Source organism: Streptomyces sp. NPDC093544, from assembly GCF_040683495.1.
Taxonomy (GTDB): Bacteria; Actinomycetota; Actinomycetes; order Streptomycetales; family Streptomycetaceae; genus Streptomyces.
This window is the reverse complement of the sequence record NZ_JBFBEA010000011.1, coordinates 56,495-285,425: the sequence shown is the minus strand read 5'-3', so window position 1 is coordinate 285,425 and position 228,931 is coordinate 56,495. Positions and strand designations below refer to the sequence as shown.

198 protein-coding genes and 6 pseudogenes (2 of these 204 cut by a window edge) are annotated in these 228,931 nt (G+C 68.5%); 117 read left to right on the top strand and 87 right to left on the bottom strand.

Annotated elements, in window-relative coordinates:
* On the top strand, window positions 1–463 hold the 3' portion of the coding sequence (gene msrA, locus AB0N66_RS19240; protein WP_365435988.1) for a peptide-methionine (S)-S-oxide reductase MsrA. It extends 50 nt beyond the left edge of the window; only the last 463 of its 513 coding nucleotides appear in the window; its start codon lies off the left edge, out of view; its stop codon occupies window positions 461–463.
* A gap of 146 nt (window positions 464–609) precedes the next feature.
* On the opposite strand, the pseudogene AB0N66_RS19235 reads toward msrA (AB0N66_RS19240), so the two are convergent.
* A pseudogene (locus AB0N66_RS19235) lies at window positions 610–867 on the bottom strand (DUF4291 family protein); the annotation flags it as partial.
* Between the two features lie 571 nt (window positions 868–1,438).
* Here AB0N66_RS19235 and AB0N66_RS19230 point away from each other — a divergent pair.
* Together AB0N66_RS19230 and AB0N66_RS19225 are read left to right on the top strand one after the other, a co-directional pair.
* Window positions 1,439–1,600, top strand: coding sequence for a hypothetical protein (locus AB0N66_RS19230; protein WP_365435985.1), 162 nt, complete (start codon window positions 1,439–1,441; stop codon window positions 1,598–1,600).
* Window positions 1,601–1,798: 198 nt separating this feature from the next.
* A complete protein-coding gene (locus AB0N66_RS19225) occupies window positions 1,799–2,422 on the top strand; it encodes a hypothetical protein (protein WP_365435982.1) in 624 nt (207 codons plus the stop codon).
* 257 nt (window positions 2,423–2,679) lie between these two features.
* Here AB0N66_RS19225 and AB0N66_RS19220 read toward each other — a convergent pair whose 3' ends face one another.
* From AB0N66_RS19220 to AB0N66_RS19200, 5 genes and pseudogenes are all read right to left on the bottom strand, one after another.
* Complete coding sequence (locus AB0N66_RS19220; protein ID WP_365435979.1) at window positions 2,680–3,306, bottom strand: hypothetical protein; 627 nt, start codon at window positions 3,304–3,306, stop codon at window positions 2,680–2,682.
* A 56-nt stretch (window positions 3,307–3,362) separates the two neighbouring features.
* A complete protein-coding gene (locus AB0N66_RS19215; protein WP_365436103.1) occupies window positions 3,363–4,031 on the bottom strand; it encodes a hypothetical protein in 669 nt (222 codons plus the stop codon).
* A gap of 480 nt (window positions 4,032–4,511) precedes the next feature.
* Window positions 4,512–4,631: pseudogene (locus tag AB0N66_RS19210) on the bottom strand (DUF4291 family protein); the annotation flags it as partial.
* A 138-nt stretch (window positions 4,632–4,769) separates the two neighbouring features.
* Window positions 4,770–5,483 carry a peptide-methionine (S)-S-oxide reductase MsrA gene (gene msrA / locus AB0N66_RS19205; protein WP_365435976.1) on the bottom strand — a complete coding sequence of 238 codons (714 nt, stop codon included), beginning with the start codon at window positions 5,481–5,483 and terminating at the stop codon, window positions 4,770–4,772.
* A 127-nt stretch (window positions 5,484–5,610) separates the two neighbouring features.
* Entirely contained in the window at window positions 5,611–6,729 is a 1,119-nt protein-coding gene (locus AB0N66_RS19200) for a hypothetical protein (protein WP_365435973.1), read from the bottom strand.
* A 155-nt stretch (window positions 6,730–6,884) separates the two neighbouring features.
* Between AB0N66_RS19200 and AB0N66_RS19195 the strand changes: the two genes are divergently transcribed.
* Window positions 6,885–8,039 (top strand): cystathionine gamma-synthase, encoded by a 1,155-nt coding sequence (locus AB0N66_RS19195; protein WP_365435970.1) that lies wholly within the window; start codon window positions 6,885–6,887, stop codon window positions 8,037–8,039.
* A gap of 8 nt (window positions 8,040–8,047) precedes the next feature.
* On the opposite strand, the gene AB0N66_RS19190 is transcribed toward AB0N66_RS19195, so the two are convergent.
* From AB0N66_RS19190 to AB0N66_RS19180, 3 genes are all read right to left on the bottom strand, one after another.
* Window positions 8,048–8,296, bottom strand: coding sequence for a hypothetical protein (locus AB0N66_RS19190; RefSeq protein WP_365435967.1), 249 nt, complete (start codon window positions 8,294–8,296; stop codon window positions 8,048–8,050).
* Window positions 8,293–8,790 (bottom strand): sigma factor-like helix-turn-helix DNA-binding protein, encoded by a 498-nt coding sequence (locus AB0N66_RS19185; protein WP_365435964.1) that lies wholly within the window; start codon window positions 8,788–8,790, stop codon window positions 8,293–8,295. Before AB0N66_RS19185 ends, AB0N66_RS19190 begins: the two co-directional genes overlap by 4 nt.
* 273 nt (window positions 8,791–9,063) lie before the next feature.
* Entirely contained in the window at window positions 9,064–9,570 is a 507-nt protein-coding gene (locus AB0N66_RS19180) for a MarR family transcriptional regulator (protein WP_365436100.1), read from the bottom strand.
* 163 nt (window positions 9,571–9,733) lie between these two features.
* On the opposite strand from AB0N66_RS19180, the gene ilvA reads away from it, so the two are divergent.
* From ilvA to AB0N66_RS19165, 3 genes are all read left to right on the top strand, one after another.
* Complete coding sequence (ilvA, locus tag AB0N66_RS19175) at window positions 9,734–10,984, top strand: threonine ammonia-lyase (protein ID WP_365435961.1); 1,251 nt, start codon at window positions 9,734–9,736, stop codon at window positions 10,982–10,984.
* Between the two features lie 237 nt (window positions 10,985–11,221).
* Window positions 11,222–12,229 (top strand): ATP-binding cassette domain-containing protein, encoded by a 1,008-nt coding sequence (locus AB0N66_RS19170; protein WP_365435958.1) that lies wholly within the window; start codon window positions 11,222–11,224, stop codon window positions 12,227–12,229.
* The gene (locus tag AB0N66_RS19165) at window positions 12,226–13,083 is read left to right on the top strand and encodes an ABC transporter permease (protein ID WP_365435955.1); all 858 of its coding nucleotides are present in this window, start codon (window positions 12,226–12,228) and stop codon (window positions 13,081–13,083) included. Before AB0N66_RS19170 ends, AB0N66_RS19165 begins: the two co-directional genes overlap by 4 nt.
* 132 nt (window positions 13,084–13,215) lie before the next feature.
* Here AB0N66_RS19165 and greA read toward each other — a convergent pair whose 3' ends face one another.
* Window positions 13,216–13,713, bottom strand: coding sequence for a transcription elongation factor GreA (gene greA / locus AB0N66_RS19160; protein ID WP_365435952.1), 498 nt, complete (start codon window positions 13,711–13,713; stop codon window positions 13,216–13,218).
* Window positions 13,714–13,881: 168 nt separating this feature from the next.
* On the bottom strand, window positions 13,882–14,280 hold the full coding sequence (locus tag AB0N66_RS19155) for a DUF4307 domain-containing protein (protein ID WP_365435949.1): 399 nt from the start codon (window positions 14,278–14,280) through the stop codon (window positions 13,882–13,884).
* Window positions 14,281–14,463: 183 nt separating this feature from the next.
* On the opposite strand from AB0N66_RS19155, the gene mca reads away from it, so the two are divergent.
* Both mca and AB0N66_RS19145 read left to right on the top strand, forming a co-directional pair.
* Window positions 14,464–15,324 carry a mycothiol conjugate amidase Mca gene (gene mca, locus AB0N66_RS19150; protein ID WP_365436097.1) on the top strand — a complete coding sequence of 287 codons (861 nt, stop codon included), beginning with the start codon at window positions 14,464–14,466 and terminating at the stop codon, window positions 15,322–15,324.
* Window position 15,325: 1 nt separating this feature from the next.
* Window positions 15,326–15,634 (top strand): hypothetical protein, encoded by a 309-nt coding sequence (locus tag AB0N66_RS19145; protein WP_365435945.1) that lies wholly within the window; start codon window positions 15,326–15,328, stop codon window positions 15,632–15,634.
* Between the two features lie 441 nt (window positions 15,635–16,075).
* On the opposite strand, the gene AB0N66_RS19140 is transcribed toward AB0N66_RS19145, so the two are convergent.
* Both AB0N66_RS19140 and AB0N66_RS19135 read right to left on the bottom strand, forming a co-directional pair.
* The gene (locus tag AB0N66_RS19140; protein ID WP_365435942.1) at window positions 16,076–16,378 is read right to left on the bottom strand and encodes a hypothetical protein; all 303 of its coding nucleotides are present in this window, start codon (window positions 16,376–16,378) and stop codon (window positions 16,076–16,078) included.
* A 16-nt stretch (window positions 16,379–16,394) separates the two neighbouring features.
* Window positions 16,395–19,625 carry a tetratricopeptide repeat protein gene (locus AB0N66_RS19135; RefSeq protein WP_365435939.1) on the bottom strand — a complete coding sequence of 1,077 codons (3,231 nt, stop codon included), beginning with the start codon at window positions 19,623–19,625 and terminating at the stop codon, window positions 16,395–16,397.
* Between the two features lie 161 nt (window positions 19,626–19,786).
* Here AB0N66_RS19135 and AB0N66_RS19130 point away from each other — a divergent pair, with 161 nt between their 5' ends.
* The 5 genes from AB0N66_RS19130 to AB0N66_RS19110 all read left to right on the top strand — a co-directional run bounded on the left by AB0N66_RS19130 (window position 19,787) and on the right by AB0N66_RS19110 (window position 28,689).
* Window positions 19,787–21,826 carry a thioredoxin domain-containing protein gene (locus AB0N66_RS19130; RefSeq protein WP_365435936.1) on the top strand — a complete coding sequence of 680 codons (2,040 nt, stop codon included), beginning with the start codon at window positions 19,787–19,789 and terminating at the stop codon, window positions 21,824–21,826.
* A gap of 200 nt (window positions 21,827–22,026) precedes the next feature.
* Window positions 22,027–23,280, top strand: a complete 1,254-nt coding sequence (locus AB0N66_RS19125; protein ID WP_365435933.1) for a glycosyltransferase — start codon at window positions 22,027–22,029, stop codon at window positions 23,278–23,280.
* A 98-nt stretch (window positions 23,281–23,378) separates the two neighbouring features.
* Complete coding sequence (locus AB0N66_RS19120; protein WP_365435930.1) at window positions 23,379–25,046, top strand: phospholipid carrier-dependent glycosyltransferase; 1,668 nt, start codon at window positions 23,379–23,381, stop codon at window positions 25,044–25,046.
* On the top strand, window positions 25,043–26,254 hold the full coding sequence (locus AB0N66_RS19115; protein WP_365435927.1) for a glycosyltransferase family 2 protein: 1,212 nt from the start codon (window positions 25,043–25,045) through the stop codon (window positions 26,252–26,254). The genes AB0N66_RS19120 and AB0N66_RS19115 overlap by 4 nt, the downstream gene beginning before the upstream one ends.
* A gap of 167 nt (window positions 26,255–26,421) precedes the next feature.
* Window positions 26,422–28,689: a galactose oxidase early set domain-containing protein gene (locus AB0N66_RS19110; RefSeq protein WP_365436094.1), complete on the top strand. Its 2,268-nt coding sequence runs from the start codon at window positions 26,422–26,424 to the stop codon at window positions 28,687–28,689.
* 63 nt (window positions 28,690–28,752) lie between these two features.
* Here AB0N66_RS19110 and AB0N66_RS19105 read toward each other — a convergent pair whose 3' ends face one another.
* From AB0N66_RS19105 to AB0N66_RS19095, 3 genes are all read right to left on the bottom strand, one after another.
* Window positions 28,753–29,385: a TetR family transcriptional regulator gene (locus AB0N66_RS19105; protein ID WP_365435924.1), complete on the bottom strand. Its 633-nt coding sequence runs from the start codon at window positions 29,383–29,385 to the stop codon at window positions 28,753–28,755.
* Window positions 29,382–30,800: an MFS transporter gene (locus AB0N66_RS19100; protein WP_365435921.1), complete on the bottom strand. Its 1,419-nt coding sequence runs from the start codon at window positions 30,798–30,800 to the stop codon at window positions 29,382–29,384. Before AB0N66_RS19100 ends, AB0N66_RS19105 begins: the two co-directional genes overlap by 4 nt.
* Window positions 30,801–31,398: 598 nt before the next feature.
* The gene (locus tag AB0N66_RS19095) at window positions 31,399–32,157 is read right to left on the bottom strand and encodes a hemolysin III family protein (RefSeq protein ID WP_365435918.1); all 759 of its coding nucleotides are present in this window, start codon (window positions 32,155–32,157) and stop codon (window positions 31,399–31,401) included.
* Between the two features lie 336 nt (window positions 32,158–32,493).
* Between AB0N66_RS19095 and AB0N66_RS19090 the strand changes: the two genes are divergently transcribed.
* The 7 genes from AB0N66_RS19090 (at window position 32,494) to AB0N66_RS19060 (ending at window position 39,955) form a co-directional block, all read left to right on the top strand.
* Complete coding sequence (locus AB0N66_RS19090) at window positions 32,494–34,326, top strand: phosphoenolpyruvate carboxykinase (GTP) (RefSeq protein WP_365435915.1); 1,833 nt, start codon at window positions 32,494–32,496, stop codon at window positions 34,324–34,326.
* Window positions 34,327–34,563: 237 nt separating this feature from the next.
* On the top strand, window positions 34,564–35,571 hold the full coding sequence (locus AB0N66_RS19085) for a serine/threonine-protein kinase (RefSeq protein WP_365435912.1): 1,008 nt from the start codon (window positions 34,564–34,566) through the stop codon (window positions 35,569–35,571).
* On the top strand, window positions 35,558–36,034 hold the full coding sequence (locus AB0N66_RS19080; protein ID WP_365435909.1) for a hypothetical protein: 477 nt from the start codon (window positions 35,558–35,560) through the stop codon (window positions 36,032–36,034). The genes AB0N66_RS19085 and AB0N66_RS19080 overlap by 14 nt, the downstream gene beginning before the upstream one ends.
* Window positions 36,035–36,162: 128 nt before the next feature.
* Complete coding sequence (locus AB0N66_RS19075) at window positions 36,163–37,095, top strand: hypothetical protein (RefSeq protein WP_365435906.1); 933 nt, start codon at window positions 36,163–36,165, stop codon at window positions 37,093–37,095.
* A 106-nt stretch (window positions 37,096–37,201) separates the two neighbouring features.
* Complete coding sequence (locus AB0N66_RS19070; protein ID WP_365435903.1) at window positions 37,202–37,963, top strand: hypothetical protein; 762 nt, start codon at window positions 37,202–37,204, stop codon at window positions 37,961–37,963.
* Between the two features lie 28 nt (window positions 37,964–37,991).
* Window positions 37,992–38,789, top strand: a complete 798-nt coding sequence (locus AB0N66_RS19065; RefSeq protein WP_365435900.1) for a PP2C family serine/threonine-protein phosphatase — start codon at window positions 37,992–37,994, stop codon at window positions 38,787–38,789.
* The gene (locus AB0N66_RS19060) at window positions 38,786–39,955 is read left to right on the top strand and encodes a hypothetical protein (RefSeq protein WP_365435897.1); all 1,170 of its coding nucleotides are present in this window, start codon (window positions 38,786–38,788) and stop codon (window positions 39,953–39,955) included. The genes AB0N66_RS19065 and AB0N66_RS19060 overlap by 4 nt, the downstream gene beginning before the upstream one ends.
* Window positions 39,956–39,988: 33 nt before the next feature.
* Here the strand turns inward: AB0N66_RS19060 and AB0N66_RS19055 are convergent, their stop codons facing one another.
* The 6 genes from AB0N66_RS19055 to AB0N66_RS19030 all read right to left on the bottom strand — a co-directional run bounded on the left by AB0N66_RS19055 (window position 39,989) and on the right by AB0N66_RS19030 (window position 46,590).
* Window positions 39,989–40,579 carry a hypothetical protein gene (locus AB0N66_RS19055; RefSeq protein ID WP_365436091.1) on the bottom strand — a complete coding sequence of 197 codons (591 nt, stop codon included), beginning with the start codon at window positions 40,577–40,579 and terminating at the stop codon, window positions 39,989–39,991.
* 31 nt (window positions 40,580–40,610) lie between these two features.
* A complete protein-coding gene (locus AB0N66_RS19050) occupies window positions 40,611–42,164 on the bottom strand; it encodes a VWA domain-containing protein (RefSeq protein WP_365435894.1) in 1,554 nt (517 codons plus the stop codon).
* Window positions 42,161–43,336, bottom strand: coding sequence for a toxic anion resistance protein (locus AB0N66_RS19045; RefSeq protein WP_365435891.1), 1,176 nt, complete (start codon window positions 43,334–43,336; stop codon window positions 42,161–42,163). Before AB0N66_RS19045 ends, AB0N66_RS19050 begins: the two co-directional genes overlap by 4 nt.
* Window positions 43,337–43,349: 13 nt before the next feature.
* The gene (locus AB0N66_RS19040) at window positions 43,350–44,423 is read right to left on the bottom strand and encodes a substrate-binding domain-containing protein (protein ID WP_365435888.1); all 1,074 of its coding nucleotides are present in this window, start codon (window positions 44,421–44,423) and stop codon (window positions 43,350–43,352) included.
* Between the two features lie 409 nt (window positions 44,424–44,832).
* Window positions 44,833–45,252 (bottom strand): hypothetical protein, encoded by a 420-nt coding sequence (locus AB0N66_RS19035; protein ID WP_365435885.1) that lies wholly within the window; start codon window positions 45,250–45,252, stop codon window positions 44,833–44,835.
* A 126-nt stretch (window positions 45,253–45,378) separates the two neighbouring features.
* Window positions 45,379–46,590, bottom strand: coding sequence for a pyridoxal phosphate-dependent aminotransferase (locus AB0N66_RS19030; protein WP_365435882.1), 1,212 nt, complete (start codon window positions 46,588–46,590; stop codon window positions 45,379–45,381).
* A 224-nt stretch (window positions 46,591–46,814) separates the two neighbouring features.
* Between AB0N66_RS19030 and AB0N66_RS19025 the strand changes: the two genes are divergently transcribed.
* Window positions 46,815–47,690, top strand: coding sequence for a serine protease (locus AB0N66_RS19025; protein ID WP_365435879.1), 876 nt, complete (start codon window positions 46,815–46,817; stop codon window positions 47,688–47,690).
* Between the two features lie 19 nt (window positions 47,691–47,709).
* Here the strand turns inward: AB0N66_RS19025 and AB0N66_RS19020 are convergent, their stop codons facing one another.
* Both AB0N66_RS19020 and AB0N66_RS19015 read right to left on the bottom strand, forming a co-directional pair.
* Window positions 47,710–49,317: a D-aminoacylase gene (locus tag AB0N66_RS19020; RefSeq protein ID WP_365435876.1), complete on the bottom strand. Its 1,608-nt coding sequence runs from the start codon at window positions 49,315–49,317 to the stop codon at window positions 47,710–47,712.
* 126 nt (window positions 49,318–49,443) lie between these two features.
* A complete protein-coding gene (locus AB0N66_RS19015; protein WP_365435873.1) occupies window positions 49,444–50,721 on the bottom strand; it encodes an amino acid deaminase in 1,278 nt (425 codons plus the stop codon).
* 161 nt (window positions 50,722–50,882) lie between these two features.
* On the opposite strand from AB0N66_RS19015, the gene AB0N66_RS19010 reads away from it, so the two are divergent.
* From AB0N66_RS19010 to AB0N66_RS18990, 5 genes are all read left to right on the top strand, one after another.
* Window positions 50,883–51,926 carry a sugar kinase gene (locus tag AB0N66_RS19010; RefSeq protein ID WP_365435870.1) on the top strand — a complete coding sequence of 348 codons (1,044 nt, stop codon included), beginning with the start codon at window positions 50,883–50,885 and terminating at the stop codon, window positions 51,924–51,926.
* The gene (locus AB0N66_RS19005) at window positions 51,923–52,690 is read left to right on the top strand and encodes an IclR family transcriptional regulator (RefSeq protein ID WP_365435867.1); all 768 of its coding nucleotides are present in this window, start codon (window positions 51,923–51,925) and stop codon (window positions 52,688–52,690) included. Before AB0N66_RS19010 ends, AB0N66_RS19005 begins: the two co-directional genes overlap by 4 nt.
* A 7-nt stretch (window positions 52,691–52,697) precedes the next feature.
* A complete protein-coding gene (locus AB0N66_RS19000) occupies window positions 52,698–53,117 on the top strand; it encodes a RidA family protein (RefSeq protein WP_365435864.1) in 420 nt (139 codons plus the stop codon).
* Window positions 53,118–53,319: 202 nt separating this feature from the next.
* Window positions 53,320–54,804, top strand: coding sequence for a gluconate:H+ symporter (locus tag AB0N66_RS18995; protein WP_365435861.1), 1,485 nt, complete (start codon window positions 53,320–53,322; stop codon window positions 54,802–54,804).
* A gap of 81 nt (window positions 54,805–54,885) precedes the next feature.
* Window positions 54,886–55,527 (top strand): hypothetical protein, encoded by a 642-nt coding sequence (locus AB0N66_RS18990; RefSeq protein WP_365435858.1) that lies wholly within the window; start codon window positions 54,886–54,888, stop codon window positions 55,525–55,527.
* 87 nt (window positions 55,528–55,614) lie between these two features.
* On the opposite strand, the gene AB0N66_RS18985 is transcribed toward AB0N66_RS18990, so the two are convergent.
* The 10 genes from AB0N66_RS18985 to AB0N66_RS18940 form a co-directional block, all read right to left on the bottom strand.
* Complete coding sequence (locus AB0N66_RS18985) at window positions 55,615–56,982, bottom strand: M14 family metallopeptidase (protein WP_365435855.1); 1,368 nt, start codon at window positions 56,980–56,982, stop codon at window positions 55,615–55,617.
* A gap of 261 nt (window positions 56,983–57,243) precedes the next feature.
* Window positions 57,244–57,612, bottom strand: a complete 369-nt coding sequence (locus tag AB0N66_RS18980; protein ID WP_365435852.1) for a holo-ACP synthase — start codon at window positions 57,610–57,612, stop codon at window positions 57,244–57,246.
* Window positions 57,612–58,421 (bottom strand): hypothetical protein, encoded by an 810-nt coding sequence (locus tag AB0N66_RS18975; RefSeq protein WP_365435849.1) that lies wholly within the window; start codon window positions 58,419–58,421, stop codon window positions 57,612–57,614. Before AB0N66_RS18975 ends, AB0N66_RS18980 begins: the two co-directional genes overlap by 1 nt.
* Window positions 58,418–58,687 carry a phosphopantetheine-binding protein gene (locus AB0N66_RS18970; protein ID WP_365435846.1) on the bottom strand — a complete coding sequence of 90 codons (270 nt, stop codon included), beginning with the start codon at window positions 58,685–58,687 and terminating at the stop codon, window positions 58,418–58,420. Before AB0N66_RS18970 ends, AB0N66_RS18975 begins: the two co-directional genes overlap by 4 nt.
* A complete protein-coding gene (locus AB0N66_RS18965) occupies window positions 58,684–59,718 on the bottom strand; it encodes a 3-oxoacyl-[acyl-carrier-protein] synthase III C-terminal domain-containing protein (RefSeq protein WP_365435843.1) in 1,035 nt (344 codons plus the stop codon). The genes AB0N66_RS18970 and AB0N66_RS18965 overlap by 4 nt, the downstream gene beginning before the upstream one ends.
* The gene (locus AB0N66_RS18960) at window positions 59,718–60,542 is read right to left on the bottom strand and encodes an SAM-dependent methyltransferase (protein WP_365435840.1); all 825 of its coding nucleotides are present in this window, start codon (window positions 60,540–60,542) and stop codon (window positions 59,718–59,720) included. The genes AB0N66_RS18965 and AB0N66_RS18960 overlap by 1 nt, the downstream gene beginning before the upstream one ends.
* A 64-nt stretch (window positions 60,543–60,606) precedes the next feature.
* Entirely contained in the window at window positions 60,607–60,852 is a 246-nt protein-coding gene (locus AB0N66_RS18955) for an acyl carrier protein (RefSeq protein ID WP_365435838.1), read from the bottom strand.
* Window positions 60,849–61,280, bottom strand: a complete 432-nt coding sequence (locus tag AB0N66_RS18950; RefSeq protein WP_365435835.1) for a holo-ACP synthase — start codon at window positions 61,278–61,280, stop codon at window positions 60,849–60,851. The genes AB0N66_RS18955 and AB0N66_RS18950 overlap by 4 nt, the downstream gene beginning before the upstream one ends.
* Window positions 61,277–62,179 carry a hypothetical protein gene (locus tag AB0N66_RS18945; protein WP_365435832.1) on the bottom strand — a complete coding sequence of 301 codons (903 nt, stop codon included), beginning with the start codon at window positions 62,177–62,179 and terminating at the stop codon, window positions 61,277–61,279. The genes AB0N66_RS18950 and AB0N66_RS18945 overlap by 4 nt, the downstream gene beginning before the upstream one ends.
* Window positions 62,176–63,048: a diiron oxygenase gene (locus tag AB0N66_RS18940; RefSeq protein WP_365435829.1), complete on the bottom strand. Its 873-nt coding sequence runs from the start codon at window positions 63,046–63,048 to the stop codon at window positions 62,176–62,178. The genes AB0N66_RS18945 and AB0N66_RS18940 overlap by 4 nt, the downstream gene beginning before the upstream one ends.
* Before the next feature lie 276 nt (window positions 63,049–63,324).
* On the opposite strand from AB0N66_RS18940, the pseudogene AB0N66_RS18935 reads away from it, so the two are divergent.
* The 6 genes and pseudogenes from AB0N66_RS18935 to AB0N66_RS18910 form a co-directional block, all read left to right on the top strand.
* Window positions 63,325–63,501, top strand: a pseudogene (locus AB0N66_RS18935) (helix-turn-helix transcriptional regulator); the annotation flags it as partial.
* A gap of 60 nt (window positions 63,502–63,561) precedes the next feature.
* Window positions 63,562–66,996 (top strand): BTAD domain-containing putative transcriptional regulator, encoded by a 3,435-nt coding sequence (locus AB0N66_RS18930; RefSeq protein ID WP_365436088.1) that lies wholly within the window; start codon window positions 63,562–63,564, stop codon window positions 66,994–66,996.
* Window positions 66,997–67,182: 186 nt separating this feature from the next.
* Window positions 67,183–67,875 carry a hypothetical protein gene (locus AB0N66_RS18925; RefSeq protein WP_365435826.1) on the top strand — a complete coding sequence of 231 codons (693 nt, stop codon included), beginning with the start codon at window positions 67,183–67,185 and terminating at the stop codon, window positions 67,873–67,875.
* 284 nt (window positions 67,876–68,159) lie between these two features.
* Entirely contained in the window at window positions 68,160–69,920 is a 1,761-nt protein-coding gene (locus AB0N66_RS18920) for a condensation domain-containing protein (protein WP_365435823.1), read from the top strand.
* Window positions 69,917–71,185 carry an MFS transporter gene (locus AB0N66_RS18915; RefSeq protein WP_365435820.1) on the top strand — a complete coding sequence of 423 codons (1,269 nt, stop codon included), beginning with the start codon at window positions 69,917–69,919 and terminating at the stop codon, window positions 71,183–71,185. Before AB0N66_RS18920 ends, AB0N66_RS18915 begins: the two co-directional genes overlap by 4 nt.
* The gene (locus tag AB0N66_RS18910) at window positions 71,185–72,288 is read left to right on the top strand and encodes a LuxR C-terminal-related transcriptional regulator (protein ID WP_365435817.1); all 1,104 of its coding nucleotides are present in this window, start codon (window positions 71,185–71,187) and stop codon (window positions 72,286–72,288) included. The genes AB0N66_RS18915 and AB0N66_RS18910 overlap by 1 nt, the downstream gene beginning before the upstream one ends.
* Window positions 72,289–72,405: 117 nt before the next feature.
* Here the strand turns inward: AB0N66_RS18910 and AB0N66_RS18905 are convergent, their stop codons facing one another.
* A complete protein-coding gene (locus AB0N66_RS18905; protein ID WP_365435814.1) occupies window positions 72,406–73,026 on the bottom strand; it encodes an alpha/beta fold hydrolase in 621 nt (206 codons plus the stop codon).
* A 398-nt stretch (window positions 73,027–73,424) separates the two neighbouring features.
* Between AB0N66_RS18905 and ngcE the strand changes: the two genes are divergently transcribed.
* Window positions 73,425–74,726, top strand: a complete 1,302-nt coding sequence (gene ngcE, locus AB0N66_RS18900) for an N-acetylglucosamine/diacetylchitobiose ABC transporter substrate-binding protein (protein WP_365435811.1) — start codon at window positions 73,425–73,427, stop codon at window positions 74,724–74,726.
* Between the two features lie 75 nt (window positions 74,727–74,801).
* Here ngcE and AB0N66_RS18895 read toward each other — a convergent pair whose 3' ends face one another.
* Together AB0N66_RS18895 and AB0N66_RS18890 are read right to left on the bottom strand one after the other, a co-directional pair.
* Window positions 74,802–76,058, bottom strand: coding sequence for a hypothetical protein (locus AB0N66_RS18895; protein WP_365435808.1), 1,257 nt, complete (start codon window positions 76,056–76,058; stop codon window positions 74,802–74,804).
* A 64-nt stretch (window positions 76,059–76,122) separates the two neighbouring features.
* Window positions 76,123–76,638, bottom strand: a complete 516-nt coding sequence (locus AB0N66_RS18890) for a SigE family RNA polymerase sigma factor (RefSeq protein WP_365435805.1) — start codon at window positions 76,636–76,638, stop codon at window positions 76,123–76,125.
* A 181-nt stretch (window positions 76,639–76,819) separates the two neighbouring features.
* On the opposite strand from AB0N66_RS18890, the gene AB0N66_RS18885 reads away from it, so the two are divergent.
* A complete protein-coding gene (locus AB0N66_RS18885) occupies window positions 76,820–77,407 on the top strand; it encodes a hypothetical protein (protein ID WP_365435802.1) in 588 nt (195 codons plus the stop codon).
* Window positions 77,408–77,411: 4 nt separating this feature from the next.
* The gene (locus AB0N66_RS18880) at window positions 77,412–77,825 is read left to right on the top strand and encodes a hypothetical protein (RefSeq protein ID WP_365435799.1); all 414 of its coding nucleotides are present in this window, start codon (window positions 77,412–77,414) and stop codon (window positions 77,823–77,825) included.
* A gap of 31 nt (window positions 77,826–77,856) precedes the next feature.
* On the opposite strand, the gene AB0N66_RS18875 is transcribed toward AB0N66_RS18880, so the two are convergent.
* On the bottom strand, window positions 77,857–79,551 hold the full coding sequence (locus AB0N66_RS18875) for a glycosyl hydrolase family 18 protein (protein ID WP_365435796.1): 1,695 nt from the start codon (window positions 79,549–79,551) through the stop codon (window positions 77,857–77,859).
* A 454-nt stretch (window positions 79,552–80,005) separates the two neighbouring features.
* Here AB0N66_RS18875 and AB0N66_RS18870 point away from each other — a divergent pair, with 454 nt between their 5' ends.
* The 17 genes from AB0N66_RS18870 (at window position 80,006) to AB0N66_RS18790 (ending at window position 94,067) form a co-directional block, all read left to right on the top strand.
* Window positions 80,006–80,962, top strand: coding sequence for a hypothetical protein (locus AB0N66_RS18870; protein WP_365435793.1), 957 nt, complete (start codon window positions 80,006–80,008; stop codon window positions 80,960–80,962).
* A gap of 165 nt (window positions 80,963–81,127) precedes the next feature.
* Window positions 81,128–81,841, top strand: a complete 714-nt coding sequence (gene cpaB, locus AB0N66_RS18865; RefSeq protein ID WP_365435790.1) for a Flp pilus assembly protein CpaB — start codon at window positions 81,128–81,130, stop codon at window positions 81,839–81,841.
* 10 nt (window positions 81,842–81,851) lie between these two features.
* Entirely contained in the window at window positions 81,852–81,983 is a 132-nt protein-coding gene (locus AB0N66_RS18860; RefSeq protein ID WP_365435787.1) for a hypothetical protein, read from the top strand.
* The gene (locus AB0N66_RS18855; protein ID WP_365435785.1) at window positions 81,980–83,599 is read left to right on the top strand and encodes an AAA family ATPase; all 1,620 of its coding nucleotides are present in this window, start codon (window positions 81,980–81,982) and stop codon (window positions 83,597–83,599) included. The genes AB0N66_RS18860 and AB0N66_RS18855 overlap by 4 nt, the downstream gene beginning before the upstream one ends.
* A complete protein-coding gene (locus AB0N66_RS18850; protein WP_365435782.1) occupies window positions 83,596–83,970 on the top strand; it encodes a TadE/TadG family type IV pilus assembly protein in 375 nt (124 codons plus the stop codon). The genes AB0N66_RS18855 and AB0N66_RS18850 overlap by 4 nt, the downstream gene beginning before the upstream one ends.
* A 26-nt stretch (window positions 83,971–83,996) precedes the next feature.
* A complete protein-coding gene (locus AB0N66_RS18845; protein WP_365435779.1) occupies window positions 83,997–85,340 on the top strand; it encodes a CpaF family protein in 1,344 nt (447 codons plus the stop codon).
* Window positions 85,341–85,389: 49 nt separating this feature from the next.
* Window positions 85,390–86,331, top strand: coding sequence for a type II secretion system F family protein (locus AB0N66_RS18840; protein WP_365435777.1), 942 nt, complete (start codon window positions 85,390–85,392; stop codon window positions 86,329–86,331).
* A 7-nt stretch (window positions 86,332–86,338) separates the two neighbouring features.
* Window positions 86,339–87,235 carry a DUF5936 domain-containing protein gene (locus AB0N66_RS18835; RefSeq protein WP_365435774.1) on the top strand — a complete coding sequence of 299 codons (897 nt, stop codon included), beginning with the start codon at window positions 86,339–86,341 and terminating at the stop codon, window positions 87,233–87,235.
* The gene (locus tag AB0N66_RS18830; protein WP_365435771.1) at window positions 87,235–88,776 is read left to right on the top strand and encodes an ATP-binding protein; all 1,542 of its coding nucleotides are present in this window, start codon (window positions 87,235–87,237) and stop codon (window positions 88,774–88,776) included. The genes AB0N66_RS18835 and AB0N66_RS18830 overlap by 1 nt, the downstream gene beginning before the upstream one ends.
* Window positions 88,769–89,503 (top strand): response regulator transcription factor, encoded by a 735-nt coding sequence (locus AB0N66_RS18825; RefSeq protein ID WP_365435768.1) that lies wholly within the window; start codon window positions 88,769–88,771, stop codon window positions 89,501–89,503. Before AB0N66_RS18830 ends, AB0N66_RS18825 begins: the two co-directional genes overlap by 8 nt.
* 117 nt (window positions 89,504–89,620) lie before the next feature.
* Window positions 89,621–89,821 carry a hypothetical protein gene (locus tag AB0N66_RS18820; protein WP_365436085.1) on the top strand — a complete coding sequence of 67 codons (201 nt, stop codon included), beginning with the start codon at window positions 89,621–89,623 and terminating at the stop codon, window positions 89,819–89,821.
* The gene (locus AB0N66_RS18815; RefSeq protein ID WP_365436082.1) at window positions 89,818–90,423 is read left to right on the top strand and encodes a pilus assembly protein TadG-related protein; all 606 of its coding nucleotides are present in this window, start codon (window positions 89,818–89,820) and stop codon (window positions 90,421–90,423) included. The genes AB0N66_RS18820 and AB0N66_RS18815 overlap by 4 nt, the downstream gene beginning before the upstream one ends.
* Before the next feature lie 15 nt (window positions 90,424–90,438).
* The gene (locus AB0N66_RS18810; RefSeq protein ID WP_365435765.1) at window positions 90,439–91,035 is read left to right on the top strand and encodes a hypothetical protein; all 597 of its coding nucleotides are present in this window, start codon (window positions 90,439–90,441) and stop codon (window positions 91,033–91,035) included.
* A 2-nt stretch (window positions 91,036–91,037) separates the two neighbouring features.
* A complete protein-coding gene (locus AB0N66_RS18805; RefSeq protein ID WP_365435762.1) occupies window positions 91,038–91,676 on the top strand; it encodes an OmpA family protein in 639 nt (212 codons plus the stop codon).
* Window positions 91,677–91,773: 97 nt separating this feature from the next.
* Window positions 91,774–92,646, top strand: a complete 873-nt coding sequence (locus AB0N66_RS18800) for an LLM class flavin-dependent oxidoreductase (protein WP_365435759.1) — start codon at window positions 91,774–91,776, stop codon at window positions 92,644–92,646.
* Window positions 92,647–92,699: 53 nt separating this feature from the next.
* Entirely contained in the window at window positions 92,700–93,203 is a 504-nt protein-coding gene (locus tag AB0N66_RS18795) for a GNAT family N-acetyltransferase (RefSeq protein ID WP_365435757.1), read from the top strand.
* 93 nt (window positions 93,204–93,296) lie between these two features.
* The gene (locus tag AB0N66_RS18790; RefSeq protein WP_365435754.1) at window positions 93,297–94,067 is read left to right on the top strand and encodes a class I SAM-dependent methyltransferase; all 771 of its coding nucleotides are present in this window, start codon (window positions 93,297–93,299) and stop codon (window positions 94,065–94,067) included.
* A gap of 212 nt (window positions 94,068–94,279) precedes the next feature.
* On the opposite strand, the gene AB0N66_RS18785 is transcribed toward AB0N66_RS18790, so the two are convergent.
* The 3 genes from AB0N66_RS18785 to mgrA all read right to left on the bottom strand — a co-directional run bounded on the left by AB0N66_RS18785 (window position 94,280) and on the right by mgrA (window position 97,658).
* Window positions 94,280–95,431, bottom strand: coding sequence for a winged helix DNA-binding domain-containing protein (locus tag AB0N66_RS18785; RefSeq protein WP_365435751.1), 1,152 nt, complete (start codon window positions 95,429–95,431; stop codon window positions 94,280–94,282).
* A gap of 425 nt (window positions 95,432–95,856) precedes the next feature.
* Complete coding sequence (locus AB0N66_RS18780; RefSeq protein ID WP_365435748.1) at window positions 95,857–96,210, bottom strand: DUF192 domain-containing protein; 354 nt, start codon at window positions 96,208–96,210, stop codon at window positions 95,857–95,859.
* A 407-nt stretch (window positions 96,211–96,617) separates the two neighbouring features.
* Window positions 96,618–97,658: an L-glyceraldehyde 3-phosphate reductase gene (gene mgrA, locus AB0N66_RS18775; RefSeq protein WP_365435745.1), complete on the bottom strand. Its 1,041-nt coding sequence runs from the start codon at window positions 97,656–97,658 to the stop codon at window positions 96,618–96,620.
* A gap of 153 nt (window positions 97,659–97,811) precedes the next feature.
* On the opposite strand from mgrA, the gene AB0N66_RS18770 reads away from it, so the two are divergent.
* From AB0N66_RS18770 to AB0N66_RS18735, 8 genes are all read left to right on the top strand, one after another.
* Window positions 97,812–98,585 (top strand): isoprenyl transferase, encoded by a 774-nt coding sequence (locus tag AB0N66_RS18770; RefSeq protein WP_365435742.1) that lies wholly within the window; start codon window positions 97,812–97,814, stop codon window positions 98,583–98,585.
* Window positions 98,586–98,895: 310 nt separating this feature from the next.
* Window positions 98,896–100,221: a PhoH family protein gene (locus AB0N66_RS18765; RefSeq protein ID WP_365435739.1), complete on the top strand. Its 1,326-nt coding sequence runs from the start codon at window positions 98,896–98,898 to the stop codon at window positions 100,219–100,221.
* A gap of 434 nt (window positions 100,222–100,655) precedes the next feature.
* Window positions 100,656–101,354 (top strand): transglycosylase SLT domain-containing protein, encoded by a 699-nt coding sequence (locus AB0N66_RS18760; protein WP_365435736.1) that lies wholly within the window; start codon window positions 100,656–100,658, stop codon window positions 101,352–101,354.
* A 143-nt stretch (window positions 101,355–101,497) separates the two neighbouring features.
* Window positions 101,498–103,075 (top strand): AI-2E family transporter, encoded by a 1,578-nt coding sequence (locus AB0N66_RS18755; RefSeq protein ID WP_365435733.1) that lies wholly within the window; start codon window positions 101,498–101,500, stop codon window positions 103,073–103,075.
* A gap of 352 nt (window positions 103,076–103,427) precedes the next feature.
* Entirely contained in the window at window positions 103,428–103,955 is a 528-nt protein-coding gene (locus AB0N66_RS18750; protein ID WP_365435730.1) for a PadR family transcriptional regulator, read from the top strand.
* Window positions 103,956–104,014: 59 nt separating this feature from the next.
* Window positions 104,015–104,704, top strand: a complete 690-nt coding sequence (locus AB0N66_RS18745; RefSeq protein ID WP_365436079.1) for an ABC transporter ATP-binding protein — start codon at window positions 104,015–104,017, stop codon at window positions 104,702–104,704.
* Window positions 104,701–107,043 (top strand): FtsX-like permease family protein, encoded by a 2,343-nt coding sequence (locus AB0N66_RS18740; protein WP_365435727.1) that lies wholly within the window; start codon window positions 104,701–104,703, stop codon window positions 107,041–107,043. Before AB0N66_RS18745 ends, AB0N66_RS18740 begins: the two co-directional genes overlap by 4 nt.
* Window positions 107,044–107,347: 304 nt before the next feature.
* Window positions 107,348–107,881 carry an alkyl hydroperoxide reductase gene (locus AB0N66_RS18735; RefSeq protein ID WP_365435724.1) on the top strand — a complete coding sequence of 178 codons (534 nt, stop codon included), beginning with the start codon at window positions 107,348–107,350 and terminating at the stop codon, window positions 107,879–107,881.
* Between the two features lie 57 nt (window positions 107,882–107,938).
* Here AB0N66_RS18735 and AB0N66_RS18730 read toward each other — a convergent pair whose 3' ends face one another.
* Entirely contained in the window at window positions 107,939–109,162 is a 1,224-nt protein-coding gene (locus AB0N66_RS18730) for an RNA-guided endonuclease TnpB family protein (RefSeq protein WP_365435721.1), read from the bottom strand.
* A gap of 43 nt (window positions 109,163–109,205) precedes the next feature.
* Here AB0N66_RS18730 and tnpA point away from each other — a divergent pair, with 43 nt between their 5' ends.
* Window positions 109,206–109,604, top strand: a complete 399-nt coding sequence (gene tnpA, locus AB0N66_RS18725) for an IS200/IS605 family transposase (protein ID WP_365436076.1) — start codon at window positions 109,206–109,208, stop codon at window positions 109,602–109,604.
* A 336-nt stretch (window positions 109,605–109,940) separates the two neighbouring features.
* Window positions 109,941–110,963: an NADP-dependent oxidoreductase gene (locus AB0N66_RS18720; protein WP_365435718.1), complete on the top strand. Its 1,023-nt coding sequence runs from the start codon at window positions 109,941–109,943 to the stop codon at window positions 110,961–110,963.
* A gap of 116 nt (window positions 110,964–111,079) precedes the next feature.
* Here the strand turns inward: AB0N66_RS18720 and AB0N66_RS18715 are convergent, their stop codons facing one another.
* Complete coding sequence (locus AB0N66_RS18715) at window positions 111,080–111,376, bottom strand: hypothetical protein (protein WP_365435715.1); 297 nt, start codon at window positions 111,374–111,376, stop codon at window positions 111,080–111,082.
* Between the two features lie 282 nt (window positions 111,377–111,658).
* On the opposite strand from AB0N66_RS18715, the gene AB0N66_RS18710 reads away from it, so the two are divergent.
* Window positions 111,659–113,983 (top strand): transglycosylase domain-containing protein, encoded by a 2,325-nt coding sequence (locus AB0N66_RS18710; protein ID WP_365435713.1) that lies wholly within the window; start codon window positions 111,659–111,661, stop codon window positions 113,981–113,983.
* Window positions 113,984–114,125: 142 nt separating this feature from the next.
* On the opposite strand, the gene AB0N66_RS18705 is transcribed toward AB0N66_RS18710, so the two are convergent.
* The 5 genes from AB0N66_RS18705 to AB0N66_RS18685 form a co-directional block, all read right to left on the bottom strand.
* Window positions 114,126–115,589 (bottom strand): catalase, encoded by a 1,464-nt coding sequence (locus AB0N66_RS18705; RefSeq protein ID WP_365435711.1) that lies wholly within the window; start codon window positions 115,587–115,589, stop codon window positions 114,126–114,128.
* Window positions 115,590–115,743: 154 nt separating this feature from the next.
* A complete protein-coding gene (locus tag AB0N66_RS18700) occupies window positions 115,744–117,885 on the bottom strand; it encodes a SpoIIE family protein phosphatase (protein ID WP_365435709.1) in 2,142 nt (713 codons plus the stop codon).
* 322 nt (window positions 117,886–118,207) lie between these two features.
* Window positions 118,208–118,900: a DUF402 domain-containing protein gene (locus tag AB0N66_RS18695; RefSeq protein ID WP_365435706.1), complete on the bottom strand. Its 693-nt coding sequence runs from the start codon at window positions 118,898–118,900 to the stop codon at window positions 118,208–118,210.
* Window positions 118,901–119,015: 115 nt separating this feature from the next.
* Window positions 119,016–120,401: a class II fumarate hydratase gene (locus AB0N66_RS18690; protein WP_365435703.1), complete on the bottom strand. Its 1,386-nt coding sequence runs from the start codon at window positions 120,399–120,401 to the stop codon at window positions 119,016–119,018.
* Between the two features lie 227 nt (window positions 120,402–120,628).
* On the bottom strand, window positions 120,629–122,299 hold the full coding sequence (locus AB0N66_RS18685) for a fumarate hydratase (RefSeq protein ID WP_365435700.1): 1,671 nt from the start codon (window positions 122,297–122,299) through the stop codon (window positions 120,629–120,631).
* Window positions 122,300–122,454: 155 nt separating this feature from the next.
* Between AB0N66_RS18685 and AB0N66_RS18680 the strand changes: the two genes are divergently transcribed.
* Complete coding sequence (locus tag AB0N66_RS18680; RefSeq protein ID WP_365435697.1) at window positions 122,455–123,231, top strand: DUF1707 domain-containing protein; 777 nt, start codon at window positions 122,455–122,457, stop codon at window positions 123,229–123,231.
* Between the two features lie 209 nt (window positions 123,232–123,440).
* On the top strand, window positions 123,441–123,818 hold the full coding sequence (locus AB0N66_RS18675) for a WhiB family transcriptional regulator (RefSeq protein ID WP_365435694.1): 378 nt from the start codon (window positions 123,441–123,443) through the stop codon (window positions 123,816–123,818).
* A 137-nt stretch (window positions 123,819–123,955) separates the two neighbouring features.
* Here AB0N66_RS18675 and glpX read toward each other — a convergent pair whose 3' ends face one another.
* On the bottom strand, window positions 123,956–124,987 hold the full coding sequence (gene glpX / locus AB0N66_RS18670; protein ID WP_365435691.1) for a class II fructose-bisphosphatase: 1,032 nt from the start codon (window positions 124,985–124,987) through the stop codon (window positions 123,956–123,958).
* Window positions 124,988–125,110: 123 nt separating this feature from the next.
* On the opposite strand from glpX, the gene AB0N66_RS18665 reads away from it, so the two are divergent.
* Window positions 125,111–125,629, top strand: a complete 519-nt coding sequence (locus AB0N66_RS18665; protein ID WP_365435688.1) for a DUF4245 domain-containing protein — start codon at window positions 125,111–125,113, stop codon at window positions 125,627–125,629.
* A gap of 85 nt (window positions 125,630–125,714) precedes the next feature.
* Here AB0N66_RS18665 and AB0N66_RS18660 read toward each other — a convergent pair whose 3' ends face one another.
* The 4 genes from AB0N66_RS18660 to AB0N66_RS18645 all read right to left on the bottom strand — a co-directional run bounded on the left by AB0N66_RS18660 (window position 125,715) and on the right by AB0N66_RS18645 (window position 129,683).
* Window positions 125,715–126,305, bottom strand: a complete 591-nt coding sequence (locus AB0N66_RS18660) for a malonic semialdehyde reductase (protein ID WP_365435685.1) — start codon at window positions 126,303–126,305, stop codon at window positions 125,715–125,717.
* Window positions 126,306–126,473: 168 nt separating this feature from the next.
* The gene (locus AB0N66_RS18655) at window positions 126,474–126,728 is read right to left on the bottom strand and encodes an exodeoxyribonuclease VII small subunit (RefSeq protein ID WP_365435682.1); all 255 of its coding nucleotides are present in this window, start codon (window positions 126,726–126,728) and stop codon (window positions 126,474–126,476) included.
* A 9-nt stretch (window positions 126,729–126,737) separates the two neighbouring features.
* Window positions 126,738–127,946, bottom strand: coding sequence for an exodeoxyribonuclease VII large subunit (gene xseA, locus AB0N66_RS18650; protein WP_365435679.1), 1,209 nt, complete (start codon window positions 127,944–127,946; stop codon window positions 126,738–126,740).
* 354 nt (window positions 127,947–128,300) lie between these two features.
* On the bottom strand, window positions 128,301–129,683 hold the full coding sequence (locus AB0N66_RS18645; RefSeq protein ID WP_365435676.1) for an APC family permease: 1,383 nt from the start codon (window positions 129,681–129,683) through the stop codon (window positions 128,301–128,303).
* A gap of 97 nt (window positions 129,684–129,780) precedes the next feature.
* On the opposite strand from AB0N66_RS18645, the gene AB0N66_RS18640 reads away from it, so the two are divergent.
* The gene (locus AB0N66_RS18640) at window positions 129,781–130,785 is read left to right on the top strand and encodes a 4-hydroxy-3-methylbut-2-enyl diphosphate reductase (RefSeq protein ID WP_365435673.1); all 1,005 of its coding nucleotides are present in this window, start codon (window positions 129,781–129,783) and stop codon (window positions 130,783–130,785) included.
* Between the two features lie 116 nt (window positions 130,786–130,901).
* Complete coding sequence (gene ppgK, locus AB0N66_RS18635) at window positions 130,902–131,648, top strand: polyphosphate--glucose phosphotransferase (RefSeq protein WP_365435670.1); 747 nt, start codon at window positions 130,902–130,904, stop codon at window positions 131,646–131,648.
* A gap of 95 nt (window positions 131,649–131,743) precedes the next feature.
* Here ppgK and AB0N66_RS18630 read toward each other — a convergent pair whose 3' ends face one another.
* The gene (locus tag AB0N66_RS18630) at window positions 131,744–132,334 is read right to left on the bottom strand and encodes a DUF6542 domain-containing protein (RefSeq protein ID WP_365435667.1); all 591 of its coding nucleotides are present in this window, start codon (window positions 132,332–132,334) and stop codon (window positions 131,744–131,746) included.
* Between the two features lie 176 nt (window positions 132,335–132,510).
* On the opposite strand from AB0N66_RS18630, the gene ychF reads away from it, so the two are divergent.
* From ychF to AB0N66_RS18605, 5 genes are all read left to right on the top strand, one after another.
* Entirely contained in the window at window positions 132,511–133,599 is a 1,089-nt protein-coding gene (gene ychF / locus AB0N66_RS18625; RefSeq protein WP_365435664.1) for a redox-regulated ATPase YchF, read from the top strand.
* Window positions 133,600–133,930: 331 nt separating this feature from the next.
* A complete protein-coding gene (locus AB0N66_RS18620; protein WP_365435661.1) occupies window positions 133,931–134,122 on the top strand; it encodes a hypothetical protein in 192 nt (63 codons plus the stop codon).
* Window positions 134,106–134,648, top strand: coding sequence for a DUF6879 family protein (locus AB0N66_RS18615; RefSeq protein ID WP_365435658.1), 543 nt, complete (start codon window positions 134,106–134,108; stop codon window positions 134,646–134,648). The genes AB0N66_RS18620 and AB0N66_RS18615 overlap by 17 nt, the downstream gene beginning before the upstream one ends.
* Window positions 134,645–135,475 (top strand): helix-turn-helix transcriptional regulator, encoded by an 831-nt coding sequence (locus AB0N66_RS18610; RefSeq protein ID WP_365435655.1) that lies wholly within the window; start codon window positions 134,645–134,647, stop codon window positions 135,473–135,475. Before AB0N66_RS18615 ends, AB0N66_RS18610 begins: the two co-directional genes overlap by 4 nt.
* A gap of 264 nt (window positions 135,476–135,739) precedes the next feature.
* A complete protein-coding gene (locus AB0N66_RS18605; RefSeq protein WP_365435652.1) occupies window positions 135,740–135,979 on the top strand; it encodes a hypothetical protein in 240 nt (79 codons plus the stop codon).
* Between the two features lie 37 nt (window positions 135,980–136,016).
* Here AB0N66_RS18605 and AB0N66_RS18600 read toward each other — a convergent pair whose 3' ends face one another.
* Window positions 136,017–136,289, bottom strand: a complete 273-nt coding sequence (locus AB0N66_RS18600) for a hypothetical protein (RefSeq protein ID WP_365435649.1) — start codon at window positions 136,287–136,289, stop codon at window positions 136,017–136,019.
* A gap of 224 nt (window positions 136,290–136,513) precedes the next feature.
* Entirely contained in the window at window positions 136,514–136,795 is a 282-nt protein-coding gene (locus AB0N66_RS18595; RefSeq protein ID WP_365435646.1) for a hypothetical protein, read from the bottom strand.
* 505 nt (window positions 136,796–137,300) lie between these two features.
* Here AB0N66_RS18595 and AB0N66_RS18590 point away from each other — a divergent pair.
* The 6 genes and pseudogenes from AB0N66_RS18590 (at window position 137,301) to AB0N66_RS18565 (ending at window position 149,081) form a co-directional block, all read left to right on the top strand.
* Window positions 137,301–139,733 carry a class I SAM-dependent DNA methyltransferase gene (locus tag AB0N66_RS18590; RefSeq protein WP_365435643.1) on the top strand — a complete coding sequence of 811 codons (2,433 nt, stop codon included), beginning with the start codon at window positions 137,301–137,303 and terminating at the stop codon, window positions 139,731–139,733.
* Between the two features lie 11 nt (window positions 139,734–139,744).
* A complete protein-coding gene (locus tag AB0N66_RS18585) occupies window positions 139,745–140,941 on the top strand; it encodes a restriction endonuclease subunit S (RefSeq protein ID WP_365435640.1) in 1,197 nt (398 codons plus the stop codon).
* Window positions 140,938–144,045, top strand: coding sequence for an HsdR family type I site-specific deoxyribonuclease (locus tag AB0N66_RS18580; protein WP_365435637.1), 3,108 nt, complete (start codon window positions 140,938–140,940; stop codon window positions 144,043–144,045). Before AB0N66_RS18585 ends, AB0N66_RS18580 begins: the two co-directional genes overlap by 4 nt.
* Before the next feature lie 34 nt (window positions 144,046–144,079).
* Window positions 144,080–144,760, top strand: coding sequence for a SprT family zinc-dependent metalloprotease (locus AB0N66_RS18575; protein WP_365435634.1), 681 nt, complete (start codon window positions 144,080–144,082; stop codon window positions 144,758–144,760).
* Window positions 144,761–144,970: 210 nt separating this feature from the next.
* Window positions 144,971–146,965: an ATP-binding protein gene (locus AB0N66_RS18570; protein WP_365435631.1), complete on the top strand. Its 1,995-nt coding sequence runs from the start codon at window positions 144,971–144,973 to the stop codon at window positions 146,963–146,965.
* 448 nt (window positions 146,966–147,413) lie between these two features.
* Window positions 147,414–149,081: pseudogene (locus AB0N66_RS18565) on the top strand (IS1182 family transposase).
* Between the two features lie 408 nt (window positions 149,082–149,489).
* Here AB0N66_RS18565 and AB0N66_RS18560 read toward each other — a convergent pair.
* Window positions 149,490–150,437, bottom strand: coding sequence for an AAA family ATPase (locus AB0N66_RS18560; protein WP_365435628.1), 948 nt, complete (start codon window positions 150,435–150,437; stop codon window positions 149,490–149,492).
* Between the two features lie 112 nt (window positions 150,438–150,549).
* On the bottom strand, window positions 150,550–150,732 hold the full coding sequence (locus AB0N66_RS18555) for a helix-turn-helix domain-containing protein (protein WP_365435625.1): 183 nt from the start codon (window positions 150,730–150,732) through the stop codon (window positions 150,550–150,552).
* A gap of 125 nt (window positions 150,733–150,857) precedes the next feature.
* On the opposite strand from AB0N66_RS18555, the gene AB0N66_RS18550 reads away from it, so the two are divergent.
* The 3 genes and pseudogenes from AB0N66_RS18550 to AB0N66_RS18540 form a co-directional block, all read left to right on the top strand.
* Window positions 150,858–151,424, top strand: a complete 567-nt coding sequence (locus AB0N66_RS18550; protein WP_365435622.1) for a hypothetical protein — start codon at window positions 150,858–150,860, stop codon at window positions 151,422–151,424.
* Complete coding sequence (locus AB0N66_RS18545) at window positions 151,399–152,598, top strand: tyrosine-type recombinase/integrase (protein ID WP_365435619.1); 1,200 nt, start codon at window positions 151,399–151,401, stop codon at window positions 152,596–152,598. The genes AB0N66_RS18550 and AB0N66_RS18545 overlap by 26 nt, the downstream gene beginning before the upstream one ends.
* Window positions 152,599–152,977: 379 nt before the next feature.
* Window positions 152,978–153,392 (top strand): annotated as a pseudogene (locus AB0N66_RS18540) (ATP-binding protein); the annotation flags it as partial.
* A 375-nt stretch (window positions 153,393–153,767) separates the two neighbouring features.
* On the opposite strand, the gene AB0N66_RS18535 reads toward AB0N66_RS18540, so the two are convergent.
* The 3 genes from AB0N66_RS18535 to AB0N66_RS18525 all read right to left on the bottom strand — a co-directional run bounded on the left by AB0N66_RS18535 (window position 153,768) and on the right by AB0N66_RS18525 (window position 156,697).
* A complete protein-coding gene (locus AB0N66_RS18535; protein WP_365435616.1) occupies window positions 153,768–154,238 on the bottom strand; it encodes an SRPBCC family protein in 471 nt (156 codons plus the stop codon).
* A gap of 147 nt (window positions 154,239–154,385) precedes the next feature.
* Window positions 154,386–155,570, bottom strand: coding sequence for a cytochrome P450 (locus tag AB0N66_RS18530; RefSeq protein ID WP_365435613.1), 1,185 nt, complete (start codon window positions 155,568–155,570; stop codon window positions 154,386–154,388).
* Between the two features lie 230 nt (window positions 155,571–155,800).
* Window positions 155,801–156,697: a LysR family transcriptional regulator gene (locus AB0N66_RS18525; protein WP_365435610.1), complete on the bottom strand. Its 897-nt coding sequence runs from the start codon at window positions 156,695–156,697 to the stop codon at window positions 155,801–155,803.
* Between the two features lie 101 nt (window positions 156,698–156,798).
* Between AB0N66_RS18525 and AB0N66_RS18520 the strand changes: the two genes are divergently transcribed.
* From AB0N66_RS18520 to AB0N66_RS18495, 6 genes are all read left to right on the top strand, one after another.
* The gene (locus tag AB0N66_RS18520) at window positions 156,799–157,620 is read left to right on the top strand and encodes an aldolase/citrate lyase family protein (protein ID WP_365435607.1); all 822 of its coding nucleotides are present in this window, start codon (window positions 156,799–156,801) and stop codon (window positions 157,618–157,620) included.
* A 35-nt stretch (window positions 157,621–157,655) separates the two neighbouring features.
* Window positions 157,656–157,862, top strand: coding sequence for a ferredoxin (locus tag AB0N66_RS18515; protein ID WP_365435604.1), 207 nt, complete (start codon window positions 157,656–157,658; stop codon window positions 157,860–157,862).
* Window positions 157,859–158,845 carry a phosphotriesterase-related protein gene (locus tag AB0N66_RS18510; RefSeq protein WP_365435601.1) on the top strand — a complete coding sequence of 329 codons (987 nt, stop codon included), beginning with the start codon at window positions 157,859–157,861 and terminating at the stop codon, window positions 158,843–158,845. The genes AB0N66_RS18515 and AB0N66_RS18510 overlap by 4 nt, the downstream gene beginning before the upstream one ends.
* Window positions 158,842–160,083 carry an FAD/NAD(P)-binding oxidoreductase gene (locus AB0N66_RS18505; protein WP_365435598.1) on the top strand — a complete coding sequence of 414 codons (1,242 nt, stop codon included), beginning with the start codon at window positions 158,842–158,844 and terminating at the stop codon, window positions 160,081–160,083. The genes AB0N66_RS18510 and AB0N66_RS18505 overlap by 4 nt, the downstream gene beginning before the upstream one ends.
* Window positions 160,084–160,161: 78 nt before the next feature.
* Entirely contained in the window at window positions 160,162–161,130 is a 969-nt protein-coding gene (locus AB0N66_RS18500; RefSeq protein WP_365435595.1) for a zinc-binding dehydrogenase, read from the top strand.
* A 175-nt stretch (window positions 161,131–161,305) separates the two neighbouring features.
* A complete protein-coding gene (locus AB0N66_RS18495; RefSeq protein WP_365435592.1) occupies window positions 161,306–164,149 on the top strand; it encodes an FAD-linked oxidase C-terminal domain-containing protein in 2,844 nt (947 codons plus the stop codon).
* Between the two features lie 56 nt (window positions 164,150–164,205).
* Here the strand turns inward: AB0N66_RS18495 and AB0N66_RS18490 are convergent.
* Window positions 164,206–164,739 (bottom strand): annotated as a pseudogene (locus AB0N66_RS18490) (integrase core domain-containing protein); the annotation flags it as partial.
* Window positions 164,740–164,791: 52 nt separating this feature from the next.
* Here AB0N66_RS18490 and AB0N66_RS18485 point away from each other — a divergent pair.
* Window positions 164,792–165,634 (top strand): hypothetical protein, encoded by an 843-nt coding sequence (locus AB0N66_RS18485; protein WP_365435589.1) that lies wholly within the window; start codon window positions 164,792–164,794, stop codon window positions 165,632–165,634.
* 135 nt (window positions 165,635–165,769) lie between these two features.
* Window positions 165,770–168,124: a DEAD/DEAH box helicase gene (locus tag AB0N66_RS18480; RefSeq protein WP_365435586.1), complete on the top strand. Its 2,355-nt coding sequence runs from the start codon at window positions 165,770–165,772 to the stop codon at window positions 168,122–168,124.
* On the opposite strand, the gene AB0N66_RS18475 is transcribed toward AB0N66_RS18480, so the two are convergent.
* On the bottom strand, window positions 168,118–169,221 hold the full coding sequence (locus AB0N66_RS18475; RefSeq protein ID WP_365435583.1) for a threonine synthase: 1,104 nt from the start codon (window positions 169,219–169,221) through the stop codon (window positions 168,118–168,120). The genes AB0N66_RS18480 and AB0N66_RS18475 overlap by 7 nt on opposite strands.
* Window positions 169,222–169,456: 235 nt before the next feature.
* On the opposite strand from AB0N66_RS18475, the gene AB0N66_RS18470 reads away from it, so the two are divergent.
* The 5 genes from AB0N66_RS18470 to AB0N66_RS18450 all read left to right on the top strand — a co-directional run bounded on the left by AB0N66_RS18470 (window position 169,457) and on the right by AB0N66_RS18450 (window position 174,353).
* Window positions 169,457–171,025, top strand: a complete 1,569-nt coding sequence (locus AB0N66_RS18470; RefSeq protein ID WP_365435580.1) for a S8 family serine peptidase — start codon at window positions 169,457–169,459, stop codon at window positions 171,023–171,025.
* Window positions 171,026–171,270: 245 nt separating this feature from the next.
* Window positions 171,271–172,494 carry a DUF4190 domain-containing protein gene (locus AB0N66_RS18465; RefSeq protein WP_365435577.1) on the top strand — a complete coding sequence of 408 codons (1,224 nt, stop codon included), beginning with the start codon at window positions 171,271–171,273 and terminating at the stop codon, window positions 172,492–172,494.
* 147 nt (window positions 172,495–172,641) lie between these two features.
* Complete coding sequence (locus AB0N66_RS18460; protein WP_365435574.1) at window positions 172,642–173,394, top strand: GntR family transcriptional regulator; 753 nt, start codon at window positions 172,642–172,644, stop codon at window positions 173,392–173,394.
* 311 nt (window positions 173,395–173,705) lie between these two features.
* On the top strand, window positions 173,706–173,888 hold the full coding sequence (locus AB0N66_RS18455; protein ID WP_365435571.1) for an SPOR domain-containing protein: 183 nt from the start codon (window positions 173,706–173,708) through the stop codon (window positions 173,886–173,888).
* A gap of 54 nt (window positions 173,889–173,942) precedes the next feature.
* Window positions 173,943–174,353, top strand: a complete 411-nt coding sequence (locus AB0N66_RS18450) for a (deoxy)nucleoside triphosphate pyrophosphohydrolase (protein WP_365435568.1) — start codon at window positions 173,943–173,945, stop codon at window positions 174,351–174,353.
* A gap of 82 nt (window positions 174,354–174,435) precedes the next feature.
* On the opposite strand, the gene AB0N66_RS18445 is transcribed toward AB0N66_RS18450, so the two are convergent.
* From AB0N66_RS18445 to AB0N66_RS18405, 9 genes are all read right to left on the bottom strand, one after another.
* The gene (locus AB0N66_RS18445) at window positions 174,436–175,446 is read right to left on the bottom strand and encodes a ribose-phosphate diphosphokinase (protein ID WP_365436073.1); all 1,011 of its coding nucleotides are present in this window, start codon (window positions 175,444–175,446) and stop codon (window positions 174,436–174,438) included.
* A gap of 14 nt (window positions 175,447–175,460) precedes the next feature.
* The gene (locus AB0N66_RS18440) at window positions 175,461–176,531 is read right to left on the bottom strand and encodes an alkene reductase (RefSeq protein ID WP_365435565.1); all 1,071 of its coding nucleotides are present in this window, start codon (window positions 176,529–176,531) and stop codon (window positions 175,461–175,463) included.
* A gap of 154 nt (window positions 176,532–176,685) precedes the next feature.
* Entirely contained in the window at window positions 176,686–177,621 is a 936-nt protein-coding gene (locus AB0N66_RS18435) for a pseudouridine-5'-phosphate glycosidase (protein ID WP_365435562.1), read from the bottom strand.
* Window positions 177,621–177,872, bottom strand: coding sequence for a hypothetical protein (locus AB0N66_RS18430; protein ID WP_365435559.1), 252 nt, complete (start codon window positions 177,870–177,872; stop codon window positions 177,621–177,623). The genes AB0N66_RS18435 and AB0N66_RS18430 overlap by 1 nt, the downstream gene beginning before the upstream one ends.
* A gap of 99 nt (window positions 177,873–177,971) precedes the next feature.
* Window positions 177,972–181,853, bottom strand: a complete 3,882-nt coding sequence (locus tag AB0N66_RS18425; RefSeq protein WP_365435556.1) for an amino acid adenylation domain-containing protein — start codon at window positions 181,851–181,853, stop codon at window positions 177,972–177,974.
* A 40-nt stretch (window positions 181,854–181,893) separates the two neighbouring features.
* On the bottom strand, window positions 181,894–182,796 hold the full coding sequence (locus AB0N66_RS18420; RefSeq protein WP_365436070.1) for an EamA family transporter: 903 nt from the start codon (window positions 182,794–182,796) through the stop codon (window positions 181,894–181,896).
* An 8-nt stretch (window positions 182,797–182,804) separates the two neighbouring features.
* Complete coding sequence (gene upp / locus AB0N66_RS18415) at window positions 182,805–183,482, bottom strand: uracil phosphoribosyltransferase (protein WP_365436067.1); 678 nt, start codon at window positions 183,480–183,482, stop codon at window positions 182,805–182,807.
* A 442-nt stretch (window positions 183,483–183,924) separates the two neighbouring features.
* Window positions 183,925–184,608, bottom strand: coding sequence for a phosphoribosylanthranilate isomerase (locus AB0N66_RS18410; protein WP_365435553.1), 684 nt, complete (start codon window positions 184,606–184,608; stop codon window positions 183,925–183,927).
* Window positions 184,609–184,741: 133 nt separating this feature from the next.
* Entirely contained in the window at window positions 184,742–185,368 is a 627-nt protein-coding gene (locus tag AB0N66_RS18405; protein WP_365435550.1) for a nitroreductase family protein, read from the bottom strand.
* Window positions 185,369–185,529: 161 nt separating this feature from the next.
* Here AB0N66_RS18405 and AB0N66_RS18400 point away from each other — a divergent pair, with 161 nt between their 5' ends.
* The 3 genes from AB0N66_RS18400 to AB0N66_RS18390 all read left to right on the top strand — a co-directional run bounded on the left by AB0N66_RS18400 (window position 185,530) and on the right by AB0N66_RS18390 (window position 189,490).
* Window positions 185,530–186,018 (top strand): MarR family transcriptional regulator, encoded by a 489-nt coding sequence (locus AB0N66_RS18400; protein ID WP_365435547.1) that lies wholly within the window; start codon window positions 185,530–185,532, stop codon window positions 186,016–186,018.
* A gap of 135 nt (window positions 186,019–186,153) precedes the next feature.
* Window positions 186,154–186,585, top strand: coding sequence for an ATP-binding protein (locus AB0N66_RS18395; RefSeq protein ID WP_365435544.1), 432 nt, complete (start codon window positions 186,154–186,156; stop codon window positions 186,583–186,585).
* 244 nt (window positions 186,586–186,829) lie between these two features.
* On the top strand, window positions 186,830–189,490 hold the full coding sequence (locus AB0N66_RS18390) for a SpoIIE family protein phosphatase (protein WP_365435541.1): 2,661 nt from the start codon (window positions 186,830–186,832) through the stop codon (window positions 189,488–189,490).
* A 259-nt stretch (window positions 189,491–189,749) separates the two neighbouring features.
* On the opposite strand, the gene AB0N66_RS18385 is transcribed toward AB0N66_RS18390, so the two are convergent.
* Complete coding sequence (locus AB0N66_RS18385; protein ID WP_365435538.1) at window positions 189,750–191,138, bottom strand: hypothetical protein; 1,389 nt, start codon at window positions 191,136–191,138, stop codon at window positions 189,750–189,752.
* Between the two features lie 252 nt (window positions 191,139–191,390).
* Here AB0N66_RS18385 and AB0N66_RS18380 point away from each other — a divergent pair, with 252 nt between their 5' ends.
* Window positions 191,391–192,632 carry a hypothetical protein gene (locus AB0N66_RS18380; RefSeq protein ID WP_365435535.1) on the top strand — a complete coding sequence of 414 codons (1,242 nt, stop codon included), beginning with the start codon at window positions 191,391–191,393 and terminating at the stop codon, window positions 192,630–192,632.
* Between the two features lie 65 nt (window positions 192,633–192,697).
* Here AB0N66_RS18380 and AB0N66_RS18375 read toward each other — a convergent pair whose 3' ends face one another.
* From AB0N66_RS18375 to AB0N66_RS18360, 4 genes are read right to left on the bottom strand one after another with little or no spacing between them, the layout of a single operon-like run.
* Complete coding sequence (locus AB0N66_RS18375; protein WP_365435532.1) at window positions 192,698–193,465, bottom strand: succinate dehydrogenase/fumarate reductase iron-sulfur subunit; 768 nt, start codon at window positions 193,463–193,465, stop codon at window positions 192,698–192,700.
* Window positions 193,462–195,402 carry a fumarate reductase/succinate dehydrogenase flavoprotein subunit gene (locus AB0N66_RS18370; RefSeq protein ID WP_365435529.1) on the bottom strand — a complete coding sequence of 647 codons (1,941 nt, stop codon included), beginning with the start codon at window positions 195,400–195,402 and terminating at the stop codon, window positions 193,462–193,464. The genes AB0N66_RS18375 and AB0N66_RS18370 overlap by 4 nt, the downstream gene beginning before the upstream one ends.
* Entirely contained in the window at window positions 195,402–196,223 is an 822-nt protein-coding gene (locus AB0N66_RS18365; protein ID WP_365435526.1) for a hypothetical protein, read from the bottom strand. Before AB0N66_RS18365 ends, AB0N66_RS18370 begins: the two co-directional genes overlap by 1 nt.
* 49 nt (window positions 196,224–196,272) lie before the next feature.
* A complete protein-coding gene (locus AB0N66_RS18360) occupies window positions 196,273–196,560 on the bottom strand; it encodes a hypothetical protein (RefSeq protein ID WP_365435523.1) in 288 nt (95 codons plus the stop codon).
* Window positions 196,561–196,987: 427 nt separating this feature from the next.
* Here AB0N66_RS18360 and AB0N66_RS18355 point away from each other — a divergent pair, with 427 nt between their 5' ends.
* The 8 genes from AB0N66_RS18355 (at window position 196,988) to AB0N66_RS18320 (ending at window position 208,885) form a co-directional block, all read left to right on the top strand.
* Window positions 196,988–199,234 (top strand): ABC transporter family substrate-binding protein, encoded by a 2,247-nt coding sequence (locus AB0N66_RS18355; protein WP_365435520.1) that lies wholly within the window; start codon window positions 196,988–196,990, stop codon window positions 199,232–199,234.
* 56 nt (window positions 199,235–199,290) lie between these two features.
* Entirely contained in the window at window positions 199,291–199,950 is a 660-nt protein-coding gene (locus AB0N66_RS18350) for a hypothetical protein (RefSeq protein ID WP_365435517.1), read from the top strand.
* Between the two features lie 167 nt (window positions 199,951–200,117).
* Window positions 200,118–202,025 (top strand): translational GTPase TypA, encoded by a 1,908-nt coding sequence (gene typA, locus AB0N66_RS18345; RefSeq protein WP_365435514.1) that lies wholly within the window; start codon window positions 200,118–200,120, stop codon window positions 202,023–202,025.
* Between the two features lie 638 nt (window positions 202,026–202,663).
* Window positions 202,664–203,704 (top strand): ABC transporter permease, encoded by a 1,041-nt coding sequence (locus tag AB0N66_RS18340; protein ID WP_365435511.1) that lies wholly within the window; start codon window positions 202,664–202,666, stop codon window positions 203,702–203,704.
* Window positions 203,705–203,805: 101 nt separating this feature from the next.
* Window positions 203,806–205,599, top strand: a complete 1,794-nt coding sequence (locus AB0N66_RS18335; RefSeq protein ID WP_365435508.1) for an ABC transporter substrate-binding protein — start codon at window positions 203,806–203,808, stop codon at window positions 205,597–205,599.
* Window positions 205,600–205,698: 99 nt separating this feature from the next.
* Window positions 205,699–206,676, top strand: coding sequence for an ABC transporter permease (locus AB0N66_RS18330; RefSeq protein ID WP_365435505.1), 978 nt, complete (start codon window positions 205,699–205,701; stop codon window positions 206,674–206,676).
* A gap of 15 nt (window positions 206,677–206,691) precedes the next feature.
* On the top strand, window positions 206,692–207,753 hold the full coding sequence (locus AB0N66_RS18325; RefSeq protein ID WP_365435503.1) for an ABC transporter ATP-binding protein: 1,062 nt from the start codon (window positions 206,692–206,694) through the stop codon (window positions 207,751–207,753).
* Between the two features lie 13 nt (window positions 207,754–207,766).
* Window positions 207,767–208,885 carry an oligopeptide/dipeptide ABC transporter ATP-binding protein gene (locus AB0N66_RS18320; RefSeq protein ID WP_365435500.1) on the top strand — a complete coding sequence of 373 codons (1,119 nt, stop codon included), beginning with the start codon at window positions 207,767–207,769 and terminating at the stop codon, window positions 208,883–208,885.
* Here AB0N66_RS18320 and AB0N66_RS18315 read toward each other — a convergent pair.
* A complete protein-coding gene (locus AB0N66_RS18315) occupies window positions 208,872–209,573 on the bottom strand; it encodes a class I SAM-dependent methyltransferase (RefSeq protein WP_365435497.1) in 702 nt (233 codons plus the stop codon). The genes AB0N66_RS18320 and AB0N66_RS18315 overlap by 14 nt on opposite strands.
* Before the next feature lie 396 nt (window positions 209,574–209,969).
* Here AB0N66_RS18315 and AB0N66_RS18310 point away from each other — a divergent pair, with 396 nt between their 5' ends.
* The 3 genes from AB0N66_RS18310 (at window position 209,970) to AB0N66_RS18300 (ending at window position 212,551) form a co-directional block, all read left to right on the top strand.
* The gene (locus AB0N66_RS18310) at window positions 209,970–210,101 is read left to right on the top strand and encodes a hypothetical protein (RefSeq protein ID WP_365435494.1); all 132 of its coding nucleotides are present in this window, start codon (window positions 209,970–209,972) and stop codon (window positions 210,099–210,101) included.
* 64 nt (window positions 210,102–210,165) lie between these two features.
* The gene (locus tag AB0N66_RS18305; protein WP_365435491.1) at window positions 210,166–211,275 is read left to right on the top strand and encodes a ThiF family adenylyltransferase; all 1,110 of its coding nucleotides are present in this window, start codon (window positions 210,166–210,168) and stop codon (window positions 211,273–211,275) included.
* Window positions 211,276–211,354: 79 nt separating this feature from the next.
* Entirely contained in the window at window positions 211,355–212,551 is a 1,197-nt protein-coding gene (locus AB0N66_RS18300; protein ID WP_365435488.1) for a hypothetical protein, read from the top strand.
* 61 nt (window positions 212,552–212,612) lie between these two features.
* On the opposite strand, the gene AB0N66_RS18295 is transcribed toward AB0N66_RS18300, so the two are convergent.
* The 4 genes from AB0N66_RS18295 to AB0N66_RS18280 form a co-directional block, all read right to left on the bottom strand.
* The gene (locus tag AB0N66_RS18295) at window positions 212,613–213,089 is read right to left on the bottom strand and encodes a S26 family signal peptidase (protein ID WP_365436065.1); all 477 of its coding nucleotides are present in this window, start codon (window positions 213,087–213,089) and stop codon (window positions 212,613–212,615) included.
* A gap of 5 nt (window positions 213,090–213,094) precedes the next feature.
* A complete protein-coding gene (locus AB0N66_RS18290; protein ID WP_365435485.1) occupies window positions 213,095–214,984 on the bottom strand; it encodes an ABC transporter ATP-binding protein in 1,890 nt (629 codons plus the stop codon).
* An 82-nt stretch (window positions 214,985–215,066) separates the two neighbouring features.
* Window positions 215,067–215,621, bottom strand: coding sequence for a hypothetical protein (locus AB0N66_RS18285; RefSeq protein WP_365435482.1), 555 nt, complete (start codon window positions 215,619–215,621; stop codon window positions 215,067–215,069).
* Window positions 215,622–215,644: 23 nt separating this feature from the next.
* Window positions 215,645–216,145 carry a MauE/DoxX family redox-associated membrane protein gene (locus AB0N66_RS18280; protein WP_365435479.1) on the bottom strand — a complete coding sequence of 167 codons (501 nt, stop codon included), beginning with the start codon at window positions 216,143–216,145 and terminating at the stop codon, window positions 215,645–215,647.
* 837 nt (window positions 216,146–216,982) lie between these two features.
* On the opposite strand from AB0N66_RS18280, the gene AB0N66_RS18275 reads away from it, so the two are divergent.
* Together AB0N66_RS18275 and AB0N66_RS18270 are read left to right on the top strand one after the other, a co-directional pair.
* Window positions 216,983–217,492: a DinB family protein gene (locus AB0N66_RS18275; RefSeq protein ID WP_365435476.1), complete on the top strand. Its 510-nt coding sequence runs from the start codon at window positions 216,983–216,985 to the stop codon at window positions 217,490–217,492.
* 16 nt (window positions 217,493–217,508) lie between these two features.
* Entirely contained in the window at window positions 217,509–217,901 is a 393-nt protein-coding gene (locus AB0N66_RS18270) for a VOC family protein (RefSeq protein WP_365435473.1), read from the top strand.
* Between the two features lie 244 nt (window positions 217,902–218,145).
* Here AB0N66_RS18270 and AB0N66_RS18265 read toward each other — a convergent pair whose 3' ends face one another.
* From AB0N66_RS18265 to AB0N66_RS18245, 5 genes are all read right to left on the bottom strand, one after another.
* Window positions 218,146–219,192 (bottom strand): dipeptide ABC transporter ATP-binding protein, encoded by a 1,047-nt coding sequence (locus AB0N66_RS18265; RefSeq protein ID WP_365435470.1) that lies wholly within the window; start codon window positions 219,190–219,192, stop codon window positions 218,146–218,148.
* Between the two features lie 26 nt (window positions 219,193–219,218).
* Window positions 219,219–220,256 carry an ABC transporter ATP-binding protein gene (locus tag AB0N66_RS18260; RefSeq protein ID WP_365435467.1) on the bottom strand — a complete coding sequence of 346 codons (1,038 nt, stop codon included), beginning with the start codon at window positions 220,254–220,256 and terminating at the stop codon, window positions 219,219–219,221.
* A 58-nt stretch (window positions 220,257–220,314) separates the two neighbouring features.
* Complete coding sequence (locus AB0N66_RS18255) at window positions 220,315–221,295, bottom strand: ABC transporter permease (RefSeq protein WP_365435464.1); 981 nt, start codon at window positions 221,293–221,295, stop codon at window positions 220,315–220,317.
* A gap of 101 nt (window positions 221,296–221,396) precedes the next feature.
* The gene (locus tag AB0N66_RS18250; RefSeq protein WP_365435461.1) at window positions 221,397–223,151 is read right to left on the bottom strand and encodes an ABC transporter substrate-binding protein; all 1,755 of its coding nucleotides are present in this window, start codon (window positions 223,149–223,151) and stop codon (window positions 221,397–221,399) included.
* A gap of 72 nt (window positions 223,152–223,223) precedes the next feature.
* The gene (locus AB0N66_RS18245) at window positions 223,224–224,252 is read right to left on the bottom strand and encodes an ABC transporter permease (RefSeq protein ID WP_365435458.1); all 1,029 of its coding nucleotides are present in this window, start codon (window positions 224,250–224,252) and stop codon (window positions 223,224–223,226) included.
* A 525-nt stretch (window positions 224,253–224,777) separates the two neighbouring features.
* On the opposite strand from AB0N66_RS18245, the gene AB0N66_RS18240 reads away from it, so the two are divergent.
* The 4 genes in view from AB0N66_RS18240 to AB0N66_RS18225 are tightly spaced (at most 55 nt apart) and all read left to right on the top strand, a layout consistent with a single transcriptional unit that may run on beyond the window.
* On the top strand, window positions 224,778–226,412 hold the full coding sequence (locus AB0N66_RS18240) for an ABC transporter substrate-binding protein (RefSeq protein WP_365435455.1): 1,635 nt from the start codon (window positions 224,778–224,780) through the stop codon (window positions 226,410–226,412).
* Window positions 226,413–226,467: 55 nt separating this feature from the next.
* A complete protein-coding gene (locus AB0N66_RS18235) occupies window positions 226,468–227,391 on the top strand; it encodes an ABC transporter permease (RefSeq protein WP_365435452.1) in 924 nt (307 codons plus the stop codon).
* The gene (locus AB0N66_RS18230) at window positions 227,384–228,397 is read left to right on the top strand and encodes an ABC transporter permease (protein WP_365435449.1); all 1,014 of its coding nucleotides are present in this window, start codon (window positions 227,384–227,386) and stop codon (window positions 228,395–228,397) included. Before AB0N66_RS18235 ends, AB0N66_RS18230 begins: the two co-directional genes overlap by 8 nt.
* 5 nt (window positions 228,398–228,402) lie before the next feature.
* A protein-coding gene (locus tag AB0N66_RS18225; RefSeq protein ID WP_365435446.1) for an ABC transporter ATP-binding protein crosses the window boundary here: on the top strand, window positions 228,403–228,931 show its 5' portion. The gene runs 467 nt beyond the window's last position; the window shows 529 of its 996 coding nt (coding positions 1–529); its start codon is at window positions 228,403–228,405; its stop codon lies beyond the right edge, outside the window.

Here is a 228,931-nt window from a genome sequence, read left to right as displayed (position 1 = left end):
GATGCAGGACCTGATCCGCCGGCTCCCGGGCGTTACGGCGACCCGGGTCGGATACACCGGGGGTGACGTGCCGAACGCGACGTACCGTAACCACGGCACGCACGCGGAGGCCATCGAGATCCTTTTCGACCCCGAGAGGACCGACTTCCGCGCGATCCTGGAGTTCTTCTTCCAGATCCACGACCCGAGCACCAAGAACCGTCAGGGCAACGACATCGGCCTCAGCTACCGCTCGGCGATCTACTACGTGGATGACGAGCAGAAGCGGACCGCCGAGGACACGATCGCGGATGTGGACGCCTCCGGACTGTGGCCGAACAAGGTCGTCACCGAGGTCGAGCCGGTCGGCCCCTTCTGGGAGGCCGAGCCCGAGCACCAGGACTACCTGGAGAACTACCCGGACGGCTACACCTGCCACTTCCCGCGCCCTGGATGGCGACTGCCCGCACGCACGACAGGCTGACCACGCGAAGCCGGCCCGGCGGAGGGGCGGAGGCCGACTGGACCGAGGCCCCGCGGCCGGGCCGGGCTTGCGCTTGCGGGGCGGCCTTGCCGGGCCGCGGAGCTTGTCGCTGCGGGGCGGGTGTTGCCGCGCCCCGACAGCTGTGGTCACGGATATAGGTGGGCCGGCAGTTCGCCTGCGGCAGGGTAGGGACGTTCCGGTGGCAGTAGTCGCGCTGCGGAGTCGAGGTCGCCGCTCCTGACGAGCGTGTGGATCTCGCGGGCGAGTGGTGTCACGTCGGTGATCCTGACTGTCCAGTCGTCTGCGTAGTGTCCTACGGCCTCGCCGGAGAGGCCGAGTTGCAGAGAGCGGTACGGCAGGGCTTGAAGGTGCAGGTCGCGCTCGGGGTCCCATTGGACGCGAGCATCCCAGAGCGGACGGCACGCCTCTGGCTTCACAGTGGGATCGGATGTGCTGCTGCCGGTGCTCGACTCGGGTGTACCGGTGACGCTGTAACCCGGCAAGCTCCCGTCTCGTGGCAGCGCTGCCGTCAACTCGGCGGCGCTCAGCGGCTGGACAGTCGAAGATGGTGTTCTCGAAGAATCGCGTGACGCCCCGGACCGGGCTTCCGTGTTGTCTGTCGCCGAAGAACAACCACCCACAAGGACAAGCACCGCACCGGCGGAGGCCACGGCCAGGGAGGAACGGCCTCGGTTGAACGACATACGGACCCCCGTCGCAAGACATCGAATGTCACGCAGTGTATGGGCTGGTCAGGTTGCGCCTGGTGGTCGCGAACTGCAGGGGTGGAACCCTGCCGATCCGGCTTGGGCGGATCTTCGTCGATCACGTCAAAGTGCGCGACCTACCGAGGCATGCACCGTGTGCTCGGCGCGCTCACCTCTGGTTGGGCATGGAGCGGTTGGTACTCGCTGCTTGCGGCGAAGCCTACGGCGGTAACGTGCTTGCGGGTCTGCAGACTTGGAGGGGCACAGCGTGACCAGGACGTGGTGGCTCATGCAGGGGGAGGTTCGGGTCGGTGAACTCCGCGAGTACGGGGTCGACCAGCCGACGTTCTTGTGTCACTTCGCGCCAGGACCGGGCTGGGACGGCGTCAGCGGGCTGTTCGAGGCGTGGGCGGCCGGTGCAGGGGTCTGACCCGGAAGGGAGCCGTACCGCGACGGCTATTCGTCCCTTGATGGATCTGGGACTGACATTGCAGCCGTCGGGCGGGGGTGTGCCGTTGGCCTGCTTCAAAGACTGCATCGTGCGCATCTATGGGGACACGGCTCGCCTGCGCTACTGACCGGTCGCTCCTGACGATCGTCCGGGGGAGCGTCGTTAGGCTGTGGAGCTATGAGCACGGACATTCATGGGGGCATCGAATTTCGTCATCCGGGCGTCGGAACCGACTACTACGACGGGGAGCCGTGGGTAGCTGCGATGGACCTATGGCCGTTGTACGACGAGACCGACTACGCGGCCTTCGGCTGTCTCTTCGGGGTACGCAACTACGTGGGCTTCCAGCCGCTTGCACCAGACCGAGGCCTGCCCTCCGACCTGTCGAGCGGCATGCGTTCGCAGTTGGGCTCTTGCGTTGCGTCGGGTGCGCTGCACAACGCGGGCTGGGTCACCTGGGCGGAGCTTGCCTCGATCGACCTCACGGTCGCACCGGACGACTGCATCGGCCGGCTGACTTGGCGGACGAGGCTGACATCATCAACAGTGCATCGGCGGCTCGTGTCTGATCCCTGGCCGACGGAGGTCCTGTCTGCGGTAGGTGAGCCGCCGATGGACCTGCGGCACGCGACGGCACGTGTGGAATGGGCTACCGACAAACTGGCCTGCACATACGAGCCGTTGACAGTTGGTGCCGTCCTGGGTCCTGAAACTCACTGGCCACATGTCTTCGCCGTGATGAAGGCGCTGGCGGGCCGCTTCGGAAATGACGGTGTTCGCCTGGTCGTGGCATTCGACTGACCACGCAGGGCTTGCCCTCCTCACAACGAAGGGCCAGCGGCGCGTCCCGCCCAGGAGCTGACCCGCACTCGGACACGTGAATATGGCCGTGCCACGACCAGCGCGGTTGGGGTCTGTGGACGCGGTATGACGATCCATGTCAAGCCGCGTTCACAGACCTTTCCCGCGAGGTAGCGGAGCCTGTGCACAGGGCTTCGTGGTGTCTGTCCAATTCCGGCGGGCACACCGTGTCGGCGTACGTGCGGTGTTCGGCGACGTCAGTACCAGCGGACTTGGCCGGCTGCCCCATGGCCCGTGCGGGCGGCGTGGCGGAGAACGCGGAGCGGGCCGTCAAGAAGTTCGTCCGCGTCGTGGGCGGGGTCGTCACCCAAGCCGGTCATCCACGCGTGGATTCGATCGATCGCGTCACGACGTGGGGTTCCGGTCAGGACGAAGGTCTCCTCGGCCGCAGGCAGTTGAGCGCGGACCTGCTCGGCATCGAGAAGGAAGCCCCCGAACCGGCCCGGCAGCCGCAGCGTCGCATCGGGACCCAACGCGTAAGCCAGGGCGGAGAACGGGGCGGCCTTGCGCGCCGTGGCCACGAACAAGCCCTCCCCGACATCGGAGGGAAACTGATCCATGACCGTGTCACGCAACTTCTCCACGTGGTCGGAGTCGTCGCGGCAGGCGTCGAAGAACGCGCTCAGCCGGAGGGCGTCATCGTCGGCGCTCCAATTGCCGGGAGAGCTCGTCGACGTAGTGAACATGGACGCCCGCGCCTTGCCTCGCCACCAAGCCAGCTCCCCAAGCTCGTCACAGTGCACCGGTGCCGGCGACGAGTTCTGAACCGAAGCGCTCAGCAAATTCCGTACCTCCTGGTCAGGCACCGCGCCGACGATCCACACACCTGTGACGCTCAACTCCGCCTCCTTCTGCTCTTCCACCCGAACTCGGCCATGTCTCAGCCGTCGGCGTGACGGTCGTCCGTACCGCGGGCCCACAGGGAGAGGTCGCTGCTCGTCGCTACGGCGATCGTTCGGCCGGAGGGGGAGAAGCCGGCTGCGCGGAATGTGGAGTAGTTCGAGTGGAAGATGTGCCACCACTCCTCTCCGTGCGGGCCCGAATGCGGGAGCCCGCCGTCTCTGGACAGCAGGACTCGCTCGTTCGGCCAGGCCGGCATGACGACTTCCAGGGTCCAGCCCTCCTCGGTGGTGGTGTGCAGCCCGCCGCCGAAGAGCCCGGCGATGCGTACGCGGCTTCCGGTGATCGGCCCCAGCCCGGGGCAGGACAGGTCGGCGACTGCGTCGGGGGTGCTGTCCTCCAGAGCGGGGTCGCGGTTCCTTGCGATCTTCTCGCCGGTGACGGCGTCGAAGAGACCGTGCCCGTCGTGCGAGACGACCATCACTAGATCGTGGCCGGTCTCGGGGTCCGCCGCGAAGCCGATGCCGAGCAGTCCGCCGACAGGGACGCCGTAGTCGTACTCGAAGACGGGCCGCCAGGGTTCGGGCGCGGGCACCACAGGGGCTGCGAGAAGCCGGGTCCGCATCGCCCGCTGGTAGGCCGAGAGTTCCGGCTCATGCTCGGACTGCCCGGCCGGAAGCGTCTCCTTAGTCCACTTAGTCCACTTCATCACGGGACCATGATCCTCGCCTCGACAAGCCACCCCGAAGGCGACCTCGGTCCACCGCGTGGGCACGGGTACTGGCGGATGACCTCGCCGTCGGCGGTCGTCTCCACGAGTTCGTTGAACCAGAAGGCTGTGGCGTGTTGTTCCTCCCGGTTGGCTCGCTGGAAGGGAAGTGTTGATCGGCCGGCGTGATCGACTATCGCGTCGATGGTGGCACTGTGAAGGTCGGGTAGGTCGGACACAGTTCGAGAGGCTAGTGCCTGGTCTGAGACTGCCACCGGGGAGGCTGACGGTCCAAGGGGCGCCGTCGACCTCGGGGTGGTCCCAGCTCCTCAAGAGTTCCACGATCACCAGGCACGATCGGCGGGCCGTGACCAAGGCAGACCCCGCCCACGCGCCACCACTTTTCAGGCTTCGTCGTCGGCAAGGCACAAGGGTCTGTCAACGCGGCTTGATGGTCCACGTCATGCGGTCGCGCTTCTACGTGACAGGGAATCGGCCCTCTCGGACAGCGGGCAGGCCGATCTCCGGGGAGTACGCCTGGTAGACGGTGATCGTAGATGCCGTGTAGGTCGCGCGGATCCGTTGTTGCGGTTCTTCCATGACGTACAGCGTGGCGCCCGCCGGGTATGGGCAGCCATTGAGTTTCGACTGTCGTCGTGGGAAGAGAATCGGCCGCAGCACCGCGTGAGTTGCCGGCAGCGACCGTCCTTCTGAAGGGCGAGGGCGGGACGCTACCGGCTACTTGTCCGCTACTTCTGGTGCCGGAGCGACACCCGTCGCGCAGGAAGATCCCCAGTTCGTCTCGAACGGGTCGCCCAGCTTGACCCCCGTCCCCCCGATCCCGCAGTACCCCGCCGGGTTCTTGTCCAGGTACTGCTGGTGGTAGCCCTCTGCCGGGTAGAAGGTGTGGTCCTCTGCGGGCTGGAGTTCCGTTGTGATCGTGCCGTAGCGCGAGTCTGTGAGGACCTTCTGGTAGGCGTCGCGGGAGGCGGCGGCGGTGGCGGCCTGGGCGTGGGTGTGGGTGTGAATGGCGGAGCGGTACTGGGTGCCTGAGTCGTTGCCCTGGCGGAAGCCCTGGGTCGGGTTGTGGGACTCCCAGAAGACCTGGAGGAGGCGCTCGTACGAGATGAGGGAGGGGTCGTAGACCACGCGGACAGCCTCGGTGTGGCCCGTCAGGCCCGAGCAGACCTCCTCGTACGTGGGGTGCTCGGTGAAGCCGCCCTGGTAGCCCACCAGGGTCGTGTACACACCCGTCGGAAGCTGCCAGAACTTGCGCTCCGCGCCCCAGAAGCAGCCCATGCCGAAGTCGGCGATCTCCAGGCCCGCAGGGTAGGGGCCGAGAAGCGGTGTGCCGAGGACCGTGTGCCGGTCGGGGACGGTGAAGAACGGCTCGGAGCGGCCTTTCAGAGCCTGCTCGGGGGTGGGCAGGACGGGCGTGCGGCCGAACAACATGACGCGGGCTCCTTCGTTTCCTCGCCGTTTCCGGGCGGAATGCGGGACAGCACGGACAGCACGGACAGCGTGGACTGTGTGGCGCGTGCGGTGGTGTTGTGGCTGTGTCCCTTGGCGGCTTGTGGTCTCAGCGCGGGAGGGTCGCCGGGCTTCCCCCGTTCGCCTCGTATCCCGCCACCGCCAGTGCCCGGTACACCGCGTAGTCCGCCGCCGGGTCGGACGTGAGGGTCCAGGGCAGGGCGCCCACGTGGCCGTCGATGTGCACCAGCTGGTTCATGGCCTCCGCCCAGCGCTCGCTGCGGACCAGGAAGAACACCAGGAGGTGGCGGACGTGGGCGAGCATCGGGTCGTCGGAGCGGGCCGCGTGCACCGCGAAGAGGGCGCCGTGGACGGCCTTCGTCACGACCTCGCTCTGGTAGAAGCTGCGGACCAGGTTGACCTCGGGGAGGTGCTCGAAGACCGCGAAGAGCGGCATGGCGGCGAGCAGAGACCCCTGCGGGGCGCGCGCTGCCGCCGCCTCCGCGAACGAATACGACATCTCCCGCGAGCCGTGCCACTTCTCGCACCAGTAGTGCAGCGCCGCGAGATGTGCTCCCATGTGGGCCGGTGCGCGGTCCAGGATCTTCAGCCAGAGCTTCTCGAACTCCGGTTGGGAGTAGGCGAGTCCGCGGGCCACCGAGAGTTCGATGATGTACGGGATCGGGTCACCGGGGGACAGCAGCGCGGCCTCGCCGCACGCCGACCTCGCCTCCTCCATGATGATCCGGAACTCGTCCGTCCCCGGCGTCGACGTACGCCACGCCTGCTGGACCAGGAACTCCGCGTGCACCGCCGCGCCGCCCGCGTCCTTGGGCTTCTCGGCCCGCCACACCCGAAGCCACTGCCCGCCGGGGGTCTCACTGACCCCGCCGGGGCGCTGCCGCAGCTCCAGCGACGCGGCGCCCGCGAAGGCCTGCACCCGCTGCCAGCGCAGCTCGCCCGCTGTCTCCGTGTCCGCGAGCAGCTGCAAGGCGGAGCGGTAGTCGTGCGTGCGCTGCACCAGGTCCAGTACGTCCAGCAGGTCCCGGTCGGGGCCAGGCATACGGATGTCCAGCTCCTCCTGGAGCAGGAACCCGTAGTTCGCCGGGTCCGCGGCGTCCGGGTCGCCCGGCGAGACCAGCTGTATACCGGCACGCCTGCGCCTGAAAACCGGCAGCAGGACCAGGCTGAACATGGCCAGCGCCATCAGGACCCAGAGAATCTCCATGCCACAAGCGAACCAGACGGGTCGGACAATTGGCGAACCCGGTCGGTTCACCGGTGTCCGGCAGTTCGTGAACGCAGTGTGGCAATCGGCGAACCCGCTCGCCTCCACCGGGGCGCGACGCCATCAGCCCCGCGAGCGCACTACGCTCGGGACACATGAGCGACAGGCACATCAGTCAGCACTTCGAGACCCTCGCGATCCACGCGGGCAACACCGCCGATCCCCTCACGGGTGCGGTCGTCCCGCCGATCTACCAGGTCTCGACCTACAAGCAGGACGGCGTCGGCGGGCTGCGCGGCGGCTACGAGTACAGCCGCAGCGCCAATCCCACCAGGACCGCCCTGGAAGAGAACCTCGCCGCCCTTGAGGGCGGTCGCCGCGGCCTCGCGTTCGCGTCCGGACTGGCGGCCGAGGACTGCCTGTTGCGTACGCTGCTCAGCCCCGGCGACCATGTGGTGATCCCCAACGACGCGTACGGCGGCACGTTCCGTCTGTTCGCGAAGGTCGTCTCCAAGTGGGGGGTGGAATGGTCGGTCGCCGACACCAGCGACCCCGCGTCCGTGCGGGCGGCCGTCACCCCCAAGACCAAGGTCATCTGGGTGGAGACCCCCTCCAACCCGCTCCTCGGCATCACGGACATCACCGTCGTCGCCCAGATCGCGCGCGACGCGGGCGCCAGGCTGGTCGTCGACAACACCTTCGCGACGCCCTATCTCCAGCAGCCGCTGGCGCTCGGCGCGGACGTCGTCGTGCACTCGCTGACCAAGTACATGGGCGGCCACTCGGACGTCGTCGGCGGCGCGCTGGTCGTCAGCGACCAGACGCTGGGCGAGGAGCTGGCGTACCACCAGAACGCGATGGGCGCGGTCGCCGGGCCCTTCGACTCCTGGCTGGTGCTGCGCGGCACCAAGACGCTTCCCGTACGTATGGACCGGCACAGTGAGAACGCCACCAGGGTCGCCGAGATGCTCACCCGGAACGCGCGCGTGACACGTGTTCTGTACCCGGGTCTCCCGGAGCACCCCGGTCACGAGATCGCCGCCAAGCAGATGAGGGCGTTCGGCGGCATGGTCTCCTTCCAGGTCGCGGGCGGCGAGGAGGCGGCCGTCGAGGTCTGCAACCGTGCCAAGGTGTTCACGCTCGGCGAGTCCCTGGGCGGCGTCGAGTCCCTGATCGAGCACCCGGGGCGCATGACGCACGCGTCCGTCGCCGGCTCGGCCCTCGAGGTCCCCGGCGACCTCGTACGCCTCTCCGTAGGCATCGAGAACGTCGACGACCTGCTTCAGGACCTTCAGCAGGCGCTCGGTTAGGACCTGGGTCACCAGCCCGTCAGCGGTGGAGTCGTCTCCGACGGCGGCTCCACCCAGGGCTGTGCCGTTATCGCCCAGACGATGAAGGCAACGGCGGCGGCGAACAGCAGCAGCCACATCAGGCGGCGGGCCGCCGTCCTGCGGCGCAGTATGCGGGCCCCACGGCGTACGACGTCCGCATGCAGTTCGGGCGGCACCGGGGGCGGCGCCTGCTCCAGGATCCGCCGTACGGCCGCCTCACGATCGCGCAGGCTCATGAGGGCACCGCTTTCGCCAGGGCCGGGGCCGGTCCGCGCGGCGGGTGCAGCAGGGTAGCCATCGCGCGGGCGCAGATCGCCCGTACCCGTTCCGTGGGGAGTCCCAGCAGCGCCGCCGTCTGCTCCTCGGCGACCCCCTCGTACAGCCTGAGGACCACGATCAGCCGCTCCTGGGGCGTCAGGAGCGCCAGAACGCTGTCCGGCGCCGGACGGGTCCGGGCGAGGCTCCCGTGCTGGTGCCAGGCGCCGTGTGCGAAGCGGACGGCCAGGTGCTGGCGAGCATGGTCGTACGGGTCCTCGCCGCGCAGGCGGTCCCAGGAGGCGTACGTCTGGGCGAGGGCCGATGTCAGCAGGCGCCGCGCGCGTGGGTTGGCGTTCGCGGGCTCCGCCGTGAGCAGCGTCGCGGCATGCAGCAGCCGCCCTGCCGCGCCCGCGACGAACGCTTCGAACTCCCGGGCCCGGCGGGCGCCTTGGGACGCCTGCCGTTCTCGCACCGCGCCTCCCGCCCGAGGACGACCCTGAGGGAAACGGGGCCCCGGCCGCGTACGACATGCCGCACCGCGTATGCCGACCGCATCGCGTACGACAGGGGCCCGGTCTCATATGAGACCGGGTGCGGCCTTCCGGTCAAGAGCGCGGCGCACATGCACGCGCGCGTGGAGCACGAAACGATCCACGCGCGCGTGGACGGGAGAACAAGCCTCGCGCACGCGCGCGCGAGGGAGGGCCTTGAGGGACGCGAACGCCTGACCCGGCCGCTGCCTGGCTCAGGAATTCGGCTGCGACTCGTCCACCGGCACACCCTGGGTGGCCTGGCGGGCCGAGAGCGCGCTGTTGAAGCGTGTCAGGAGCGTGCAGAACTCCTCGCGCTCCTCCGGTGCCCAGTCGTGTGTCAGCTCGGCCATCAACTGACGCCTGGAGGAGCGAACTTCGTCGAGGCGGGACTGCCCGCGCGGCGACAGCTGAAGCACCACCGCACGCCCGTCCTCGGGGTGCGAGGTGCGCTTGACGAGCCCGGTGTCGACCAGCGGGGCCACCTGCCGGGTGACCGTCGAGGAGTCGATCCCCATGCTCGCGGCGAGCGCCTTGACGCCCATCGGGCCTTCCTTGTCGAGGCGGTTGAGCAGCAGGTAGGCGGCGCGGTCCATGGAGTTCCGCACCTGCCCCACTCCGCCGAGCCGGGTCTGTTCGGCACGGCGCGCGAATACCGCGACCTCGTGCTGCAGCGTGTCGAGGAGACCGGTGTCACCGACGGTCGTCATGTCCATCGACATCTCTGGTGTTGTGGGCATGGCCGGGGGCTCAATTCATGCGTGGGAGCTGGGTTGGGGGACAGGGTACGCGGCCGGGGCGCGGGCCGTACCGACGCTGCGTAAACCAGTCTCGGAGGGTGGTCACACCGCGAGGAGACCCGGGTGAACTGCGAGACTGGTGGTCATGAGCTACAGCACGGCTGACTCCTTGCCCAGCGTGACCCTCGACGACGTACGCGGCGCGCAGAAGATGCTCACGGGTGTGGCGCGGATGACCGCGATGGAGGGCAGCAGGTACCTGTCCCAGCTGGTGGGCGCGCCGGTGCACCTCAAGTGCGAGAACCTCCAGCGCACGGGTTCGTTCAAGCTGCGCGGCGCGTACGTGCGGATCGCCGGGCTGCTTCCCGAGGAGCGTGCCGCGGGTGTCGTCGCCGCGAGCGCCGGCAACCACGCGCAGGGCGTCGCGCTGGCCTCCGCGCTCCTCGGTGTGCGGTCCACGGTCTTCATGCCCACCGGGGCGCCGTTGCCGAAGATCGCGGCCACGCGCGATTACGGCGCCGAAGTGAGGCTGCACGGACAGGTGGTGGACGAGACGCTGGCCGCCGCGCAGGAGTACGCGGAGCGGACAGGGGCCGTGTTCATCCACCCCTTCGACCACCCGGACATCATCGCGGGGCAGGGCACGGTCGGCCTGGAGATCCTGGAACAGTGCCCCGAGGTGCGCACGATCGTCGTCGGCATCGGCGGTGGAGGCCTCGCCGCGGGCATCGCGATCGCGGTGAAGGCGCTGCGCCCCGACGTGCGGATCGTGGGCGTGCAAGCGGCGGGCGCGGCCGCTTATCCGCCCTCGCTGGCGGCCGGGCGCCCGGTGTCGATAGAGAACCCGGCGACGATGGCCGACGGCATCAAGGTCGGGCGGCCGGGCGATGTGCCGTTCCGGATCATCGGCGACCTGGTGGACGAGGTCGTCACGGTGACCGAGAACCACCTGTCCAGCGCGCTGCTGCTCTGCCTGGAGCGGGCCAAGCTGGTCGTCGAACCGGCGGGCGCGAGCCCCGTCGCCGCGCTGCTGGCCGAGCCGGGCGCCTTCGAGGGCCCGGTCGTGGCGCTGCTCTCGGGCGGCAACGTGGACCCGCTGCTGATGCAGCGCATCCTGCGGCACGGCATGGCGGCGAGCGGCCGCTACCTGGCGGTCACCCTGCGTCTGACGGACCGTCCCGGCGCCCTGGCCACACTTCTCGGGGTGTTGTCAGTGGCCGACGCTAACGTCCTTGATGTGAGTCACGTACGGACCGATCCACGGCTCGGGCTCACGGAGGTGGAGGTCGAGCTGCACCTGGAGACGAAGGGGCCCGAGCACTGCGCCGAGGTGAACCAGGCGCTGCGCGACGCGGGTTACACGGTCATCGAACTGAGGCCGGCTGCGGTCCGCTGAGTTCATCTGCGGGAATCTGCGGCATCTGCGGGCATCTTCCCAGGTCAGCGTCATTGTCAGTGCGAGGTGGAAAAATCTGTTGAGTGACGCGATACATCGCGTTATGGTGTGTCTCTCGCCACACATCTCACCACAAGTCTGTCCGGGCGGTCGAACTCTTTTGGAACGCCGGGCGGGACAAAACAGCGAAAACCAAGCTCCTTCCTAGGAATTCCCCAACCACTTGGGAGACCTCACATGCCAGGCGCCATCTATGCCGAAGGCCTGGTGAAGACCTTCGGCGACGTAAGGGCTCTGGACGGCGTCGATCTCGATGTCCCGGAGGGCACCGTGCTGGGCCTGCTCGGGCCGAACGGCGCGGGCAAGACGACCGCCGTCCGCTGCCTGACCACCCTGTTGCGCCCCGACAGCGGCAAGGCGGTCGTCGCGGGCATCGACGTGCTCAAGAACCCCGACGCGGTGCGCCGCCGGGTCGGCCTGTCCGGCCAGTTCGCCGCGGTCGACGAGTATCTGACCGGCCGCGAGAACCTGCAGATGGTCGGCCAGCTCTACCAGATGAAGGCGAAGGCCGCGAAGGTCCGGGCGGAAGAGCTGCTGGAGCAGTTCAACCTCACCGACGCCGCCGACCGCACCGCGAAGACGTACTCGGGCGGTATGCGCCGCCGGCTCGACCTGGCGGCCGCGCTGGTCGTCTCGCCGCCGGTGATGTTCATGGACGAGCCGACGACCGGCCTCGACCCGCGCAACCGCCAGCAGTTGTGGGAGGTCATCAAGGATCTGGTCTCCGGCGGTACGACGCTGCTGCTGACCACCCAGTATCTGGAAGAGGCCGACCACCTCGCGCACGACATCTGCGTGGTCGACCACGGCCGCGTCATCGCCCGCGGCACCGCCGACCAGCTCAAGGCGCAGACCGGCGGCGAGCGCGTCGAGGTCGTCGTGCACGAGCGCGAGCACATCGAGACGGCGTCCGAGGTGCTGCGCGGCTTCGGCAAGGGCGACACCAAGGTCGAGGAGCACACCCGCAAGCTCACGGTGCCCGTCACCGGCGGCGCGAAGCTCCTCGCGGAGGTCATCCGCGAGCTGGACGCCCGCGGCATCGAGATCGACGACATCGGCCTGCGCCGCCCCACCCTGGACGACGTCTTCATCTCCCTCACGGGCCACCTGGCCGAGGAGAAGGAAGAGGACGACGGGGTGGCCGACAGCAAGGGCCGCAAGAAGAAGAAAGAGGACGCCACGTGAGTGCCGTAACCGACGCCGTGCAGGTCGCGGCACCCGCCAACCCCGTCGGCCAATCCATCCGCGACTCGCTGGTCATCGCTAAACGCAATCTGATCAGAATGTCCCGGATTCCGGAGATGGTGATTTTCGGGCTGATCCAGCCGATTATGTTCGTGGTGATGTTCAGCTATGTCTTCGGCGGTTCCATGGAGATCGGCGGCAGCACCAGCTCCACCGACTACCGGAACTTCCTGATGGCCGGCATCTTCGCGCAGACCGTCACCTTCGCCACCGCAGGCGCCGGTGCGGGCATCGCCGACGACATGCACAAGGGCCTCATCGACCGCTTCCGCTCCCTTCCCATGGCGCGCGGCGCCGTGCTGACCGGGCGGACGCTCGCCGACCTCGTGCAGACCGCGCTCACCCTGATGGTCCTCGCGGTCGTCGCCCTGCTGGTCGGCTGGCGGGTCGGGTCGGACGGAGACACCAACGCGGGCAAGGTCCTCGGTGCCTTCGGACTTCTCCTCCTGTCCGGGTATGCGTTCACCTGGATCGGCGCGCTCATCGGCCTCTCCGTACGCACCCCGGAGGCGGCCACCTCCGGCGGGCTGATCTGGCTCTTCCCGGTCACGTTCATCTCGAACGCCTTCGTGGACTCCAGCAATCTGACGCCCTGGCTGCGCCACATCGCGGACTGGAACCCGTTCAGTGCCACCGTCCAGGCCTCCCGCGAGCTATTCGGCAATCCGGGCGTCTCACAGTCGGACGCCTGGCCCATGCAGCACGCGGTCTGGGCCTCGCTCATCTACTCGGTTCTGATCGTCCTGATCTTCAGGACGCTGGCCGTGCGCAAGTACCGGTCCGCCACCGCGTGATCCGGGCATGACGATGCCCCCGGCGCGCGGCCGGGGGCATCGTCTGAGTCGGTGTACATGGTCCTGGGACGCCGTCCTGGACACAGGTGGGTGTTGGACGTACGTGGTCCCGGACTCCGGGTGGTCCTCCGCTCAGCCCTGGTAGGGCTCGGACTTGAGGATCTTCACCGAGGCGAGCTTTCCGTTCGGCAGCTCGTACTGGGCGTCCTCGCCGACCTTCTTGCCGTTCACGCCGGAGCCCAGCGGGGACTGCGGCGAGTAGGTCTCGATGTCGGCGCTCGCGTACTCGCGCGAGGCCAGCAGGAAGTCCAGGATGTCGTCCTCGTCGCCGTCGAAGGCGATGGTGACGACCATGCCGGGCGCGACCACACCGCCGGCCGCGGGAGCCTCGCCGACCTTGGCCTTCTCCAGGAGCTGGGTCAGCTGGCGCACACGGAGCTCCTGCTTGCCCTGCTCCTCCTTGGCCGCGTGGTACCCGCCGTTCTCCCGCAGGTCGCCCTCCTCGCGCGCCGCCGCGATCTTGGTGGCGATCTCCGTGCGCGCGGGACCAGACAAATACTCCAGCTCGGCCTTGAGCTGGTTGTACGCCTCCTGGGTCAGCCAGGTGACGTTCTCGCTGGTCTGGGTCACAGGTGCTCCTCGTAGGTACTGGAAATACAAAGCATCGCCCTACCCAGAAGAATGTGCCTTCACGGGTGGGCGAAACCACGAGCCTAACAATTCAGCGGCTGAAGGGGGAGGACATAAGACAACAGAATTACGTCAACGCAGGTCAGCACGTAAGTGCTGGGGGTGACGTCAGTCGTCGTAGCAGCCGAGGAGCTCCGCGGTGGTGCCCCTGGCGGTCGTGCGCAGCGTGAGGACCTTGTCGATGCGGGAGGCGTTCTGGTCGAAGCGGAAGTCGGCGCGGCCCACCTCGGCGCCGTCCGCGGCCTGTGAGCGCAGTGTGCAGTAGCCGTGGGCGTCCGCGTCCTTGCGCACTTCCAGGTGAACCTCGACCTCGGTGTCCGAGGCGCTGAAGGTGATCACCTCGGCGCTGATCTTGGTCCCGGCGATGTGGTCGTATCCGTACCAGCCGATGACCACGAGCAGGATCACGCCCAGCGCACCGCCGAGGACCTTGAGTTTCCGGTCGGCGCGCTCGTCCGCGGAGCGGCCGTACCGGCCCTCGGGCAGCTGCGTGCTCGCCGTACTCATGGTCGTCCTCTCGGCGCAGGGGCGGCCTGGGTCCAGGAAGGGCCCAGGGACCGGGCCCCGGAATTATTCGCCCCCCGGTTCCGTCACTATAGAAGCCGCCCATGAAGCTGATTCACGCCGGGCGCCGACTTGCCGACTGGCCGACTTACTGAGGATTGAGTCTTGACTGATCAGCTGCGACTGATGGCCGTGCACGCCCACCCCGACGACGAGTCGAGCAAGGGCGCGGCCACCATGGCGAAGTACGTGTCCGAGGGGGTGGACGTGCTGGTCGTGACCTGCACGGGTGGCGAGCGCGGCTCCATCCTCAATCCGAAGCTTCAGGGTGACAAGTACATCGAGGAGCACATCCACGAGGTACGCAAGAAGGAGATGGACGAGGCGCGCGAGATCCTCGGCATCAAGCAGGAGTGGCTCGGCTTCATCGACTCTGGCCTGCCCGAGGGTGACCCGCTGCCGCCGCTCCCCGAGGGCTGCTTCGCGCTGGAGGACGTCGCCAAGGCGGCCGGCGAGCTGGTGAAGCAGATCCGCTCCTTCCGTCCGCAGGTGATCACCACCTACGACGAGAACGGCGGTTACCCGCACCCCGACCACATCATGACCCACAAGATCTCGATGGTGGCGTTCGAGGCGGCGACGGACACCGAGAAGTACCCGGAGTCGGAGTTCGGTCCGGCGTTCCAGCCGCAGAAGCTCTACTACAACCAGGGCTTCAACCGCCCGCGCACCGAGGCGCTGCACAACGCCCTCCTTGAGCGCGGCATGGAGTCGCCGTACGGGGACTGGCTGAAGCGGTGGTCGGAGTTCGAGCGCACCGAGCGCACGCTGACCACGCACATTCCGTGCGCGGAGTTCTACGAGATCCGCGACAAGGCGCTGATCGCGCACGCCACGCAGATCGACCCCGACGGCGGCTGGTTCAAGGTCCCGCTGGAGCTCCAGAAGGAGGTCTGGCCGACCGAGGAGTACGAGCTTGTGAAGTCCCTCGTCGATACCTCCCTCCCCGAGGACGACCTCTTTGCGGGCATCCGCGACAATGCCTGACATGAGCGCAAGCCTGGCACTGACGCACCTCGTCCCCCTCGCCAAGGAGGTCGACGAGAACAAGGTCACCCCCGGCGTCCTCGGCTTCATCGTCTTCGCGGCGATGGCCCTGGCGGTATGGGGACTGATGAAGTCCATGAACCGGCACATGGGGAAGGCCAACGACAACTTCGAGGCGGGCGCCTCCGGCAAGGGGAGCGGGGGTGGTTCCGGGGAGGCGTCCGGTGGCCCGGACGCCTCAGCCGGGGGGACCTCGCCCGCGAAGGCCTCGTCGACGACGGCCTCACCGGCGAAGGCCGAGAAACGCTGACCCGGCGCGGGCCGAGAGGCTGACGACCCGCGCGGGCCGTGCCCAGCGCTGGCTGAGCCGTTGCCGGCCGCGGGCGGTCGGCGTGGCGCGAGGTTGTTCGCCCTGCGTCTTGGCGCGGTGTCGCCAACCCGCTGGCGCGGTGCCCCAGCCCGCTGGGGCGGCTGGTGAGCCCAGGGCTGGCTGAGCCGTTGCCGGGCGGGGTCGGTCGGCGTGGCGCGAGGCTGTTCGCCCTGCGTCCTGGCGCGGTGCCCCCAGCCTGCTGGCGCGGCTCGTGAGTGCCCAGCGCTGGCTGAGCCGTTACCGGGCGAGGGCGGTTGGCGTGGCACCTGGCTGCCCCCGCGGCGCGAGGTGCTCGCCGACGTACGCCGGTCGCTGCGGCGTGATGCGACCCGGGACCCGGCGGGCGAGTGGGTCCGCGAAGCGCTTGTCGACGTACGCCGGTCAGTGCAGTGCAGTGCAGTGCAGTGCGGGGTCGGTCCGTCCGACGTCGAGTGGGCCAGCGGGTCCGTGCGGCGCTTGTCGACGTATGCCGGTCAGTGCGGCGCCGTGCCGCCCGGGCTCGGCCGGTCCGAGGCCGGGCGGGGCGAGCTGGTCCGCGTGGCGCTCACCGGCGTAGGCCGGTACCGCGTGGCGCTCACCGGCGTACGCCAGCACCGCGAGGCGTTCGCCGACGTACGCCGATAATGCGCGGCGCTCGTCGGCGTACGACGGCCCCCGGGGCACCGTCACCCCCAGCACCGGCATCCCGGCACCGCCCCCGTCACCCCCGCCCCACGCCAACCACCACCCCCATCACATCCCGGGCGTGCCGCTTGGGCACCATCTGTAGGCGCCATGCCTGCCAGCCGGTTTCCAGGCTTACGCCACGCTCCAGCAGCAGCTGATACGCCTCGACGTAGTCGTCGAGTTTTGTGTCCCGGGTTGCGTGGCCGGTGCGGGAGAGGCGGCTGAGTTCCTCCTGGGCGACGGCGGTGCCGATCTCGGAGCCGCCGGGGGCGGCGTAGGGGAGCAGGGTGCAGCGCAGGAAGCGGGCCCAGTCCTCGCCGCGGCGGTCGCCGTAGGAGGTGAAGAGGGTGATCGCCTCGTCGCAGAGCTTCAGCGCCTGTTGGGTACGGGCGTTGCCGCCGTCGACGACGGCCAGTTCCAGGCATGTCCACGCCTCCCCGTGGGCGACGCCGATGCGCTGGAAGTCGGCGCGGGCGTCGACGAGGAGCTGGCGGGCGAAGCCGGAGTTGCGCAACGAGCCTGTCTGGCCGGCCCGTTGGTCGCGAGTGACGCGGGCGGAGTGGTGGCGTGCGCACGCGAGCCCGTACACGTCGCGCATGCGGGAGAACATCGTGCGGGAGCGTTCCAGTTCGCGGACCGCCTGGTCCAGGTTGCCGGTCTCCTCCAGGGCCTGGCCCAGGTAGTACAGCGTCCATGCCTCGCCGCGCGCGTCCTCGTTGTCGCGGTGACGGGAGGCCGCCTGGCGCAGGCCGTCGACGGCGGGGGACGGGTCGCCGGCGACGAGGCGGGCGCGGGCCAGCTGGGTCAGGGCCCAGGCCTCGCCCCGGGGGTCGCGGGTGCGGCCGTACAGTTCGAGGGCCTCGCGCAGCTCGCGTTCCGCGCGCGGTACGTCGCCCATCCGCAGGCCCAGCTGGCCGAGGTGGAAGTGCGCCCACGCCTCGCCGTGCACGGACTCGCTCTCACGGTGCAGGACCAGGGCCCGGGTGAGCAGGTCCAGGGCCACGGCGAGCCGGGAGCGGTCGCGCTCCACCCCGGCCAGCGCGTGCATCGTCCAGGCGCGGTCCCCCGCAAGCTCGGGCGAGGCCTGGAGGTCCATGGCCTCCTGGAGCTTCGCCGCGGCCTCGGTGAGGTTGCCCTGGTGGTGGAGGGTGATGCCGAGGGAGCACAGGGCCAGGGCGGCGCCCGCGTCGTGGTGGGCCTCGAAGTAGAGGTCGACGACCGAGGAGAGCGTCGTACGGGCCTTGTCCAGTTCGCCCAGCTGGCGGGCCGCGATGCCCGTACGCCACTGGACCGAGCGGACCAGGAGGCCCTGGTCGACGGCCTGCGTCAACTCGCTGATCTCGCCCAGGCGGTAGAGGTCGCCGCGCAGCAGGCAGTAGTCGCAGAGGGCGCCGAGGAGGTGGAGTACGGCCGCTTGGTCCACGCCCTCGGCGTGCCGCAGGGCCGCCGTGATGAAGCTCGACTCGTCGTCCAGCCAGCGCAGGGCCGCGTCGAGTGAGGTGAAGCCGTGCGGGCCGACTCTGCTCGATTGAAAAGCAGCGTCGGCACGGGTGGACGTCTTGCCGTCGACCAGGCGGATCACCGAGTCCGCCAGCTCCGCGTAGTTCACGATCAGGCGTTCCTGGGCCGCCGTACGCTCGGACGGTTCCTCCTCGTCCAGGAGGCGGGCCTGGGCGAAGGTGCGTACGAGGTCGTGCAGGCGGTAGCGGCTGCCGCGGACGTGGTCGATGAGGCCCGCACGGGAGAGCGCGGTCAGGTGGCGGGTGGCCTCCGGCTCGTCCGTGGCGAGGAGGGAGGCGGCCGCGACGGCGCCCAGCGAGGCGCGGCCCGCGAGGGCGAGGCGGCGCAGGAGCCGGCGGGCTGTGTCCGTCTGGTCCGTGTAGCGGAGCCACAGGACCCGTTCGACCGGTTCCACGGGACCGTACGCCGCCAGGTCGGAGGCCAGTTGGCGTGCGGTCCGGGGGCCGAGCGAGGAACCCGCGACGCGCAGGGCCAGCGGCAGGCCGCCGCACAACTCCCTTACGCGGTCGGAGGATTCGGCGTCGTAGGGGCCCGACTTGTCCTGCGCCGAGGCGTTCAGCAGTTCCTCGGCGCCCGCCGCCTCGAGCGCCTCGACCGGGAGCTGGTGCACCCAGGCGGCGAGGTCGGCGGGCAGGTCGAGGGGTTTGCGGGCGGTGACCAGGACCAGGCTGTCCGAGCGCTCGGGGACCAGGATGCGGACCTGTTCCGCGTCACTCGCGTCGTCCAGCACGATCGTCACCGGCAGGCCCGTCAGGTGCTGGTGGTACAGCTCGCTCAGCCGCCTGACCTGCTGGTCCTGCTGGTTCTGCGAGGAACGCTCGCGGAAGAGGAGCTGCTCGCGCGGCGCGCCGAGACGATTCAGCAGATGGAGCAGCGCGTCACGTGTCGTCAGCGGCGACTCCTCGGGGTTGTCGCCGCGCAGGTCCACCACGCACGCGCCCCGGAACTGGTCCTTCAGGGCGTGCGCCGCCCGGATCGCGAGCGTGCTGCGGCCGGAGCCTGGCACGCCGTACAGCACCACCACCGTCGGCTTCGTCTCCGTGCTCGCGCGCGCCGCGTGCACCCACTGCGCGACCCGCGACAGCTCGGCGCGACGACCGGCGAACGGGCCTTGCAGGTCGGGCAGTTGACCGAAAGACTGCTCAAGAACGCTGCGCCGCCTGGCCGCCGCGCTCTTGTCGGTGCGCCGCAGTTGGGGCCCACCCTGCTTTGTGCCGGTGGAGGCGTTGAGTACGCGCTGCTGGTCGAGGAAGGGCCGGATCCCGCGTACCTCCAGGGCCGTCAGCCACTGCAGACGCAACTGCTCGGAGCCGCCCGGCTGCCCCAGCGCCCCGGCCCGGCGGCTCGCCGCCGGCAGATGCGAGGCCGTCACCTTGACCACGGTGGCCGCCGCGCCCACCACGGCCACCGTCGCCCCGGCACCGAACGCCGTCCCCGCGCCCGTACCGAGCGCCAGGTCCGCCACGACGGCCGCGACCGCCGCAACAACCGCAACCAGCAAGGGAGTTCCGGCGCCGTCACGGGCGTACCGCTGCCCGAACGTCAGCCGTCCCGCCTCCGCCTCGTCGAGCGCTCCCGTGTACGCCCCGTACTCCTCGGCTGCCGTCTCTCCCATCGCGTCCAGCGAACCCCGAGCCCGTGAAAGAAGTACGCCCCTGTCGGTACGTCCCCCCGACCGCCGTACCTCTTCCTCCACAGCCCGGGCCAACAGCCGCTCGGCTTCCGCGCGGTGGCTGTCCCGCATGTCACGTCCCCCTCCGGCGGCAACATCTGTCGCCGTCAAGTGTCCTGCGTACGGGGCGTCCGCGCGAGGGTGCGCACGGATCATCACGGTGGCTACGCGGATCCGCGGATCATCACGGTGCCTTCGCGGCGATGAGGGGCGCGGTGCGCAAGGATGGAGGTATGCCGAACCGACTGGCCCACGAGACGTCCCCCTACCTCCTCCAGCATGCCGACAACCCCGTCGACTGGTGGCCCTGGTCGGCCGAGGCCTTCGACGAGGCACGCAAGCGGAATGTGCCGGTGCTGCTGAGCGTCGGCTATTCCAGCTGCCACTGGTGCCATGTGATGGCTCACGAGTCCTTCGAGGACGAGGCGACGGCCGCGGACCTGAACGAGCACTTCGTGAGTGTCAAGGTCGACCGCGAGGAACGCCCAGATGTCGACGCCGTCTATATGGAGGCCGTGCAGGCCGCCACCGGGCAGGGCGGCTGGCCGATGACCGTGTTCCTGACCCCCGACGCCGAACCCTTCTACTTCGGGACCTACTTCCCGCCCACTCCACGCCACGGCATGCCGGCCTTCCGGCAGGTCCTGGAGGGTGTGCACAGTGCCTGGACCGAGCGGCGCGGTGAGGTGGCCGAGGTCGCGGAGAAGATCGTGCGGGATCTCGCGGGGCGGGAGCTGAGTTACGGGGACGCCTCGGTCCCGGGGGAGGAGGAGCTCGCCGGTGCGCTGCTCGGGCTCACCCGGGAGTACGACGCTCAGCACGGCGGGTTCGGCGGGGCACCCAAGTTCCCGTCCTCGATGGTGATCGAGTTCCTGTTGCGGCATCACGCGCGGACCGGGTCCGAGGGCGCGCTCCAGATGGCCGCCGACACGGGTGAGCGGATGGCGCGGGGCGGGATCTACGACCAGCTCGGTGGTGGGTTCGCGCGGTACTCCGTCGATCGCGAGTGGGTTGTGCCCCATTTTGAGAAGATGCTGTACGACAATGCCCTGTTGTGCCGGGTGTACGCGCATCTCTGGCGCTCCACTGGTTCCGAGCTCGCCCGGCGCGTCGCACTGGAGACGGCCGACTTCATGGTGCGTGAACTGCGTACGAACGAAGGTGGGTTCGCCTCCGCGCTCGACGCCGACAGCGACGACGGGAACGGGAAGCATGTCGAGGGGGCGTACTACGTGTGGACGCCCGAGCAGTTGAGGGAAGTCCTGGGGGAGGACGCCGAACTCGCCGCCGACTACTTCGGGGTGACCGAGGAGGGCACCTTCGAGGAGGGGGCTTCCGTTCTCCAACTTCCGCAGCACGAAGGTGTCTTCGACGCCGAGAAGATCGACGGAGTCCGTAGTCGGCTTCTCGCGGCCCGCGCGGAGCGCCCCGCCCCCGGTCGTGACGACAAGATCGTCGCCGCCTGGAACGGGCTCGCCGTCGCCGCCCTCGCGGAGACCGGCGCCTACTTCGAGCGCCCCGACCTCGTGGAGGCCGCGATCGGCGCCGCCGATCTCCTCGTACGGCTGCACATGGATGACCGGGCGCGACTGGCCCGTACCAGCAAGGACGGTCAAGTCGGGGCGAACGCGGGGGTGTTGGAGGACTACGCGGATGTCGCCGAGGGGTTCCTGGCGCTGGCGGGAGTCACCGGTGAGGGAGTGTGGCTGGAGTTCGCCGGGTTCCTGCTCGACCATGTGCTCGTGCAGTTCACGGACTCCGAGACCGGTGCCCTGTACGACACCGCCGCTGATGCCGAGCGGCTGATCCGGCGTCCGCAGGATCCCACCGACAACGCGACGCCGTCGGGGTGGAACGCGGCGGCCGGCGCGCTGCTCTCGTATGCGGCGCAGACGGGGGCGGAGCCCCATCGGACCGCCGCGGAGCGGGCGTTGGGGGTCGTGAAGGCGCTCGGGCCGCGTGTGCCCCGCTTCGTCGGCTGGGGGCTGGCCACGGCGGAGGCGCTTCTCGACGGGCCGCGGGAGATCGCCGTCGTGGGTCCGATGGAGGATCCCGCGACCCGGGAACTGCATCGGGCGGCGCTCCTGGGTACCGCGCCGGGGGCCGTCGTCGCCGTGGGCACTGCGGACAGTGACGAACTTCCGCTGCTCGCTGACCGTCCGTTGGTCAACGGTGAGCCCTCCGCTTATGTTTGCCGTAACTTCACCTGTGACGCTCCGACCTCCGATGTCCAGCGGCTGCGCGAGGCCGTGGGAGGCGGAAACGCCGTCTGACATGGGACTACAGGGACCGTAAACCTCCGACGTAGCGGGATACGTCCGGGTACTCGCCCTTAGTCGACTGAGGATTCCGAAACATTCTATTTATCTGATGAGCTTCACGACTTCACAGTTCCCCCATAGTCTCTGCACGTTGACGCGGCAGGAGTGACTCGCTGTCGCGACAGGGGGTTTTTGGGATCTGGGGGGATCTTTTGCTCACGTCTGTCTTTATCGCTGCCGTTTCGCTGGCCTTGTTCGGGATGGCAGCCTTCACTCTGTGGTGGCAGATGCACGCGTGGCGTACGCCCGAGGTGCTCGCTTCCACCCGGTTCAGCAGTCCGGACGGCGGCGACGGCCTGGCGTTCTCACTGCTGCTGCCCGCTCGGCACGAGCAGGCCGTACTCGACCACACCATCCAGCGGCTGCTGGAGTCGAGCCACGACGACTTCGAGATCATCGTCATCGTCGGGCACGACGACCCGGAGACCACCGAGGTGGCCCGCAGCGCCGAGGCGCGTGACCCGCGCGTCCGGGTCGTCGTCGACCACCACGAGAAGAAGAACAAGCCGAGGGCCATGAACACGGCGTTGCCGCACTGCCGCGGCGATGTCGTCGGAGTCTTCGACGCCGAGGACCAGGTCCACCCGGAGCTGCTCGCCCACGTGGACCACGCGTTCCGTACGACGGGTGCGGACGTCGTCCAGGGCGGCGTACAGCTCATCAACTTCAACTCCAGCTGGTACAGCCTGCGCAACTGCCTGGAGTACTTCTTCTGGTTCCGGTCCAGGCTCCATCTGCACGCGCAGAAGGGGTTCATCCCGCTCGGCGGCAACACCGTCTTCGTGCGGACGAACGTGCTCCGGGAAGTGGACGGCTGGGATCCCGACTGCCTCGCCGAGGACTGCGACCTGGGCGTGCGGCTGTCCAGCATCGGCAAGAAGGTCGTCGTCGCCTACGACTCCGACATGGTGACCCGGGAGGAGACCCCGAGCACCCTGATGTCGCTGATGAAGCAGCGCACCCGGTGGAACCAGGGCTTCCTTCAGGTCTACCGCAAGAAGGACTGGAAGCAACTCCCAGGATTCGGGCAGCGGTTGCTGGCCCGCTACACCCTCATGACGCCGTACCTCCAGGCGATCTCCGGCGTGGTCATTCCGCTCAACGTGGCCATCGCGCTCTTCCTGGACGTACCGGTCGGAATCGCGTTCATCACGTTCCTGCCGGCTGTGACCGCGCTGGTCACCTTCGTCTTCGAGGTCGTCGGACTGCACGACTTCGGCAAGCAGTACGGGCTTCGGGTCCGCTCTGTCCACTACCTGAAGCTGATCGTCGGTGGCCCCTTCTACCAGGTGCTGCTGGCCGGCGCCGCCGTTCGTGCCGTCTGGCGCGAGCAACGGGGGCGCAATGACTGGGAGTTGACCAGCCATGTCGGCGCGCACCTCACCGAAGTCGAAGTGGCCCGCTAGTTCGCGAGCTTGCTGGTTCGCGAGCTCGCTGGTTCGCGTTCGCGAGTTCGCCAATCCGGTAGTCCGGTAGCCCGAGAGTCCCGAGAGGACATTCCCGCGTGACCTCCACCCTTCCCGCGGTGGCCACTTCCACGGTCCCCGCGAAGCGGCCCCCTGCGCCCAAAAACGTCCCCGACTCCCGTCCGCCACTGCGTTTTCGCAGTTCGCGTGCCGATCTACTGCTGTGCCTCGCACTCCTTGTGGCGATCATGCTCGTGCAGGGCTGGAACATCGCCGACTACCCGACGCTCAGCGACGACGAGGGCACCTACCTCGCGCAGGCCTGGGCCGTGCAGGAGGGCAACGGCCTTGCCCACTACACGTACTGGTACGACCACCCGCCGCTGGGCTGGATTCAGATAGCCGCACTGACCTGGATCCCCGCCCAGATCAGCCCGGGGCTGATGACGGTCGGCTCGATGCGTTTCGCGATGCTCCTGGTCAGCGCCATCAGCGCGGTCCTCGTCTACGTCCTCGCGCGCCGCCTCTCACTGCCCCGGTGGGCGGCCGGGCTCGCGATGGTGCTCTTCGGGCTCTCGCCGCTGTCGGTGGTGCTCCAGCGCGAGATCTTCCTGGACAACATCGCGGTGATGTGGACGCTGCTCGCGTTCTGCCTCGCGGCCTCGCCGAATCGCCATCTCTGGCACCACTTCGGGGCGGGCATCGCGGCCGCGGCGGCCGTGCTCACCAAGGAGACGATGCTCGTCATCCTGCCCGCGCTCCTTGTCACCATGTGGCGGCACGGTCACCGCGACACCCGGAAGTTCGCGCTCACCGGAGCCATCACCGCGTGCACCCTGATCGGCCTGTCGTACCCGCTCTTCGCCCTGCTCAAGGGCGAGTTGTTCTCCGGGGCGGGCCACGTCTCGCTCTGGGACGGCATCAAATACCAGATGAGCCGCCCCGGTTCGGGCTTCATCCTCGACCCGAGCACCGGCTCGCACGGCGTTCTGCAGTCCTGGCTTTACTACGACCGCGTACTGCCCCTCGGCGGCCTCGCGGGCGCGCTGCTCCTCCTCGTCACCTGGCGCTGGTCGGTGACGGCGCGCGCCCTGGCCGGACCCGCGCTCACCGTGGCGATCCTCGCCCTGGTGGCCATGCGCCCGAGCGGCTATCTGCCCGCGATGTACGTCATCCAGGCCCTGCCGTTCCTCGCGCTGGTCCTCGCAGGCGGCACCGCGAGCGTCGCCCACGCGGTGCTGCGCAGATGGCGCAGCGAGGACGAGAAGCCCTACCTCCTGTGGGGACGGCGGTTGACGGCGGTGCTGCTGGTGGCGGGCGCCGCCGCCTACGTCGTACCGCGTTGGTACGACGGTAACCGCACCGCCCTCACCCTCGACGCCAACGCCCCCTACAGGGCGGCCTCTTCGTGGCTCAAGACCGAGGTCGACAACCCCGGGGAAACCCGTGTCCTCGTCGACGACGCGCTATGGCTGGACCTCGTGCACTCCGGCTACAAGCCGGGGCTCGGCGTCATCTGGTTCTACAAGGCGGACCTCGACCCCGCGGTGACCAAGACGATGCCGCACGGCTGGCGCGACATCGACTACGTGGTCGCTTCCCCGACCGTACGGCGCGACGCGGTCGACCTGCCCAACGTCAAGGCAGCGATGGAGCATTCGACACCCGTCGCCACCTTCGGCAAGGGCGAGGACCGGATCGAGATCCGGCGAATCGAAGACAGCACGGACAGTACATCCACAGCGACCGACGGAGGCAGTCGATGAGCAGCTTCGAGAGCACTGTCCCCGATGAACTGGGCGATCCGGCCGTACGGGCCGCCGAGGTCCCCGAACCCGGCGCCGTCACCATCGTCGTACCGACGTTCAACGAGGCCGCGAACATCGGGGAGCTGCTGCACCAGATCACCGAGTCGGTGCCGGCGCGGCTGCCCTGTGAGGTCGTCTTCGTGGACGACTCCACGGACAACACCCCAGAGGTGATCCGGGAGGCCGCGCAGGACTGCCCGTTCCCCGTCACCGTGCTGCACCGTGCCGAACCCGTGGGCGGGCTCGGCGGTGCGGTCGTCGAGGGACTGAAGGCGGCGACCTCCGACTGGATCGTCGTCATGGACGGCGATCTGCAGCATCCGCCGTCGCTGGTACCGGAGTTGGTCGCAACCGGTGAGCGTTCCTCGGCGGGGCTCGTCGTCGCCTCGCGCTACATCAAGGGCGGCAGCCGCGAAGGGCTCGCGGGCGGCTACCGCATCGCCGTCTCACGCGGTGCGACCTGGCTGACCAAGACGCTCTTCCCGCGCAAGCTGCACGGCATCAGCGACCCGATGAGCGGCTTCTTCGCGATCCGCCGCAGCGCGGTCACCGCCGAGATCCTCCAGCCGCTCGGCTACAAGATCCTCCTCGAACTCGCGGTGCGCAGCCGCCCCCGTGAGGTCACCGAGGTGCCGTTCGTCTTCCAGGACCGCTTCGCCGGCGAGTCCAAGTCGACCGCGCAGGAGGGCTTCCGCTTTCTGCGCCATCTGGTCGGGCTGCGCACCGCCTCGCCCATCGCGCGCATGGTGGTCTTCGGCCTGATCGGCGCCACCGGTTTCGTACCGAACCTGCTGGGCCTGTACGCCCTCACCGCAGCCGGCATGCACTACCTGCCGGCGGAGATCCTCGCCAACCAGCTCGGGGTCGCCTGGAACTTCGTACTCATCGAGCATCTCCTCTTCCGCGAGCGCCGTAAGCACCGCCACTGGGGGGACCGCGTCGGCCGGTTCGCCCTGCTCGCCAACGCCGATCTGGTGCTGCGCATCCCGCTGATCGCCCTGTTCGTGGGCCACTTCGGGATGGGCGCACTCCCCGCCACCGCACTGGCCCTGGTGACGACCTTCGTCCTGCGCTTCGTAGGGACCGAAGCGCTGGTCTATCTGCCGCGCCGCAGCAATGAGCCCGCGGGCGGGAGCAGCAGCCGCACAGCAAGGAGAGCCGCGTGATATTTCGCGTACGACCACGGTTCGATTCACGACTGAGACCACGGCGGAGAACGTCACTTCTGGCCGTGGCGGGCCTCGCCGCCGGCCTGCTGCTCATCTCGCCGCAGCCCGCCTCCGCCGCCAACCTTGTCACCAACCCGGGCTTCGAGACGGCCGGCACGGACGGCATGCCGTACTGCTGGGAGAAGTCGGGCTGGGGCGACAACGACTTCACCTTCTCGACGGTGGCCGGCGCCCACTCGGGCACCAAGGCGATGAAGGTCGAGCTGACCCGCCGGGTCGAGGGTGACCGCAAGGCGCTGATCACCGAGTCCGCCACCTGTGCGCCGCCGGTCACTCCGGGCAAGCAGTACGACCTGGGCCTCTGGTACAAGTCGACGACCCCGGACACCTCGCTCACCCTCTTCCGGCATGACGCGACGGCGGGCTGGCAGTACTGGACGGACCTGAAGACGCTGGAGATAGCGGGGAGTTGGACCCAGGCGACGGTCCGTACGCCCGCGGTCCCGGCGGGGACCGACCGCATCACCTGGGGTGTCTCCGTCTACGGCACCGGCTCCGCGACCACCGACGACTACACGATGGAGCAGGTCGCCGACACACTCCCGCCGGCCACCTGTACCGGCACGGCCGAGCAGTGTGCCAACGGCAAGTGGGACGTGCTGCCCACGCAGAACCCGGTCCGCTCCATGCACTCCGTCGTTCTGAACAACGGCAAGGTGTTGCTGATCGCGGGCTCCGGCAACAGCGAGGAGCAGTTCAACGCGGGTACGTTCACGAGTGCGGTGTACGACCCGGTGGCCGGCACGTACAAGACGATCCCGACGCCCAAGGACATGTTCTGCTCGGGACATGTGCAGTTGCAGGACGGGCGCGTGCTCGTGATGAGCGGCAACAAGGCGTTCCCGGTCGTGGGCGGGCACGGGTACGAGGGGTACAAGGACTCGTACATCTTCGACCCGGTCACCGAGACGTACAGCAAGACGAACGACATGAACGACGGCCACTGGTATCCGTCGGCGACCGAGCTCGGCAACGGTGACATCATCTCCTTCGGCGGTCTGCGCGAGGACTCCACCGGTTCCGTGACCGCCGAACTCTGGTCGGACGACGAGCAGAAGTGGCTGCCGCTCTGGCAGGTCAACCAGACCTGGTCGTACTGGGGTCTGTACCCGTCGATGATCCTGATGCAGGACGGCCGCCTCTTCTACTCGGGCAGCCATGTGTTCGGCAACGGCACTCCGGGCACGGGTTCGGCGATCTACGACTACGACGCGAACGTGATGACTGCGGTCCCGGGACTCCAGAACAAGGACGAACGCGACCAGTCCGCAAGCGTGTTGCTGCCCCCGGCCCAGGACCAGAAGGTCCTGACGATCGGCGGCGGCAACATCGACTCGAACCCGGACGCCAACCGGCTCACCGACATCATCGACCTCAAGACCGCCAACCCGGCGTACACCGTCGGCCCGCCGCTGCCGCAGGGCACGGTGGACCTCGGTGCGGGTCCGGTGGCCGAGACGGGCAACCAGGGCAAGATGTACCTCTCCGCCGTACTGCTGCCCGACGGCAAGGTGTTGGAGACGGGCGGTGCCCTGCACAACCGCGCCAACCCGGTGTACGAGTCGTCGATCTTCGACCCGGCGACCTCGACGTTCGACCCGGTGGCGCCCGACCCGGAGGAGCGCGGCTACCACTCCTCCGCGTTCCTGCTGCCCGACGGCCGGGTGATGACGACCGGCGACAACCCGGGCAACGGCACCTGGAACCACGACGTGTCCATCTACACGCCGCCGTACCTCCTCAAGGGCGCCCGCCCCACGATCACTTCGGTGATCGACAACGAGTGGGTGTACGGGGACACGCAGCGCATCACCACTGACCGGCCCATCGCCAAGGCCGAGTTGATCCGCCCGGCCGCGGTGACGCACTCCTCCGACCCGAACCAGCGGTTCGTGGACCTGCCGCTTTCCGTCGACGGCAACAACGTCGACCTGAACGTGACGAGCAACCCCAACCTGGCGCCGCCCGGCTGGTACATGCTCTTCGCGGTCGACGCCAACGGGGTGCCGTCGGTGGCCAAGTGGGTGCATCTGCAGGGCCCGTCGGCACTGGCCGCCGAGTCGACCGCCGACGCGCACGTCCACTCCTTCGCAGACTCCCTTCAGGGCGCGGTCACCGAGCCCGGCGAGAAGCGGACCTCGCAGAAGGTCAGCCCGACGATCTCCGGGTGCGACCGGCACTACGGCTCGATCAACGTCTGCGTGCCGACAGTCTTCCCCGACGAGGTGAAGAAGACGACGGCCGCCCGGTGCGCGTGGCTGAAGACGAACGACTACGGGCTCCTGAAGATCAACGGGAAGGACGATCCGCTGAAGCTCGACCCGAGCAAGGACGGAGTGGCTTGCGGGGCGAAGGATCTGAAACGCCGCTAGCCGCCGAACTCGGTGAGGGCGCGCCCGTGTTGGGCGCGCTCTCACCGAGTTCTGCCTGGGTTGTCAGGGCGTCAGCCCCTTCTCCAGAACGTCCAGCGCCCTGTTGACCAGGTCCGTGAAGTCCTCCTGGTGGTTGCCTTCGGCCCAGTACATGGAGGTCTCCATCAGGCCGCCGATCAGGGACATCGCGAAGACGCGTACTTCGAGGCCGTCGGGGTCCTTGCCGGTGCGCTCCGCGATGGCGCGGCACAGAATGCGGCTGGTGACCGACATGCTCTCCATCATCCGGGAGCGCACGGCGGGCACCTGGACCATCAGGTGCGTCCGCAGCCGCGTCACCTCGGGCTCCTCGGTGTTCCCGGGGCCGAGGGCCTTCCTCAGGATGTGGCGCAGGGAGTCCATCCACGGCTCGTCGGCGGGCCGCGCCCGCAGCTCCTGCTCCAGGATCGGGTCGAACTCGTCCGTGAGGACGATGTCCTCCTTGGTCGGGAAGTAGCGGAAGACCGTGGACGGGGAGACCTCGGCCGCCTCCGCGATCTGCTCGACGGTCGTCGCGTCGTATCCCTGTTCCTTGATCAGCCGGTACGTCGCGTCGCGGATCGCGATCCGGGTCTTCTGCTTCTTCCGCTCGCGGAGCCCGAGCTGGGGCTCCGCGGGGGAGGTGGAGCTGTGTGCGGTGGCGGCCATGGAGCTCATTGTCCGGCATCGGCGGTGGTCGGGGCCATGTCGGTGTCCTTCCCGGGAGCGGGGCGGTCGGTGGGCTCGGCCGGCTTGGCGTTCGGCAGCAGTGCCGCCGCAAGGAGCGCGGTGATGAGCGCCGCGATCCCGCTGACCAGCAGGACCAGGCTCATGCCATGGACGTACGAGGCGTCGGCGGAGGCGGCGAGCGCGCGGTCGCCGAGCTGGGTGGCGACGACATGGGCGCCGACCACCGAGTCGGAGGCGGTGTCCGCGGCGGTGCCCGGCAGACCCGAGGTGTCGAGTCGGTGGCTGTACGCGCTCGCCAGCAGCGAGCCGAGCAGGGCGATGCCGATCGCGCTGCCCACCTGGCGCACTGTCATGAGGAGCCCGGAGCCCCCCACTGCCTTAAGGGCGTGGGGGGACCCCCAGCCGGCGCGGTCACGGGGCAGGGCGCCGAGGGCGGCGGTCATCGCGGGGACCACGGCGAAACCGAAGCCGAGCCCGGCGATGGACAGCCACAGGGCGGTGAATCCGTAGCCGTCGTCGACGGACGTACGGCTGCCCAGGATCGCGGCGAAGGCGAGCGCGATCAGGCCCCCGGTGATCACCGCGCGTGCCCCGAACTTCGCGATCAGCGGCTGCGCGCTCCGTGAGGCGATCAGCAGTCCGCCCATCATCGGCAGCATCCGCACCCCGGTGCCGAACGCGTCGTACCCGAGCACCGCCTGGAGGTACTGGGGCAGTACGAACATCAGCCCGGACAGGACGAACATGACGAGGGTCGCGGCGAGCGTGTTGAGGAGGAAGGGGCGCTGGGAGAGGAGCGAGAGGTCCAGCATCGGGCGGGAGCTGCGGCGTTCGCGTAGGACGAGGAGTGTGATCAGGAGTGCGGAGACGGCGAACAGGGCGAGGATCAGCGGGTCGCCCCAGCCGGGGTGTGGGGCCTCGATTATCGCGTAGATCAGGGTGCTGAGGCCGGCCGCGGTGAACGCGGTGGAGACAGTGTCGACCTTGGGCGAGGCTGGATCGCTGGTCTCGGGGAGCAGGAAGACGCAGGCGACGATGCCGAGCGCGGCCATGGGGACGTTGACCAGGAAGACCGAGCCCCACCAGAAGTGGTCCAGGAGCCAGCCGCCGACGGATCGGGCCGAGCGGCAGGCCGAGGGCGGAGGCGGCGGACACCGCGCCGACGGCCTTGGCGCGCTCGTCGGGCCCGAACAGGACGGCAGTACGGCCATCGCGAGCGGCATCACGAGTGCGCCCCCGACGCCCATGACTGCACGGGCGACGATGACTGCGCGGGCGACGATGACGAGCGTGACGTCGTCGACGAGGGCGCCGACGAGTGAGCCGGCCAGGAAGATCCCGAGCCCGGCGATGAGCATCCGGCGCCGTCCGAAGCGGTCGCCGAGCAGACCTGCGGGGAGCATCCGGCGCGGCGAAGACGACGACGTACGCGTCCGCCATCCACTGCTGCTCGCCCGTGGAAGCGCCCAGGTCACGGGCCATTGTCGGCAGCGCCACGTTGAGGATCGTCATGTCGAAACCGAGGACGAGCATGCTCGCGACCAGGGCTCCGAGGGCCCACCAGCGGTGGGGGTCGGGCTGTGCGGCATTGCTGTGAGTGATAGGCATCATGAAATGAGAGCAGCTGTCAAAAGGTTGTGGCTGTTAATTAAAAAGGAGAGGGCGCTGTCGGGGCGGGCTCATTGTCAGTGCGTCATGTCACTCTGAGGTGGGGCTGATTCACGGTCTGTGAGGTCTGAGGGGGAAGGGGGGCTCATGAGGAGCACCTTCAATGTGCTGGCGTTCGTGGTGGCCTCGCTGTGCGTGGCCGGATTCCTGATCGGCGGTGCGGCCGTCGTTCTGGGGGTCGTCGTGGTGGGCGTCGCCGCACTGACATGCAAAGTGGCCGCGGCTTCGAAGCCACGGCCACTGAGGAGGAGTCGGTCGAGAGGGTTGAGAGGGTCAGGACGGAAGGCGCGAAGCGCTTCTCTGGAAGGGGGGTGGTGGGAGACGGGCGAGCGATCAGCCGTGCTGATAGGCCACCAGCGAGATCCCGACATAGTGCACGACGAACGCCCCGACGGTGAGGGAGTGGAAGACCTCGTGGAAGCCGAACCAGCTGGGTGACGGGTTGGGGCGCTTGATCCCGTAGATCACGCCGCCCGCGCTGTAGAGCAGCCCGCCGACGACCACCAGGACGAGTACGGCGATCCCGCCCGCCCGCATGAAGTCGGGGAGGAAGAAGACGGCCGCCCAGCCCATCGCGATGTAGCAGGGGGTGTAGAGCCAGCGGGGGGCGCCGACCCAGAACACGCGGAAGATGATGCCCGCCGCGGCCGCGGCCCAGATGCTCCACAGGAGCCACTGCCCCTTGGCGTCCGGCAGCAGCAGCATCGTCAGCGGTGTGTACGTGCCCGCGATGATCAGGAAGATGTTCGCGTGGTCGAGTCTGCGCAGCACGCCGTCCATGCGCGGGCTCCAGTTGCCCCGGTGGTAGAGCGCGCTCACTCCGAAGAGGAGGCAGGCCGTCAGGGCGAAGATCGCGCAGGCGATGCGGGCGCGGGTCGAACTCGCGAGCGCCGTGAGCACCAGACCCGAGACAAGGGCGGCCGGAAACATGCCGAGATGCAGCCAGCCGCGGAGTTTGGGCTTGATCTCGTCCGGCAGGTGCGGGTGCGGCAGGGACAGGTGCGGCGGGGACGAGTGCGACGCGGAGGGCGCCAGGGAGCCGTGGCCGGTGGCCGGCGAGTCCGTGGGCGCGTCGGGGACGGACGCAGTCATGGGCCGAATTCTAGCTACGGAACCGTAAGTTACCTATCAGTGTGGCCGGATGACCGGTGAATAGTGGCCATGGTCTCACGGGTGCCCGGGGTGCGGTACGTAGCGATACGCCTCGGTATCAGGGGTGAACCCAAAGTGGCGTGGAGGAAACCCGGAGATGAGTGGCGATCCTCACTCCGCTCAGTTGTGATGCCCTCTGGACATATGCGCGGTCTAGTCGGATGATCAAATGAGTGCGGTCGGCACCGGATGAGCGCCAGGGCTCCAGCATCGTGAAGCATCCGGGTCGCAGCCCCCACGGGGCACAACAACAAAACCCCTCATTTAGGAGCAATCGTGGCGCGCGACATCGCGGCTCCCACCGTCGTACCCACCAACCACAAAGCACTGATCTCGTGGGTGAACGAGATCGCCGAACTGACCCAGCCGGACAGCGTGGTCTGGTGTGACGGATCCGAAGCCGAGTACGAGCGACTGAGCGAGGAACTCGTCCGCAAGGGCACCTTCAAGAAGCTCGACCCGATCAAGCGCCCCAACTCCTACTACGCCGCCTCCGACCCGACCGATGTCGCTCGGGTCGAGGACCGGACGTTCATCTGCTCCGAGAAGGAGGAGGACGCCGGCCCGACGAACCACTGGAAGGCGCCCGCCGAGATGCGGGAGATCTTCCAGGGGATGGACGGCAGGGGCGGTGTCTTCCGCGGCTCGATGCGCGGCCGGACGATGTACGTCGTCCCCTTCTGTATGGGCCCGCTCGGCTCCGACCTCTCCGCGATCGGCGTGGAAATCACCGACTCCGCGTACGTCGCCGTGTCCATGCGCACCATGACCCGCATGGGACAGCCGGTCCTGGACGAACTCGGTACCGACGGCTTCTTCGTGCGTGCTGTGCACACGCTCGGAGCGCCGCTGGAGGCGGGCGAGGCGGACGTGTCGTGGCCGTGCAACTCCACGAAGTACATCTCGCACTTCCCGGAGTCCCGCGAGATCTGGTCGTACGGCTCGGGCTACGGCGGCAACGCGCTGCTCGGCAAGAAGTGCTACGCGCTGCGCATCGCCTCCGTGATGGCGCGCGACGAGGGCTGGCTGGCCGAGCACATGCTCATCCTGAAGCTGACCCCGCCGAAGGGCGAGTCGAAGTACGTGGCGGCCGCGTTCCCGTCGGCCTGCGGCAAGACCAACCTCGCGATGCTGGAGCCCACGATCGGCGGCTGGACCGTCGAGACGATCGGCGACGACATCGCGTGGATGCGTTTCGACGAGGACGGCCGGCTGTACGCCATCAACCCCGAGGCCGGCTTCTTCGGCGTCGCGCCCGGCACCGGTGAGCACACCAACGCCAACGCGATGAAGACGCTGTGGGGCAACTCCGTCTTCACCAACGTGGCGCTGACCGACGACAACGACATCTGGTGGGAGGGCATGACGGAGGAGACTCCGGCCCACCTGACGGACTGGAAGGGCAACGACTGGACGCCGGAGTCCGCTGCGCCCGCCGCCCACCCCAATGCCCGCTTCACCGTCCCCGCCGCGCAGTGCCCGATCATCGCGCCCGAGTGGGAGGACCCCAAGGGCGTGCCGATCTCGGCGATCCTGTTCGGCGGCCGTCGCGCCACGGCGGTCCCGCTGGTGACGGAGTCCTTCGACTGGAACCACGGCGTCTTCCTCGGCGCCAACGTGGCGAGCGAGAAGACCGCCGCCGCCGAGGGCAAGGTCGGCGAGCTGCGCCGCGACCCGTTCGCCATGCTGCCGTTCTGCGGCTACAACATGGGCGACTACATGGGCCACTGGATCGACGTAGCCAAGGACAAGGACCAGGCGAAACTGCCGAAGATCTACTACGTGAACTGGTTCCGCAAGAACGACGCGGGCAAGTTCGTGTGGCCGGGCTTCGGCGAGAACAGCCGTGTCCTGAAGTGGATCGTCGACCGCCTGGACGGCAGGGCCGAGGGCGTCGAGACCCCGATCGGCATCCTGCCGGCCAAGGGTGCCCTCGACACCAACGGTCTCGAACTGTCCGAGTCCGACCTCGACTTCCTGCTCACCGTCGACAAGGACGTGTGGCGCGAGGAGGCCGCGCTCGTGCCGGAGCACCTCAACACCTTCGGCACACACACCCCCAAGGAACTGTGGGACGAGTACCACGCGCTGGTGCAGCGCCTGGGTTAGGGCCCGTCCGGCAGATCATGCGGGCGGATGCCTGACGGTGAAGCCCGCCCCGCAAAGCTCCGCGGCCGGTCTGACTTGCCCTGACCTGCGACGTCGTCAAGGCCGGCCGCGGTGACAGCACCACGAGAAGGCCGGGGGCCCCGCACGCCGTTATTTTTCGCATCGGCTCCGCCCTGACCGGGATTTCGCGGGACACTCGGGACATCCTGCAACGAACCCTGGATTGAGGTGAGCGGGGTGCGCACGCCCGTAAGCGATCCCTTGAAGATAGGGCCCTACCGCATAGTCGGGCGGTTGGGCTCCGGCGGGATGGGGTGGGTGTATCTCGGCCGTTCGCCGGCCGGGCGCGAGGTCGCGGTGAAGGTGGTACGGGCCGAACTGGCCGCGGAGCACGAGTTCCGGGAGCGGTTCGCGCGCGAGGTCGCGGCCGCGCGGGTGGTCAGCGGCGCGTACACCGCGGCCGTGGTCGACGCCGACACCCAGGCCGAACTGCCCTGGCTGGCAACGATGTACGTGCCAGGTCCCTCGCTCGCGGAGGCGGTCCGCACCGACGGACCACTGCCGGAATCGCAGGTACGGCAGCTGGGCGCGGGCCTCGTCGAGGCGCTCCAGGCCATCCACGCCGCCCGCGTCGTGCACCGGGACCTGAAACCGGCGAACGTGCTCCTCGCCTCCGACGGTCCGCGCGTCATCGATTTCGGGATCTCCCGGGTCGACGGTGTACCCGGGCTCACCCAGACCGGCATCGTGGTCGGCACACCGCCGTTCATGTCGCCCGAGCAGATCCAGGGGGCGGCGGTGGGGCCTGCGACCGATGTCTTCTCCCTCGGCGGAGTCCTGGTGTACGCCCTTACGGGCCGGCCGCCGTTCGGGAGTGGGGACGCCGTGCGCTTCCGGGTCGTACAGAGCGAGCCCGAACTCGACGCCGTACCCCAGGGAACACGCGAGCTGATCGCGCGCTGTCTGTCCAAGCGGCCCGAGGACCGACCCCAACTGGACGAACTGCTCGCCGCGTTGCTGGAGGAGACTCCGAAGCCCGCGTCCTGGCCGCCGTCCACCGTGGCACACAGCATCAAGGTGCGCACCAGCGACCTGGCCGACCGCCGCAAGGCCGCAGCCGCGGGCCGCGGTGCCGGTACGAGTGTGTCGGTGCCCTCCTGCCTGCTGCTGCACGCCCAGGCGTTGCTGGACGCCGGGCTGACGGACGCGATGGTCGCCGAGGCGGTGGGCCGTGGCGACGCCTGACTCCTCGCCCACGCGCTTCCCCGGCCGGGAGCCCGAGGCACTCGAAATCGGCGCGCACTGGCGGGGAATGGTGCAGACATGGGTGGCCGGACGGAATTACCACACCATGACCGACACCGTTTCCGTGTCCATGCAGTTCGATCTCCAGGAAACGGGCCGGATGGTCACCGTGAGATTCATGACCACCAAACGGCTTCTTGTCGCCTTCGCGACCGATGGTCATTATCTGCGCCAGGATCAACTGGCCGTCGCCGCAGCGGCATCGAACGCGTGGAATACCGAACAACTGAATCCCATGCTCTCCGTGTGGGACGTACGAGGGCCGCGGCCCTGCCTTGCCGGGGTCTGCGATCTGCCGCTGACCTGCCGCATGACGCAAACAGATTTCGATGCTTTGGCCAGTGATTGGGTGGAACGGGCGAGGCAGATGTTCACCCGCTGCCATCAGGTGTTCAAGTTGTAGAAGTGAAAGCTGTGGTCTGCCCAAACCCCTTTCGGGCGCACGGCGGTTGCCGCCACTATGGGCGAGTGCCTTTTAGGCCACGGGGGGTTGCCATGAGGCGTTCACTGTTGTGCGCGGTGTTTCTCGGAATGGTTGTCGCTCTGCTTCCGGCGGGGGAGGCGGCGGCGGACGCGTGCGGCGGCAAGAACTTCGGGGACCGGCTCAAGTGCTGGTCCGATGCGATCGGTTCGGGAGACGCCGTCCTGATCACTCTGGACGACAAGCTGCCGTACGACGGCAAGGCGACCGCACTCAGGGACACCGAGAAATCCTTGTGGGACAACCGCAAGAACCTCACGGTCGAGGTGCCGAAGGGCGGCAGTACCGGAGAGGGCGGAACCGTACTCCTCCTGTTGGCGGGCACCGGCTGGATCGCGCAGGACACGACGATCGACAAGCTGTCGGCCGCCGCCCTCAAGGACCTGGAGAATCTGCCCGTCTGCGGTGGCACCGCTCCACAACTCAAGCAGGTCTGCGACCAGTTGGACGACGGCTCGATCAGCGGCGATCAGTTGATCAAGGCGGCCCCGGACATCTACCACCCCCAGCAGTCGTACTCCGTCGCCTCTGACGAGTCGGGCAGCAATCTCCTCCTCATCCTCGCAAGCGCCCTCCTCGTCCTCCTGCTCGCCGCCCTAGTGCTCCTCATCCGCCGCTCCTCCCGCGCGGCGCCCCGCCGCGCCCTCGCCGCGGCGGGCGGCGGCACGGTCCCCACCGCGCACGCCCACGCGGCCGACGAGAAGACCACGCACCTGAGGACCACGCCGAGCCCCCGCTACGGACGCCGGGTCGGCAACGTTCCCGGCCCCGCGAAGTCCGCCGTCGTCCGCACCGAACTGCACCCGCAGGGCTACGTCGAGCTCGACCGTGTGCTGTACCGCGCGGTGTGGGCGGAGCCCGGCCGCCCGCCGCCGGCCCCCGGCGGGCTCGTCGACGTCACGGACGCGCGCGAGCGCGACTCCGACGTCCTGTACGCCTTCCCGCCCACCACGGGACGGCACGCCAAAGGCACCCGGTCCTGAGCCCCGTATGACCCTCAGCCCCGTATGACCTGAGCCCCGTATGACCCGCAGACCTGCATGACCCTGAGACCCGTATGACCCTGAGACCAGGAGAAGAGACACAGAGATGCACAGCGAACACCCGCCCACCATGCCGGCGGAGTACGCCGACATCGAGTTCGAGAACAACGCGCAGAGAATGCCGCTGGTGCTCTGCCTGGACACCTCCAGCTCCATGGCGGGCCAGCCCATCCAGACGCTCAACAACGCGCTGATGGAGTGGACCCGGGAGCTGCACGACGACGTCAGTCTCAGTTACAGCGTCGAGGTCGCCGTGGTCACCTTCGGCGGCCAGGGCGTCGTCGCGTGGCGCGGGCCCCAACTCCTCGACCCGCGCGCCCCGGTGAGCCCCTTCGTGCCCGCCCACATGTTCCGTCCGCCGCAGCTCCATGCCGCCGGGGTGACCCTGATGACGGAGGCGCTGGAGCTGTCGATGCACATTGTCGCGGCCCGCAAGGCGGAGCTGCGCGCCTCCGGGCTCCAGTACTACCGCCCGCAGATCTGCCTGGTCACCGATGGTCTGCCGACCGACGGCACGGGTCATCTCACCGACTCCTGGCACCGGTTGATCCCCGTGCTGGCCGACGAGCAGAGCGCCCGCCGCTTCCGGTTGTACGCGATAGGGGTGGGCGGCATCACGGACAGGGGCGAGCAGGTGCTCCAGGCGTTCGCGCCGAAGTTCAACGCCCGGCTCCAGGGATTCCCGTTCCGCGAGCTGCTCCAGATGATGTCGGCGAGCGCCAACGCCGAGCAGAAGGGCGCGGGCGACGAGGTGTTCGAGAAGATCTTCAGCCAGTTCAAGACCCAGCGCCCGGCCTGGGAATCCTGACCGAATGACCGGATGGGGACCCTGACTCATGGCCGGAGCGGAAAAGCAGGAATCGCCGTGGCGCATCCACGGCATGAGCGTCGAGGGTTACCGCCACCGTCGCCAGGGGCTGCCCTGCCAGGACGCCTGCGCGTTCAAGGTGTCGGCGTACACGGCGGTCCTCGCGGTCGCGGACGGTGCGGGCAGCCGCCCGCGCTCGGAGGAGGGGTCGAGGCTCGCGGTCGAGCTGGCCGTCGAGCACTTCGCGCGGCGGGCTGACGCGGCGGCCGACCACCAGCCCGGAGAGGCCGTCCACGAACTGCTCGAAGACGCCTTCCACGAGGTCAGCAAGATGTTCCTGGACACCACAGGCGCCGACGCCGCCGACTTCGCCACCACCCTCACCGTCGTGGTGCTCGCCCCGGGCTGGCTGGGCCATCTCACCGTCGGCGACGGCTTCGTCGTACTGCGAGCCGGTACGGAGGACGGGGAGCGGCAGTTCCATCTGCTGCCTCAGACGCGGGCGGTCAGCGAGTACAGCAACGAGACGGTCTTCCTCACCTCGCCGGACGCGGCCCGCTGGGTGCACACCGACTGTGTGTCCGACGAGGGGATCGACGGGGTGCTGCTGTCCACCGACGGGCTCGTGCAGGCCGCGCTCACCCGGGCAGGCTCCGGGGCGCAGGCGCCGAACGCGTCCTTCGCCGACGCCGTGTTCAGGTCCCTCGACACGGTGAGCGACGACTCCCACGAGGGACTTGCCACCCTGCTCAGGTCGGACCGACTCACCGCCCTCAACGCCGACGACAAGACCCTCCTGCGGGCCGTGCGCAAGGTGCGGCCATGAGCGGCCTCACGGTGTTCCTGGACGGGAAGCCCGTCGTGCTGGCGGAACTGCCGCTGAAGGGCGGCGGGCAGGCGGCCGTCTTCCCGGTCGTCGGCGACGACGGCACCGTCGTCAAGCTCTACCGCGAGCCGCCGGGCCCCGAACAGGAGCGCCGGCTGACCCGGATGCTGACCATGTCCCCGCTCGCGGCCCGCCCCACCAACGCCTCCCAGCCACCCGAACTGGCCTGGCCCACCGCGCTCGCCCGCGGTCCCAAGGGCGAGTTCCTCGGCTACGCCATGCGCCGCTTCGGCGAACCCCAACACGTCCAGCTGATCGGCCTGTTCACCCGCGCCCAACGCCTCAAGCTCTTCCCCGACCGGGCCGACTGGCGCTTCCTGCTCGGCGTCTCCTGGAACCTCGCCTTCATGACCGCCCGCATGCACTACGACAACCTCGTCATCGGCGACTTCTCCAGCAGCAACGTCGTCGTCGACGGCCACGGCTTCATCACCTTCCTCGACTGCGACTCCATCGCCTTCACCGACCCGGTGACCGGGGAACTCTTCCCCTGCCTGATGCACACCACCGACTACTCGTCCCCCGAGCGCCAGGCCGGCGGTCCCGCCACCCGCGCCACCGACGACTTCGCCCTCGCCGTCCTCGTCTACCAGCTGCTCACGGCCGGCAATCACCCCTTCGGCGGCGTCCCGCACGAGAGCGCCTCCGAGTCGACCGTCAAGGACAACATCGCGGCCAGTTGCTCCTACGTCGTACGCCCCGAACTCGTCGTCATCCCGCGCGGCACAGTCGATCCCTCCGTACTGCCCCCGGAGCTCCTCACCCTGGCCCGCACCGCCTTCGGCCCCGGCGTGCAGACCCCCGGCGCGCGCCCCCCGGCGGAGACGTGGCTGCGCGCCCTGGACAGGGAACGCGCGCTCGTACGGGTCTGCCGGCACCGCCCGCTGCACGCGTACGGGTCCCATCTGCCGACCTGCCCGTGGTGCACGCGGGCGGCGGTCACGGGGCACGACGTGTTCAACGGGCCGCCACCGGTTCCGGTTGTCCCCGTCGCGCAGCCGGAGGAGCAGCAGCCGTGGCCCGCGGCGCTGAAGGTCGGTCTGCTGATCCTGGCGGTGCTGATCCTGCTGATCATCGTCGTGGTGAGCGATGCGAACGGCGGATAGCTCTTCCTGGGGACGCCCCTACGGAGAACGCCCCTACTGGGAACGCCCCCGATCCTCCAGATACCGCGTGTGCGACTCCTGCCGCCGCGCCTCCGTCTCCCGCAGCTGCACCGCCAGCTGTTCCGACTCCTCGTGCAGCACGGTGAGTTGACGCTCAAGGTGGCGCTCCGGTGGTTCGGTGCCGGGTGTCAGCCGAGTCCACCACCTCGTCCGTACGAAGGTGTCGACGGCCTCGGGGATGTCCTGCCGTACGGCACGGGAGAGGGCATGCACTCCCTCCGGGTCCTGCGCGAGCACCGCCGCGACCCAGCCGGGGTCCAGCAGCGCGGCGAGGAGTTCGGTGAGCTCGGTGAGGCGGCCGGCTGCCGCGGGCGGGAGTTCGATGCCGTCCAGGTACTCGCGCAGCTTGCCGAAATCGCCGCGCAGTTTGTCGAGTTGGGCGGACGGGTCCGGGAAGTCGGGGAGCGGCGGGCGTTCCGGCGGGGCGATCAGGGCGCCCGCGCCGTACAGACCGAGGACGACGGCGGGCCAGTACGCACCCGCGAGCCCGGTGAAGGTCAACGCGAGCCCGGCGATCCCGCCAGCGCTCCCGACGAGGTTCTTACGGGACTCCAGGTAGCCCATGAACCCGTCGGTCTTATCAGGCTTATCGCTCTTACTGGTAGCCACGGATCTCCTCGAAGGCGCCGTCGAGCGAGCCCTTCTGGGCGTCGAAGAGGCGGCCGCCGGTCAGGTCGGCGATGTGCTTGAGTTCGTCGCGGTCGGAGTCGCCGAAGAGGATCGGGAAGACGGGTATCTCCCGCTCACCGTCGGCCAGTTGGCCGTAGAAGCCGTCGAACTCGGCCGCGCTCGCCCCCGTCGTGTTCTCGCCGTCCGTCATCAGCACGATCGACGTGAACGTGTCGTCGCCGGCGCCGAGATGCTCGTACGCCTTCTCCAGTGAGGTGAAGATCGCGGTGTCCCCCTCGGCGCTGAGCGCCCGGGTGTCCTTGCGGATGCCGTCGAGCCCGGTCTGCGGATCCTCGGGCGCCACCACGTGCGTGCGGACGCTCTTGACCTCCGAGCCGAACGGCATCAGCGTCACTTCCTCGCGCTCGCGGAAGTCGCTCGTCAGATCGGTGAGCGCCTTCTTCAGCCGGTCGAGGCGGCCGTCCTCGCGCATCGAACCCGAGGTGTCGAGAACGTATACGGTCCTCGACGGGCGGCGGAGCTTGTTCTCGTAGGAGTCGAGGAGGCCGTCGGCGACGGACTGGCTGCCGGGGAAGGGGAGTTCGCGCCTTCGGCTGGCGTCTAGGCCGGCCGCCGGGGCGACGGAGGCGACGACCGGGCGGCGCAGGGTCTGTTCGGTGATCTGCCGCTGGGCGGCCGGGGTGCGCAGGGCCTCGGTGAGGCGGCGGACGTCCTCGCGGGTGTCCTTGGAGGACGAGGCGAGGGAGGTCAGCGGGTAGTCGGCGGTCACCACGCCGTCGCTCGGCCGGATGACGGTGAGGCCCTTCATGTTCTTGAGGACCGACTCGTAGTTGAGCAGGCCGTCCACGGTGCCGCGGCGCTCGTAGGCGGCCGCCAGCCAGCCCGAGGAACCCGACGTCAGCTTCTGCCCCTGGAAAAACTCCCGCAGCTTCGGCGTCGCCTTTTCCACGTCCGCGTCCGTCAGCGCCGACTGCGCTCCGGACAGGCCCGAGGCCACCGAGATCAGCGTGGAGAAACCGGAGTTGGAGCGGGCCGGGTCGGTCATGCCGTACGTCAGCTTCCCGTTCGCGACCGCCTTCTCCACCTGCGACCAGGTCACGTCGTCCGGATTCCAGCCCAGCTCGCTCACGGTCTCCGGTCTGACGCCGATGGCCACCGGGCTGGACATGATCGACGTCTCGGAGACGACCTTCTTCACCGCGTCGGGACGCAGTCGCAGATAGTCGTTGGAGGACAGCCACAGGGCGTCGTACGAACCGTCCACCTTGCCCTGCGCAAGCAGGTCCACGGCGGCGAGGGTGCCTAGGTAGGTGGGCTTCACCGTGATGCCGGTGTCCTGCTGGATCTGCTCCAACACCCCTGTCATGTCGCTGAGTTCGCTGGAGGCGAGGACGCGGAGGGTGCCCGGTGTCGGCTCCGCCGCCTTGGGGTCCTCGTCGCTCTCCGCGGTGCAGGCCGAGGCCGACACGGCGAGCAGAGCCGCCGCCGTCAGTACGGCGAACGCGCTTCGTCGTCTCACGCGTTGCCACCTTCCAGGGCGCCTTGCGAACGGCTCCGCTCCAAGTACGCGCTCGCGTGCTGGAGTTCGGACGTCAGGGACTCGACGGTCACGGCCATGGCCTCGGTGGCCTGGATCTTGTACGTGTCGATCGCGTCGAGAGTGCGGTAGATCTGCTGGAAGGCGCTGCGCAGGGTCTCCGCGCCGACAGCCGGGTCGGCGGCGATGCGCTGGATCTCCCCGCTCTGCGTGGCGAGCATCTCGGCGTTGCCGCGGATGAGGTCCTCCGTCGTGCCGCGCAGGGCGTTGACCTGGTCGACGACCTTGCGCTGGTTGTCGAGGGCGGAGGCGAGCATCACGGAGATGCGCAGCGCCGAGACGGTCGTGGTCGCGGCCCGGTCGACGCCCTTGATCAGCTCGTCGTTGTTGCGGCGTACGACGTCCATGGCCAGGTATCCCTGGGCGCACACGGCCAGTTGGGTCAGCAGGTCCTGGTGCTTCTGCCGTACGGGGAAGAGGACGTCGGAGCGCAGGGTGTCGGCCTGTGCCGGGTCCTGGGCCGCCACGCCCACGATGTGCTCCTCGACCGCGGTGTCCAGGGCCTGGGCGAGGACGACGTACTCCTGGAGCTTGCCCATCGTCTCCCAGAGGCGGACACGCTCGGTCTGCAACGCGGCGTTGTCCCGGCGCAGTTCGTCCTGGCCGCCGCGCAGCGAGCCCACGATCTTGTTCAAGGTGCCCTGTGCGGAGGCGTACTTGGCGACGTGGTCGCGCAGCTTGTTGCCGCCGGGGAGCCGGGACAGGAACTTCCGGCCCTTGCTCGTGGGCAGGTCCCGTAGGTCCAAGTCCTCCACCACGCGGCGTAGTTCGACCAGCGAGCCCGCCACGTGCGACTGGGCGTCCTCGCCCTTGCCGGGGAGGCTGCGGATGGTGCGCTCCAGCATGCGGTTGGACTGCGCGGTGGCGCCCCGCATCTCGCCCGCGCCCAGGCCTGCGATCTCGCCGACCTTGCCGGCGAACTCGGGCGAACGGGCATCCAGGGTGGCGAGCCCGCCGACGTACTCGGCGGCGCGGCGCGCCATGTCCTCGTGCACCGCCGGGTCGACGGGCACGAGCCCGCCCGCCTTCTCGCGGGGCACGGGCGCGACAACCTCGGGCGGAGTGAGGGTCAGAGTGTTCGGTTCAGTGCTCATTGCTTGCTTCCCCCTACTTCCGGGCCCGGAGTGCCATCTCGTGCAGCACCTTGGAGGCGGGCACGGGCGCCTGCCGGACGCCGGTCAGCTTCTGGTTGAGATACCTCGTCTGGGCGGCGGTCGCCGCCGAGAACTCCGTGCTCGCGCCCTGCGGCCGGAACCCGTGCCGGACGGCGAGCTTGCGCAACGTCGGGTCGGTGCTCAGGATTTCACCGAGCGCGCGGCCCTCGGGAGTGAGCGGTACGACGGTGTGGTCGCTGTTCGCCGTGGTGTCCGGGTAGAGGACGGTCAGGTCGCCGACGTCCTGGCCCTGCACGAGCAGCGAGGCGACCTGGGACTCGTAGGCGAGGACGAGCGGGTTGCCGGCCCCGCTGATGAAGTCCCGGAACGTCGCGTCCGTACTGCTCTGTTGTGCGCCCTGGACGCTGATCAGCTTGTGCATCAGGGGCGCGGTGCGGGCGACGGCCGCGTTGTCCGCGGCCACGCGTCCGCCGTCGGCGACGTACGAGGCGGCGGCGAGATAGAGGGCGCCGGAGCTGGAGGTCTCGGGGTCCGTGGTGGCGACGAAGAGCGTCCCGGTCAGCTCGCCGTACTTCCCGGCACCCTTGAGCTGCTGCCAAGTCCGGTCCTGCTCGGCCGCCTTGAGGTAGGCGGACATCTTGAGGGTGCCGGTGGCCTTGTCGAGCGTCGCCAGCCCGTTCTCCTGGAGAACCTCGGCGGCGTTGCGGTGGGCCACGACGACGAGGGGTGAGTAGAAGGGCCGGGGGAGCGGCTTCTGTACGTGGTACTTGTCGGCCAGCTCGTCGGCCGGCGCCTGGCTCGAAGGGAAGGCGAAGTCGTACCCCTTGAGGTCCAGGCCCTCCATGGCCCAGGACCCGGAGGTCTCCGTCTTTACGGTGTAGCCCTTGGCAGCGAGGGCCTTCACCACGTCGGGATCGGCGAAGAACTCCGCCTTCTCCGATCCGATCACTCCTTGCACGGTCTTCGTTGCCGTGCCCTTGTCCTGACCATCGCGGCCTGCGACGACGGCTGCTACCACTCCGCCGATCAACAGCACCGCCAGGACGATTCCTGCGATACGTCTCACATCCGTGAGCGTGCTCCCGGACTCCAACATTCCCCCCGGCCCGGGGTGAACACTGAGTGACGACGGAGTCCCGGTACGCAACCGGAACCTGCGGCGCCGCTACGGGGGTTCACTGAACGGGGCTGTCCGGTTCCCGCCGGTTGCGGCGGACTGCCTCCGGGGCGGCCGGGGTGGAGGGAACTGGCCCCACCAGCCAGGGTGGGGCCAGTTCCCTCGGCCGCAACGGCGCTCAACCACGACGGCGCCTCCCGGCGGTGCCAAGGGACCGCGACCCAGCCGAAAACACCGGGGTCACCCCAAGCCCGCAGCAAGCGAACCGACGACTCAAGCGAACGCAGTGCAGTGGCACCCGGCCCGCACATCGCTGCGGTACGCGCGGACCGGGGCCGAATGAGGGGAGCCCGGAGGCTCAGTGGGCCGCGAGGGGCTGCGGGGCGGTGGCGGAGGCGTGGGCGTCCATGCGCTCGGCGGAGAGGATCGCGGCGGCGGTGTCGGCGCGGGACGCCGCGACGACGAGGGCGCGGCCCGCGAGGGCATGCGCACGCTGGTGCAGGGAGGCGAGCTGCGGCTCGTGGAGGGTGTCGGCCGACGACGACCGCACCGGCGCAGCCCCGTCCCGCAGCCGGGCCACCTGCGCGGCGAGCCGCTCGGCCGCCGCGTCCAGATCGCCGGACGGCGCGCTCGCACGGATCTCGTCGGTCACCGCGAGCAGCGCCGCGAGATGGCCGGCCAGCTGGATGTCCAGCTCCTCCTCGCGCGACCGATGGGGAAAGTCGGAGGTGGTGCCGGCCATCCTGTGGACCGACTTGGTGCGGATCGGTTCGTACATGGGACAGCCTCCTGTGCGCTGACAGGATCCCATCCTAGCTTGGATTTCGTCTAAAGTTGAGCCGGATCGCATGACCGGTCGAAGTGTGGACGCAGCGTCACGGCCGTGACGCGCACGGTGTGCGTGTCACGGCTGGCTGTAGCCGTCCAGGAAGTTCCCGATCCTCGTCACCGCGTCGGTGAGGTCCCCGACCGTCGGCAGGGTGACCACGCGGAAGTGGTCCGGCTCGGGCCAGTTGAAGCCCGTCCCCTGGACGACCATGATCTTCTCGCGGCGCAGCAGGTCGAGGACCAGCTGCCGGTCGTCCTTCACCTTGAAGACCTGCGGGTCCAGGCGCGGGAAGAGATACAGCGCCCCCTTCGGCTTCACGCAGGTCACGCCGGGGATCTGGGTCAGCAGCTCGTACGCCGCATCCCGCTGCTCCCTGAGCCGCCCCCCGGGCAGCACCAGGTCGTTGATGGTCTGCCGCCCGCTCAGCGCGGCGACCACACCATGCTGACCCGGCATGTTCGCGCACAGTCGCATGTTCGCGAGGATCGTCAGGCCCTCGATATAGGAGTCGGCGTGCGCGCGCGGCCCCGAGATCGACATCCAGCCGACCCGGTACCCGGCCACGCGGTACGCCTTCGACATCCCGTTGAAGGTGAGCGTCAGCAGATCCGGGGCGATCTTGGCGGTCGCGGTGTGTGTGGCGTCGTCGTAAAGGATCTTGTCGTAGATCTCGTCGGAGCAGACCAACAGGTTGTGGCGGCGGGCGATGTCGGTCAGCCCGCGCAGCATCGCGTCGTCGTACACCGCACCCGTCGGGTTGTTCGGGTTGATGATCACGATGGCCTTGGTGCGGTCGGTGACCTTCCGCTCCACGTCCGCGAGGTCGGGCATCCAGTCCGACTGCTCGTCACAGCGGTAGTGCACCGCCGTACCGCCGGAGAGTGACACGGCCGCCGTCCACAGCGGATAGTCCGGCGCCGGTACGAGCACCTCGTCGCCGTCGTCGAGCAGCCCCTGCATCGCCATCACGATCAGCTCGGACACGCCGTTGCCGATGAAGACGTGCTCGACGTCGGTCTCGATACCCAGGGTCTGGTTGTGCATCACGACCGCCCGGCGCGCCGCGAGCAGCCCCTTGGCGTCGCCGTAGCCGTGCGCCGAAGACACGTTCCGCAGGATGTCCTCAAGGATCTCGGGCGGGCACTCGAAACCGAATGCCGCCGGATTCCCCGTGTTCAGCTTGAGGATCCGATGCCCCGCCGCTTCCAGCCGCATCGCCTCCTCGAGCACCGGTCCCCGGATCTCGTAACAGACGTTGGCGAGCTTGGTCGACTGGATCACCTGCATGTCCGTGAGCTTACGGCCGGGTAACGCCCGACGGGGCGTGCTTTCCACCACGTGAGACGAGATGTTTTGTTCGCTTTTCTCCCCTGCCGTGGCGAGAGTCGGCCGGACCGTCAGGCCGGAAACCGCTCCTTGTCGCCCCTGGCCGATCCCCTCACAATGCGCATGACAAAACACGAGGTGACCGGAAAACCTTCGGTCACCCACGTCGCAAGAGGGGACCCCACATGAGAAAGCCTCTCGTCGCCGCGCTCTTCGCCCTGGTGATCGCCGGGGCGGGTGCGGCACCCGCGGTCGCGGCACCGGCACCGGCACCCGAGCCGAGGTCCGTGTCCGCGGAAGCGGAAAGCGCCGCCGCTCCCGCGATCCAGGCCGTCGACTTCGCCGGCACCGTCGCGCTCAGCAACTGTTCGGGCTCGGTCGTCCGCATGCCCGCCTCCGAGGCCGACGACCCGGCCCTCGTGCTGTCGAACGGCCACTGCCTGGAGACCGGCATGCCGACGGCCGGCCAGGTCATCGTCGACCGCGCGTCCACCCGCACCTTCAGCCTGCTCAACTCCGCGGGTACGAAGGTCGCCACCCTGCGCGCCAGCAAGATCGCGTACGGCACGATGACCGACACGGACGTCTCGATCTACCAGCTCACCAGCACGTACGCGCAGATCCAGAGTTCGTACGGCATCAGCGCGCTGACGCTGGACGACGCGCACCCGACGGCCGGCTCGGCCATCAAGGTCGTCTCCGGGTACTGGAAGCGGATCTACACCTGCAACGTCGACGGATTCGTCTACCGCCTGAAGGAGGGCGACTGGACCTGGAAGGACTCGGTCCGCTACACCTCCGCCTGCGCCACCATCGGCGGTACGTCGGGTTCGCCCGTCATCGACACCACCACCGGCAAGGTCGTCGCCGTCAACAACACCGGCAACGAGGACGGCGCGAGCTGCACGGTCAACAACCCCTGTGAGGTCGACGCGAGCGGCACCGTCACCGTCCGCCAGGGCATCAACTACGCCCAGGAGACCTACCAGATCGTCCCGTGCTTCGGGCTCGACAACAAGCTCGACCTGAGCCGTGCCGGGTGCACCCTGCCCCAGCCGTAGTAGCGGAAAGAGCGGGCGGTCACGCGGGAGTGCCGCGGATCGCCCGCCCCGCCAGTACGTCCGTCCTGCGCCCGTCCTCGATCACGAAGCGGCCGTCGATGAGGACGTGCGGGATGCCGGTGGGGAAGGTGCGGGGGGAGTCGAAGGTGGAGCCCGCCGCCACCGTGGCCGGGTCGAAGAGGACCAGGTCGGCGCGGTAGCCCTCGCGGACAAGGCCGCGGTCGGGGAGTCGCAGCCGGGCCGCGGGGCGGGCGGTGAGGTGGGCGACGCACTCCTCCAGGGAGAGGACGCCCAACTCCCTTACGTACCGGCCCAGATAGTGCGGGAAGGTGCCGTACGCGCGAGGGTGCGGCTTGTCGCCCCGCAGGATGCCGTCGGAGCCGCCGGTGTGCACCCGGTGCCGCATGATCGCGCGGACGTTCTCCTCGTGGCCGACGTGCTGGAGGATCGTCGAGCCGAGACTGTCGGCGATCAGCAGGCGGCGGGCGGTGACCCAGGGAGCCTCGCCGCGCCGGTCCGCGGAGGCCTGCACGGTCCTGCCCACGTACGGTGCGAGCGCGGGGGCGGTCACTCCCGAGATCTCGATCGTGTCCCACTCGATGGGGACGCCATGGCAGCCGTCGGCGCCCACGACCTCCATGTGGTGCCGGATGCGTTCCGCCGTCCCGTCGTCCTTGAGGCGGTCGAGGGTCGCCTCCGGACCGCCCTCGCTCGCCCAACTCGGCAGCATTGCCACCAGGGTTGTGCAGCCGGGGGTGTACGGGTACGTGTCGAGGGTGATGTCGGCGCCCTCCGCCAGCTCCTTGTCCAGGAGGGCCAGCAGGTCCGGGGCCTTGCCTTCGTTCACGCCGAAGTTCATGGTGGCGTGGGCGAGATGGAGCGGGCAGCCGGCCTCGCGGGTGAGGGTCATCATCTCCTCGTACGCCGCCAGGGCGCCCGCGCCGTACGAGCGGTGGTGCGGGCAGTAGTAGCCGCCGTGCTCGGCCACCACCCGGCACAGTTCGGTGAGTTCGGCGTCCTTGGCGTACATGCCGGGGGTGTACGTCAGGCCGGAGGACATGCCGACGGCGCCCTCGCGCATTCCGGTGGCCACCAACTCCCGCATACGGTCCAGCTCTTGAGGAGTCGCCTCGCGGTCCTCCCAGCCGACCGCGAGCATCCGCAGGGTGCCCTGCGGGATGAGGTAGGCGGCGTTCACCGCGATGCCCTCGCCGTCGAAGCCGTGGTCGAGCCGGTCCAGGTACTCGCCCACCGAGCGCCAGCTGAAGTCGATGTCGTCGCCGTTGCCGTTCCAGCCGGTGATCGAGCGGCGGACCTCGGTGAGTGTGCGGTCGTCGACCGGGGCGTACGACAGACCGTCCTGGCCGATGACTTCGAGGGTGACCCCCTGCGCGGCCTTCGCGCTGTGGTCCGGGTCGCGGAGCAGGGCGAGATCGCTGTGTGCGTGCATGTCGATGAAACCCGGGGCGAGGGCCAGGCCTTGGGCGTCGAGTGTCCGGCGTCCGCCGAGGGGTGGGCCCTCGCGGCGGATCTCGGTGACACGGCCGGCTGTGATGCCGACGTCGGCGCGGTACGGGGTCTGGCCGGTGCCGTCCACGACGCTTACGTCCCTGATCGCCAGGTCCACTTGCTGCCGCCTTTCCGGGCTTCGCCCGCGCTGTTCGTTCTCCCGCGCTCCGCGCGGTGCTGCCCACCCACGACCACCCGACTCGGCCAGCTCACCCGGCCTCGCCGGAAAACACATACGCCCGTCTCAGAAGAACGTCCGCACGTAGTCCACGACCGTCCCGTCCGCCTCCACCAGCGGGATCAGCTGCCACTTGTCGAAGGACGTGCAGGGGTGGGAAAGGCCCATCCCCACCCAGTCCCCGACCTGGACGTCCGCCTCCGGTGTCGTACGGAGCCAGCCGTGCTGGTCGGAGAGGCCGGTGACCGTGACGCCGGTGGCCGGACGGTCGGTGCCGTCGCGGCGGATCACCTGGGCCTCCGGCAGATCCAGGTCGTACGCCGCGTCCCGCTTGCCCGCGTTGACGAAGGCCTGGTCGGGGGAGGGGCGGGAGACGACCTGGGCCCACAGCCGGAAGGCGGGGTGCAGGGCGCCCTCCTCGGGGACGCGGGTGAAGGGGGTGATCTTGCGGTAGTGGCCGTCGTCGTGCGAGACGTACGCGCCGGAGCGGAGCAACTTCAGTACGGGGACGGAGAGTTCGGGGATCTCCGCGAACACGTCCGCCACCGCGTCGAACCAGGCGCTGCCGCCCGCGCTGACAACGATCTCCGCAAGGCCCGTGAACCGGCCCGCCTTGTCGAAGTCCGCCGCCAGGGCGGTGAGCCGGCGCAGCCACGCGCGCACCCGGTCGGGGTCGGCCTGCGGGACCTCGCCCTCGTAGCCCGCCACGCCCACCAGCCGCAGCGTCGCCGTCCCGGCCACCGCGTCCGCGACCGCCGCGCACTCCTTCTCCGTACGGACGCCGGTACGGGCGCCCTCACCGGCGGCGAGTTCGACGACCACGTCCACGGGGCGGGGGGTTCCGAAGAGCGCGGCGTCCATCAGCTCCACGCCGCGTACGGAGTCGACGTAACAGATGAAGCGGAAATCCGGGTCCGCCGCCAGTTCGGACGCGATCCAGCGCAGGGCTGCCGGGTCGACGAGTTCGTTGGCGAGGAAGATCCGGTCGATGCCGAACTTCCTTGCCACCCGCACCTGGTGGGGGACCGCGAGGGTGATGCCCCACGCGCCGTGCTCGATCTGTTTCCAGAACAGCTGCGGGGCCATCGAGGTCTTGCCGTGCGGGGCGAAGGCGAGGCCGTGGCGGGTCGCGTAGGTCTCCATGACGTCGAGGTTGTGGGTCAGGCGCTCGGCGGAGAGGGCGAGGACGGGGGTGGTGAAGCCGTCCATGAAGAGGTTGCGGCGCTGGGCGGCGAGCTCGCCGACGGTCATGCCCTCGGCGTCCGGGGGGAGGCCCTTGAAGCGGAGGTCGACGCGGTCCGCCGTGAGAGCGGTGAGCTGTGCTGCGGCGGTGTCGGCGCCCATGGGGCCTCCCTGGTTACCTGATGAACTTGCCTGATGAACAGTGCGTTGCATTGTCTGCAACGCTCATTGCGTATGTCGCTTGGTGCTGTCTAACATCCCAGCCAACGCAGGGTCAACGGTGCCGATGCCGCTGCCCGAGAGAGCAAGGGGCCCCAACCATCGTGACCGCCTTCGACGTCGTAGCGCTCGGCGAGTCCATGGTCACGTTCCTGCCCTCCCGGTCCGGGCGCCTCGCCGACGTCCCCTCCTTCACCCGGGGGATCGGCGGCGCGGAGTCGAACGTCGCCTGCGTGCTCGCCGCCGCAGGCCACTCAGTGAAGTGGGTCAGCCGGGTCGGCGCCGACGGCTTCGGCGACCATCTCGTCGAGGCGATCACCGCGTACGGCGTGGACACCTCCGCCGTACGACGGGATCCCGCGCGTCCGACCGGCATCTACTTCCGCACGGCGGGCGACCGGGCGACCGACGCGCACGAGGTGGCGTACTACCGGGCCGGCTCGGCCGCCTCGGCGATGGCGGTGGACAACGTGGACCTGGACGCCGTCCGCGCGGGACGCGTGCTGCACCTGTCCGGGATCACCGCGGCGCTCTCCGACGACTGCCTCTGCCTGCTGCGCGAGCTCACCGCGCGCCGGCCCGGCCGCCCGCTGGTCTCCTTCGACATCAACCACCGCCCCGGGCTGTGGCACGACACAGCCGGACCGCGCGTCCTGCTCGACCTCGCGCGCGGCGCCGACATCGTGTTCGTCGGCGAGGACGAGGCGCGGGACGCCTGGGGGCTGCGCGGCGCAGGGGCGATCCGTGACGCGCTGCCGGAGCCGGACGTCCTGGTCGTCAAGTACGGGAAGGGCGGAGCCGTCATGTTCGACAGGGACGTCGAGGGGACCGAGGACGCGGACGGCACCGCCACGCTCGTCGGCGCACTGCGCGTGGACGTCGTCGCGGCTGTCGGCGCCGGTGACGCCTTCGCCGCCGGTTTCCTCTCCGCGACCCTGCGCGGGCTCCCCGCCAAGGACCGGCTCAGGCACGGCCACCTCATGGCCGCGGCCGCCCTCACCGTGCCGGGGGACCTGGCCACGCCTCCCTCCCGGGACCACGCCGACCGGCTGGCCGCTCTGGACGACCGGGCGTGGGAGACACTTCGACTCGGCCCCGGCTGGACCGAAGCCGACACGCGGGCCGACGAGGAGGTACGTACCCCATGAGCCAGACCGTCGACCGAGCGCTGAGCATCCTGCCGCTGCTCGCCGAGGGACCCGCCGACCTCGGGAAGGTCGCCGACCGGCTCGGCGTGCACAAGTCCACCGCGCTCCGCCTGCTGCGCACGCTGCACGAGCACGGGCTCGTCTACCGCCAGTCCGACCAGCGCTACCGCCTCGGCGCCCGCCTCTTCGCCCTCGCCCAGGAGGCGGTGGAGAACCTGGACATCCGGGAGATCGCCCATCCCCACCTCGTACGGCTGAACGAGCAGTGCGGGCACACCGTCCACCTCGCCGTCCACGAGGAGAACGAGGTCCTCTACATCGACAAGGTGGAGAGCCGGTACCCGGTCCGGATGTACTCGCGGATCGGCAAGCCCGTCGCCATCACCGTCGCCGCCGTCGCGAAGCTGCTCCTCGCCGACCTGCCCGAGCCCGAGCGGCGCGTAATCGCCGACAAGCTCGACTACCCCATGTACACGGCCCGTTCGATCCCCAATGCCCCCGCCTTCCTCAAGGAGTTGGCGGCGGTACGCGAACAGGGCTGGGCCACCGACCTCGGTGGCCACGAGGAGTCCATCAACTGCGTGGCCGCGCCCATCCGCGGCACCGACGGACGGGTCGTCGCCGCGATGTCCGTCTCCGCCCCCAACGTCGTCGTCACCGCCGACGAACTCCTCACCCTGCTCCCGCTGGTACGCCGTACGACGGACGCCATCAGCCGCGAGTACTCCGGCAAGTCCCACGCCTTGGAAGCCCCGAAGGAATGAGCACGGCATGACTGAGAAGACCGAGAAGATCGCCCTCACCCCCAAGACCCACACCACCCCGCCCGCCAAGTTCTCGCACGGCGTGAAGAAGGGGAACATCCTCCAGGTCGCCGGGCAGGTCGGCTTCCTCCCTGCCGTCGAGGGCCAGTCGCCCGCGCCCGCCGGACCCGGCCTGCGCGAGCAGACCCTCCAGACCCTCGCCAACGTCAAGGCGATCCTCGAAGAGGGCGGCGCGACCTGGGACGACGTGGTGATGATCCGCGTCTACCTCACCGACGTCGACCACTTCGCCGAGCTGAACGGCATCTACAACACGTACTTCGAGGAGCAGGCCCTCACCGCGCCTCCCGCCGCCCGCACGACGGTCTACGTCGGTCTGCCGGCCGGACTCCTCATCGAGATCGACGCGCTGGCCGTACTCGGCTGACCCAGCCGTGAGCTGAGGCTCTCCCAACTGTGAGCTGAAACTCTCCCAACCGTGAGCTGAGGCTCGTCAACCGTGAGCTGAGGCTCGTCTCCCCTTCTCCCGCACCCGTACGTCATCACGGTGCGGCGCCCGTCATCCCGCGGGCGCCGTGCCGCGATCCCCCACGCCCTGAAAGCACCATGCACTTAAGAAGAGGTCCCCCTTGCTCTCCCATCCGCTCGCAGCGACACCCCCCGCCCCCGAGACCCCACCCCACACCGGCGGTCTGCTCCTCCTCATCGACGGCACCGCGGGGCTGCTCACGGTCGCCGCCCTCGGTATCGCCCTCCTGCTCGTCCTGATCATCAAGCTCAGGCTCCAGCCCTTCGTGGCGCTGCTCGCCGTCTCCATAGCCGTCGGCCTGGGGGCCGGCCTTTCGGTGACGGAACTCTTCGGCACGGTCCAGCGGTCCACGGCCGTCTCGGTCATCGAGTCCGGCATGGGCGGCATCCTCGGCCATGTCGCGATCATCATCGGCCTGGGCACGATGCTCGGCGCGATCCTCGAAGTCAGCGGCGGCGCCGAGGTGTTGGCCTCCCGGCTGCTGAACCTCTTCGGTGAGAAGCGGGCCCCGCTGGCCATGGGCCTGACCGGCCTGATCTTCGGCATCCCGGTCTTCTTCGACGTCGGCATCTTCGTCCTCGCGCCGATCGTGTACGCCGCCGCCAAGCGCTCCGGCAAGTCGATCCTGCTCTACTGCATGCCCCTGCTCGCGGGCCTGTCGATGACCCACGCGTTCCTGCCACCGCACCCCGGGCCGGTCGCCGCCGCGGGCCTACTGCACGTCGACCTCGGCTGGGTCATCCTCATGGGCATCGTCTGCGGACTGCCCGCCGTGCTCGCCGCCTGGGCCTACTCCGCCTGGATCGGCAGGCGGATCTTCGTCGCCGTACCGCAGGACATGGTCGAGGCCGCCGCCGAGGCGAAGCTGGCCGTGCGGGAGGAGCAGCGGGCGTCGGGTGTCGAGCCGCGCGAGAGCCCGGTACCGCTCGGTACCGTCCTCGGCATCATCGGTACGCCGCTGGTGCTGATCCTGGCGGCGACGTTCTCGTCGATCGCGCTCGACCCCTCCACCCTCCGTTCCGTGATCGAGTTCTTCGGCAGCCCGTTCGTCGCCCTCACCATCGCCCTGCTCCTCGCGTACTACCTTCTCGGCATCCGGCGCGGCTGGTCCCGCAAGTCCCTTGAGACGGTGTCGACTTCGTCGCTCAAGCCGGTCGGCAACATCCTGCTGGTGGTCGGCGCGGGCGGCATCTTCGGCGCCGTGCTGAAGGCCAGCGGTGTCGCCCAGGCACTCTCGGACACCTTCAACGACGTCGGCCTGCCGGTGCTCGTCCTCGCCTACCTGATCTCGCTGGTCCTGCGTGTCGCCCAGGGCTCGGCCACCGTCGCCATCGTCACGACGGCCGGCATCGTCGCGCCCCTTCTCGCCGAGGGCGACCACTCCCAGGCCTTCGTCGCCCTCGTCATCATGGCGATCTCGGCAGGCTCGATCTTCGCCTCGCACGTCAACGACGGCGGCTTCTGGATGGTCGCGAAGTACTTCGGCATCAGCGAGCGGGACACCCTGAAGTCCTGGACGGTTCTGGAGTCGGTGCTGTCGGTCGCCGGGTTCGCGGTGGCGGCGGTGGTGAGCGTTTTCGTATAACAGCCGTTTTGTTATAACGGCCGTGCAGCTATATAGGGGCTGGCTGTTCCTGACACAGGATCGTCGACCATACTTCCCGCTGTGGAGCAGCGCATAGGTTCGAAGAGCCAGCCCCTGGATGCCGCCGCGGTCGACCCGGCGTACATCCCCGGGCTCACGTCACCCGTGCCCGCGGAACCGGACGCCAAGGCGGACGTCGAAGACGCGGAGGTCGAAGACGCGGAGGTCGAAGACGCGGAGGTCGAGGACTCGGCGGTCGAGGACGCCGATGTCGAGGCGACCGAGCCGGCCGAGGCTGAGGAGGCTGAGGAGGTCGCCTCCAAGGAGGCGGTTTCCGAGGACGAGGACGAAGACGAGACCGACGACGAGACCGAGGCTTCTGAGGAAGCCGAGGACGACGGTCCCGTCTTCGAGGCCTCCGACCGGCGGGCCTCGATCAAGGCCGACCACAGCGGCGTACACCTTCGCCTGGACGACCAGCAGGCGGAGTTCCGCTGGGAGGAGATCGGCGCGGTCGAGACGGAGTCGCCCCGCTTCGGGAAGCGGTTCACCATCACGGTGCACACGCCGGACCGCCGCTGGTACCCGATCGAGATCGAGGCGTCGGCCCGGGCACGCTTCAAGGAGTGGGAGGACCAGCTCGACGCCGTCCTCGATGCCTACTTCGAGGACGGCGACGACGACAGTGACGACAGCGAACCCGACGAGGACAGCGACTCGTAGGGGGCGCGGGGAACTGCGCGACCGGCCACGTACGGCCCGCAGTTCCCCAACGACCTGTAGTTGCCCGCCCGTTCCGTCAGCGGAGCGTTATGCGCAGTACTGCGCTTCCTTGCCGATCGAGCGGTACATGCAGTCGGCGTTCTCCAGGAGTTGCAGCACCGCGTCCCGGTTGCGGGACACCTCCCGGGTGATGACCTCGTCGGGCGGGTAGAAGCCGCCGCCGGAGCTGGATGTCGGGTACATCTCGAAGGTGTACGAGAAGATCTTCTGGTTGCCCCACAGCCAGTCGTCGATCGAGCCGTCGGTGATGTAGAGATCACTGGCCTGCTCGGCCGTGTAGCCGTTGCTTGCGGCCATCTTCCCGCCGACCGCGGCGAAGGCGTTGCGGTCGTCCAGTGTCATCCCGGTCGCGGTGTTGGCGGTCGTGTAGCCGTAGGGCCACAGCACCAGTTCGCTGTACGTGTGGAAGTCGATGCCCGCCTTGATCTGCTGGGCGCCGCCGACGACCCGGCTGCGTACGAAGTTGGCGACGACCTTGACCTCGGGGGCGGACTCGGCCGACGCACCGCGGTAGGTCTCCGAAGAGGTCGAACCGGAGGAGCCGCCACAGCAGCCGAACTGGTAGTTCCAGTTGCGGTTCAGGTCCGTACCGATGTACGACGAACCGGTGTTGGGCTGGCGGTTCTTGCGCCACGAGCGGTACGCGCCGGTCGCGATGTCGTACTCGCCGCCGTCCGGGTTGAGGTCCGGGATGATCCAGATCTCGCGGGAGTTGACCAGACTGGCGACACGGGAGTCCGTGGCGTACTTGGAGGTCAGCTCCTTCAGCAGATAGAGCGCCATCTCCACGGTGAGGTGCTCGCGGGCGTGCTGGTGGTGGGTGAACAGCACCTCGGGCTCGGCCTCGTCCGTACCGACGTTGTCGCTGATCTTGAGGGCGACGATGTTCCGGCCCTGGTACGAGGTGCCGATGACCCGCTGGCTCACGAGGCTCGGGTACTGCGAGATGACGGTGCTGATGTCGCTCGTCATCTCCGCGTAGTTGTGGTAGGTCGAGTCGGCCGTGGGGAAGTCGAGGACACCCACGTCGGCCGCGCTCGAACGGTCCGGCGCCGAGCCGAGCAGCGAGACGTCGTAGCCCTGCGAGCGCAGCTTCTTGATCTGGTCCGCGCGGCCCGAGACGACGAGGGTCTCCGAGTCGGCCTCGTCCACGGTCACGCCGGTCTGCATGATCGCCGTACGGGACTTGGAGTCCGAGTGCGTGTGCACCTCGTACTGGCGGACGGGGTCCGGCTCGGCCGCGGGGGCCTTCGCCCCGTCGGCGGTGGCGTCGGTGGCCGTGGTCATGAGGGGGGCCGCGAGCGCGAGCGCCACCAGGGTGGCGAAGGCGGCGGTGCGGCGACGGCGTCTGCTTCCGGTGGTTCCGGCGCCGCTGCCGCGAATGCGAAGTCGCATGAAATCTCCTTGTTTCTCCGGGCGCTCCGGGATCTCCGGAACGAGAGGAGTGGAGCGGTGGGGGGTGGATCAGTGCGACGTGCTGGTGCGGGTGTGGCGCTCATCGTGGGGGTCTGGCATGGTCAGGTCAAGTATTCCCCAAGGGTTGGTGACGGGAATCGGCCGAAAATCAGCCGGACAGGTGAACCAGGGGCTCTATGGGGCCCTGGCGATGGTGAACCCGGAGCGCTACGGGGCCCGGCCGATGGTGAACCCGGTGCGCTACGAGGCCAGGGCGATGGCGAGGGCCAGGTCCCGTTTGTGGGTGAGGGAGACGCGTATCTCCGTGATGCCGGCCTCGGCGGCCCGGGCGGCGGCCGCACCGTCGAGACGGACGAGGGGGGCGCCCGTGTCCGTCTTCAGGACGGCCACCTGGCACGGACGTATGCCGCCCGTCATGCCCGTGCCGAGCGCCTTCAGCACCGCCTCCTTCGCGGCGAACCGGCCGGCGAGGAACTCCCGGCGGCGGTCCGGGCCGAAGCCGGCCGCGAGGGCCAACTCCGGCTCGGCGTAGGCGAAGGCGCGGAACCACGGGCGGGTCAGGAGGCGGTCGAGTTCGTCGAGGTACAGCAGATCCACGCCGAGGTGCATCAGCGTGCGCCCGCCGAGACGGTGAACACCGCGTGGTGGCTGACGCCCGTGCGGGGGTCGGTGTCCCGCAGGACGACCGTGCGGTGGCTGTGCCGCCACTCCTGCCAGTGCGCCGCGAGTTCCAGCCAGACGCCGGTGCAGTAGGTGCCCGGCGGCGCCCGGTGCACGTCGGCACCTTCCGGTACGTCCTCCTCGGCGGCCCACGAACCGAGTACATGGAGGACTCCGTCCCCGTCCCCGCCCGGCTCGGGCGGTGCGCCCGAGCCCGCTCGGGCCAGCTCCAGGCTCCCCACTTCGGCGCCCGGTGCCGCGCGCAGCACCAGGGCCGCGGCCGAGTCGGTCAGCGGCGTCCGGCTGACCAGCGGCACGTCGGTGGGGAGGGTGGTCTGTTCCAGTACGGCGAGGACCACCTCCGCGGCCCGGCCGGACCGCTGGTAGGCGGCCGCGATCCGCAGCGCCGTGAAGGGGGCCGCCAAGCCTTGCTGGGCGATGGCGAAGTTGACCGCGGCGCCCCCCAGCCGTTCGGTCAGGTGCGGCGCCACCGCGGTGAACGGGACCACGTCCGGCAGGGCGTGGGTGACGATCAGCAGCTGCGGCCGGGACTCGCGCACGCCGTCGGCGTCGGCCAGCAGGTCGGCGAGCTGACGATGGCTCACATGACTTCCGCGACGCAGGAGTTCCTCGTCCGGCTTGGCACCGAACGGCCCGAGGAGGTCCTCGAAGAAGCCCGCGGGTGCCGTCGTGCCGGCGGGGCCCGGACCTTCGGGCGAGCGGACGTGGGCGGCGGCGTGCAGTACGAGACCGGTCATGGCCCTGTGTCTCCTCCGGTCAGCAGCCCCTCGACGTAGTCGGCGAAGGAACGGACGGTGCGCAGATGATCGATGTCCAGGGTCTCCGGGTCGACGGTGACCTCGACGAAGTCCTCGACCAGGAGCAGGAGTTCGAGAACGGAGGAGGAGTCGAGGCGGAGGTCGTCGAAGAGCCGGGTGTCCTCGGTCAGCTCGGTGACCTGCCGCTCCAGCACCTCCGAGAGCGCCTTCTCGATCGCCGAGATCACCTCCTGGCGGTCGGTCATACGGGTGTCGCCCCCTTCTGGTGGGTCTGCCGGTGGATCTTCGGGTGGGTCTCCCGGTGGGTCTTCGGGAGGTTCTGCCGGTGGGTCTCCCGGTGGGTGATCACCATCGCCCCGAAGGTCGCGCCGAGGCCGACCGAGACCATCACGTAGTGGGCCCCGTCGACCAGCAGTCCGGTGTCGCGCAGGGTGGTGTAGTTGACGAAGACGTCGGAGGCGAAGGTGTGGCTGTAACGCGGCACGTTGTCCAGGAAGACCTTCTCGACGGGCACGTCGAGCGCCTTGATGGTCTGGCGCCACGCCAGCAGGTTGACGTTGTGCGGAATGATCAGCTCGATGTCGGCGAAGGACAGCCCGGCCTCCGCCACCGCCCGGTGGATGACCTCCGCGATGCGCGTCCCGTACTGCTCCCCGAACACGGTGTTCTGCTCGGGGGTCAGCTCCATCCACTGTGCGTACTCGCCGAGGGTGCGGGTGACGAAGGAGCGCACCTCGTCACCCTCGCCGTCCAGGGTGACCAGACAGGCCGCCGCCGCGTCCGCCATGATCGCGGTGTTGGGGATGTGCTGGACGACCGGCGAGTACGCCCGCTCGCCCGTGACCATCAACGCGTACGCGTTCTCGTCGCCCTCCGCGCGGAGCAGTTCGCCCACCACGTCGAGGGCGCCCAGGCTGGAGACGCACGCCTGGTGGCTGAGGGCGAACGCCTCTGTTCCGTCAAGGCCCAGTTCCTCCCGTACCACCTGGGCGACCTCCACCTCGGGGGGCGCGACGGCCTGCGTGGTGTGGGCGTAGACCAGGTATGCCACCCGGGCGCCGTCCGGCAGTGCGTCCAGCGCACGCCGGGCGGCGGGCCGCAGCAGGTCGAACAGGTTCAGATCCGGGTCGAAACGCAGGGTGTCGAGGCCGTAGAACTTCCGGAAGACGCCCAGGGCGGCGCGGCGCAGCCCTAGGTGCTCGCCGAGTTCCTCGATGCGCAGGCTCCGCTCGGGCAGGTACGACTCGATCCGCTCCAGGGTGGTCCGACCGGCCATCAGGCCGCCACCGACTCGGCGCGGATGAGCCACAGGCGGTTGGCCCCGCGCCGGCTCCTCGGCTGGACCTCGTAGGGCCAGCGGTCCTCGCCGGCGTTCGGCTCGCCGGGCTCCTTGAGATCGGTGATCTTCCAGCCGTTCGCGGTGAGGAACTCCTCCGGCTCGTCGGTGCCGAATATCCAGGGGGTGCCGTCCGCGGCCAGCGTGTCCAGGAAGGACTTGGAGAAGGGGCTGCGCAGAAGGGCGCGGCCGAGGATGTCGAAGGACAGCCTGCTGCCGGGCGCGGAGGCGGAGCCGAGCAGCCGCAGCAGTCCGGCCGCCTGCTCCTCGGTGAGGAAGAACGTCAGTGCCTCGGCGATCCACAGCGTGGGGCGCGTCCGGTCGAAACCGGCCTTCTCCAGTTCGCCGAGCCACTCCCCGGTCAGGTCCGCGGAGACCTCGCGCCGGTCGGTGCGCGGGCTGGCGCCCAACGCGTCCAGCCGGCGGCGCTTCTCCTCGATGAGCGGGCCGTGGTCCACTTCGTAGACGACCGTGTCCTTGGCCCAGTCGAGGCGGAAGGCCCTGGTGTCCATGCCGGCCGCGATGAGCACGACCTGCTTGATACTGCCGTCGGCGAGGGCCGACTCGATGGACTCGTCGAGGTACTTGGTACGGATCGAGATGAACGGGAGCAGCCCGCCGCCCTCGTAGCGTTCGATGAGTTCGAAGCCTTTCGGCGCCGCGAGGTCGCGGGCGAGCGGGTCGGTGTAGAGCGCGTCGTCCCGGTCGGACTCCAGGGCGCGGGCTGCGGCCATCCACTGGGCCGTGTAGGAGACTGCGTGCATGGTTCGGCCTCTTTCTGGGTTGTAGCTGTCGGCGATCGCTGGTGAGCCCTCGTGTGTCGGGCCGTCAGGCGAAGAAGGCCCGCTGGATGGTGTTCAGGGTCTGGAAGTCCTCGACGTCGATGGTGTCGAAGTCGATCTCGGCGCCGCTGGCGTCCTCGATCGCGTAGACCAGTTCGACGAAGGCGAGCGAGTCGACCAGCCGGCTCTCGATGATGTTGACGTCGAAGGCCAGCTCGGTCCGGTCCGGGTGACGGCCGAGGATCCAGTCCCTGACCTTCTCGATACCGGTGGTGTCCACAGCGGAGCTCATGGTGTTTCCCTCTCGTCGGCGGGGTTCGGGGTGTGCGGTGGTACGGCGGTGGTGGCGGCGGCCACGGCGATGGCCCAGCCGCCGTCATGGCTGATGCTGATGTCGATAGGACCGAGCCCCGCCTGTTCGGCGAGACGGGCGGCCCTGCCGGTGAGCCGGACGTGCGGCCGGCCGCCGGCGCCGGGCAGGATCTCGGTCGCGAGCCACGGAACGGGCTCTCCGATCGCCCCGAAAAGCTTGAACACGGCCTCCTTGGCCGCCAGTCGGCCCGCGGCACCGGCCTCGTCGGACAGCCGGCGTTCCTCGGGCGTGAGCATCCGGTGCAGAGCCGGCCCCGACTGCGGTTCGAGCAACTGCGGTATGCGGGACAGCGGGACGAGGTCGACTCCGACCCGCGGCAGTACGGCGGCCGGGCCGGGCCACGTCATACGGGCCGAGCGGAGTCGGCGACATCGGTAGCGACGGCGATGGTGGTGGCGACGGCGGAGCCGCCGACCGTCGTGGCGGCCCGGCGGACGGCGTCGAGCGCGGCGGCCAGGTCCGTGTCGTACGCGTCGGACAGGACGGCGAGCCAGCGTTCGAGGCCGAAGGCCACACAGGAGGTGAAGGCGTACTCGCCCGCCGCGAGCCGGATGTCACAGCGCTCGCCGAAGAAGTTGCGGTGGGTGTTGACCGAGGCGATGGCGAGATCGCCCTGCTGGAACTCGTACTTGACCGGACTGAGCTTGGCCAGCAGCGCGCGGGCACCGTCGTTCTTGAAGAACGGGTCGGTGGCCGCCTGCCGGGTGAGGCCGAGTCCGAGCGCGGCCGAGAAAGCCTCGATACGTCTCGTGAAGCGGGCGATGACCTGCTGGGTGTGCTCGTACGTGCCCAGGGCGACGATCTCGCGCATCTGGAAGCTGGCCAGCCGGCGCAGCCCGCCGTAGTGGTCCTCGTGCCGGAAGCAGCGGTTGACCAGGGTCACCAGGCTGTCGTCGGCGACGCGCGAACCCTCGTGGTAGAGGTAGGCGCCGTAGCAAGTGGCGTGTGGCAGACCGTAGTTGACCTCGCGGACCTCGCCGGGCGCGAACCCGCCGTCCACCGGCTTGACCTCGCCCTCCGCCAGGTCGAGCGCGCCGACGACCCAGGCGAGGTGGGGGAAGTTGTCGTAGACGTCGAACTTCTCCAGATCGGTCACGGGGTACAGCGGCGGTGGGCTGATCTCCTCGGCGCCGGCCGCGAGTCCCCAGTCGGCGAAGGTCCGGTCGAGTTCGCGCACGAGCCGGGTCGCCGCCGGCCCGAGGATGGCCAGTGCGGGGGCGCCCGCGTTTCCGGTCAGCCGGTTCACCGGATGATTCCCGTCTTCTCGAGGAACTTGGTGGTCTTGCGGAAGGTCTGTGCCTCGGCCACGACACGGGCAGGCGAGGCCAGCAGGGTGCGGCGCACCTCGTACGGGTCCGCCAGGCCGGCGTCCCGGTAGACCTGCGGGTGGTAGAGCGACTCGAAGCTGTGAGTCATGTAGCGCCGCAGGTAGCCGGAGATCTCGTCGAGCTCCGCCTCGGTCGCGGTGCTTTTGACGTCCTGGTAGAGCAGTTGGACCAGTTCGCGGCCGAAGGCGATGTGCCGGGACTCGTCCTGGTGGTGGATCCGGTTGATGGCGCGGATCGTCTCGTGCAGGCGCTCGTCCGCCGCCATGGCGGAGTTGTAGTGATCGACGAGCTCCTCGAAGATCATGATCCGGGCGAACACGAGCAGGCTCTCCAGCTTGGCCGAGGGGGCCGCGGCACCCGCTCCGGCCGGCTGCCGGTAGATCTTCCCGTCGCCGTAGCGCAGGCAGAACTCGGCGAAGAACCACATGTGTTCGTTCTCCTCACCGATGAAATGGTGGAAGAACTCCGAGGGCGTTTCGAAGCCCTTGGTGTGAATGCGGTTCACCACTTCGATGAGCAGCTCACGAATGCCATGCACATTCAGGCTGTAGAAGTTGATGCTCTCGAAACGAGAAAGCTTCTGGAGCTGCTCGGTACCGAGTGAATCGGCCAGTTCGGTGCCATGGGTGGTGGTGAGTTCGGGGCTCATCCACCACATGGCCTCCGGCAGTTGTTCAGGCCATTCGAAAAGCCGGTACGGATTGTAGTAGTCGTCGATCGATTTCGCGCTGAGTCGGCCCAGTATCCCCTGGAACCGTGCACTTCGGTCAATTACCTCGCTGGACATGGGGCAATGGCCTCCGCTCGCCGAGGATTGCTTCGCTTTCGAAGGTAGAGCGCCGGTCGCCTTCGGCTCAACGCCCGGAAGTGGCCTGGCCGGGACCGGACAGTGCCGCCGATCCGATGCGGTGGCGGTGTCCCATCGGTTACCGTCGAGCGATGGCCTGTCCTGCAGCGGTCGACTTGCAGTACTGCTGAGGGATTCGACGGGATCGTTCCGACCAATATCCGGTGCGCATGGCGTCTCAGGGGGGAACCACACTCCGTGGAAGGTTCGGTTGGCATGGGTCGGCAGATCCACTCTCTGCGCAGGCGGTCCGGGCTCAGCCAGAACGAGTTGGCGGCCAGATCCGGCATGAGCACACGGGCGTTGCGCGATATAGAAAGAGGGCGGGTGGCACGCCCGCAGTTGCGGACGATCCAACGTCTCGTGGCCGCTCTGGAGTTGTCCGACGGAGAAGCCCAGGAACTGTATGCGGCGGACCGTCGGACGCCGACCCGGAATTCCGCCAGATTCCGCGTGAACATTCTCGGTACGCTTTCGATCCACAGCGGTGACACCGATGTTCCCGTCAACCGGCCGATGCTGCGGCGTCTGCTCGGACTGTTGGTACTGAAGCAGCCACATTCCGTCACGCACGAGGAGATCGTCGACACGCTCTGGCCGACGGGTCCACCGCGTTCTTCACAGAGCCTGGTCCATACCTATGTGAGCCAGGTGCGTCAATTGCTCGAACCTGCGGGGCCGTTGACCCAGGCCGCGCCGAGCGTGGAACGCGTTCCGGGGGGATATCGGCTGCGGGCCGAGGCGGGCCAGAGCGACCTGGGCCGTTTCCGGGACCTCGTGGCGCGGGCGAAGCGCACGTACGGCGCAGGCGATCTGGAGATCGCGCACCAGTCGCTCGCGCTCGCCCTCCAGTGCTGGCGCGGCCCGGTGCTCAGCGACGTGGATCCCCTCTTCCGGCAGCACCCCAGCGCCGTACTGGCCGCCGAGCAGCGCGTGGAGGCCACCCTGCTGTACGCCGACCTCTCCCTGACCGTGGGCCGGCCGGAGCAGGCCGTACCCGTGCTGTGGGAGACGGCGGGCGGCGAACCCCTGCACGAGGGGGTACATGCCCGACTCATGCTCGCGCTCGCCGGGAGCGGCGAGCAGGCCGCGGCCCTGAACGTGTACGCGTTCTTCCGGGAGCGCCTGGACGAGCAGCTCGGCATCACGCCCAGCCAGGAGCTTCGGGAGGCACATCTGCGGGTCCTGCGGCAGCAGGTTCCCCAGCCCGAACGGCCGGGCCTGTTCACCGCAGGACCCACACCCGTGGGAGCGACGGGAGCCGGGGCGACGAGCTCGCCGCTCGCATCCGCCGCCGCTCCGGTCAAGCCCTCCCAACTGCCGGCCGGCACCTCCTCGTACGTCGGCCGCGAGCGGGAGAAGCGGGAGCTGGACGGCCTGCTCGGGCCCGAAGCGGCCGACGGGGCGGACGTCGTGGACCTCATGAACGGGGCGGACCAGTCGACGGTGATGGCGGTGGTCGGACCGCCCGGCGTCGGCAAGACGGCGCTGGCCCTGCACTGGGCCCATGTCAGGCAGGACCGGTTCGAGGACGGCCAGCTCTTCGTGGATCTGCGCGGCCACTCGCCGCTCCCCGCGCTGGAACCCGCCGACGTCCTGGCCCGCTTCCTGCGCGCGCTCGGCGTGCCGCCCGACCGGGTACCGGCCGGTGAGGAGGAGGCCGCCGCCATGTACCGCACGCTGCTGGCGGGCCGGCGCATGCTCGTCGTCCTCGACAACGCGGGCAGCGCGGACCAGGTACGTCCCCTGCTGCCGGGCCCCGGCCGTTGCCGGGTGGTCATCACCAGCCGCAGCCGGCTCCCCGGCCTTGTCGCAGGAGAGGGAGCCCGGCACCTGGGCCTGGACGTACTCAGCCTGTCCGAGGCCCACACACTGGTCGGCCGGATCCTCGGCGAGGAGCGGGCCGCCGCCGAACCGGAGGCGGTGGTGCAACTGGCCCGGCTGTGCGGGTGGTTGCCCCTGGCCCTGCGGGTCGCCGCGGCCAACCTGATCGCCAACCCGGTCCTCAGCGTCGCCGGATACTGCACCGAACTCGCCGGCGGTGACCTGATCGGCGGGCTACGGATCGAAGGTGACGAACGGTCCACCGTCCGGGCCGCCTTCGACCTGTCCTATCTCGCGCTGTCCGAGGCCGCGCGCCGCATCTTCCGGCTGCTCAGCCTGGTGCCCGGCTCGGACATCACCGTCCAAGGCGCCGCCGCCCTGATCGACGACTCGCCCGCCGAGGCGGCCCGGTTGCTGCGCCGGCTGGCCCACTCGCACCTGGTCCTCGAACCGACGCCCGGCCGGTTCGGCATGCACGACCTGTTGCGTTCGTACGCACGTGAACTGGCCGACGGCGAGGAGACGGACGCCGTCCGACGGCTGCTCGACTGGCAGTTGGCCCGTACCGAGTCCGCGGCGGAGCTGCTGTACCCGGACGACCCGGCGCGCTTTCGGGCGGCCGGACGCGAACGGACCCGGGCCGGTGCGCCCGGCGTGGCCGACGCGGACGAGGCCACCGAGTGGCTCACGACCGAGCGGGAGAACCTGGTGAGCATGGTGCTGTATGCCGCCAGCACCGGAATCCACACCAGCGCCTGGCGGCTCGCTGAGGCCCTGCACGGATTCCTCTCCGTCGGTCTGCACCGGGCCGACCGACTGGCCGTCGCGCGGGACGGACTCGCGGCCGCGGTCGCCGACGGTGACCTGCGGGCGCAGTCGGCCGCCCGGCTGCGGCTCGCCGACTGCCACTGGGCACAGGGCCGCAACGCACGGGCCGTACAGGACTACGGGCTCGCCCTGGACCTGGCCGAGCGGGCCGGCTGGGGGGACGGACAGGCCATGGCGCTGCGCCGGATCGGGGCGGCGCACCAGGAGAACGGCGCGATGCGGCAGGCCTCGCTCTTCCTCTCCCGGGCCCGTGGCCACTCCTCCCGCGGCACCGGTCCTGGAGCGGCCGAGGACCTGGTGAACCTGGGGCTGATCTGCTGGAAGCTGGGGCGGCTCCAGGAGGCGGTGGCCCACTACACGCAGGCGGCCCGGCTCTGGGACGAGCTGGACTCCACCGGCAGCGCGGCGATCGCGCGGACCAATCTCGGCGTCGTCCACCGCGCCATGGGGCGCCCCGCCGAGGCGATCGCGGTGCTTGACCGGGCCCTGGCCCTGCACGCCCGCAGCGGCAACAAGGCGAGCGAGACCGTGGCGCTGAGCTGTCTGTCGACGGCGCATTCGGACACGGGCGACCATGTGCGGGGACTGCGCCTGGCGCAGGAGGCCGTCGCCTCGGCGCAGGCACTGCAGAACAGGAGACTGTCGGCGAACGCGTGGTTCTCGATGGGGGCCGCCCAGGAGCGGGCCGGCCGACACGAGGCCGCGGACAGCTACCGGCTGGCGCTGCACCTGGCCGGAACGGTCGACGACCGCTTTCCGCAGGCCTCCGCACTCCTCGGCCTCGCCACCCTGGCCCTCCGGCACGACGAGCCGGAGGAGGCACTGGCCAACGCCGGGCAGGCCCTCGCGCTGGCCACGGAGGCGGAGTTCGGTGTGCTGGAGGCCTGCGCCCGCCATGTCCTCGCCCTGGCCCGGGTGTTGCTGGGGGACACGCGGGCGGCGGTGGAGGAGGCGCGACGGGCGCTCGAGATGCACCGGCGGACCGGCCACCGGCCCGGTGAGGCCCGCAGCCACATGGTGCTGGGCAGCGCTTTCGCGGCGCGGGGTGAACCAGGCCGCGCCTTCGGTCACCGGCGCAAGGCCCTGCTGCTCTTCCAGGAGATGGGCATTCCCGACTTCCGGGACTTCGCGGCCCTCGGGCGCGCCCACCGTAGGGCGGCGCGGGCGGACGAGGTCGCGGACCCCGGGTCCCTGCGGCCGGTTCTCGCGTGTGCGGAGCTGCCGGGGAGGGGTTGAGATTTCTGCCGCCCTGTGCGGCGGCGGTTCGCGGCGGTTTGTGTTCGCCCAGGTCAACGGTGGTGTGGCGGGGGAGGAGCGGCAGCCTCACCGAGCCGTCTCGCTATGGGCGCACTGTGGCCGTTCGTCCCATCGGTCTCCCTATGCTCTCGGGCAAGAGGTACAGACCAATAGGGGGCGAGCATCGTGGAGATCACCACCGCCACGCGGTCCGGGGGCGGACCGGACGGCAGCGAGGACCTCGTGGTCGCCGGAGGCCACTTCGCCCTCCTGCTCGACGGGGCAGGCGCAGACACCGGCGCAGACACCGGCGCAGGCACAGGCACAGGCACCGGCACCGGCGAGGTGGGGGGATGCGGTCACGGTGCCGGCGGCCTGGTGAAGGAGCTCGGAAGCCGGCTCGCCGACGGTCTGATCCGGAACGAGGACGCACCCCTGGGCGCCATGCTCCGCCGCGCGTTCGAGTCCGTCCGAGAGGCCCACCGCCTGCGCTGTTCGTCCACTCCCGCCCGGGGGCCGGTCCCCCCTTCGGCGATGGTCGCCGTCCTGCGGGAACGCGGGCACTTCCTGGACCTGCTGGTCCTCGGCGGTGTGACCGCCCTGGTCCAGTTCCCCGACCTGACCGTCAACGCCGTGCGTGGACGCCGGCCGGCCGCGGGCGGTGCCACGGAAGAAGTCCCGGCCGTAGTGGGCAGCCTGCCCGCGAAGGACGTCCACCGTGTCTGTCTCCTCAGCGGCGGGGCCTACCGGCTCGCCGAACCGTACGAGAAGCGCTGGCCCCTGCTCCTCGACCAGTTCGGCAGCGCGGGCCCGGACGCCTTCGTCTCCGCGACGCCGTACGACGACGCGTCGGTGGCGCTCTGCGTCCCGCGCCTGTGAACGAGCGGTCGGCGGCGGGTCGAGTGAGCGGTCGGGCGGCCGGCTGAGCGACGGGCTGAGCGACCGGCCGAGCGACCGGCCGAGCGACCGGCCGAGGGACCGGTCGACCGACTGACCAGGCAATCGGCTCGGTGACCGGCCGCGATGCAGGCCGAGCCACCAAATCCCGTCCCGTCCCCGCATCCGTACCCCCGCCGTCCCACGCCCCTGCACCCCTGCACCCCTGCACCCCTGCACCCCGCACCCCCGTCGTTCCACACGCCAACGACCCCCGAGGTGACCAGTTGCCACAGTTCACGGTGCCTTTCTCCGGTCCGCGCAGCCGTAGCGGGCCGCTCTCCTTCGGGCACGCCAACATCGTGCGCGCCATCACCATCGACGACGACCCCACCCGGCTGAACCTCGCCATGGTCTTCGACGCTCCCGCCGAGGCCGACGTCGACCACGTCGCGGGGCTGTTGCGCACCCTGGTGGAGCGGCACGAGTCGCTGCGCACCACCTACCGGCTCACCACGCCTCCGGTGCAACACGTCGCCGCAGACGGTGAGTTCAGGATCGAGCTGGTCGAGTCGGCGGAGGCGGCGGGCGATCCGCTGACCGTCGCCGAGCGCACGGCCCGCCGACTGCGCGCCAAGGTCTTCGACCTGACCGCCGAACTACCGTTCCGCGCGGCCCTGTTGACGCGCGACGGCGTGCCGCTCCATCTGGTCTGGGTGGTCACACACGCCGCGATGGACGTCGCCGCGTGCGAGACCCTGCACAGCGAATGGACGGCACTGTCTCAGGGCCGGCCGTTGCCGCCGCCGTCCGTACAGCCGCTCGACGTGGTCGAGTTGGAGGGAACCCCGCGCATCCAGCGGCTCGGCGCCGGAGCCCTGCGGTACTGGGAGGCGCAGATGCGCCGGGTGCCGCAGGCGATGTTCACCCCGTCGTACGCCGCCCCGGCGAAGACCTCCTGGCTGCACGCCGGACTCAGCATCCGCTCCCGTACCGCGCCAGGGCATCTCAAGGCGATCGCCGAGCGGACCGGCGGCAGCCCCTCCGCTGTAGTGCTCGCCGCACTGACCGCGCTGCTCGCCCACCGCACAGGGCACCGCACGGTGGTCACCACCTCGCTGTCCGGCAACCGGGTGGTCCGCGCGCTGCGGGGCTTTGTCGGATCGCTTGCCCAGGACGCCGTCCTGCCGGTCGAGTTCGACGGTCTCGACGGGTTCGACGACGTGGTGCGCAAGGTCCGTTCCACCGCGCTGCCCGCCTACCGCAGCAGCTGGTTCGACCCGACCGCCGTCTGGCAGGTCATCAACGGCGTCAGCGGTGAACGCGGCATCAGCTTCGCCCGCGACCTCGTCTTCAACGACATGAGCGCGCTGGCCATGGACGCCGACTCGCCGGACCAGTCCGCGCGCGGTCGGCTGCCCGGGGTCTGGATCCCCGGCCACCAAGCCCCGCTCGAAGAGGACCCCGAACTCGGCGGCAGCATCACCTGGCTGCCCGCCGAGGACATCCCCTGCCGGTTCTTCGCCTGCCTCTACCGGATGGACGAGGAGTTCGAACTGACCCTGTGGGTCGACCCGCAGACGCTGGCCGCGGCGGAGGCCGAGGAGTTCGGCCGGACGCTGCTGCGCCTGCTGCGCGCCGCCGCCGAGGCCGACCTGCCGCTGAAGGACCTGCCGGCGCTGACCACCCTCCCACCCACCGAGCGCGGCGACGGCTGGGTCCTCAGCGATCACACCTGGATCGAGCCCGCCGCCGTACGGGATCTGCTCGCGGAGGTCACCGGGGACGTCCCGCACGCGGTCACCGTCGTACCCGACGAGCGGATCGGTCATCGGGTGGTGTGCCATCTGGCCGCTCCGGCCAATCCGGAGGCCGTCCACGAACGGGCCCTGGTGGCGCTGCCCGGCCGGGTCACGGCCATCGTCCCGCACCACTACCTCGTCCACCCGTCCCCGCCCGCCGACGATCCGGCCGACCCTGCCGCCTGGGCCGAGTTGCCGGTCATCGCCGAAGCATCCGGCCGCACCCGAGGACGTGACAACACGTGAGTACGGAAACCGACCTCCGCACCGACAAGGGCGGCGCCCCGGCAGCGACCCTGTGGACCACCAACTTCCGCCTCTACTTCGGGGCCCGCACCAGCTCACTGCTCGGCGACGCCATGCTGCCCGTCGCACTGTCCGTCGGTCTCCTCGAAGCCGGTTACGGCAGCGGGGGCGTCGGCTACGCGCTCGGTGCCTGGATGGGGGCCCTGGCCCTGTGCATGCTGTTCGGCGGCGTGCTCGCCGACCGGTTCACGCCCCGCCGCATGATGGTCCTCGCCGACCTGGCACGGCTGCTCATCCAGGCCGCCATGGCGGCCATGTTCATCACCGGTCACACCTCGCTCTTGGCGGTCGTGGCCCTGCAGTTCCTCTCCGGCTGCGCCACCGCGCTCTTCCAGCCCGGCGTGGCCAGCATGGTCCCGCAGGTCGCCACCGACGTGCAGCGGGCCAACGGCGTGCTGCGGATCGCCGAGTCCACCGCCGGAGTCCTCGGTCCGGCCCTGGCGGGTGTCCTCGTCGGGCTCTCCGGAGCGGGCACGGTCTTCGCCATCTACGCCGCCACGTACGGCATCAGCGGCCTCTGCCTGCTGGGGCTGCGCATCAAGTCGGCCGTGGCGGACGCCTCGGAGTCCTTCCTGCGCCAACTGTCCACCGGTTGGACGGAGTTCCGCTCCCGCCCCTGGCTGTGGGGTGTCATCTCGACCTTCCTCCTGTACGGCTGCTTCGTCGCCGGTGTCTCCCTGCCGGTCGGCGCGGACCTGGTCGTCGACGAACTGGGCTCCACCGGCCTGGCCATCGGCATGGCCGCGCTGGGCGGCGGCGGGGTGATCGGCGGCATGGTGGCGATCAAGGTGCGCAGCAGCCGCCCGCTCGCCGTCGGTTCGGTCGGCTGGGCGCTGTACGCGCTGTCGCCGGTGGTGACCGCGGTGCGGCCGAACATCGTCCTGCTGGCGTTCGTCTGGGCGCTGGCCGGTGCCGGGCTCGCGTTCTGGGCGGTCATCTGGACGACGACCGTCCAGACGCAGATCCCGCCCGAACTGCTCAACCGCGTCTACGCCTACGACGTGGCCGGCTCACTGCTCTCCATGGCCCTCGGGCGCTCCCTGGCCGGCCCGCTGGCATCCCTGGCCGGGCAGCGCACGCTGATGGTGCTCGCCACCGTGCTCGGCCTGCTGTGCAGCGGGCTGCTGCTCGCCGTACCCGCCATCCGGCAGTTGCGCGCCTTACCCGTCGGCCCGCTGCCCACCGGAGACGACCGGAGGAACTGATGTTGGACATCATTCCCGCACCGAATCCGCCGTCCGGGCCGCGCACCCGCGAAACCGTCGACGTGTTCGCCGTACAGGTCTACGAGTTGGTCCTCAGCCGGCCGGGCGTGACCCGCGAGGAGGTCGGGCGCGCCCTCGACGCGCCCTGGCAGCGCGTCGACGAGGCACTCGGTGTGCTGCGCACCCTCAGACTGGTCAAGGCGGCGGTCGGCCTGCGGGACGAACTGGTCGCCGTCGATCCCGAGGCCGCACAGATCGAGCTGACGGTGCCGCTGGAGCGCGCCATCCACGACAACCGGCGCAGGCTGGCCGGGGTCCAGGGCCAACTGCAGTCCTTCGTGGAGGCGTTCAACGACAGGGGACACGACAGGCCTCGCGGGGGAACGGTGGTCGTCACCGACGACGCCGAGGAGATCGAACTGCGACTGGTGGAGGCCGCGCACCGGTGCACGCGGGAGATCCTGCTGATGCAGCCCTGCGTGGCCCAGGAACACCCCGAGCTGCGGCAGGCACATCCGCTGATCCTGGATGCTCTGCAACGAGGGGTACGGGTACGGGTGTTGTACCCGCACACGGCCCGCGGCGACGCCGGGACCCGGGCCCGTATCCGTGAACTCGTCGCGGCGGGCGGGGCGGTGCGCACGTCCCGCGAGATCCACCGGCGGTCCCTGGTCTTCGACCGGAACACCGCCTTCGTCCCGGCCGAGTCCACCGTGGACGCCGATACGGGAGCCACCGTGGAAAGCGATACGGGAGTCACCGCCGTGTACGAGCCGGCGGTGGCGACCTTCCTCGGCAGCCTCCACGACCTGGTCTGGGAGCCGGCGTTCCCGCTGGAAACCGCCACGGTCGGCTACGGGGACGTCCGCAACGATCTCAGGTCGACCATCCTCGAACTGCTCGCCGCGGGTATCAAGGACGATGCGATCGCCCGCCGGATCGGGCTGTCCGAGCGTTCCCTGCGCCGCCATGTCGCCGCCATCATGCGGGATCTGGCGGCGGGCAGCCGCTTCCAGGCGGGGGTGATGGCCGCGCGGTCCGGCCTTGTCGACCCGGTCCGGGCGGGCGCGCTCACGGACCTCGGGGAGGAAGGGGCCGCCTGATGAGCCCGACGCGAACGTGAACACGTACACGGGAACGCACGCACGGGAACGAAGCGGCCTGTCGGAGGGCACAGTGCCTCCGACAGGCCGCTTCATGCGGGTCAGGATTCAGAGCGGTCAGGCCGCTCGTCGCTGGGCCAGCAGCCAGTCGTAGACCTCCGGGTTGTCGTACGTCCGGGTCCACGAGTCGTGGCCGACCCCGGCGTAGCGTGTGAAGCGTGCCTGGTTGCCGCGCTGGTGCAGGGCGTCGACGACCTTCTCGGTGTGCTCGATGGGGATGTTCTGGTCGTCCTCGCCGTGGAAGGTCCACACCGGGAGCATGCCGATACGGTCGGCGGCCTCGGGCATCCACGATCCGCAGATGGGCACGGCGGCGGCGAACCGGTCCGGGTAGCGGGCGGCGATGCACCAGCTGCCGGCGCCGCCCATGCTCAGGCCGGTGACGTACACCCGGTCCGGGTCGATGTGGTGCTGCTCGATCACCTCGTCCAGCAGCGCGTACACCCCGGAGATCTCGGCGGCCCAGGTGCTGTAGGCGGGACACTGCGGCGCGAGCACGACGAAGGGCAGGTCGGCGCCCTGTGCTATCTGCTTGACCGGGCCGTGGGCGACGAGGTCCAGCGGACTGTCACCCCGCTCCGACGCACCGTGGAGAAACAGCAGCAGAGGCCAGCGGGCTCGCTCGTCCTGACCGTATTCACTCGGCAGGGAAAGAGCGAAGGGAAGACTGTTACCCACATTGTCCACTTTGAACGTGGACGTTTGAAGATCGGAGGTCATAATCCCAGCATCCTGCCACCGGACACTCACTGTCAATGAACCCTCGTGGGGCGGAGGAAATGGCAAAAGAACTTCCCCTGCTTTTACGGGCAAGACTGCCGGTGCCGCCCTTCCCCGGCCCACGGTGATGGCCGAACAAGACAAAGGTACAGGTCAGTTGCGTAGTCCAAGGATCAAGGACTTCCTCTCGCGGGAAATCGGCCGCTCCGTATCGCTATAGCTTCCTTATGGCTTGCCCCTTGCGGTCGCCAGCTACTGTTCTTCCGTGCATTCGCCCGCCGCGGAATCCACCGAATCGTATGACGCAGATTCGTATGGCAGGGATTTCCGTAGCGCGACCTGGGGAGATTTCACAGATGGCCACGCAGCACACGGCTCCGGCAGCAGGAAACCCCTTCGGGGTCCGGGAATCCGACGCCCTGGAGGTCGTCGTCTTCGACGGCGGGCTCGGCGACCGGTACGTCCTCGACGCGGAGGACCGCTACCGTACGGCGTTCCCCGGGGCGCGTGTCACCCACACCGCCGTGCCGGACATCGAGACCCTGCTCCGGCCCCGCTTCGACGGCGGCACCCCGCCCGACCTGGTCGACAACACCGGCCCCGGTTCGCTGCCCACCGCGGCGCTGGCGGCGGCCGGGGAGCTGACCGACCTGCGGCCACTGCTGGCGGCGCCCTCGTACGACGACCCGGCGAAGACCGTCGGCGAGACGCTGATACCGGGGGTCGCCGCGAAGGGCCGGTTCGGGGGAGAGGAGATGTGGGCGCTCAACTACGCCTACACGGCCTTCGGCATCTGGTACTCCCAGCAACTGCTCGACAAGTACGGCTGGTCGTACCCGCGGACCTGGGACGAGATGCTTGACCTGTGCGCGGAGGCGAAGAAGGCGGGCATCGCCGGCTGGACCTACCCCGGCGCCTATCCGTACTACCTCCAGTGGACGCTGTACCCCTTCATCGCCAAGATCGGCGGCACGGACGTACTGAAGTCGATCGAGAATCTGGAGCCCGACGCCTGGCGGCATCCCGCGGTGCGGCAGGCCTTCGAGGCCTATCACGAGCTCACGGTCCGAGGTCATGTGCTGCAGGGCAGCCCGCAGTTCGACCACGTGCAGGCACAGGCCGCCTGGACCCGGGGCGAGGCGCTGTTCATCCCCAACGGCACCTGGGTGGAGAAGGAGACCGGGGACACCACTCCGCCCGGTTTCCGGATGACCGTCGCCCCGCCCACCGGTCTGGACGCCTCGGACGCCCTGCCCTTCGGCACAGTCTGGGCGCAGGTCGGCGAGGCCTATGTCATCCCCCGCGACGCAAGGAACCGCGGCGGCGCGATGGAGCTGCTGAGGCTGATGCTCAGCCGCGGGTCCGCGCGTGACTTCGCCCTGCACTCCTCGTCGTTGACCACCGTGCGGGGTGCCGTCGAGGGAATGGACCTGCCCTCCGGGCTCGCCTCGGCGGACGCGATGCTGGCCGCGGCGGGCAGCCACATCGTCGCGCCACGCACCGACTGGTACCAGACGCTCAACCGCGAGGTGATAGCCGGGATCATCGGCGAGATGATGGCGGACCGCATCAAACCCGCCGAGGCGATCGAACAGATCCAACGGGCCGCGGACGCCACCGCGAACGACCCCGCGGTCAAGAAGTACCGCCACCCCTGACCTGAACAGGGGCGGCGATCCCGAGCGTGCCGCGGCCGGGAGCCTTTTGACGGCGGCCGGTCCCAGGAGGGAGGCTCAGCCGACCGTCAGCCACTTCGGGCTCGTGGCGATCGCCTTGAGCTGATCGATCGTGACCGCCGGAGTCTCGCGCGTCGCGTCGCTCTCCTGACTGCCGGAGTTGAACGCGCTGATCACCACCCGCCTGCCGTCGGTCCTGATGGTGTCGGCGGTCCACATGACGACCCCCGAGCCGCCCTTCTCGCCGGGCCCCTGATGGGTGACGACCTTCGTGCCGTCGGGCAGGACCTCGGCGTCCGGGCCGAAGAGCTGGTCCTCTACATCCGACATGTCGGGCTGGACATTGATCTGGATCAGGCTCTCGCCCTGCCCGTCGTCGACCACGACATAGGCGAACTCGGTGTCCTGGCCGCCCTTTCCGACCACCTCGACGTCGTCGGGGAGCAGGGAGACGAGCGTCGACCGGATCGCCTCGCTGTCGATGCCGGCGGGCGGCGCCTCGGGCGTCTTGGTCGGCTTCTTCGGGTCTTCGGGCATCGTGTCGATCGCGGTACGCCATCCCGTGGCCGCGGCCACGTCCTGCAACCGGTCTGTCGACAGCGGTGGTTCGTCCCTGCTGACTGCTGCGTCCTTCTCGGCCGGTGCGTTCCATTCGCTCACACTGATGTGCTGCCCCTGCGGAGTGACAAGGTCCGCGGTCCACAGCTTCGTGTCCACGCGGCGGTCCGGATACTCGTACCCCTTGAACAGCATGAGCGCCGAGCCGTCGGGCAGTCGGCTGGTGACGCAGGAGTCGTACGGAGTCAGTGCCTTGTCCGGGCATCCGACGGCCTGGCGGCTCTGCTCACTGTCCGGCACGAGCTGACCGAGGCTGACCATGACGGCGGCTTTGCCATGGCCGTCGTCGTACACGACTTGTGCGTACGGTGTCAGCGTCTCGTCCGTGCCCCGCGACTGCTGTCCACTGAACTCGCCCTCGGGGAGCAGCTCTTCGAGGATGCGTACGAGTTCGTCGCCGGAGATCGCGCCGGCTTTCGCCTGGCCCACGGACGACGAGGTCCCCGGGCTCGCCGCCACCGAACGTTCACCGTCTCCGCCGCCCCCGGGAACGAGCAGCGCACCGCCCAGTGCCACCAGGGCGACACCGGCCACCCCGCCCACGACGGCGGCCTTCCGACGGAACAGGAGCCTGCGCCCGCGTACCTCCCCGGCGGTGACCAGTGCGCTCCGGTCGGTCTCGTAGGACCCGCCGGCCTGGCGCAGGGCCGCGCCGATCCGCTCCTCGAACTGCTCTTCCGGCTCTTCCTCGGGCATGGCGAACCAACCTCTCCGCGGGTCGATAAGTCGATGTGGGTGTGAGTGAGTTGTGGGCGCCGGTTCAGGGTGTCGCGTACTCGCCGAGGGCGTCGCCGAGCAGGACGCGCAGCCGGGCGAGGGCGCGGACGCAGCGGGTGCGCACCGCGGCCGAGCTGACGTTCATCGCCTCGGCGGTCTCCTCGATGCTGCGGTCCTCCCAGTAGCGCAGGACGACCACCGCCCGGTCCTTGGCGGACAGTTGGCCGAGCGCCTCGACCAGGGTCAGTCGCAGGGGTGTGTCGGCGTCGGTCGAGTGCGGGGCGGGGAGGTCGGGGAGCACGGCCGTGGCGCGCTCCCTGCTGCTGCGGCGCCGCTGGTGCGCGAGGAACGTACGGGTCAGGACGGTCTGGGCGTATCCCGCGGGGTTGTCGGCCTTGGCGACCCGGTGCCAGCTGACGTACAGCCGGCCGAGCGTCTCCTGCACCAGGTCCTCGGCGAGATGGGTGTCCCCGCCGGTGAGCAAGCATGCGGAACGGTACATATGCCCCGCGCGTGCCGCCGTGAACTCCTGGTAGCCCTCCGCCCGGCCCTGTCTCATGCGCCGCCCTCCCCGTGACTCCCTACGGCCCTCACCTCTCTGATGCCGTGGACCCGGCGAAATGTTTCAACGGAGAGCACGGAGAGCACGGAGCGCGAGGAGTTGGGACGCGTATTCGAGGTCACCCCATGGTGTAGCACGCGGGCATGAAGTCGCCCGGCGGTCCCTAGGGTTGATCGTCATGAGGTCAGACTTCGGACTGGCCGCCGCTGCGGTGGCGACCGTCCTCCTTGCCGTCCCCCAGCCCGCGGCGGCGGCCGCGGATTCCGCAGATCGGGCCGCCCCGGCCAGGTGCGTCGACGGCGGGGAGGATTCCCGGGACCGCTCCTCCGTCCACGAGGAGGAGATCCGCTGGGAGGACGGGACCAGGTTCAACGACGCGCTCGCCCACGCGAACAGGGCCTGGTCCACCGGCGGCCTCACCCAGGTCCGGATCAGGTCCGCCGACTCCAACTCGACCGCCGATCTGCGCTGGCGTGATGTGAACCGCACCGGGCCGGGCTGGAAGAACGTCTACGGCAAATGGTCGTCGGGGCCGGGAGTCGACACCATCCACCTCAACCGGGCCTACCTGGACGACGGCAGGCGGCGGGGCGACACCAGGGCCCGCCGCGTGGTGGCCGCGCACGAACTGGGCCACGCCCTCGGCTTCTGCCACAAGTCGGCCGACCGGTACGCGACGTTGATGGACGCGGACTTCGGGCGCCTCCCCGAGGACGGCAAGCCGACGCAGGACGACCGCCGGAACTATCGCAGGCTCTGGGGATGAGGGAGTGAGGAGAGCCCGTACCGCGGTTGTCCCAGCCGTCGCCGCGCTGGTCCTGGCCGGTGGCGGCTGGATCGGCCAGGAGAGCCCGGACAAGGCCGAGTCCGCGGAATCCGTCACCCGCTACGACCCCGCCGACCCCAGCCAGGTCGCCGCAACGGCCGACGACGTCTTCATCGCCGACGTCCTTGCAACCGGGGGCCGCAGAACCATCGACGAGGTCGACTGGGACCTCTACCGGGTCCGGGTCGGCGAACGGAGGAAAGGCGACCGCACCGGCACCGTGCAGGTGGCCGTGGAACACGGCGGCCCCCTGCTCAGGACCGGTGCCAGCTACCTCTTCGCGACCAACCGCTTCCCGCACCCCGCCGACGGCAACGGCCAGGTGGCCGAGACGACGCCGAGGGCCGCACCCCCGTAGGGAGTGCGGCCCACTGGAGGAAACGGACGTACTACGGCAGTGAGTGGACCTTGGGTCCGACCGAGTTGGACCAGGCGTTGCCCGCCGTGGCGTCCCAGTTCGTCGACCAGGTCATCGCGCCGCGCAGGTCCGGGTAGGTCTTCGACGGCTTGAACGTGCCGCAGTTGGTGCCCACGGTGAGGCAGTCGAGGGCGTTGTTCACGATCGTCGGGGAGACATAGCCGCTGCCCGCGCCGCTGGTGGAGGCGGGGAGGCCGAGGCCGACCTGGGACGGGGCGAGGCCGCCCTGCAACTGGATGCAGGCGAGCGCGGTCAGGAAGTTCACCGTGCCCTGCGAGTACACCTGGCCGTCGCAGCCGAGCATCGAACCGCTGTTGTAGTACTGCATGTTGACGACGGTGAGGATGTCCTTGATGTTCAGCGCCGTCTGGAAGTAGGTGTTGGACGTGGACTGCATGTCGATCGTCTGCGGCGCCATCGTGATGATGAGCGACGAGCCCGCCTTGGTGGAGAGTGACCTCAGCGCCTGCGTCATGTACGTCGCGTTGAGACCGTTCTCCAGGTCGATGTCGACGCCGTCGAAGCCGTACGTCGTCATCAGGGTGTAGACGGAGTTGGCGAAGTTCGTCGCGGACGTCGAGCTGTTCACCGCCACCGTGCCGGTCTCGCCGCCGATGGAGATGATGACCTTCTTGCCCGCGGCCTTCTTGGCCGCGATGTCCGCCTTGAACTGGTCGACGGTGTAGCCGCCGAGCCCGGCCGAGTCGAGGTTGAAGGTCACCGCGCCCGGTGTCGTCGTGGCCTCGGCGAAGGCGACGGCGATGATGTCGTACTGGGACTGGACGGCGGAGATCTTCTGGACCGTCGCGCCGTTGTTGAAGTTCTGCCAGTAGCCCGTCACGGCGTGCTTCGGCAGCGTGCCGCCCCCGCCACCGCCGGACGCGGTCGTCGTACCGGTGACCGTCGCCGATTTCGCCGACTCACCGGCCGAGTTCGTCGCGGTGACCTGGAAGGTGTACGAGGTCGAGGCGGCCAGCGAGGACACGGTCGCCGAGGCTCCCGTCACCGACTGGACCTTCGTGGCGCCCTGGTAGACGTTGTAGCCGGTCGCGCCCGACACCGTGTTCCAGGCCAGGGAGACGGAGGAGGACGAGGTGGAGGAGACGGCCAGACCGGCCGGGGCCGCCGGGATGGTCGGGGCCGGATCGCTGCCACCGCCGCCGTCGGGGCCGAACACCTGGAGGTCGTCGGCGTAGTAGGGGGCCTGCCCGTACCAGCCGTTCGTGTACACCGTCACCGAGGTCGTCGAGGCGCCCGTGGTGAAGGTGGTCGTCAGCTGCTTCCAGGTGGCGGAGTCGGGCGTCCAGGTCGACACGTCCGTCGTACCCGTGCCGGTCACACCGAGGTACGTGTACCCGCCCTGCACCCAGGCGCTCAGCGTGTACGTCGAGTTGGGCTTGACGGCGACGGCCTGCGTGCACTTGGCGTTGTCCTGCCCGGCCGGCGTGCCCTTCAGCGCGGCCGCGCCGCCGTGCACCGGCGAGGTGACGGTCGTACCGCTGCTCGCCGAACACGTCCAGTTGGCCAGGCCCGATTCGTAGCCGGCGTTCTTGGCGTTGTTGATGTCCGCGGCCGAGGCATCGGTGGCGAGGCCGGCGACGGTGAGGAAAGAAGCGGTGACGGCGGCGGCGAGGAGCCCCGCCCAAGTGCGTCTGCGTCCGGACATGCCTGATACGCGGTCCACTGAGACCTCCGGTGAGGGGGGAGGGGATGGGGAGAGATGTGGGGAAGATGCTGGGGAAGGGGATACGGGGGGTACGGGGGAGTACGGGGGAGTACGGAACGGCGGCCACCGTCGTTGGGGTACAAGGTGGTCCAGACCAATTAGGTTGTCAAGACCTCTGGCGGTCCCTGGCCTCCCAACGGCCTTACTGGCACACCGAGTTGTGGCATATGCGTTTCACTCTCCGTTGATCATGCCCGCACCTTCAGTGAGTTGATCTCGCGAAGTCGGTGTTGAGCGGGGCATGCCGTGGATATGGTGCTGATGCAGGAGGGCGTCACAGTGGCGATCTACGGCCATATGTGAAGGTCCATGGCGAAAAAGGGGCGATCTGAGGCGGTGGTTGACCACTCCGCCGCAGTGAAAGGCCCGCCGCAGCGAACGGGGTGTGTGCAGCGTGCCGACCGCGATAGCCGTCACCAGTCCCGATCTGGTGCTCCCACCGCACGACCGGCAGACCCCGCCCGCCGTCGTCCAGCCCCTCGACACCCTCGAAAGTTCCCTCCTGGGGATGCACGCGCTCATCGAGCAGCACGGGTACGTCATCTCGCTCTACCCCGCCTCGGTCTCCGACGCGGTGACGCAACGGCTGCGCACCGTCCGCTCCGTCCTGGAGAGCGACCGCATCGCCCTGCTCGGCATCGACCTGCCGCCGCTCGGAGTGGCACTGCTGGCCCAGCAGTTGAGGCAATTGTCCGTTTGCGACTTCAGTCCGGGCGTACTCGCCTCCGCCGCCCGCCTGCTCGCCCACTACATCTACGCCGGCGCCCTGCTCGGCTCGGTCGCCAAGCTCGACCAGGTCCCGGTGTCCCTGAAGTCCCACGCCAAGTCGTGGGTGCCGGGCGCCCAGTTCGCCGTACTGGCCAATCCGCGGCCACAGCTCGTGCGCGTCGGCCAGGAGGAGCTTGCCGGGCCGGAGTTCGGCACCCGGCTGCTCGCCGCCGCAGGTCAGGCGCCCTCCGACTGGGTCACCGCGACGCTCGCGCCCGCCTGGCGTGTGCAGGGCGTCGAGACCGTACCGCTGCCGGAGGAGTCGGCGCGCTGGTGGGGGACCGGGAAGCTCGTCGAGTTCGCCGCCGGGCTGTACGACGTGTCCGTGCTCTACCAGCTCGTGTCGTCCGTCCGGCGGGAGCAGTGCCACTGGTGCGGGCTCGAACTCATCGGTGACCGCTGCGGGTTCTGCGCGGCGCCACTGCCACCGCCGTCGTCCCAGCCGTCGTCGTCACAGCCGCAGCCGTCGTCACAGCCGTCGCCGTCGCGGTCACTGTCCGCACCGCCATCGTCCTCGGAGCTTCCGGCTGCCGCCGTACGGGCAGCCTCTTCTGTACGCGCCCTGCCCCCGGGTGCCACGTAAGCATCGCCGCACCGCACCAGGTACGACCGCTCGACCCCGCCGTCCCCGCCCCACGATCGAGGTTGTCCGGATCATGCTGCATCACCCCGGGGGACAACCCCCGGACCCCCGGCAGGAAAAGCAGCTCCGCTCAGTCCCCGGCACGCACCTACGAGGTGAGAATCAGTGAACTCACGCCAGCGCCGCGGCGTCATCCTGCTGGTCCTCTCGGCCCTGTGCGCCATGGGCGCTTTCGCCGGAGTGCTCTCGGTGATCCGTGACGTGAACTCCAAGGTCGGGCCGGAGGTGGCGGCGTACCGCCTGAAGGACGACATCGCGCCCTACAAGGAGCTGTCGGCCGACCAGTTCGAGAAGGTCGAGATGCCCGAGCGGTGGCTGTCGTCCACGGCCGTGACCGACCTCTCCCAGGTCCGCGGCAAGATCGCGGTCACCCAGCTGGAGAAGGGCTCCCTGCTCCAGACCGACATGATCGTGGACCGGCCCGCGCTGGAGGCGGGCCAGCAGGAGATCGCGATCATGATCGACGCGTCGACGGGGGTCGCGGGCAAGATCAACCCGGGTTCGCGGGTCAACATCTACGCCACCTTCAAGGCCGAGGACACCAAGAGCGTCGACCAGTCCAAGGTCATCGTCGAGAACGCCCGTGTCATCGACGTCGGCAAGCTCACCGCCCTCGAACCCGGCCAGTCCACCGCCGACCGCACCCGGACCGCCACCCAGGCCGTCCCCATCACTTTCGCGCTCGACACCGCGGACGCCCAACGCGTCGCGTTCGCCGAGTCGTTCGCCGAACACGTCCGGCTCGCCCTGGTGGCTGGCGGCTCGGACACCCCCGTCGCTCCCGGCGACCGTACGTACACCCTCGACGAGGACAAGTAGGAGGCCGGGCATGACGACCAGGAGGCCGGGCGTGACGACCGCGAAGCCAGTTGTGGTGAAGGCGCGGCGGCGCGCGGCGGCCGCTACGCCGACGGTGGCGATGGTGAAGCCGACCGTGGCGACCCGTAGGTGCGTCCGATGACCATCCGTATTCTCCCGGCCGTCGGTGACATCGACTCGGCGCGCGCGCTCACCACACTGCTGAGCCAGCTCGCCGATGCCGAACCGGCCCCGCCGGTCCCCGACTCCACGGCCCTGCTCGACACCCTCGCGCGGCTCGCCGCGGAGTCCCTGGACGAGCTGCCCGAGGTCGTTCTCGTCCATGAACGGATAGGTCCCGTCCCGGCGTTGGACCTGATCCGGGACCTGGTGATGCGCTTCCCGGCGGTCGGTGTCGTCCTCATCACCGCCGACACCGGCAACGGCGTGCTCACCGCCGCCATGGACTCCGGCGCCCGCGGCATCGTCGGCCTGCCGCTGGGCTACGACTCCCTCGCGGAACGCGTCCAGGCGGCCGCCGCCTGGTCGCTCGGCATGCGCCGCCATCTGATCAGCGGTACGCCCGAGTTGTACGCGGGGCCCGGCGGCACCGTCGTCACGGTGACCGGTGCCAAGGGCGGCGTCGGCGCGACGGTGACGGCCGTCCAACTCGCCCTCGCCGCGCGGGCCTCGGGTCGCGACGTGGCCCTGGTCGACCTGGACCTCCAGTCCGGGGACGTGGCCTCCTACCTCGACGTCCAGTTCCGCAGGTCGATCGCCGACCTCGCCGGGATCAGCGACATCAACCCCCGCGTACTCCAGGACGCCGTCTATACCCACGACACCGGCCTCGGCCTGCTCCTCGCCCCCTCCGAGGGCGAACGCGGCGAAGAGGTCACCGACCGGGTGGCCCGCCAGGTCCTCGCCACCCTGCGCTCCCGCAACGACGTCGTGATCGTCGACTGCGGCTCCCAGCTGAACTCCGCGACCGCCGCCGCCATCGAGATGGCGGACCACGCCCTGCTCCTGGTCACCCCCGACGTCATCGCCGTACGCGCCGCCAAACGCATGATCCGCATGTGGGACCGCCTCCAGATCCGCAAGGCCGAGGAGACGACGACCGTCGTCAACCGTTTCGCCCGCGGTACGGAGATCCAGCCCTCCCTCGTCGAGAAGGTCACCGGCACCAAGGTCGCCCGCGCCGCCATACCCGCCGCCTTCAAGGAACTCCAGTCCGTCGTCGACGCGGGCCGGCTCCAGGACCTGGACGCCCGCTCGACGGTGAAGCAGGCGCTGTGGGCGCTCGCGGGCGAGCTGGGGCTGGTCGTCGCCCAGGAGGGCGGGGGCGGCGGCAGGCGACGTAAGGCCCCGTCCTCGGACCGGGGCGTGCTGGCGCTGCGGCGAAAGGGTGGCGACCGAGGCGCCGTGACCCTCGAATTCGCCGGGATGTTCCCGCTGTTGCTGGTCGTGATGACCATCCTCTGGCAGTGCGTGTTGTACGGCTACTCGTACTCGCTCGCCGGGAACGCGGCGGACGAGGCGGCCCGCGCGGCGACGGCGGCGTACGCGGTGAACGGCGATGTGGGCGGGGCGTGCCAGGCGGCGGGGAGTGAGCATCTGCCGGGGGCCTGGGACGGCGCCCAGATCGGTTGCGCCCCGGCCGGCCCGGTGATGAAGGCGACCGTCAGCGTCGATGTGCCTCTGTTCTTCCCCGGGTTCGACGCGGGGTGGACCGTGAACGGGGAAGCGGGCGCGGCGTTGGAGGGCGATGGCGGATGAGGCTCTCCCAGAGGTGTCGGGACTTGAGGCATCGGCTCCGGGACGACCGGGGCGTCTCCATCCTGGAGTTCGTCGGCTTCCTGCCGATCCTGCTCGTCATCGGGATGGCAGCCATCCAACTGGGCCTCATCGGATACGGCATCAACCAGGCCGGCACCGGGGCGCGAGCCGCCGCGCGGGTCGCGTCGCAAGGCGGGGACGGCAACGCGGCCGGCCAGGCCGCCGTGAGTGGGTGGCTGGACCCGGTCGTGTCGGCTCCCGAGGGCCCGGACCTCACCACCGCCACCGTCACCGTCCAAGTCCCCTCCGTAATACCCCTCTTCGACGACGTGACCATGGCGCGCAGCGCCACCATGCCCACCGACGACTGACCGCCCGTACGAGAGGAGCCGAATCCATGAGCCTGCGTTCCCGCATCGCCGCCCCCGACGAGGGGGGACCCGCCCGTGAGGACGGACACCTCGTCGCCTCCTACCGCACCAAACTGCTCGAAGAGATCGACCTCGCCGAGATGTCGAGTCTGACGGCGGCCGAACGCCGCTCGCGGCTGGAGCGCGTACTCGGCCACATCATCAGCCGAGAGGGCCCGGTCCTCTCCTCCGCGGAACGCTCCCAGCTGATCCGCCGAGTCGTCGACGAGGCCCTCGGACTCGGCGTCCTGGAACCACTGCTCGCCGACGCGTCGATCACCGAGATCATGGTCAACGGCCCGGACTCGATCTTCGTCGAGCGAGCGGGACGGGTGGAGCAACTCCCGCTCCGCTTCGCCTCGAACGAGCAGCTGATGCAGACGATCGAACGCATCGTCTCCACGGTCAACAGGCGGGTCGACGAGTCGAACCCCATGGTCGACGCCCGCCTCCCCACCGGCGAACGCGTCAACGTCATCATCCCGCCGCTCGCGCTCACCGGCCCGACCCTCACGATCCGCCGCTTCCCCCGCGCCTACACACTCCCGGAGCTGATCGGCCTCGGCACCCTCGACGAGCAGATGCTGATGCTCCTCGCGGCGTTCGTCCGGGCCCGCTTCAACGTCATCGTCAGCGGCGGCACGGGCAGCGGGAAAACGACCTTGCTGAACGCCCTCTCCGGGCTCATCCCGGCCCACGAACGCATCATCACCATCGAGGACTCGGCGGAACTCCAGCTCCAGCAGGAGCATGTGATCCGCCTCGAGTCCCGCCCCCCGAACGTCGAGGGCAAGGGCCAGGTCACCATCCGGGACCTGGTCCGCAACTCCCTCCGGATGCGCCCCGACCGCATCATCGTCGGTGAGGTCCGCGGCGGCGAGACGCTCGACATGCTCCAGGCGATGTCCACGGGTCACGACGGCTCCCTCGCCACGGTCCACTCCAACTCCGCCGAGGACGCGCTGATGCGCCTGCAGACCCTCGGTTCGATGTCCGAGGTCCAGATCCCCTTCGAGGCGCTGAAGGACCAGATCAACTCGGCCGTCGAGGTCGTCGTACAGCTCTCCCGGCACGCCGACGGCTCCCGCAAGGTCACGGAGATCGCGCTGCTGGTCTCGCACGGCCGCGAACAGTTCCGTATCGCGCCCGTCACCCGCTTCGTACCCCGCCCGGTGGGCCCCGACCGGATCGTCCGCGGCTACTTCGAGCACCTCCCGCTTCCGCGCGCGGTCGCGGAGAAGCTGTACGTCGCGGGCGAACCGCTGCCGCCGGCCTTCGGCGTGAGCGAGGCCCCCGTCGACGTACTGAACACGAGGCAGGCCATCGGATGAACCCCAGGTCGGAGAGCCGGATGCCCCCCAGGTCCGGGAGGTGTGAGCCATGAACAACCCTGCCCTGCTCGCCCTCGGCGCGACGGTCCTGTGCGGCACGCTCGCCGTCGCCGGCGTCCACGCGTACGTCTCCGGACGCGCCCATCGACAGGCACTGGTGGACCGCCTCTCGGGCGCCGGCCCGCTGCGCACCGCGGCCGGCCGCGTACGCCGTTTCGCCGGCGTCGACCGGCGACTGCGCCGTACCCGAGTCGGCCGGGCGATCCACCTGCGGCTTTCGGCGACCGGACTCGACCTGACGGCGGGGGAGTTCTTCACGTACGTCGCCGCCGTGGTCGTGGCTCTCTGGCTGATCGCGGCGGCGGCACTGGCTCCCTTCTTCGGCCCGATCGCCGCCGTCCTGGGCGCCTGGAGCGCGGCGGTCTTCCTCAACTGGCAGCGTCAGAAACGTATCGAGGCCTTCATCGGCCAACTCCCCGACGTGGCACGTCTGCTGGCCAACGCGACGGCGGCGGGACTGGCGCTGCGTACCGCCCTGGCGATGGCGGCGGAGGAGCTGGAGGCCCCGGCGGGCGAGGAACTCGCCCATGTGGCGGACCAGTTGACGATGGGCAGGACGGTCGACGACGCCCTCGCCGAGCTCTCCGAACGCCTCCCGTCCCGCGAACTGATCGTCCTGGTCACGACCCTCGTGCTCGCCAACAAGGCGGGCGGATCGGTCGTCAGTTCGCTCCGCAACCTCACCCAGACCCTGGAGGACCGCAAGGAGACCCGCCGCGAGGTCCGCACGATGCTCTCCGAGGTCAACGCCACCGCCTTCACGGTCCCGTTCCTGGGCATCGGCTCACTCGTGCTGATCAACTCCTCGAACGAAGGAGCCCTGGCCCGCGTCACCGGTTCCCCGCTCGGCCAGGGCCTGGTGCTTCTGTCCCTGGGGCTCTACACCGTCGGCTTCTTCGTCATCCGCCGCCTCGGCAAGATCGACGTATGAGGGAGGGATGACGTTGCTGCCGCTGCTGCTTGCTCTCCTCATGGCCGCCTCGATCGCGGGCGTTCTCCTGGGCATCCGCATGATCCGCGCCGACGCCAAGCTGCCCTCCGACCTCCAACTCGCCCTGGAGGTAGGCGGAACCCGCGTCTCCAAGGCGGACTCGGCCGTTGACCGTCTCGGCATGCGCTTCGCCCCCGCGGTCCTGCGTCTGATGGGTCCCCGCCGCGTCGACGCCAAACGCCGCCGCATCGACATGGCGGGCAACCCCGGCGGCCTGACGCTCAACCGCTACGCGGCCCGCCGGGCGGTGTACGGCGTCTTCGGCGTCGTACTCGGCTTCGTCTTCCTCTCCAACGGCCAACTCCTCTTCGCCGCCCTGACCCTGGCCTTCGGCCTGGTGGCCGCCGACGCCCTCATCTGGCAGGCCGTCCGCGAACGCAAGGAGGTCATCGACCGCACCCTCCCCGACTTCCTCGACGTCCTCGCGGTCGTCGTCTCGGCGGGCCTCGGCTTCCGCCAGGCCCTGGACCGCGTCGCCGAGAAGTACGAGGGCCCCTGGGCGGACGAACTGCGCATCACACTCCGCCAGATGGACGTGGGCGTCAGCCGCCGCCAGGCCTTCGACGAACTCCGCAGGCGCAACACGTCCGAGCAGGTCGCCCAGTTCGTGTCGGCGTTGCAGCAGGGCGAGGAACTCGGCTCCCCGATCGCCGACACCCTCATCCAGCTCGCCAACGACATGCGCCGAACCGACGCCCAGAACGCCCGCCGCCGCGCCGCGAAAACCATCCCCAAGGCCACGATGGTCACCCTCGTCTTCATGCTCCCGGCAACGATGATCCTCATCGCCACAGGCATGTTCCTCGGCTCGGGCACCGACTTCGGCTCAATCCTGGGCCGCTGATGAGCACCCGCCGACTGACTTCGCTGTGGGCCGTGCGTGCCGGGCGCCGTCACAGCTGCCGTCCTGGCTGTGGGCATGCGTGCCGCCTGGGGCGGCGCCCGTCCCAAAGCGAGCGGCACCCGGCAAGCGCCGGTAAGCGCACCCACCCCGACGGCACCCCGAACGCCGGGTCCCTGGAAGCCGGCGCAGGTGCAACCTGGCCCAACGGCGACGCCGGTTACCTGGCGGACGACGCCCCTGCTCCGGGTAGCATCCGCCTCCAGCTGAACGCCCTACAGGCCCTCTGCCGCCAGGCCTTCGCCGTACGCCTCGCGGCCATCGCGATAGGCGCCCCCGTCGCGATGGCCAACGCGACAGACGGCCCACCCCGCTACGCCGTACTCGCCGCCGCGGTCCTCGGCGTCATGGGCTCGTACGCCATGCTCCGCGACTGGGACCGCTTCGGCCCCCGTCTCCTGGCCCACCCCACCCTCATGGCCGTGGACCTCACCTTCGGCGCGATCCTGCTCCTGACCGCGTCCCCGGCCTCCCCCCTCGCCTACGCGACGGTCTGCACCCCACTCCTGGCAGGCCTCCTGTACGGCTGGCGCGGCTCGGGAGTCTTCACCGGCCTGCAACTGATCGTCCTGCTCACCGTGTACAGGGCCTGGGCACACCACGCGGGAGCAGGCGCCAACACCCTCCTCATCGCGGGCTTCTGCGTAGGCGCCGGCATCATCGGCGTCACCCTCCGCAACCTGATGTTCCGCTTCGGCGCGGCCAGCCAGGCACTGTCCGAGGCGACCGCCCGACTGGCCGTGGCGGAAGCCGTGGAGTCGGAACGAGCCCGCCTGGCCCGGGAGATGCACGACTCGGTAGCGAAGACACTCCACGGCCTGGCGTTGGCGGCGGAGGCGCTGGCGGCATCGGCGGACGCCTCGGACGCCTCGGACGCCTCGGACGCCTCGGACGCCTCGGACCCCTCGGATCCGAAGGCACGCAACGCACTCGGCGCACTCAAGGGCCAGGCGACGACCGTGGCGTGCGCGGCGCGCAGAGCGGCGGCGGAGTCACGCGCACTCCTGTCGGACCTGCGCCACCACACGGACCTCGTCTCCGAACTGACGCTCCGCACAGCGGACTTCGAGTCGCACACGCAGATCCGAACCTCCCTGAACCACAAGGGCGGCCGTTGCCCGTCCCTCCCCGACACCACGGCCCACCATGTCCTGGCGATCGTGTCCGAGGCACTGGAGAACACCCACCGCCACGCGGACGCGAAGCGGGTCACGGTCGAACTGGAAGCCTCCGACACCGCCCTCACGGTCCGCGTCCAGGACGACGGACGTGGCCTGCCCGCGGCCACGACGCTCCAAGACGCAACGAAAACCGGCCACTTCGGCCTGCTGGGCATGACGGAACGGGCCGCCACCCTCAACGCCCGGATCCACCTGGGCCCATCCCCACAGGGAGGCACAGAGGTAGCCGTAACGCTCCCTGTCACCCTTCCCTCCCCGCCCGGCGTCCCCCAACCCCCTCAACAGGAGGCCGCACATGCCTGACCAGGCACTTCCCGGCCCGCCGCCCCTACGTGTACTCGTGGCCGACGACAACCCGGTCGTCCGGGCCGGCCTCACCGCACTGCTCGGCGGCCACCCGGACATCGAGGTCGTGGCGGCGGCGGCCGACGGCGAAGAGGCCCTCGCCTGTGCGGCCCGCCTCACCCCGGACCTCGTACTCCTCGACGTCCGCATGCCCGGCACCGACGGCCTGACCGCCCTGCCCGGCCTGGCCCGTCTCGCCCCCGTGATGATGCTGACGTACAGCCGCGAACCCGAGGTCGTGGCCGAGGCCCTGCGGCGCGGCGCGACCGGCTACCTCGTCCACGGCGAGTTCACCGCCGCCGAACTGATCACGGCCGTACGGAACTTGAGGCACGCCACTCCGACTTTCACGAATTCACTCGGTGTTTCCTACGAACCGAACAAAATTTCTTCGCATCTGCAACCATCTGTGGGACAGTCGTCGAAGGCTCGGCTCACATACGCGGCGGCCCGGCACCGCCGCACCCCCAACCAGCCCGACTTCGGCCTGAGTTCAAGGGAGGCGGAGGTAATGGACCTCATCGCATCCGGCATGAGCAACCGCCAGATCGCCGCCACCTGCTTCATCAGTGAGAAGACCGTCAAGAATCACATCAACCGCATCTTCGCAAAGCTGCACAGTTCTTCGCGCAGCGAAGCGATCGCCCACTGGCTGGGTACGGCGCACGAGGGGTGGACCCGGTGACTCCGAGACGGGCACCGGTGCGGGGAAGTTGGGCCCATGGACCCACTCGCAGTACGCGGGTTCTCACGTACGGTGCTCGGGTTGGTATTGGTGGCGTCGGCTGGGAAGGCAGAGACGATGAGCAGGTTCGAGAAGTGGACGCGGACCGTTGCCTCCCGGATGCGGGGCGAGGGGCGGGACGCGGGGGCCGGGTTCGTGGAGTATGCGGGCCTGATGATCATCATCGCGGGGATCTTCACCTTGATCGACCAGATCGGCCTGGACGGCTTGATCTCGGGAGCGATCAGGACCGCCGTCACTCAGGTCACTGGAGGCTGATCCGAACACTCCGCGGCGATCGAGGACAGACGCTTCCCATCTACATCTGGCTGACGGGGATCCTGCTCTTCGCCGCGTTCACCTTCTTCGTGTTCGCCCAGGCAGCGTCCGCCCGCAATGGAGCCCAATCCGCGGCGGACGCTGCGGCGTTGGCGGCTGCGCAGGACGCGCGGGACGAGATTGTGGACGAACTGGGCGTTGCCATCGGCCAGGAGGACAACTGGCTGGACTGGCTCGACGGCGACCTCGACCCTGCGGGTGCGGGTGCGGCCGCAGCGGCCCAGCAGTTGGCCGCCGAGAACAACTCGACCCTTCAGGGCGTGGAGTTCGTCACGAGGAACGGCTTTCCAGGGTTCGAGGCCGACATCCAGACCAACTACACGGTCGGTGACTCGTTCCTTCCCGGTACGGAGGACATCCGTGCCACGGCCCACGCAGTTGCTGTCATCCAGCCGCGATGCGACTTCGATCTGGACGCGGATCCCGAGAATCCCGTCGAGCTCGACTGCGACGGGGAGATCGTGAACATCGACCCCGGAGTTTTCGATCCGGACGACCTTCCGGATGCGTCTGTGCTGTTCTCTGTGCATCTGGCTGAATGAGAGGAACTCGTACCGATGGAACTCCGGCACACCATGAAGGGCCGCAGGGCACTGACCGCGGTGGCGATCACGACTGGGCTGCTCCTCACGGTGTCCGGGTGCGGCGGAGGGGACGACGGCGACAAGCCGGAGTCGGCAGCTTCCTCCTCCCAGTCCTCCCAGAGTGACGACAGTGGCGCGAAGGAGGAGTCGCAGACGCCGAGTCAGGAAACGGTGCTTGCCGAGGTCAAGGGAGACGACATCACGCTCACCATCTCCTCGGCCGTTCGTGACCAGGGTGGCTACGTGACGGTCAGCGGCAAGGTGACCAATGGCGGTGGCCAGTTCTGGATCGCCTCGAACTGGCGCGGGGACGAAAGGGAGTTGAGCGGGAACGGCGCCTCGTTGGCCGGAGCATCCTTGATCGACAGCAAGGGCAAGAAGAAGTACCTGGTCCTACGGGACACCCAGGGGCGCTGCCTGTGCACGAAATTCGAGGGAGGTGGCGTGGAAGCAGGACAGACGGCGGACTGGTTCGCCCAGTTCCCCGCCCCGCCCGTGGAGACCACCGCCGTCGATTTCCAGGTAGGCGCCATGCCCCCCGCCTCCATCGAACTCACCGAGGGCGAGTAACCATGGCCCTCCCACCCCGCACCGCCGCGACGACGCTCACCGCTCTCGCCGTACTGGCCACCCTGAGCCTCACCGGGAGTCCGGCGCACGCCGCCGACGACCCGAGCGCGCCCCCAGGCAGCGTCACCACACCCTCACCCCCCGAGGTCGACGCGAACAGCCCGGGCCTGAAGCTGGCCGACGGCGGGACGCTCGCACCCGCGAAGGTCCTCGACATCAAGTCAGTAGTAGAGGACCTCGGTGGCGAGGAGCGTCGCGAGGACACGAACTCGGATGTGACGTTCGCGCTTCAGGCCGAGGTGCTCTTCCCCAAGGACAGCTCGAAACTGAACCCCGAGGCCCGTTCCCGTATCCAGGCGATCGCGGACGAGATCAAGGCCCAGAGCGCGACGACCGTCCGGGTCTTCGGCTTCACCGACAACCTCGGCTCGTACGGTCACGGCCTCACCCTCTCCAAGAACCGTGCCGAAGTGGTCCACGACCAACTGGCCTCCTACCTCGGCTCGATGGACGTGACCTTCGAGGTACGCGGCTACAGCGAGGACTACCCGATCGCCGACAACACCTCGGAACAGGGGCGCAGGAAGAACCGCCGGGTGGAGGTGACCTTCCCGCGTGGGTCGGCCGGCGATCAGAGCTGACCGATTCGGCCACCCTCGACGGGTATAGCTGACCATACGGCCACCCCGGACGGGTATAGCGGTTGTCCGCCGTGACAACCGCAGGTAAGAAGGCCCTATGACTGGACTTGGCGCGGTGTTCCGGCCTCAGCTGCCTCCCGAACGTCTGCGTGCCGTGGCGCGCGCGGCGGACGAGGCGGGACTCGAAGAACTCTGGTTCTGGGAGGACTGTTTCCTTGAAGGCGGGATCTCGGCCGCGACGGCCGCGCTCGCCTGGACCGAAAGGCTGCGGGTCGGAGTCGGCCTGCTCCCCGTCCCCCTGCGCAACGTCGCCGTCACCGCGATGGAGACCGCCACGCTGCACCGGCTGTTCCCTGGGCGCGCGATCCTGGGCGTCGGCCACGGCGTACAGGACTGGATGGGACAGGTCGGGGCGCGGGCCGAGTCGCCGGTGACCTTGCTGCGCGAGTACCTCGACGCCTTGCGCGCGCTGCTGCGTGGGGAGCGGGTCAGCACGGACGGGCGGTACGTGAAGCTCGACGGCGTCGCCCTCGACTGGCCGCCGACCGAGGTGCCGGAGGTACTCACCGGTGCCACCGGGCCCCGTACGCTCCGGCTCTCCGGTGCGGCTGCGGACGGCACCATCCTCACCGCCTCCACCTCGCCCGAGGGGGTACGGCAGGCACGCCTGCTCATCGACGAGGGACGGGCACAAGCCCAGCGGACCGATCACCACCGGGTGGTCGTCTACCTTCACGCGGCCACCGGGCCCGATGCCGAGGCCCGTCTGCGCGCCGAGATCGAGGCCAGTGGCGAGGCTTCGCTGCCCGAGCACGGAGTCGCCGGTGACGCGGGCGCGGTAGCCAAGGCAGTCCAGCGCCTCGCGGACGCCGGAGCCGACACCGTGATCCTCCAGCCGACCGCCGACGAACCCGACCCCGAGGGTTTCGTACGGTTCGTGGCCGGCGACGTACGGCCGCTGGTCCCCTGAAGGGTCCTGAGGGGAACCCCGATTGTCAGTGCCCGGTGCCACACTCCCTGAGCATGAGCGACGACGTGGAGATCGTGGGAATCAGGGACGTACAGGACACCGATCTGGAGCTGTTCTACGAGCAGCAGCTGGACCCGGAGGCGGTGCGGCGAGCGAGGTTCCCCTCCCGGGAACGGGAGGCCTTCATGACCCACTGGGCCACGAAGGTCCTCGGCGACAGCACCGGCTTCGTTCAGACGATCACCGTCGCCGGCGAACCGGCCGGCAACATCGTCGCCTGGTGGGCGGACGAACCGGACCAGCAGGAGCCACGGCGCTTCATCGGCTACTGGTTCGGTCGCCCCTACTGGGGCCGGGGCATCGGCACCCAGGCACTCACCCTCTTCCTGGGTCTCGAAAGGACCCGCCCCCTGTACGCCGATCCCTTCGCCGGCAACACCGCCTCGGTACGCCTCCTGGAGAAGCACGGTTTCCAGCACACCGGGACGGTCCGGTACGGCGAGGACGAGCACGCCATGCTCGTACTCCACGAGGGACCCTCCGGGGAACGGCGCTAGGCAGGGCTGAAGCAGGTGCCTGTAGGCGGGGCGGGGGCGGGGCGGGGTGAAATTCCCTCGCGCTCCTCCCGCGGCCCCTGGGAGGATCCCCGCATGCCCACCTCCCACCGCACCTTCGAAGCCCTGGTCGCCGAGGCCGACGCCGCGTCCGTCGACGGCTGGGACTTCTCCTGGTTCGAGGGCCGGGCCACCGAGGAGCGGCCCTCGTGGGGGTACGCGCGCGCCATGGCTGAGCGGCTCGCGCACGCGTCCGCCGCCCTCGACGTCCAGACCGGCGGCGGTGAAGTCCTCGTCTCCGCGGCGGAGTTGCCACCGCTCACCGTCGCCACCGAGGGCTGGCCGCCGAACGTGGCCAAGGCCACCGCCCTGCTCCACCCGCGCGGCGCCGTCGTCGTCGCCTCCCCGGAGGACGCGCCGCTGCCCTTCGCGGCCGAGGCCTTCGACCTGGTCGTCAGCCGTCACCCCGTCCGCACGTACTGGGACGAGGTCGCGCGCGTCCTGCGCCCCGGCGGCACCTTCTTCTCCCAGCAGGTCGGCCCGGCGAGCGTCGTGGAGGTCGTGGAGTACTTCCTCGGCCCGCAGCCGGACGAGATCAAGAACGGCCGGCACCCCGACCGTGCCGTCGCCGCCGCCGAGGCCGCCGGGCTCGACCTCGTGGACCTCCGCTCGGAGCGCCTCCGTATCGAGTTCCACGACATCGGAGCCGTCGTCCACTTCCTGCGCAAGGTGATCTGGATGGTCCCCGGCTTCACCGTCGACCAGTACCGCCCCCAACTCCACGCCCTGCACAAGCAGATCGAGACCGAGGGCCCGTTCCTCGCCCACAGCACCCGCTTCCTGATCGAAGCCCGGAAGCCGGCATAGCGCGCAAGCCCGAAAGCCGGGACAGCGCGCCTACGCGGGGCGGCCCGAAAGCCGGGACAGCGCGCCTACGCAGGGCGGCCCGAAAGCCGGGACAACGCGCCTACGCAGGGCGGCCCGAAAGCCGGGACAACGCGCCTACGCAGGGCGGCCCGGAAGCCGGGACAACGCGCCAACCCGCGGCGGCCCGGAAGCCGGCCCAACGCGCCATACGCTCACGCATGCGCCCCCGCCGTCACCTCCCCGATCACCAACTCCGCCTTCGCCTCCAACACGTCCCCCACCCGAGCCACCTGCGCCGCCAACTCCTGTTCCCGCGCCGCCGTCAGCCGCCCCAGTGGCTCCACCGTGACCGTCGTACGCCGCCCCTGGCGCCGCTGGTGCCAGACCCCGGCGACCACGCCGTCGATCAGGAACACCGGGTAGTTCCCGGCCTGACCGCCCGCGAGGGCACGCCCGTACGCCGCCCCGGGGAACAGCGTCTCGCGCGGCTGGGCGGCGATGCCGTACGCGTCGAAGTACGGGAGCAGCCGCACCCCGCGCACGGGCGCCGCGGGAAACTCCGTGTCACCCGCCGCCACCCAGGCCGGTCCTCCCGCGAAGTCGACCTCCTCGATCTCACCTGCCGAGGCGCACGCGGCGAACAGCTCACCGGCCCAACCCCGTGGCGCCGCCGCCCACTTGGCGAAGTGGGCCGGCGTCGCAGGCCCGTACGCGCGCAGATAGCGTCGTACGAGGGTGGAGAGCGCCGCATCCTGCGCGAGCGGTTCGAAGCGCGGAGGCCGCGTGTACGTCACCTTGCGGCCCCGGTTCGGCCCGAAGGACAGCGCACCGCGCTGCCCCGCCCGGTGCATCACCTGACGCCAGCGCGGCCACATGGTCTGGAACGCGGGCATCACCAGGTCCCCGGCCCACGGCCCGGTGCGCGCCACGACCGAGTCGCTCAACTCGTCGATGGTCAGATAGGCGCCGTCCAGCGCGTCCCCGATCGCCGCGACCACCTCGTCAGTCTGCGCCCCCGTGAGCCGTACGTTCGGTGCGAACGGGCCCGGGCCGGTCGAAATCGCCTCCAACGCGGCCGCCCAGAAGGGGAGTTCGGAGGCGGGCAGCAGATGCAGGGTCCCCCGAGGTCCGTACGTCTTCACCAGCGACCTGTCCTCCCACAGCGCCGCGCGTACGTCCGCCCGAGTCACCCCGTCCACCCGCACGCCCACCGACACCTCGGCCGCCGACAGCACCTGCGCGTGCGCGCCGAGCATCGCGCCGACGACCTCGGCAACGGGAGTGCCGGTCTCCGCCGGCGCGGCGAGGAACTGCCGTTCCAGCCGCCGCGCGCTCGCCTCGTCCCACGTGATCTTCACTGTCATGGATCGACGCTAGAACCGAAAGAGGTCAGATTCTGTCCGCTGAGGGGCTGGGAGGTGACCGGCCGACTGATTGACCGAAAACATGCCATGCGGCCCGGTCTGCGTGAGATGTCGGTCCGTATGGCGGACGTACGGCGGATATGCGGCGGTCGGATGGGCGGGGCGTAGCGCGCGGCGCGCGCGTGTCCGTCTCCGTGTCCGGGATGTGGCGCACAACTCACAGGTTTTCCACATCGTTATCGCGACCGTCTCGCCCTGGCTGTTTGCCTCACGTAAGTTCAGACCAAGGTAATTCGCGTGAGCAAATCTGCGCGTGTGGCACCGCGCAGTGGAGGGGGCTGCGCGGTGCCGGGTCCACTTCCTGGCGTGGCCCGACGTGGCCTGATACGACGTTATTGGTCTGTGGCCGCGTCACCGGCCCGGGGTTACGTCACCGGTCCTGGACCGAGACCCGTGACCGTGACCCGCACCCCGCGTCGTACACCCCACCCCTCCATCACCCCGGCCTCGGCCTCCAGGACGTGTCTGGCCCACGGGCGCGGCAGCCCCACCCGGCCCGGCCGCATCGTCCGTACCGCCAGGACCCGGAATTCCCGGTCCAGATGTGCGACGTCGATCGCGAACCGCATGCCCAGCGTGTGCACCGAGTTCGCCGGACTCAGTAGCAGTGCCCCCTCGATGCCGTCCCGCCCGAGCAGTCCGCGTCGCCGGGCCCGCGCCGACTCGGCGAGCTCCAGTGGCACCGGCTCGGACGTCTCGGGGGTGGTGAACGTGGCCATGGCTGCGAAGTTAGCTGTGGCGTCAAGCGGACGTTCCTGACGGGGTCACTCTCTTGGAGTACGTCCGGCGCGTAGCCGAGGAAGGACACAACCATGTGCAAATCCTCCGGATCTTTCCGAATCCTCCGCGATCGCCGGTGAATCCCTTTGATTCCGCTGCGATTCGGCCATGATCACACCCTGAATCCGGTATTCCGCTCCCACCTCGGCGTTGCCGGGCGACTCCGGAGAGTAGTTGTGGCACGCCGATGCACGCAGCATCACTTACGAAGGGTTATGGTGGAAACCCCCCCTCGGGCCGGTCCGTCTCCCCCCCACGGACCGGCCCGTTTTTTGTCCCCGCGCAGGGCCCGCCCGGCGGGCGCCCCCGTGCGCCCCCCGGGTCCGCGCCCCGAAGCTCTGGTGACTCAGCGCCGACCAGCCCAGATATTCGTCCCCGGCGTCGACACCGCGAAAGCGTCGATCTCCTTCAGCTCCTCGGCCGTCAGCCCAGGCGCGGACAGCGCCGCCAGGTTCTCCTCCAGCTGCCGCACGCTGGACGCGCCGATGAGGGCGGAGGTCATCCGCTCGTCGCGCAGCACCCAGGTGAGCGCGAGCTGCGCGAGGGACTGGCCGCGGCGGGCCGCGATGTCGTTCAGCCCGTTCAGCCGCCGTACGACATCCGCGTCGCCCGCCAGGCCCGGGTCGAGCGACTTGCCCTGGGTGGCGCGCGAGCCCTCCGGGATGCCCTTGAGGTACTTGCCCGTCAGCAGGCCCTGTGCGAGCGGCGCGAAGGAGATACAGCCCATGCCGGCCGCCTCCAGCGTGTCGAGCAGGCCGTCGTCCTCGGTCCAGCGGTTGATCATCGAGTACGAGGGCTGGTGGATGAGCGGACGCACGCCCAGCCCGGTCAGGATGCGGACCGCTTCGGCGGTCTGCTCGGCGGTGTACGAGGACACCCCCACGTACAGCGCCTTTCCCTGCTGGACCGCGGACGCGAGCGCGCCCATCGTCTCCTCCAGCGGGGTGTCCGGATCGAAGCGGTGCGAGTAGAAGATGTCCACGTACTCGACGCCCATCCGCTTCAGCGAGGCGTCCAGGGACGACAGCAGGTACTTGCGGGAACCCCACTCGCCGTAGGGGCCGGGGTGCATGAGGTAGCCCGCCTTGGTCGACAGGACCAGCTCGTCCCGGTACGGCGCGAAGTCCTGCTTCAGCAGCTTGCCGAAGTTGAGCTCCGCGGAACCGGCCGGCGGCCCGTAGTTGTTCGCCAGGTCGAAGTGCGTGACGCCCAGGTCGAAGGCGCGGCGCAGGATCGCCCGCTGGGACTCGAGGCCGCGGTCGTCACCGAAGTTGTGCCACAGACCGAGCGAGACGGCGGGCAGCTTCAGTCCGCTGCGGCCCGTGCGCCGGTATTCCATCGATTCGTACCGCTCCGTCGCGGCACGGTATACAGAAATGTCGTTCATGAATACGAAGCTACGTCAGCCTACGGACAACGCGCAGGAGTGCCCCGCGCCCCGTCTCGGGAGAGCCCTGTACCCCAAGGGAACACTGCGTTCCGGCAGGGGTAGGGTGTCGGCCCTGGGGCATCGTCATCTGCACGGAGGGGCTGACAACACGTGAACCTGCGCGACAACCTGCGCCGACTGCTGGTCAGGTTCTATGCACGCAGGGTGGAAGGCCACCTCGACCACGATCAGGTGCCCAAGCACATCGGCGTCATCATGGACGGCAACCGGCGCTGGGCGAAGGCGGCGGGTTCCACGGCCGCTCACGGGCACCGGGCCGGGGCCGAGAAGATCGAGGAGTTCCTCGGCTGGTGCTCCGAGACCGACGTCGAGGTCGTCACCCTGTGGCTCCTGTCGACGGACAACTTCGACCGCCCCGAGGAGGAGCTCGTACCGCTCCTCGGGATCATCGAGAACGTCGTCCACACCCTCGCCGCCGACGGCCGCTGGCGCGTCCATCACGTGGGCACGCCCGACCTGCTGCCCGGGCAGATGCAGAACGCCCTCAAAGAGGCCGAGGAGTCCACCGCGCACGTCCAGGGGATAGTGGTCAACGTCGCCATCGGCTACGGCGGCCGCCAGGAGATCGCCGACGCCGTGCGCTCGATGCTCCTCGACGCCGCCGACAAGGGCTCCTCGATCGAGGACGTCGCCGAGTCCGTGGACATCGACCTCATCGGCAAGCACCTCTACACCAGCGGCCAGCCCTTCCCCGACCTGGTGATCCGAACGAGTGGCGAGCAGCGGCTGTCCGGATTCATGCTCTGGCAGACGGCCCACTCCGAGTACTACTTCTGTGAAGTTTTCTGGCCGGCCTTCCGCAAGGTCGATTTCCTGCGCGCCCTGCGCGACTACGCGGCGCGACACCGCCGTTACGGAGGCTGACCCGCGGGTCCACTCGGGACGTCGTACGGGACACGCGTCATCTGGAGTTAACGAGCGCGCCGTTGGCCGACTTGGCATGGCATCGCGCGTTCGAGGGCATAAGCCTTCCAGGTCGATGCCCGAACCACGGGCATCGGATCTCAGCGGGCGGCACGGGGCCGTCCGCCCGGGAGGCCCTTTGCACCAGCCCGACCGTGCGGTCAGTACGGACGAAGCGGAGGGCCGGTTTTCGGCCCGCGCATCGGCGCCGCAGACCGGTCCAGATCTCCTTCGTCGCTCCCCGACCTCATCCGAGGGGGTACGTCCTTCCGTGGTGACCAGCACAAAGCGCCGTATGCCAGACCGGCGCACATATGTAATCGACACCAGCGTCCTGCTGGCCGACCCGAACGCCCTGAACCGCTTCGACGAGCACGAAGTCGTGCTGCCGATCGTCGTGGTCACGGAGTTGGAGGCCAAGAGGCACCATCCCGAACTCGGCTACTTCGCCAGGCAGGCCCTGCGCCTGCTCGACGAGTTCCGGGTGCGGTTCGGCCGCCTCGACGCCCCTCTCCCGATCGGGGAGCTCGGAGGGACCCTGCGCGTCGAGCTCAACCACTCGGATCCCAGCGTGCTGCCCAGTGGCTACCGTCTGGGGGACAACGACTCCCGCATTCTCGCGGTAGCCCGCAATCTGCAGGCCGAGGGGTACGACGTCACGGTCGTGTCAAAGGACCTGCCGCTCAGGATCAAGGCCTCCTCCGTCGGACTCCTCGCCGAGGAGTACCGCGCGGAGCTCGCCATCACGGGCAACTCCGGCTGGACCGGAATGTCCGAGCTGACGCTCGCGGGCGAACAGGTGGACATCCTCTTCGACGAGGGCCATGTCTACGTCCCCGAGGCGGCCGAGCTGCCGGTGCACACGGGCCTGACGATCCAGTCGGAGCGCGGCAAGGCACTGGGGCGCGTGACGTCCGAGGGCAACGTCCGGCTCATCCGCGGTGATCGCGAGGCCTTCGGCATCAAGGGCCGCAGCGCCGAGCAGCGCATCGCGCTCGATCTGCTCCTGGACCCGGACATCGGGATCGTGTCCATGGGCGGCCGGGCAGGCACCGGCAAGTCCGCACTCGCGCTCTGCGCGGGTCTGGAGGCCGTCCTGGAGCGGCGCCAGCACCAGAAGGTGATGGTCTTCCGGCCGCTGTACGCGGTGGGCGGGCAGGAGCTCGGCTATCTGCCCGGCTCCGAGTCGGAGAAGATGAGCCCGTGGGCGCAGGCGGTCTTCGACACCCTGTCCGCCGTCACCTCGCGCGAGGTCATCGAAGAGGTCACCGCACGCGGCATGCTGGAGGTCCTGCCGCTCACCCACATCCGCGGCCGCTCCCTCCACGACGCGTTCGTGATCGTGGACGAGGCGCAGTCCTTGGAACGGAATGTGCTGCTGACCGTGCTGTCCCGTATCGGCGCCAATTCACGGGTCGTTCTCACCCATGACGTGGCACAAAGGGACAATCTGCGAGTCGGCCGGTACGACGGTGTGGTCGCCGTGGTCGAGAAGTTGAAGGGCCATCCGCTTTTCGCGCACGTGACCCTGAACCGGTCCGAGAGGTCCCAGATCGCGGCACTAGTGACCGAAATGCTGGAGGAAGGGCAAATCTGAACCGTCTGACCCAGCTGGACCCGTTCCGGCAATGGGTGGCGGATGCACGGTAGTTGGCGCCGTCCGGCAAAGGCGAAGAGCCTAGCCGGGCGGCGTCTTGATGCGCGCTCGTTTCCGCAAAACTCCTGGGGCAAACGAGGTGTGAGCTTTCACACGCAACTCGGAATTGCCCTGTGGCGTCGAGGTACGGCAGAGTCTCACTCCTGTCAGGCCCCGCATACGACACACCTGTACCCCCAGCGGTACGGCACCACAGGAACCTCAGAACTCCATAGAGCCGTCGTATGCCGCCCGCGCACCACGCGGCAATCCCCGCAAGGGAGTTGCCCACCGGGCCCGCGCCTCCCGTGACCCCGCAGTTGGGAGGCCAGCGCCGAGGGGCACGATTGCGTCCGCGAGGGTCACCTAAGCGGTCGATGCTGGAAGGAAACCGTGTGAGCCGGATTTCGGTCCGGGGATTCGCAGTGGCCTCGGCCACCGCGGTCACCGCTGTCGGAAGCGTCGTCGGAGTTGCCTCGGGCAGCACCGCTGCTCCCTCGAACGACGCCGAGGCGACGGCAAGCGACGCGACTCTCCTCGCGGACATACCTGTCGGCCAGCAGGCCCAGGTACAGACCGCATCCCTGACGCAGCAGGCCACCGCACAAGCCATCCAGGCCGACGCGAGCGCCAAGAAGGACGCCGAAGAAGCCGCCCGTAAGAAGGCAGCCGACGACGCCGTCGCGAAGCAGAAGGCCGCGGAGAAGGCCGAGCAGGACGCCAAGGAGCGCAAGGAAGCCGAGGAAGCGGCCAGCCGCGACGCGACGCGTGATGCGAGCAGCTTCACCGTCCAGTCCTCGTACTCCACCGCGCAGATCCAGGCGATGGCCCAGTCCATGGTGTCGAGCGGCCAGTACCAGTGTTTCAGCAACATCGTGGACCACGAGTCGAGCTGGAACTACACGGCCGTCAACGCCTCCTCCGGTGCCTACGGTCTCTTCCAGGCCCTGCCCGGTTCCAAGATGGTCTCCGCCGGCTCCGACTGGCAGACCAACCCGGCCACACAGATCAAGTGGGGCCTCAGCTACATGAACGACCGCTACGGCAGTCCCTGTGAGGCCTGGTCGTTCTGGCAGGCCAACAACTGGTACTGAGCCCGCGCTCAGCACGTCGGCCGCTCAACCTTTCGGAGCCCCTCACCGTCATATGGTGAGGGGCTTCGGCCATGTACGGTCGGACCCGACGACTCCAGGGGGGAGTGGTGGGGAGCAACGGGGGCGGCGGAAGAGGACGGATCATGTCGCGCGTACCAGAGTGGATCAGCCGGGTCGGAGCCGGACTGACCGAACTGGGCAAACGGTTGGACGAGCGACGGGCCGAGGTGGAGCGCGAGTCGCAGTCCGGGCCGGACGAGCAGTCGACACGGGATACCCGGTCACGCGGCGCGTCTCCGGCGGATGCCGGGGCGCCGATGGACTCACCGTTCTCGGCGGACTCAGCGTCCTCGCGGGCGGCCGGGGCCGGTGCCTCGGAAGCTACCAAGCCCCCAGCGGATGGCCCGCCCCTGTCGGATGCTCAGTCCTCGTCGGACAGCTCGGGCACCCCGGACGCACGGGGTCCCGACGACGCGACAGCGGCTTCCGGCGTCTCCGGTGCCGCAGGCGTCTCTGATCTCTCCGGTGCCCCTGTCGACCCCGCCTCGCCCTCCACCCCGGCTACGGCTCCTGCTCCCGCTCCAACCGCCTACGTGACCGCTGTGGCCGCCCGCCCCGATCCCGCCGTGGCGGTGCCATGGGGTGTACGGGTCGCTGCCGAGGCCGGCTGGCGGCTGCTCGTACTCGCGGGCACCGTCTGGGTGTTGATGCGGGTCATCGGCGCCGTACAGCTGGTGGTGTTCGCCTTCGTGGCCGCGCTGCTCATCACCGCGATACTGCAACCCGCCGTTGCCCGGCTGAAGGACTACGGGGTGCCGCGCGGGCTGGCCACCGCACTCACCGCGATCCTCGGCTTCGTCGTCATCGGGCTGATCGGCTGGTTCGTGGTCTGGCAGGTCCAGGAGAACATCGACACCCTCTCCGACCAGATCCAGGACGGCGTCGACGAGTTGCGGAACTGGCTCCTCAACAGCCCGTTCCATGTGACGGACAAACAGATCAACGAGATCGCCAAGAACCTGCGCGACGCGATCGGCACCAACACGGATCAGATCACCTCGGCGGGCCTCGAAGGCGTGACCGTCATCGTCGAGGCCCTGACCGGCATCCTGCTGACGATGTTCTCGACGCTGTTCCTCCTCTACGACGGCAAGCAGATCTGGGAGTGGACGCTCAGGCTGGTGCCGGCGGCGGCCCGTCCGGGTGTCGCGGGCGCGGGTCCGCGGGCCTGGCGCACGCTGACCGCATACGTCCGGGGCACGGTGGTGGTGGCGTTGATCGACGCGATCTTCATCGGCCTCGGTATCTACTTCCTCGACGTCCCGATGGCCGTACCGCTCGCCGTCTTCATCTTCCTGGGTGCTTTTATCCCGCTTGTGGGCGCGGTGATCTCGGGGGCGCTGGCGGTGGTGGTCGCGCTGGTGACGCAGGGGCCCTTCACCGCGGTCATGGTGCTGGCCGTGGTGCTCGCCGTGCAGCAGATCGAGGGGCACATTCTGCAGCCGTTCATTCTCGGGCGGGCTGTAAGGGTCCATCCGCTGGCGGTCGTTCTGTCGGTCGCCGCGGGAGGGATGGTCGCCGGGATCGGCGGGGCGGTGGTGGCCGTGCCGCTGGTGGCCGTCACCAATACGGTGGTGGGTTATCTGCGGTCGTATGCCACCGACGAGCCCGGGGGTGCCACGGCGGTGGAAGTGGCTCCGGTGCGGCGGCCGGCGCCGTAGCGCGTGGGCGGGGGCCTGGTTTTTTCGCCCCCTCCGCCCCTACCCGCCCCTTGTTCCTGGGGGCTCCGCCCCCAGACCCCCGCATCGCGCCGAACGCGCTCGTCCTCAAACGCCGGACGGGCTGAAAAGGCCGCCCCCACGGGTGGGTGGGGGATCGGGATGGCACGGCCTCGTCCTCGAACGCCGGACGGGCTGAAAACCTCCCACCCGGCCGGGACTGGAGAGCTGAGCCTCCTCCGGCCGGTGACAGAACCGTGACAATGGGCCCTGACCTGCGCTTCAACCCTCTCTGTTCCTCTCTATACGCAGTGGGTATACACACCATGTATACCCCGTGTGTAGAGTCCTCCTCATGTCCATCGGTCACACCCTCCTAGGACTCCTGGAGTCCGGGCCCCGTCACGGTTACGACCTGAAGCGGGCCTTTGACGAGAAGTTCGGTCACGATCGGCCGCTGCACTACGGCCAGGTCTACTCGACGATGTCGCGCCTCCTGAAGAACGGTCTCGTGGAGGTCGACGGGATAGAGGCGGGCGACGGTCCCGAGCGCAAGCGGTACGCGATCACCGAGGCCGGGATCACCGACGTACAGCAGTGGCTGGCGACTCCCGAGAAGCCCGAGCCGTATCTGCAGTCGACCCTCTACACGAAGATCGTCCTCGCGCTGCTCACCCACCGTGACGCGAGCGAGATCCTCGACACGCAGCGCTCGGAGCACCTGCGCATGATGCGCATCCTCACCGACCGCAAGCGCAAGGGCGATCTCGCGGACCAACTGATCTGCGACCACGCCCTCTTCCATCTGGAGGCCGACCTGCGGTGGCTGGAGCTGACCGCCGCGCGCCTCGACAGACTCGCCGAGGCGGTGACGACCCGATGACTCCGATAACTCCCGGGACCCGCACGACCCCTACGACTCCGATGAGCGCGATGAGCCAGATGACTCCTCCTCCCGGTTCCCTGCTGACCGCGGTGGACCTTCGTAAGACGTACGGAACGACGAACGCGCTGGACGGCGCCGGGTTCTCCATCCACCCCGGCGAGGTCGTCGCGGTGATGGGCCCCTCCGGCTCAGGCAAGTCCACGCTGCTGCACTGCCTCGCCGGAATCGTGACGCCCGACTCGGGCTCGATCACGTACAACGGCCGCGAGATGGCGACGATGAACGACACGCAGCGCAGTGCCCTGCGGCGCACCGAGTTCGGGTTCGTCTTCCAGTTCGGACAGCTCGTACCTGAGCTGACCTGCGTCGAGAACGTCGCCCTGCCTTTGCGGCTGAACGGCACCGGCCGCAAGGAGGCCGAGCGCGCCGCCCTGGCGCGGATGGAGCAGCTGGAGGTCGACGACCTCAGGGGCAAGCGGCCCGGTGAGGTCTCCGGTGGCCAGGGACAGCGCGTGGCGGTGGCCCGTTCGCTGGTCACCGACCCCCGTGTGCTGTTCGCCGACGAGCCGACCGGCGCGCTCGACTCGCTCAACGGCGAACGCGTGATGGAGCTGCTCACGGAGGCCGCCCGGTCCACCAACGCGGCCATCGTGCTCGTCACGCACGAGGCACGGGTGGCGGCGTACTCGGACCGCGAGATCGTCGTACGCGACGGGAAGTCCCGGGACATGGAGCGGGCCGTATGAAGGCACGGTGGGCCCGTCAGTGGGCCAGAGACCTGGCCATGGGGGCCAGGTTCGCCTTCACCGGCGGACGCGAAGGGTGGGGCCGGGTCCTGCTGACGGCCGTCGGCGTCGGTCTTGGCGTGGCGCTGCTGCTGCTCACCGCCGCGATACCGAGCGCGTTGACCGCCCGGCACGACCGGGAGAGCGCGCGTACGGACATCACGTTCAGCGACGTACGGAAGCCGAAGGCAGACAACACGCTGATCGTTGGGAACGTCAGCACCACCTATCGTGAAAAGAACGTCCGAGGGCGGGAGTTGGAGCCCGAGGGGCCCCAGGCGCCGCTCCCGCCAGGGGTGGAGAAGTTCCCGGCGCCCGGCGAGATGGTGGTCTCTCCAGCACTCGACAAGCTGCTGAAGTCGGACAGCGGGAAGCTGCTGCGGGAGCGGCTGCCGCTGCGCACCGTCGGCACCATCGGCGAGGTCGGTCTTGTCGGCTCCGCCGAACTCGCCTTCTACATGGGCGGCGAAGGCCTTGCACCGCAGATCGACAGCGGCCGGGTGACCCGCATCGACCGGTTCGGGGATCCGGATCCGTCGTCCGACCCGATGGATCCCGTACTGATCCTGATGGTCCTTGTCATGTTCGTGGTGCTGCTGACGCCGGTCGGCGTCTTCATCGCCGCGGCCGTACGGTTCGGCGGTGAGCGGCGCGACCGCAGGCTCGCCGCGCTGCGGCTGGTCGGCTCCGACAGCCGGATGACCCGGCGGATCGCCGCCGGTGAGGCGCTCGCGGGCGCCGTGGTCGGGCTCGGCTTCGGCACGGTCTTTTTCCTGATCGGCCGTCAGATCGCGGGCTCCGTCGAGGTTCTCGACGTCAGCGTGTTCCCCAGCTACCTGAACCCCTCGCCCGCACTGGCCGCGCTGGTCGCCCTCGCGGTCCCGGCGTCGGCGGTGCTGGTCACCCTGCTCGCGCTGCGCGGTGTGGTCATCGAGCCGCTCGGGGTGGTGCGCTCGGCACGGCCGGCGCGACGCCGGCTGTGGTGGCGGCTGCTGCTGCCGCTGGGCGGGCTCGCGATGCTCTACCCGATGATCGGGCAGGGCCGGGAGAACGGGGACTTCAACCAGTACCTCGTGATCGGCGGCGTCATCCTGCTGCTCTTCGGCGTCACCGCGCTGCTGCCGTGGATCGTCGAGGCCGTCGTCGCCCGGCTCGGCTCCGGTGGCGTCGCCTGGCAACTTGCCGTCCGCAGGCTCCAGTTGAGCAGCGGTACGGCGGCTCGCATGGTCAACGGGATCGCGGTGGCGGTGGCCGGGGCGATCGCCCTGCAGATGCTGTTCGCCGGCGTCGAGAGCGACTACACCGAGTCGTCCAAGAACGATCTGACGCGGGCACAGATGCAGGTGTCCGTGCCGAGCGGGATCCCGCTCCCCCCGGCCGCCGAGAAGTTCGAGCGGACCAAGGGTGTCACGAGCGTCTCGGCGTTCGCCGAGGGCTACCTCGGCGAACGCAGGAAGGACCCCGAGTTCTCCAACGGGATCACGGTCGCCGACTGCGCTTCCCTGCGCGAGGTGGCGACCCTGCCCTCGTGCCGTGACGGCGACGTCTTCGCCGTCACGGGCACCGACTACGACACCGGCACGGAGAAGCTGGCCAAGCCGGGCAAGACGCTCTACATAGACCCGTCGTTCGGGGACCTCCCGCGCGCCCAGGAGATCGCCTGGACCGTGCCGCAGGACCTGAAGCAGGCCAAGTCGCGCAAGGACCAGAACGGTTCGTACCGCAGTGGGTTCCTGCTGACGCCGGGCGCCCTGCCGGCGAAGGCCGCGCTGGTCGTCGAGGGGCAGGTCTATCTCAGCGTCGACGAGTCCGTGCCGGACGTGAACGAGTACGTACGGAACACGGCGGCGGACATCAGCCGGTTCTCCGACCCCTTCCTGTGGTCGTCCAGCAGTCAGTCCGAGCAGTACACCTCCATCCGCACCGGCCTGTTCGTCGGAGCCACCGCTGTCCTCTTCCTCATCGGCGCGAGCCTGCTGGTCTCCCAGCTGGAGCAACTGCGCGAACGCAGGAAGCTTCTGTCGGCCCTGGTCGCCTTCGGCACCCGGCGCCGCACGCTGAGCCTGTCGGTGCTCTGGCAGACCGCGATCCCGATCGCCCTCGGCCTGGTCCTGGCCTCGGCGGTGGGCCTGACCCTCGGAACTGTCCTGCTGAAGATGTCGACCACTCCGGTACGGGTGGACTGGGCGAGCGTCCTGTCGATGACCGGCATCGGCGCGGGAGTCGTGGTCCTGGTGACGCTGCTCAGCCTGCCACCGCTGATGCGGCTGATGCGGCCGGACGGGCTGCGTACGGAGTAGGGCACCGAACGGGCGTACGACGGCTCTCGGGACGTCAGAGGACTCGACGCCCCCTCGGGCCGGCAGCGGACTCGTACGGGCGATGGCCGCAGCGCTTTCCGGAGCGCTGCGGCCAGTTCCTCGTAGTGATTCAGTCACTCCCTGGCAAGCTTGGCTGAGTCCAGCCCACGTGAAACGCCGCGCAGCGGCCTTCGCTTCCGCTCAAGAGGAGCCCCATGCCCACCGTTGGTGACAAATTCCGAAGGACCAAGGGCAAGAGCTTCCTCGCTCCGGTTGTCCTGCCGGCCGGTGAGTGACCCTTTTCATGGCTCTCGACGAACTGAAGTCCGCCATCCCGGACTACGCGAAGGACCTGCGCCTCAACCTCGACTCGGTCACCGGCAACTCCAGGCTCTCCCCGCAGCAGTTGTGGGGGACGCTGCTGGTGTGCGCCATCGCTTCCCGTTCCCCCCGTGTGCTGCGGGAGTTGGCGCCCGAGGCCAAGGCGAACCTGTCCGCCGAGGCGTACACCGCCGCCAGGTCGGCTGCCGCCGTCATGGCTATGAACAACGTCTTCTACCGCACGCGCCACCTGCTCTCCGACCCGGAGTACGGGAAGCTGCGCACCGGTCTGCGGATGAACGTCATCGGCAACCCAGGTGTCGAGAAGGTCGACTTCGAGCTGTGGTCGCTCGCCGTCTCCGCGGTCAACGGCTGCGGTGACTGCCTCGACTCCCACGAGCAGGTGCTCCGTAGGGCCGGGGTGGACCGCGAGACGATCCAGGAGGCGTTCAAGATCGCGGCGGTCGTCCAGGCCGTCGGTACGACGCTGGACGCCGAGGCGGTTCTCGCGGATTGACTTGCTCCTCGGCCTGAAGCCCAAGGATTCTGGCCTTCTCGTCCGGACTCTGTGCCGCTACGCGGCACGGCGTTCGGGCGGGTGTCCGTGGCTTCCTGTTTCTTCGCGCTGTGCCAGAACGGGTTCTGGTCTTACCGGCGCTCCGCAGGCTGTGACCGCCAGTCCGGCGGCCGTGTTGATGTTGATCGCGGCATTGTGGTCCCGGTCGTGGACGGCGCCGCAGGCGGCACACGTCCACTCCCGGACGTTCAGGGGCTTGGGCCCGTCTTTGACGCCGCAGGCCGAGCAGACCTGGCTGGTCGGCTCGAACCGGCCGATCTTGACCAGGGCGCGGCCGTACCGGGCCGCCTTGTACTCCAGCATGCGCACGAAAGCCGACCATCCGGCATCGTGAACACTCTTGGCCAGCCGGGTACGCGCCAGTGCGGACACCGCCAGGTCCTCCACGCCGATCGCTTGGTTGTCGCGGATCAGTTGGGTGGAGAGCTGGTGGTGGAACTCGCGGCGGGCGTCGGTGACCTGCGCATGGGCGCGAGCCACCTTGAGACGGGTCTTCTCCCGGTTCCTGGATCCCTGCTGCTTGCGGGACAGCTCCCGCTGCGCCTTCTTCAGTTTCTTCTCCGCCCGGCGCAGAAACCTTGGGGAGTCGATCTTCGTGCCGTCGGACAGCACGGCGAAGTGCGTCAGTCCGAGGTCGATACCGACGCTCCGGCCGGTGTCGGGCATCCGGTCGGCGTCGGCGGCCGGGTCGGTGTCGATGACGAAGCTGGCGAAGTACCGGCCCGCCGCGTCCTTGACCACCGTGACCGAGCTGGGTTGTGCGGGCAGGGTCCGGGACCACTTCACCCTGACCTCGCCGATCTTCGGGAGGTTCAGCCTGCCACTGCCGGTGACCGACCAGCGGGCGTTGGCAGTGAACCGGATCGACTGGCGGTTGTCCTTGCGGGACTTGAAACGGGGCGGGCCCAGCTTCGGACCCTTGCGGGCACCTTTGAGGGAGGCGAAGAAGTTTCTGTAGGCGGCCTCGGCGTCGCGCAGGGACTGCTGGAGGACGACGGCGGAGACCTCGCCCAGCCAGGACCGTCCGGCGGTCTGCTTCGCCTCGGTGATCAGCCGCTTCGACAGCTCACCGGCCGCCGGGAACGCCTCGCCCGCGGTGCGGGCGTCCTCGCGGGCACGCACCGCGTCGTTGAACACGACGCGGGCGCACCCGAACGCCCTCGCCAGCGCGGTGCGTTGGCCGGAGTCCGGGTACAGGCGGAAGCTGTACCGAAGCTGCATACGGGCGACGATACATACTTGGGTTATGGGCGAGATGTAGAAGATCAGGACTGGCCGGCACTGTGCTTTCGTGATGCATGTTCACTTGGTCTTCGTGACCAAGTTCCGGCATAAAGTGTTCACCGATGCTCATCTGGCGCGGATGGAGGAGATCATGCGGTCGGTGTGCGCGGACTTCGAGTGCGAACTGGTGGAGTTCAACGGCGAGGACAACCACGTCCACCTCCTGGTGAACTTCCCGCCCAAAATCGCCGTCACCAAACTCGTCAACTCCCTCAAGGGCGTCTCCTCCCGCCGCCTGCGCCAGGAATTCCCCGACCTGGTACGCCACTACTGGCGGGCCAACAAACTCTGGTCCGGTTCCTACTTCGCCGGAACCGTAGGCGGCGCCCCGCTCTCCTTGGTCAAGCAGTACATCCAACAGCAGAACCGGCCGGTGTGAGCACGGCCAGGCTCTACCGGGGACGAGCAGTCACGGCGCTCCGCGCCGCAGCCGGCGGGCACCCGTGGTCCGGCTCCGCCGGACAGGAATCCACGACGCTCCGCATCGCAACCATCAGATTCGCCTCACCACCAGGCTGAAGCCCGATGCACTGCGAATGAATCCCGGTAGCGCGTAGAGGCCCCGCGTTCGTTGCCGCGCCCCCGCAGCCTCCCGGGTCACAGAAGTGGTCCTCGTTCTTGACGGCGGCCGGTCCCTCGGTGTCGCATCCCAAGCCGCACCCGGTACGGCCAGAACCGACAAGCAACACGACCCCGCTTCGGAAGGGCCCGCATCGTGACCACCACCAATCACCAGATCCGACTCGCGCAGCGGCCGGTGGGACTTCCCACCGCGGACGACTGGACGCTGACCGAGGCCGAGGTGCCCGAGCCGGGTCCTGGGGAGTTCGTCATCGCCGTCTCGCACCTCTCGATCGATCCGGCGATGCGGGTCTGGATGAATCCGGGGGCGTCGTACGTCCCTGCCGTCGAGATCGGTGCCGTGATGCGCGCCGGCGCGACAGGCGAGGTCACGGTCTCCAGACATCCCGACTTCGCGGTGGGCGACCACGTCTACGGCAGCTTTGGCGTACAGGAGTACGCCCTGTCGGACGGCAAGGGCGTCGAAAAGCTCGACCTGTCACTCGCTCCCGAGCACACCTACCTCGGCGCGCTGGGCGTCGCCGGGCTCACGGCGTACTTCGGACTGCTCGACGTGGCCAGGATCAAGCCCGGGGAGGTCGTCGTGGTCTCCGGCGCCGCGGGAGCGGTCGGAAGCGTCGTCGGGCAGATCGCGAAGATCCACGGCTGTCGGGTCATCGGGATCGCGGGCGGGCCGCGGAAGTGCCGGACGATCGTCGAGGAGTTCGGCTGCGACGAGGCGATCGACTACAAGTCCGAGAACCTTCGCGACGCGCTGCGCAAGCACGCGCCGGACGGAGTCGACGTGTACTTCGACAACGTCGGCGGAAAGACTCTGGACGCGGTGCTGACCCGCCTTGCTCGCGGTGCCCGCATCGTCATCTGCGGCTCGGTGTCCCAGTACAACGCCACGGAGCGGCCGCCCGGTCCGGCGAACTACATGGCCCTGCTCCCGGCGAGAGCGTCGATGACGGGAATGGTCGTTTTCGACTACAAGGACCGCTACCCGGAGGCGGGCGCCGAGCTGGTCCGATGGCTGCGGGACGGCCGCCTGCGCTCACGGGAGCACATCGTCGAAGGCGGCGTCCGCGCGTTCCCGGAAACCCTGCTCAAGCTGTTCTCGGGTGAGAACACCGGAAAGCTGATCCTCGCGCTCGGCAACCAACGGGCGGTGTGAGGAGCGGGGTTCCTCGAAGGTCGCCCTCCCCGGTCCGGGGAGGGTCACAAGGTGTGCGCCCCACCCACAGATCGGCGTGCCAACCCCCGCGTCACCAACCTGTCCGGACAACACACCTAGCTCTCTGGCTTCCCGGAAACAGGCGGCCGCCCCCGCCGGGGGATCGGCCCGGTCCCGCCCGGCAGTCGCCCCGCCTCCGCCAGCGCCCTGCGCAGCAGGAACTCGATCTGGGCGTTGGCGGAGCGCAGTTCGTCCCCGGCCCAGCGGGCCAGTGCGTCGTGGACGAGCGGATCCAGCCGCAGCAGCACCTGCTTGCGCTGTTGCCGCGGCCGTCGCCCGGGAGCGGAACCGGCACCAGGACCCGCGGAGTCGTGATCGTCGTGGGCGGAGTCGTGAGAGTCGTGCGTGGACACGAGCGTCCCCCGTGGTTGTGGCCGGTGACCTACACCGCAGTCGGCCTGCCGTACGGCATATCTTAGTTCTATCTAAGTGATAACACTTTACTCCGCTCAGCAACCTTCTGCCTCTCTCGCTAGTCGGTTCCATTGAGGCTGGAGTGTGTCGCGTGCTGATTCTCACGTCCGTAAAAGACCGGATCGGCTGCCCTTTGTCATATCGCGCGGTGTTAGTTTGCTGAGCTGACCTGAGCTACGAACCTGTGTGCCACACGAGAGTGAAGCGGAGCGGATCGACCCATGGGACGAGCGGATGAGAGACGAGCGCGGCAGGCGCAGGGCCACCGCCGCGCGGCGCCCAAGCGCTCGGCCAGGGGCAAGGGCAAGGACTCGGCCGGGGGCAAGGAGAAGGCCGGCCGCCGCAGTGGCATACGCCGGTTCCTCAACTGGAAGACGCTTCTCGGCACGTTCTTCGGCTTCTGCCTGCTCGGCATGGGCGCCTTCATCGTGCTCTACATGGTCGTTGACGTGCCCGAGGGCAACGCGGCCGCGGAGTTGCAGAGCAACATCTACCAGTACAGCGATGGCACGACCCTCGCCCGCACCGGCAAGGTCAACCGTGAGGTCGTGGAACTGGCCAAGGTGCCCAAGGGTGTGCAGAAGACCTTCGTCGCCGCCGAGAACAAGTCCTTCTACACGGACTCGGGAATCGACTTCAAGGGCACGGCCCGCGGTCTGATCAACACCCTGTCCGGCAAGGGCCTGCAGGGTGGTTCGACGATCACCCAGCAGTACGTCAAGAACTACTACCTCACCCAGGACCAGACCGTCACGCGCAAGCTGAAGGAAATGGTCATCTCCCTGAAGGTGGACCAGCAGCAGTCCAAGGACGACATCCTCGCGGGCTACATCAACACCAGCTACTACGGCCGTAACGCGTACGGCATCCAGGCAGCGGCGCAGGCGTACTACCGCGTCGACGCGAGTGAGCTCACCGTCGCGCAGGGCGCGTATCTCGCCTCGCTCCTCCAGGCGCCGAGCCAGTACGACTGGGCGGTCGCCACGGACGACGGCAAGGCACTGGTCACGGCCCGCTGGAACTACACCCTGGACAACATGGTCGAGCAGGGCTGGCTGGACTCGACCGAGCGCGAGGCCATGAAGTTCCCGGTGCCCAAGGACCCGCAGGGCGCGCCCGGTATGGAGGGCCAGACCGGCTATCTCGTGGACGAGGCCAACAACGCGCTGGCGAAGCAACTCGTCGCCCAGGGCACGGCCGCCGACCAGGACGACGCGACGGCGATGGTCACGGCGGGCGGCTGGACCATCAAGCTCAACATCGACAAGAAGAAGCAGGGGCAGCTGGAGGACGCCGTCAAGGCGAAGCTGACCAGCAACCTGGACGCCAAGAAGCGGGACGTCGACGCGAACGTCCAGGCCGGCGCCGTGTCCGTCGACCCGAATACCGGCAAGGTCCTCGCGATGTACGGCGGCACGGACTACTTCAAGCACTACATCAACAACGCGACCCGCGACGACTACCAGCCCGCGTCCACCTTCAAGCCGCTGATCTTCGCTGCGGCCCTGGAGCAGAGCGCCAAGACGCAGGACGACAAGCCGATCACGGCGAGCACGGTCTACGACGGTACGAGCGGCCGCTCCGTGAAGGGCAGCGACATCGCCTTCTCGCCGCCGAACGAGGACGACCAGGACTACGGCGACGTCACCGTCCAGACCGCGATGAACAAGTCCATCAACTCCGTCTTCGCGCAGATGGGCGTCGACGTCGGCATGGACAACGTGCTGAAGGTCGCGGGCGAACTCGGCATGGACACCAAGGGAGTGCAGGCGGTCCCCGCGCAGACCCTGGGCACCATGGGCGCGAGCCCGCTGGACATGGCCGGCGCGTACGCGACCCTCGACAACCACGGCAAGAAGGTCACCCCGGCCATCGTGGCGTCGGCGGAGCACAAGGACCGTACGGTCAAGTTCGCCGACCCGATCGGCGAGCAGGTCATCAGCGAAGAAGCCGCCGACACGGTCACCTCCGTACTGACCGGTGTGGTCGACGACGGTACGGCCAAGGTCTCGGTGGCCCAGGCCGACGGCCGCAAGGGCCAGCAGGTCGCGGGCAAGACGGGTACCTCCGACGACAACAAGTCGGCCTGGTTCACCGGCTACACGCCGAACCTGGTCACCTCGGTCGGCCTGTTCGGCGAGGGCGCGGTCGGCAGCAAGGACGCGGGCAAGCAGGTCTCCCTGAGCGGCGCCGCGGGCGGCGGCCGCGTCAACGGCGGTGGCTTCCCGGCCGAGATCTGGGCGGACTACACCTTCGGCGCGATGGGCAAGGTCACCAAGTTCGACCTGGACACCACTCAGGGCGCGGCGGTGAAGCCCACCGTGACGCCCACCATCACGCAGACGCCGTCGAGCACCCCCTCGGAGGAGCCGACCACCGAGGAACCGACGACCAAGCCGCCGACGGCCACCACCAGCGCTCCCGAGACCCCGTCGGAAGAGCCCACCACGACGGAGCCGACGACCGAGGACCCGACCACTCCCACGGCACCATCGACCATCGGGATCCCGGAGGATCCGGCTGATCCTGGCAGGGACAGTCCGTAAGCACGGCACAGTCCGCAAGCACGGCACAGTCCGCAAGCACGGCACAGTCCGCAAGCACGACACAGTCCCTATGCACGAAACAGTCCATAAGCACGACGAAGGGGGCGCCCGGTGGATCCACCGGGCGCCCCCTCGCTCGTACTCAGCCTCCGTTGAGGTTGTTCGCGATCCGGTCGCCGATTTCCTTGTCGACGTTGCGCCAGTACTGGATGGCGCGGTCGAGCACGGGGCGCGAGACACCGGCCTTCAGGTGGCCGCTGATGTTGGACACCAGCCGGTCGCGGGCCGCGTCGTCCAGCACCTGGCGGACCATCGTGCCCGCCTGGCCCCAGTCGTCGTCCTCGCGGTGCAGCTTGTACGCCTCGCGCACCAGCTCGCCGGCGGTCTGCCAGCTCGCGGGGTCGCCGAAGCGTCCGTAGTCGGCCGCGGGGCCGCCGTAGGAGTTGGGCGCGTACGGCATCGCCGCGTTGGACGCCTCGTAGCGCATCGCGCCGTCCTTGGCGTACGAGTTCACCGGGGAGCGCGGCCGGTTGGGCGGCAGCTGGGTGTAGTTCGCGCCGATCCGGTACCGGTGGGTGTCCGGGTACGAGAAGAGCCGGCCGAGCAGCATCTTGTCGGGCGAGGGGCCGATGCCCGGCACCAGGTTCGACGGCTCGAACGCGGCCTGCTCGATGTGGATGAAGTAGTCGTCCGGGTTCTCGTTGAGGGTCATCCGGCCGACGTCGATCAGCGGGTAGTCCCCCTGCGGCCAGACCTTGGTCAGGTCGAAGGGGTTGAAGCGGTAGTCCGCCGCGTCCTCGAACGGCATGATCTGGACCTTGAGGGACCAGGTCGGTGCGTTCCCGGACTCGATCGACTCGTACAGGTCCCGGCGGTGCTTGTCCGCGTCGGAACCGGCCAGCTCGTCCGCCTCGGCCTGGAGGAGGAACTCGATGCCCTGGTCGGTCTTGAAGTGGTACTTCACCCAGAACCGCTCACCGGCGCCGTTGATCCACATGTAGGTGTGGGAGCTGTAGCCGTTCATGTGGCGGTACGTCTTCGGGATGCCCCGGTCGCCCATCAGCCAGGTCACCTGGTGCGCCGACTCGGGGGAGAGGGTCCAGAAGTCCCACTGCATGTCGTTGCTGCGCAGCCCGGTGGCCGGGTGGCGCTTCTGCGAGCGGATGAAGTCCTGGAACTTGATCGTGTCACGGACGAAGAAGACCGGGGTGTTGTTGCCCACGAGGTCGTAATTGCCGTGCTCGGTGTAGAACTTGAGCGCGAAACCGCGGGGGTCGCGCCAGGTGTCGGGCGAGCCCTGCTCACCGGCGACGGTGGAGAACCGCGCCAGCATGTCGGTGCGCTTGCCCGGCTGGAAGAGGTCGGCCTTGGTGAACTGGCTGACGTCGTTGGTGACTTCGAAGAAGCCGTACGCGCCACTGCCCTTGGCGTGCACCACACGCTCGGGGACCCGCTCCCGGTTGAACTGGGCCATCTTCTCGATGAGGTAGTGGTCCTGGAGCAGGATCGGGCCGTCGGGACCCACGGTGAGCGAGTGTTCGTCGCTCTCCACCGGAATTCCGACGTTGTTCGTGGTGTACGGAGCCTTCTGGGGTGCCTGCGTCACGAGCGTCCTCCCGTCAAAGAAGAGGGTTGTTTTAGGTCGCTTCGTCCACCACAGCAGTCAACTCCGCCGACGGGATGTCGGCAACATTTGGACGGGATCTAATCTCGGTTCAAATCTGAATGGCCGCTGTGGGGATCCCGCGCGGGTACCCCCCTCAGCTCCGGTTCAACTCGAACCAGACGACCTTTCCCGTGCTCAGCCGCGTGGCTCCCCACCGTCTGGCCAGTTTGTTGACCAGGATCAGCCCGCGGCCGCCCTCGTCGGTGGCACGCGCCTGCCGCAGCCGCGGCAGCTGCGGCACGTCGTCGCCGACCTCGCAGCGCAGTACGTCCGTACGCAGCAGCCGCAGTGTCACCGGCCGTGACGCATAGCGCACGGCGTTGGTCACCACCTCGCTGACGAGCAGCTCCACGGAGTCGCTCATCTCCTCCATGCCCCAGCGGGCCAGCGCCCGCCGGGCGAGCTTGCGGGCCCGTCCCGGGGCCGCGTCCTCCGGCTCCAGGTACCAGTACGCGACATCGCTCGGCGCGATCCCGTCGAAGCGGGCGGCGAGCAGCGCGATGTCGTCGTCCCGGTCGCCCGGGCCGAGCATGTCCAGCACGTCGTCGCAGAGCGCTTCCAGCGGCGGCGGATGGTCGGGCCCGGTCAGAGCCGCGGTCGCGGCCAGCCGCTCGCGCAGCTGCTCTATCCCGGTCCACACGTCCCGGAGCCGGGACTCGACCAGGCCGTCGGTGTACAGCAGCAGCGTCGCCCCGGCGGGCGCGTCCAGCTCCACCGCCTCGAAGTCCACCCCGCCTACGCCGATGGGGGCGCCCGGCGGCACCCGCAGCACCTCGGCCCGGCCGCCCAGGTGCAGCAGGACCGGCGGCGGATGGCCCGCGTTGGCGATCGTGATCCGGTGCGAGACCGGGTCGTAGACGGCGTACAGGCAGGTCGCCATCCGGTCGGTCCCCAGCCGCTGTGCCTGCTCGTCGAGGTGGTGCAGCACCTCCTGCGGCGGCAGATCGAGCCCGGCGAGGGTCTGCGCGGTCGTCCGCAGCTGGCCCATGATGGCGGCCGAGGTCATCGAGTGGCCCATGACGTCACCGACGACGAGGGCGACACGGCTGCCCGGCAGCGGGATCGCGTCGTACCAGTCGCCGCCGACGCGCGCGGTCTCGGCGGCCGGAAGATAGCGGGACGCCAGCCGCACACCGGTGGGCTTGGGCAGGGTCTCGGGCAGCATCGTGCGCTGCAGCTCGTCGGCGATGTACGCCTCACGCCCGTACAGCACCGCCTTGTCGATCCCGAGCGCGGTGTGCGTGGCGAGCTGGGCGGCGACCAGCAGGTCATCGGTCTCGAAGGCGAGCCGCTCCGGACGGCGCAGGAACAGTGCGGCGCCGATCACCCGGCGGCGGCCGCGCAGCGGAGCCAGGATCGCGCGCTGCCCGCACGGCACGGACAGCTCGTCGCCGAGCAGCTCGGGCAGCGCGGCACGGGCCGCGGGCGCGTCCGCGAACACGGGCCGCACACCGCGCAGCACCTCGGCGAGGGCGCCGCCGGGGCGCACCTCGCACAGCTCGGCGGAGACCGGCGGCAGCTCGACGGGCTCCGGCTGGAACGCGGGCGGCAGGACGTTCTCGGTGTCCCGCTCCGAGGGGATCCGGTCGGTGCGCCGCAGCCGCAGCACGAGGGGCCCGGTGGGCCGCTCGTCGCCGACCGGCAGCGGGTCGCGCAGAAAGACCAGGATCTCGTCCGAGAAGGTCGGCACGGTCGCCCGGCACAGGCCCATCACGATCTCGTCGAGGTCGATGCCCCGGGCGATCCTGCGGGTCGCGGCGCCCACGAAGCGCAGCCGGTCCCCGTCCCGCCGCATCGGCATCGGGCCACCCGGCGGCAGCCCCTGCCCGGTACGCCGCTCCTTGCTGCCCGAGCTCCCCGACGGCCGCTCCTGATCGGAGCCCTGCTGGACCGGGATGCTTTCGGAAGCGGGGCGCGGGCGGTGCGGATCGGGCACGGCGGCCGAGGACTGGGCGTGCTCGGGGCCGGAAGACGCGGGCGGAGGTGCGTCGGTGCCGGCCGAGGCCTGACCGCCGGACGGCCCGTTCGGGGGGCAGGGCACCGCCGTACCGGGTCCGGACGGGGCGTCGCCCGCGCGGGCCTGTACCGGCAGCCCAGTGCTTCCTGGGGTCGGTGACGGCTGCTCCGGGGTATGCAGGAGCGCCCCGCGTGGGTCCGCGGGGGCGGCTGGCCGGCCGGCGCCGGACTTGCGGCGCTCGTGCGAGGTGGGGTGCTCCGTCACGCGTGTCGAATCCATCCGTCCGGGGCTGTGCGCCGTACGCACAGTTCGTCCCGCAGCCCCGATACCCGGAATGTGTGCCCCAGGAACGGAATCTGCGCGTCGTCAGGACCGGGTCGGTCCGTTACCGGCCGGAGCGCCGTTGTGGCTCCGCCGGTCGCCGCGGTCCGGTCCGGCCGCCTGCCCGCCGTACGGCCGTGGCCCTCGTACGCCTCGCTCACGTCCTGCCGCCCCTCGGTGACGTATGGTCAAGCCCGCCCCATACTGCGGGAGTTGTTCCTGCCGTGCGCCCTTGCGGAAGACGATCCTACGGTTGTACCACGGGGGCGCATCAAGGGTCTCATGAGGACACATGCGCGGGCGTACGGTCCCAGTCATCGGGCAGAGCGGGAACCGGCCACGCCGGATCGGGGCGCCAGTGCTGCCAGCCGTCGCGGAACGGCGAACCCCATGCGCGGATCACGTCCACCGCGGCCCACCCCGCTTGCCTTACCTTTTCGGCCAGTTGGGCGTCCATCAGACCGACCCGCTGAGCCTGCGCGAACTCGTCCTCGTCCAGCCAGCGCCAACTCCGGTCCGGGTGCACGGCGATGTCCAGGAAGTGGTCCTCCGAGTCGACGCCGCCCTCCCAACGGGCCAGCGGCACCTCAAGGTTCACGTACCAGTTCTTGAAACGCCATCCAGGCTCCCAGAAGAGCCACACCGACCAGGGCTCACCGGGGCGCGCCAGCTTGAGCACCCCCGTGCCGAACCAGCGGTCGAGCCGCACCGTGCGCGGCTTCGTGTAGCGGGACTCGAGCGGCTCTCCATGCACGGGTGTGCCGTCGGCGAGCACCGGCCTCACACACTCCGTGCCGGGCGCCATCCATACCGCGAGCAGATCCTCGTCGTCCTGTACGACGGTCACGGGGCGGCAGATGTGGAAGCGCGCGCCGGCGTTCTCCCGGTACCGCCACAGGATCTGACTCCCGGGGGCCCAGTGCGCCGTCGAGCCGCCCGCTTCCACTTCTCTCACCGCTCCACCGTCTGTCATGACCAGATATTAGGTGCCCGGGGCATACGACGCTGTGGAGTGCGTCATGGTTCTCCCCACCGGCCGCAGGACGTTACGGAGGTGTCATCAGCCGTTTTTCGAAGGGCAGAACCCGTTACGGCCGCGTCATCCGCAGGACATCCAACGCCTCGTCCAACTGCTCGACCGTCAGGTCGCCACGCTCCACGTACCCCGACTCCACGATGACCTGGCGGATCGTCTTCCGCTCCGCCAGCGCCTTCTTGGCGACCTTGGCGGCCTCCTCGTACCCGATGTACTTGTTCAGCGGCGTGACGACGGACGGCGACGACTCGGCGTACTCCCGGGCCCGTTCGCGGTGCGCGACGATTCCGTCGACAGTCCGGTCGGCCAGCAGCCGCGAGACGTTGGCGAGCAGCCGGACGGACTCCAGCACGTTCTTGCCGATGACGGGCAGCATGACGTTGAGCTCGAAGTTCCCGGCGGCTCCGGCGGTGGCGACGGTCACGTCATTGCCGATGACCTGCGCGGCGACCATCAGCACGGCCTCGGGAATGACCGGATTCACCTTGCCCGGCATGATCGAGGACCCCGGCTGCAGATCCGGCAGACTGATCTCGGCGAGCCCCGTACGCGGCCCGGAAGCCATCCACCGCAGGTCGTTCGCGATCTTCGTCAGCCCGACCGCGATCGTCCTGAGCTGCCCGCTGGTCTCCACGATCCCGTCACGCGCGCCCTGCGCCTCGAAGTGGTCGCGCGCCTCGGTCAGCGGCAGCCCGGTGTCCCTGGCCACCTCCGCGATGACGGCGGCGGAGAACCCGGGCGGCGTGTTGATCCCGGTTCCCACGGCCGTCCCGCCCAGCGGCAGCTCGGCCAGCCGCGGCAGCGAGGCATTGAGCCGCTCGACCCCGTACCGCACCTGGGCCGCGTACCCCCCGAACTCCTGCCCCAGCGTCACCGGCGTGGCGTCCATCAGGTGCGTACGCCCCGACTTCACGACGTCGGCGAACTCCTCGGACTTGCGCGTGAGCGCGGCGGCGAGGTGATCGAGGGCCGGGATGAGGTCCCGGGTCACGGCGGCGGTGGCGGCGATGTGGATGGAGGAGGGGAACACGTCGTTCGACGACTGGGACGCGTTGACATGATCATTGGGGTGTACGTCCCTGCCGAGCCGCTCGGTCGCGAGCGTGGCGATGACCTCGTTGGCGTTCATGTTGGACGAGGTTCCTGACCCCGTCTGGAACACGTCCACGGGGAAGTGCGCGTCCCAGTCACCCCGGGCGACTTCGGCGGCCGCCTCCTGGATGGCCTCGGCGATGTCCTTCCCGACGACACCCAGCTCGCCGTTCACCTTCGCCGCGGCCGCCTTGATCCGGGCGAGGGCTTCGATGTGAGCGCGTTCGAGATGCTGGCCGGAGATCGGGAAGTTCTCCACGGCCCGCTGCGTCTGGGCCCGCCACTTGGCGTCTGCGGGGACATGGACTTCGCCCATGGAGTCGTGCTCGATGCGGTAGTCGGTCATACAGGGGTAAGCGTGTTCGCGGGCGGTGGTGTTCCCTGGGGGGTCTTTCGCCCCCTCCGCCCCTTCCCGTCCCGTACCTCCGGGGCTCCGCCCCGTTTCAGCCTGTCCGGCGTTTGAGGACGAGGCCGTTCAGGCCGACAGCGGGGGTGTCTGGGGGCGCAGCCCCCAGACACGGGACAGGAAGGGGCGGAGGGGGCGACCGCATCTATCAGCCGCTCCGCCGCGGGCTACCCCAGCCCAGGCCCCCGTACCGGAATCGAAGTGAACGTCGGCTGAGAGAGTTGCTGCGGGCTGAAGAAGTCGTTGCCCTTGTCGTCGACGACGACGAACGCCGGGAAGTCCTCGACCTCGATCTTCCAGACGGCCTCCATGCCGAGCTCCTCGTATTCGACGACCTCGACCTTCTTGATGCAGTCCTGGGCAAGCCGCGCCGCGGGCCCACCGATCGACCCGAGATAGAAGCCCCCGTGCGTGTCACACGCGCTTGTGACCTGCGCCGACCGGTTCCCCTTCGCCAGCATCACCTTGGACCCACCCGCCGCCTGGAACTGCTCGACGTAGGAGTCCATCCGCCCGGCGGTGGTCGGCCCGAAGGAACCGGACGCGTACCCCTCGGGAGTCTTGGCCGGCCCGGCGTAGTACACCGGGTGGTCCTTCAGGTACTGCGGCATCTCCTCACCCGCGTCGAGCCGCTCCTTGATCTTGGCGTGCGCGATGTCGCGTGCCACGACGAGCGGCCCGGAGAGCGAGAGCCGGGTCTTCACCGGGTACTTCGTCAGCTCGGCGAGGATGTCGTCCATGGGCTGGTTGAGGTCGATGCGGACGACGTCGCCGTCCGTCTCCAGGTGGTCGTCCGTCGTCTCCGGAAGGAAGCGCGCCGGGTCGGTCTCCAGCTGCTCCAGGAAGACACCCTCGGCGGTGATCTTCGCGAGCGCCTGCCGGTCGGCCGAGCAGGACACCGCGATGGCGACCGGGCAGGACGCACCATGCCGCGGAAGCCGCACCACCCGCACGTCGTGGCAGAAGTACTTGCCCCCGAACTGCGCCCCGATCCCGATCCGCTGGGTCAGCTCGAAGACCTTCTGCTCAAGGTCCTTGTCCCGGAAGCCGTGCCCGAGCTCGGAACCCTCGGCCGGAATCTCGTCCAGGTAGTGCGCGGACGCGTACTTCGCGGTCTTCAGGGCGTACTCGGCGCTCGTACCGCCGACCACGATCGCCAGGTGGTACGGCGGGCACGCGGCCGTACCGAGCGAACGGATCTTCTCCTCCAGGAACTTCATCATGGAGCCCTCGTTGAGGACCGCCTTCGTCTCCTGGTAGAGGAACGACTTGTTGGCCGAACCGCCGCCCTTGGCCATGAACAGGAACTTGTACGCGCCGCCGTCCGTCGCGTACAGCTCGATCTGCGCGGGGAGGTTCGAGCCCGTGTTCTTCTCCTCCCACATGGTGAGCGGAGCCATCTGCGAGTACCGCAGGTTCAGGTTCAGGTAGGCGTCGTAGATGCCGCGCGAGAGGGCCGCCTCGTCGGAGCCCTGGGTGAGCACGTTCTGCCCGCGCTTGCCCATGACGATCGCCGTGCCGGTGTCCTGGCACATGGGCAGGACACCCGCGGCGGCGATGTTCGCGTTCTTCAGGAGGTCGAGCGCGACGAACTTGTCGTTGCCCGACGCCTCCGGGTCGTCGATGATGCGCCGCAGCTGCGCGAGATGAGCGGGCCGCAGATAGTGCTGGATGTCGTGGATGGCCTCCGCGGCGAGCTGGCGCAGCGCCTCCGGCTCGACCTTGAGGAACGTCCGCCCGTCGGCCTCGAAGGTGGAGACACCCTCCGAGGTCACCAGCCGGTACGGAGTGGTGTCCTCTCCCTGGGGGAGCAGATCGGTGTACGCGAACTCAGGCATCTAGCCCATTCCTCACTTGACGGACAGCGGCGTGCCTCCAGTGGCAGCATCCACCAGCGTAGAACCTGGCTCGGACACCGGGCTTGTGAGGTAAGGCTCAGTTCGTCATCCACGCCCCCTAGTCGCGATCTATCGCGTTTGGGTACGCTGTTGTCGTGGACCTTCAGAAGCGCCCCGACCCGACTGTCCCCACGTCTGCTCCGGCGTCTGCCCCGGTATCTGTTCAGGCGTCTGCTCCGGCGTCTGTTCAGGCGTCCGCGAAGCCGGCCGAGTTCCGTGCCTCGGACGCCGATCGCGACCGGATCGCCGACATCCTGCGCGACGCCCTCGCCGAGGGGCGCCTCACCCCGGAGGAGCACTCCGAGCGCGTGGAAGGGGTGCTGGCCACCAAGACGGTGGGCGAGCTGGACCAGTTCGTACGGGACCTGCCCGCGGCCCACGGGCCACGCGCGACCCCCGCGTACACGATCGCGCCGAACCGCCCCACGGCGGGCGCGATCCCGCTGGAGCCCGATGACAATGTGGTGGCGGTCTTCAGCGCCGCCGTCCGCAAGGGCCGCTGGCGCGCGGGCCGTCGTATCCACGCGTACTCGGTCTTCGGCAGCATCGAGATAGACCTCACCGAGGCGATATTCGAGTACCAGCAGGTCGTGATCAAGGCGATCTCGGTCTTCGGCAACGTGGAGATCCGAGTCCCGGAGAACGTGTCGTTGCGGGGCGGCGGCGCAGGCGTGCTCGGCAACTTCGAGGTGGACACGCTGGATTCGGGCGATCCCGACGCGCCCGTGATCTACGTGGACGGTCTCGCCGTACTGGGAAACGTCGAGGCGAAGCCCAAGCGGGGCAAGCTGATCGCGGACATCCTCGACCGCGTCACGGACCGGGTGTCGGACCGGCTGGACAAGAGTTTGCGCAAGCACCTGGATCGTTGACGCCTGTGAATTCGGCGGCTCCCGCGGCGAATTGGTCCAGCCGCGTCAACTCGGTACTCGTGTGGCCGCCGTGGAGAATTCCAGGGCTTCGGAACACAGTGCATAGGCGCGCGCACAGCGGGTAGGCCTTGCTGCATCGTCCCCTGGAGGGCGCTGTGGACTTCCCGCGGCGCCCGGCACGCTCGCGAAGCCGTCGTCAGGAGTAGACCGTGCTGCAACCGCCGCATCAGTCCCTGCAGGTAGCCGCCGTTCAGGCGCAGCGGGCGCCAGTGCGGGACAGGGATCAGGAAGCCCCATGGCACACGGAGGCCGTGTGCCGACGGGACGAGGCAGGCCTGTTCTTCGCGCCCTCCAAGGAGCCCACCGCGGCCCGCCTCTCCCGTGAGGAGGCGGCGAAGCGGGTCTGTGCCCGCTGCCCGGTGATGGTCGAGTGCCGGGAACACGCGCTCCTGCAACCCGAGCCGTACGGAGTGTGGGGCGGCCTCACCGCCGCCGAGCGCCGCGTGGTCCTCGCCCGTCGCCGCCGCCGCGACCTCGAACTGAAGAAGGCCGCCCACCCGACCGGATCGATAGCGGCGGCCGGCTAGACCGGAGAACACGGGAAAGGGGCGCCCCTCCGCACAAGGGGCGCCCCTTGATCTTTAGGGGCGCGGGCAACTGCGCGACCAGCCACAGCGGACCCGCAGGTACGAGCGACCGCAGTGACCCGGTGAAACCGGCGGAGCTACTTGGCCCGGTCGAAGTCGATCGCGCTGTACGCCCGCAGCTTGCTCAGCCGGTGCTCCGACGTGATCTGCCGGACCGTCCCGGACTTGGACCGCATGACGATCGACTCGGTCGTCGCGGTCTCGGCGCGATACCGGACCCCCCGCAGCAGTTCACCGTCCGTGATGCCGGTGGCGACGAAGAAGACGTTCTCGCCGGAGACCAGGTCGTCCGTGTAGAGGACGCGGTCGAGGTCGTGGCCCGCGTCCAGCGCGCGCTGCTTCTCCTCGTCGTCCTTGGGCCACAACTTGCCCTGGATGGTGCCGCCCAGGCACTTCACGGCGCAGGCAGAGATGATGCCCTCGGGGGTGCCGCCGATGCCGAGGAGCAGGTCGATGCCGGTGCCCTCGCGCAGGGCCAGGATCGAGCCCGCGACATCGCCGTCGGTGATCAGCTTGATTCGGGCGCCCGTCTCGCGGATCTCCTTGATGATCCCGTCGTGCCGCGGCCGGTCGAGGATGACGACGGTGACGTCCTCGGGTGAGGACCGCTTCGCCTTGGCGACCCGGCGGATGTTCACCGACACGGGCGCGTTGATGTCGACGAAGTCGGCGGCCTCCGGGCCGGTGACCAGCTTGTCCATGTAGAAGACCGCGGACGGGTCGAACATGGTGCCGCGGTCGGCGGCGGCGAGCACGGCGATCGCGTTCGTCATGCCCTTCGCGGTGAGTGTGGTTCCGTCGATCGGGTCGACGGCGATGTCGACCTCGGCGCCGGTCCCGTCGCCGACGTGCTCCCCGTTGAAGAGCATCGGGGCCTCGTCCTTCTCACCCTCGCCGATGACGACGACGCCGTTCATCGAGACGGTGGAGACGAGGGTTCGCATGGCCCGCACGGCGGCACCGTCGGCGCCGATCTTGTCGCCGCGGCCGACCCAGCGGCCCGCGGCCATGGCGGCTGCTTCGGTGACCCGGACGAGTTCCAGGGCGAGGTTTCGGTCGGGGGCCTCTGAGGGGACCTCGAGTTCGGACGGCAGTTGATGCTCGGTCATCGAGACGCACCTTTCTGATACGACGACGGCCGGATGAGGGTGTGGTCACTCTATCGTTAGGCTGACAAAATGAGCAGGGGACCCCACGGATGAGCAGGCCAGGGCACCTGCGACGATAGAGGCGTGGCAGGTATGAAAGGCAAGCAGTCGGTCCGGGACATGATTCTTTCCCTGGCCCTCATCGGGCTCGCGGCGGGCGTCATCTACATCTTCATCCCGCACGACGACTCCGAACCCGAGCTCAAGCGCGTCGACTACCGCGTCGAGCTGCTCACGGCTCGCCGCGCGGCGACCTATCCCGTGGCGGCGCCCGAGGGGCTGCCCACGGAGTGGAAGGCGACCTCGGTGCGGTACGACGGCTCGGAGTTCGACGCCTGGCACCTGGGCTTCCACGACCCCGACGGCCAGTACGTGGCGGTCGAGCAGTCCACCGAGAAAGCGGCCGCGTTCATCGCCACGGCCAGCCAGGGCGCCGAGGAGACCGAGGCCACCCAGCGCATAGGCGACCAGACGTGGCAGCGGTACGAGGGCGACAAGTACGACGCTCTCGTACTCAAGGCCAAGGACTCCACGACGGTGGTGACCGGGACGGCATCGTTCGGACAGCTGACGAAGATGGCGCAGGCCCTGAAGACGACGTAACCGTCCCGCGTGGAGATATGAGACGTGGAGATATGAGAAGGGCCCCGGCGGTATCGCCGGGGCCCTTCTCATATCCACCACCGCATCACACGGTCGTGATGACCTGCTCGCTCTCAAGGCGCGGGGAACGCGGGAACCAGGCGTCCTCGCCCGGCCGGCCGATGTTGACGACCATCAGCGGGGTGTGGTCGTCGTCCAGGAACTCCTTCTGGACGCCGGCGGCGTCGAAGCCGCTCATCGGTCCTGCGGCCAGCCCGGCGGCGCGGACGCCGATGATGAAGTACGCGGCCTGGAGGGAGGCGTTCAGGGCGGCCGACCGCTCGCGGGTCTCGCGCGAGCCGCCGAAGATGTCCTTGGCGCCGGGGAAGTGCGGGAAGAGCTGCGGCAGCTCCTCGTGGAACTCGTTGTCGGCGGAGAGGATCGCGACCAGCGGGGCCGCGGCAGTCTTCGGCTGGTTGCCCCCACCCATGAGTGCGACGAGGCGCTCACGGGCTTCGGCGGAGCGGACCAGGGTGATCCGCAGCGGTGACTGGTTCATGGAGGTCGGACCGTACTTGACCAGGTCGTAGATCGCCTGCACCTGCTCATCGGTCACCGGCTCGTCGGTGAAGGTGTTCGCGGTGCGGGCCTCGCGGAACAGCAGGTCCTGTGCGGTGGGGTCAAGGACGAGAGACATGATTGAACCTTCTCAGTACGTGCGACGGATCCGGGGGGATCAGCTGGCAACGTCGAGAGTACGCCATTATGTTTAAAGTTCAATTAAAGCCGGAGTGAGGTGATCCGCTTCACAGGTGCAGGTGCAGGTGCAGGTGCAGGTGCCCGTGCCGTTCGCCTGGGGGCGGGGCTACTCGGGCTGGGAGTCGTCCGCGTCTTCCCCGCCGCCGTCCTCGGTTCCCTCTCCCTCGGCCAGCGCCGCGTCCAGCCGTGCCCGCGCGCCCTCCAGCCAACGCCGGCACACCTTCGCCAATTCCTCGCCCCGCTCCCAGAGCGCGAGGGACTCCTCCAAGGTCGTACCGCCCGCCTCCAGTCGGCGTACGACCTCGATCAGCTCGTCCCGCGCCTGCTCGTACCCGAGCGTCTCGTCCACCTTGCTGGTCATGCGCCCACCCTATGCATCGACTCGGACGGAGAACTCACCCTCGGCGACCCGCGCCCGCAGTGGCTCGTCCGCCGTCACCTCGGCGGGGTCCCGGACCACATGGCCGTCGGACTTCTGCAGCACGGCGTAACCCCGCTGGAGCGTCGCGGCGGGGGAGAGGGCCACCACGCGCGCGCGGGTGTGCGCCAGTTCGGAATCGGCGCGGTCCAGGAGGTGGCCCAGCGTGCGCCGGCCGCGGTCCAGGAGCGAGGCGACGTGGTCCGCCCGCTCGTCGATCATCCGGTGCGGATCCTCTATCGAGGGCCGGGCCAGCGCGTGTGCGAGGCCGCGCTCCTCGCGGTCGATGAAGGCATGGACGCTGCGCCGCGCCCGGTCCCGCAGGAGCCGCACCCGCTCGTACTCCTCGCCGACGTCCGGCACGACCTTCTTCGCCGCGTCGGTCGGTGTGGACGCGCGCAGGTCGGCCACATAGTCCAGGAGCGGGGTGTCGGGTTCGTGCCCGATGGCCGACACGACGGGCGTACGGCAGGCCGCGACCGCCCGTACGAGCTGCTCGTCGGAGAACGGCAGCAGGTCCTCCACGCTGCCGCCGCCACGCGCCACGACGATCACGTCGACGTCGTCGAGCGCGTCCAGGTCCTTCACGGCCTGCACGACCTGCGGGACGGCGTGCACGCCCTGTACGGCGACGTTGCGGACCTCGAAGCGGACGGCCGGCCAGCGGTGCCGCGCGTTCTCCAGCACGTCCCGCTCGGCCGCGGACGCCCGCCCGCAGACCAGCCCGATGAGCTGCGGCAGGAAGGGCAGGGCCTTCTTGCGCTCCGGCGCGAACAGCCCCTCGGCGGCGAGCGCCTTCTTCAACTGCTCCAGGCGCGCGAGCAGTTCGCCCACCCCCACCGGCTTGATCTCGGTGGCCCGCAGTGACAACTGCCCCCGCGGCGCATACCACTCGGGCTTCGCGAGTACGACGACACGGGCGCCCTCGGTCACCACATCGGCCACCGAGTCGAACACCTGCCGATAGCAGGTCACGCTCACGGAGATGTCGTACGACGGGTCGCGCAGCGTCAGGAAGACGACGCCCGCGCCCGGGCGCCGCGACAACTGGGTGATCTGACCCTCGACCCACACCGCGCCGAGCCGGTCGATCCATCCCCCGATGAGCCGCGACACCTCACCGACGGGCAGCGGAGCCTCTGCGGACGTGTTGAGAGCCATGCCGCGAGAGTAGCCGCAGGCTCGGACAACACAGCGACACGATCCAGCCGGTCCGGCGTTCGAGGAGGGGCCGCGTTTTCAGCCCGTCCGGCGTTCGACCGCGAGGCGGCGCCGTCCCGATCCCCCACCCACCCACGGGGCCGCCGTTTCAGCCTGTCCGGCGTTTGAGGACGAGCCAGTGCCCTCCCGATCCCCCACCCACCCACGGGGGCCGCCGTTTCAGCCCGTCCGGCGTTTGAGGACGAGGCCGTTCAGGCCGACAGCGGGGGTCTGGGGGCGGCAGCCCCCAGGAACAAGGGACGGGTAGGGGCGGAGGGGGCGAAAACCCATACGGCCGGCCCCCACGGCGGCCGCCTAACCAGCCCCCTCGGAAGCCCGACCTCTCTGCCCCACCAACACAGCCAGCCCCACCGCCAGCCAGATCGCGCCCACCACCTGGGCCGTCCCCGAGGCCTCGACGATCACGGCGATGGTGATCGCGGCGCCGACGACCGGGACCAGGACGTGCCGCCACCACACCACAGGCCCACCCCGCCGGCGTACGGCGAACCAGCCCACCACGCTCGCATGCAGCAGCGTGAAGGCGGTCAGCGCGCCGATGTTGACCACCGACACCAGGCGGTCGAGCCCGTCGTCGCGCCGCGCCGCCCAGACCGCGGCGACCAGCGTGATGACGGCCGCGCACAGGAGCGCCGGCCTCGGCACGCCGGAGTCGGTCCTCGACAGGACCCGCGGCAGCCGCCGGTCGCGGGCCATCGCGAACACGAGGCGGCCCGCCGCAGCCTGCCCGGCGAGCGCCGCGAACGCCGCTCCGATCGCCTTGCTCACGGCCACCAGGTCGTGCAGCCACGTCCCGACGGAGGCGTCCACGGCGTCGTAGAAGGCGGATCCCTGCTTCCCGGGGTCGGCGGCGAGCTGCGCGGACGTCGTCGGCTCAAGGAGCGCGACCAGATAGGTCTGCGCCACGAACAGCACACCCGCGAGCGCCAGGCAGAACAGCACCGCCCTGGCCACCTTCTCCGAACCGCCCGTGACCTCCTCCGCGAAGGAGGCGATCGCGTCGAAGCCCAGATAGGACAGGACGGCGATCGACACCGCACCGATGACAGCCGACAGCGCGAACGCCCCCTGCGTGCCGTCACCGGACAGCGGCGACAGCCAGCCCCGATGGGCCCCGTCGCGCGCGAGCATGACGATCGCCGACACGACGAAGACAAGAAGGACCACGATCTCCAACGCGAGCACCAGGAGACCGACCCGGGCCGCGGCCCGTACGCCCCACAGGTTCAGGAGCGTCGTGATGACCACGGCGAGCGCGGTCCACACCCACCGGGACACCTCCGGGACCAGCGAATTCATCGCGATGCCGGAGAAGAGGTACGCCACGGCCGGGATGAGCAGATAGTCCAGCATCGCCATCCAGCCGGCGATGAACCCGGCCCCTTTTCCGAGTCCCACGCGCGCGTAGGCGAACACCGAACCCGCCTGGGGGACCACGCGGACCATCTGGGCATAGCTGAACGCGGTGAACGCCATCGCGACGGTGGCGACGACGTAGACCAGGGCCACCGCCCCGTGCGACTTGGCGTCGAGGGTTCCGAAGATGCCGACGGGTGCCATGGGGGCGATGAACAGCAGCCCGTAGACGACCAGGTCCCGGAAACCGAGACTGCGCCGCAGCCCGCGCTGCTCACCCGCACCACCGGCCGCTTCCGCCGAGGTCTGTGTGTCGGACATCCGTGCCTCCCGAGAGTCGCGGCCGGCCCCATCCCTCCCAGCTCCCCAACAGTCTCCCCAAGGACGCGATCTTTGACCTGTCGGGCGCGGCCTTACGATGGGGTACATGACTGCTTCGCCTGGCCGCCGTGTCCTGCTTGCCGCCCCCCGGGGCTACTGCGCGGGTGTGGACCGCGCCGTGATCGCCGTCGAGAAGGCCCTTGAGCAGTACGGGGCCCCTATCTATGTCCGCCACGAGATCGTTCACAACAAGTACGTCGTCCGGACCCTGGAAAAGAAGGGCGCGATTTTCGTCGAGCGGACGGCGGAGGTCCCCGAGGGGGCCATCGTCATGTTCTCGGCGCACGGTGTCGCCCCCGTGGTCCACGACGAGGCCGCGGCCGGGAAGCTCGCCACCATCGACGCGACCTGTCCGCTGGTCACCAAAGTCCACAAGGAAGCCGTCCGCTTCGCGAAGGACGACTTCGACATCCTCCTGATCGGGCACGAGGGCCACGAGGAGGTCATCGGTACGTCCGGTGAGGCGCCCGAGCACATCACGCTGGTCGACGGCCCCGCGGACGTCGCCAAGGTCGAGGTCCGCGACCCGTCAAAGGTCGTCTGGCTCTCCCAGACCACGCTGTCCGTCGACGAGACCATGGAAACGGTCGACGCGCTCAAGGAGAAGTTCCCGCAGCTCATCTCCCCGCCCAGCGACGACATCTGCTACGCCACGCAGAACCGCCAGATCGCGGTGAAGAAGCTCGCCGAGGACGCTCAGCTGGTGATCGTGGTGGGCTCCAAGAACTCCTCGAACTCGATCCGGATGGTCGAGGTCGCCCTGGACGCGGGCGCCCCGGCCGCGCACCTGGTGGACTTCGCCTCCGAGATCGACGAGGCCTGGCTGGACGGCGTCAGCACGGTCGGCCTGACCTCCGGTGCCTCGGTGCCGGACGTGCTGGTGGACGAGGTGCTTGAGTGGCTGTCCGCCCGTGGCTACGGCGACGTGGAGACGGTGAAGACGGCGGACGAGTCCATCACCTTCTCGCTGCCGAAGGAGCTGCGTCGCGACCTGCGCGCGGAGGCGGCGGCACTGGTGGCGGAGCGCACCGGCGAGAGGTGACCGACCGGGGCGAGAAGTGACCGATCGGGCGGTCGCACGGCCTCCGGACGTGAAGGTTCCGGGGCTGTGCTCCGTCCGAGAAGTGACTGTCAGTCGCAGCACGTAACGTGGGATCCATGCAGATCTTTGGTGTGGACATCGGTGGTTCCGGGATCAAGGGCGCTCCTGTGGACCTGGACCGCGGCGAATTGACGGAGGAGCGCTTCAAGGTGCTCACTCCGCATCCCGCGACGCCCGACTCGGTGGCCGACGGCGTGAAAGAGGTCGTCGACCACTTCGGCTGGACGGGTCCGGTCGGCATCACGTTCCCCGGCGTGGTGACCGGCGAGGCCACCATCCGAACGGCCGCCAATGTCGACAAGAACTGGATCGACACCGACGCGCGCGCCCTGCTCAGCGGGCGGCTCGGCGGCCTTCCGGTGACAGTGCTGAACGACGCGGACGCGGCGGGCGTCGCCGAGATGCAGTTCGGCGCGGGCAGCGACCGTCAGGGCACGGTCATCCTGCTCACCTTCGGCACGGGCATCGGCAGCGCGCTCTTCATCGACGGCGAGCTGGTGCCGAACACGGAGCTGGGCCACCTGGAGCTGGGCGGCCACGACGCGGAGAAGCGCGCGTCCACCAAGGCCAAGGAAGACCACGAGCTCACCTGGGAGCACTGGGCGCGCCGGGTCACGAAGTACCTCGCCCACGTGGAGATGCTCTTCTCCCCCGAGCTCTTCATCATCGGCGGAGGCGTCAGCCGCAAGGCCGACAGGTTCCTGCCCCTGATCGAGGGCATCAAGGCCGAGATCGTCCCGGCGCAGTTGCAGAACAACGCGGGCATCGTGGGGGCGGCGATGCGGGCGGCGAAGGCGTCGTAGGCGGTCGGGGGCTTTTGGGGCCGTACTTTCCGGCAGGGTGAGACGGGTCGGTGTGGTGGGAAACCGCTGCGAAGCGGCGAAAACCGCGGCGGACCTCAGGCGGGACGACGCCGCACAGGAGCCTGGGCCTGCGCCGCCCTGCGCTGGGCGGCCCTGCGGCTCATGAGCCGAACCTTCCGTACGGTCACGATGAGCCCCGCGACCAGGGTCCCCCCGTACAGCCACCCCGCCTGCACGGCGAGCGCGGTGACCAGCCCCATCAGCCGCCCTCCGACGCCACCCCCACTGTCGTCGGCGACGGGCAGCAGCCCGAAGGCGAAGGCGATCGGTACGACGACCGGCGCGGTGACGAGGTCACCGCGCCGCACCCACACCGCGGTCAGCGCACAGACCGGCAGGAACAACACCCCGTACACCACCAGCGACGCCCCGAACAGCAACTGATCGAGGCAGCCGAGCGCGAACATCAGCGCACCGCAGAACAGCCCGCAGCCCAGCCCGGTGAGCCGGGGGTTCGGCATCCGCCGTACCGCCTGGACGACCGGCGGAGCGGGCCGCCGGGCCACCGCCGCACCCCGCCGAACCGCGCCCGCCGCACTCCGTCCGGCCTGCGAGGGAAAGGGCGTGCCGCGTCGCGGTCTGTACTGCGGTCCGTACTGCGAGGGACGCGTCCTGTGTTGCTCCACTGGACCAACTTAGGTCGGTTTATGTGTCGAATAGGCCTTCAGACACGCCGGAAAGCCGACCTTGGCCAAGCGTTCGATACGCCGCCGGTGCGGGATCCCGCACGCCGTAGACTGGTGGATCGGCCCGCGCTCTTCCGGGGGCCTCTCGCCCATCCTCATGTACGGGAAGTCGCAACGTGTCGCTCACGATCGGAATCGTCGGTCTGCCCAACGTCGGCAAGTCGACCATGTTCAACGCCCTGACCAAGAACGACGTGCTCGCGGCCAACTACCCGTTCGCCACGATCGAGCCGAACGTCGGCGTGGTCGGCGTCCCCGACGCGCGACTGGCGACGCTGGCGGGGATCTTCGGCTCGCAGAAGATCCTTCCCGCCACCGTCGACTTCGTCGACATCGCCGGCATCGTGAAGGGCGCCTCCGAGGGCGAGGGCCTGGGCAACAAGTTCCTCGCGAACATCCGCGAGTCCGACGCGATCTGCCAGGTCATCCGCGCCTTCCAGGACGAGAACGTCGTACATGTCGACGGCAAGGTCTCGCCGAAGGACGACATCGAGACCATCAACACCGAGCTGATCCTCGCGGACCTCCAGACGATCGAGAAGGTCCTGCCGCGTCTCCAGCGGGAGTCGCGCATCAAGAAGGACGTCGGCCCGAAGGTCGCGGCTATCGAGGCGGCCCAGGCGATCCTGGAGCGGGGCGAGACCCTCTTCTCCGCGGGCATCGTCCAGGGCTCCGGCAACGAGGAGCTGCTGCACGACCTGCACCTGCTCACCACCAAGCCGTTCCTCTACGTCTTCAACGTCGACGAGGACGAGCTGGTCGACGACGCCTTCAAGGCCGAGCAGAGCGCCCTGGTCGCCCCCGCCGAGGCGATCTTCCTCAACGCCAAGCTGGAGGCGGACCTCGCCGAGCTCGACGAGGAGGAAGCGATGGAGCTCCTGGAGTCGGTCGGCGTCGAGGAGCCCGGTATGGCGACGCTGGCCCGCGTCGGCTTCGACACCCTCGGCCTCCAGACCTATCTGACGGCCGGCCCGAAGGAATCCCGCGCCTGGACCATCAAGAAGGGCGCCACCGCCCCCGAGGCCGCCGGTGTCATCCACACCGACTTCCAGAAGGGCTTCATCAAGGCCGAGGTCATCTCCTTCGCCGACCTCGTCGAGACCGGCTCGGTCGCCGAGGCCCGAGCCAAGGGCAAGGCCCGCATGGAAGGCAAGGACTACGTCATGCAGGACGGCGACGTGGTGGAGTTCCGCTTCAACGTGTAGTGCCTGATTCCTTGATCGCCGAAAGTGGCTGGTCAGGGTAGGAAACCCTAGGTCAGGGACCAGATCTTCGGGTCTGGCCTCTTCCTGTTTTCTCCGACTGATTCAGGGCTTTTCCTGGGAGCGTGCTGACTTGGTGCTGACCCAGCGGAGGGGTTTGAGCCGCTGCTGACCTGGGCTTCCAGCGTGAGAAGAGGAGTCCGCTCGCATGGTGACGCGAGGGGAGGGGCGGGGGAGCGGTTTCCCGTTCCGGAAACTCGAACCCCTTGTGGGAAACGCTGGCGGCTGGGAACGATGAACGGGACACCGGAGCACGGGAACGAGGGGGCACCGTATGAGGCTGACGAAGCTGGCCACGACCTGTGAGAACGGGGACTGTCCCACCCTGTACGCGACGGACAGGGGAACCCTGGTCGTGCAGGGTGATGTGCTGGCCGACCACGGGCTCGACGTGCCGGAGGGCGAAGCCCTGGTGGAAATCCCCATGGACCTCATCCGGAAGGCGATCCGTGATCAGCGCATCTAACGACCTGGCTGCCCGCTTCTCCACCTTCCAGGAGGAAGCGTTCCGGCTGGAGACGCTCGACGACTACAGCAACTCCGGAAACCCGGCCGCCTTCCACGCCTTCCTCGCCGGGGAGCCCAAGCCCGAGGACTACAACGCGGACTGGCTGGACACCGTGGGCAAGGCGACGAAGAGCGGGAAGCGCATGACGCGCGTCCATGTCTTGTCCCGCCCACTCACGCCGTACCTCCGCTACGAACTGAGCTGGGGCTACTTGACGAACATGACGGCAGGCGAGGAGTTCCACATCCTCGACGTCACCGACCGAGAGAACCCCTTGGTCGGTGTACCGGACTTCTGGCTCTTCGACGGTCGAGAGCCGGTCGTCCTCAACTACGACGACAACGGCGCCTTCACCGGCCCGACGTTCTTCGCCGCCCCGAGAGAGTTCCTCATCCCCGAAGAGTCTCCGTACGCCGCCTACCGGAGCACGGCTCTGGCGCTGTCCGTTCCGTTCACCGAGTGGTGGGCAAAGTACGGGGAGTGAACCGGACCGAACTCGGCGCAGCGCTGCGGGCCCTGCGGCAGGCATCCGGCAAGGAGGCCAAGGCCGTTGCCCGCAGCGCCGTCATGTCGACGGCCAAGCTCTCGAAGATCGAGAACGGGCGCGTAGTCCCTGCTGCGGCGGACGTAGAACGCATCCTCACGGCCTTGGAGGTGTCGCCGGAGATCAAGGCCGAATACCTGGCTGTGGCTCGCGCACAGGCCACCGAGGCGACGGCATGGCGCCTCTTCCGGCGCATGGGTTACAGCAAGAAGCAGGAACAGATCAGGGCACTTGAGTCCTCGATGACACTCCTGCGCCTCTTCCAGCCGTCCCTTGTTCCTGGCCTGCTCCAGACACCGGAGTACATCCGGGCTGTGCTGGAACAGAAGGGGCTCACGGACGAACAGCTCGCCCGTACGGTCTCGGCGCGGATCGAACGCCAACGAGTCCTCTACGACTCGGGGAAGAGCCTGCGCTTCGTCATCACGGAACCTGTCCTGCGCTGGCGTCTTCTCCCCGCAGCGATGATGGCAGGGCAGTTGGACCGCATCGTGTCCGTGTCCCGCCTGCCCCACGTGGACGTGCGCGTAGTCGCCCTCGATACCACGCAGCGAGACGTTCCCGGCCACTCCTTCGTCATCCGGGACGACCGGGTGGTGACCGTCGAGACCACGCACGCGGAAATGGTTGTGACCGACCCGAGGGACGTCTCGCTGTACGTCGACAAGTTCGACCGCTTCACCGCCGCGTCACTTGCCGGGGACGAAATGCGTGACCTGGTCGAGGGCATCCGGGACGGGTTCTTGCGCGAACGGGAAACGCCCTAGCTCCGCCCCTGCTCAGCGGCTGACGATGTTCTCCTCGATGAGACGCGGGGAGGCGTACGAGGTGAGCGGAGAGCAGACGATCATGTCAGGCCCGGTGCACTTGTCCCTACCGCCGGCACGACCGGAACCGGCCCCGGGCTGTCGGGTATGCCTGGGCCTTGCCGTCCAGCGGGTCAACGCGGGATCGGTCGGGGACTACTCCAAGGTCTCGGACACGAATGTGACCCTGCGGGCGCACCTGCGTGACGCGCACGGGGGCGAGTAATGACCCGTGCCGTGCTGCGGTACGTGACGCACCGGATCACCCAGCACCCGGACACCGACGTGACGTTCGAGGCCGAGTGTCTCCACTGCCTGTGGACGGCGAGGCCGTCGGAGGACGGGGCGGCTGTGGACGTCGAGTGCATGGGCCATACCGGGCGCAGTGGCCACAAGGGCTTCCGGCGTGTGTGTACGTCGTTCGCAATGGTGGTGAGGGCGGAGGAGGAGCGAGGGCGTGCCTGATGAAGCAGCCAGTCCGCCCTGACGAGGCGGATAGCGCTCAGCTGGCTGAGGATGCGCAGGCGAGGAACGGCCCGGCCGCCTTGCTCCATGATTCGCCCCGCGCGAGAGCGGCTGTCCCCTCGGTGCGCAGAGATTCAACCACGGGCGTGAGGAAGTCTGTTCGCCAGTTCTGCACGGTCTCCGGCTTCATACCGCTCGCGTCGACCGCAGCCCCCACCCGGGCTTCGAGGACGCCCACGCCCTGCACGATGTCGTCCCCAGTCCACTCGTCTACATGCTCGGCGACCAGTGCCCACGTCAGCTTGATCATGAGCGGGATGGTAGAGGCGGCGACGGAACGGGGGAAGGGGTGGGGTATGACCCCCTGAGCCTGTCTTCCCCGGCCGCCATGTCTTAGCAGCTCGGATTCTGCCACGGTTCCGAGGTCGGCGAGGGCCTCGCGCTCACGCGGTCAGCGCGCGCATCTCCGCAGGTCAGCGGCGGCGCGACCGTTTCACAGGGCCTCCGCGGGCACCGCACAGGAACGAGAGATATTCAGGCTGCGGCTTTGCCGGGGTCTTCGTCTTCGTCCTCGTCTTCCGAGGAGCCGCCCCGCTCGTAACCCGATACGTCGATCTCACGGCCGCCCTTGAGCCGCCTCTTGTGCGGGGCGACGTTGTGCTTGCCGGGCGAGTTCCGCTTCTCGCTCTCCTCCGCCGAGTCAGCGCCCTCGCTCTCCGCTTCATCCCCAGCGTTCGCGGAAGCCTCGACGCGGCTGGAGATCTCGTCTTCGTCCTCAGTCCTGCCGCTCTGCGCGAGGACCGCAACGGCGATCACGCCTGCAACCGCGCCTGCGGCTTTGATGCAGTGGATCGTCCTCGGGTGCTCCTCGGCCCAGCCCCTACCCTTCTCGACCCAGCCCTTGAACTTTCACGCAGGGAGGTGGGCTCGCCGTCATCGGGGGGCGCGGAGTCAGTCACTTGCACAGATCTACCGGACCCAAACCTCGCCTGTCAGGCAATCGCCAGACATCGCCTGATCCGCTTCAGCGGCGCTCGCCAGACTGGAGTGCCTCTGGACATCATCGAGACTCCTCGAAGGTGCGGCCGCCGCAGCCGTCTACCAGCTTTCCGCTGTCCGCCCGCCGGGCGGCCGCGAGGTGCCTCTCTTCCCATACAGGACAGCTCGGCTGCTTTCTCTACTACGCTTCCCGCGTGGACTCGGCTGCCGTTTGCGTGGAACTCGCATCGACGGCTGGAAGCGGCAGCGCGACGTGCGTCACGCCGCAGGCATCAGGGTTGGCGGCCCGCGCGACCGCCATGACTTACCGGGAAGAAGAGCCTTGGCCCTCAAGAAGACAGACCTCTACAGCTCGCTCTGGAAGAGCTGCGACGAGCTGCGTGGCGGGATGGACGCCGGCCAGTACAAGGACTACATCCTCACGCTGCTCTTCGTGAAGTACGTCTCCGACAAGGCCAAGGCCGACCCCGACAGTCTCATCGACGTCCCGCCCGGCGGTTCATTCGACGACATGGTCGCAGCCAAGGGCGACAAGGAGATCGGCGACCGCTTCAACAAGATCATCAGTCGGCTCGCCGAGGCGAACGACCTGCGCAACGTCATCGACCTCGCCGACTTCAACGACGAGGAGAAGCTCGGCAAGGGCAAAGAGATCCAGGACCGGCTCTCCAAGCTCGTCACGATCTTCAGCGACCTGGACTTCCGAGGCTCCCGAGCCGAGGGTGACGATCTTCTCGGCGATGCCTACGAGTACCTGATGCGCCACTTTGCCACGGAGTCCGGCAAGAGCAAGGGCCAGTTCTATACCCCCGCCGAGGTGTCCCGCATTCTGGCCAAGGTGGTCGGCATCACCAAGAACACCCGCCAAGACCAGACGGTCTACGACCCAACCTGCGGCTCCGGCTCACTTCTCCTCAAGGTCGCTGCGGAGACCTCACGTGGCATCACGATCTACGGCCAGGAGAAGGACAACGCCACGTGGGCGTTGTCCAAGATGAACATGATCCTTCACGGGAATGCGGATGCTGGCATCTTCAAGGGTGACACCATCACGAGCCCGCACTTCACTAACGGCAACGCACTCGAGACGTTCGACTTCGCTGTAGCCAACCCGCCGTTCTCACTCAAATCCTGGAGCAACGGACTGGAGCTTGAGTATGGCCGCTTCGAGTATGGTCGCCCCCCGGAGAAAAACGGCGACTACGCCTTCCTGCTGCACATCCTCAAGTCGCTCAAGAGCACGGGCAAGGCGGCGGTTATCCTCCCGCACGGCGTGCTCTTCCGCGGCAACGCCGAAGCCGACATCCGCCGACGCCTGCTGATGCAGGGGTTCATCAAGGGCATCATCGGTCTCCCCGCGAACCTCTTCTACGGGACCGGCATCCCGGCCTGCATCATCGTTCTGGACAAGGAGAACGCCGTCGGCCGCACCGGCGTCTTCATGATCGACGCGTCCAAGGGCTTCATCAAGGACGGCAACAAGAACCGCCTCCGCAGCCAGGACATCCACAAGATCGTCGACGTCTTCACGCGGCAGAGCACGATCGACGGCTACTCGCGCATGGTTCCGCTGTCGGAGATCTACGACCCGAGGAACGACTACAGCCTAAACATTCCCCGCTACATCGACTCCTCCGAGCCCGAGGACATCCAGGACCTTCACGCGCATCTGCATGGCGGCATCCCTGACCGTGACCTCGACGCGCTCAGCGGCTACTGGGATGCCTTCTCGCAGTTGCGCGGCCAGCTGTTCCAGCCGAACCGTCCTGGCTACAGCGATCTGAACATCGATGTCAGCCAGGTTCAGCAGGCGATCCTTGACTCGTCTGAATTCCGGAAGTTCACCGACGAGGCCCGCGAGCTTGCCGCCAAGTGGTTCAGAGCCCATCGCAAGCAGCTCGAAGAGATTGACGCCGACATTAAGCCGAATGACCTCATCGCCACGATCGGCGATGACCTGCTCACCCGCTTTAAGCCGGTGCCCCTGTTGGACGAGTACGACATCTACGAGCAGCTCATGACGTACTGGCATGACGTCATGCACGACGACGTCTTCATGGTCATGAACGACGGCTGGCTGCATGCCGCCAAGCCGCGGCTGATCACGGGGACCAAGGATCGCAAGCTCTCGGAGACGCCTGATCTGGTGGTGGGCTCGGGACGCAGCGCCGTTAAGTACAAGACGGACCTCATTCCGCCGACCCTGATCGTGGCGCGCTATTTCGCAAAGGAGCAAGCCGAGCTTGACGAGCTTGTGACGACAGCGGAGGACTGTAGCCGCGCGGTTGAGGAGTACATCGAGGAGCACGCCGTCGAGGGCGGACTTCTCGCGGAGGCCGTGAAAGACGACAAGATCAATAAAGTCCTTGCCTCGGACCGCCTGAAGGAAGCGCGACACGAAGGCGCGGATGCTGACGAGGTAGAGGCGCTGGCGCACCTAATCAAGCTGTACAACGCGGAGGCGGTGTCCAAGAAAGCTGCCAAGGGAGCGGAGGCAGCGCTGTGCCTCGCGACGTTGAAGAAGTATGGCGACCTCACGGAGAGCGACGTGCGGACGCTCGTATTGGACGACAAATGGGCAGCTGTAATCCGTGACCGCATCGTCGGCGAGGTCAATGCATTCACGGTTGTACTCGTCTCGCGTATCCAACAGCTTGGTGAACGCTACGCAGAGACTGTTGGATCTCTCGATGCTGAGCTTGAGAAGCTCGAAGCTAAGGTTGCTGCGCACTTGGCCGAGATGGGGGTCCAGTGAATTCATGGGATATGGCGACGATTGGATCGGTCTGCCTTACGTACAGTGGTGGCACGCCGTCGACTGCGCGTCTGGATTACTATGGCGGTGATATTCCATGGATTGTTTCTGCGGACTTGAACCAAGGTCGCATTGTGTCTGTCAAGGGACGTATCACTCGCCTCGGACTGGAGAGGTCCTCCGCAAAGTTTGTCGAGCCGGGAACTCCCTTGATTGCACTGTATGGAGCGACTGCTGGGGTTCCTGCGGTGACCTGCGTTGGCGGCGCCATCAATCAGGCAGTGCTTGCGATGGTTCCACGACGGATCGCCGCCGAGTTTCTTTTCCAGTGGCTCCAGGCGAATCGTGATCAGATCATTGATCGATACACTCAGGGTGGCCAGCCTAACCTCAGCGGAGCGATTGTTCGAAGCATTGAGCTACCTTTGCCACCCGCACCGGAGCAGCATCAGATTGCTTCGGCGCTTAGAGACTCAGACGATCTAATCGCTGCGTTGGAGCGGATGATCGCCAAAAAAGTGGCGATCAAGCAAGGCTTGCTGCAGAAGCTTTTGGCTGACGAGGTTAGCCTCTCCGTCTGGCCTTGTTCCCGCCTATCTGTCCTTATTGATGGGCTGGAAGCTGGAATCAGCGTTCGCTCGTCTGAGCAGGCTTCTAATGGAATTTCCGTACTGAAGACGTCGGCTGTTAGCGGCGGACAGTTCGACCCAGCCGAAGCTAAGTCGGTAATTTCTCAGGACGTTGAGCGGGCGCGTTGTAGCCCTGTAGCAGGAAGCCTGATTATTAGCCGAATGAATACGCCGAATCTGGTTGGCGAGGTTGGGTACGTCGAGCGTGACTATGCCAACTTGTACCTCCCTGATCGACTTTGGTTGGCCCGCCCTAAACGAGGCAATGGCCGGCAGGTAAATATGCGTTGGCTTGGCTACTATCTGAGCTCGGGATTTGGGTCGCGTGCCGTGCGTGGGTTTGCTACGGGAACCAGCGGTAGCATGAAGAATATCCCCAAAGATAAACTCTTGGCCCTCGAAGTGCCCACGCCGCCGCCCCACGAGCAAGACCGAATTGCCGATACGGTGCACGCTGTAGATTGCGCGATTGCCTCTCTTTATGACCGTCTAGCCAAGGCGCGAGACGTCAAACAGGGCATGATGCAGCAGCTCTTGACTGGCCGTGTCCACCTTCGTGCTAAGGAAATCGCAGTATGAGCAACGTTGGGCAGGTCGAGCGCGAGGCGCAGAATAGGATTGTCCAGCTATTCAAGGAGCAACTGGGCTACCGCTACCTCGGTAGCTGGGAGTACCGCGCGGGCAACTCGAACATCGAGGCCGAGCTGCTGGAGCAGAACCTCCGCGCCCGCGGCTACGACAGCGCCCTCGTCAACAAAGCGATCGACCAGCTGAGGAAAGCTGCAGCGCTCGGTGGTGGTCGTGACCTGTACGAGGCGAACCGAGACGTCTACGAGTTGCTGCGCTACGGGGCCAAGGTCAAGCCGGGAGCTGGTGAGCAGTACGAGACGGTCTGGCTCATCGATTGGGCGAACCCGCAGGCCAATGACTTTGTCGTTGTCGAGGAGGTGACGATTGTCGGTAAGCAGACGAAGCGGCCCGACATCGTTCTCTACGTCAACGGCCTGGCTCTGGTGACTCTGGAACTCAAGCGCTCCCGTGTGGCCGTGAGTGAGGGTATCCGGCAGACCATTGGGAATCAGAAGCCCCAGTTCATCCGGTCATTCTTCTCCACGGTCCAGCTCGCGCTCGCCGGCAACGACGTGGAAGGTCTGCGTTACGGAGTTATCGACACCCCTGAGAAGTACTGGCTGGCGTGGAAGGAAGAGGAAGAAGAGGAGGAGGCTGCCGTCGAGGGCCCGCTGGACCGTGCCGTGCTCCAACTCTGCGACAAGAAGCGGCTGCTTGAGCTGATCCATGACTTCACCGTCTTCGACTCCGGTGTGCGTAAGGTGTGCCGCCACAACCAGTACTTCGGCGTCAAGGCAGCGCAGGAGCGTATCGGCCGACGTGAGGGCGGCATCATCTGGCACACCCAGGGTTCGGGCAAGTCGCTCACGATGGTGTGGTTGGCGAAGTGGATCCGGGAACACCAGGGGGACCCGCGAGTTCTGCTGATCACCGATCGCACTGAGCTGGACGAGCAGATCGAGAAGGTCTTCAATGGCGTCAACGAACAGATCTATCGCACCAGTAGTGGTGTGGATCTCTTGGACACTCTGAACAAATCTGCCGAGTGGCTCATCTGCTCTCTTGTCCACAAGTTCGGTAGCTCAGGGGATAGCAAGGATGCAGCCGAGGCGAGCAACGAGTTCATCAAGGAGCTAAAGGCCAGGCTCCCCAAGGGCTTCAAGGCTAAGGGCAACCTCTTCGTCTTCGTCGACGAGGCCCACCGCACCCAGTCCGGCAAGATGCACGACGCGATGAAGGATCTGCTGCCGGGCGCCATGTTCATCGGGTTCACGGGAACACCGCTGCTCAAGGCGGACAAGGCCACCAGCATGGAGACCTTCGGGTCGTTCATCCACACGTACAAGTTCGACGAGGCCGTCGAGGACGGCGTCGTACTCGATCTGCGCTATGAGGCTCGTGCTATCGACCAGCACCTGACGTCGCCAGCACAGGTGGACAAGTGGTTCGAGGCCAAGACCAGAGGCATGACCGACCTGTCCAAGGCGGAGCTGAAGAAGCGCTGGGGCACGATGCAGAAGGTCGTCTCCTCCGAGCCCCGGGCGAAGCAGATCGTGCAGGACATCCTGCTCGATATGGAGACCAAGCCCCGCCTGATGGACGGGCGGGGCAACGCCATGCTCGTAGGGGAGAGTATCTACCAGGCGTGCAAGTTTTACGAGCTGTTCAGCAACGCGGGCTTCCGGGGGAAGTGCGCCATCGTCACCAGTTATGTCCCGCGCCCTGGCGACATCTCCAAGGAGGACTCCGGCGCAGGTCAGACCGAGAAGCTTCGCCAGTACGACATCTACCGAAGGATGCTCGCTGACCACTTCGGAGAGTCCGAAGACGTCGCCATGACGAAGGTCGAAGAGTTCGAGAAAGAGGTCAAGCGGCGGTTTGTCGAGGAGCCCGGCCGCATGCGCCTGCTCATCGTGGTCGACAAGCTTCTGACCGGGTTCGACGCTCCGAGCGCCACGTACCTCTACATCGACAAGAAGATGAGTGATCACGGCCTGTTCCAGGCCATCTGCCGGGTCAACCGCCTCGATGGGGACGACAAGGAATTCGGCGGTATCGTCGACTACCGGGATCTGTTCAACTCGCTCCAGGACGCCATCACCGACTACACCTCCGGTGCACTCGAAGGGTATGAACCGCAGGACATTGAGGGCTTGTTGGCCGACCGGATCGGCAAGGGGCGGGAGGCGCTTGACGATGCGCTGGAACAGATTCGCGCACTCTGCGAGGTGGTCGCGCCCCCACAAGATACGCTCCAGTATCAGCAGTACTTCTGCGCGGCAGAACCGGGCAACGCCCAGCAACTCAAGGCCAACGAGCCCAAGCGGGTCGAGCTCTACAAGGCCGTAGCCGCGGTCACACGGGCCTACGCCAATCTGGCCAACGACATGGAAGCCGCCGAGTACACCAGCCAGGAGATTGAGGACATCCGGGCTGAGATCCGGCACTACACGGCTGTCCGCGACGAGGTGAAGCTCGGGGCCGGCGAGGACGTCGACTTCAAGCAGTACGAGGCCGGTATGCGGTTCCTCCTGGACACCTACATCCAGGCAGACGCGTCCGAGACCGTGTCCAACTTCGAGGAGACCGGGCTCGTCCAGCTCATCGTCGAACTCGGCGCAGGAGCCCTGGACAAGTTGCCGAAGGGAATCAAGAACAGTCCTGAAGCGGTTGCCGAGACGGTCGCCAACAACATGCGCAAGCTGATCATCGAAGAGCATGCGACGAACCCGAAGTACTTCGACAAGATGTCAGAGCTGCTCGACGCCATAATCGAGGAGCGACGCAAGGGTGCGATCGAGTACCAGGACTACCTGGCTAAATTGTTGGAGGCTGCCGCGCAGCTCGGCAGAGGAGATTCAGGTGACTCCTATAAGTACCCCACCTGGGCCAACAACGGGGCGAAGCGGGCGCTAGTCGACTTCTTCCTACCTGATGAGCGTTTGGCCGCCGAGGTTGATACGACGGTGCTCCACTCCAAGCCGCACGCGTGGGTGGGAAACTCGTTGAGGGAGCGCAAGGTCCGCAACGCGCTCAAGCGGACACTTCCCGAGGACTTCGATCGGCTTGACGAGCTCTTTGAACTGGTGAAAGCACGGAATGAGTACCACTAGCGCCCACCTCGCTGTTCGGGGCATTGACGTCCACGTGATCTACAAGGACATCAAGAACCTGCACATCGGCGTCTACCCACCCATAGGGCGTGTTCGGGTGGCTGCCCCCCAACAGCTGGATGACGATCAGGTCCGCCTGGCCGTCATCCAGCGGTTGCCGTGGATCAAGCGTCAGCAGGATCAACTGCGTTCAGCCCAGCGGCAGTCGGTGCGCGAGATGGTCAGCGGCGAGTCCCACTACGTCTGGGGTGTGCGGCGTCGCCTGAAGGTCATCGAGCGGCCAGGACGCCTGCATGTTGAAATCGACGGCGACCGCATGCTGCTGTACGTGCCGATCGGCACGAGTGACGAACGCCGTCGTGACTTGCTCGACCAGTGGTGCCGCGAGCAACTCCGGCAGGCCATCCCTGCGCTCATCGAGCGCTGGGAGTCGAAGCTAGGGGTTTCGGTGCCGTGGTGGGGCATCCGGCGGATGAAGACGAAGTGGGGCTCCTGCAACCGGGAAACCCGCCGCCTGTGGTTCAACTCCGAACTGGCCAAGAAGCATCCAGAGTGCCTTGAGTACGTCGTTGTTCACGAGATGGTCCACTATCTCGAACGGGGACATGGCCAGCGCTTTGTCGAGTTGATGGACGGCTTCCTGCCGGACTGGCGCAGCCGTCGTGATGGTTTGAACGCCGCACCGCTCTCTGACGAGCTCTGGGCGGGACGTTGAGCACGGCTGGAGCTGCTCCGGTCTGGACAGGGCCTTCGCCACAGCGCCAGCCCCACATCCGGCCTGAAGGCTGCGAAGACTGTGGACGCACTTTCGTTGCTCGAAAGCTTTGAGTGACGTTTATCAGGTATCCGAGTTAATGATGGGGGAAGCATCGCGCTTCTCTCGCAAATCCATCAGATGGCGATGACGCGGAAGGTGCTGGACCCCATGGCGAAGCTTCGGTTGACCGTAGGGCGGGGCCACGTCGAGGAGCTCGCTCGACTGCGTCATCCCGTTGGAGCCATCGAGGAGCTGATCTGGAACTCCCTCGATGCGGATGCCGAACACGTCACCGTGGAGCTTGAGCGCAACGACTTCGGTGGCGTCGACCGGGTTGCCGTGATCGACGATGGCACCGGCATCGACGCGGAGAAGTGCGGCGACTACTTCGAGCAGATCGGTACGTCGTGGAAGAAGCGCGCGCAAGCCAGTGAGGTCAAGAAGCGTGTGCTGCACGGGAAGAACGGGCGAGGTCGGGTCCGGGCGTTCGCGCTCGGCACTGAGGTGCGCTGGATCAGCGTGAGTGAAGCGAAGGGGAGCCGTCGTCGTGTCGTCATCGAGTCCGACCGCAGTTCCATGGACGAGTTCGACGTCACCGGTCCCGATCTGACGGTCGAAGCGACAGGGACAGCCTTCGAAGCGTTCGGCGGCGAGGACCTTCAGAAGCTGACCGAGGACGCCGCCCGTACCGCGCTCACCGCCGCCTTCGCGCTCCACCTGGAGGCGTACCCGGACATCTGCATCACCTACGACGGGATGCGGCTGGACCCGGCGTCGGAACAGGTTCACGTCGACACATACGAGGTGGCGGCTCCGTCGGGAAGTCCTCACCCGTCGGCCCAGCTGAAGATCATCGAATGGTCGCGTCCCTTCTCCAGGGCTCTGATCCTGTGCGACGGCCGAGAGATGTCGTTGGCGCAACTGAAGCCGGAGATCCAGGCTCCGGGCTTCCACTTCACGGCATACCTCTCCTGGGCGGGGTTCGAGGACGATTCGGCCGGTGACCTCGTCTTTGCCGATTGGACGCCGGAAGGGCCCGCTGCCGAGGTGCTGGCTGAAGCTCGCGAGCATATGCGTGCGCATTTCCGTTCCCGCGCCGACGAACGCCGTCAGGAGCTCGTCGACTCGTGGCGCGCGGAAGGCTTCTACCCGTATGCGGGCGAGCCCGCCAATGATCAGGAGCGCGCGGAACGCGAGACCTTCGACGCAGTGGCGACCGCAGTCGTCCGGCACTTGCCGGCGAGCAAGAGGGCCCAGAAGGTGTCCTTCGCACTTCTGCGCTCCGTCCTGACGCACGAGCCGAGCGAAGTGCTTCGCATCGCCGAGGAGCTCTTCGCGCTCTCCAAGCAGGAACAGACGGAACTCAGCCGGCTGCTGGACCGTACGCCACTGTCCGCCCTGATCAAGGCGTCGACGGCGACGACCGGACGTCTCGATTTCCTGTCGGCTCTGGAGCACCTCGTCTTCGAGCCCGTGGCCAAGGGGCGGGTCAAGGAGCGCACCGAGCTGCACCGGATCCTGGAGAACGAGTGCTGGATCTTCGGTGAGGAGTACGGACTGCACGTCAGTGATCGCAGTCTGAACGAGGTGCTGAGGCAGCACTGTCGTCTTCTCGACCGGGATGCGCCAGTACCGGCCCCTGTCTTGAGGGAGGACGGGAGCCGGGGGATCGTCGACCTGATGCTGTCCCGTGCTGCCCGGCAGCGCAAAGGGGAGCGTCACCATCTCGTGGTGGAGCTCAAGAGGTCGAGTGTCACCCTCGGTATGACCGAGTTCGCGCAGATCAACGGCTACGCGCAAGCGGTCATGAACGACGACAGGTTCCGGGATCCCAAGGTGACTTGGGACTTTTGGCTCGTCGGCAATGCCATGGACGACGGCCTCCGCCAACTTGCCCACCAGCCAGACCGGATGCCCGGATGCGCCGTCAACCAGCCTGCCTATCGGATCTGGGTGCGTACCTGGGGCGAGATCATCGAGGACGCTCAGGAACGTCTCCGCTTCTACAGCGAGCAGCTTGAGTACCAGTCGTCGACCGAGCACGCCATGGACTATCTGATCAGGGAACACGCCGATACGGTCGTGGACTTGGTGAGCGACGGCACGGTACCCGTGGCCAGGGCCGGAGACGGTGGATCGATCGAAGCTGCCGTCAACTTGTGATGCGCCTATCCACGCGGCGGACGTCATGAAGGGTGCCTGGGGCGTCCCCATTTGAGAGTGGTCTTGCTCGGCGCTTCTCAAGGACCGCGGATTCTCCCTTCCCGTGCTGGGGATCTTGGAGTAGTCCGAGGTTTAGTTCGGCGGCGAGGAGCAGCAGAGTGAGCACTTGAGCAGAGCTGCACCGAGTGGGCCGCGACAGCGACCCCGAGGGGAGGCAGCGGCGAAGGGGTAAGGGGCTTCGTACTTGACGGCCCCCTCAGGGGCCGCCTTGCCGTTGACCTCTTCGTTAGGAGGGGCGCGACAGCGCCCCGTGAAAGGTCCTTACCGCTGTCGGCCCCGGCAGGGGCCGTAGTGACGCTGTTGGTTAATTCGGGGTCGAGCGTGACGTCGGCCTTCAAGACCTGGTTGTGGTCTTGAAGGCCGACGTTGTCGTATGGGGTGGGTGTGGATGTCTTTGCAGCCGAAGGGTTCAGGGGAGATCCCGGCGGAGACGGTGCGGGTGGCGCGGGCCGCGTTCCCGAAGGGGAGCTTGGCGGTCCGGGTCCGGGACGAGTTGGGGCCGTTGTTCACTGACGATGAGTTCGCGGACCTGTTCCCGGCCCGGGGGAAGCCCGCCTGGTCGCCGGGGCGGCTGGCATTGGTGCTGGTGTTGCAGTTCGTGGAAGGCCTGACCGACCGGCAGGCCGCGGAGGCAGTGCGGGCCAGGATCGACTTCAAGTACGCCCTCGCGCTGGACCTCGGCGATCCGGGCTTCGATTTCTCGGTCCTGTCGGAGTTCCGGGACCGGCTGGTCGAGGTGGATGCCGGGCGGCGGGTGCTGGACGGCATCCTGGCCGCGGCCCGGGAGAAGGGCCTGCTCAAGACGGCCGGCCGGGCCCGCACCGACTCCACGCACGTGCTGTCCGCGGCCCGTCAGCTGTGCTGGCTGGAGCTGGTCGCGGAAACACTGCGCTCGGCGTTGAACGCGCTGGCCAAGGCGGCCCCCGACTGGCTGGCCGGTGTCGCGGAGCCGGACTGGTTCAGGCACTACGCGACGAAGGCCGAAGACTCCCGGTTTCCCCAGGCCCGCACCAAGCGGGACGAGGTGGGACTGCGGATCGGCAGGGACGGAACGCGGCTGCTTGAGGCGGTCTTCGCTCCCGCCGCTCCCCCCGGCCTGTGCATGTTGGACGAGGTGGAAACCCTGCGGCGGGCATAGGTGCAGTACTTCCACCTGGTCGACGGCGGGGTGAGGCGGCGGGACCCAAAAGACCGGCCGCCGGGCGCGATGCGCCTGGTCACCCCCTATGACATCCAGGCGCGCGGCAGCGTCAAACGCGACACCTTCTGGGACGGCTACAAGGTCCACCTCACCGAGACCTGCGAGCCCGACGCTCCGAACCTGATCACGAACGTGGCCACCACCGACGCGACGGTCCCCGACGTGTCGATGACCCAGGCCGTGCATGCCCGGCTCGCCGAAGCGGGCTGTCTGCCCGGTGAGCATCTGGTCGACGCTGGATACGTCGACGCGCACGAGTTCGTCCACGCCCGTCGCGAGTACGGCATCACACTTACCGGACCGGCCAAGAGGGACGGCAGTCCCCAGACCCGCGCGGACGGCGGCTTCACCGGCGATGCCTTCACCATCAACTGGGAGAACAAGCAGGTGACCTGCCCGGGAGGCAAGACCACCAGACGCTGGAACCCCGACCGTTCCGAGGAAGGTACTCCCGTGATCCGGGTCCGCTTCAACAAGGGCGACTGCCGGCCCTGCCCGGTCCGTGAGCAGTGCACAACCTCCAGCACCGGCAGACGCCTCACCCTGCAGCCCCGCGCCGAACATGAGGCCCTCCGCCAGGCCCGCGCCGAACAGGAAACCGACACCTGGAAGGAGCGCTACAAGACCCGTGCGGGAGTCGAAGGCACGATCTCCCAAGGCGTCCAGCGCTGTGGCCTGCGCAGGTCCCGCTACCAGGGTCTGGCCAAGACCACTCTCCAGCACCAGCTCACCGGCGCCGCCATCAACCTCGCACGCATCGACGCCCACCTCACCGGCACCCCACGAGCCCTCACCCGCACCAGCCACTTCGCACGACTTCGCCCCGCCGACCAAAAGATCGGCGGGGCGAATTGATCACGACCCCGAATTAACCAACAGCGTCGGGCCGTAGTTGGCAGGGGCTTTCCGATGTGGGCGGCCTTCGGCCGCCGTGCTTGTCGTAGTCCCTTGCGCTGTGGGCGCTGACGCGCCCTCTTTGCTTCGCCGTCGAGTTGTACGTCTACTGGCGGTCCCCTCCGGGGCCGCACTGTTACTTCCCGTTCGCCGCTGGGCCTGCGAGGGGGGTCGCGAAGCGGCCCTCTTGATCTCCCCAGTCTTCCAGTGGCCTGCGTGCTGGTCGGCCGAAGGCCGCCAGAGTTCAGAGAATCTGACTTGCTTACGTAAGTGCGCAGGTCACGTGCGGAGTGGGGCTTGCCGAGCGGAGCGAGGTGGAGGTTGATGACGAAGTCTTTATAAGGGGGAGGCGTCATCATCAGCAGTTCACTACGCCGCTGCCCATCCCTCGCAGGTGAGGACAAGGCGCTTCGTGAGCTCCGCCCGGATGGTGCTGACCGCCTTGCCGGCGCCGTCGGCGTAGCGATGAGCGAGTCCGGCGATGGAGGTCTCTTCAGGCTGCTCCTTGATGATCTGTTCGGTGAGCAGTTCCTGCCACGGAGTCGCTGTCTGAATGCTCGGCCCGCGCTGGGGCTTCGTGTGCACGCGCTCCCAGATCGGCACCTCGCTGGCGTCGCCAGTTGGACGTACGGCGACTCGCAGGTTCAGGTCCTCCGTGGCTCGGTTGATGATGGTCTGGACGCGGCGTCCGTACTTCTCGGAGTTGCGCAGCGCGATCACCGCCCGGGAACCTGCCGCGATCGCACGGCCTCCGATGGGCGACGAGGCGACGGACATGCCTTCTGCCGGTCCCTTGGGTGTATGGGTTACGAGGAGCACGGGGATGCCCGCTTGGCTGATCGGCTTCAGGTTGCGCATGACGCGCTGCGCGGTGACGGAGGACGCGATGTCTTCACCGGGGGCAAGCGCACCGATGATGTTGTCCAGGACGAACAGCCCGGGCTTCATGTCTATGAGGTCGTCCACGATGCCCGGCCAGTAGTCGGAGTGTCCGGGGTCCTCGACGGGGAACACGGTGACCGAGTCGGCTGGTACAGCGCCGTGCAGACGCTCCTTCAGTTCCTCTGGGGCGCCGTCGTCGGTCAGGCCGAACACGATGTGGTCGAGCTTCCGGAGCACGGGCTGCCCGAGGAATTCCTTCTCCCCGTTGATCAGCGCTATGCCCATCCCCGCGGCGAACAGCGTCTTACCCGCCTTCGGCTCTCCAGCCAGGGTCGTGATGCGGGTCGAGAGGAGATCGCCGATGAGGAAGGCATCCTCGTACGGGACACGCTCGATCTGGTGGAGCTGCCGCCCCTTGTCCTTGATGGCTCCCATGGTGGGTGGCCGCCCTTTCGTTCACGGCGCTCAGGCGCGCCGGCGTCCTCCCGCCAGGCGGCGGGATCATGTGACCTCCTTTCGGTCGGGTACGGGTGAGGGCAAAATCAGGTCAGGCCGAGACCGGGCACTCTCGGTCGATCCAACGGTCGACCTCGGATAGGCGGAACCGCAGGCTGCCACCGACCTTCCGCGACGGGATGCCGAGTGCTCGATGGTTGTTGTAGATCCACGCGGGCTTCTGGCCCAGGTACTCGGCCAGTTCATCGATGGCCATGAGGCGGTTGTGGTGCAAAGACTGGTCTCCTTCAGGGACGGCAGGTGGACGTTCACATCTTGAGCTGTCCATCCAGCTTGGTCAAGTCCGGCTTTGTCGCATCCGGACTTGACGAAGGCGGGTGATCGACTTATGTTTCAGCTATGAACACGACACCTCAGCCTCCCGGAGCGGATCCGCAGCCCGGTGTGACTGTCACCAAGCGCTTCGGCGCATGGATGGTGACCATGTATCGGCCGCCCGGTGCCATCGGGTCAGGAGGCCCCCGAGAGATCCACATCGCGCCTACGGACGATGCTGACCCGCAGGAGGTCGCACGCGGCATCACGAGCACTGTTCTCCGGCAGATCAACACAGCCCCGCCAAGCGAGGACTTCGCCGCGATGCGATCCCTTGCGGATGCTGCCGAGATGGAAATTCGCGACCTCGGTGAACTACTGGCCGCCATGCCGGGCGGGGTCACGGATGAGCGCCTGGCGGTGCTGTCTGCCCTCTACGTGCACTTCGTTGATGCCGGGGAGCGCGCCCCGGCGCAGCGCCTGGCCGTGGCGTTCGACTTGAACCCAGCCACGGTGAAGGGCCACCTGCGAGCCGCTCGGCAGAGGGGCTTCCTGACGAAGGTCGAAGGCAAAGCGGGCGGGCGACTGACAGAGAAGGCCAACGCGACACTCAGGGGGATGAAGCATGGCGCAGGAACTGAAGAAGTGTGACTGCCAGAACAAGACCCGGTGCGCGCACCTGTGGACCGTACGCTACCGGGAGCCGGGAGGGAGAAGCGCACGGCAGCGCGAGCGTTCGTTCCCGACGAAGAAGGAAGCAGAGAGCTTCGGCGTCAAGGCGGAGAACGACAAGCGCCAGGGTGTCTACATCGACCCCCAGCTCGGTCAGATCTCGCTGCGGAAGTGGGCCGAGGAGTGGTTGGAGCAGCACCAGGTGAACGAGTCCACCCGGCGCAACTATCAGGGCTTCCTCTCCAATCACCTGATCCCCGAACTGGGCTCCCGGACGCTCAGCGGTCTCATCGTCGCGGACGTGAAGAAGCTCCAAACGGCCATGGTGACACGGGGGTTGGCGGCTGCGACGGTCAACGACCGCATGAACATCCTGCGCAGCATGATGACGGCGGCCGTGAAGGAGCGCCGGATACCTGACAGCCCGTGCGATGAGGTGCCGCCGCTGAAGACAGCGGGCGCTGCGGTCGACCCGGACGAGATCCCTACGCTGGCCGAGGTGTACGCCATTGCGGCGGCCATGTCCGATCAGTACCGGCTGACGGTGTGGCTCCAGGCGGGCGCGGGGCTGCGCATCAGCGAGACCCTCGGCTTCTCGGCCGACTGTCAGCGCGACGGCTTCCTCCGGCTGCGTCGGCAGATCAGCGCGAAGGCCAACCAGGGTGACTGCGTCACACGCTTCGTCCCGCTCAAGCACCGTACGGCGGAGGAGTTCCGGGACGTGCCCACGCCACTCTTCCTCGACCAGGAACTCGGGGTGCATCTGAAGCGCTGGGGAACGGTTGAGCTGGACGGCTTCGAGGTGCTGTTTGCCCCGCGCGAGCGCGGCAAGGGCAAGATGCCTACGGCCTCGACGTACGGGTACCACTGGCGCAAGGCGCTGACGGCGGCCGGTGTGGTGACGCCGGACGGGAAGTCGAAGTACACGCCGCACTCGCTGCGTCACTTCTTCGCCTCGACCGCCCTGGCGAACGGCGTGCCGATCCACGAGGTGAGCCGTTGGCTCGGTCACCGCAACATCAAGACGACCGTCGACACGTACGGGCACCTGGTGCCGGAGGCGTGGGACCGGTGCCGGGACGTCATGCAGGAGGCGCTGCGCCCGTCGGTTCCTCGTCAGGCGTTGGTATCGGCGTCGGCGCTGGCGGCGTGACCGTGCTGACTGATCGACACCGTGCTGACTTGGTGCTGACCCAGCACCCTCCGGGAGAGGTGAAACCCTTGGGAACATTGGGGAGCAGGGGGTTTCTTGAACGTTCCGCTTCAACGTGTAATCGGCTTGTTACTGCGGGCCAGGTAGTTCGTCAAGTCTGCAGGCGGCAAGGGGTCGGCTCTTTCGGGAGCCGGCCCCTTGCTGGTTTCCGTTGCTGGTTCCCGCGCTGGGTGGGTTGGTCGGCCGTGCCCAGATCGACGGTCTTCGGCTGACTGGCGCGGGGCGGGCATGCCGCTTATGTCCGATTTACTAACACGGGTGTTGGTTCCATGCGTGGAGGTCGGCGGACGTGGCTGATTTTGTAGGTCGTCATCAGTAGCTGGCGACGTTGGAGCGGGAGCTGCAGGAGGTGGCGGCGGGGAGCGGCCCGGTCGGTGCGTGATGTTGCGCGGGCGGCGCCGGGTCGGCAAGTCGCGACAGGTCGAGCGGTTTGCGGGGCGCTCCGGAGCTCCGTTCTTGTTCTGTGCGGCGACCGGTGCGTCCCCAGGGATGATCTTGTACGACTGACCCGGGACGCCCGGGCCTCGACGCTGCCGTTGGCGCTCGTGACCGCCGCACGGCCGGAGAGCTGGGACGCCGCGTTCGACGTGCTGGCGGTGGCGCTGCCCGCCGACCGGGCGGGCGTGCTGGTCGTCGACGAGGTGCCGTACCTGATGGATGCCGAAGGCGCCTTCGAGGGGATGCCGCAACGGGCCGGGGACCGGGTGCTGGAGACCAGGCCGGTGTTGCTGGTCCCCCTTGCCGGCGCTGTTGTGCAGCGACGAGGATGCTGAGCCCTCTCGTACTTTGTCGCGAATCCCGTGCTGGGATCGTGCTGGGATGCCGGTGAGACTCCCGTGCCGGATCGTGGGTCGCAGCACCGCAGGAGAGGGAGCGGGGTGCACCAACTGCCCCGCGATCACACTTTCTTCATGGCTCCCGAGACCCCTCGCGGACAAACTCGCCGGCGACTGTCGCAATCCACAGCGAACCCGGAAGGCCCTCACTCGTTCAGGATCCCCCGACGGTGATCATCGCCACTGTCCACAACCTCCCCGGACAGAACAGAGGAACTATCCACAGACATAAAGCCGGTGGATCCGACTCGAGCCCCGCCCGGGGATCGCTTGTCAACCGAGCAACTTGCCGACACCCTCGTGGTAGGAGTCGATGTGCGAGGGCGCATGTGACAGCAATATGGCGTCGGGGATGGTGGCGAACTTGGGTACCTCGGTACTCAAGTTCCGGTGGAACAACGTGACGCCGGTTCCGGGCGTCGAGAAGGTGTAGGAGATCGTCATGATTCCCTCCCAGCCGCCGGTGCCGTCAAGGTGCTTACCCAGCAGGCCGATGGACTGGAAGACGAACTTGGTGGGCCGGACAGCTGTCAGGAGACGCCAGGTGAAGAGCTGTTCCTCGGCCCCGATTTGACCCTTCTCGCTCCAGACGTCGCCCACCTTGAGCGGCAGCTCTTCGACCCCTTCGATGCCGGTGCTGCCCGGGTAGGTCTTGGGCCAGTTGCGCGGGTCGGTGACGAAGTCATAGACAGTTGCGGGGGATTGCGTGAACGCCGTCTCCGAGCTGCTGGTGAGAATGCCCATGGTGTTGGTACTCCTTCGAGTGCGGTGGAACGAATGCGGTGGAAAGCGACCTGCTGCGGCTGAACACGAGCGCGATGGCGCCGCCGCAGCCTGGCGAGGGGTCTGGCGAGGTGCCCAGCGAGGGAACCGTCAGCTCGACGGAACGCCCTAAGGAACGTGGATCGGCAGCTCGTTCCAGCCCCACTGGAAGTTGGACGGGCGTCGCACCGCCCGGGCGGTGTCGACCTCGAAGTGATCGACCCGCTTGACGAACTCCTCGACCAGGATGCGGCCTTCGAGCCGGGCGAGGTGGATGCCGATGCAGAAGTGCTGACCGTGGCCGAAGTTGATGGTGCGGGAGATCTCACGGTTCCAGCGGAAGCTGTCGGCGTCGTCGCCGTACTCACGCTCGTCGCGGGCCGCTGAGGGCAGGAGGTACGCGACGCGCTGGCCAGGACGCATCTCCTGGCCGGCCACGACCGCCGGCCGGCGGACCGTGCGCAGGAACCATTGCGCCGGTCCGCAGTAGCGGACCATCTCCTCGAACGCGGCGCCGGCGTGCTGGGCGGGATCGCTGCGGACCGCGTCCCACTGGGCCGGGTCCTTCGACAGCTCCCACAGGCCGTGCGCGACGACCTTCGGCACCGTCTCGGTGCCACCGAGCAGGACGACGGCGATGGTATCGGCGATCTCGCGATCAGTGAGGGGTCCGCGCCCCGGCAGATTGACGTCGAACATGCCGTCCACGAGCGGGAAACCGCCGTCGGGCCCCTCCTTGCGGCGGGCGCGGACCACCGGCTCGACGATCTCGCGCAGCCGCTGGAACAGCAGAGCGATGTCGGAGCCGCCCTTCTCGGGGTCGGTCATCGACACCGAGTTGACCGTGTCGAGGACGTACTTCGCCTCGCTGACGGGCAGGCGGAACATGTGGCACATGACCGAGGCGGAGACGATGCCGCCGAAGTGCTGCGTCAGGTCGAAGGTTCCTCGTGGCACGAGCAGATCGAGTCGCTCGCGCGTCACCTCGCGGACGTAGTCGGCGAGACGTCCGACGGCACCGGGGCGCAGCGGCTTTCCGTGCCCCTGACGCAGGATCTCGTAGTACGGCGAGGGCTGGAAGCCGTGCGGTCCCAGCGGGTCGAGCGGGACGTCCGGGATGTCACCCCGACTGATCCGGCGCAGCACTTCCGGCGGCGGCAGCGTGCCCTCGGCCCCGACGAATGTGTTGTCCGAAATCGACAGGAAGTCCCACGCGTCCTGGAAACGCGACAGAAAGTACGTGTCGTACTGCTCGATGTAATAGACCGGGTGGTGCTCGCGCAGGTGTGCGTAAAAGGGCAAAGGATTGTTCATCACCGCTGGCGTGAACGGATCGTACGAGAATTCCTCGTTTCGGTTTTCAGCCTGCTCGGCCACTGCACTCATGTTGTTTCCCGCTTCCTTCATCACGTCCCGTGACGTTGCGGCCGCCACCTTCTCGCGGTCGTTTCCGACGATGCGGGGTGCGCGCAGCGGTGTCCAACATCCATGGCGATTCCATATGGCGATGGGCTACTGAGGGAAGCGGACGGGCCCCGACGGTGTCAGTCCGCGGCGTGCAGCGCGACGGGTGCGGCCTGCACCAGACACTCCACGAGTGCGCGCAGCTCCGGGTGCGACTCGTCGGACGGGCGCCACGCCGCCACCAGATCAAGACCCGTCGCGCCGACCAGCGGCCGCGTCACGATCGGGGGCCGCAGGTGGGCCGCGGCGATGGACTGCGGGACCGCGATGACGCCCAAACCGCTCATGATGCTCTCCTGCGTCTCATCGATCGCGCGCACGAGACAGGAGGCCGCACCCAACTGCGTAAGCCGGCGACTTGCCGCCGAGGCGGTGCTGGTGCCTGGCGGGATGGCGAGCATGACCTCGTCGACCAGAGCGTCGACATGCACGAGGTCCTGCTGGGCCAGTGGGTGGGACGGCGGCATCGCCAGCACCAGCGACTCACTCGCCAGCACGATCTGGTGCATGCCGCGGAGGACGAAGCCGGGATCGACCCACAGCAACGCCACGTCGCAGTGGTGGGTGTCGATTCCGGCGGTGGGCTCGGACCAGTCGGCGCGGCGGAAGGTGACGCGTGTGCCGGGGTGCGAGGAGCCAAGAGTCCTGAGAGCCTCCGAAATCAGACCGTTGCCGGGTGACAGCCAAAACCCGATCGTGAGGTCCTTGCCCCGTGTCGCCGCTCGCCGGACTGCCGACTCGGCCTGCTCGGACAACAGGAGCACCTGGCGGGCGTAGGGCAGGAGCGCCTCGCCGGGCGGAGTCAGCCGGGCGCCGTCGTGCATCCGGTCGAAGAGCTGCGCTCCCACCGTGCGCTCGAGCGAGGCGACCTGCTTGCTCAGCGCCGATTGCGAGACGTACAGAGCGTTCGCCGCGCGAGTGAAGTGCTGATGCTCGGCCACTGCGACGAAATACTTGAGATCCCGCGTGTGCCACATGCTCTGCCTCCGTCGTGACAGCACCGCCAATGGTGACGATTCCCTTTGGTCATCACCGTTGATATTGGAGGTATCGGTCACGTTTCGGCCAGGCTACACACATGAACGCCATCAAAGCGGCCGTGGCCGCGGGACATCCCTCGCTCGGCCTGTGGTCGTGCGTGGGCTCGACATTGCTGGCCGAAGTGGCGGGGCGGGCCGGGATGGACTGGGTGCTGTTCGATACGCAGCACGGGGCCGTGAGTGACGGCGACCTTCTCGCGTGTATCCAGGCGGTCGAGCTCGGGGGGTCCGCGCCGCTCGTGCGCGTCGGCGCCAACGACCCTCGGCTGATCATGCGGGCGCTCGACCTCGGCGCCGCCGGCGTCGTGGTGCCCCTCGTGTCGTCCGCGCAGGAGGCGGCCGACATGGTCGCGGCCGTGCGCTACCCGCCGCTGGGGACCCGGTCTTTCGGGCCGGTGCGCAGCTTCTACGACCTTGGGCACGACAGTGGAAGCCCCCTGTGTCTGGCGATGATCGAGACGGCCGCGGGCCTGGCCGATGTCGATGCCATCGCCGCGACTCCCGGTCTTGACGGCCTGTTCCTCGGCCCTGTCGACCTCGCTCTGGACCTGGGACACGCACTGGCCGACGCCTGGAAGCCGGATGTGCTGCGGGGACCGGTCGAGCGCGTCGTGGCAGCCGCCGAGCGACATGGGGTGGTCGTAGGCGCTCCCGCCCTGTCGACCGAGATGGCCGAGTGGCTGCTCGCCGCCGGCGTCCAACTCGTCTCGATCGGCAGCGACATCGGTCATGTGACCGCAGGCTTCGCCGCCGACGCGAAGCGCCGCGACGACTGGCGTGACCGCTATCACCGGCCTCGGACGAGGACGGAGCCGGCCTGTGCCGGCACGAAAAGCACCGGGACGGACACCGTCCGATGAGTACCCGTATCACCACACATGAAGGAGAGGAACAGATGAAGGTCACTGTGGACTGGGCCCTGTGCGACGCGAACGGAGTCTGCGCCATCGAGGCACCGGGCTTCTTCGAGCTTTCCGATGACGACGAGCTGCTGCAGCTGAAGGAGGAGGTCGGCCTCGACGATCTTGAGCAGGTCCGATCGGCGGTACGGGTCTGCCCCAAGCACGCCCTGTCCACCACCGCGGCAGGATCGTCGTCATGAGTGCGGTCGAGGGCACGGTCGAGACCGTCCGCGGCCCCGTCGCGCTGTCCGACCTGGGGCCGATGCTGGCTCACGAGCATGTCGTCACCTCCAGCGTGGAGTTCGCGAAGTTCTATCCCGAACTGAGCTGGGGCGGCGACCGGTCGGAAGTCGTCGAGGACGTCGTCAGCCGGTTGCAGGAGATCCGCGATCGTGGCATCACCTCGATCCTGGACTGCACCGCGTACTTCCACGGCCGCGACATGGACTTCGTCCGTGAGGTCAACGAGCGGGTCGACATCCACCTGATCATGTCCACCGGCATCTACACCTACGACTACCTGCCGTACCACGTGCAGTTTCGCAAGCCCACCTCTGTCGCGGACGACATCCTCACCCGGATGTTTCTGCGTGACCTCACCGTCGGCATCGGGGACTCGGGCGTCAGGGCCCAGTCGATCAAGGTGGCCACCGACACCGAGGGCTTCACCGAGAACAACGTCCGGATCCTGCGGGCGGCGGCCCGCGCCTCGGCCGAGACCGGCGCCCCCATCACCGCTCACACCCACCCGGCGGACCGACAGGCCCAGCAGCTGCTCGACATCCTTGCTGACGAGGGCGCCGACCTGGGGACCGTGGTGGTCGCGCACAGCGGCGACACCGACGACCTCGACTACCTGCGGGCGCTGATGGACCGCGGCGCGGTCATGGGCGATGACCGCTTCGGTCTGTACCTGCCCGGCACCCCGTCCGAGGAAGCACGCATGGACGTGCTCGCGACCCTGTGCGCGGAAGGGTATGCCGACCGCATCGTCCTGTCGCACGACGCGCTGCTGTTCTGCGACTGGATGGAGCCCGGCGTGGTGATTTCCGACACCTGGGTCCCGACCCGGGTGAGCGACGTCATCGTGCCTGGTCTCCGCGCGCGTGGCGTCAGCCAAAAGCAGTTGGACTCGCTCCTGGTGTCCACACCGGCGTCGCTGTTCGCGGGGGTCGCGTCGTGACCGGGCCTATCGGGCCCGTCGTCGTCGTGGGCGCGTCGCTGGCGGGTCTGCACGCCGCCGAGGCGCTGCTGGAGTCGCCCGAGGTCTCCTCGGTGACCGTGGTCGGCGCCGAGTCCGCGGCGCCCTACGACCGGCCGCCGCTGTCCAAGCAGCTGCTGCTGGGCCAGTGGGAACCCGCGCAGTGCACCTTGCCGACGCTCGACGACCCCCGGCTGACCTGGCGCACGGGTGTCGCGGCCACCAGGCTCGACCTCGACGGACCGCGCGTGACGCTCGCCGACGGCCTGACGCTCGACGCGTCCGGTGGCGTCGTGATCGCGACCGGGGGCACGCCCCGGACGCTGCCCGGCTCCGACCTGCCCGGCTCGCACGTGCTGCGCACGCTCGCCGACGCGGTTGCCCTGCGTGACGACATCGCCAGGCCCGGCGGCCTGCGGGTGGTCGTGGTCGGTGGCGGCTTCATCGGAGCCGAGGTGGCGAACGCGTGTATCGAGCAGGGCCACGAGGTCACGATGCTGGAGGTGCAGTCCGCTCCGTTCGAGCGCGTCCTCGGCCGCCAGGTGGGAGCCGCGGTCATGGCGCCCCTGCTGGCGCGCGGCGTGCGGTTGGTGACCTGCGCCGCCGCCACCCGCCTTGCGGGCACTGACCGAGTCGAGTCGGTCGTCCTGCGGGACGGGTCATCGGTATCCGCCGACGTCGTCGTGCTCGGGCTCGGCATCGTGCCGGAGACATCGTGGCTCGACGGCTCAGGGCTCGTCCTGGACAACGGCGTCGAGTGCGACGCCACGCTCGCAGCAGGTGACCGAGTCGTCGCCGCAGGTGACGTCGCCCGCTGGCCCAACGGGCGCTTTGGGGAGCTGCGCCGTGTGGAGCACTGGGACAACGCGGTACGGCAGGGGCGGCACGCCGGACAGCGCCTCCTGGCGCATCACGGATGTGCCGAGGTGCGCGACTTCGTCACGGTGCCCTGGGTGTGGTCCGACCTCGGCGAACACAAGATCCAGATGGTGGGCAGCGCGGTGGGTTTCGATGAGGTGGTGGTCGCCCACGGGTCAACCGGCGATGCGCGCTTCGTCGCGCTGTACCGCCGCGGCGAGGAGCTCACAGCGGTGTTCGGCATGAACCAGCCCAAGCTCGTGACGCGTTACCGGCGCCGGCTGACCCGTCCCGTCGCGTGGTCCGAGGTCATGGCCGAACTCGCGGACACGGCGCCCGCCGCCACCGTCGCCGTCTCCTGAGGCACCTGTCTCCGGAGACTCCCACATCACCTCTCAGCCACCGCACCTCACACCTCACACCTCACAGGAGGCAGAACCGTGTGGACACAGACCTTGGTAGCACCCGGGCAGTTCCAGCGCATCGACGCACCCACCCTTGACGAGAAGGATGTGCCGCCAGGACACGTCCTGCTCCGCACCTTGTCCGGCGGCATCTGTGGCAGCGATCTGCCCAACTTCCGCGGCGCGGTGTTCGACCATCCCAAGGACAAGAGAGGCTATGCGGCACGGATCCCTGGCTTTCCGATGCACGAAGTCGTCGGCGAGGTGGTCCTGACCAACCATCGCGAGCACGCCGTGGGCGACCTCGTCGTCGGCTGGGCGTCGGGCATGGACGCGATCGCGGAGTACGTCGTCAGCGACGGCGAGGGGCTCGCGACGTACGACAAGAGGCTCACTCCGACGACCGCGGTCATGATCCAGCCACTGGCCTGCGTGCTGTTCGCCGTCGAGCAGATTCCCGACATCGACGGAGCCGAGGTCACCGTGCTCGGCCAGGGGCCGATCGGGCTGCTGTTCAGTCACGTGCTGGCCCACCGCGGTGCCCGCGTGACGGGTGTGGACCGTGCCGACCGGAGCGCGGACGCGGCCACCTTCGGAGTGTCCGAGGTAGTGACGTCCAATGCCGACCGCTGGGCCGCGAGCCTGGTCGAGGGCCGCCGGCCACACTTGGTCGTCGAGGCCGTCGGACACCAGATCAGCACGCTGCGCGTCTGTGTCGACGCGGTCGCCCCGGGCGGACAGATCTTCTACTTCGGCATCCCCGACGACGCGACGTATCCGCTTGAGATGCTCACGTTCCTGCGCAAGAACCTGACGCTGCGGGCCGGCTGGACGAGTGACCGCCGCCGCGTCCTGGCCGAAGCGGACGCCTATCTGGCGGTACACCCAGAGCTGCAGAAAGCCTATGTCAGCGACGTGTTCGCCGCGGACGACGTGCAGCGCGCCTTCGAGACGGCTCTCGTCCCCAAGCCACGCCAGTTCAAGATCGCCATCGACATGACATGACGGGCCGGCCGCTACGACGAGGCGGACCATCGTCGGCGCGCGGCGGCAGCCCGGTGAGTGCGGGCTGCCGCCGGCGCGCCACCGCAACGGATCACCGGTCGCGTCAACGGATCGCCGGTCGCGCAAACACGCAAACACGCAGAGACGCAGAGACGCAGAGACGGAGAACGGTTCAATGACCCACCCGCGCGAGCTGGCCGAGGCCCTTCTACGGGCCGGCCTGGGCGACGTCGACGCCAGTACCCGACGTCGGGCGGAGTACTCCAGCGACGCCTCCAACTACCGCGTCGTTCCTGCCGTGGTGGCCTTCCCGCGGCACACCGACGAGGTCATTGCCGCCATGACGGTCGCGCGCGAGACCGGCAGCCCGCTGACCAGCCGCGGGGGCGGCACCTCGACGGCCGGCAACTCGGTCGGCAGCGGCATCGTGCTGGACTTCTCCCGGCACTTGAACGCCGTCCTGGAGCTCGACGCCGAGGCGCGCACCGCCGTTGTCCAGCCCGGCACCGTTCTCGACGACATCACCGCCGCGGCGGCGCCGCACGGGCTGCGCTACGGCCCGGACCCCTCGACACACGCGCGCGCCACGATCGGCGGCTCCCTGGGTAACAACGCCTGCGGCTCGCGCGCGCTGGCTTACGGCCGCACCGCGGACAACGTGTGCGCGATCGACCTGCTCACCGCCGCGGGCGACCGCGTCGACGCCCGCCGGCAGGGCCGCGACGGGCTGGCCGCGGCAGGGCCCTACGGCTCAGCGCTGGACGGCATCGTCACCAAGCACCTCGGCCCGATCCGCACCGAGTTCGGCCGCTTCACCAGGCAGGTCTCCGGCTACTCGATGGAACATCTGCTGCCCGAGAACGGTGCCGACCTGGCTCGATTCCTCGTCGGCACCGAAGGCACGCTCGGCGTGATCCTCGGCGCGACGGTACGGCTGGTCGACTCGCCCGCGGCCGTCGCGTTGGCCGTACTCGGCTACCCGGACCTGCCCGCCGCCGCCGAGGCCGTGCCCGCTCTGCTGCCGCACCATCCCGTCGCCATCGAGGGGATGGACGTCCGGCTGGTCGACGTGGTGCGTTCCCGCCGTGGTGCGGCCGCCGTACCGGAGCTGCCACGCGGCGACGGCTGGCTGTTCGTCGAGACAGCCGGTGGCACAGAGGCCGAGGCCCGCGCGAAGGCCGAGCGGCTGATCGTCGACGCCGGCTGCCTGGACTCGGTGATTGTCACCGGTGCGACGGCCCGTGCGCTCTGGCGCATCCGCGAGGACGGTGCCGGGCTCGGCGGCCGAACCGCCGCCGGCGCACCGGCGTGGCCCGGATGGGAGGACGCTGCCGTTCCTCCCGCTCAGCTGCCCGGTTACCTGCGTGAGTTCGGTGCGCTGATGAGCGAGCACGGTCTCGACGGGGTGACATACGGTCACTTCGGCGACGGCTGCGTACATGCCCGTATCGACTTCCCGTTCAACACCGCGCCGCCCGGGTACCGGGAGTTCGTCGTGGCCGCAGCGCAACTGGTCGGCCGCTACGGCGGCTCGATGTCGGGCGAGCACGGCGATGGCCGGGCGCGCGGTGAGTTGCTGCCCTACATGTACTCACCCGACGCCATCGCCGCCTTCGCTGCGATCAAGCACGCCTTCGACCCGGCCAACCTGCTGAACCCCGGCGTGATCGTCGACCCGGCACCCGTCGACCAGGACCTGCGCGTCCCGGCCGCCAAACCGCTGCGCACCCGTCTCGGCTTCGCCTATCCGCACGACGGCGGCGACCTGTCCATGGCGGTGCACCGCTGCGTCGGCGTCGGCAAGTGCCGTGCGGACACGACCGCGGCCGGCGGCGTCATGTGCCCGTCCTACCTCGCCACCCGAGACGAGAAGGACTCCACCCGCGGCCGGGCTCGGGTACTGCAGGAGCTGGCGAACGGCTCGCTGGTGCGGGGCTTTCGCGCGCCGGAAGTCGCCGAGGCGCTCGACCTCTGCCTGTCCTGCAAGGGTTGCTCGGCCGACTGCCCGGCCGGCGTCGACATGGCCACCTACAAGTCCGAATCCCTCTACCAGCGCTACCGGCACCGCCCGCGCCCGGCATCTCATTACGCCCTGGGGTGGCTGCCACGCTGGGCCCGGATCGCCGCCAAGGCGCCGCGCCTGGCCAACGCGGCGACGCGCCGCCCGCGCATGGCAGCGGCGGCCAAGCGACTCGGCGGTATCGACTCGCGCCGCCCGCTGCCGGAATTCGCCCGGCAGACCTTCCGGCAGTGGTTCGCCGGTCGGCCCGTCCGGATCGGAAACCCTGTGCTGCTGTGGGTGGACACCTTTACCGAGCATTTCAGTCCTGAGGTCGGTCAGGCCGCCGTGCGGGTGCTCGAAGACGCCGGCTATGCGGTGCAGTTGACCGACAAGCGTGTCTGCTGCGGACTGACGTGGATCTCGACCGGCCAGCTCGACGGCGCCCGCAGGCAACTGCGCCGAAGCCTCGATGCGCTGGAACCCGCGCTGCGGCAAGGAATTCCGGTCGTCGGCCTGGAACCGTCCTGTACCGCGGTGTTCCGGCATGACGCCGCGGAACTGCTGCCCGGCGACGAGCGCGCCGTCCGCGCCCAGGGGCTGACGCGCACGCTGGCCGAGCAACTGGCCGCCACCGAGGGCTGGACGCCGCCACGCCTGGACGGCGTCACCGGTGTCGCGCAGCCCCACTGCCACCAGCACGCGGTCATGGGCTGGACCGCCGACGCAGCCCTGCTCGCAGACGCCGGTGCGAGCATCGAGGCAGTCGGCGGATGCTGCGGGCTGGCCGGCAACTTCGGTGTCGAGCGCGGGCACTACGACGTCTCCGTCGCGGTCGCCGAGACAGCGCTGCTGCCGGCCGTACGCGGCGCCGGGGCCGACTCGGTCGTCCTGGCCGACGGCTTCTCCTGCCGCACCCAACTCGACCAGCTCGCCGCCACCCGCGGCATCCACCTCGCCCAACTGCTCGCCGATCACCTGGGCCCGCGACCGGCGGACGTCGGGCCGCACGACACCTGACGTCCGATCATGGACGAGCCGGACCGCCATCTCCGCCGGTGGCGTTCGCCCAGGGCCTAGGTGTATTGACCCGCAGGGTTGTTGACGCGGCTGATGGGTGGGTGTCCGTCCAGGGCGGTGTGGCAGCGGTGGTGGTTGTAGGTGTGGAGGAAGTCTGCCAGGGCTTGGGTGCGTTCGGTGTTGCTGGTGTAGGGCCGTAGGTAGGCCCATTCCTCGAGCAGGGTGCGGTTGAAGCGTTCGACCTTGCCGTTGGTCTGGGGGCGGTAGGCGCGGGTGAGTCTGCCGCTTGCGCCGAGTTCGGCCAGGACGGCCTTCCACGCCAGTCCTTTGCGATAGGCCCATGCGTTGTCCGTCAGGACTCGTTCGATGCGGGTGATGCCCTGGCGGTGGAAGAACGCGGCCGCGCGAGTCAGGAAGTCCGCGCAGGTCGCGACCTTCTCGTCGGGGTGGATCTCGCTGTGGGCGAGTCGGGTGTGGTCGTCGACGGCGGAGTGGACGTAGTCGAAGCCCATGCCGCGGGTGGGCCGGCCCGCCTCGCGGCCCAGGACCCGGTGGCCGCCGCCGTCGGGGATCCGGCCGAGCGCCCTCACCGAGCCCGGCGCCGCTCGCGACCGGCTTCACCGGCGCTGGCTGCGTGTGGAGGTGCTCAACCGGCTGAGTGGAAAGCGGTTCCTGGAACTGGACGAACCCGAGCGGCGCGAGCTCTTCGACGCGGCACGCGCGGCGGTCGCCGACCGGGTGTCCGAGTCCGCGGTGGCAGGTCTGCCCGCCGCACAGCGGCTCACCATCGGCCTGCTCACCGACAACCACCCGGACGACCTGGTACGGGTGGCCGAATGGGAGAGCTCCATCGCCTGCCGGCCACGCCTCACCGGGCTGGGCTGGAAGGACGACGGGACCCTGCACCTGGCCTTCACCGCTGAGCTGGGGTCCGGCGACGGAGTCATCGGCGTCAGCACCATCGACACCAGCGAAGGAGCCCATCACACCCTGGCCCCGGCAGGGCTCCCCGAGCCCCTGCTCCAGCGCTTCGGCGCCGAGCGGCTCATCGGCGGCGCGTCCCCCGAGAAGGCGTCCGCGGCCCTGGTCCTGCGTGAGCGCAGCAGTGGTGCCGAGTTCCGGATTCCTACGGAGTCCGCGGTCACCCCTTCCGACCACGGGCTGACGGTCACCGGGACGGCGGATCTCGACCCCGCCACGGCGGTGGGCGGCGCCCCGCTCGGCGACGGGGTCTGGGATCTCTCCGTACGTCTCTCCGCACTAGGCTGGGCCAAGTCGGCACGGCTCGGATCAGTACGCGCGGACGGGGTTTCCGAGGAACTCACCGCGGTGGCGCATCCCACGGCGCCGGACCGTCGCATCACGCCGTACTGGACGAACCCGCAAAGCGACCTCTCTCTGCGGGTCGCTGTCCCCAAGGCACCGAAATCCACGCCGAAGCCGGGGCTGCTCCGCCGCATTGCCCGGGTCGTGCGCGGGCGTTGACAGGGATGAGAGGGGGGCCACCCACGAAGTGGCCCCCCTCTCGGAGGCTGCCCCTCGATCAGGCCAAGGCCGTGACTGTCAGTGCTCCGTGGAAAGATGCGCGCATCGGGGCGGATGGCACAAGAGGGGCGCGGCATGGCGGGTGTCGAGGGGAGTGGGAGGCCGGGGCCGGCGCGGCCGGGGAGTGTCGGCGAAGCTCTGCCGGTCGGACGGCGGGCCAGGGAACTGGTCACGGCGGGTGCGCGGTTGTACGGGGCCGCGCGGGCCGTGCTCGCCGATCACGCGCGGGCGCTCGAAGCGGTGCGGGCGGCTCTGGTGCCGATACATGCCGAACTGGTCGCCGGGGAGCTCGGCTCCATCCCCGTCTCGCGACTGAAGGACGTCACCGAGGGGCGGCTGCGGCTCGGTGCGCTTGAGGCGGCCGGGTTCGAGTCGGTGCGGGCGGTGTACGGCACGAGCCGGTACGAGCTGCGTCAGGTGCCGGGCGTGGGCGCGCAGACCGCCGACCGGGCGCTCGCCGCCGCGCGGCAGATCGCGCGGGCGGTTGAAGAGACCGTTTCCGTGCGGATCGACGTCGATCACCCGGAGCCACGGACGACCGCCCTGGTCATCGCCTTGCGCACACTCGTCGAGGCCGGTCCGGAGCTGCGCCGGGCCGTGGACGCGGCCACCCGGCTCGACGAGCGGCTCGGCGCGTTGCTGACGGCGGCCCGGCCTGCCGGAGGGCGGCTGCGGATGGCGCTCGCGGGGCGGCAGCGGCGCGAGAGCGCGTGGGCGGCGGTGGTGGAACTGCGGGAGCTGACCACCGGCGCCGCCGCCAGGGACGTACGACTGCTGCTGGCCCAGGCGTCGGCGGACCTGTTGCGCGAACCTGCCTCCGACATCGAGGCGTGGGTCGACTTCGAGCTGCGTTCCACGGAGTACTACAGCCAGCTCGCCGAGGTCTCGCAGCAGCGTCCGGATGTCGAGGCCTCCGAGGGGTTCCTACCGTCGGAGGTCGCCGAGCGGGTGCACGCGCAGGAGCTGGACGACACGCACCGACGGGTCTCGCTGCGCGGCTATCAGGCCTTCGGCGCCCGTTTCGCGCTGGCCCAGCGGCGGGTCGTCCTCGGCGACGAGATGGGGCTCGGGAAGACCGTGCAGGCCATCGCGGCGATGGCCCATCTCGCGGCTGACGGGCACAGCCACTTCCTGGTCGTCTGCCCGGCCAGCGTGCTGATCAACTGGACGCGCGAGGTCGGCGCGCGCAGCACCCTGCGGGCCCTGCCGGTGCACGGCTCCGAACGGCTGGACGCGTACGAGGAGTGGCGGGAGCGCGGGGGTGTCGCGATCACGACGTACGACGTGCTGCACAGCCTGCCCGAGCCGGGCGGCACCGAGGGCGTGGAGAGAACCAAGGCAACAACCAAGGGCGCAAGGGGAATTGCCAAGGGCGCCAAGGGAATCGCCAAGGGCGCAAGGGGAATCAAGGACACCGAGGCCGCCAAGAGCGCCGAGGCCACCAAGCCCGGGATGCTCGTCGTCGACGAGGCGCATTACGTGAAGAACCCCGACACCCGTCGCTCCAAGGCGGTCGCGGCCTGGACCGGACACTGCGACCGTGTCCTGTTCCTCACCGGTACGCCGATGGAGAACCGTGTCGAGGAGTTCCGCACCCTTGTCCGCTACCTTCAGCCCGGCCTCCTCCCCACCATTCACAACGGCTCCGCGGCCGCGGGCCCGCATGTCTTCCGCAGGTCCGTCGCCCCCGCGTATCTGCGCCGCAACCAGCAGGACGTCCTCACCGAACTCCCCGCCCTCCTCCAGGTCGACGAATGGGAGGAGTTCGGCGCGGCGGACCGGGCGGCGTACCGCAAGGCCGTCCAGGACGGGAACTTCATGGCGATGCGCCGCGCCGGGTACGCCGACGAGGAGCGGTCGGCGAAGCTGCAACGGCTGCGGGAGCTGGTCGCGGAGGCGGCGGAGAACGGTCTGAAGGTCGTCGTGTTCTCCTACTTCAAGGACGTCCTCGCCACCGTCCAACACGCCCTGGGGGAAGGGCTGTTCGGCCCGATCTCCGGTGCCGTTCCCGCCGCGCGCAGACAGCGCCTGGTGGACGACTTCACGGCCGCCCCCGGGCACGCGGTGCTGCTCTGCCAGATCGAGGCCGGCGGCGTCGGCCTCAACCTGCAGGCGGCGTCCGTGGTCATCCTCTGCGAGCCGCAGGTCAAGCCGACCATGGAGCACCAGGCCGTGGCCCGCGCCCACCGCATGGGCCAGGTCCGTCCGGTCCAGGTCCACCGCCTGCTCGCCACCGACAGCGTCGACCAGCGCCTCCTGGACATCCTCAAGAACAAGACCCGTCTCTTCGACGCCTACGCCCGCCGCAGCGACACCGCCGAACACACCCCGGACGCCGTCGACGTCTCGGACAGCGGCCTCGCCCGTCGGATCGTGGAGGAGGAACAGCAGCGTCTGGCGGGCGTGGTTTCCAAGGCCGTCACTCAGTGAGCCAGCCCGGTCTTCACCCCCGCCCCGCACAACGGCACCACGGCGGACCGCTCGCCCAGCACCCCGTCCCGGACGGCCGCCCAGCACGCCACCCCCGTCGACTCCACATACAGCCCCCGTGACGCCAAGTCCGTCTGCGCGTGCCGGATCTGATCCTCCGTCACTGTGAGGAACGCGCCGCCGGAGTCCCGTACCGCGCGCAGGATCTGGCGGGCCCGCGGCGGGCGCGGGATCGCGATGCCCTCGGCGAAGGTGGGGGCCGCCGGGGTCACCCCGACCAGGTCATCGGCGCCCGCGTGCCAGGCCTCGGCGAGCGGGGCGACGGCGGCGGCCTGGACCGCGTAGAGGGCGGGCCGGCGGTCGATGAGGCCCGCCGAGTGGAGTTCGGCGACGGCGCGGGCGGCGCCCAGGAGCAGGGTGCCGTTGCCCACGGGGACGACGATGACGTCGGGGAGGCGGCCGCCGAGGTCCTCCCAGAGTTCGTGGACGTAGGTCTTGGTTCCTGCCAGGAAGTAGGGGTTGAAGACGTGCGAGGCGTAGAAGACGCCCTCCTCGTCCGCGGCCTCCCGCGCGGCCGCCGCGGTGGCCTCACGGTCACCGTCGACCACGTGCACCCGCGCCCCGTGTGCCCCGATCTGCTCCAGCTTTTTCGGTGACGTGCCCTCGGGGACGTATACGGTGCACGGCAGCGCGGCCCGCGCGCAGTACGCGGCGATCGCCGTCCCCGCGTTGCCGCTGCTGTCCGCGAGCACCTGCCGGGCCCCCAGCCGCAGGGCCAGCTCGGCGAGGAGTACGGCGCCGCGGTCCTTGAACGACAGCGTCGGCATCAGGAAGTCGAGCTTGGCGGAGATGCCGTCCCGGAGCGTGACCAGCGGTGTGCGGCCTTCGCCCAGGCTGATGGTGGGGGCCGCCAGCGGCAGGCACTCCGTGTAGCGCCAGAGTGAATTGACGCGCCCGGTAAGGGACTTGAGGGTCGCCGGCGTCGGGGCGAAGTCCAGGTCCAGCGGGCCGCGACAGGCCGGGCAGCACCAGGCGAGCGAGCCGGCGGGGACGCGGGTGCCGTCCACCGGGCAGTAACAATCCGGCAATGATGTCATGTACGCAGGGTAGATGTACGGTTTGCTGACGTTGTGTCATGACTGGCGCATGGCACGTGTGTTACGTCCCCGCAGGGCCCTTGTGCAATTCCTGCGGAAGCCTCAATCATTCGGCTGAAGCACAGGTTTCGCACCGGGTCCGAACAGGATCCGCACAGTGGATTGACATGGCCCTGTCTGCTTGTGCTGCACCGCCCCCACAACAGCGCACCACCGATTGAGGAGGATCCCTCAGATGGCAGTGATGCGTCACACCCGCCGAAGAATGGCCGGTATAGCAAGCGCGGCGCTCGTCCTCGGAGTCGTCTCCGCCCTCCCCGCGAACGCGGCGCCGGAGCGAGTAGGACACATCCAGTACGCCGGCGCGGCCAACGCGGTCGCCGACAGCTACATCGTGACCCTCAAGGCGGACGCCGCGAAGGCCGGTTCCACCGAGGGCAAGGCCCTCGCCAAGGAGTACGGCGCCACGATCGAGCGTACGTACAAGGAGGCCCTGAACGGCTATGCGGTCGAGGCCACCGAGGCCGAAGCGAAGGAGTTCGCCGCCGACCCGGCGGTCGCCTCCGTCGTCCAGAACCGCACCTTCCACATCAACGCGACCCAGCCCAGCCCGCCCTCCTGGGGCTTGGACCGCATCGACCAGAAGACCCTTCCGCTCGACAACAGCTACACCTACCCGGACTCGGCCGGGACGGGTGTGACCGCGTACGTCATCGACACCGGCGTACGCATCACGCACAGCGACTTCGGCACCCGTGCCTCCTACGGCTACGACGCCGTCGACAACGACAACACCGCGCAGGACGGCAACGGCCACGGCACACACGTCGCGGGCACGATCGCCGGAACCCTGCACGGCGTGGCGAAGAAGGCCAAGATCGTCGGCGTCCGCGTCCTCGACAACGCCGGCTCGGGCACGACCGCAGGGGTCGTCGCGGGCATCGACTGGGTCGCCACGAACGCGGTCAAGCCGGCCGTCGCCAACCTGTCGCTCGGCGGCGGCGTGGACACCACGCTCGACACGGCCGTCCGCAACGCGATCGCCTCCGGGGTCACCTTCTCCATCGCGGCGGGCAACAGCAACGCCAACGCGTCGAACTACTCGCCCGCGCGCGTCACCGAGGCCATCACGGTCGGCGCGACCACCTCGACCGACGCCCGTGCCAGCTACTCCAACTACGGCACGGTCCTGGACATCTTCGCGCCGGGCTCCTCGATCACCTCGTCGTGGAACACCAGCGACACGGCCACGAGCACCATCTCCGGTACGTCCATGGCGGCACCGCACGTGGCGGGCGCGGCGGCGCTCTATCTGGCCGACAACCCGACGGCCACACCCGCGCAGGTGGCGACAGCGCTCATCAACCTCTCGTCGACCGGTGTGGTCACCAGCCCGGGCACGGGCTCGCCGAACCGGCTGCTCAATGTCCCCGGCGGTACGACGACTCCGCCGCCGACCGGGCCGCGCTTCGAGAACACCGGGGACTACGCGATCGCCGACAACACCACCGTCGAGTCGCCGATCACGGTGAGCGGTGTCACGGGCAACGCACCCGCGGCGCTGAGTGTGCCGGTGGCCATCGTCCACACGTACATCGGTGACCTCCAGGTGCAGCTGATCGCGCCCGACGGCACGGCGTACACGCTGAAGGCGTACAGCACCGGCGGCAGCACCGACAACATCAACACCACGTACTCCGTGAACGCCTCCTCCGAGGTCGCCAACGGCGTATGGAAGCTGCGGGTCAGTGACAACGCGGCGCAGGATGTGGGGCGGATCGACTCCTGGGCCCTGCAGTTCTGAGGCCTGGGCAGGGATTCTGAATCCTGAGCAGGGCTAGCGACTACTCGTCCTCGCGGTACGGCTTCGGGTCCGTGACCCGGCCGGCCGCGAGGACGAGGCGCGAGGCGAGGGAGACGTCGAGCCAGGGACCCGTATTCCGTCCTGGCTCGTGCCGCGTTTACGATGCGCCCAGCCGTACTGCAGTTCGTATGGCGTTTCGTACGCCGAACCCGCATCCGCCCGGACCAGGAGCAAGGTACGTACCTGTGGCCATATCCCCGCCGCCCGGCCCCCAGCAGCCCGAGGGCCAGTACCCGCCTCCCGGTACGCCACCGGGCCCGTACCCACAGGGCCCCTACCCCCAAGGCCCGTACCAGCAGCAGCCGTTCCAGCAGCCTCACCAGCCCTGGGGCTACGGCTACCCTGCGCCCGTCCCGCCGGTGCCCGTCAACGGGCTCGCGATCTCCGCGCTCGTGCTCGGTCTTCTCTGCTTTCTGCCCGGCGTCGGGCTGGTCCTCGGGATCGTCGCGCTGGTGCAGATCAAGAAGCGGGGCGAGCGTGGCAAGGGGATGGCGGTCGGGGGCGTGGTGCTGTCCTCGCTCGGCGTGGTGCTGGCCCTGCTCATGGTCACCACGGGCGGCGCGCGGGACTTCTGGGACGGCTTCAAGGAGGCGGCGAACGACTCGCAGAACAGCACCTTCTCGCTCGACGAGGGCGACTGCTTCGACGTGCCGGGCGGTTCGCTGGAGGGTATGACGTACGACGTCGACGAGGTGCCGTGCGCCGGTGAGCACCACGGCGAGGTGGTCGCGAACTTCTCGATGAGCGAGGGGAGTTACCCCGGCGACAGCGTGATCTCGGACACCGCCGACGACAAGTGCTACACGCTCCAGGACGCCTACGCGATGGACACCTGGGCCGTCCCGGACGACGTCGACCTGTACTACTTCACGCCGACCCGGCAGAGCTGGGGCCTGGGCGACCGCGAGATCACCTGCGTGTTCGGGAACACGGACGAGACGGCCACGCTGACCGGCTCGCTGCGCCAGGACGCCACGACGCTCGACGCGGACCAGCTCGCCTACCTGGAGGCCGCGCAGGTGCTCAACGCGGCGATGGACTCGGTGCCCGACGCGGAGTACGTCGAGGATGATCTGCCGGGTCACAAGGAGTGGGCGACCAGGGTGTCGGACGCGCTCACGGAGCAGGTGGGCATGCTCCAGGACCATACGTTCGCCCCTGATGCCGCCGAGCCCGTTGCCACTCTCCTGAAGGACCTCGACTCGGCGCAGGAGGAGTGGGCGAAGGCGGCGGACGCGGGGGACGTGGACACCTTCTACGTGCACTACGAGAAGGGGCTGGACCTCACCGACCCCGAGAAGACGGTCACCACGCGCGAGGCTCTGGGGCTGGCCACCACCCCGCCGACGTACGGCGGGGAGGACGGCTCGGCGGACGACGGCGGAGGTGACCCCGATCTGGAGGTGTGACGGCGGCTATACCGGGGAGAAAGTGCCTGGGTAAAGCCCCCGGCAAGCACAAGTCATCACATCGAGTGAATCTTTGGCCTTTGCTTGCGTGAGACAACCCACGGTTGCCAGGCTGTCGCTGTCTGTACAACCTGATGGGAGTGGCCAGTGACATTCGGTGAACAGCCGGCGTATCTGCGCGTCGCGGGTGATCTCCGCCAGAAGATCGTCGACGGTTCACTGCCACCGCACACTCGCCTCCCCTCCCAGGCGAGGATCCGCGAGGAGTACGGCGTCTCGGACACGGTCGCACTGGAGGCGCGCAAGGTCCTGATGGCCGAGGGCCTGGTCGAGGGCCGCTCCGGGTCGGGCACATACGTACGGGAGCGTCCGGTGCCGCGCAGTGTCGCCCGCTCCGGATACCGCCCGGACAGCGGCGCGACCCCGTTCCGCCAGGAGCAGGCCGACGTCTCCGCGCGAGGCACCTGGGAGTCCCACAGCCGGCAGGTCGAGGCGAGTGTCGCGATCGCCGAGCGGCTCGCCGTCCAGCCCGGCGACCGCGTGATGTGCACGAACTACGTCTACCGGGACGGGGGCGAGGCGATGATGCTCTCCACTTCCTGGGAGCCCCTCGCCGTCACGGGCCGTACGCCGGTGATGCTCCCCGAGGAGGGCCCGCTCGGCGGCATGGGCGTGGTCGAGCGCATGGCGGCCATCGACGTGATCGTGGACAACGTCACGGAGGAGGTGGGCGCCCGCCCGGGTCTCGCGGAGGAGCTTCTCTCGCTGGGCGGCGTTCCCGGGCATGTGGTCGTCGTCATCCAGCGGACGTTCTTCGCGTCGGGGCGTCCGGTCGAGACGGCGGACGTCGTCCTGCCGGCGGACCGGTACCGGATCGCGTACCACCTGCCGGTGAAGTAGCCACGGGGGAGGGTGGCAGCCACCGCCGGTGAAGCAGCCCTCAAACCAACCCGGTTGGAATCTGGCCTTTCTCAACAGCCCTACTCTGTAAGGACTTTGCCCTGCTCGCGGGCGCGGGGAGAGCGGTCGACGGCGCGTTCGGCGGTGTGCGCCCCAGGACTCAAGTCCACTTCCTGGCTTGTTGCGTACCTCTTTGTGAAAAGCCGTATTCGCTGCGTGAAGGTTAGGCGTAGGCTCGGGCATATGCGGATTGCGGTTTCGTTAGAGGTCGAGGCACGGCGAGGGCCCGGGGCGGGAAGCGGAGGGGCTCGATGAACGACGGCACGATCACTCTTCCCTGGCTCGTCATCCGGCAGGACGACAACGGCAATCGCTACCGCGTGGGCAGGTACGCGACCCGTGCCGAGGCGCAGAAGATCGCGGACAGCCTCGACGACCGCGGACACAAGCAGTTGTACTGGGTCGAGCGGCTCGGGCAGAACGGGAGCAGGTGATCCGGTCGGGCGGGCGCGACGGGGCGCGCGGGGCGCTCCCGTAGGCTCCGGCGCATGACCGAACGGATCGTGGTGGTCGGAGCCGCCCTCCTGAACGGCGGGCGACTGCTCGCCGCCCGCCGCAGCGCACCCCCGGAGCTGGCCGGACGCTGGGAGCTCCCCGGCGGCAAGGTCGAACCGGGCGAGACCCCCGAACAGGCCCTGGTACGCGAACTGCACGAGGAGCTCGGCGTCACGGCGGAGCCGGTCGGCCGCGTCCCGGGGGAGTGGCCCCTGAGAGTGCCGTACGTCCTCCAGGTGTGGACCGCGCGGCTGCTTCCCGGCTCGGCCGGTCCGGGGCCCCTCCAGGACCATGACGAGCTGCGCTGGCTGACACCGGACGAGATCTGGGACGTGGACTGGCTGGACCAGGATGTTCCCGCCGTGAAGGCCACACTGCTGGAGTGGGACAACGACACCCCCTAGCCCCCTCGAAGAGCCGCGCAGCGGTGTCGTACGAGGGGGCCAAGTGCCCCGGCAGGGCGGGTGGTTACCGCTTGGCGGGCGGTTACAGCTTGTCGAGCAGGTTCGTCACCGAACCGTTCTCGAAGATCTCCCGGATCGCCTGCGCGACCACCGGCGCGATCGACAGCACCTCCACCTTGTCCAGGCCGGTCGCGGCGGCCGTCGGCAGGGTGTCCGTGAACACGAACCGGCTCACCCTCGAGTTCTTCAGCCGGTCCACCGCGGGGCCCGACAGGATGCCGTGCGTGGCCGCCACGATCACATCCCGCGCACCGTTGTCGTACAGCGCCTCCGCCGCGGCGCAGATCGTGCCCGCCGTGTCGACCATGTCGTCGACCAGGACGCACACCCGGCCCTCGACGTCGCCGACCACCTCGTGGACGCTGATCTGGTGGGCGATGTCCTTGTCCCGCTTCTTGTGGACGATCGCCAGCGGCGCGCCGAGCCGGTCGCACCACCGGTCCGCGACCCGCACCCGGCCCGCGTCCGGTGACACCACGGTCAGCCCGGCGTGGCCGGTGCCCGCGGCGATGTGGTCCGCGAGCGTCGGCAGCGCGAACAGATGGTCCACCGGCCCGTCGAAGAAGCCCACGATCTGATCGGTGTGCAGATCGACGGTGATGATCCGGTCCGCGCCCGCGGCCGTCAGCAGGTCCGCGAGCAGCCGGGCCGAGATCGGCTCGCGGCCCCTGTGCTTCTTGTCCTGCCGCGAGTAGCCGTAGAACGGGGCGACGACGGTGACACTGCGTGCGGAGGCCCGTTTCAACGCGTCGATCATGATGAGCTGTTCCATGATCCACGTGTTGATCGGAGCCGTGTGGGACTGCACGACGAAGCAGTCCGCGCCGCGTACCGACTCCTCGAAGCGGACGTAGATCTCGCCGTTGGCGAAGTCCCGCGCCTGCGTGGGCACCAGGCCGGTCCCCAGCTCCTGCGCGACCCGCTCGGCGAACTCGGGATGCGCACGGCCGGAGAACAGCAGCAACTGGCGCTCGGAACCCCTGACGACCGCCTTCGCCGCCTTCGCCTCCTGCGCCGGCTCGGTCGGTCTGATCGGCCTGCCCGCCTTCACCGGCCGAGTACGGGGTAGTCGGTGTAGCCGCGGTGGTCGCCGCCGTAGAACGCCGACTCGTCGGCCGCGTTGAAGGGGCCGCTCTCCTGGATCCGCGCGGGCAGGTCCGGGTTGGCCAGGAACAGGGCGCCCAGCGACACGGCGTCGGCCAGGCCCGCGTCCAGGACCTCCTGCGCCGACTTCCCCGAGGCGGGGAAAGAGTCCGGCGTGGCGTGCGGGTTCACCACCAGGTTCCCCCGCCACAGCTCGCGGATCGTCTGCGTCACCGGGCGCGTGACGATCTCGCACACCTCGAGGAACGCCAGCTCCGGCAGCGCCGGGATCAGGGCCGCGTACAACGCCTCGGTGTCGCCCTCGGCGATGTCGTTGTACGGGTTGCCCGGGGAGACCCGGACAGCGGTGCGCTCGTTGCCGATCGCGGTGGCCACGGCCTCGACAACCTCGGTGGTGAAGCGGACGCGGTTGCCGGTAGAGCCGCCGTAGGCGTCGGTACGGCGGTTGGTGTTCTCGGCGAGGAACTGGTGCAGCAGGAATCCGTTGCCGGCGTGGACCTCCACACCGTCGAAGCCCGCCTCGATCGCGTTGCGGGCCGCGGTCGCGAAGTCCCGTACGGTCTCGGCGATTTCGTCGACGGTGAGCTCGTGCGGCACCTGGTAGTCCTGCGGCCCCCCGGGCGTGAAGCACTGCCCGCCGGCGGCGATCGCGGAGGGCGCGACGGACTGGTGGGCGCTGTCGTACAGCGACGGGTGGCCGATCCGGCCCGAGTGCATGAGCTGGACGACGATCCGGCCGCCGTTCGCGTGGACGGCGTCGGTGACGGTGCGCCAGGTCTTCACCTGCTCGGGGTCGTGCAGTCCCGGGGTGTTGATGAAGCCCTGGCCGGTCTGCGAGGGCTGCACGCCCTCGGTGATGATCAGGCCGGCGGAGGCGCGCTGGGCGTAGTACTCGGCCATCAACTCGGTTGCGCCGCCACAGGGCTTGGCGCGGTTGCGGGTCATGGGGGCCATCACGAGGCGGTTGTTCAGCGGGATCTTGCCGAAGGTGACGGAGTCGAAAAGCGAAGACATGTGGGTGGTCTCTCTGTGAAGGGTGATTGAGGAGCGGTTGCCGTGAAGGGTCAGCAGGGGCAGGTGCCGTGACGGGCGGTCAGGAGTGGTCCGTCGCGAGGAGGTTGCTGTGACCGGGGCGCGCCCAGGCGAGGTCGGGCGCGCCCAGGCGGGGTCAGGAGTGGCCCTCCGCCCGAAGGCGGGCGTAAGCCGCCGCCATCCGGCCGCCGACCTCCGCCGTCGAGATGAGGACCGCCATGTTGGCCTGGGCGGTACGGCCGCCGGTGGTCCGGTCGACCGCGTGCATCAGGTATTTCGTGAGGCCCTGGCCGGTGACGCCGTCCCGTCCGGCCTGGGCGAGGGCGTCACTGATCGCGGCCTCCGCCTCGGCGAAGTCGACGGCGTCCTCGGGGCGGGGAGGGGTCGTGATGACCACGCCGCCGGGGTGCCCGGCGGCCCAGTGGGTGCCGACGACCTTCGCGATCAGGTCCTCGTCGTCGATGCGGTGCGGGGACCGGACGCCGCTGGAGGCGCAGTAGAACGCGGGGAAGTCGTCCGAGCCGTAGGAGATCACCGGCACGCACTGCGTCTCCAGGTACTCCATCGTCAGCTTCAGGTCGAGGATCATCTTCGCGCCGGCGCACACCACCGCCACCTTCGAGCGGGTGAGCTGGATCAGGTCCGAGGAGATGTCCATGGTGGTCTCCGCGCCCCGGTGCACCCCACCGAGGCCGGCCGAGGAGAAGAACGGGATCCCGGCGAGCTCCGCCGCGACCAGCGAGGACGCGACGGTGGTCGCACCGCGGCCCCCTCGGGCGAGTACCACCGGCAGGTCCCGGCTGGACACCTTCGGGATCCCCGTCTCGGACGCGAACCGTTCGATGTCGGACTCGGTCATGCCGACCCGGATCGCGCCGTCCTCCAGGCAGATCGTCGCCGGGACGGAGCCGCCCTTGCGGACGGCGGCCTCGACCCGGTGTGCGGTCTCCGCGTTGTGCGGGTACTTCAGGCCGTGCGTGATGACGTTCGACTCCAGCGCGACGACCGGGCGGTTCTCGTGCAGCGCCTCGCGCACCTCGTCGCTGTGGACGACGGGGATCGTGGTGTTCATCAAGTTCCTTCGGTGGGGAGGGGCTTGGAGTAGTTCGGCTGCTTCCACAGCAGGTGAGCGCGGTCTTCGAGTTCCGGTGTGTGCACCAGGTCCAGCCAGCGCGACGGCTCCACGGGCTCGACGGCGATCGACACCGACCCCGGCTCGCAGGCGAAGACGCGGGTGACCGTCTCGGTCAGCGACGCGACGAGGTCGGACCTCTCGGCGCTGGTGAAGGTGCGCGGCCAGTGCTTGATGCTGACGTGCGGCACGGCGGTTCTCCTCTCTCGGGCAAGTGGGCAGCTGAGTCCTCGCCCCCACGGGCGGGGGATGTCACGTGGGGGCGAGGGGTCTGGGGGTGAGCAGGGGCTCTAACGGCCCGTCACGGACCGGATCCTGGCGATGAGTTCCCCCACTCCGTGCTCCTTGAGCACGCTGTAGTGGTCACCGTCCAGGTCCACGACCGCCGGCGGGCGGGCCGAGTAGCCGGAGCTGTCCTCGACGAACGAGTAGTCGTCGCCCCGGGCCTTGAAGATCGTGACCCGGGCGTCGATCCGGCGCTCCTGGAGCTCGCGGAAGCTGTACTCGAACTCGTATGTCTCCCCGACGATCCGGGTGATGCGGCGAATCGTTCCTGCATCGAGCGCGGGCAGCAGTCCGTGGACGAACGCCACGAAGGAGTCCTCGTCCGTCGCCCGTTCCAGGCAGGCGTCCAGTTCCGGGCCGTGGACGGTGCCCGCGAACACGGAGAACAGGATGGTCACGTAGGCGGGGTTGGCGTACGACGCCTCGCGGCCCCACTGCCCGCCGTCCCCGGTGCGCACCTTCGGGTTGCCCGGGCAGATCAGCAGCAGGTTCTCGACCTTCTCCCCGAACTGCTCCAGCTGCCACGCCGCTTCGAACGCGACCCGCGCGCCGAACGAGTAGCCCCACAGCGTGTACGGGCCGGACGGCTGGACCCGGCGGATCTCGGTGACGTCGGCCATCGCCATCTCGCGGATCGTGCCGTAGGGCACCTCGCCCGCGTTGATGCCGTACGCCTGGATGCCGTAGAACGGCCGGTCGACGTTCGCGCCGCGGCCCAGCAGGCGCAGGTTCATCGGATAGCCGCCGAGGCCCGGCCAGCAGAACACCGGGCTGTCCGCGCCGTCGGTGTGCAGCGGGACGAGGCGGGACACCCGCGCGGGGGTGTCGTCGTCGACCCGGGCGGCGAGGTCTTCAAGCCTGGGCGACTCGAAGATGACCTGCAACGGCAGGGTGACCCCGAACTCCCGGTTGACCCTGTTGACGAGCGCGACGGCGTGCAGGCTGTTGCCGCCGGAGGCGAAGAACTCGTCCTGGGTGGACACGTCGTCGTACTTCAGCAGCCGTCCCCACTCGGCGGCCAGCCACCGCTCGGTCGCGGTCCCGGGAGCGACGTACGCCGACGACGTACGGGCCGCGGAGACCTCCGGCAGGAGTGCCGTGGCCTTGGCGTCGATCTTGCCGTTCGCCGTCAGCGGCAGCTCGTTCACCACCAGCACGCGGGCCGGGATCATGTAGTCCGGGAGGGAGCGGGTGAGCTCGTCCCGGATCATCTCGGCCGGGCCCTTGGTGTGCACGGCGTCCTCGTTCATCCCCTCGTGCGCGGCCTGTTCGTCGCTGACACGGCCGCCGACGAAGAAGTACGAGGCGGGCGCGGCCGGTACTCCGGCGGCGGCGAGCAGGTCGTCCAGGCGCCGGGAGGCCGGGAGCGGGTGGCCGGTCTTCGAGGAGTAGCCGGAGGACATGAAGCCCATGCCCGGGACGCGCTGGAGGCGGTGGAGCATGCTGCCCAGCACGATGTGGTGCAGCCACGCCTGCGGGGCGCGGGACACGGCGCTGACGCCGAACGCGGCCCGCTCGTACACGCCCTGGTTGATGGCGATGACGTGCCGTTTCTCCACGAGGTCGGCGCCGAGCCGTTCGAGCCGGCCGTCCCGGTACCGGTACAGGCCGTTCTCCAAGCCCCCCACCCGGTCGCCGTGCGCCTGCACGAACAGTTCCACCTGGTCCGGGCGCGCCCGGCCGTCGTTCTCCGTGATCGCGAAGGTGCCCAGATAGAAGTCCTCGTCGGTGACGTCCAGGCGCGCCTTCACCTCCGGTGCGAAGGCGGCGGGCGCGATGGCAAGGCCGTACGCGGGCAGGATCTCCTCGAAGACACCGACCATGTGGCCGGCCTCGAACTCCAGCACCTCGGAGATGTTGTTCTTGTAGACGGGCTCGATCGCCCGCTTCTTGCCGAGGAAGTGCACCCGCAGCGCGGGGCTGCCAGGTCCCTCCGAGCCGATGCGTACGAGGGTGTGGTCGACCGGGTGGTGGTAGTAGAGCCCCGGAGCCAGTCCGGGCAGGCCGCTCGTCTCTACGTACAGCTGTGTCGCGTAGAGCGCGCCGGGAGAGGCGTACGAGTACTTCGGCAGCAGCCGGTCCTCGCTGCGGAACGGGCCGAACCAGCGCAGGATCTCGCCGAGTTCGGCGAGCGGCAGCTCGGCCGGAGTGCGCGCAGCGGACTTCGAGGCCGTGCCCGGGAGCCGAGGAGAGGCCGTGCTCCGGAGCCCAGGCGCGACCGTGTCCGGGAGTCGCGGCGCGAGCAGGCCGAGGAGGTCCTCGGCGGTGACGGGGCCGCCGTCGTAGAACCGGTAGGTCTTGCGGGCGAAGGCGGTCCGCCGCTGCTCCGGCGCCGCAGCGCCGCCGGGCAGGGGGAGTACCTCGCGGCCCGCGAGTTCCTCGGGATCGCGCAGGCCCGGGTTCGACAACTGCGCCTTGACCTGGACCTTGGAGGCCTTCGACTGGTGGTGGGCGGCGTCGGCGCGGCCCTGGTCCATGACCGCGGCGGTGCGCTCGTTCAGCTCGACCGCCGCGACCAGCGCCTTGTTGCCGGTGCGCGGGTCGTCGGTGACGACCGCGGCCGCGCGGCGCACCCAGGTGTGCTCCTCGATGCGGGAGGCCACCTCCTCCAACTCGACCCGGTAGCCGCGCAGTTTGACCTGGTTGTCGGTGCGGCCCATGAACTGGATGGTGCCGTCGGGGTTCCACTGGCACAGGTCGCCCGTGCGGTACAGCCGCTCCGTCGGGTTGAAGGGCGAGGTCACAAACCGCTGGGCGGTCTGCTCGGGCAGGCCGATGTAGCCGCGGGCGACCTGGGCGCCGCCGAGGAACAGTTCGCCGCTCTCGCCGATCTCGACCGGCTGCCGGTTCTCGTCGAGGATGTAGCAGGTCACGTTGTCGGCCGGGACGCCCACGGGCACGATCCCGGACGGGTTGTCGCCGAGGGCCTGCGGGTCGATCCAGTGCGAGGTGGCGTTGATCGTCGTCTCGGTCGGCCCGTACAGATTGACCACCGAGACACCGGGCAGCGCCGTGAAGAGGTCCCGGGCGAGGGTGCGGGTGAGAGCCTCGCCGCCGGAGAACACCCGGGTCAGGGACCCGCAGGCACCCAACTCCTCGGTGTCCACGAGCGCTTGGAGCAAGGTCGGCACCGCCTGGAGGGCGGTCACCCGGTGTTCGCAGATCATCGTGATGATGCCCTCGGGGTCCCGGAAGATCCCCGGGGTGCCCATGACGACCCGGGCGCCGCAGGCGGGGGCGAGGATCTCCCACTGGGCGGCGTCGAAGCTCATCGGCGTCTTCTGCAGGACCGACACCTCTGGACCGAGGTGTCCGAAGTTGGCCAGCCACTGCATCTGCGACACGATGCTGCGCTGCTCGATCATCACGCCCTTGGGGCGGCCGGTGCTGCCCGAGGTGTAGATGACGTACGCGAGCTGGTCGCCGCGGCTCTCCGGCAGTGCCCGGTGCGGCAGTTCGGGCGCGTCGGCGACGGTGACGACCAGCGTGCCCTCGGGAACGAGGCGCCGGGCGCGCTCGCGCAGGTGCTCCTGGGTGACGACCACCCGGGTCCCGGAGTTCTCGACCATGTACCTGAGCCGGCCCTCCGGGTAGTCCGGCGAGAGCGGGAGATACGCGGCTCCGGCGGCGAGGATGCCCCACGCGCCGGTCATCAGGTCGGCGGACGGCTCGGTGTAGAGGCCGACGCAGGTGTCCGGCGTGACGCCCAGGCCGACCAGGTGCGAGCCGAGGCGGCGGGCGGCGCGGTCGAGACCGTCGAAGGTGAGATGGCCGCCGGAATGCGTCACGGCGACTGCGTCGGGCCGACTGCGGGCCTGCTTGGCGAGCAGGGCACGCAGTGAGACACGTCTGAGAAATACGCCAGATATCGGCGCACTCGTATTCATTTGGTACTGACCCCCCAGTAATGAATGTGTGAAATGCCGCTCAGGCTCTGCTGGCGGCGGGCTCGGCCCGTGGAGCGACCGGTGCCTTCTTGCGTGGTTGTGCGAGAACGACGGCTCCGACGACCGCCGCCGCTCCGAGGAACTGGAGCGGGCGCAGGGACTGGTCGAGGAAGAGGTAGCCGAGGACGGTCGCGCACAGTGGTGAGGCGAACGAGAGGAACGAGGCCGCAAGCGCCGGCAGCCGCGAGAGACCGCGGAACCACAGGACGTACGCGATCAGCGCGCCGATGATGCTCAGGTACGCGAACCCGCCGACGTTGCCCCAGGTCAGATGGTCGGGCAGCGTCTCGCCGACCAGAGTGATCGGAAGCAGGACGAGCCCGCCGACGGTGAGCTGCCAGCCGGTGAAGGTCAGCAGCGAGACCCCTTCGGGCCGCCCCCAGCGCTTGGTGAGCACGATGCCGGAGGCCATGGACAGGGCGCCGAGGAGACCCGCCATGACGCCGACGGTGTCAAGACCCGCCTGCGGCTGGAGGACGAGCAGGGCGACGCCGACGGCCGCGAGCAGGCAGGAGGCGATGTGCAGGGGCTGGATGCGGGCCTTGAGCAGGACCGAGCCGAGCAGCAGCACGATCATCGGCTGGATGGACATGACCAGGGCGGCCACTCCGCCGGGCAGGTGGTAGGCGGCGAGGAAGAGGAAGTAGAAGAAGGCGCCGATGTTCAGCACGCCCAGCACGACGGCCCGCCACCACCAGATGCCCTTGGGCAGCACCCGGGTCCACAGCAGCAGGATCAGACCGGCGGGCAGGGCCCGCACCACGGAGGCCAGCAACGGCCGGTCGGGCGGCAGGAACTCGGTGGTGATCAGGTAGGTGGAGCCCCATACCGCGGGGGCGAGCGCGGTGAGCGCGGAGGTGCCCGCGAGGCGCTGGCTGTTCACTTCTTGGGTCACTTCTGGGCTGCTTTCCTGGCTCCGGAGTCGGTGGTGCCGAAGAACCGGTCGCCGAAGTCGCCGATGCCCGGAACCATGAACGCGTGCTCGTTTAGCCGGTCCTCGATGGCGCTGGTGACGATCTTCACGCGCGGCCGCTCCTGGCCCACCCGGCGCAGTCCTTCGGGCGACGACAAGAAATTGATCATGATGACGCGGTCCTCGCGCACCCCGGACTCCACCAGGACGTCGACGGCGGCGAGCGCGGATCCGGCAGTGGCCAGCATGGGTTCAAGCAGCAGTACGTGCCGGTCGGCGATGTCGTCGGGCAGGTGCTTGTAGTACAGCTGCGGCAGCTTGGTCTGCTTGTCGCGCTGGATGAGGATCTTGCCGATACGGATGCCCGGGTGGACATCCCGCAGCTCGCTCTCCATCGCCTCTCCGGCCCGGATCACCGGAACCGCGCACAGCTGGGAGGCGAACTCCAGCCCCTGGTAGGTCGCGCCGACCGGGGTGGTGACCTCCTTCTTGGCGAAGGGCAGCAGATCCATACCGGCCTCCAGCAGGAGGCGGATGACGCGCCGCGAGTAGAAGAGAAAGTCCTCTCGCGTGCAGTCCCGGTCCCGGATGATCGTGTGGATCGCGCGCAGTTGGTCGGTCTGCGGCAACAGATGGACGTTGTGGCCTGAGGTCACGACTGAGCTCTCCTCGATGAGGGGTGGCGGCAACAGGAAGTCGCGGGGCGGGGCCCGGCACCCGGCACACGCACGGGCCGGCCGACGGCGTACGTGGCGGGTGGCGACGTACGGGCTCGCCGGCGTCGTACGTTGCGGGTGCCGGGTGCCGGGTGCCGGGTGCCGGGTGCCGGGTGCCGGGTGCCGGGTGCGGCCGGGGCGGTGTCGTACGTCGGAAGTCCTGGCGTACACCGGATCGGCGGCGTACGTCAGAGGTCCCGGTGTACGGCCGGATCGGCGGCGTACGTCGGAAGTCCCCGCGTACGGCGCCGGGTCGGCGGGGTACGTCAGGAATGCCGGCATGCGTCAGGAATGCCGGCGTACGGGATGGTCGGCCCCGTACGCCGGGGGCTCGGGTCGCTTCGTTGCGGCCCGGCTCGGTTCCCCCGCCCCGCGAGCGGGGTCAGCCGATCTCGTCGAAGGCGCGGCGGGCCTCGGCGATGAACTTGGCGACCTTGGCGCGGTCCTTGCGCCGGTCGGGGCCCTCCAGGCCGGTGTGGGCGTCGACGGCGGCGGGCCTGACCGCGCGGATCGCGTCGCCGACGTTCTCCGGGTTCAGACCGCCGGCCATCATCAGCGGCTTCGGGGAGCGGCGGACGAGTTCGGCCGAGACGTTCCAGTCGTGGGTGAGACCGGTGGCGCCCTTGGCACCGGTCTTCGGGTCGAAGGTGTCGGTGATGTACATGTCGACGAACGGGTGGGTGCTGTCGACGAGCTTCAGCAGCTCCTCCACGTTGTCCTCCTTGACCACGAGGGACTTCAGGACGAACAGGTCGGGGCGCAGCTCCTTGAGGCGCCGGAGCTGCTCGGTCTCGACGTCGCCGTGCAGCTGTACGGCGACCACACCGAGTTCCCGGCAGAACTCGCTGATCTCCTCGGCGTCGGTGAGGTAACTGATGAGGACACCGGCGTGCGGGGCCCGGAGCCCCTTGATGATGTTGGCCGCGTCCTGCTCGGCGATGTCGTCCTTGCCGGAGGGCAGGCGCAGAGCGAAACCTATCCAGTCCGCGCCCTCGTCGATGATCATGTCGGCCTCGGTGGCGTCGATGATTCCGGCGACCTGGACGAGCTTGTTCACGGTGGTCATGACGGACGATCCCCTGTCGTTGGCAATGGAGAGATGTGTGCGGGCAGGCCGAAGCCGCCCCCGTTTCCCGCGGCCCGTCAGTGGCCGTAGGTCCTGCTTGTGGTGCCCTTTCCGGGGCGCCGCGCGGTGGTCGTCAGCGCCCGTAGGTCTCGCTGAAACAGCTCAGCGCACGGTCCCGGCGGCCCGGATGGAGCCGGTCCTCGGCCGGGTGACCCAGCGGCATGAGCAGCGCGATGTGCAGGTCGTCGCGGCCGGCGACCCCGATGGCCTTCTTGACCTCGTCCTCGGACCAGCCGTTCATCGGGCTGGTGGCCAGGCCCGCGGCCTCGGCGGCGATCATGAGGAACGAGGCGGCGATCATCGCGTCCTTGACCGCGTACTCGCGGTCGAGTCCCCGGGAGCGCAGGTCCTCGTGGAAGAGCCGCGCGTCGTCGGGCGAGGCGGCCGCGAACCTCTCGGACCACGCACCGCGTCCGCGGGCCACGTCCCACACGTCACCGCGGTCCTCGCGCCAGGCGCCGGACTCGGCGACGAACACCAGCATCACCGGCGCTTCCTGCGGGTGCGGCTGGCCGCCGGTCGCCTCCGTGAGCGCCCTGAGCCCCTCCTCGCCGGTCACGGTGACGATGGAACGGGCCTGCAGATTGAAGCTCGACGGTGCTTCCAGGGCCAGGTCGGTCAGTTCCCGCAGGAGCGGGGCGGCGACCGGGTCGGGACGGTAGTGGCGGATACTGCGGCGCGAGCGGATCACCCGTGCCACGGTGGAATGATCTGCCTCGACGGAACCCACGGAAGCCATTGAACCCACGGAACCCACGGAAGTACCTTTCGACGTCGAACTATCTGACATCGAAGCTAATCGCCGAACTAGAATGAAGTCAAACAGTTTGACGTCGAATTGATGAAGGGGAGGTGGCCCGCATGCGCGATTCCGTCGACGACATCCTCGACCAGTGGTCGGCCCTGCGAACCGACTTGGACCTCGATGCCATGGGTGCCGTCGGGCGCATCATGCGCCTCTCGCGGTTCGCCAGTGCCAGCATCAAGGACTACTTCGCGCAGTACGGCATGGAGAGCTGGGAGTTCGACGTCCTCGCCACGCTCCGCCGCAGCGACAGAGCCCTCACCCCCAAGGCCCTCGCCGCGAGCGTCATGATCGGCTCGGCCGCCCTCACCAACCGGGTGGACCGTCTGGTGGCCCGGGGTCTGGTGACGCGTGATGTCATCCCCGGGAACCGCCGCAGCTTTCACATCAGCCTGACCGCCGAGGGGCGGGAGCTCGTCGACCGCACGGTCGAAGGACACGTCCAGAACCAGCGCAAGCTTCTCGCCGGTCTCGGCGACGGCGACGCCGAGGAGCTGGAGCGGATCCTGCGCGCCCTGCTTGTCTCGCTCGGGGATGCCCGCTGACGTCCGGAGATCTGGGGGCGCGTGCGGTGACCTTTGTTCGGTGCTTCGTACGCCGTTCGCGCCACAGTGCGCCGCCAGGTGCGGTAAAGCGTCCCGGATATCGGGTATGTGCCCATTAACCCCATGAAACCGGACATGGGTGTGCTTCGGGCCTGGGAAGTGATCGACGTGATCGACACCGAAGGCGACTGTGCCGAGTGGACCTTTCCCGCGGAGCCGGGTGCCGTCCGCAACGCTCGTGCCGTCGTCCGGGACCAGCTGCGCGCCTGGCAGCTGGATTCCCTTGCTGATATTGCCGCGCTGCTGGTCAGCGAGCTGGTGACGAATTCCCTGCGGCATGCCACCGGCCCCATCGGCGTACGACTGTGTCGGCCCGGCGGGATGCCGGACGCCCTGCTGGTGGAGGTCTCCGACCCGCTCCCCGACCCGCCCCGTGAACGGGCCGCCGACGTCGACGACGAAAGTGGCCGCGGACTCCAGCTCGTGGCCAGTTCCTCGCGTCGCTGGGGCACACGCCCGGGGGACACTGGCAAGACGGTCTGGTTCGAGCTGGCGGTGCCTGGATGAGGAGGATCGGTCCCGGGCGTGCGCCGACCAATTGGTTCAGGCCACTGGTGCCTGCCGGACTCTTGGATTCGACGGGGTGCCACCTGGTTAGAAGACTGGGAGTATGTCGCGGCCGGTCCAAAAACCATCGGGACCGTGCTGTGATCGTGAACACCGTGTTGTGCGGCGCCGTAGTACTGGATACTGCGGTCAGCCGCCCCCGGTGACCGGTGCCGGACGCGGTGAGCTGGAGGGGACGGTTCGCGTGAGCGAGATACCAGCGAAGGCCACGGAGTCCGAGGACCCGTCGGACGGCGTGAGGGCTGACGCCGTGGGTGACTCGGCCGTGGGTGACTCCGTTGTGCGCCGATCCGCCTTGTCCGCCTTGGACGAGGGGATGGGCGACACGAGAGGTGACAGGGCGGGCGACGCGATGTGGCAGAGCAGCCCGCCCGGCTCGATCTACGACTACATCAAGGTCGCCTCGTTCTCGATAGGCGCCGACGGGCTGGTCGAGCAGTGGAGCCTGCGCGCGGAGCAGCTCTTCGGGATATCCGCGGACCGCGCCGTCGGCATGGACCCCATCGCGGCGTTCGTCGCCCCGGACCGGCGTGACTTCGGGCACCGCAAGATGGCGGAGATCCTCGACGGCCGGGAGTGGACCGGCGTGGTTCCCTTCCGGATGCCGCCCACCGAGGCCGACCAGGACGGCGCCGAAGGCCTCGCCGAGGTCTATGTGATGCCGACCACGAACGAGGACGGTGAGCGGGCCGCCGTATGCATCGTCGTCGACGTCCGCACCCTCCGGCGGATCGAGACGGACCTCGCCGCCTCGCAGGCGATTTTCGGACAATCTCCGTTCGGCTTTCTTCTGATCGACACGGATCTGCGGGTCCGGCGGGCCAACCAGCGGTTCGCCTCGACCTTCGGCGGCACTCCCGCCGATCACCGCGGGCGCGGCGTCCACGACTATCTGCCGCGCTCAGAGGCCGAACGGGTCGCCGCCACGCTGCGCCGCGTCCTTGAGACCGGCGACTCCATCACGGACATGCACGTCACAGGCCATGTGCCCGGCTCCGAAGAACGCCGCCACTGGTCCATCAACCTCTATCGCGTGCACAGCGGCAGCGGCCGCCCCATCGGCATCGCCTGGCTCGGAACCGACATCACGGCCCGCCGCGCCGCAGCCCGCGAAGCCGCCTCCGCGCGGCGCAATCTCGCCCTTCTGAACGAGGCCGGCGCCCGCATCGGCAACTCCCTCGACCTGGAGACAACCGCCCGCGAACTCCTCGACGTCGTCGTCCCCGGCTTCTGCGACCTCGCCACCGTCGACCTCTACCAGGGCCTCCTGGCCGGCGACGAGACCCCGCCGGGGCTCGCCGACGGCAGCGCCGAACTGCGCCGCGTCGCCTTCGCCAGCGCCGTCTCCGACGCGCCCTTCGCCGGCGGACCCCCGCCCGTCGCCGTCGGCGCCGTCCACCACTTCCCGTTCAACTCGCCGTGCGCTGACGCCCTGCGCACCGCCCGCCCCCAGTACCTTCCCGCCGAAGAGGGCGGCCTCATCCAGTCCACGCTCGCCGTGCCGATGGTCGCCCACGACACCGTGGTGGGCCTGGTGCAGTTCTCCCGTACGAAGGGCAGCGAGCCGTTCGGGGACCGTGACCGGGCGCTCGGGGTGGAGCTCGCCGCGCGCGCCGCGGTCTGTATCGACAACGCGCGCCTGTACCGCCGTGAGCACGAGCGGGCGCTGATCCTGCAACGGTCCCTGCTGCCTCCGGGCGACCCCGAGGCGTCCGGCCTGGACATCGCCTGCCGGTATCTGCCCGGCAACGCGGCCACCGAGGTCGGCGGCGACTGGTTCGACGTCATCGAACTCCCCGGCCACCGAACCGCGCTGGTTGTAGGCGACGTGATGGGACGCGGTCTACGCGCGGCGGTGGCGATGGGTGAACTGCGCACCGCCGTACGGACGCTGGCACTTCTCGACCTCGAACCGGCGGAGGTCCTCTCGGCGTTGGACGAGATCGCCCGCGGACTCGGTACGCCGGGCGGTGTCCAGCAGGCCACCCGAGCGGGCCGCCAGTCCCGCGACGCCGACCTCTCCGAGGTCTACCTGGCCACCTGCGTGTACGCGGTCTACGACTCCGTCACGCGCCGGTGCACCTTCGCCAACGCGGGCCATCTCCCGCCGGTCCTGGTGGAGCCCGGCGAGGCCGCGCTGATGCTCGACGTGCCGCCGGGGATGCCGTTGGGCGTCGGCGGCGAGCCCTTCGAGGAGGTCGAGGTCGAACTTGCCGAGGGTGCTCTTTTGGCGCTCTACACGGATGGACTGGTCGAATCGCGCGACCATCCCCTCGACGAGGGCCTGCAAGCCTTCGTCAGCGCGCTGACCGACCCGTCCAGGCCCCTGGAGGACGTCTGCGACCACGTCCTCAACACCCTCGACACCCTTCACGGCGAAGACGACATCGCCTTGCTCATGGCACGTGTTCAGGGGCTGCCCGCCGACTCCGTCGGCGACTGGACCCTGCCGCGCGAGCCGCGCAGCGTGGGCCGGGCCCGGGAGTACGCGCGCACCCAGCTCGTCTCCTGGGGCCTTGAACCGCTCGTCGACACCGCCGAGCTGCTGGTCAGCGAACTGGTCACCAACGCCCTCCGCTACGGCGAAGGCGAGATCAGGCTCCGGCTCCTCCTCGACCGCACACTGGTCTGCGAGGTCTGGGACGCCGGCCTCGTACAGCCCCGACGCCGCCGGGCCCGCGACACGGACGAGGGCGGCCGAGGACTGCAACTCGTCGGCCTACTGTCCGCCGGCTGGGGCTCACGACGCACACCACGCGGCAAAACAGTGTGGTTCGAACTCCCACTCCCGGACGGCGGCAAGGCACTGGCGGATCCGGCGGAGGCGTTGCTGAGCCTGTTCTAAGTCCGGGGGGCATCTTCAGCCCGTCCGGTGCCGGAGATCTTTCGGCCCGTTCGGCGTCTGAGGACGAGGTAGTGCCGTCCCGATCCCCCACCCACCCGTGGGGGCTTCATCCTTCATCCCCGGCCGGCCAGTTTCAGCCCGTCCGGCGTTTGAGGACGAGGCCGTTCAGGCCGACAGCGGGGGTCTGGGGGCGGCAGCCTCCAGGAGCAAGGGACGGGTAGGGGCGGAGGGGGCGAAAACTCCCCCGCCCAGCCAACGGCTACGGCACCGCCCGCCGTCCCCGCGTCCGACCTCCCCCGAAGCTCACGGGACCCCCGCCCGCCAACAGGATCCCCCCGAGCACGGCCCCGCCCACCCCGGCGCCCTCGCGCAGAGGATGCCCGTACGCCCGTACATCCCGCTCGGCAAGCACCCGCGCCCGCTGCGCGAGAACCTCGGCGGCCTGAGCCTCGGCGAGGTCACCCGAGAGATGCCGCTCCGCCTCCGCCAGACGGGTACGCGCCTCCCAGCCCACCGCTCCCCGATGCGTGGTGACGAAGTCGGCCGCGATGGCGACCGAACTGCCCGCCGGCAGGAGCACGTGATCAAGGAGCCCGTCGGCGAAATCCGCACCGGCCCGGACCACCCGACGCAGCGCGTCGAGCGGATCGTGCGGACCGGCGGCCGCCAGCGGACGCCGTACGTCGGCGAGGACCGACTCGGCCTGTGCGACACGACCGGGCAGCGATGGCGAACCGACGGCCGTGCTCTCCAGATGGCCGCGGGCCTCGGCGAGGCCGGCCTCCACCACGGCGAGCGCGGCGGGCAACCGCCGCTCGGCAGCGTCCAGTTCGCCCGCGAGCCGGTCGACACCGTCGACGAGGACGGCAGCCTGATCGATGGCCCCCTCCGCGCCGCGCAGAGAGGCGGCCGCCCGTTCCCCGTCGCCCCGGTCGAGGGCCTGCCGGGCCTGGTTGAGGTGCGTCGTCGCGAACAGAAGCCGGTCCTTGGCCTGTTCGACGTGGCCCACCACGGGGATGGACGCGGAAGGGGCGTACCGCTCGCGGAGTTCGTGGAGCGTCGCCTCGGCGGCCGGAGTGCGCGCCGCGAGCCGACGGAAACGGGTCTCGGCGTACGCCAGCGCGGCCGGCGCGTTCCGCTCCAGGGCGCGCAGCTGGTCGAACCCGGCCGCCTCCGCGTCCAGTCGTCGCCCGGCCTCCGTGCAGCGCGCGACGACCTCCTCCAGCAGGCGCCGGCCCTCGTCGGGTTCCGGGGCCGGGTCGTCCAGCCGCTGCCGCAGCCGGAATGCCGCCGCCAGCTCGGACTTCGCGAACGCCAGCGCCTCCGTGTAGGGCTTCACCGCCTTGTCGCCGAACTGGTCCGTGACGAGGCCGAGTTCTTCGGCGCTGGTGCGTACGCAGTCGTCGATGTCCACCAGCGACTGCTGGGCCTGCCGGTCCAGTTCGGCAAGCGGTACGACCCGCGGGGTCACCCCGCCCGGCGTCGTACGCGTCCTCGCCCGCCGTCTGCGCCGCGTGTACGCGTACGCCGTCAGCACCCCCACCGCGCCCACCGCGACGACCGGCAGTACGAGATCCCCGGTGTCCGTCCCGTCGTCTCCACCGGCGGCCTCGCGCGTCGGCGCCACCGTACTTCGCGACGCGGCCACCCGATCGTGATCATCAGCACCCGATCTCGCGAGTGGCAACACCAGCCACCCCGCCACTACCAGCCCCCCGACCAGGCCATACACACCCCGCACGGCTATGTGCGACGCCGCTCGGCGCGACCGGCTTCCACTCTGGGGCGACGTCACATTTGGGAGCGTATGACCGCCCGCGCGCCGCCGCGACCGGGGTGCGCCGAGATGGGGGTGCTTAGGGTACGGAGGATGCGGGGGCGTACAGGAGGGGGTACGGGGATGGACACGGAGCGGACGGAATCCGAGGTGGACCGGCCGGAGGTGCGGTCCGGGAGCGGGCCGGATTCTGAGGCGCGGGCGGAGCCGGCGCCTGCCCCGGAGGCGGCCGGCGTGGAGCCGCAGCCCCAACTTCAACCCCAACCCCAACCCCAACCCCAACCCCAACCCGATGATGATCCCGACGCGACCGCGGACCAGGCTTCCCGCACCCGGCGCCCCCTCCGCGCCTGGCGGCACCCCGGCCTCCGTTGGCCCAAGCGCATAGCCCTCGGCCTCGTGCTCCTGCTCGTGCTTCCGGTCCTCGGCGCCGGCATCGCGCTGCGGGTGAACTACGCCGGAGACCCGGGCCCCGGCACCCAGACCAGGGACCGTGACGCCCTGTGGCTGGGCCATGCCTGGATCGACGGGCGGAAGACGGACGCGGATGTCCAGGCGCTCGCGGAGCAGTTGCGGGACACCGGGATACGGGACCTGTATGTGCACGCGGGACCGTTGGAGCACGACGGGGCGTTGCCCAAGTCGGCTTATCCGCAGGCGGGTTGGCTGATCGGGGCCGTGCACCGCGAGCTGCCCGGCGTACGGGTGCAGGCCTGGCTCGGGGACGTACTGGCGGGTGAGGGGCCGGAGGGGATGCGGCTGGAGCGGGAGGAGACGCGGGCCGCCGTGGTCGGCTCCACCGAGCAGGTCCTCGGGGCCGGCTTCGACGGCGTCCACTTCGACCTGGAGCCGCTCCACTCGGACGACGACGACTACCTCTCCCTCCTCGACGACCTGCACGCGGTCACCCAGGACCGCGGCGTCCCCCTCTCCGTCGCCGCCCACCAGATCGACCCGTTCCCGGCCGCCAACTCCATCAGGGGCACCCTCACGGGCCACCCCAAGTGGTGGTCCCAGGCCTACTTCGGCCAAGTCGCCCGCCGCGTCGACCAGATCGCCCTCATGTCGTACGACACGGCACTTCCGCTGGAGAGCCTGTACGGCGGATACGTCGCCCAGCAGACGTCCCTCGCCCTCGAAGTCACGCCCGAATCAACGGACTTGCTGATGGGCCTGCCGTTCTTCCACGACGACGACCTGAGCCACCACGAATCCGCCGAGACGGTCGAGGCGGCCGTACGCGGCGCGCGTCTGGGCCTCTCCCGCACGGACCGCGACCGCGAACGCTTCGGGGTCGCGCTGTACATCGATTTCGCCGCCGAGGAGTCGGACTGGACGGCGTACAGGGAGGGCTGGGTGTCCTGACCCGGCTGAGGTTCCTCGGGCGGGTGGCGCACCCGGGGTATCTCCGAGCGGAGGCGTGAGGCGGTTCAGGTCCGTCGCCGGATCTTGCTCCCGAGCCATACGAGCGGGTCGTACTTGAGGTCGACCGCCCGTTCCTTCAGGGGGATCAGCGCGTTGTCCGTGATCTTGATGCCCTCGGGGCAGACCTCGGTGCAGCACTTGGTGATGTTGCAGTAGCCGAGGCCGTGTTCGTCCTGGGCGGTGCGTTTGCGGTCCAGGCCGGACTCGGCGGCGGCGTCCAGCGGGTGCATGTCGAGTTCGGCCACGCGCATCAGGAAGCGCGGGCCCGCGAACGCCGGTTTGTTCTCCTCGTGGTCCCGGACGACATGGCAGGTGTCCTGGCACAGGAAGCACTCGATGCACTTGCGGAACTCCTGCGGGCGGTCCACGTCCTCCTGCTGCATCCGGTACTCGCCCGGACCCAGGTCGGCGGGCGGCACGAAGGCCGGGACCTCGCGCGCCTTCGCGTAGTTGAAGCCCACGTCCGTGACGAGATCCCGTATGACGGGGAAGGCGCGCAGCGGCGTGACGGTGATCGTCTCCTCCCGCGTGAACACCGACATCCGCGTCATGCACAGCAGCCGCGGCCGCCCGTTGACCTCCGCCGAGCACGAACCACACTTGCCCGCCTTGCAGTTCCAGCGCACGGCCAGGTCGGGTGCCTGGGTCGCCTGGAGGCGGTGGATGATGTCAAGGACCACTTCACCGTCGTTGACCTCGACCTCGAAGTCCTTCAGACCGCCACCCTTCACATCCCCGCGCCACACCTTGAAACGGGCCTCATAACTGCTCACTCGTACAGCTCCTCTTCGGCGAGGTACTTGACCAGCTCCTCTTTCTCGAAGAGGGCGAGCAGGTCGGAGCGGATGGGTTCGGTGGTCTCGCGGCTCAGGTCGATCTGGCCGTGCACGGGGTCGGTCGCCGCCAATCCACCTGTGGGGTCGGTCAGTTGGCACAGGAGGTTGATACGGCGCCAGGTGCGCTCCATCGCCGGGTGGTCCTCGCGGGTGTGGCCGCCACGGGACTCCGTACGCTCCAGGGCGGCTCGTGCGACGCATTCGCTGACCAGGAGCATGTTGCGCAGGTCGAGGGCGAGGTGCCAGCCCGGGTTGAACTGGCGGTGCCCTTCAACCCCCGCCCGGCGGGCCCGTACCCGCAGATCCGCGAGCTTCTCCAGGGCCGTCTCCATCTCCGCCTCCCGGCGGATGATGCCGACCAGGTCGTTCATCGTCTGCTGGAGTTCCTGGTGGAGGGTGTACGGGTTCTCGGGCGGGCGCCCGTTCTCCTGGCCCGGCTCGGGTCCCTCGGCGGAGAACGGCCGCAGTGCCTCCGCCGCGGCCGCGTCGATCTGGAGGTCGTCCACCGGGGGCCGTTCACCCAGTTCGGTCGCGTACTGCGATGCGTGCAGTCCCGCCCGGCGCCCGAACACCAGCAGGTCGGACAGCGAGTTGCCGCCGAGCCGGTTGGAGCCGTGCATGCCGCCGGCGACCTCACCGGCCGCGAACAGGCCGGGTACGCCGCGCGCCGCCGCGGTGTCCGACTCGACCGCGATGCCGCCCATGACGTAGTGGCAGGTCGGGCCGACCTCCATCGGCTCGGCGGTGATGTCGACGTCCGCCAGTTCCTTGAACTGGTGGTACATGGAGGGGAGTCGGCGCCGGATCGCCTCGGCGGGCAGCCGGGTGGAGACGTCCAGGAATACTCCGCCGTGGGGTGATCCGCGGCCGGCCTTCACCTCGGAGTTGATGGCGCGCGCGACCTCGTCCCGGGGCAGCAGTTCGGGGGGACGCCGGTTGTGGTCCGGGTCCTCGTACCAGCGGTCGCCCTCGTCCTCGGACTGCGCGTACTTCTCCTTGAAGACGTCCGGGATGTAGTCGAACATGAACCGATTCCCGTCGGAGTTGCGCAGGACACCCCCGTCGCCGCGCACCGACTCCGTGACGAGGATGCCCTTCACCGAGGGCGGCCAGACCATGCCGGTCGGGTGGAACTGCACGAACTCCATGTTCAGCAGCGGCGCTCCGGCCAGCAGGGCCAGCGCGTGCCCGTCGCCCGTGTACTCCCACGAGTTCGACGTCACCTTGAACGACTTGCCGATGCCGCCGGTCGCGATCACCACCGAGGGCGCTTCGAGGACGAAGAAGCGGCCGGACTCGCGTTGGTAGCAGAAGGCCCCGGACACCCGCTCGCCGTCCTTCAGGACCCGCGTGACAGTGCACTCCTGATACACCTTCAGACGGCTCTCGTAGTCACCCGTCTCCTTCATGTCCTCCTGCTGAAGAGCCACGATCTTCTGCTGGAGGGTGCGGATCAGCTCGAGCCCCGTCCGGTCGCCGACATGCGCGAGCCGCGGATACTCGTGCCCGCCGAAGTTGCGCTGCGAGATCCGGCCGTCCTTCGTACGGTCGAAGAGGGCGCCCCAGGTCTCCAACTCCCATACCCGGTCCGGGGCTTCCTGCGCGTGCAGCTCGGCCATCCGCCACTGGTTGAGGAACTTCCCGCCGCGCATGGTGTCGCGGAAGTGGACCTCCCAGTTGTCACCGGAGTTGACGTTGCCCATGGCGGCCGCGATGCCGCCCTCGGCCATCACCGTGTGCGCCTTGCCGAACAGGGACTTGCAGATCACGGCCGTACGGGCGCCACGTTCACGTGCCTCGATGGCGGCGCGCAGTCCGGCGCCCCCGGCGCCGACCACGACGACGTCCCACTCCTGTCGATCGACCACGGACATCAGAAGAACCTCGGATCGTCAAAGGCGCCGGACGCGACCAGATACACGTAGAAGTCGGCGAGCGCCACGCTCACCAACGACGCCCAGGCGAGCAGCATGTGATGGTCGTTCAGCTTCCCGACCCACTGCCACATCCGGTAGCGCACGGGATGCTTGGAGAAGTGCTTGAGCTTCCCGCCGACGATGTGCCGACAGGAGTGGCAGGACAAGGTGTACGCCCAGATCAGCACGATGTTGAGCAGGAAGACCAGGGTGCCCAGGCCCATGTGGCCCCAGTTGTAGTGCTCGTCGCGGAAGGAGAGCGCGGTGTCGTACGTGAGGATCCCGGCGACGAGGATGGCCGCGTAGAAGAAGTACCGGTGGATGTTCTGGAGCACCAGCGGGAAGCGGGTCTCGCCCGAGTACTTCTTGTGCGGCTCGGCGACCGCGCAGGCCGGCGGGCTCGCCCAGAAGCCGCGGTAGTAGGCCTTGCGGTAGTAGTAGCAGGTCAGCCGGAAGCCGAGCGGGAAGACCAGGATGATGACGGCGGGGGAGATGCCCCACCAGCTCCCGAAGAGGTCCCCGTTGGGGCCCGCGTGCATGGGCTCGCAGTTCGAGGCCAGGCACGGCGAGTAGAACGGGGACACGTACGGGGCCGCGTAGTAGTCGGTGTTCGCGAACGCCCGCCATGTCGAGTAGACGATGAAGGCCAGCAGGCCGGCCGTGGTGACGGCGGGCGCCAGCCACCAGCGGTCCGTCCGCAGGTGCGGGGCGGTGATCGCGGCACGTGTACCGGCGCGTACACCGCCGCTGTTGGGATGAGGTTCCGTACCAGTGGCCAACTCATGACTCCGGTCGGGTTCGCGTTCGGGTTCCGGCCCAGGGGCGGATTCAGGGGGCGCGGCGGTCGCGGGCGCCGAGTCCCTCGTCGTCCGAGTCCGTCCACAGGGAGGTGTCGTACGGGGTGTCGGGGATGGGGACGAGGTCGGGGCGCCGGGGGGTGGTCAGGCCGGGGGCGGCCTCCTTCAGCAGCGCGACGCTGTCGCGGAGGTGGTCGGCGTCGGTGCGCACGCGGCGCATCTCCAGGCCCGGGCCTATCTGCTGCTCCAGGCGTCCCACCGACCTCGCGAGGTCGTCGAGGCAGCGCTGGATCGATGTCAGGTCGTCTTGCACGGACATGACTTGCCCTCACTTCCGGGGCGCGTCGGCCCCTTGGCGGCAACGTTCATGCGCCTGCGAGTGTTGCGCGTCACATGAGGCCCTGTGAAGGCGTGTGCATGGATTGGTGGGTCGCGCGCCTCCGTGCGCCGGGGCCGGGGGTGGGCCGGGGCCGGGGTTTCTCGCCCTCCGCCCCTGCCCGTCCCGTACCTGAGGGCTCCGCCCCCAGACCTCCTTGTCGCGCCTGAACGCGCTCGTCCTCAAACGCCGGACGGGCTGAGAATCGGCTTCGTTGCGCCGCACGGGTGGGCTTCCGCGCTTCTCCCGCCGTGTCGCCGCCTCCGCCCCGTCCCCCTCCCCTTCAGTGGGCGCATACATCTGATCAGCTCCATATACCGCCAAACGTGATCAGAAGCCGACAGTAGAGCGTCCCCCGGAGGTTGCAGTGATGTCCCACGACGGCGTCGGACTCCGTGCGGTGATGCGCTCGGTCGCGTTTCTCACCGCGGGGGCGCTCGCGGTACCCCTTCTCGCCGCGTGCAGCGCGGAGGACCAGGCGGGCAAGCCGGTGGCCGCGCAGGACATCGCGCCCGCGACCCGTGACCTGATCGCCGACGGCGGCACCCTGCGCTGGGCCGTGGACGCCGTACCGGAGACGCTCAACACGTTCCAGGCGGACGCCGACGCCGCGACGTCGAGGGTCGCCGGCGCCGTACTGCCCTCGATGTTCCGGCTCGACCCGAACGGGCGGCCGCAGGCAAACCCCGACTACCTGGAGTCCGCGAAGGTCGTCGACCGCGAGCCCAAGCAGGTCGTGCTGTACAAGCTCAACCAGCAGGCGGTCTGGAGCGACGGCCGCGAGATCGGCGCCGCCGACTTCGCCGCCCAGTGGCGCGCCCTGTCCGGCAAGGACACCGCGTACTGGACGGCCCGCAACGCCGGCTACGACCGCATCGAGAAGATCGAGCGCGGCGCCAACGACCTCCAGGTCAAGGTCACCTTCAGCCGCCCGTACGCCGACTGGAAGTCGCTGTTCTCGCCGCTGTACCCGAAGGACGTCATGGGCACCCCGGACACCTTCAACGACGGCGCGCGCCGCAAGCTGAAGGTCACCGCAGGACCCTTCTCGCTGAAGAAGGTCGACCACGAGGACGGCAAGGTCACCCTCACGCGCAACCCGCGCTGGTGGGGCCGGCCCACCAAGCTCTCCGAGATCGTGCTGCGCGCCGTCCCCCGCGACGAGCGGGCGGCCGCGCTCGCCGCCGACAAGCTCGACCTGGCCGAGATCGACCCCTCCGAGGCCGAGCGGATCACCCTCGCCGCCCGCGACAAGGGCAGCACGCCCCTCCAGGGTCCCGGCGCCGCGCTCACCCCCACCAAGGCGTTGCGTTCCTGGGCCCTCGCGCACGGCTCCGACGAGGAGGCCGCGGGCGAGGAGATCAGCGCCCGCGAGAAGCGCCGCGAGGCGCTCGCGGAGTACGCCGACCAGCAGTCCGCCCTGCGCGGTTTCGCGGTCCGCAAGTCCCTCGAACCGGCCTACACCCAGCTTGCCCTCAACGGCTCCGAGGGCCCCCTCGCCGATGAGCGCGTCCGCCGCGCCGTGGCCCGCGCCCTCGACCGCGAGGAGCTCGCCAAGGTGGTCCTCGAACCGCTCGGGCTGCCCGCCGTGCCGGTCGGCAGCCACCTCGCGCTCTCGGGCCAGCAGGCGTACGCCGACAACAGCGGCGCCCTCGGCGGCCAGGACACGGCGGAGGCGCGCGCGCTGCTCGCGGACGCCGGATGGGTCCCCGGTGGGCCGGTCAAGGAGCAGAAGAAGACGGAGAAGGCGGCCGGCTCCGAGGGCGAGCAGGCGGACTCCGCGGACTCCGAGGAGAGCTCCGGCGACGGGACGTACATCGTCGGCGAGGACAACAAGCCGGCCGAGGCCGACCGGGAGAAGAAGAAGGACCCCAAGGACCACTCCAAGAAGCAGTCGGGGCAGTACGCGGACGAGCAGGCCGGCAAGCACCTCGACGGCAAACAGTACGGGCGCAAAGAGGCCAAGGAGGCCAAGCGGGGTGGGGCGCCCGGCGCGTACGCCCCCAAGGGCACGGCTGCCCCGGCGGGTGCCGCGGCCGGCGCGCTCGCCAAGGACGGCAAGCCGCTCACCCTCCGCTTCGTGGTCCCCTCGGGCCCCGGCTCGGAGTCGCTGCGCGCCGTCGCGGACCGCATCTCGCGGATGCTGGAGCGCGTCGGCGTCCGGACGGAGATGAACCGGGTCCCGGACGACAGCTATTTCAAGGACCACATCGCGTCCGGTGAGTACGACCTGGCCCTGTACTCCTGGCCCGCCTCCGCCTACCCGGCCACCGACGCCCGCCCCATCTACTCCAAGCCCGTACCGGCCGCCGACGGCTCCCTCACCGTCGAGCAGAACTACACCCGGGTGGGCACCGACCAGGTCGACCAGCTCTTCGACCAGGCCATCGCCACCCTCGACGAGGAAGAGGGCCGCTCCCTGGTCCGCAAGGCCGACGCCCGCATCTGGGCCGCCGCCGGATCGATCCCCCTCTACCAGCGCCCCCAACTGACAGCCGCCCGCACCAACCTCGCGAACACCGGCGCCTTCGGCTTCCAGACCCCCGTCTACGAGGACATGGGCTTCCTGAAGAAGGGCGCGCAGGGCCCGCAGCGGACGGAGAAGAAGGACAAGTAGTGTGCCCCCGCGGCCAGTGATCACCACTGGCCACGGGGGACCCCGGGGGGATCACCATGCGTGAACGCGTGCTCGGAAACACGGTGGTGGTTCTCGCCACGACGGCGCTGCTCGTCGGCGCCGTGGGCTGCACCGGCGCCGAGGACGACAAGGACGGCGGGAAGGAAAAGGCCGAGGCCGTGTCCTGCACGTACGCCTGGTCCGATATCGAACGCGAGCAGAAGCTGACCGGGCTCTCCGACCCGATCACGTTGAAGAAGAAGACGGACTCCGTCTCGGCGCCGATCGCGTCGATCAATGGCGTCCACTACAAGCCCCACATGACGTCCACGGCGCCCGGGGTTCGTGCGGCGGACGCCATCAAGGCGTTGGGGCGGCATCTCAGGACGGCGGAACCTCTCGCGGACCCCTCGGAGGCGGCTGTTCCGGACGAAACCGGAGCCGGCTACGAGTTGCATGCGGGGAACCTTCAGGGGTCGTACTACGCGTGGACGTACGTCGGCCTGGTCGAGGCCGACTTCACGTACAGCTGCGCGGGCGACGGCGACGTCGAGCCGGTCAAGGGGCATGTGCTGACCTGGGACGGGGTCGGTCAGGGGTTCCTGAGCTGTGGTGATCCCGTCGAGGACGGAGATCTCGGCACCCCGGATGCCGCCGCGCGCTCCGCCGCCCGGAAGCTCTGCCCGGCTGATTCGCCCGCCGCGAAGACCGCCTGACCACGAGCCCGGGGACGCCCTCCGCGGGCCTGCGCTCGCGGGCCCGCGGAGGCCGCGGGTGTCAGGGCCACGTAGCATGGGGTAAGGCCGTGGCGCGTTCAGCCCGGCAGGGCCCCACCCCGGTGAGCGGAGGGGCCGTCCACTCACTCCGGGAGAAGCGCCTCAATATGGCCACGCGCCACGACATCCGCAACGTTGCCATCGTCGCCCACGTCGACCATGGCAAGACCACTCTGGTCGACGCCATGCTCAAGCAGGCCGGTGCCTTCGCCGCGCACGCCGCCGAGTCGCTCGACGACCGCATGATGGACTCGAATGACCTGGAGCGTGAGAAGGGCATCACGATCCTGGCCAAGAACACGGCCGTGAAGTACCACCCCAAGGATGGCGGCGACGTCATCACCATCAACATCATCGACACCCCCGGCCACGCCGACTTCGGCGGTGAGGTCGAGCGCGGTCTGTCGATGGTGGACGCGGTCGTCCTGCTGGTCGACGCCTCCGAGGGCCCGCTGCCGCAGACCCGCTTCGTGCTGCGCAAGGCGCTCCAGCAGCGCCTGCCGGTCATCCTGTGCATCAACAAGACCGACCGCCCGGACTCCCGGATCGACGAGGTCGTCAACGAGACCTACGACCTCTTCCTGGACCTGGAGGCGGACGAGGAGCAGATCGAGTTCCCCATCGTCTACGCCTGCGCGCGTGACGGCGTGGCCTCGCTGACCAAGCCGGAGGACGGCACCGTCCCGGCCGACAGCGACAGCCTGGAGCCCTTCTTCTCCACGATCCTGTCGCACGTCCCGGCCCCCGAGTTCGACGAGGCCGCCCCGCTCCAGGCGCACGTCACGAACCTGGACGCCGACAACTTCCTCGGCCGTATCGCGCTGCTCCGCGTCGAGCAGGGCGAACTGCGCAAGGGCCAGACCGTCACGTGGATCAAGCGCGACGGCACGATGTCCAACGTGCGCATCACCGAGCTCCTGATGACCGAGGCGCTCACCCGTAAGCCGGCCGAGATGGCGGGCCCCGGTGACATCTGTGCCGTGGCCGGTATCCCGGACATCATGATCGGCGAGACGCTCGCGGACCCCGAGAAGCCCATCGCGCTGCCGCTGATCACGGTCGACGAGCCGGCGATCTCCATGACCATCGGTACGAACACCTCGCCGCTGGTCGGCCGTGGCGGCACCGGCAAGGGCGCCTCCGCGAAGGCGGCCGTCAAGGACCGCAAGGTCACCGCCCGTCAGGTCAAGGACCGCCTGGACCGCGAGCTGGTCGGTAACGTCTCGCTGCGCGTCCTGGACACCGAGCGTCCCGACGCCTGGGAGGTCCAGGGCCGTGGTGAGCTCGCGCTCGCCATCCTGGTCGAGCAGATGCGCCGCGAGGGCTTCGAGCTGACCATCGGCAAGCCGCAGGTCGTCACCCAGGTGATCGACGGCAAGGTGCACGAGCCGGTCGAGCGCATGACGATCGACGTCCCCGAGGAGCACATGGGCGCGGTCACGCAGCTCATGGGCGTCCGTAAGGGCCGGATGGACAACATGTCGAACCATGGTTCGGGCTGGGTCCGTCTGGAGTTCGTCGTGCCGTCCCGCGGTCTCATCGGGTTCCGGACCGAGTTCCTCACCGGCACCCGCGGCACCGGCATCGCGCACTCGATCCACGAGGGCCACGAGCCCTGGTTCGGCGTGCTCACGACCCGTAACAACGGCTCGCTGGTCGCCGACCGCGCCGGCGCTGTTACGGCGTTCGCAATGACGAATCTGCAGGAGCGCGGTGTGCTGTTCACCGACCCCGGCACCGAGGTGTACGAGGGCATGATCGTCGGCGAGAACTCGCGCGCCGACGACATGGACGTGAACATCACGAAGGAGAAGAAGCTCACCAACATGCGGTCGGCCGCGGCCGACTCCTTCGAGGCGATCGTCCCGCCGCGCAAGCTCTCGCTGGAGCAGTCGCTGGAGTTCTGCCGCGACGACGAGTGTGTCGAGGTGACGCCGGAGTCCGTTCGCATCCGCAAGGTCAACCTGGACGCCCGTGAGCGCGGCCGCGCCGCGAGCCGCGCCAAGCACGGCTGATGCACGGCTGATTCCGGCCGTCCGGTACGGCTGATCCGGCCGTCCGGCAGACCGAGTCACCGGCAACTGAGCCCGGGTTCCCCCATGATGGGGAACCCGGGCTTTTTGTTGCGAAAGATCTAGCCGTCCCGGATGCCACCCGCAACTGGTTTTCCCGTCGCGCCGTGTCCGAAATGCGGTTCGTCCCGCCCGATACATATGTAACAAGTCCGTTTCGCGGGCTTCTCTCGCGGATCATTTTGTCCAGATTTTGGAAGATGTACGCGTCAGGTGTGATGGAACCGAGACCTAAAGGCAGTGGTCGGTATCTGGCTCATGTCAGATAGTTAGCCGCGTAACGCTCGGGTCAATGGGTCATGCGCTGCCGGGGGCAGCGCCGACTCACGAGCACAGTGGGGTGCTTGACCTTCCGTCAGGGGTGTCGGAGGTCAAGCAAGTACCCCTCCTGTCCGTGCACGGTTGAGTCATGAGGAGGCACAAGATGCCAACTACGCGTGTTCACCTGCGAGTTGTTGCTCGCCGCGCCCTGGCGCCCAGCGACCACTAGGCATACGTCTCTCCTGATCCGCAGGGTCCGAACCGTAGCCGTCCCACCCGTGGCGGCTGCCGTCTCGGCGTACCCATGAAATGGACGAATCATGACCAGTCCGATCGAGCTCCAGGGCGCGGAGGCCTCCACCGAGGTCGACGAGAAGGCCGGGCCGAAACGTTCCGAGCAGCCGGAGAAGCTGGCGGGCCGATCGCCCGGCCAGCTGATGTGGCAGCGTTTCAAGCGGGACCGTACAGGGATGATCTGCGCCGCCGTAGTTGTCTTCTATTTCGCCATTGCCCTGCTGGCGCCGGTGATCGCCTCGCTGTACGGCAAGAACCCGTACACGCTGTACGGCCAGGACCCCACTTACGCGGCTTCGCCCGTCCTGGACGACTTCGGCCTTCCCCTGGGGTACTTCGGCGGTGTTTCGGCGGAGCACTGGTTCGGCGTCGAGCCGCAGTACGGCCGCGATGTCTTCACCATGCTGCTCTACGGCATGCGGACCTCGCTGTTCATGGCACTCGGCGTGACCGTGCTGATGATGGCTACAGGCGTGATCGTCGGCCTCGTCGGCGGCTACCTCGCCGGCAGGACGGACTACTGGCTCGGCAGGATCACCGACTTCTTCCTGTCGTTCCCGCAACAGCTCTTCTTCATCGCCTTCATGCCGGTGGTGACCGCGTTCTTCGTGGACCCGCGGGAGGAAACCCCCACTTACTTCCGCGCGTTGGCCATGCTGATCGTGCTGTGGGTTCTGGGCTGGATGGGCATGTCCCGGCTGATCCGCTCCGCCGTGCTTTCGCTGCGTGAGCGGGAGTTCGTGGAGGCCGCAAAGGTCTCGGGCGCCTCGCCCTGGCGGATCGTGCGCAAGGAGATCCTGCCGAACGTCGTCACGCCGATCCTGGTGCAGACGACGTACCAGCTGCCCAGCACCATTCTCACCATCGCGTTCCTCTCCTTCGCCGGTGTCGGTTTCGTCGAGCCGACCCCGGACTGGGGGCGCATGTTCGCCGCCGGCGCCAAGTACGCCGAGCAGGACCCGGCGTTCATGTTCTTCCCGGGCTTGGCGCTGGTGATCTTCGTCCTGTGCTTCAACCTCCTCGGAGACTCAGTACGGGACGCCTTCGACCCCAAGTCCGGGCGGTAATCGTCCATTGGTGGGGGGTGACTGCCGCCCCCGCGTCGGCATGCCAGCCGCGTTAGGCAGTACTTATGGATATCAACCCGACAGGTAGGTGGATTCTCCTCATGAAGTCGTTCAACCCACGCAGAGCCCGCGCCATATTGGTCGCCATCGCGGCCGGCTCCCTCGTGCTCACCGCGTGCTCGGAGAACAAGGGCGGCAGCTCCGACAAGGACTCCAAGGAGGACCAGAAGGAGGCGGCGACCCAGTCTCAGGCCGTCACCTACGCCGACGCCGCCGCGTCGACCGGTCCCGCCGAGGAGGTGGCCGGCGCCAAGAGCGGCGGCACCATCCAGGTCTACCAGGAGGCAGGTCTCTCGCACCTGGACCCGGGTCAGGTCTATGTCTCCGACGCCGGCCAGGTCGCCAACCTGCTCTACCGCGGTCTGACCAACTTCGAGGAGGACGGCAAGGGTGGTGTCGCGGTCGTCGGAGACCTCGCGACCGACTCGGGCAAGTCGTCCGACGGCGGCAAGACCTGGACGTACACGCTCAAGGACGGCATCAAGGACGAGAACGGCAAGGCGATCACGTCGGCGGACATCCGCCACACGATCGAGCGTCAGTACGCCGACTTCATCTTCGACGGCCCGACCTACCTGCAGACCTGGCTGAGCGGCGCGGACTACCGCAAGGCGCTCCCGGACGGTGGCTACGGCACCAAGCACCTGCCGGACTCGGTCCTGGAGACCCCGGACGACAAGACCGTCGTCCTCCACTTCGACACGGCCCGTCCGGACCTGCCGCAGACGCTGGCCATGCCGGGCTACTCCGTCGTTCCGGAGGCGACCGACACCAAGGAGAAGTACGACAAGGCCCCGGTCTCGACCGGACCGTACAAGATCTCCGAGTACAAGGTCGGCAAGACCCTGACGCTCGTGAAGAACGAGAACTGGGACCCGGCGACCGACTCCGTGCGCCACCAGTACGTGGACGGCTTCGACTTCGACTTCGGTGTCACCGAGTCGACCCAGACCAGCCGTCTGATCGCCGACCAGGGTGACACCAAGAACGCCATCCAGCTCACCGGCAGCGTCGAGGCCACCAAGATTCAGGACGTCATCAGCACCCCGGCCGTCGACAAGCGCACGATCAAGGGCTACCAGCCCTACGTCATGGTGCTGAACTTCAACCTGGACCGGATCAAGAACAAGGCGGTCCGCGACGCGGTCACCTACGCGGTCAACTCCAAGTCGCTCATCGCCGGTGAGGGTGGCGCGTACGGCGGCGACGTGGCCCCGAACCTGTTCGCCCCGACCCTGCCGGGCTACGAGGCGACGTACGACCCGTACGGCCGTCTGAAGACGCCGAGCGGCAACATCGAGAAGGCCAAGGAGCTCCTGAAGGACGTTCCGGCCGCCGAGAAGAAGCTCGTCTTCGCTTACTCCAACAACGAGGCGGGGCAGAAGCGCAAGGTCGCCATCGAGGACGCGCTGACCAAGGTCGGCATTGACGTGGTGGCCAAGGAGGTCGACTCCGCGAGCTACTACGAGCAGATCGGCAAGCTCGACAACCCGTACGACATCTACATCAGCGGCTGGGGCCAGGACTGGCCGTCACCGGCCACGGTCGTCACGCCGGTCTACGACGGTGACCAGATCGCCGACGGTTCGCCGAACTACTCGCACATCGACGACCCGAAGGTCCAGGACCTCATCAAGAAGGCCCTGACCCAGGAGCCGACCGAGGCCGCCTCGACCTGGAAGGAAGCGCAGCACTACATCCTCGAAGAGGTCAACCCGGCTGCCCCGCTCTGGTACACCAAGCAGTTCCAGCTCTACGGTTCGAACATCGGCGGTGCCCGCTACAGCACCGAGTCGAGCTACATCGACGTCACCCGGCTGTTCCTGAAGTCGTAACTCTCTACGGCTGATCGCGGGAGTGCGCACCAGGCGGAGCGCACTCCCGCGGTTCCGTGAAACCGCCCACACCGTCTCCGCAGAGAGCAGCCCCCCGCCATGCTTCAGTTCATAATCCGGCGCACGGTCGGTGCCGTCGTCACTCTGTTCCTCATCGGCGCTGCGAGCTTCTTCCTCTTTGTCGCCGCGCCCTCCGACTACGCCTCACTGGCCTGTGGCAAGGACTGCTCGCCCGCGAGACTGGAGGACATCCGCCACGCGCTGGGGCTCGACCTGCCCGTCGCGCAGCAGTTCTGGGACTTCATGTCCGGCATCGTGGTCGGCCGTGACTTCCCCGACGGCCACTGTGCCGCTCCGTGCCTTGGCCAGTCGTTCTACTCGGGCGACTTCGTCTGGGACACCATCATGGACCGCTTCCCGCTGACTCTCTCGCTGACCGTCGGCGCCATAGTCGTCTTCCTCATCGTCGGTCTCGGCACGGGTATGCTCGCCGCCTACCGGCGCGGATCCACGGTGGACAAGGTCGCCACGGGTGCGTCCATGGTGCTCAGCTCGTTCCAGATCTACTTCCTCGGCCCGATCGCGCTGACGGTTCTCGTCTACAGCACGGGCTGGATGGAAGACCCCAAGTACGTCCCGTTCACCGAGAATCCGGTCGAGTGGCTCGTCGGGCTGTCCATCCCGATGGTCGTGATGGCCACCATCTTCACCGCGCAGTACACGCGTATGGCGCGCTCCTCGATGATCGAGCAGCTACAGGAGGAGCACGTCCGCACGGCCCGGGCCAAGGGCATGGGGCAGAAGTACGTGTTCTTCCGTTACGCCTGGCGCGGCTCGCTCATCCCGATCGTCACCGTCCTCGGTATCGACATCAGCGCCCTGCTCGGCGGTGCCGTCGTCACCGAACTGACCTTCTCCCTCCAGGGCATCGGACGCCTCGCCGTGGACGGAGCGACTCAGAAGGACCTTCCGCTGACGATGGGCGTCATGCTGTTCGGGGCCTTCTTCATCCTGATCCTGAACATCCTCGTCGACATCGTGTACGCCGTCGTCGACCCGCGCGTCCGGCTCTCCTAGGAAGAACGAACCCCCGTGACCACACTGACCAAGACCGAGGGCGCACCGGCCCCGACCGGCCCGGAGAAGTTCGTCTCGGTCCGCGATCTCAAGGTGCAGTTCTCCACCGAGGACGGCATCGTCAAGGCGGTCGACGGCCTCTCCTTCGACGTCGACCGCGGCAAGACTCTGGGCATCGTCGGCGAATCCGGCTCCGGCAAATCCGTCACCAACCTGACGATCCTGGGCCTGCACAACCCGTGGAGCACCACCGTCGAGGGCGAGGTCGTCCTGGACGGCAAGGAACTCGTCACGGCCACGGAGAAGGAGCTGGAGCGGCTCCGCGGCAACAAGATGGCGATGATCTTCCAGGACCCACTGACGGCTCTCTCGCCGTTCTACACCGTGGGCCGGCAGCTCTCCGAGCCGTTCATGAAGCACACCGGCGCCTCGAAGAAGGAAGCCAAGGTCCGGGCGGTCGAGATGCTGGAGAAGGTCGGCATCCCGCAGCCCAAGACGCGCTTCGACGACTACCCGCACCACTTCTCCGGCGGTATGCGCCAGCGCGCCATGATCGCCATGGCGTTGATGTGCGACCCCGACCTGCTGATCGCCGACGAGCCGACCACCGCGCTCGACGTGACCGTGCAGGCGCAGATCCTCGACCTGCTCAAGGACCTCCAGCAGGAGTTCGGCACCGCGATCATCTTCATCACCCATGACCTCGGTGTCATCTCGAACATGGCGGACGACCTGCTCGTGATGTACGCGGGCCGGGCCGTTGAACGCGGCACTGTCCGCGAGGTGCTGCGCTCGCCCAAGCACCCGTACACGTGGGGCCTGCTCAGCTCGATGCCGCGACTGGACGGCGACATCAACGAGATGCTGACGCCGATCCCCGGCTCGCCGCCCTCGCTGCTCAACCCGCCCACGGGCTGCGCCTTCCACCCGCGCTGTGCCTTCAAGGACGAGGTGCCGGGCACCAGGTGCACCGACGACCGGCCTTCACTGGCCGACGGCCGCGCCTCCGCGTGCCACCTCACGGCCGAGCAGAAACAGACCATCTTCATCGACCAGATCCAGCCCCGGCTGCGCTAGGGAGAACCGAGACATGAGCGACAACCTCACCCTCCCGGCACAGCAGGGTCCCACCGACACGGCGAGCGAAACGCTGCTCAAGGTCGAGGGTCTGACGAAACACTTCCCCATCTACGGTGGCTTCCCGATCAAACGGAGGGTCGGCGCGGTGCAGGCCGTCGACGGGATCGACCTGACCGTCGGTGTCGGCGAGAGTGTCGGCCTGGTCGGTGAGTCCGGCTGCGGTAAGTCGACGACCGGTCGGCTGATCACCCGCCTCCTGGAGCCCACCGCCGGAAAGATCATCTACGCAGGTCAGGATATTTCGCACGCCTCGCGCAGGAAGATGGCGCCGGTACGGTCCGAGATCCAGATGATCTTCCAGGACCCGTACTCCTCGCTGAACCCGCGGCAGACCGTCGGCACCATCATCAAGTCGCCGATGGAGGTCAACGGGATCAAGCCGGCGGGCGGCGTGGAGAAGCGCGTACAGGAGCTGCTGGAGCTCGTCGGTCTCAACCCCGAGCACTACAACCGCTTCCCGCACGAGTTCTCCGGCGGCCAGCGTCAGCGCATCGGGGTGGCCCGTGCGCTGGCCCTGGAGCCGAAGTTGATCGTGGCGGACGAGCCGGTGTCGGCGCTGGACGTGTCGATCCAGGCGCAGGTCGTCAACCTGCTGCAGAAGGTCCAGGAAGAGCTGGGCATCGCCTTCCTCTTCATCGCGCACGACCTGGCGATCGTCCGGCACTTCTCGCAGCGCCTCGCGGTGATGTACCTCGGCAAGGTGGTGGAGGTCGGCGACCGGGACTCGATCTACAGCCGACCCCGGCACCCGTACACCCACGCCCTGCTGTCGGCGGTCCCGGAGGTCGTCCTCGACGACGACGCCGAGGACCGTGAGCGGATCCGGCTCTCGGGTGACGTTCCCTCGCCGATCCACCCGCCGTCCGGCTGCCGTTTCCGCACCCGCTGCTGGAAGGCGCAGGACAAGTGCGCGACCGAGGAGCCCCCGCTGGTCCAGATCTCCGGGAACCGTGAGGGACACCTGACGGCCTGCCACTTCCCGGAGGAGCCGACGACCGAGGCGCGCGACGAGGACATCATCCTGGACCCGGCGCTGGTGGCGCTGGAAGAGGGGCTCAATGACGAGTAGGGCCTGATTCGCCGGACAGGTCCTGGGGCCCGGCGATCGTGATGATCTCCGGGGCGGCGGGGGTGAGCGGCCCCCGCCCCCAGTCCCCGAACCGCTCGTGCACGGCGAACCCGGCCTCGGTGAGGAACCCGTCGAGCGCGTGCGGGCCGATGAACCGCAGCGCACTGCGGCTGACCCGTGGCCGTTCCCACCCCGGGTGGTCGAAGGTCTCGGTGTACGTGACACGGCCCCCGGCGAGGGGTGTCTCGACGTCGTGCCAGACACGTACGGCATGGCCGCGGGTGTCCGTCACCTCGCGTACGTGCTCCGGAGTCCACTTCTCCGAGGCGCGGGCGGCGGGGTTGCGGGTCTCGAAGACGAACCGGCCATCGCGGGAGAGAGCTTGATGCACGGCGGCCAGCGCACCGCGCAACTGCTCATCGTTCAGCAGCACTTGAAATGAGTGACCGGTCATCACGACGAGGTCGAACTCCCGCTCCCACCGCGTCGCGGCGAGATCCCCGAGCACCTCTCGACCCGCCTGCCGCCGCGCCTGCACCAGCATCGCCGCGGCGGGAACCAGCCCGCAGAGCCGCCCCTCGTGCCCGACCCCCAGGGCCCGCCCGAACAGCCGCCCCGTCCCGCACCGACGTGCGACCGTCGCAGCCCCTTGTACCTGGGCCTGTTGAACGCCACACCACGGTTGCACTCGGACATCGCCGCGAAACTGCCCGGTCGCCCTCGGTGCTGGCGATCCCGCGCAATGGCGTTCCCCGGCCAGCCGGAAGAGAACGTTGCGATGGGCGACACGAACCTCGCTGAGGAGGACCTGGCCGAACTGCGCGGTTGAGTGCTCATGATCAGCCCGGCCTCGCTCACCCGGAGGAGAAGCGGGTGTCAACACTGTCGCCGGATGTCCCTTTCGGTGGTCGATCGGTGAATATCCCCAAGCGCGGAAATGATGCCCGATCCCGTTCGTCCCGATTGGCTTCCAGGTCGAACGCTCCGTAAGGAAGGCAGTCTTGACAGGCTTTCACCCGGCGTCGATGATCGCCCATACGCCACCCCATCCGGAGGGGCGGGGTGACATACGAGGGAAGAGGGGGTGAATACCTTGCCGGAGTCCGTGGAGCAGTCCGACGAGCGTACGGAGACCGAGGACGTGGCACCGTACGCGATCGAGATCCGAATGCTGGACAAGATTGAGACGATCGAGAACAAAGCCATCGCCCGTTGATTTCTGTTCATCTGTGGGTTGGCATGGCCCGGAAGGAATTCCGGGCCATGCCAACCCCAGAAAGGTGCGCAAGGTGGAGTATCCACGGGTGAAGCCCGACCATGCACCCTATCGGTTCGATGACGGGACAATTCGAATCGGTGGTGAGTTGTATGGCACGGCCGCAGAGATAAAAGACGCGCGGGGATATGTCTGGCTGGCCCTTCAGCTCATGGACGGTACCCGGGCGGCGGGCGCGGTCGCCGAGGAGCTGCGGCGTACGTTCCCCGAACTGTCTCCGGCCGCGTCCGAGGGACTGGTCGGCCAACTGCTGGATTCCGGGTACATCGAGGATGTACGGCAGCCCGTGCCGGAGGAGCTGACCAGGGACGACCAGGAGCGCTACAGCCGTAACCACGACTTCTTCCGCCGGGTGGATATGCGCCCGGGAAGGAGCGGCTGGCAAGCGCAGGCCGCGCTTAAGTGTGGCCGTGTCACCGTGCTCGGCGTCGGAGGAGCGGGAAGCCACGCCGCCTGGGCGCTCGCCGCGGCGGGTGTCGGCCGGCTGCACTGCGTCGACCACGACGTCGTCGAAGTCAGCAATCTGACACGTCAGACGCCTTATACGGAGGACGACATCGGCCGTCCCAAGGTGGAGGCGCTTGCCCAGCGACTCCATGCCGTGAACTCCGGTGTGTCCGTTACGGTGGAACGGCGCAAGGTCGACACCGAGGACGCACTCGCCGAGGTGATCGCGGGATCGGACGTACTGGCACTCTGCGCCGACGAGTCCCGTGGCGAGTACATCAACACGCTGGCGGACAGGGTATGCGCCGCAGCGGGCATTCCTTGGGTGGGAGGCGGCTACAGCGGCCCCAAAATCACTATTGGTGTGTACGGCCCCGGCGGCCCATGTGACGGCTGTCTGGCCGCGGGCGAGGAGGCCCGCCGCAGGCAGGGGCCCGATCCAGTGATTGGCGGCCCAGGGGTGATCTCGGCCTCGGCGGGAATTTGCGGCAACTGGATTGCGTATGAGGTCATGTCGCTGATTACCGGAGTGGCGAAGCAGCCGCCCGGCTATCTGCGTGGGCTGAACCTGATGGCTCCGGATCAGCTTGTATACGTTCGTCATCCGTCGCGTGATTCTTGCGAGGCGTGCGGCACGGCACGGCGACCGGTGGCCACTGTTGACTAGTGGAATAGGAGCACCAGCCACCGCGTCACGTATTTTCTTCCATTCGCTCGGGCGCCGCCCCGACGAGGACGGCTGGGTGGTGGGTCGCGCAGACAGCGGGACTTTCATCGAGATTCCCGCAGTGGGAATGCGGGCGATCGAGCTTCTCGAGTCTGGGCTGACTGTTGGAGACACCCGGCTGCATATCAGGAAGGAGACCGGCAACGACTGTGACGTTGCCGGATTCGTCTCGCAGCTGGCCGCACTCGGAATGGTTAATTCCGTCGACGGACAGCAGATCCCGTCGACGGAACCGATCAATCCGACGCTGCCCAGGGTCGAACAGCGCCATGTCCGATGGCTCCTCCATCCGTCCGTGCCCTGGCTGGTGGGGGCGGTCCTCGCCTTGGGCGTGGCTGCGGCCTTCGTGCATCCGGACAGCCTGCCGCGCTGGGAGGATCTGGTCTGGAGTGAGCACGGGACGCCCGTGCTGTTGCTGGAGAGCGCCCTGGCGTGGCTGCTGATCTTCGTCCATGAGTCGGCCCACCTGCTGACGGCCAGGGCGGCCGGGGTGCCTGGCCGGATGAGACTGGGGACCCGTCTTCAGTTCCTGGTCGCGGAGACGGAGATCTCCGGCATCTGGCTGTGCTGCCGTCGAGTGCGGGTGACCGCCTATCTGGCGGGCATGGCGAGCGACGCGCTGGTGTGTTCCCTTTGCCTCATCGTGATGACCGCGACGGACACCAGCCCGCTGATCTTGCGACTGGTGATCCTCAACAAGGCGCTCTCGGTGGCCAGCGAGTTCATGGTCTTCATGCGCACGGACATCTACTTCCTGCTTCAGGATCTGAGTCGATGCCGCAACATGTTCGGCGATGCGCTGGTCTATCTGCGCTTCCTGTGTCGACGGCTGATTGGCCGCCTCAACCGCAGTCCGCTGGCCTCTCTGCCGGATCGGGAGCGCAAGGTGGTGCGGGTCTACGCCGTGCTGATGGTCCTGGGCAGCACCATCTCACTCGGGCTCGGCGCAATTGTGATCTTCTATTTTACAGGCCCGCTGTTGTTCGGTGCAGTAGGTAACCTCACGGGCCCGGGTTGGGTCGATGCTATCGACGGGCTGACGACCCTGCTGCTCATCGGGGGGATGCAGTTGCTCTGGGCAGGTGCCTGGTGGCGTAGGCACGGCCCTCGGGCGCGGCGGGTGCTCGGCGCACTGGTGCGACGGTCTCCACGGAAGGACGTCCGTCGGTCCGCGTCCACGCCGGGCCCGCCGCCACCGGTATCCGGCTCACTCTGATGCCCGGGCCCAACTCGGCCAAAGCACGTGCTGTTGAGGGTCGCGTCCGGGCCCTGCACGTTCAGCCAGAGTCTGTGCGTCGGTAGACGGTGCCAAGAACCCGCTCCAGGGGGAACCAACCCATCTGGCGGGAGTCGAAGCTGACATCGGCGTTGTCACCGAGAAGAAAGAAGCTCCCGGGTGGCACCACACCAGCCGCTGTGTGTAGGGGACCCGACGCCTGCGTTGGGACGCGGTCCCCAGGTGCACCGACCACACGCTTGAGCAGCCATGGCCGACTTTGCACGTCCCCGCTTCCGCCCCCAAGTCCAGCCGGCGTGCTCGGCCAGCCCGCGGTCTCCATCGACGGCTGCTCGACGACCACTATGTCCCCCGCCGCCGGGACCTTGCCTCGGATGACCAGGACCCGGTCGCCTGGCTGGTAGGTGGGCACCATGCTCAGGCCCTGCACGACAACCACCACCAGTTTGCGACGCGATACGTGGGAGATCGACAGGGCCAGAAGTAGGGCCGCGACGATCGAGCCTATAAGAACCATCGCGCTCATCCGGCAACCTGCCCCGACGACTCGATCGTCTCACCCTCTTGATAGCCCGATGCCTGAATTTGGAACAACCGTGAATATTCCCCGTCGATCCGCATGAGTTCGCTGTGGGTGCCGTCTTCGAGTATGCGACCGTCCGACAGGACGACGATGCGGTCACTGTCACGCAGTGAGCCCAACCGGTGAGAGACGAGCAAGCTTGTCTTACCCTGACGGAATTTTCGGAGCGATGAGTGGATTTCGTACTCTGCTTCGGCATCGAGGCCGGAGGACGGCTCGTCGAGTATCAGTAGATCACGCTGGGCCCTGACGAAGGAACGCGCGAGTGCGAGCCGCTGTTGCTGCCCACCGGAGAGATGGACACCGACCTCCGGTGCCTCATTGTCGGCGCCTGCAAAAAACATTCGAGTGAGTAGCGTATCGTACCCCTTGGGCAACGCGTTGATCGCATCACTCACGCCTGCTCGGCGTGCGGCAGCAATGATACGTTCGTCATCCTCCAGCGCATCCAGGTCGCCTAGCCCGATGTTCTCGCGCACCGTCATGTCGAACTGCATGAAATCCTGGAACACCACCGACATGTGCTCCCTGAGATGAACGACATCTGCCTGACGTGTATCAGTGCCATCCCAAAGGATCACACCCTCGGTCGGGTCATAAAAGCGGCAGAGAAGTTTAATGAGCGTCGATTTTCCTGCCCCATTCAGCCCAACAATTCCGAGCGACTGACCCGCCACAATCTTCAGGTTAACTCCCTCAAGAATCCAGGGATGTTCATCTGAGTATCGGAACCAGACGTTCTTGAACTCGATTGAGTCCTGAAGACCGGAGAGTACCTGCGGGACTTCTGGAACGAAGACGTCCGACTCGCTGGTTGTCACCGCACGATAGTATTCGTACGAAATTAGAGCTTGGTGCACACCGCCTGCAGCGCTCGCTGATTGGGCCAGGGAACTCTGTACTCCGGCCACCGCTGCGACGAAAATAGATATGTCACCGATCGAGAGACTTCCTGATCGGGTCTGATACACGGCCCAGAGCAGGCCGACCCCGCTCACACACGCAGCCAGTACCGCAAGGGTCGACTGAATCCGCGCCTCCCGAAGATCCATGGTCCGCTTTGCGCCGTCGGCAGTTTCCCTTTCTTGACGCATCCGTCCCAGTAGGAAGTCACCGATCCCGAAGAGGCGTACCTCTTTCGCCGCCTCCGGGGTTGTGAGCAGCTGGTCGTAGAAGATCTCTCGCCGCTCCGCCGGACTGATCGCCCACAGCATGATTCCTCGCCTGTTGGAGAGTGAAATCTCGGCGGCAAGAACGGGTGCGGCGAACAGGGAGACGAAGAGCGCCATGAGGGGCCCGAGGACGAGAAGAGAACCCAGAAATCCGGTAATCGTTATCGCGGCGCGGAGGAAATTGATTAGACTGTTAATAACCTGATGCGGCGCACTGCTGCCAGAATGCTTGGCCAAGCGTATCTTGTCCAAGAAGTCAGGATCTTCGAAAGGGGCAATTCCTCCGAACCGGTTGACGGCCGAGAAGAGCTCCACTTGGGAATTTCGGCCGATCCTGCGCTGTGTCTCCGAATTCACGTACTCGTTCACGTGAACGATGGCGCCTTGGCCTATGCCCGCCATCGCGAGGCAGACAGTCAGGCCGATCAGGGCGGCGCTGGACGAGCCTGCGGCGAGGTGATCGATGATCATCTTCAGCAGCCAGGATGCGGCTACTGGGAAGATGCCGCCGATCAGAGCCAGGCCTACGTAGACAGCGATCAGCCGGGGAGCGGACCGCCAGGCGAGGGAGAGAGCAGCCGGCGCGCAGTGGGCGAGCTGGACTAGGGTATTTCTCTTCGACATGTTGTTACCACCACTTTTTGCGGCGAGCCGCAAGGTCGCCAAAATGAGGGCAGAGCCCGGGAGGTGACAAACCCCGCGAGCTCTGCTATGAACTGCCCGACGTGCGCAGCCGAGTTCAGTCCAGCGCCTTTATTGATTCGGCGAGCTGGGCGGAACTGTTCGAGGAGAAGGCGATGGTCCCCGCCTCCGAGACGACAAGGTAGGTCGGCCAGGATGCCACACCGATCTCCCGGGAGAGTCGGTCCTCCCCATCGGTCAGATGGACCACCCGGCTCACGTGACCGAGTTCCTTCTCGTAAAGTCCGACATCCGCAATATCGCCGAAGATTACGGAGAGGATCCGATCCTTGCTGATACTGAGAGACTCCAGGTAACGCTTATAGCCGGGCAGTTGCTGCTTGCATCCCGTGCACGTCGTCGACTGGAACGAGAGAACCCAAGAGGTATTGTCATTTAGCGGAAGCTCTACGGACTCGCCGTATACATCGGTCAACGTTCCGACATCGGGAACGGCGCTGCCTACGAGTACGGGATCCTTCTGGTCCCGGCCGAGATGCCCGCCCTGAGTCAATGGGTCAAGGAGACGTTTGACTCGAAGGGCGACTGCCAAAGAGAGCGCACCACTCAGACACGCGATGAGCGTGGCGACGGTTGACAGGAAAATGGCCACGAATGAGTTCTCCGTCCCATGCGTCACCTAAAGAAGTAGGTGAACTCGTCGAGGTGGAGCAGAAAAATTCCAGTGAGGATTGCCGGAGCTATTATGGTGATGTGCATACTGATTGACAGCTGTGCGTTTTGTGATGACGCCAGCCATCCAACAACCGCCGAAATGGCGAGTATGAGGTTTCGTGCCACGAGCGTCCACGAAGCCGATTTCTCCCGGCTTCCGGTGCATCCGCAGGAAGCCCCCGGATGTCGTACCAATATCCATACGAGATAGGCAGTGAAGGCGGACAAGAGTACCAGGGAGGATAGATATCCTAGCCAGGCTGGCCCAATGATCAGTACGGCCACGGTGAACAACTCGGATACCACAACGCCACTCGCCAAGATGCCTGCTATCTTGCCCGGGAGCGTCAATGTCTCCACAATGGTACCCTTAAATTCTAAGAATTTAGGCAACTTCAGGCTTGCGGAAACCAGGAAAATTACAGCTAGCAGCACCTGAGAAAACGCTACTGTGACCCCCATTGGTCCCCCTTGCTCGGCAGTTTTTCTCAGAGTGCGGCCTGGGGCCGCTCAGGATTTCTGAGCGGCCCCAGGATGCAAAGTTTCAGACCAGGCAGTAATAAACGCACTGAGGGGTGTAACAGCATGTAATGTAGTAAACCTGGCCGCCGGAGTTCCGGACGACTTTCTCGCAGGCCGGCGCGCAGGCTGCAGCCGCCGAGGTGTTTGGAAGGAGTCTTTCTGCGATCTTCATGCTTATATTGCGCACAATCCTTGACAAGTGAATCCCCTATGTCTGCGATTGGGCTATCCAGCGCACTTTTTGTGGGCTGGTCGATATCTTGGACCGGACCTGCCCGGGACGTCAAGGGTGGCTTAATCTCGATTCTTCAGCGGTCGTGAGTGCATGACCGGGCTGCCGGTTCGCCTTGTTTGTTCCGCGTGATCGTGGGCGGGGCCTTCGCGTGTCGCTGCGGCTGCGCCGGGGTTCCATGGCCCCCGAGGGTCGTGCAGGTCGCTCCTTTCCTTGTCTCGTCGCTCTTTTGGTCTGGTTGTCAGGTGCTAGCGGGCAAGGCGGCCAGCCGATGCCAGCAGGTGGTGAACGCCTTCGCCCAGGGCCAGGTCCGCTCGATGCTTAGGTCGCGGCGCCGGGCGTGGTCGGCGAGACGGGCGGGCAGGTGGTAGAGGCGGAAGCGCATGGTGTCCGGCTCGGCGTCGGCCAGGTCATCGATGTCGTGCAGGGCCAGCAGCTGCAGCCACGCGTCGAGATCGGCGGCCTGAGAGGGTCGGCAACCTTCAGCCGGGGGACGGCCCTAAAACGCTCGACATCGAACGCGCCGCCGGGGATGCTTCACCCCGATGACAACGACGCGAACAGACACGCCTCCCGCCTGGGACGAGCGCACGCAGCTGGCCACCTTCCTCGACTACGTCCGCGCCACGGCCCACGCCAAGTGCGAGGACGTCTCCCCGGAGGACGCTCGCAAGGCCCCGCTGCCGGGGTCCCCGTTGATGACCCTGTGCGGACTGATCAGCCACCTGCACTGGGTCGAGTACCACTGGTTCCAGGTGGTGTTCCTCGGCGAGGAGGACGAAGGCCCCTGGACGGACGAGGATCCGGACCGTGAGATGCGCATCGCGGTCGACGTACCGCTGGCGGACCTGCTGGCCCGGTACGAGGAACAGTGCGCGCGATACCGCCTGTTGGTGGCCGAGCACGACCTCGACACCACCGCCAAGCGCCCCATCCGCGACGGCCGCCATGTCAACCTCCGCTGGATCATCCTCCACCTGGTCGAGGAGACGGCCCGCCACAACGGCCACCTCGACATCCTGCGCGAACTGGCCGACGGCCGGACCGGCGACTAGACCAGGCGACCAGACCATGGGAGCGACAGGCTTGCTGAACCCCACCATCCGCACTCTCACCTTCGACTGCACCGGTGACCCGTACGATCTCGGCCTGTTCTGGGGCGAGTTGCTCGGCCGCCCGCTGGCCGACGACGACAAGCCCGGCGACCCGGAGGCGGTGATCCGGGACCCGTCCGGCGGCCCGACCCTCCTCTTCGTCCACGTCCCGGAGGACAAGGCGGCCAAGAACCGGGTCCACCTCGACCTGCAGCCACAGGGCCGCACGCGGGCCGAGGAGGTCGCGAGAGCACTCGGCCTCGGCGCCCGCCAGATCGCGGACCACACCCGCCCGGACGGCGGCGGGTGGGTGGTCCTGGCGGATCCCGAGGGGAACGAATTCTGTGTGGAGCGGGGCGAGTTGGGCTGATCCCGGCGCCGGCTGGGATGGGAGCGGTTGCCACGACGTAGGCCCGTGCGCCGCTCACGGATGCACGGTGCCACGACGAAGGCCCGTGCCCCCCCCGAACGGTGCACATTGCCAAGACGAAGGCCCGTGCTCCCCTCAGGGATGCACGGGCCTTCGTTCCCCGGGAACCGGACGTTCGTCTGCTCGGGTCAATGGGCCGGCGAACCTCGGTCCCGCGGGTCGCGGGCTGACGGAATGGGGTGTGTCAGGCCGCGACCTCGGGGTCCTTGGCGAGGCGCGGAGCCGGGACGGTCTCCTTCACCTCGGGGTAGTGGCACGCCGTCAGGTGGCCGCTACTGCTGCCGCTGATCCGGACCAGCGGCGGAGCCTCCGACGCGCACTTGTCCGTGGCCTTCCAGCAGCGGGTGCGGAAGCGGCAGCCGGACGGCGGGTTGAGCGGCGACGGCACGTCACCGGTGAGGAGGATGCGCTCGCGGGACGGAACGTCGTCGGCCGTGGCCTCGGGAACGGCGGACAGGAGCGCACGCGTGTAGGGGTGGCGCGGGTTGTCGTACAGGTCCTCGCGGTTGGCGATCTCGACGATCTTGCCGAGGTACATGACCGCGACGCGCTGCGAGAAGTGGCGGACGACGGCGAGGTCGTGGGCGATGAAGAGGAACGCGATCCCCAGGTCCTTCTGGAGATCCTGGAGGAGGTTCACGACCTGCGCCTGGATCGAGACGTCCAGCGCGGACACCGGCTCGTCCGCCACGATCAGCTTGGGCGACAGGGCCAACGCCCTTGCCACGCCGATACGTTGGCGCTGACCGCCGGAGAACTCGTGCGGGAAGCGGTTGTAGTGCTCGGGGTTGAGGCCGACGGTTTCGAGAAGCTCGCGTACGCGGTTCTCGCGGCCGCCCGCCGGGTTGATGTCGTTGATCTCCATCGGACCCGAGATGATCTTTCCGACCGTCTGCCGCGGGTTCAGCGAGGCGTACGGATCCTGGAAGATCATCTGGATCTCGGAGCGGACCGGGGCGAGCTGCCGGCGGTTCGCGTGCGTGATGTCCTGGCCGCGGTAGGTGATCTTGCCGCCGGTGGGCTCCAGGAGGCGGGTGATCAGCCGGCCGGTCGTCGACTTGCCGCAGCCGGACTCACCGACGAGGCCCAGGCTCTCGCCCTCGGCGATCTGGAAGTCGAGGCCGTCCACGGCCTGGACGGCGCCGATCTTCCGCTTGATGGGGAAGCCTCCCATCACCGGGAAGTGCTTGGTCAGACCGGTGACGTCCAGGAGGGGGTTCGTGTTGCTCATGATCGTGAAGTCCCGTCTCAGTTACGTCAGTGCGACCGGGTCGCGGCGTAGTCGGTGAAGAAGGCGAGGCGCTGGTCCGCCGTGAGGTGGCAGGCGGCGCCGCGCCCGTCAGTGATCTCCAGCGGCGGCTGCTCGGTGGAGCAGAGGCCGCCCGCGACCTTCTCCATGAAGGTGCACCGCGGGTGGAAGCGGCAGCCCGTCGGCGGGTTGAGGAGGGAGGGCGGGGAACCGGGGATCGGCGACAGCGGTACGTCGACCGGTCCGTCGAGGCTCGGCATCGAGCCCAGCAGACCCCAGGTGTACGGGTGCTGCGGCTGCTGTAGCACCTCCCTCTTGGTGCCGCGCTCCACGCACCGGCCGCCGTACATCACCAGCACGTCGTCCGCGATGTCGGCGATGACACCGAGGTCGTGGGTGATGAAGATGATCGCTGTGCCGAACTCCTGCTGGAGGTCCTTGAGGAGGTCCATGATCTGGGCCTGGACCGTCACGTCGAGCGCCGTCGTCGGCTCGTCGGCGATCAGCAGCTCCGGGTCGCAGACCAGCGCCATCGCGATCATCGCGCGCTGGCGCATACCGCCCGAGAACTGGTGCGGGTAGTCGTCGACCCGCATGTCCGGCTGCGGGATGCCGACCCGCTTGAGCATCTCGATCGACCGGGCGCGGGCCTCCTTCCTGGAGGCTCCGGTGTGCTTGCGGTACGTCTCGCCGATCTGCTTGCCGATCGTGTGGTACGGCGAGAGCGAGGCCAGCGCGTCCTGGAAGATCATGGACATCTTGTTGCCGCGCAGCCGCTCCATCTCCCGCTCGGAGGCGGTCAGCAGCTCCTTGTCGTCGAGCAGGATCTCGCCCTCGATGGCGGTGCGGTCGCGGTCGTGGAGGCCCAGGATCGTCAGGTTCGTGACGGACTTGCCCGAGCCCGACTCGCCCACGATGCCGAGGGTCTTGCCCTTGGCCAGGTCGAAGGAGAGACCGTCGACGGCCTTGACGGTGCCGTCTTCGGTGGAGAAGTGGACCTTCAGATCCCTGACGGACAGGAAGGGCTGCTGATCGGTGCTCGTCACGGGGACGCTCCTGAGGGGGGTGATGCCGGGGTAGCTGTCGGGGGCGGGGTGCCCGGGGTCAGGCGAGCCGGATCCGCGGGTCGATGAGGGCGTAGACGGCGTCGACGATGATGTTGAAGAACACGATCGCGCCGGCCGACAGGACGGTGACGCCGAGCAGCATGGGCAGGTCGCTCTTGTTCACGGAGTCCACCGCGAGGCGGCCGATGCCCTGCATGCTGAAGACCGACTCCGTGATGATCGCGCCGCCGATCAGGGTGCCGAGGTCGATGCCGAAGACCGTGACGATGGGACCCATCGCACCGCGCCAGGCGAACCGGAAGAAGACGTTCGCACGGGACAGGCCCTTGGCGCGGGCGGTGCGGACGTAGTCCTCGCTGAGCTGCTCGACGAGCTGGGAGCGGGTCATACGGGTGTAGTTGGCGGTGAAGATGATCGCCAGGGTCAGCCAGGGCAGCAGGAGCCCGGAGAACCAGGCGACCGGGTCCTCGGTGATGGGCGTGTACGAGGGCTGCGAGAACAGGCCCAGCTTCGAGACCAGGAAGAACATCGCGATGTAGCCGACGAAGTAGATCTGCAGCGAGGAGCCGAACAGCGAGGCCGAGCTGGCGAACTTGTCCAGGAACTTGCCCTGCTTGAGAGCGGCCAGCATGCCCGCACCGACGCCGAAGACCAGGAAGACGACGGCCGCGCCGAAGGCGAGCGAGAGGGTCGTCGGCAGCCGGTCGAGGATCGTGCCGAGGACGGGCTCGCGGTTGGCGAAGGAGTAGCCGAGGCAGGGGGCGTTGCAGTTCCCGAAGCCGGCGTAGTCACGTCCGACGAAGACGCCCTTGAGCCAATCCCAGTACTGCACCGGGATCGGGTGGTCGATGCCCAGGTTGTGCCGGATCTGCGCGAGCATGTCGGGCGTGCAGTTCTTGCCGCAGGACATCATCGCCGGGTCACGCGGGATGGCGTAGAAGAGGCCGAAGGTGATGGCACTGATGATCAGCAGGATGACCAGTGCGCCGAAGACTCGGCGGACGAGGAAGCGGGGCATGGGGGCGTGACTTTCCGGACGGGGCGCCGTCGCCGGGGGCGTGGAGGGGAGAGGGCCGGAGGGGGCGGCCGGGCGAACGGCCGCCCCCCAGGTCGTACGGCTTACTTCTTGACGTAGAGCTTGGTGAGCGCGACGCAGGTGTTGCCGCTGTCGTACACGACGTTGCCGACCTTGGAGCCGTGCATCCAGTTGCGGATGGAGTGGTAGTCCGGGACCACCGCGGCCAGCTCCATGATCTGGCGGTCGATGTTGCCCCAGGCCTTGTTCGCCGCCGCGGTGTCCGTGATCGTGGAGGCCGCGTTGATCGCCTTGTTGACGCTCGCGTCGTTCAGCTGGGCGTAGTTGCTGCGGCCGTCGCCGATGTTCTCGCCGCTCCAGCAGGGGTAGAAGACCGAGTAACCGTTCGGCCAGTCCGGGCTCCAGCCGGCGGCGAACAGGTCGTAGTCGTTGTCGATCTTGCCGATCTGGGTGTAGAAGGTCGACTTGTCGACCTGCTTGTTGACGACCGTGAAGCCGGCTTCCTCCAGAGCGTTCTTGATCGCCACGGCCGACTTCACCGCGGTGTCCGAGGACTGGTAGGCGATGACCAGCTTCTGGCCCTCCTTGCCGGCCTCCTTCAGCAGCGCCTTTGCCTTGGCCGGGTCGCCGCCGGGCTTCGTGGTCACGCCGTACAGGTCGAACTTCGTGTAACCCGGGGTGACCGGCGAGAGGATCGTGGTGGCCAGCTCGCTGGTGGAGGCGCCGCCGCGGATCGTCTGCAACTGCTGGTGCGGCCAGGCCCAGTTGATGGCCTGACGGACCTTGATGTCCTTGATGCGGGTCGTGTTGATCGGCCAGTAGTAGGTGACCGTGTCGACCTCGGTGAGCACGCGCTTCTTGAGCGTGGCGTTGGTGAGGACCTGGGCGATCCGCTCCGGGGCGACCTCGTTGAAGATCGACATCGCGTACTGGTCGTTGCCGGAGTCCGCTATGTAGCGGTCGGTGGAGGCCAGCAGCTCGAAGCCGAACTGGAAGAGGTACTTGTCCGGGTAGTTGTTGCGGATCGCGTCGGTCGCCGGGTCCCAGTGCTCGTTGCGCACGTAGGTCAGCGACTTGCCGACGCTGCGGCTGCCGATCTTGTACGGGCCCGAGGAGAACGGACGCTTGTCGTAGTTCTCCTTGGTGTCGTTCTTCTTGTTCACCAGTCCGTAGCCCGGCATGGCGAGCGTGAAGTTGAAGTCGGCGCGCGCCTCGGTCAGGCGGAAGGTGACGGTCTTGCCGTCGGTCTCCACGGAGTCGAGGGACTTGCCGTCGTAGGGCCCGGTGTACTTGTCGCCGCCGACCAGCCACTGCTGGACGTAGCGGGGGCCCTCGGTGACGAAGGTGGCGAAGAGGCGCTCGAAGGTGTGGCGGACGTCGTCCAGGGAGATGTCCGAGCCGTCCTCCCACTTGACGCCGTCCTTCAGCGTGAAGGACCAGGTCTTGCCGCCGTCCTTCATGGTGCCGGCGTCGGTGGCGAGGTCGCCGACCAGGGTCGCGCCGCCCTTGTCGTCGATCTTGTAGCCGGTGAGTCCGCGGAGGATCGGCCGCGTGATGGCGCCCTCGGTGGAGACGTAGATCTGCGCCGGGTCCAGGTGGTCCATGTCGAATTGGTCGAGCGAGTAGATCGTCCCGCCCTTGACCGCTCCCGTGACCTCCGGCGCCGGGCCGGTCGAGTCGGCCTTGGTGCCGACCGGGATCTCCTGGGTCTTCGAGCCGCTGACCGAGGGGACCTTGCTGGTCGACTTGTTGTCGCTGCCGCCGCACGCGGTCAGCACCGACGCCGAGGCCGCGACCACGCCGGTGGCGATCAGGAAGTTTCTACGGGAGAAAGACATGGGTGAACCTGCCTTATAAGGACAATCGGGACGGATGAGCCGGCCGCCTGAAACGACCGGGTGGAACGGTGGTTACCGCTTGGACTTCGGATCGAGCGCGTCGCGCATCGAGTCGCCGAGCAGGTTGAAGGCGAGGACGAAGATCACCATCGACAGGCCCGGGAAGAGCATGAAGGTGAGGTCCTCGGTGTAGAACTGGGCGCCGCGCTGGATCATGACGCCCCAGTCCGGGGTCGGGTCGATGATGCCGACGCCGAGGAAGGACAGCCCGGCCTCAGCGGTCACGTAGGCGGGGAGCATCAACGTGGACTGGATGATGATCGGCGTCCACAGGTTGGGCAGCAGCTCCTTGAACACGATGCGCCGTGGCGACGCGCCGGTGACCTTGGCCGCCTCGATGTACTCCCGCTCGCGCAGACCCAGGACCTGGCCGCGCAGCAGTCGGGCGATGGAGGCCCAGCCGAACGAGGAGAGGACCAGGATCAGGGCGGCGGCCCGCAAAGAGGTGGGGATGTTGTCGTCGGGGGCGACGAACAGTCCGTACACGACCGGCATGAAGGCGATGAAGAACAGGGTGGACGGGAACGACAGCACGATGTCGATGATCCGGCCGACGAGATAGTCGGTCTTGCCGCCCAGATAGCCCGCGGTGGTGCCGACGATCACGCCGACGACGGTGGTCAGCAGGGTGGCGGCCACGGCGATGCCCAGCGATGTCCGGATGCCGTACAGCAGGTAGGTGAAGACGTCCCGGCCCAGCTGCGGCTCGATGCCGAACCAGAACTCCGAGCTCATCCCGCCGTTCGCTCCGGCCGGGTAGGCGAAGGCGTCCAGGAGCTCCGGGCGCTGGCTGGCGTACGTCGTGTACGGGTTCTTGCCGTACAGCTTCGCTATCAGCGGGGCGCAGATCGCGATCACGAAGAAGAAGATCACGATGTAGGCCGATATGACGCCTGTGTGGTCGCGTTTGAACCGCTTCCAGGCGAGTCGTCCCGGGGAGCGACTCTCGGAGCCCTTGGGGGTGGGAGAGGGCGTCGTCTTTCCGACGCTCTCGTCGGTCACCTCAAGCGGGGCGGCCGCGGAAGGAGTGGGGAGGGTCATGGTGCTCCGTGCCCGAAGGGGTCAAGGGCTCCGCAGGGCGCTCCCTACGGGCTACGCCGGACTTTTTCAACGCAATTCATGCAAGGTCAATAAAATCTGGCCCCCCTTGGGTTTGTCTTTACTATCTTTACCTCTACTTGACTTAAGCATAACTACGCGTGTAGCGCGCCGTAGCCGATCCGTGTCCAGAAACGGACCAACTACCCTATTCGGGCAAGGCGTTCGATATGCGGACGTCGAAGTCTCGGAATGCGTACATCCGATGGACCCGATCCAACGGTTCCGCATCGAACCGTGAAGATCCATTGCGTCGATCGTCCGGAGCCTCCGTGTCCGGCGTGCCGACAACTGGACTATCAGATTCCGGGGTGCGTGCATATGGCTGGCGCTTCCACTCGAAAGAGTGGGCTGAATGTGCGATAGGCCGCTTATGGACTGATATTGAGCGCTAAAGGCACAGCGCACCGGAGTCGACAGCAAACGCCCCGGCGCCGGCGGCACAGCGCACTCTTGAGGAGGCACTCCATGCGTGGAGCCACGCACGCCAAATGGGCCGCATGTGCGGCGGCGGTAGCCCTCGCGGCGACCGCCTGCGGGGGCGGAGGGAGTGACAGCGGCGGCGGCGACGGCACTGGGGTCCTGAGTTCCTCGTGGGGAGACCCGCAGAACCCGCTGGAACCGGCCAACACCAACGAGGTGCAGGGCGGCAAGGTCCTCGACATGGTCTTCCGCGGGCTCAAGCGGTACAACGCCAAGACCGGCGCCGCCGAGGACATGCTCGCCGACAAGATCGACACCTCGGACTCGCAGAACTTCACGGTCACGATCAAGGACGGCTGGAAGTTCAGCAACGGCGAGGCCGTCACCGCGCAGTCCTTCGTCGACGCGTGGAACTACGGCGCCAGCCTCAAGAACAACCAGAAGAACGCGTACTTCTTCGGGTACATCGACGGGTACGACAAGACCCACCCGGAGGACAGCAGCAAGCAGAGCGCCGACACCCTGTCCGGGCTGAAGGTCACCGGCACCAACACCTTCACCGTCAAGCTCAACCAGAAGTTCTCGACGTTCCCCGACACCCTCGGCTACGCCGCTTTCTCGCCACTGCCCAAGGCGTTCTTCGACGACCACGCGAACTGGCTGAAGAAGCCCATCGGCAACGGGCCGTACACCATCGACTCGTACACCAAGGGCTCGCAGATGTCCCTGCGGAAGTGGGACGGCTACTCGGGCACGGACAAGGCGGAGAACGGCGGCGTGGACCTCAAGGTCTACACCGACAACAACACCGCCTACACCGACCTCATGGCCGGCAACCTCGACCTCGTCGATGACGTGCCCGCCTCCCAGCTCAAGAACGTGAAGAGCGACCTCGGTGACCGGTACATCAATACTCCGGCCGGCATCATCCAGACGCTCGCTTTCCCGTTCTATGACAAGAATTGGGGCAAAGCAGGGGTGGAGAAGGTCCGCCAGGGACTGTCCATGGCGATCAACCGTCAGCAGATCACCGACACGATCTTCCAGAAGACCCGCACTCCGGCCTCCGACTGGACCTCACCGGTGCTCGGCGCGGACGGCGGCTTCAAGGAGGGGCTGTGCGGTGACGCCTGCGACTACAACCCGAGCGAGGCCAAGAAGCTGATCGAGGAGGGCGGCGGCCTTCCCGGCGGCCAGATCAAGATCTCGTACAACGCGGACACCGGCTCGCACAAGGAGTGGGTCGACGCCGTCTGCAACTCCGTCAACAACGCGATGGGCAACGACAAGGCCTGCGTCGGCAACCCCGTCGGCACCTTCGCCGACTTCCGCAGCCAGATCACGTCGGACAAGATGTCGGGCCCCTTCCGGGCCGGCTGGCAGATGGACTACCCGCTGATCCAGAACTTCCTCCAGCCGCTGTACTACACCAACGCCTCCTCCAACGACGGCAAGTGGACCAACCCGGACTTCGACAAACTCGTCGACCAGGCGAACGCCGAGACCGACCGGGCCAAGGCCGTGAAGCTCTTCCAGCAGGCGGAGGGGGTCCTGCGGGACGACATGGGGGCCATCCCGCTCTGGTACCAGAACGGCAGCGCCGGCTACTCGGAGAACGTCTCCAACGTGGCGCTCAACCAGTTCAGCGTTCCGGTCTACAGCGAGATCAAGGTCAACTGAGCCGCGCCGGGCGGCCCCCTCGACGGGGCCGCCCTCCCCTACCCCCGGAGTCCTCATGGGACGGTACGTAATCCGGCGCCTGCTGCAGATGATCCCGGTCTTCATCGGCGCCACCCTGCTGATCTTCCTGATGGTCAACGTGATGGGCGACCCCATCGCCGGCCTCTGCGGAGACCGGGCCTGCGACCCCGCCACCGCCGCCCAGCTGAAGAAGGAGTTCGGCCTCGACAAGCCCGTGTGGCAGCAATACCTGACCTACATGGGCAACGTCTTCACCGGCGACTTCGGCACCGCCTTCAACGGGCAGCCGGTCACCGAACTGATGTCGACCGCCTTCCCCGTCACCATCCGGCTCACCATCGTCGCGATCGTCATCGAGATCGTCATCGGCATCGCGCTGGGCGTCATCACCGGCCTGCGCCGCGGGCGGCCCGTCGACACCGGCGTGCTGCTGATCACCCTCGTCGTCATCTCGGTGCCCACCTTCGTCACCGGCCTGCTGCTCCAACTGCTGCTCGGCGTCGAGTGGGGCTGGATCAAACCGTCGGTCTCCGCGGACGCCGAATTCGGCGAACTGATCGTCCCCGGCCTGGTCCTGGCCTCCGTCTCCCTCGCGTACGTGACCCGGCTGACCCGGACCTCCATCGCGGAGAACAAACGGGCCGACTACGTCCGTACGGCGATCGCCAAGGGCCTGCCCCGGCGCCGGGTGATCACCAAGCACCTGCTGCGGAACTCACTCATCCCCGTGGTCACCTTCATCGGCACGGACATCGGCGCGCTCATGGGCGGCGCGATCGTGACCGAGCGGATCTTCAACATCCACGGCGTCGGCTTCCAGCTCTACCAGGGGATTCTCCGGCAGAACACCCAGACCGTCGTCGGCTTCGTGACCGTCCTGGTCCTGGTGTTCCTGGTCGCCAACCTGCTCGTGGACCTGCTGTACGCCGTACTCGACCCGAGGATCCGCTATGCCTGAACCTCAGCCGCCAAAGCCGTGGATGTCGGGCGGTGGCCGCGCCCCGGAGGACGGCGCGATCGCCGCGACGGGCATGGGCGGCGCGATGGACCTCGCCATGAGCGAGGGAGAGACCCTCGACAAGACCCCGGGCGGCCCGGACGGCACCGGACCGCAGGAGAAACCCCGGAGCCTGTGGTCCGACGCCTGGCGCGACCTGCGGCGCAACCCCGTCTTCATCATCTCCGGGCTCGTCATCCTCTTCCTGGTGGTCATCTCGCTCTGGCCCTCGCTGATCGCCTCCGGGAACCCGCTCAACTGCGACCTCGCCAAGGCCCAGGAGGGCTCGCAGCCCGGACACCCCTTCGGCTTCGACGGACAGGGCTGCGACGTCTACACGCGGACGGTGTACGGCACGCGTGTCTCGATCGCCGTCGGTGTCTGCGCCACGCTCGGGGTCGCGATCCTCGGGTCGGTGCTCGGCGGGCTCGCCGGCTTCTTCGGCGGGGTGTGGGACGCGGTCCTGTCCAGGATCACGGACATCTTCTTCGCGATCCCCGTGGTGCTCGGCGGCCTGGTCCTCCTCTCCGTGGTGACGAGCAACACGATCTGGCCCGTCATCGGGTTCATGGTGCTGCTCGGCTGGCCCCAGCTGTCCCGCATCGCGCGCGGCGCGGTCATCACCACCAAGCAGAACGACTACGTCCAGGCCGCCCGCGCCCTCGGTGCCTCCAACTCACGGCTCCTGCTGCGGCACATCACGCCGAACGCCGTCGCGCCGGTGATCGTCGTGGCGACCATCGCGCTCGGCACGTACATCTCGCTGGAGGCGACACTCTCCTACCTCGGTGTCGGCCTGAAGCCCCCGACGGTCTCCTGGGGCATCGACATCTCCGCGGCGTCCGCGTACATCCGCAACGCCCCGCACATGCTCCTGTGGCCCGCAGGAGCCCTCGCGATCACCGTCCTGGCGTTCATCATGCTCGGCGACGCGGTGCGCGACGCCCTCGACCCGAAGCTGAGGTGACGGCCGTGCTGCTCGAAGTGCGCGATCTGCACGTGGAGTTCAGAACCAGGGACGGAGTCGCCAAGGCCGTCAACGGGGTCAGCTACAGCGTGGACGAGGGCGAGACCCTCGCCGTGCTCGGCGAGTCCGGCTCCGGCAAGTCGGTGACCGCGCAGGCCATCATGGGCATCCTCGACATGCCGCCGGGAAAGATCACCGGCGGTGAAGTTCTGTTCCAGGGCCGGGACTTGCTGAAGCTCAAGGAGGAGGAGCGGCGCAAGGTCCGCGGCGCCGAGATGGCGATGATCTTCCAGGACGCGCTGTCGTCCCTCAACCCGGTGCTCTCCGTGGGTGACCAGCTCGGCGAGATGTTCACCGTGCACCGCGGGATGTCCAGGAAGGACGCCCGGGCCAAGGCCATCGAGCTGATGGAGCGGGTGCGGATTCCGGCCGCCGCCGAGCGGGTGCGCGACTATCCCCACCAGTTCTCCGGCGGCATGCGTCAGCGCATCATGATCGCCATGGCGCTGGCCCTGGAACCCGCCCTGATCATCG

What these genes read in the sequence shown, in the direction of transcription:
- AB0N66_RS18740 (WP_365435727.1), top strand. Translation starts at nt 104,701, where the DNA reads ATGAAGGCACGGTGGGCCCGTCAGTGGGCCAGAGACCTGGCCATGGGG.
- AB0N66_RS19110 (WP_365436094.1), top strand. Translation starts at nt 26,422, where the DNA reads ATGCCGTACTGCTGGGAGAAGTCGGGCTGGGGCGACAACGACTTCACC.
- AB0N66_RS18545 (WP_365435619.1), top strand. Translation starts at nt 151,399, where the DNA reads ATGGCGCAGGAACTGAAGAAGTGTGACTGCCAGAACAAGACCCGGTGC.
- ngcE (WP_365435811.1), top strand. Translation starts at nt 73,425, where the DNA reads ATGGCCACGCAGCACACGGCTCCGGCAGCAGGAAACCCCTTCGGGGTC.
- AB0N66_RS19115 (WP_365435927.1), top strand. Translation starts at nt 25,043, where the DNA reads ATGAGCAGCTTCGAGAGCACTGTCCCCGATGAACTGGGCGATCCGGCC.
- AB0N66_RS18400 (WP_365435547.1), top strand. Translation starts at nt 185,530, where the DNA reads ATGCGCGATTCCGTCGACGACATCCTCGACCAGTGGTCGGCCCTGCGA.
- ppgK (WP_365435670.1), top strand. Translation starts at nt 130,902, where the DNA reads ATGCAGATCTTTGGTGTGGACATCGGTGGTTCCGGGATCAAGGGCGCT.
- AB0N66_RS18755 (WP_365435733.1), top strand. Translation starts at nt 101,498, where the DNA reads ATGTCGCGCGTACCAGAGTGGATCAGCCGGGTCGGAGCCGGACTGACC.
- AB0N66_RS18950 (WP_365435835.1), bottom strand. Translation starts at nt 61,280, where the DNA reads ATGACGTGGCCCGGCCCGGCCGCCGTACTGCCGCGGGTCGGAGTCGAC.
- AB0N66_RS18605 (WP_365435652.1), top strand. Translation starts at nt 135,740, where the DNA reads ATGACCCGTGCCGTGCTGCGGTACGTGACGCACCGGATCACCCAGCAC.
- AB0N66_RS18410 (WP_365435553.1), bottom strand. Translation starts at nt 184,608, where the DNA reads ATGACCACCGTGAACAAGCTCGTCCAGGTCGCCGGAATCATCGACGCC.
- AB0N66_RS18845 (WP_365435779.1), top strand. Translation starts at nt 83,997, where the DNA reads ATGAGCCTGCGTTCCCGCATCGCCGCCCCCGACGAGGGGGGACCCGCC.
- AB0N66_RS18645 (WP_365435676.1), bottom strand. Translation starts at nt 129,683, where the DNA reads ATGTCCGACACACAGACCTCGGCGGAAGCGGCCGGTGGTGCGGGTGAG.
- typA (WP_365435514.1), top strand. Translation starts at nt 200,118, where the DNA reads ATGGCCACGCGCCACGACATCCGCAACGTTGCCATCGTCGCCCACGTC.
- AB0N66_RS19180 (WP_365436100.1), bottom strand. Translation starts at nt 9,570, where the DNA reads ATGTCGATGGACATGACGACCGTCGGTGACACCGGTCTCCTCGACACG.
- AB0N66_RS19225 (WP_365435982.1), top strand. Translation starts at nt 1,799, where the DNA reads ATGAGCACGGACATTCATGGGGGCATCGAATTTCGTCATCCGGGCGTC.
- AB0N66_RS18690 (WP_365435703.1), bottom strand. Translation starts at nt 120,401, where the DNA reads ATGACCGACTACCGCATCGAGCACGACTCCATGGGCGAAGTCCATGTC.
- AB0N66_RS18695 (WP_365435706.1), bottom strand. Translation starts at nt 118,900, where the DNA reads ATGACAGACGGTGGAGCGGTGAGAGAAGTGGAAGCGGGCGGCTCGACG.
- AB0N66_RS18875 (WP_365435796.1), bottom strand. Translation starts at nt 79,551, where the DNA reads ATGTCCGGACGCAGACGCACTTGGGCGGGGCTCCTCGCCGCCGCCGTC.
- AB0N66_RS19065 (WP_365435900.1), top strand. Translation starts at nt 37,992, where the DNA reads ATGGCCGGAGCGGAAAAGCAGGAATCGCCGTGGCGCATCCACGGCATG.
- AB0N66_RS18395 (WP_365435544.1), top strand. Translation starts at nt 186,154, where the DNA reads ATGGGTGTGCTTCGGGCCTGGGAAGTGATCGACGTGATCGACACCGAA.
- AB0N66_RS18800 (WP_365435759.1), top strand. Translation starts at nt 91,774, where the DNA reads ATGACTGGACTTGGCGCGGTGTTCCGGCCTCAGCTGCCTCCCGAACGT.
- AB0N66_RS18745 (WP_365436079.1), top strand. Translation starts at nt 104,015, where the DNA reads ATGACTCCTCCTCCCGGTTCCCTGCTGACCGCGGTGGACCTTCGTAAG.
- AB0N66_RS18780 (WP_365435748.1), bottom strand. Translation starts at nt 96,210, where the DNA reads ATGGCCACGTTCACCACCCCCGAGACGTCCGAGCCGGTGCCACTGGAG.
- AB0N66_RS18600 (WP_365435649.1), bottom strand. Translation starts at nt 136,289, where the DNA reads ATGATCAAGCTGACGTGGGCACTGGTCGCCGAGCATGTAGACGAGTGG.
- AB0N66_RS18350 (WP_365435517.1), top strand. Translation starts at nt 199,291, where the DNA reads ATGCGTGAACGCGTGCTCGGAAACACGGTGGTGGTTCTCGCCACGACG.
- AB0N66_RS19100 (WP_365435921.1), bottom strand. Translation starts at nt 30,800, where the DNA reads ATGCTCCCCGCAGGTCTGCTCGGCGACCGCTTCGGACGGCGCCGGATG.
- AB0N66_RS18535 (WP_365435616.1), bottom strand. Translation starts at nt 154,238, where the DNA reads ATGGGCATTCTCACCAGCAGCTCGGAGACGGCGTTCACGCAATCCCCC.
- AB0N66_RS18335 (WP_365435508.1), top strand. Translation starts at nt 203,806, where the DNA reads ATGAAGTCGTTCAACCCACGCAGAGCCCGCGCCATATTGGTCGCCATC.
- AB0N66_RS18330 (WP_365435505.1), top strand. Translation starts at nt 205,699, where the DNA reads ATGCTTCAGTTCATAATCCGGCGCACGGTCGGTGCCGTCGTCACTCTG.
- AB0N66_RS18735 (WP_365435724.1), top strand. Translation starts at nt 107,348, where the DNA reads ATGGCTCTCGACGAACTGAAGTCCGCCATCCCGGACTACGCGAAGGAC.
- AB0N66_RS18560 (WP_365435628.1), bottom strand. Translation starts at nt 150,437, where the DNA reads ATGGGAGCCATCAAGGACAAGGGGCGGCAGCTCCACCAGATCGAGCGT.
- AB0N66_RS18810 (WP_365435765.1), top strand. Translation starts at nt 90,439, where the DNA reads ATGGAACTCCGGCACACCATGAAGGGCCGCAGGGCACTGACCGCGGTG.
- AB0N66_RS19155 (WP_365435949.1), bottom strand. Translation starts at nt 14,280, where the DNA reads ATGAGTACGGCGAGCACGCAGCTGCCCGAGGGCCGGTACGGCCGCTCC.
- AB0N66_RS19105 (WP_365435924.1), bottom strand. Translation starts at nt 29,385, where the DNA reads ATGAGCTCCATGGCCGCCACCGCACACAGCTCCACCTCCCCCGCGGAG.
- AB0N66_RS19195 (WP_365435970.1), top strand. Translation starts at nt 6,885, where the DNA reads ATGAGCGACAGGCACATCAGTCAGCACTTCGAGACCCTCGCGATCCAC.
- AB0N66_RS18480 (WP_365435586.1), top strand. Translation starts at nt 165,770, where the DNA reads ATGGCGGGTGTCGAGGGGAGTGGGAGGCCGGGGCCGGCGCGGCCGGGG.
- AB0N66_RS18580 (WP_365435637.1), top strand. Translation starts at nt 140,938, where the DNA reads ATGAGCAACGTTGGGCAGGTCGAGCGCGAGGCGCAGAATAGGATTGTC.
- AB0N66_RS19045 (WP_365435891.1), bottom strand. Translation starts at nt 43,336, where the DNA reads ATGAGCACTGAACCGAACACTCTGACCCTCACTCCGCCCGAGGTTGTC.
- AB0N66_RS18455 (WP_365435571.1), top strand. Translation starts at nt 173,706, where the DNA reads ATGAACGACGGCACGATCACTCTTCCCTGGCTCGTCATCCGGCAGGAC.
- AB0N66_RS18425 (WP_365435556.1), bottom strand. Translation starts at nt 181,853, where the DNA reads ATGAATACGAGTGCGCCGATATCTGGCGTATTTCTCAGACGTGTCTCA.
- AB0N66_RS18360 (WP_365435523.1), bottom strand. Translation starts at nt 196,560, where the DNA reads ATGTCCGTGCAAGACGACCTGACATCGATCCAGCGCTGCCTCGACGAC.
- AB0N66_RS18450 (WP_365435568.1), top strand. Translation starts at nt 173,943, where the DNA reads ATGACCGAACGGATCGTGGTGGTCGGAGCCGCCCTCCTGAACGGCGGG.
- mca (WP_365436097.1), top strand. Translation starts at nt 14,464, where the DNA reads ATGGCCGTGCACGCCCACCCCGACGACGAGTCGAGCAAGGGCGCGGCC.
- AB0N66_RS19015 (WP_365435873.1), bottom strand. Translation starts at nt 50,721, where the DNA reads ATGGGCGCCGACACCGCCGCAGCACAGCTCACCGCTCTCACGGCGGAC.
- AB0N66_RS18910 (WP_365435817.1), top strand. Translation starts at nt 71,185, where the DNA reads ATGTTGGACATCATTCCCGCACCGAATCCGCCGTCCGGGCCGCGCACC.
- AB0N66_RS18245 (WP_365435458.1), bottom strand. Translation starts at nt 224,252, where the DNA reads ATGACCCTCCCCACTCCTTCCGCGGCCGCCCCGCTTGAGGTGACCGAC.
- AB0N66_RS19135 (WP_365435939.1), bottom strand. Translation starts at nt 19,625, where the DNA reads ATGCGGGACAGCCACCGCGCGGAAGCCGAGCGGCTGTTGGCCCGGGCT.
- AB0N66_RS18240 (WP_365435455.1), top strand. Translation starts at nt 224,778, where the DNA reads ATGCGTGGAGCCACGCACGCCAAATGGGCCGCATGTGCGGCGGCGGTA.
- AB0N66_RS18835 (WP_365435774.1), top strand. Translation starts at nt 86,339, where the DNA reads ATGACGTTGCTGCCGCTGCTGCTTGCTCTCCTCATGGCCGCCTCGATC.
- mgrA (WP_365435745.1), bottom strand. Translation starts at nt 97,658, where the DNA reads ATGAACGACATTTCTGTATACCGTGCCGCGACGGAGCGGTACGAATCG.
- AB0N66_RS18890 (WP_365435805.1), bottom strand. Translation starts at nt 76,638, where the DNA reads ATGAGACAGGGCCGGGCGGAGGGCTACCAGGAGTTCACGGCGGCACGC.
- AB0N66_RS19005 (WP_365435867.1), top strand. Translation starts at nt 51,923, where the DNA reads ATGAGCCAGACCGTCGACCGAGCGCTGAGCATCCTGCCGCTGCTCGCC.
- glpX (WP_365435691.1), bottom strand. Translation starts at nt 124,987, where the DNA reads ATGACCGAGCATCAACTGCCGTCCGAACTCGAGGTCCCCTCAGAGGCC.
- AB0N66_RS18265 (WP_365435470.1), bottom strand. Translation starts at nt 219,192, where the DNA reads ATGAGCAACACGAACCCCCTCCTGGACGTCACCGGTCTGACCAAGCAC.
- AB0N66_RS19000 (WP_365435864.1), top strand. Translation starts at nt 52,698, where the DNA reads ATGACTGAGAAGACCGAGAAGATCGCCCTCACCCCCAAGACCCACACC.
- AB0N66_RS18370 (WP_365435529.1), bottom strand. Translation starts at nt 195,402, where the DNA reads ATGTCCGTGGTCGATCGACAGGAGTGGGACGTCGTCGTGGTCGGCGCC.
- AB0N66_RS18840 (WP_365435777.1), top strand. Translation starts at nt 85,390, where the DNA reads ATGAACAACCCTGCCCTGCTCGCCCTCGGCGCGACGGTCCTGTGCGGC.
- AB0N66_RS18295 (WP_365436065.1), bottom strand. Translation starts at nt 213,089, where the DNA reads ATGGTTCTTATAGGCTCGATCGTCGCGGCCCTACTTCTGGCCCTGTCG.
- AB0N66_RS18320 (WP_365435500.1), top strand. Translation starts at nt 207,767, where the DNA reads ATGAGCGACAACCTCACCCTCCCGGCACAGCAGGGTCCCACCGACACG.
- AB0N66_RS18965 (WP_365435843.1), bottom strand. Translation starts at nt 59,718, where the DNA reads ATGGCCGGTCGGACCACCCTGGAGCGGATCGAGTCGTACCTGCCCGAG.
- AB0N66_RS18510 (WP_365435601.1), top strand. Translation starts at nt 157,859, where the DNA reads ATGAGTGCGGTCGAGGGCACGGTCGAGACCGTCCGCGGCCCCGTCGCG.
- AB0N66_RS19140 (WP_365435942.1), bottom strand. Translation starts at nt 16,378, where the DNA reads ATGCCGGTGCTGGGGGTGACGGTGCCCCGGGGGCCGTCGTACGCCGAC.
- AB0N66_RS19030 (WP_365435882.1), bottom strand. Translation starts at nt 46,590, where the DNA reads ATGCAGGTGATCCAGTCGACCAAGCTCGCCAACGTCTGTTACGAGATC.
- AB0N66_RS18850 (WP_365435782.1), top strand. Translation starts at nt 83,596, where the DNA reads ATGAGGCTCTCCCAGAGGTGTCGGGACTTGAGGCATCGGCTCCGGGAC.
- AB0N66_RS18475 (WP_365435583.1), bottom strand. Translation starts at nt 169,221, where the DNA reads ATGACATCATTGCCGGATTGTTACTGCCCGGTGGACGGCACCCGCGTC.
- AB0N66_RS18975 (WP_365435849.1), bottom strand. Translation starts at nt 58,421, where the DNA reads ATGACCGGTCTCGTACTGCACGCCGCCGCCCACGTCCGCTCGCCCGAA.
- AB0N66_RS19130 (WP_365435936.1), top strand. Translation starts at nt 19,787, where the DNA reads ATGCCGAACCGACTGGCCCACGAGACGTCCCCCTACCTCCTCCAGCAT.
- AB0N66_RS18230 (WP_365435449.1), top strand. Translation starts at nt 227,384, where the DNA reads ATGCCTGAACCTCAGCCGCCAAAGCCGTGGATGTCGGGCGGTGGCCGC.
- AB0N66_RS18440 (WP_365435565.1), bottom strand. Translation starts at nt 176,531, where the DNA reads ATGTCTTCGCTTTTCGACTCCGTCACCTTCGGCAAGATCCCGCTGAAC.
- AB0N66_RS18825 (WP_365435768.1), top strand. Translation starts at nt 88,769, where the DNA reads ATGCCTGACCAGGCACTTCCCGGCCCGCCGCCCCTACGTGTACTCGTG.
- AB0N66_RS18355 (WP_365435520.1), top strand. Translation starts at nt 196,988, where the DNA reads ATGTCCCACGACGGCGTCGGACTCCGTGCGGTGATGCGCTCGGTCGCG.
- AB0N66_RS18655 (WP_365435682.1), bottom strand. Translation starts at nt 126,728, where the DNA reads ATGACCAGCAAGGTGGACGAGACGCTCGGGTACGAGCAGGCGCGGGAC.
- AB0N66_RS18885 (WP_365435802.1), top strand. Translation starts at nt 76,820, where the DNA reads ATGAGGTCAGACTTCGGACTGGCCGCCGCTGCGGTGGCGACCGTCCTC.
- AB0N66_RS18280 (WP_365435479.1), bottom strand. Translation starts at nt 216,145, where the DNA reads ATGGGGGTCACAGTAGCGTTTTCTCAGGTGCTGCTAGCTGTAATTTTC.
- AB0N66_RS18700 (WP_365435709.1), bottom strand. Translation starts at nt 117,885, where the DNA reads ATGGATTCGACACGCGTGACGGAGCACCCCACCTCGCACGAGCGCCGC.
- ilvA (WP_365435961.1), top strand. Translation starts at nt 9,734, where the DNA reads ATGAGCTACAGCACGGCTGACTCCTTGCCCAGCGTGACCCTCGACGAC.
- AB0N66_RS19070 (WP_365435903.1), top strand. Translation starts at nt 37,202, where the DNA reads ATGCACAGCGAACACCCGCCCACCATGCCGGCGGAGTACGCCGACATC.
- AB0N66_RS18520 (WP_365435607.1), top strand. Translation starts at nt 156,799, where the DNA reads ATGAACGCCATCAAAGCGGCCGTGGCCGCGGGACATCCCTCGCTCGGC.
- AB0N66_RS18515 (WP_365435604.1), top strand. Translation starts at nt 157,656, where the DNA reads ATGAAGGTCACTGTGGACTGGGCCCTGTGCGACGCGAACGGAGTCTGC.
- AB0N66_RS18795 (WP_365435757.1), top strand. Translation starts at nt 92,700, where the DNA reads ATGAGCGACGACGTGGAGATCGTGGGAATCAGGGACGTACAGGACACC.
- AB0N66_RS18790 (WP_365435754.1), top strand. Translation starts at nt 93,297, where the DNA reads ATGCCCACCTCCCACCGCACCTTCGAAGCCCTGGTCGCCGAGGCCGAC.
- AB0N66_RS18855 (WP_365435785.1), top strand. Translation starts at nt 81,980, where the DNA reads ATGACCATCCGTATTCTCCCGGCCGTCGGTGACATCGACTCGGCGCGC.
- msrA (WP_365435976.1), bottom strand. Translation starts at nt 5,483, where the DNA reads ATGTTGTTCGGCCGCACGCCCGTCCTGCCCACCCCCGAGCAGGCTCTG.
- AB0N66_RS18550 (WP_365435622.1), top strand. Translation starts at nt 150,858, where the DNA reads ATGAACACGACACCTCAGCCTCCCGGAGCGGATCCGCAGCCCGGTGTG.
- AB0N66_RS19170 (WP_365435958.1), top strand. Translation starts at nt 11,222, where the DNA reads ATGCCAGGCGCCATCTATGCCGAAGGCCTGGTGAAGACCTTCGGCGAC.
- AB0N66_RS18235 (WP_365435452.1), top strand. Translation starts at nt 226,468, where the DNA reads ATGGGACGGTACGTAATCCGGCGCCTGCTGCAGATGATCCCGGTCTTC.
- AB0N66_RS19200 (WP_365435973.1), bottom strand. Translation starts at nt 6,729, where the DNA reads ATGGAGATTCTCTGGGTCCTGATGGCGCTGGCCATGTTCAGCCTGGTC.
- AB0N66_RS18750 (WP_365435730.1), top strand. Translation starts at nt 103,428, where the DNA reads ATGTCCATCGGTCACACCCTCCTAGGACTCCTGGAGTCCGGGCCCCGT.
- AB0N66_RS18940 (WP_365435829.1), bottom strand. Translation starts at nt 63,048, where the DNA reads ATGTCCAGCGAGGTAATTGACCGAAGTGCACGGTTCCAGGGGATACTG.
- AB0N66_RS18730 (WP_365435721.1), bottom strand. Translation starts at nt 109,162, where the DNA reads ATGCAGCTTCGGTACAGCTTCCGCCTGTACCCGGACTCCGGCCAACGC.
- AB0N66_RS18275 (WP_365435476.1), top strand. Translation starts at nt 216,983, where the DNA reads ATGACAACGACGCGAACAGACACGCCTCCCGCCTGGGACGAGCGCACG.
- AB0N66_RS18960 (WP_365435840.1), bottom strand. Translation starts at nt 60,542, where the DNA reads ATGCACGCAGTCTCCTACACGGCCCAGTGGATGGCCGCAGCCCGCGCC.
- AB0N66_RS18435 (WP_365435562.1), bottom strand. Translation starts at nt 177,621, where the DNA reads ATGAACACCACGATCCCCGTCGTCCACAGCGACGAGGTGCGCGAGGCG.
- AB0N66_RS18270 (WP_365435473.1), top strand. Translation starts at nt 217,509, where the DNA reads ATGGGAGCGACAGGCTTGCTGAACCCCACCATCCGCACTCTCACCTTC.
- AB0N66_RS19055 (WP_365436091.1), bottom strand. Translation starts at nt 40,579, where the DNA reads ATGGGCTACCTGGAGTCCCGTAAGAACCTCGTCGGGAGCGCTGGCGGG.
- AB0N66_RS18820 (WP_365436085.1), top strand. Translation starts at nt 89,621, where the DNA reads ATGAGCAGGTTCGAGAAGTGGACGCGGACCGTTGCCTCCCGGATGCGG.
- AB0N66_RS19035 (WP_365435885.1), bottom strand. Translation starts at nt 45,252, where the DNA reads ATGTACGAACCGATCCGCACCAAGTCGGTCCACAGGATGGCCGGCACC.
- AB0N66_RS18785 (WP_365435751.1), bottom strand. Translation starts at nt 95,431, where the DNA reads ATGACAGTGAAGATCACGTGGGACGAGGCGAGCGCGCGGCGGCTGGAA.
- AB0N66_RS19095 (WP_365435918.1), bottom strand. Translation starts at nt 32,157, where the DNA reads ATGACTGCGTCCGTCCCCGACGCGCCCACGGACTCGCCGGCCACCGGC.
- AB0N66_RS18710 (WP_365435713.1), top strand. Translation starts at nt 111,659, where the DNA reads ATGGGACGAGCGGATGAGAGACGAGCGCGGCAGGCGCAGGGCCACCGC.
- AB0N66_RS18955 (WP_365435838.1), bottom strand. Translation starts at nt 60,852, where the DNA reads ATGAGCTCCGCTGTGGACACCACCGGTATCGAGAAGGTCAGGGACTGG.
- AB0N66_RS18620 (WP_365435661.1), top strand. Translation starts at nt 133,931, where the DNA reads ATGAGGCTGACGAAGCTGGCCACGACCTGTGAGAACGGGGACTGTCCC.
- xseA (WP_365435679.1), bottom strand. Translation starts at nt 127,946, where the DNA reads ATGGCTCTCAACACGTCCGCAGAGGCTCCGCTGCCCGTCGGTGAGGTG.
- AB0N66_RS18585 (WP_365435640.1), top strand. Translation starts at nt 139,745, where the DNA reads ATGGCGACGATTGGATCGGTCTGCCTTACGTACAGTGGTGGCACGCCG.
- AB0N66_RS19145 (WP_365435945.1), top strand. Translation starts at nt 15,326, where the DNA reads ATGAGCGCAAGCCTGGCACTGACGCACCTCGTCCCCCTCGCCAAGGAG.
- AB0N66_RS18860 (WP_365435787.1), top strand. Translation starts at nt 81,852, where the DNA reads ATGACGACCAGGAGGCCGGGCGTGACGACCGCGAAGCCAGTTGTGGTG.
- AB0N66_RS18980 (WP_365435852.1), bottom strand. Translation starts at nt 57,612, where the DNA reads ATGCACCTCGGCGTGGATCTGCTGTACCTCGACGAACTCGACCGCCTC.
- AB0N66_RS18495 (WP_365435592.1), top strand. Translation starts at nt 161,306, where the DNA reads ATGACCCACCCGCGCGAGCTGGCCGAGGCCCTTCTACGGGCCGGCCTG.
- AB0N66_RS19215 (WP_365436103.1), bottom strand. Translation starts at nt 4,031, where the DNA reads ATGAAGTGGACTAAGTGGACTAAGGAGACGCTTCCGGCCGGGCAGTCC.
- AB0N66_RS18640 (WP_365435673.1), top strand. Translation starts at nt 129,781, where the DNA reads ATGGGGTACATGACTGCTTCGCCTGGCCGCCGTGTCCTGCTTGCCGCC.
- AB0N66_RS18895 (WP_365435808.1), bottom strand. Translation starts at nt 76,058, where the DNA reads ATGCCCGAGGAAGAGCCGGAAGAGCAGTTCGAGGAGCGGATCGGCGCG.
- AB0N66_RS18685 (WP_365435700.1), bottom strand. Translation starts at nt 122,299, where the DNA reads ATGCCTGAGTTCGCGTACACCGATCTGCTCCCCCAGGGAGAGGACACC.
- AB0N66_RS18985 (WP_365435855.1), bottom strand. Translation starts at nt 56,982, where the DNA reads ATGCGACTTCGCATTCGCGGCAGCGGCGCCGGAACCACCGGAAGCAGA.
- AB0N66_RS18570 (WP_365435631.1), top strand. Translation starts at nt 144,971, where the DNA reads ATGGCGAAGCTTCGGTTGACCGTAGGGCGGGGCCACGTCGAGGAGCTC.
- AB0N66_RS18255 (WP_365435464.1), bottom strand. Translation starts at nt 221,295, where the DNA reads ATGCCCCGCTTCCTCGTCCGCCGAGTCTTCGGCGCACTGGTCATCCTG.
- AB0N66_RS18660 (WP_365435685.1), bottom strand. Translation starts at nt 126,305, where the DNA reads ATGTCTCTCGTCCTTGACCCCACCGCACAGGACCTGCTGTTCCGCGAG.
- AB0N66_RS18470 (WP_365435580.1), top strand. Translation starts at nt 169,457, where the DNA reads ATGGCAGTGATGCGTCACACCCGCCGAAGAATGGCCGGTATAGCAAGC.
- AB0N66_RS18250 (WP_365435461.1), bottom strand. Translation starts at nt 223,151, where the DNA reads ATGTCTTTCTCCCGTAGAAACTTCCTGATCGCCACCGGCGTGGTCGCG.
- AB0N66_RS18340 (WP_365435511.1), top strand. Translation starts at nt 202,664, where the DNA reads ATGACCAGTCCGATCGAGCTCCAGGGCGCGGAGGCCTCCACCGAGGTC.
- AB0N66_RS18530 (WP_365435613.1), bottom strand. Translation starts at nt 155,570, where the DNA reads ATGAACAATCCTTTGCCCTTTTACGCACACCTGCGCGAGCACCACCCG.
- AB0N66_RS18380 (WP_365435535.1), top strand. Translation starts at nt 191,391, where the DNA reads ATGGACACGGAGCGGACGGAATCCGAGGTGGACCGGCCGGAGGTGCGG.
- AB0N66_RS19060 (WP_365435897.1), top strand. Translation starts at nt 38,786, where the DNA reads ATGAGCGGCCTCACGGTGTTCCTGGACGGGAAGCCCGTCGTGCTGGCG.
- AB0N66_RS18805 (WP_365435762.1), top strand. Translation starts at nt 91,038, where the DNA reads ATGGCCCTCCCACCCCGCACCGCCGCGACGACGCTCACCGCTCTCGCC.
- AB0N66_RS18830 (WP_365435771.1), top strand. Translation starts at nt 87,235, where the DNA reads ATGAGCACCCGCCGACTGACTTCGCTGTGGGCCGTGCGTGCCGGGCGC.
- AB0N66_RS19025 (WP_365435879.1), top strand. Translation starts at nt 46,815, where the DNA reads ATGAGAAAGCCTCTCGTCGCCGCGCTCTTCGCCCTGGTGATCGCCGGG.
- AB0N66_RS19075 (WP_365435906.1), top strand. Translation starts at nt 36,163, where the DNA reads ATGGTTGTCGCTCTGCTTCCGGCGGGGGAGGCGGCGGCGGACGCGTGC.
- AB0N66_RS19190 (WP_365435967.1), bottom strand. Translation starts at nt 8,296, where the DNA reads ATGAGCCTGCGCGATCGTGAGGCGGCCGTACGGCGGATCCTGGAGCAG.
- AB0N66_RS18525 (WP_365435610.1), bottom strand. Translation starts at nt 156,697, where the DNA reads ATGTGGCACACGCGGGATCTCAAGTATTTCGTCGCAGTGGCCGAGCAT.
- AB0N66_RS18970 (WP_365435846.1), bottom strand. Translation starts at nt 58,687, where the DNA reads ATGACCGACCGCCAGGAGGTGATCTCGGCGATCGAGAAGGCGCTCTCG.